179 protein-coding genes, 9 tRNA genes and 3 rRNA genes (2 of these 191 cut by a window edge) are annotated in these 230,686 nt (G+C 34.6%); 82 read left to right on the plus strand and 109 right to left on the minus strand.

Annotated elements, in window-relative coordinates:
• Nucleotides 1–856, minus strand: the 5' portion of a protein-coding gene (locus BB050_RS02865; protein WP_066032543.1) for a FecR family protein. It extends 293 nt beyond the left edge of the window; the window shows 856 of its 1,149 coding nt (coding positions 1–856); its start codon is at nt 854–856; the stop codon falls past the left edge of the window.
• A 279-nt stretch (nt 857–1,135) separates the two neighbouring features.
• Here BB050_RS02865 and BB050_RS02870 point away from each other — a divergent pair, with 279 nt between their 5' ends.
• Nucleotides 1,136–1,747 (plus strand): RNA polymerase sigma factor, encoded by a 612-nt coding sequence (locus BB050_RS02870; protein WP_066032544.1) that lies wholly within the window; start codon nt 1,136–1,138, stop codon nt 1,745–1,747.
• 48 nt (nt 1,748–1,795) lie between these two features.
• On the opposite strand, the gene BB050_RS02875 is transcribed toward BB050_RS02870, so the two are convergent.
• Nucleotides 1,796–2,545, minus strand: coding sequence for an MBL fold metallo-hydrolase (locus tag BB050_RS02875; protein WP_066032545.1), 750 nt, complete (start codon nt 2,543–2,545; stop codon nt 1,796–1,798).
• Nucleotides 2,546–2,648: 103 nt separating this feature from the next.
• Between BB050_RS02875 and BB050_RS02880 the strand changes: the two genes are divergently transcribed.
• On the plus strand, nt 2,649–3,527 hold the full coding sequence (locus tag BB050_RS02880; protein WP_066032546.1) for a LysR substrate-binding domain-containing protein: 879 nt from the start codon (nt 2,649–2,651) through the stop codon (nt 3,525–3,527).
• A 77-nt stretch (nt 3,528–3,604) separates the two neighbouring features.
• Here the strand turns inward: BB050_RS02880 and fsa are convergent, their stop codons facing one another.
• From fsa to BB050_RS02950, 14 genes are all read right to left on the minus strand, one after another.
• Entirely contained in the window at nt 3,605–4,261 is a 657-nt protein-coding gene (gene fsa, locus BB050_RS02885) for a fructose-6-phosphate aldolase (protein WP_066032547.1), read from the minus strand.
• 365 nt (nt 4,262–4,626) lie between these two features.
• The gene (gene xylA, locus BB050_RS02890; protein ID WP_066032548.1) at nt 4,627–5,952 is read right to left on the minus strand and encodes a xylose isomerase; all 1,326 of its coding nucleotides are present in this window, start codon (nt 5,950–5,952) and stop codon (nt 4,627–4,629) included.
• 9 nt (nt 5,953–5,961) lie between these two features.
• Complete coding sequence (locus BB050_RS02895; RefSeq protein ID WP_066032549.1) at nt 5,962–7,443, minus strand: xylulokinase; 1,482 nt, start codon at nt 7,441–7,443, stop codon at nt 5,962–5,964.
• 2 nt (nt 7,444–7,445) lie between these two features.
• Entirely contained in the window at nt 7,446–8,453 is a 1,008-nt protein-coding gene (locus tag BB050_RS02900; protein WP_066032550.1) for a GntR family transcriptional regulator, read from the minus strand.
• 380 nt (nt 8,454–8,833) lie between these two features.
• Complete coding sequence (locus BB050_RS02905; RefSeq protein WP_066032551.1) at nt 8,834–9,868, minus strand: glycoside hydrolase family 43 protein; 1,035 nt, start codon at nt 9,866–9,868, stop codon at nt 8,834–8,836.
• 21 nt (nt 9,869–9,889) lie between these two features.
• Nucleotides 9,890–11,323: an MFS transporter gene (locus BB050_RS02910; RefSeq protein ID WP_066035087.1), complete on the minus strand. Its 1,434-nt coding sequence runs from the start codon at nt 11,321–11,323 to the stop codon at nt 9,890–9,892.
• A 251-nt stretch (nt 11,324–11,574) separates the two neighbouring features.
• Nucleotides 11,575–12,684 (minus strand): endo-1,4-beta-xylanase, encoded by a 1,110-nt coding sequence (locus BB050_RS02915; protein WP_066032552.1) that lies wholly within the window; start codon nt 12,682–12,684, stop codon nt 11,575–11,577.
• A gap of 38 nt (nt 12,685–12,722) precedes the next feature.
• Nucleotides 12,723–13,886, minus strand: coding sequence for a mannonate dehydratase (gene uxuA, locus BB050_RS02920; protein WP_123907017.1), 1,164 nt, complete (start codon nt 13,884–13,886; stop codon nt 12,723–12,725).
• 181 nt (nt 13,887–14,067) lie between these two features.
• Nucleotides 14,068–14,805 carry an SDR family NAD(P)-dependent oxidoreductase gene (locus BB050_RS02925; protein ID WP_066032553.1) on the minus strand — a complete coding sequence of 246 codons (738 nt, stop codon included), beginning with the start codon at nt 14,803–14,805 and terminating at the stop codon, nt 14,068–14,070.
• A gap of 322 nt (nt 14,806–15,127) precedes the next feature.
• Nucleotides 15,128–17,281 (minus strand): alpha-glucuronidase family glycosyl hydrolase, encoded by a 2,154-nt coding sequence (locus tag BB050_RS02930; RefSeq protein ID WP_066032554.1) that lies wholly within the window; start codon nt 17,279–17,281, stop codon nt 15,128–15,130.
• Nucleotides 17,282–17,557: 276 nt separating this feature from the next.
• Complete coding sequence (locus tag BB050_RS02935) at nt 17,558–18,100, minus strand: YbhB/YbcL family Raf kinase inhibitor-like protein (RefSeq protein WP_066032555.1); 543 nt, start codon at nt 18,098–18,100, stop codon at nt 17,558–17,560.
• A gap of 86 nt (nt 18,101–18,186) precedes the next feature.
• Nucleotides 18,187–19,023: a helix-turn-helix domain-containing protein gene (locus BB050_RS02940; protein WP_066032556.1), complete on the minus strand. Its 837-nt coding sequence runs from the start codon at nt 19,021–19,023 to the stop codon at nt 18,187–18,189.
• A gap of 49 nt (nt 19,024–19,072) precedes the next feature.
• Nucleotides 19,073–20,101 (minus strand): LacI family DNA-binding transcriptional regulator, encoded by a 1,029-nt coding sequence (locus BB050_RS02945; RefSeq protein WP_008461893.1) that lies wholly within the window; start codon nt 20,099–20,101, stop codon nt 19,073–19,075.
• A gap of 139 nt (nt 20,102–20,240) precedes the next feature.
• The gene (locus BB050_RS02950) at nt 20,241–20,687 is read right to left on the minus strand and encodes a PepSY-like domain-containing protein (protein ID WP_008461892.1); all 447 of its coding nucleotides are present in this window, start codon (nt 20,685–20,687) and stop codon (nt 20,241–20,243) included.
• Between the two features lie 287 nt (nt 20,688–20,974).
• Between BB050_RS02950 and BB050_RS02955 the strand changes: the two genes are divergently transcribed.
• Together BB050_RS02955 and BB050_RS02960 are read left to right on the plus strand one after the other, a co-directional pair.
• On the plus strand, nt 20,975–23,167 hold the full coding sequence (locus BB050_RS02955) for a tetratricopeptide repeat-containing sensor histidine kinase (RefSeq protein ID WP_066032557.1): 2,193 nt from the start codon (nt 20,975–20,977) through the stop codon (nt 23,165–23,167).
• Nucleotides 23,168–23,179: 12 nt separating this feature from the next.
• The gene (locus BB050_RS02960) at nt 23,180–23,821 is read left to right on the plus strand and encodes a response regulator (RefSeq protein WP_066032558.1); all 642 of its coding nucleotides are present in this window, start codon (nt 23,180–23,182) and stop codon (nt 23,819–23,821) included.
• Here the strand turns inward: BB050_RS02960 and BB050_RS02965 are convergent, their stop codons facing one another.
• On the minus strand, nt 23,822–24,736 hold the full coding sequence (locus tag BB050_RS02965; protein ID WP_066032559.1) for a PorP/SprF family type IX secretion system membrane protein: 915 nt from the start codon (nt 24,734–24,736) through the stop codon (nt 23,822–23,824).
• A 3-nt stretch (nt 24,737–24,739) separates the two neighbouring features.
• Nucleotides 24,740–30,334, minus strand: a complete 5,595-nt coding sequence (locus BB050_RS02970) for an HYR domain-containing protein (protein WP_236940411.1) — start codon at nt 30,332–30,334, stop codon at nt 24,740–24,742.
• 316 nt (nt 30,335–30,650) lie between these two features.
• Here BB050_RS02970 and BB050_RS02975 point away from each other — a divergent pair, with 316 nt between their 5' ends.
• Nucleotides 30,651–31,667, plus strand: coding sequence for a proline-specific peptidase family protein (locus BB050_RS02975; protein WP_066032561.1), 1,017 nt, complete (start codon nt 30,651–30,653; stop codon nt 31,665–31,667).
• Nucleotides 31,668–31,916: 249 nt separating this feature from the next.
• On the opposite strand, the gene rrf is transcribed toward BB050_RS02975, so the two are convergent.
• The 5 genes from rrf to BB050_RS03000 form a co-directional block, all read right to left on the minus strand.
• Nucleotides 31,917–32,026, minus strand: a 5S ribosomal RNA gene (gene rrf, locus BB050_RS02980).
• A gap of 144 nt (nt 32,027–32,170) precedes the next feature.
• Nucleotides 32,171–35,053, minus strand: a 23S ribosomal RNA gene (locus BB050_RS02985).
• A gap of 133 nt (nt 35,054–35,186) precedes the next feature.
• Nucleotides 35,187–35,260: transfer RNA gene (locus BB050_RS02990), tRNA-Ala, on the minus strand.
• Between the two features lie 91 nt (nt 35,261–35,351).
• Nucleotides 35,352–35,425 (minus strand) — tRNA-Ile (locus tag BB050_RS02995).
• 131 nt (nt 35,426–35,556) lie between these two features.
• Nucleotides 35,557–37,070: ribosomal RNA gene (locus BB050_RS03000) — 16S ribosomal RNA — on the minus strand.
• The 16S, 23S and 5S rRNA genes sit together here with 2 tRNA genes alongside, the layout of an rRNA operon.
• A gap of 117 nt (nt 37,071–37,187) precedes the next feature.
• Here BB050_RS03000 and BB050_RS03005 point away from each other — a divergent pair.
• Nucleotides 37,188–37,538, plus strand: a complete 351-nt coding sequence (locus BB050_RS03005) for a hypothetical protein (RefSeq protein ID WP_066032562.1) — start codon at nt 37,188–37,190, stop codon at nt 37,536–37,538.
• Between the two features lie 505 nt (nt 37,539–38,043).
• On the opposite strand, the gene BB050_RS03015 is transcribed toward BB050_RS03005, so the two are convergent.
• Nucleotides 38,044–39,048 (minus strand): LLM class flavin-dependent oxidoreductase, encoded by a 1,005-nt coding sequence (locus tag BB050_RS03015; RefSeq protein ID WP_008466861.1) that lies wholly within the window; start codon nt 39,046–39,048, stop codon nt 38,044–38,046.
• 173 nt (nt 39,049–39,221) lie between these two features.
• Between BB050_RS03015 and BB050_RS03020 the strand changes: the two genes are divergently transcribed.
• The 14 genes from BB050_RS03020 (at nt 39,222) to BB050_RS03080 (ending at nt 57,584) form a co-directional block, all read left to right on the plus strand.
• Nucleotides 39,222–39,737 carry a DUF2975 domain-containing protein gene (locus BB050_RS03020; protein WP_066032564.1) on the plus strand — a complete coding sequence of 172 codons (516 nt, stop codon included), beginning with the start codon at nt 39,222–39,224 and terminating at the stop codon, nt 39,735–39,737.
• Nucleotides 39,738–39,739: 2 nt separating this feature from the next.
• Nucleotides 39,740–39,946 carry a helix-turn-helix domain-containing protein gene (locus tag BB050_RS03025; RefSeq protein ID WP_008466864.1) on the plus strand — a complete coding sequence of 69 codons (207 nt, stop codon included), beginning with the start codon at nt 39,740–39,742 and terminating at the stop codon, nt 39,944–39,946.
• A gap of 114 nt (nt 39,947–40,060) precedes the next feature.
• Entirely contained in the window at nt 40,061–40,945 is an 885-nt protein-coding gene (locus BB050_RS03030) for an ABC transporter ATP-binding protein (protein WP_066032565.1), read from the plus strand.
• Between the two features lie 4 nt (nt 40,946–40,949).
• Nucleotides 40,950–44,489 carry a M1 family aminopeptidase gene (locus BB050_RS03035; protein WP_236940412.1) on the plus strand — a complete coding sequence of 1,180 codons (3,540 nt, stop codon included), beginning with the start codon at nt 40,950–40,952 and terminating at the stop codon, nt 44,487–44,489.
• Between the two features lie 276 nt (nt 44,490–44,765).
• Nucleotides 44,766–46,121, plus strand: a complete 1,356-nt coding sequence (locus BB050_RS03040; protein WP_066032567.1) for a sigma-54-dependent transcriptional regulator — start codon at nt 44,766–44,768, stop codon at nt 46,119–46,121.
• Nucleotides 46,122–46,516: 395 nt separating this feature from the next.
• The gene (locus BB050_RS03045; RefSeq protein ID WP_008466868.1) at nt 46,517–46,798 is read left to right on the plus strand and encodes a DUF7674 family protein; all 282 of its coding nucleotides are present in this window, start codon (nt 46,517–46,519) and stop codon (nt 46,796–46,798) included.
• Nucleotides 46,799–46,948: 150 nt separating this feature from the next.
• Complete coding sequence (kdpF, locus tag BB050_RS21560) at nt 46,949–47,026, plus strand: K(+)-transporting ATPase subunit F (protein WP_073418200.1); 78 nt, start codon at nt 46,949–46,951, stop codon at nt 47,024–47,026.
• A 134-nt stretch (nt 47,027–47,160) separates the two neighbouring features.
• Entirely contained in the window at nt 47,161–48,882 is a 1,722-nt protein-coding gene (kdpA, locus tag BB050_RS03050; protein WP_066032568.1) for a potassium-transporting ATPase subunit KdpA, read from the plus strand.
• A 194-nt stretch (nt 48,883–49,076) separates the two neighbouring features.
• Nucleotides 49,077–51,134, plus strand: coding sequence for a potassium-transporting ATPase subunit KdpB (gene kdpB / locus BB050_RS03055; protein WP_066032569.1), 2,058 nt, complete (start codon nt 49,077–49,079; stop codon nt 51,132–51,134).
• Between the two features lie 88 nt (nt 51,135–51,222).
• Nucleotides 51,223–51,774, plus strand: coding sequence for a K(+)-transporting ATPase subunit C (locus BB050_RS03060; RefSeq protein WP_066032570.1), 552 nt, complete (start codon nt 51,223–51,225; stop codon nt 51,772–51,774).
• A 487-nt stretch (nt 51,775–52,261) separates the two neighbouring features.
• Nucleotides 52,262–53,338, plus strand: coding sequence for a porin (locus BB050_RS03065; protein WP_066032571.1), 1,077 nt, complete (start codon nt 52,262–52,264; stop codon nt 53,336–53,338).
• Between the two features lie 157 nt (nt 53,339–53,495).
• On the plus strand, nt 53,496–54,623 hold the full coding sequence (locus BB050_RS03070; protein ID WP_066032572.1) for a sensor protein KdpD: 1,128 nt from the start codon (nt 53,496–53,498) through the stop codon (nt 54,621–54,623).
• 135 nt (nt 54,624–54,758) lie between these two features.
• Nucleotides 54,759–56,474 (plus strand): sensor histidine kinase, encoded by a 1,716-nt coding sequence (locus tag BB050_RS03075; RefSeq protein WP_008466877.1) that lies wholly within the window; start codon nt 54,759–54,761, stop codon nt 56,472–56,474.
• Nucleotides 56,475–56,822: 348 nt separating this feature from the next.
• On the plus strand, nt 56,823–57,584 hold the full coding sequence (locus tag BB050_RS03080) for a phosphatase PAP2 family protein (protein ID WP_066032573.1): 762 nt from the start codon (nt 56,823–56,825) through the stop codon (nt 57,582–57,584).
• 98 nt (nt 57,585–57,682) lie between these two features.
• Here BB050_RS03080 and BB050_RS03085 read toward each other — a convergent pair whose 3' ends face one another.
• On the minus strand, nt 57,683–58,456 hold the full coding sequence (locus tag BB050_RS03085) for an XRE family transcriptional regulator (RefSeq protein ID WP_008466879.1): 774 nt from the start codon (nt 58,454–58,456) through the stop codon (nt 57,683–57,685).
• An 89-nt stretch (nt 58,457–58,545) separates the two neighbouring features.
• Here BB050_RS03085 and dinB point away from each other — a divergent pair, with 89 nt between their 5' ends.
• From dinB to BB050_RS03120, 7 genes are all read left to right on the plus strand, one after another.
• Nucleotides 58,546–59,727, plus strand: a complete 1,182-nt coding sequence (gene dinB / locus BB050_RS03090; protein ID WP_066032574.1) for a DNA polymerase IV — start codon at nt 58,546–58,548, stop codon at nt 59,725–59,727.
• Nucleotides 59,728–59,729: 2 nt separating this feature from the next.
• Nucleotides 59,730–62,789, plus strand: a complete 3,060-nt coding sequence (locus BB050_RS03095) for a DNA polymerase III subunit alpha (RefSeq protein ID WP_066032575.1) — start codon at nt 59,730–59,732, stop codon at nt 62,787–62,789.
• Nucleotides 62,790–62,927: 138 nt separating this feature from the next.
• Complete coding sequence (locus tag BB050_RS03100; protein WP_066032576.1) at nt 62,928–64,301, plus strand: exonuclease domain-containing protein; 1,374 nt, start codon at nt 62,928–62,930, stop codon at nt 64,299–64,301.
• Nucleotides 64,302–64,355: 54 nt separating this feature from the next.
• Entirely contained in the window at nt 64,356–65,132 is a 777-nt protein-coding gene (xth, locus tag BB050_RS03105) for an exodeoxyribonuclease III (RefSeq protein WP_066032577.1), read from the plus strand.
• Between the two features lie 7 nt (nt 65,133–65,139).
• Entirely contained in the window at nt 65,140–65,766 is a 627-nt protein-coding gene (locus BB050_RS03110) for an alpha-ketoglutarate-dependent dioxygenase AlkB family protein (protein ID WP_008466884.1), read from the plus strand.
• Nucleotides 65,767–65,927: 161 nt separating this feature from the next.
• A complete protein-coding gene (locus BB050_RS03115; protein WP_008466885.1) occupies nt 65,928–66,389 on the plus strand; it encodes a DUF1810 domain-containing protein in 462 nt (153 codons plus the stop codon).
• A 157-nt stretch (nt 66,390–66,546) separates the two neighbouring features.
• Nucleotides 66,547–66,948, plus strand: coding sequence for a hypothetical protein (locus BB050_RS03120; RefSeq protein WP_008466886.1), 402 nt, complete (start codon nt 66,547–66,549; stop codon nt 66,946–66,948).
• A gap of 70 nt (nt 66,949–67,018) precedes the next feature.
• Here the strand turns inward: BB050_RS03120 and BB050_RS03125 are convergent, their stop codons facing one another.
• Nucleotides 67,019–68,428, minus strand: coding sequence for an APC family permease (locus BB050_RS03125; RefSeq protein ID WP_066032578.1), 1,410 nt, complete (start codon nt 68,426–68,428; stop codon nt 67,019–67,021).
• Nucleotides 68,429–68,590: 162 nt separating this feature from the next.
• Here BB050_RS03125 and BB050_RS03130 point away from each other — a divergent pair, with 162 nt between their 5' ends.
• The 3 genes from BB050_RS03130 to BB050_RS03140 all read left to right on the plus strand — a co-directional run bounded on the left by BB050_RS03130 (nt 68,591) and on the right by BB050_RS03140 (nt 71,455).
• On the plus strand, nt 68,591–69,385 hold the full coding sequence (locus BB050_RS03130; RefSeq protein WP_335583311.1) for a methyltransferase domain-containing protein: 795 nt from the start codon (nt 68,591–68,593) through the stop codon (nt 69,383–69,385).
• A gap of 266 nt (nt 69,386–69,651) precedes the next feature.
• Nucleotides 69,652–71,076, plus strand: coding sequence for a sensor histidine kinase (locus tag BB050_RS03135; protein ID WP_066032579.1), 1,425 nt, complete (start codon nt 69,652–69,654; stop codon nt 71,074–71,076).
• Nucleotides 71,066–71,455 (plus strand): response regulator, encoded by a 390-nt coding sequence (locus BB050_RS03140; protein WP_008466897.1) that lies wholly within the window; start codon nt 71,066–71,068, stop codon nt 71,453–71,455. Before BB050_RS03135 ends, BB050_RS03140 begins: the two co-directional genes overlap by 11 nt.
• Here BB050_RS03140 and BB050_RS03145 read toward each other — a convergent pair.
• A complete protein-coding gene (locus tag BB050_RS03145; protein WP_066032580.1) occupies nt 71,452–72,615 on the minus strand; it encodes a C40 family peptidase in 1,164 nt (387 codons plus the stop codon). The genes BB050_RS03140 and BB050_RS03145 overlap by 4 nt on opposite strands.
• A gap of 240 nt (nt 72,616–72,855) precedes the next feature.
• On the opposite strand from BB050_RS03145, the gene BB050_RS03150 reads away from it, so the two are divergent.
• Nucleotides 72,856–74,232 carry a Kelch repeat-containing protein gene (locus tag BB050_RS03150; RefSeq protein WP_066035090.1) on the plus strand — a complete coding sequence of 459 codons (1,377 nt, stop codon included), beginning with the start codon at nt 72,856–72,858 and terminating at the stop codon, nt 74,230–74,232.
• Between the two features lie 59 nt (nt 74,233–74,291).
• On the opposite strand, the gene BB050_RS03155 is transcribed toward BB050_RS03150, so the two are convergent.
• From BB050_RS03155 to BB050_RS03170, 4 genes are all read right to left on the minus strand, one after another.
• Nucleotides 74,292–76,556, minus strand: a complete 2,265-nt coding sequence (locus tag BB050_RS03155; RefSeq protein WP_066032581.1) for an aconitate hydratase — start codon at nt 76,554–76,556, stop codon at nt 74,292–74,294.
• Between the two features lie 124 nt (nt 76,557–76,680).
• Nucleotides 76,681–79,452, minus strand: coding sequence for a bifunctional aconitate hydratase 2/2-methylisocitrate dehydratase (locus BB050_RS03160; RefSeq protein ID WP_066032582.1), 2,772 nt, complete (start codon nt 79,450–79,452; stop codon nt 76,681–76,683).
• 388 nt (nt 79,453–79,840) lie between these two features.
• Complete coding sequence (locus BB050_RS03165) at nt 79,841–80,794, minus strand: AAA family ATPase (RefSeq protein WP_066032583.1); 954 nt, start codon at nt 80,792–80,794, stop codon at nt 79,841–79,843.
• 78 nt (nt 80,795–80,872) lie between these two features.
• Entirely contained in the window at nt 80,873–82,303 is a 1,431-nt protein-coding gene (locus BB050_RS03170) for a peptidylprolyl isomerase (RefSeq protein WP_008466908.1), read from the minus strand.
• Nucleotides 82,304–82,794: 491 nt separating this feature from the next.
• On the opposite strand from BB050_RS03170, the gene BB050_RS03175 reads away from it, so the two are divergent.
• Both BB050_RS03175 and BB050_RS03180 read left to right on the plus strand, forming a co-directional pair.
• Nucleotides 82,795–84,237: an alpha-amylase gene (locus BB050_RS03175; RefSeq protein ID WP_066032584.1), complete on the plus strand. Its 1,443-nt coding sequence runs from the start codon at nt 82,795–82,797 to the stop codon at nt 84,235–84,237.
• A gap of 145 nt (nt 84,238–84,382) precedes the next feature.
• On the plus strand, nt 84,383–85,975 hold the full coding sequence (locus BB050_RS03180) for a peptide chain release factor 3 (protein WP_066032585.1): 1,593 nt from the start codon (nt 84,383–84,385) through the stop codon (nt 85,973–85,975).
• 88 nt (nt 85,976–86,063) lie between these two features.
• Here BB050_RS03180 and BB050_RS03185 read toward each other — a convergent pair whose 3' ends face one another.
• The 20 genes from BB050_RS03185 to BB050_RS03280 all read right to left on the minus strand — a co-directional run bounded on the left by BB050_RS03185 (nt 86,064) and on the right by BB050_RS03280 (nt 104,719).
• On the minus strand, nt 86,064–86,801 hold the full coding sequence (locus tag BB050_RS03185) for a hypothetical protein (protein ID WP_066032586.1): 738 nt from the start codon (nt 86,799–86,801) through the stop codon (nt 86,064–86,066).
• Nucleotides 86,802–87,122: 321 nt separating this feature from the next.
• On the minus strand, nt 87,123–87,434 hold the full coding sequence (locus tag BB050_RS03190; protein ID WP_008466913.1) for a DUF3467 domain-containing protein: 312 nt from the start codon (nt 87,432–87,434) through the stop codon (nt 87,123–87,125).
• Between the two features lie 10 nt (nt 87,435–87,444).
• On the minus strand, nt 87,445–91,752 hold the full coding sequence (rpoC, locus tag BB050_RS03195; protein ID WP_066035091.1) for a DNA-directed RNA polymerase subunit beta': 4,308 nt from the start codon (nt 91,750–91,752) through the stop codon (nt 87,445–87,447).
• A 288-nt stretch (nt 91,753–92,040) separates the two neighbouring features.
• Nucleotides 92,041–95,853 carry a DNA-directed RNA polymerase subunit beta gene (gene rpoB, locus BB050_RS03200; protein WP_008466915.1) on the minus strand — a complete coding sequence of 1,271 codons (3,813 nt, stop codon included), beginning with the start codon at nt 95,851–95,853 and terminating at the stop codon, nt 92,041–92,043.
• Nucleotides 95,854–96,121: 268 nt separating this feature from the next.
• Nucleotides 96,122–96,493, minus strand: a complete 372-nt coding sequence (gene rplL, locus BB050_RS03205) for a 50S ribosomal protein L7/L12 (protein WP_008466917.1) — start codon at nt 96,491–96,493, stop codon at nt 96,122–96,124.
• A 90-nt stretch (nt 96,494–96,583) separates the two neighbouring features.
• On the minus strand, nt 96,584–97,084 hold the full coding sequence (gene rplJ, locus BB050_RS03210; protein WP_008466919.1) for a 50S ribosomal protein L10: 501 nt from the start codon (nt 97,082–97,084) through the stop codon (nt 96,584–96,586).
• A 22-nt stretch (nt 97,085–97,106) separates the two neighbouring features.
• Complete coding sequence (rplA, locus tag BB050_RS03215) at nt 97,107–97,796, minus strand: 50S ribosomal protein L1 (protein ID WP_008466920.1); 690 nt, start codon at nt 97,794–97,796, stop codon at nt 97,107–97,109.
• A gap of 13 nt (nt 97,797–97,809) precedes the next feature.
• Nucleotides 97,810–98,247, minus strand: coding sequence for a 50S ribosomal protein L11 (gene rplK, locus BB050_RS03220; protein ID WP_008466923.1), 438 nt, complete (start codon nt 98,245–98,247; stop codon nt 97,810–97,812).
• A gap of 67 nt (nt 98,248–98,314) precedes the next feature.
• On the minus strand, nt 98,315–98,866 hold the full coding sequence (gene nusG / locus BB050_RS03225; protein WP_008466925.1) for a transcription termination/antitermination protein NusG: 552 nt from the start codon (nt 98,864–98,866) through the stop codon (nt 98,315–98,317).
• A 10-nt stretch (nt 98,867–98,876) separates the two neighbouring features.
• Nucleotides 98,877–99,074: a preprotein translocase subunit SecE gene (gene secE, locus BB050_RS03230; protein ID WP_008466927.1), complete on the minus strand. Its 198-nt coding sequence runs from the start codon at nt 99,072–99,074 to the stop codon at nt 98,877–98,879.
• A gap of 18 nt (nt 99,075–99,092) precedes the next feature.
• Nucleotides 99,093–99,163: transfer RNA gene (locus tag BB050_RS03235), tRNA-Trp, on the minus strand.
• A gap of 55 nt (nt 99,164–99,218) precedes the next feature.
• Nucleotides 99,219–100,406 carry an elongation factor Tu gene (gene tuf / locus BB050_RS03240; RefSeq protein ID WP_008466928.1) on the minus strand — a complete coding sequence of 396 codons (1,188 nt, stop codon included), beginning with the start codon at nt 100,404–100,406 and terminating at the stop codon, nt 99,219–99,221.
• Between the two features lie 55 nt (nt 100,407–100,461).
• Nucleotides 100,462–100,533: transfer RNA gene (locus BB050_RS03245), tRNA-Thr, on the minus strand.
• An 83-nt stretch (nt 100,534–100,616) separates the two neighbouring features.
• Nucleotides 100,617–100,697: transfer RNA gene (locus BB050_RS03250), tRNA-Tyr, on the minus strand.
• A gap of 57 nt (nt 100,698–100,754) precedes the next feature.
• A tRNA-Thr gene (locus tag BB050_RS03255) sits at nt 100,755–100,828 on the minus strand.
• A 90-nt stretch (nt 100,829–100,918) separates the two neighbouring features.
• Entirely contained in the window at nt 100,919–101,221 is a 303-nt protein-coding gene (hpf, locus tag BB050_RS03260) for a ribosome hibernation-promoting factor, HPF/YfiA family (RefSeq protein WP_008466930.1), read from the minus strand.
• 32 nt (nt 101,222–101,253) lie between these two features.
• Nucleotides 101,254–102,147, minus strand: coding sequence for a tyrosine-type recombinase/integrase (locus BB050_RS03265; protein ID WP_066032587.1), 894 nt, complete (start codon nt 102,145–102,147; stop codon nt 101,254–101,256).
• 90 nt (nt 102,148–102,237) lie between these two features.
• Complete coding sequence (rpsU, locus tag BB050_RS03270) at nt 102,238–102,432, minus strand: 30S ribosomal protein S21 (protein WP_008466933.1); 195 nt, start codon at nt 102,430–102,432, stop codon at nt 102,238–102,240.
• A gap of 246 nt (nt 102,433–102,678) precedes the next feature.
• The gene (locus BB050_RS03275; protein WP_066032588.1) at nt 102,679–103,818 is read right to left on the minus strand and encodes an acyl-CoA dehydrogenase family protein; all 1,140 of its coding nucleotides are present in this window, start codon (nt 103,816–103,818) and stop codon (nt 102,679–102,681) included.
• Nucleotides 103,819–103,831: 13 nt separating this feature from the next.
• Entirely contained in the window at nt 103,832–104,719 is an 888-nt protein-coding gene (locus tag BB050_RS03280) for a helix-hairpin-helix domain-containing protein (RefSeq protein ID WP_066035092.1), read from the minus strand.
• A gap of 263 nt (nt 104,720–104,982) precedes the next feature.
• Between BB050_RS03280 and BB050_RS03285 the strand changes: the two genes are divergently transcribed.
• Nucleotides 104,983–106,449 carry an APC family permease gene (locus BB050_RS03285; protein WP_066032589.1) on the plus strand — a complete coding sequence of 489 codons (1,467 nt, stop codon included), beginning with the start codon at nt 104,983–104,985 and terminating at the stop codon, nt 106,447–106,449.
• A gap of 48 nt (nt 106,450–106,497) precedes the next feature.
• On the opposite strand, the gene BB050_RS03290 is transcribed toward BB050_RS03285, so the two are convergent.
• The 5 genes from BB050_RS03290 to BB050_RS03310 form a co-directional block, all read right to left on the minus strand.
• The gene (locus BB050_RS03290; protein WP_008466940.1) at nt 106,498–106,725 is read right to left on the minus strand and encodes a PspC family transcriptional regulator; all 228 of its coding nucleotides are present in this window, start codon (nt 106,723–106,725) and stop codon (nt 106,498–106,500) included.
• 65 nt (nt 106,726–106,790) lie between these two features.
• Nucleotides 106,791–108,062: a DUF2851 family protein gene (locus tag BB050_RS03295; protein WP_066032590.1), complete on the minus strand. Its 1,272-nt coding sequence runs from the start codon at nt 108,060–108,062 to the stop codon at nt 106,791–106,793.
• Nucleotides 108,063–108,139: 77 nt separating this feature from the next.
• On the minus strand, nt 108,140–108,622 hold the full coding sequence (locus tag BB050_RS03300; RefSeq protein ID WP_066032591.1) for a 3'-5' exonuclease: 483 nt from the start codon (nt 108,620–108,622) through the stop codon (nt 108,140–108,142).
• An 80-nt stretch (nt 108,623–108,702) separates the two neighbouring features.
• The gene (locus tag BB050_RS03305; protein WP_066032592.1) at nt 108,703–110,064 is read right to left on the minus strand and encodes a pyridoxal-phosphate dependent enzyme; all 1,362 of its coding nucleotides are present in this window, start codon (nt 110,062–110,064) and stop codon (nt 108,703–108,705) included.
• A gap of 48 nt (nt 110,065–110,112) precedes the next feature.
• The gene (locus tag BB050_RS03310; RefSeq protein ID WP_066032593.1) at nt 110,113–112,098 is read right to left on the minus strand and encodes a putative porin; all 1,986 of its coding nucleotides are present in this window, start codon (nt 112,096–112,098) and stop codon (nt 110,113–110,115) included.
• Nucleotides 112,099–112,268: 170 nt separating this feature from the next.
• Between BB050_RS03310 and BB050_RS03315 the strand changes: the two genes are divergently transcribed.
• Nucleotides 112,269–112,934: a ribonuclease HII gene (locus BB050_RS03315; protein ID WP_008466949.1), complete on the plus strand. Its 666-nt coding sequence runs from the start codon at nt 112,269–112,271 to the stop codon at nt 112,932–112,934.
• 27 nt (nt 112,935–112,961) lie between these two features.
• Here BB050_RS03315 and BB050_RS03320 read toward each other — a convergent pair whose 3' ends face one another.
• The 6 genes from BB050_RS03320 to BB050_RS03345 form a co-directional block, all read right to left on the minus strand.
• Nucleotides 112,962–113,813 (minus strand): nuclear transport factor 2 family protein, encoded by an 852-nt coding sequence (locus BB050_RS03320; RefSeq protein WP_066032594.1) that lies wholly within the window; start codon nt 113,811–113,813, stop codon nt 112,962–112,964.
• Between the two features lie 269 nt (nt 113,814–114,082).
• Nucleotides 114,083–114,820 (minus strand): SDR family oxidoreductase, encoded by a 738-nt coding sequence (locus BB050_RS03325; protein ID WP_066032595.1) that lies wholly within the window; start codon nt 114,818–114,820, stop codon nt 114,083–114,085.
• Between the two features lie 64 nt (nt 114,821–114,884).
• On the minus strand, nt 114,885–115,460 hold the full coding sequence (locus BB050_RS03330; protein WP_066032596.1) for a Crp/Fnr family transcriptional regulator: 576 nt from the start codon (nt 115,458–115,460) through the stop codon (nt 114,885–114,887).
• Between the two features lie 21 nt (nt 115,461–115,481).
• On the minus strand, nt 115,482–116,180 hold the full coding sequence (gene lipB / locus BB050_RS03335) for a lipoyl(octanoyl) transferase LipB (protein WP_066032597.1): 699 nt from the start codon (nt 116,178–116,180) through the stop codon (nt 115,482–115,484).
• Between the two features lie 5 nt (nt 116,181–116,185).
• On the minus strand, nt 116,186–116,938 hold the full coding sequence (locus BB050_RS03340) for a hypothetical protein (RefSeq protein WP_066032598.1): 753 nt from the start codon (nt 116,936–116,938) through the stop codon (nt 116,186–116,188).
• Nucleotides 116,939–117,007: 69 nt separating this feature from the next.
• Nucleotides 117,008–117,808 carry a hypothetical protein gene (locus BB050_RS03345; protein ID WP_123906985.1) on the minus strand — a complete coding sequence of 267 codons (801 nt, stop codon included), beginning with the start codon at nt 117,806–117,808 and terminating at the stop codon, nt 117,008–117,010.
• A 295-nt stretch (nt 117,809–118,103) separates the two neighbouring features.
• Here BB050_RS03345 and lysS point away from each other — a divergent pair, with 295 nt between their 5' ends.
• Entirely contained in the window at nt 118,104–119,807 is a 1,704-nt protein-coding gene (lysS, locus tag BB050_RS03350; protein WP_066032600.1) for a lysine--tRNA ligase, read from the plus strand.
• A gap of 92 nt (nt 119,808–119,899) precedes the next feature.
• Here lysS and BB050_RS03355 read toward each other — a convergent pair whose 3' ends face one another.
• Both BB050_RS03355 and BB050_RS03360 read right to left on the minus strand, forming a co-directional pair.
• Entirely contained in the window at nt 119,900–120,493 is a 594-nt protein-coding gene (locus BB050_RS03355) for a hypothetical protein (protein ID WP_066032601.1), read from the minus strand.
• Nucleotides 120,494–120,519: 26 nt separating this feature from the next.
• The gene (locus tag BB050_RS03360; RefSeq protein ID WP_066032602.1) at nt 120,520–121,521 is read right to left on the minus strand and encodes a 2-hydroxyacid dehydrogenase; all 1,002 of its coding nucleotides are present in this window, start codon (nt 121,519–121,521) and stop codon (nt 120,520–120,522) included.
• A gap of 190 nt (nt 121,522–121,711) precedes the next feature.
• Between BB050_RS03360 and BB050_RS03365 the strand changes: the two genes are divergently transcribed.
• Complete coding sequence (locus BB050_RS03365) at nt 121,712–122,152, plus strand: hypothetical protein (protein ID WP_066032603.1); 441 nt, start codon at nt 121,712–121,714, stop codon at nt 122,150–122,152.
• Nucleotides 122,153–122,196: 44 nt separating this feature from the next.
• Here BB050_RS03365 and hemL read toward each other — a convergent pair whose 3' ends face one another.
• The 4 genes from hemL to BB050_RS03385 all read right to left on the minus strand — a co-directional run bounded on the left by hemL (nt 122,197) and on the right by BB050_RS03385 (nt 125,687).
• Nucleotides 122,197–123,483, minus strand: coding sequence for a glutamate-1-semialdehyde 2,1-aminomutase (hemL, locus tag BB050_RS03370; RefSeq protein ID WP_066032604.1), 1,287 nt, complete (start codon nt 123,481–123,483; stop codon nt 122,197–122,199).
• Between the two features lie 71 nt (nt 123,484–123,554).
• A complete protein-coding gene (locus BB050_RS03375; RefSeq protein ID WP_066032605.1) occupies nt 123,555–124,454 on the minus strand; it encodes a glucosaminidase domain-containing protein in 900 nt (299 codons plus the stop codon).
• A complete protein-coding gene (locus BB050_RS03380) occupies nt 124,447–125,355 on the minus strand; it encodes a 1-aminocyclopropane-1-carboxylate deaminase/D-cysteine desulfhydrase (protein WP_066032606.1) in 909 nt (302 codons plus the stop codon). The genes BB050_RS03375 and BB050_RS03380 overlap by 8 nt, the downstream gene beginning before the upstream one ends.
• Nucleotides 125,352–125,687, minus strand: coding sequence for a hypothetical protein (locus tag BB050_RS03385; RefSeq protein ID WP_066032607.1), 336 nt, complete (start codon nt 125,685–125,687; stop codon nt 125,352–125,354). Before BB050_RS03385 ends, BB050_RS03380 begins: the two co-directional genes overlap by 4 nt.
• 114 nt (nt 125,688–125,801) lie before the next feature.
• On the opposite strand from BB050_RS03385, the gene BB050_RS03390 reads away from it, so the two are divergent.
• The 4 genes from BB050_RS03390 to ilvA all read left to right on the plus strand — a co-directional run bounded on the left by BB050_RS03390 (nt 125,802) and on the right by ilvA (nt 130,574).
• Nucleotides 125,802–125,981, plus strand: a complete 180-nt coding sequence (locus tag BB050_RS03390) for a DUF5522 domain-containing protein (protein ID WP_066032608.1) — start codon at nt 125,802–125,804, stop codon at nt 125,979–125,981.
• 471 nt (nt 125,982–126,452) lie between these two features.
• Nucleotides 126,453–128,429 carry a urocanate hydratase gene (locus BB050_RS03395; protein WP_066032609.1) on the plus strand — a complete coding sequence of 659 codons (1,977 nt, stop codon included), beginning with the start codon at nt 126,453–126,455 and terminating at the stop codon, nt 128,427–128,429.
• A 106-nt stretch (nt 128,430–128,535) separates the two neighbouring features.
• A complete protein-coding gene (locus BB050_RS03400; RefSeq protein WP_066032610.1) occupies nt 128,536–129,072 on the plus strand; it encodes a DUF4136 domain-containing protein in 537 nt (178 codons plus the stop codon).
• Between the two features lie 257 nt (nt 129,073–129,329).
• Complete coding sequence (ilvA, locus tag BB050_RS03405) at nt 129,330–130,574, plus strand: threonine ammonia-lyase IlvA (protein ID WP_066032611.1); 1,245 nt, start codon at nt 129,330–129,332, stop codon at nt 130,572–130,574.
• 77 nt (nt 130,575–130,651) lie between these two features.
• Here ilvA and BB050_RS03410 read toward each other — a convergent pair whose 3' ends face one another.
• Nucleotides 130,652–132,817: an RICIN domain-containing protein gene (locus BB050_RS03410; protein ID WP_066032612.1), complete on the minus strand. Its 2,166-nt coding sequence runs from the start codon at nt 132,815–132,817 to the stop codon at nt 130,652–130,654.
• A gap of 373 nt (nt 132,818–133,190) precedes the next feature.
• Here BB050_RS03410 and BB050_RS03415 point away from each other — a divergent pair, with 373 nt between their 5' ends.
• From BB050_RS03415 to BB050_RS03425, 3 genes are all read left to right on the plus strand, one after another.
• Nucleotides 133,191–133,601, plus strand: coding sequence for a group III truncated hemoglobin (locus BB050_RS03415; RefSeq protein WP_066032613.1), 411 nt, complete (start codon nt 133,191–133,193; stop codon nt 133,599–133,601).
• A 66-nt stretch (nt 133,602–133,667) separates the two neighbouring features.
• Nucleotides 133,668–134,114 carry a hypothetical protein gene (locus BB050_RS03420; RefSeq protein ID WP_066032614.1) on the plus strand — a complete coding sequence of 149 codons (447 nt, stop codon included), beginning with the start codon at nt 133,668–133,670 and terminating at the stop codon, nt 134,112–134,114.
• Nucleotides 134,115–134,251: 137 nt separating this feature from the next.
• Nucleotides 134,252–136,015 carry an aromatic amino acid hydroxylase gene (locus BB050_RS03425; RefSeq protein ID WP_066032615.1) on the plus strand — a complete coding sequence of 588 codons (1,764 nt, stop codon included), beginning with the start codon at nt 134,252–134,254 and terminating at the stop codon, nt 136,013–136,015.
• Nucleotides 136,016–136,278: 263 nt separating this feature from the next.
• On the opposite strand, the gene BB050_RS03430 is transcribed toward BB050_RS03425, so the two are convergent.
• The 6 genes from BB050_RS03430 to BB050_RS03455 form a co-directional block, all read right to left on the minus strand.
• Nucleotides 136,279–136,914, minus strand: coding sequence for a DUF4230 domain-containing protein (locus BB050_RS03430; RefSeq protein WP_066032616.1), 636 nt, complete (start codon nt 136,912–136,914; stop codon nt 136,279–136,281).
• 181 nt (nt 136,915–137,095) lie between these two features.
• Nucleotides 137,096–139,408: a translocation and assembly module lipoprotein TamL gene (tamL, locus tag BB050_RS03435; protein WP_066032617.1), complete on the minus strand. Its 2,313-nt coding sequence runs from the start codon at nt 139,406–139,408 to the stop codon at nt 137,096–137,098.
• Nucleotides 139,392–144,503 (minus strand): translocation/assembly module TamB domain-containing protein, encoded by a 5,112-nt coding sequence (locus BB050_RS03440; protein WP_066032618.1) that lies wholly within the window; start codon nt 144,501–144,503, stop codon nt 139,392–139,394. The genes tamL and BB050_RS03440 overlap by 17 nt, the downstream gene beginning before the upstream one ends.
• 205 nt (nt 144,504–144,708) lie before the next feature.
• Complete coding sequence (locus BB050_RS03445) at nt 144,709–145,668, minus strand: GSCFA domain-containing protein (protein ID WP_066032619.1); 960 nt, start codon at nt 145,666–145,668, stop codon at nt 144,709–144,711.
• A gap of 98 nt (nt 145,669–145,766) precedes the next feature.
• Nucleotides 145,767–146,561, minus strand: coding sequence for a hypothetical protein (locus BB050_RS03450; RefSeq protein WP_066032620.1), 795 nt, complete (start codon nt 146,559–146,561; stop codon nt 145,767–145,769).
• Between the two features lie 89 nt (nt 146,562–146,650).
• Nucleotides 146,651–147,400, minus strand: a complete 750-nt coding sequence (locus tag BB050_RS03455; RefSeq protein ID WP_119789434.1) for a hypothetical protein — start codon at nt 147,398–147,400, stop codon at nt 146,651–146,653.
• A 353-nt stretch (nt 147,401–147,753) separates the two neighbouring features.
• Between BB050_RS03455 and BB050_RS03460 the strand changes: the two genes are divergently transcribed.
• Nucleotides 147,754–149,499: an ABC transporter ATP-binding protein gene (locus BB050_RS03460; RefSeq protein WP_008467001.1), complete on the plus strand. Its 1,746-nt coding sequence runs from the start codon at nt 147,754–147,756 to the stop codon at nt 149,497–149,499.
• 273 nt (nt 149,500–149,772) lie between these two features.
• Here the strand turns inward: BB050_RS03460 and alaS are convergent, their stop codons facing one another.
• The gene (alaS, locus tag BB050_RS03465; protein WP_066032622.1) at nt 149,773–152,412 is read right to left on the minus strand and encodes an alanine--tRNA ligase; all 2,640 of its coding nucleotides are present in this window, start codon (nt 152,410–152,412) and stop codon (nt 149,773–149,775) included.
• A gap of 276 nt (nt 152,413–152,688) precedes the next feature.
• Here alaS and BB050_RS03470 point away from each other — a divergent pair, with 276 nt between their 5' ends.
• The 8 genes from BB050_RS03470 (at nt 152,689) to BB050_RS03505 (ending at nt 160,218) form a co-directional block, all read left to right on the plus strand.
• Nucleotides 152,689–153,666: a M23 family metallopeptidase gene (locus BB050_RS03470; RefSeq protein ID WP_066032623.1), complete on the plus strand. Its 978-nt coding sequence runs from the start codon at nt 152,689–152,691 to the stop codon at nt 153,664–153,666.
• A 46-nt stretch (nt 153,667–153,712) separates the two neighbouring features.
• Nucleotides 153,713–154,045 (plus strand): MerR family transcriptional regulator, encoded by a 333-nt coding sequence (locus BB050_RS03475; protein WP_008467004.1) that lies wholly within the window; start codon nt 153,713–153,715, stop codon nt 154,043–154,045.
• A gap of 34 nt (nt 154,046–154,079) precedes the next feature.
• Nucleotides 154,080–154,667: a LemA family protein gene (locus BB050_RS03480; protein WP_066032624.1), complete on the plus strand. Its 588-nt coding sequence runs from the start codon at nt 154,080–154,082 to the stop codon at nt 154,665–154,667.
• A 79-nt stretch (nt 154,668–154,746) separates the two neighbouring features.
• Nucleotides 154,747–155,184, plus strand: coding sequence for a TPM domain-containing protein (locus tag BB050_RS03485; protein WP_066032625.1), 438 nt, complete (start codon nt 154,747–154,749; stop codon nt 155,182–155,184).
• A 3-nt stretch (nt 155,185–155,187) separates the two neighbouring features.
• Nucleotides 155,188–156,015, plus strand: a complete 828-nt coding sequence (locus BB050_RS03490; protein ID WP_066032626.1) for a TPM domain-containing protein — start codon at nt 155,188–155,190, stop codon at nt 156,013–156,015.
• A gap of 93 nt (nt 156,016–156,108) precedes the next feature.
• Entirely contained in the window at nt 156,109–156,522 is a 414-nt protein-coding gene (locus tag BB050_RS03495) for an RrF2 family transcriptional regulator (protein WP_008467009.1), read from the plus strand.
• A 248-nt stretch (nt 156,523–156,770) separates the two neighbouring features.
• Complete coding sequence (locus BB050_RS03500; protein WP_066032627.1) at nt 156,771–159,332, plus strand: TonB-dependent receptor; 2,562 nt, start codon at nt 156,771–156,773, stop codon at nt 159,330–159,332.
• Nucleotides 159,333–159,477: 145 nt separating this feature from the next.
• Nucleotides 159,478–160,218: a DUF2490 domain-containing protein gene (locus BB050_RS03505; protein WP_236940413.1), complete on the plus strand. Its 741-nt coding sequence runs from the start codon at nt 159,478–159,480 to the stop codon at nt 160,216–160,218.
• Nucleotides 160,219–160,341: 123 nt separating this feature from the next.
• Here the strand turns inward: BB050_RS03505 and BB050_RS03510 are convergent, their stop codons facing one another.
• The 3 genes from BB050_RS03510 to era form a co-directional block, all read right to left on the minus strand.
• A complete protein-coding gene (locus BB050_RS03510; RefSeq protein WP_066032628.1) occupies nt 160,342–163,095 on the minus strand; it encodes an outer membrane beta-barrel protein in 2,754 nt (917 codons plus the stop codon).
• A 156-nt stretch (nt 163,096–163,251) separates the two neighbouring features.
• Nucleotides 163,252–164,565 (minus strand): ribosome biogenesis GTPase Der, encoded by a 1,314-nt coding sequence (der, locus tag BB050_RS03515; RefSeq protein ID WP_008467015.1) that lies wholly within the window; start codon nt 164,563–164,565, stop codon nt 163,252–163,254.
• 322 nt (nt 164,566–164,887) lie between these two features.
• Nucleotides 164,888–165,769, minus strand: a complete 882-nt coding sequence (gene era / locus BB050_RS03520; protein ID WP_066032629.1) for a GTPase Era — start codon at nt 165,767–165,769, stop codon at nt 164,888–164,890.
• A 117-nt stretch (nt 165,770–165,886) separates the two neighbouring features.
• Here era and BB050_RS03525 point away from each other — a divergent pair.
• Both BB050_RS03525 and BB050_RS03530 read left to right on the plus strand, forming a co-directional pair.
• Nucleotides 165,887–165,959: transfer RNA gene (locus BB050_RS03525), tRNA-Met, on the plus strand.
• A gap of 212 nt (nt 165,960–166,171) precedes the next feature.
• Nucleotides 166,172–171,022 (plus strand): RecQ family ATP-dependent DNA helicase, encoded by a 4,851-nt coding sequence (locus BB050_RS03530; RefSeq protein ID WP_066032630.1) that lies wholly within the window; start codon nt 166,172–166,174, stop codon nt 171,020–171,022.
• A 101-nt stretch (nt 171,023–171,123) separates the two neighbouring features.
• On the opposite strand, the gene BB050_RS03535 is transcribed toward BB050_RS03530, so the two are convergent.
• From BB050_RS03535 to BB050_RS03545, 3 genes are all read right to left on the minus strand, one after another.
• Entirely contained in the window at nt 171,124–171,636 is a 513-nt protein-coding gene (locus BB050_RS03535) for an anthrone oxygenase family protein (RefSeq protein WP_066032631.1), read from the minus strand.
• 1 nt (nt 171,637) lies between these two features.
• Nucleotides 171,638–172,264: an NAD(P)-dependent oxidoreductase gene (locus BB050_RS03540; RefSeq protein ID WP_066032632.1), complete on the minus strand. Its 627-nt coding sequence runs from the start codon at nt 172,262–172,264 to the stop codon at nt 171,638–171,640.
• A 78-nt stretch (nt 172,265–172,342) separates the two neighbouring features.
• On the minus strand, nt 172,343–173,164 hold the full coding sequence (locus BB050_RS03545; protein ID WP_236940414.1) for a helix-turn-helix domain-containing protein: 822 nt from the start codon (nt 173,162–173,164) through the stop codon (nt 172,343–172,345).
• A gap of 157 nt (nt 173,165–173,321) precedes the next feature.
• Here BB050_RS03545 and BB050_RS03550 point away from each other — a divergent pair, with 157 nt between their 5' ends.
• Nucleotides 173,322–174,086, plus strand: coding sequence for a ThuA domain-containing protein (locus BB050_RS03550; RefSeq protein ID WP_066032633.1), 765 nt, complete (start codon nt 173,322–173,324; stop codon nt 174,084–174,086).
• 173 nt (nt 174,087–174,259) lie between these two features.
• Here BB050_RS03550 and BB050_RS03555 read toward each other — a convergent pair whose 3' ends face one another.
• Together BB050_RS03555 and BB050_RS03560 are read right to left on the minus strand one after the other, a co-directional pair.
• Nucleotides 174,260–175,057: an SDR family NAD(P)-dependent oxidoreductase gene (locus BB050_RS03555; protein WP_066032634.1), complete on the minus strand. Its 798-nt coding sequence runs from the start codon at nt 175,055–175,057 to the stop codon at nt 174,260–174,262.
• 11 nt (nt 175,058–175,068) lie between these two features.
• Nucleotides 175,069–175,881 (minus strand): helix-turn-helix domain-containing protein, encoded by an 813-nt coding sequence (locus BB050_RS03560; RefSeq protein ID WP_066032635.1) that lies wholly within the window; start codon nt 175,879–175,881, stop codon nt 175,069–175,071.
• Nucleotides 175,882–176,287: 406 nt separating this feature from the next.
• On the opposite strand from BB050_RS03560, the gene BB050_RS03565 reads away from it, so the two are divergent.
• Entirely contained in the window at nt 176,288–177,385 is a 1,098-nt protein-coding gene (locus BB050_RS03565; protein ID WP_066032636.1) for an exopolyphosphatase, read from the plus strand.
• Nucleotides 177,386–177,579: 194 nt separating this feature from the next.
• A complete protein-coding gene (locus BB050_RS03570; protein ID WP_066032637.1) occupies nt 177,580–178,662 on the plus strand; it encodes a DUF1214 domain-containing protein in 1,083 nt (360 codons plus the stop codon).
• A 53-nt stretch (nt 178,663–178,715) separates the two neighbouring features.
• Here BB050_RS03570 and BB050_RS03575 read toward each other — a convergent pair whose 3' ends face one another.
• The 7 genes from BB050_RS03575 to BB050_RS03605 form a co-directional block, all read right to left on the minus strand.
• Nucleotides 178,716–178,973, minus strand: a complete 258-nt coding sequence (locus tag BB050_RS03575; RefSeq protein WP_066032638.1) for a hypothetical protein — start codon at nt 178,971–178,973, stop codon at nt 178,716–178,718.
• A gap of 535 nt (nt 178,974–179,508) precedes the next feature.
• Entirely contained in the window at nt 179,509–180,561 is a 1,053-nt protein-coding gene (locus BB050_RS03580; RefSeq protein WP_236940415.1) for a hypothetical protein, read from the minus strand.
• Nucleotides 180,562–180,637: 76 nt separating this feature from the next.
• Nucleotides 180,638–181,117, minus strand: coding sequence for a hypothetical protein (locus BB050_RS03585; RefSeq protein ID WP_066032640.1), 480 nt, complete (start codon nt 181,115–181,117; stop codon nt 180,638–180,640).
• Between the two features lie 54 nt (nt 181,118–181,171).
• Complete coding sequence (locus BB050_RS03590) at nt 181,172–181,651, minus strand: YybH family protein (protein WP_008467034.1); 480 nt, start codon at nt 181,649–181,651, stop codon at nt 181,172–181,174.
• Between the two features lie 141 nt (nt 181,652–181,792).
• Entirely contained in the window at nt 181,793–182,860 is a 1,068-nt protein-coding gene (locus BB050_RS03595) for a type II asparaginase (protein WP_066032641.1), read from the minus strand.
• A gap of 23 nt (nt 182,861–182,883) precedes the next feature.
• Nucleotides 182,884–184,332, minus strand: a complete 1,449-nt coding sequence (locus BB050_RS03600; RefSeq protein ID WP_008467036.1) for an aspartate ammonia-lyase — start codon at nt 184,330–184,332, stop codon at nt 182,884–182,886.
• 35 nt (nt 184,333–184,367) lie between these two features.
• Nucleotides 184,368–185,594 carry a DcaP family trimeric outer membrane transporter gene (locus tag BB050_RS03605; protein ID WP_123906986.1) on the minus strand — a complete coding sequence of 409 codons (1,227 nt, stop codon included), beginning with the start codon at nt 185,592–185,594 and terminating at the stop codon, nt 184,368–184,370.
• A gap of 434 nt (nt 185,595–186,028) precedes the next feature.
• Between BB050_RS03605 and BB050_RS03610 the strand changes: the two genes are divergently transcribed.
• Nucleotides 186,029–187,612: a tetratricopeptide repeat protein gene (locus BB050_RS03610; RefSeq protein ID WP_066032642.1), complete on the plus strand. Its 1,584-nt coding sequence runs from the start codon at nt 186,029–186,031 to the stop codon at nt 187,610–187,612.
• Nucleotides 187,613–187,638: 26 nt separating this feature from the next.
• Here the strand turns inward: BB050_RS03610 and BB050_RS03615 are convergent, their stop codons facing one another.
• On the minus strand, nt 187,639–187,884 hold the full coding sequence (locus BB050_RS03615) for a hypothetical protein (RefSeq protein WP_066032643.1): 246 nt from the start codon (nt 187,882–187,884) through the stop codon (nt 187,639–187,641).
• A 296-nt stretch (nt 187,885–188,180) separates the two neighbouring features.
• Between BB050_RS03615 and BB050_RS03620 the strand changes: the two genes are divergently transcribed.
• Both BB050_RS03620 and BB050_RS03625 read left to right on the plus strand, forming a co-directional pair.
• On the plus strand, nt 188,181–189,437 hold the full coding sequence (locus BB050_RS03620) for a putative DNA modification/repair radical SAM protein (protein WP_066032644.1): 1,257 nt from the start codon (nt 188,181–188,183) through the stop codon (nt 189,435–189,437).
• A gap of 5 nt (nt 189,438–189,442) precedes the next feature.
• Nucleotides 189,443–190,219 (plus strand): TIGR03915 family putative DNA repair protein, encoded by a 777-nt coding sequence (locus tag BB050_RS03625; RefSeq protein ID WP_066032645.1) that lies wholly within the window; start codon nt 189,443–189,445, stop codon nt 190,217–190,219.
• A gap of 200 nt (nt 190,220–190,419) precedes the next feature.
• On the opposite strand, the gene BB050_RS03630 is transcribed toward BB050_RS03625, so the two are convergent.
• Nucleotides 190,420–191,886: a glycoside hydrolase family 130 protein gene (locus tag BB050_RS03630; RefSeq protein WP_066032646.1), complete on the minus strand. Its 1,467-nt coding sequence runs from the start codon at nt 191,884–191,886 to the stop codon at nt 190,420–190,422.
• A 191-nt stretch (nt 191,887–192,077) separates the two neighbouring features.
• On the opposite strand from BB050_RS03630, the gene BB050_RS03635 reads away from it, so the two are divergent.
• Nucleotides 192,078–192,617, plus strand: a complete 540-nt coding sequence (locus tag BB050_RS03635) for a helix-turn-helix domain-containing protein (protein WP_066032647.1) — start codon at nt 192,078–192,080, stop codon at nt 192,615–192,617.
• Between the two features lie 89 nt (nt 192,618–192,706).
• The gene (locus BB050_RS03640) at nt 192,707–193,645 is read left to right on the plus strand and encodes a hypothetical protein (RefSeq protein WP_066032648.1); all 939 of its coding nucleotides are present in this window, start codon (nt 192,707–192,709) and stop codon (nt 193,643–193,645) included.
• 28 nt (nt 193,646–193,673) lie between these two features.
• Here the strand turns inward: BB050_RS03640 and BB050_RS03645 are convergent, their stop codons facing one another.
• On the minus strand, nt 193,674–194,018 hold the full coding sequence (locus BB050_RS03645; RefSeq protein ID WP_066032649.1) for a hypothetical protein: 345 nt from the start codon (nt 194,016–194,018) through the stop codon (nt 193,674–193,676).
• A gap of 271 nt (nt 194,019–194,289) precedes the next feature.
• On the opposite strand from BB050_RS03645, the gene BB050_RS03650 reads away from it, so the two are divergent.
• Nucleotides 194,290–194,835 carry a DUF4494 domain-containing protein gene (locus tag BB050_RS03650; protein ID WP_066032650.1) on the plus strand — a complete coding sequence of 182 codons (546 nt, stop codon included), beginning with the start codon at nt 194,290–194,292 and terminating at the stop codon, nt 194,833–194,835.
• A gap of 67 nt (nt 194,836–194,902) precedes the next feature.
• Here BB050_RS03650 and BB050_RS03655 read toward each other — a convergent pair whose 3' ends face one another.
• Nucleotides 194,903–195,322 (minus strand): hypothetical protein, encoded by a 420-nt coding sequence (locus BB050_RS03655; RefSeq protein WP_066032651.1) that lies wholly within the window; start codon nt 195,320–195,322, stop codon nt 194,903–194,905.
• A 228-nt stretch (nt 195,323–195,550) separates the two neighbouring features.
• Between BB050_RS03655 and BB050_RS03660 the strand changes: the two genes are divergently transcribed.
• From BB050_RS03660 to BB050_RS03670, 3 genes are all read left to right on the plus strand, one after another.
• The gene (locus BB050_RS03660) at nt 195,551–197,083 is read left to right on the plus strand and encodes a glycosyltransferase family 39 protein (RefSeq protein ID WP_066032652.1); all 1,533 of its coding nucleotides are present in this window, start codon (nt 195,551–195,553) and stop codon (nt 197,081–197,083) included.
• Entirely contained in the window at nt 197,076–197,600 is a 525-nt protein-coding gene (locus tag BB050_RS03665) for a DUF4269 domain-containing protein (RefSeq protein WP_066032653.1), read from the plus strand. The genes BB050_RS03660 and BB050_RS03665 overlap by 8 nt, the downstream gene beginning before the upstream one ends.
• A 91-nt stretch (nt 197,601–197,691) precedes the next feature.
• Nucleotides 197,692–197,764, plus strand: a tRNA-Met gene (locus tag BB050_RS03670).
• 105 nt (nt 197,765–197,869) lie between these two features.
• On the opposite strand, the gene BB050_RS03675 is transcribed toward BB050_RS03670, so the two are convergent.
• On the minus strand, nt 197,870–198,253 hold the full coding sequence (locus tag BB050_RS03675; RefSeq protein WP_066032654.1) for a nuclear transport factor 2 family protein: 384 nt from the start codon (nt 198,251–198,253) through the stop codon (nt 197,870–197,872).
• A 91-nt stretch (nt 198,254–198,344) separates the two neighbouring features.
• On the minus strand, nt 198,345–199,145 hold the full coding sequence (locus BB050_RS03680; protein ID WP_066032655.1) for an SDR family NAD(P)-dependent oxidoreductase: 801 nt from the start codon (nt 199,143–199,145) through the stop codon (nt 198,345–198,347).
• 584 nt (nt 199,146–199,729) lie between these two features.
• Between BB050_RS03680 and BB050_RS03685 the strand changes: the two genes are divergently transcribed.
• Together BB050_RS03685 and BB050_RS03690 are read left to right on the plus strand one after the other, a co-directional pair.
• Nucleotides 199,730–199,801 (plus strand) — tRNA-Glu (locus BB050_RS03685).
• Nucleotides 199,802–199,907: 106 nt separating this feature from the next.
• The gene (locus BB050_RS03690) at nt 199,908–201,107 is read left to right on the plus strand and encodes an outer membrane protein assembly factor BamB family protein (protein ID WP_066032656.1); all 1,200 of its coding nucleotides are present in this window, start codon (nt 199,908–199,910) and stop codon (nt 201,105–201,107) included.
• 73 nt (nt 201,108–201,180) lie between these two features.
• Here the strand turns inward: BB050_RS03690 and BB050_RS03695 are convergent, their stop codons facing one another.
• Nucleotides 201,181–201,486, minus strand: coding sequence for a hypothetical protein (locus BB050_RS03695; protein WP_008467067.1), 306 nt, complete (start codon nt 201,484–201,486; stop codon nt 201,181–201,183).
• A gap of 262 nt (nt 201,487–201,748) precedes the next feature.
• Nucleotides 201,749–202,591: a leucine-rich repeat domain-containing protein gene (locus BB050_RS03700; RefSeq protein WP_066032657.1), complete on the minus strand. Its 843-nt coding sequence runs from the start codon at nt 202,589–202,591 to the stop codon at nt 201,749–201,751.
• Between the two features lie 180 nt (nt 202,592–202,771).
• On the opposite strand from BB050_RS03700, the gene BB050_RS03705 reads away from it, so the two are divergent.
• Complete coding sequence (locus tag BB050_RS03705; protein ID WP_066032658.1) at nt 202,772–203,260, plus strand: DUF1761 domain-containing protein; 489 nt, start codon at nt 202,772–202,774, stop codon at nt 203,258–203,260.
• Between the two features lie 115 nt (nt 203,261–203,375).
• The gene (locus BB050_RS03710) at nt 203,376–204,521 is read left to right on the plus strand and encodes a GNAT family protein (protein ID WP_066032659.1); all 1,146 of its coding nucleotides are present in this window, start codon (nt 203,376–203,378) and stop codon (nt 204,519–204,521) included.
• A 185-nt stretch (nt 204,522–204,706) separates the two neighbouring features.
• On the opposite strand, the gene BB050_RS03715 is transcribed toward BB050_RS03710, so the two are convergent.
• The gene (locus BB050_RS03715; protein WP_066032660.1) at nt 204,707–205,576 is read right to left on the minus strand and encodes a diacylglycerol/lipid kinase family protein; all 870 of its coding nucleotides are present in this window, start codon (nt 205,574–205,576) and stop codon (nt 204,707–204,709) included.
• A gap of 61 nt (nt 205,577–205,637) precedes the next feature.
• Here BB050_RS03715 and BB050_RS03720 point away from each other — a divergent pair, with 61 nt between their 5' ends.
• A complete protein-coding gene (locus BB050_RS03720; RefSeq protein ID WP_066032661.1) occupies nt 205,638–206,600 on the plus strand; it encodes an App1 family protein in 963 nt (320 codons plus the stop codon).
• A gap of 248 nt (nt 206,601–206,848) precedes the next feature.
• Here the strand turns inward: BB050_RS03720 and BB050_RS03725 are convergent, their stop codons facing one another.
• Nucleotides 206,849–208,771 (minus strand): ABC-F family ATP-binding cassette domain-containing protein, encoded by a 1,923-nt coding sequence (locus BB050_RS03725; RefSeq protein ID WP_066032662.1) that lies wholly within the window; start codon nt 208,769–208,771, stop codon nt 206,849–206,851.
• Between the two features lie 438 nt (nt 208,772–209,209).
• On the opposite strand from BB050_RS03725, the gene BB050_RS03730 reads away from it, so the two are divergent.
• Nucleotides 209,210–209,593: a DUF983 domain-containing protein gene (locus BB050_RS03730; RefSeq protein ID WP_066032663.1), complete on the plus strand. Its 384-nt coding sequence runs from the start codon at nt 209,210–209,212 to the stop codon at nt 209,591–209,593.
• Here BB050_RS03730 and BB050_RS03735 read toward each other — a convergent pair.
• The 8 genes from BB050_RS03735 to topA all read right to left on the minus strand — a co-directional run bounded on the left by BB050_RS03735 (nt 209,574) and on the right by topA (nt 220,567).
• On the minus strand, nt 209,574–210,647 hold the full coding sequence (locus BB050_RS03735; protein WP_066032664.1) for an NAD(P)/FAD-dependent oxidoreductase: 1,074 nt from the start codon (nt 210,645–210,647) through the stop codon (nt 209,574–209,576). The two genes, BB050_RS03730 and BB050_RS03735, sit on opposite strands and share 20 nt — an antisense overlap.
• A 75-nt stretch (nt 210,648–210,722) precedes the next feature.
• Nucleotides 210,723–211,712 (minus strand): type IX secretion system ring subunit PorN/GldN, encoded by a 990-nt coding sequence (gene porN / locus BB050_RS03740; RefSeq protein ID WP_066035095.1) that lies wholly within the window; start codon nt 211,710–211,712, stop codon nt 210,723–210,725.
• Nucleotides 211,713–211,891: 179 nt separating this feature from the next.
• The gene (gene porN, locus BB050_RS03745; RefSeq protein ID WP_008467088.1) at nt 211,892–212,881 is read right to left on the minus strand and encodes a type IX secretion system ring subunit PorN/GldN; all 990 of its coding nucleotides are present in this window, start codon (nt 212,879–212,881) and stop codon (nt 211,892–211,894) included.
• A 44-nt stretch (nt 212,882–212,925) separates the two neighbouring features.
• Complete coding sequence (gene porM, locus BB050_RS03750) at nt 212,926–214,467, minus strand: type IX secretion system motor protein PorM/GldM (protein WP_066032665.1); 1,542 nt, start codon at nt 214,465–214,467, stop codon at nt 212,926–212,928.
• Between the two features lie 51 nt (nt 214,468–214,518).
• A complete protein-coding gene (porL, locus tag BB050_RS03755) occupies nt 214,519–215,166 on the minus strand; it encodes a type IX secretion system motor protein PorL/GldL (RefSeq protein WP_008467092.1) in 648 nt (215 codons plus the stop codon).
• Nucleotides 215,167–215,221: 55 nt separating this feature from the next.
• Nucleotides 215,222–216,616, minus strand: coding sequence for a T9SS ring complex lipoprotein PorK/GldK (gene porK, locus BB050_RS03760; RefSeq protein ID WP_008467094.1), 1,395 nt, complete (start codon nt 216,614–216,616; stop codon nt 215,222–215,224).
• 262 nt (nt 216,617–216,878) lie between these two features.
• Entirely contained in the window at nt 216,879–218,030 is a 1,152-nt protein-coding gene (locus tag BB050_RS03765) for a formimidoylglutamase (RefSeq protein ID WP_066032666.1), read from the minus strand.
• A gap of 8 nt (nt 218,031–218,038) precedes the next feature.
• Nucleotides 218,039–220,567: a type I DNA topoisomerase gene (topA, locus tag BB050_RS03770; protein WP_066032667.1), complete on the minus strand. Its 2,529-nt coding sequence runs from the start codon at nt 220,565–220,567 to the stop codon at nt 218,039–218,041.
• 349 nt (nt 220,568–220,916) lie between these two features.
• Here topA and miaB point away from each other — a divergent pair, with 349 nt between their 5' ends.
• From miaB to BB050_RS03815, 9 genes are all read left to right on the plus strand, one after another.
• The gene (gene miaB, locus BB050_RS03775) at nt 220,917–222,362 is read left to right on the plus strand and encodes a tRNA (N6-isopentenyl adenosine(37)-C2)-methylthiotransferase MiaB (RefSeq protein ID WP_066032668.1); all 1,446 of its coding nucleotides are present in this window, start codon (nt 220,917–220,919) and stop codon (nt 222,360–222,362) included.
• A gap of 43 nt (nt 222,363–222,405) precedes the next feature.
• Entirely contained in the window at nt 222,406–222,795 is a 390-nt protein-coding gene (locus BB050_RS03780; RefSeq protein WP_066032669.1) for a GxxExxY protein, read from the plus strand.
• Nucleotides 222,796–222,987: 192 nt separating this feature from the next.
• Nucleotides 222,988–224,247, plus strand: coding sequence for a sigma-54 interaction domain-containing protein (locus tag BB050_RS03785; protein WP_008467100.1), 1,260 nt, complete (start codon nt 222,988–222,990; stop codon nt 224,245–224,247).
• A gap of 99 nt (nt 224,248–224,346) precedes the next feature.
• Complete coding sequence (locus BB050_RS03790) at nt 224,347–224,865, plus strand: LptE family protein (protein ID WP_066032670.1); 519 nt, start codon at nt 224,347–224,349, stop codon at nt 224,863–224,865.
• Nucleotides 224,866–224,958: 93 nt separating this feature from the next.
• Complete coding sequence (locus BB050_RS21970) at nt 224,959–226,680, plus strand: tetratricopeptide repeat protein (RefSeq protein WP_206352865.1); 1,722 nt, start codon at nt 224,959–224,961, stop codon at nt 226,678–226,680.
• Nucleotides 226,681–226,683: 3 nt separating this feature from the next.
• Complete coding sequence (gene secG / locus BB050_RS03800; protein ID WP_066032672.1) at nt 226,684–227,031, plus strand: preprotein translocase subunit SecG; 348 nt, start codon at nt 226,684–226,686, stop codon at nt 227,029–227,031.
• A gap of 146 nt (nt 227,032–227,177) precedes the next feature.
• Nucleotides 227,178–227,453, plus strand: coding sequence for a co-chaperone GroES (locus BB050_RS03805; protein ID WP_008467105.1), 276 nt, complete (start codon nt 227,178–227,180; stop codon nt 227,451–227,453).
• Nucleotides 227,454–227,535: 82 nt separating this feature from the next.
• A complete protein-coding gene (gene groL, locus BB050_RS03810) occupies nt 227,536–229,167 on the plus strand; it encodes a chaperonin GroEL (RefSeq protein WP_066032673.1) in 1,632 nt (543 codons plus the stop codon).
• A 411-nt stretch (nt 229,168–229,578) separates the two neighbouring features.
• Nucleotides 229,579–230,686: the 5' portion of an alkaline phosphatase family protein gene (locus tag BB050_RS03815; protein WP_066032674.1), read on the plus strand. It continues 92 nt past the right edge of the window; 1,108 of the gene's 1,200 nt are visible here — the first part of the coding sequence; it begins with the start codon at nt 229,579–229,581; the stop codon falls past the right edge of the window.

The following is a 230,686-nucleotide window of genomic DNA, read 5'->3' on the forward strand; positions in this document are numbered from 1 at the left end:
TTTCTCCTGGCTTCAAGTACACTTGATTTTCTTTTGTTTTCTGGTCTTTGTACATAGATACTTTTCCTTCAACCAAAACAACATCTGTACTTGTGTTTTCACTATAAGTATCTACATTAAACTTAGTTCCCAGAACTTCAATATTGACATTTTGAGTATTTATGTCAAATGGATGTTCTTTGTCTTTCTCCACTTCAAAATAAGCTTCGCCCAAAAGATAAACTTGTCGATTCTGATTTTTAACAAATTGTACTGGATATCTCAAAGATGTTCCTGCATTTAAATGCACCAAGGTTCCGTCAGATAATTGCACTTCAAACTTTTTCCCGTACGGGATCCTGATTGTATTGTAAACCAGAGCGCCTTCAGAATACGTTTTTGTATAAACCAATCTATCTTTTTCCTGTCTTCCAATAATGTTTCCGTCTTTATCGGTTATGTTTCTGGCATCATTTGCCTTCAGATTTTGCGATTCGTTTCCGAGTTGCAAAACAATTTCGTCTACTCTCGGAATAATAACATTTTGTTTAACTGGAGCCGAAGAAACGTTTTTATAGAAATAAAAACCTCCCAAAGCCACAATCAAAATCGCAGCGTATTTATAATAAGATGAAAATCTTCTTTTATAAAAAACATTATTTTCTTTAGCAATTCTATCTGAAAGCTGTTTTCTAACTTCAGAAGAATCAAAAGTGTTTAAGGCAGCATCAATTGCATAATTGGTTTTTATAAAATCCTTAAATACAATTTGGTTCTCTTCGTCTTTTAACCACTCGGTAAGCTGCTCAATCTCTTCTTGAGAAGCCTGATTTGTGATAAATTTAACAATTAGTCGCTCTGACTTTTTTACTGTCATTTTAGTCGTTTTTAATATTATTACGAAGCCAAAAAACAAAACCCTAACAATTTGATAAAGTTTTTTTCATTTTGATGAATTTTTTATTTTTCACAAGTCTTTTCTTTCAATAAAACTAGACTAATTTGATAGAAATAATAAAGTAAAAAATTTATATTTGCATTTTATTCCTTTTTTATTTGTAATAAATTTCAAATAGAAAAGGAAAAAAGAGGTTATTTTGGGCGAATTCAATTCACTTTTTAACCTCAAAAACTATTAATTTATATATTTGTTTTTATGAAGATTGAGGATTACAGCGACAATACTATTCTTATTGAATCTCTAAGGAATGGAGACGAAAGCGCTTACACCTACCTAATCGACACTTATCATCATAAACTTTGCGTATATGCCAACAGCTTGGTTAAAAATGTTTATAGCGCCGAAGATATCGTGCAGAATGTTTTTATTAAGGTTTGGGAGCATCGTATAAGATTAAAAACAGATCATTCTTTAAAAAGTTTTCTTTACAAACTGGTTTACAATGAGTTTATCGATTTGTACCGAAAAAACCAGTCTTTGTTTTCTCTTGAAAAATCATATTATGATGCTTTAAACGGAATTGTTCAGGAAGAAGATTCTGAATCTTTTCAAAGAGTTTTGAATGCTGTAAACAAAGAAATCCAGAATCTGCCTCCAAAATGCAAAGAGGTTTTTATTCTAAGTAAAAAAGAAGGTTTAAGCAATATCGAAATTGCAGAACACTTGGATGTTTCTATAAAAACTGTCGAAGCGCAGATTACAAAAGCATTCTCGATTTTACGCTCTTCTTTAGAAGAAAAAATAAAAAGTGTTTTGTTTCTTTTGTTTTCTTCTAAAAAAAAATTCAGACTAAGTAATTTAATCTGAATTTTCCTTTTATTATTTTAGAGCTGAAATTGTTTATAAATCTTTCATTTACGATACGTATTTCATTTTCTCTTCAAAAAACGTTGCGACAGGCGTTTTCATATCGTGATAAAAAAGCACTTTCCAGTTCTCATCTTTAGCTTGCTGTTCCCATTTTTTACGAGATTCCATTGCACGTTTTCCATCAAAATCAGTTTTGTAGGCAACACTCATAGACCAATATATTTTTTGAGGCAAATCGTCTGCACCGTAAAAAACAATTTCATTATCAGCTTTAATCCAGAAAACTTGATGGAATTTTGTATGCCCAGCCGAAACTTCATAAAAAATTTCATCCGTTATATTTCCACTGTTAGAATTCAGCAATTCTACATTAGGAAGTTTTTTGAGCTCTTTTACTATTTCAAATACATAAGACGGATTGTCAATTTGTTCCAAAGCAAAATCAATTTCTCTTTCTTGAATATAAATAGTTGCATTAGGAAAATTTTGAACCAGATTTCCGTTTTCAAAATAACCGATTCCTTCAATATGATCTTTATGGAGATGCGAAACCAAAACTTTTGTGATTTGTTGAGGTTCAATATTATTCTTTTGCAGCATTTCATAAATAAACGGAACGCCATTATTGACAAATCCTAAACCGAAATCTAATAAAATAACATCATTCTCTGTAATAATCACAAAGGGCTGAATTGCCATTTTAAGCCCTTTTTCGGTTGTATTTTCTGTAATTAATTGAAACTCTTTTTGAGAATTGGCGATATAATTTCCTTCCTGTAAAGCTATAATTTCCATTTTGTTTTGGCTTTAAATTTGCAACACGACAAAGTTCTTAAGAATTTCTATATTTGTAAAACCTTATTTTTCGATAAAATCAATCGATAAAACCGATTTAGAAATGGAACTTCGTCAACTCAAATATTTCCTGAAAGCAAAAGAATTGTTGAATTTTACTGAAGCTGCTTCGGCACTTTATATTAGTCAAAGTACGTTATCGCAGCAGATCAAACAGCTTGAAGATGAACTTCAGGTTCCGCTTTTTAATAGAATCGGAAAAAGAATTACGCTTACCGAAGCTGGAGATTTATTTGCCGTTTATGCTCAGCAATCTGTCAACAAAGCTTCTGACGGTTTGGAGTTATTAAAAGATCTAAATAATCTGGAAACAGGAAAAGTAGCAATTGGTGTGACTTACGCACTTCGCCATGTGGTGACAAAAGCATTGATTTTATTTAGCCCCGAATATCCCAAAATTCAATTTGAAATTGTCTTCGGAACTTCACAGGAACTCATTCAAAAACTAAATCGTTTTGAATTGGATGTGATTTTGACTTTTGAAGAAATTGCTTCTGAAGCTCATTTTAAATATTTGGAATTATTTACTTCTCCAATGGCTTTGGTTACAGCATCAGAAACTCCTTTAACGCATAAAAAAAGCATTTCTCTTGATGAGGTTAGTTCTTTGCCTCTTGCGCTTCCATCGAGCGGTTTCAGCACTACACAATTCATTAATAAAGCCTTTAAAAAAGACAATCTCAACCCCGAAGTTACCATCGAAATTAATGATATTCCGACTTTGCTCGAACTGATCAAAACGGGAAAATGGCATACCATATTGACAAAAACAACAATTGAAAATGAGAAAGATTTACACGCAATTCCTATAAAAGGTGAGAATATGACTAGAACTGCAATGCTGATTTCCTTGAAAGAAGTTTATGAAAAAAAAGCGGTGGTGGCGTTTTTGAAAACCCTGATGGAAAATTTAAACACATAAAATTTATTTGAAATTTTCAATAAAAAAACCCTTTTCAAGATGAAAAGGGTTCATAGATTGTGTTGTTTATTCTTAGTTTAGAGATTCATCTTTTTAGCATCTTCAACAAACTGTTTCAATCCAATATCTGTTAATGGATGTTTCAATAATCCTTTAATCGCCGATAATGGTCCAGTCATAACATCTGAACCAATTTTGGCGCAATTGATAATATGCATAGTGTGTCTTACAGAAGCCGAAAGGATTTGGGTTTGATAATTATAATTATCGTAGATTTCTCTTATTTCAGCAATTAGATTCATTCCGTCTGTAGAAACATCATCTAAACGACCTAAAAACGGAGAAACATAAGTTGCTCCAGCTTTTGCAGCCAGTAATGCCTGACCAGCAGAAAATACTAAAGTTACATTGGTACGGATTCCTTTTGAAGAAAAATATTTACAGGCTTTTACACCATCACCAATCATAGGCAGTTTCACTACAATCTGCGGATGCAAAGCAGCAAGCTCCTCTCCTTCTCTTACCATTCCGCCAAAGTCTGTTGAGATTACCTCAGCCGAAACATCTCCGTCAACGATGTTGCAAATAGCCAAATAATGGTTTAAAATATTTTCTTTTCCTGTAATGCCTTCTTTTGCCATTAAAGACGGATTGGTGGTTACACCGTCTAAAACACCTAAAGCCTGCGCTTCTTCAATGTCCTGAAGATTGGCAGTGTCAATAAAAAATTTCATGTTTTTTTAGTTTAAGTTAAAAGTTTTTTGCGTAAAAAAACTTTGTCAAAGTTTAAAACTTTGACAAAGTTCTCAGCATGTTGCAGTGAGTTAAAATGTGCATTTCGATTGATTCTATTCTTCAAAAAACCTTCAATAAAAAAATATCCTCTTATTATTTTATCAAACTGACTTTTTATTCGTTTTGATTTTCAAAAAATAGCAACTAAACCTTAAATCTATTTTTTTCAAATCTCAATGGAAAAAAGCCATAATCTTAATACACATTTTCAAAGTTTTAGATTTTCTGTCTCACTAAATAGTTTTGAAACCTAACAGTCCCGATGCATCGAGGCTGTTAGGTTTGATATTAAAATCTAAACCAATTAAATATATTGGTTGATGATATTTTCAAACAATTCTTGTTTACCGCTTTGAAGCGTTAATTCTCCATTTTGGTTTGCAATATCATAAAGATCTTTAAGGTTTAATTTTCCGTTTTCGAAATCTTTACCTTTTCCAGAATCAAAAGAGCTGTATCTTTCTTTTCTTAATTTCTCGTAAGGAGAAGAAGTGATGATTTTATCAGCAGTCAGTAATGCTCTTGCAAAAGTATCAGCTCCGCCAATGTGTGCTAAGAAAACATCTTCTAAGTCTGTAGAATTTCTTCTAATTTTAGCATCAAAATTAACTCCACCACCTTGTAATCCGCCAGCTTTTAAGAAAACCAGCATCGCTTCAGTTGTTTCTTGAATATTATTTGGGAATTGGTCTGTATCCCAACCATTTTGGTAATCTCCTCTGTTGGCATCGATGCTTCCTAACATTCCCGCTTTTGCAGCTACTTCCAATTCGTGTTGGAAAGTGTGTTGTGCCAAAGTAGCGTGGTTTACCTCGATATTGATTTTGAAATCTTTATCTAAACCGTATTCTTTCAAGAATCCGATTGCTGTAGCCGAGTCAAAATCGTATTGGTGTTTAGATGGCTCCATTGGTTTTGGCTCAATGAAGAAAGTTCCTTTAAAACCTTGTGCTCTTGCATAGTCTCTAGACATTGCCAAGAATTGCGCCATGTGATCTAACTCTCTTCCCATATCTGTATTAAGTAAAGACATATAACCTTCTCTACCTCCCCAGAATACATAGTTTTCTCCGCCTAAAGCGATTGTAGCATCAAGTGCTAATTTTACTTGTCCTCCAGCTCTTGCCACAACATTAAAATCTGGATTTGTAGCGGCTCCGTTCATGAATCTTGGGTTTGAGAAACAGTTTGAAGTTCCCCAAAGCAATTTAATTCCAGATTCTGCTTTTTTCTGTTTTAAATAATCAGTAATAAAAGCCAAACGTTTTTCTGATTCTGCGAAAGTTGCTCCTTCAGCGATCAAATCATAATCATGGAAACAGAAATAATCGAATCCCATTTTGCTGATGAATTCAAAAGCAGCATCTGCTTTATCTTTTGCTGCCTGATATGGATCTGAAGACTGATCCCAAGCAAAATTTTGAGTTCCTGGTCCGAATGGATCGCTTCCTTGTCCGCAGAAAGTATGCCAATAAGCGATAGCAAATTTAAAGTGCTCACGCATTGTTTTTCCAGCTACAACTTGATCTGGATTGTAATATTTAAATGCCAACGGATTATCAGATTCTTTTCCTTCAAATTTAATTTGGCCAATACCTTTGTAGTATTCTTTATCTCCTAAAACTATCATTTTATCTTTTTATTTATTTGTTAATATTAATTCTAATTCTTGTTTCCATTTTTTATAAGCCGTCTCATAGGGCTCCTTGTTGTGCAATGGTAAAAACGTCATTACATGGTCGTTGTCACTAACATTAGCTCCAAATTTGCTGTAATCGCCATCTTTTAAGCCAACCGCTCTCGCTGCGCCAACTGCTCCTGTCGTATTGTAAATCTCAATTTCGTGGCCAATTAAAGTCGCCACAGTATTGGAGAAAATCTCCGAACGGAAAAGATTATCATTTCCGGCTCTAATTACATTGATGGTTGCGTTATCATCTTTTAAACATTCCATTCCGTACACAAACGAAAAAGCGATTCCTTCAAGAGATGCCCTAAACAAATGCGCACTATTATGAATATTCAAATTCAGATTTAAGAAATGAGTTCCGATTGTTTTATTGTTGAACATACGTTCAGCACCATTTCCAAACGGAATCACAACTACACCTTCCGAACCAATTTCAATATTTGAAGCTTTTTCATTCATTGCTTCATAACTTTCGTTACCCATATTATTACGAAGCCATCTGTATTGAATTCCCGCTCCGTTGATATTCAAAAGTTTACCCACTCTTGGCGTTTCCAGTTCATAGTTTACGTGAACAAAATTGTTCACCCTTGTGCTTTTTCCAGAAGATGCTTCGCTTACCGCATAAAAAACCCCAGAAGTTCCTCCCGTCGCAGCAACTTCTCCCGGATTTAATACATTTAATGACAGCGCATTATTTGGCTGATCACCCGCTCTGTACACAATCGGAATTCCTGCTGGCAATCCAGATTCTTTTGAAGCTTTTTCAGTAACAACTCCTTGGTTTGTAAAGTTTTCTACAATTTTTGGAGTTAATTTTGTATCAATTCCGTAATATTCTAAAAGCCAGTCGGCTACTTTATTTTCTTTGTAATCCCAAAGCATTCCTTCAGACAAACCATTTTTAGTTGTCGTTACTTCGTCTGTCAATTTCAAAGCGATGTAATCTCCCGGAAGCATGTATTTAGCAATTTTATTGTAAACTGCCGGTTCGTTTTCCTTTACCCATTTCAGTTTCGAAGCGGTGAAATTTCCAGGCGAATTCAATAAATGCGACATGCATTTTTCTTCTCCTATTTCGGCAAAAGCCTTATTCCCAATTTCAACCGCACGGCTGTCACACCAAATAATAGAATTTCGTAACGGAGCGCCTTCTTTGTCTACAATCACCAATCCGTGCATTTGGTACGAAATACCAATTCCTTGAATTTTCGATGCATCAACATTTGCCTCCTTAATCGCTCTTTTAGTCGCCGTACAAATGTGCTGCCACCAGATTTCAGGGTCCTGCTCGGCCCAGTCTGGGTGAATCGAAAGGATTTCCATTTCGTTCTGAGGTTCATTCAAAACGATTACTTTTTTACCTGTTTCTGCTTCCACCAAGGCTGCCTTGACAGAAGAACTTCCAATATCATAACCGATATAATACATACTTATAATGATTCTCTTATTATTAATTTTGTCGGCACATAACACTGCGTTTCTTCGTCATGCGTAATAAATGCCGCTGCTTTGGTTCCCATTTCTTTAAAATCAGTTGAAACAACTGAAATTCCTTTGTATATAAATTTCTTCATCGGGGTTTCGTTGTAAGATAAAAATCCTACGTCTTTCCCTGGCTCAAAATCTTTCTCTTTGCATTGCTCTAAAAAGTGCCCCAAAATCCTGTCGCTTACACTGATGTAGGCAATTCCTTTTTCGATACTGAACTTCTTTGGATCGGTTATTACTTCATATTCAAAACCAAAATCAGCACAGAATTTCTTGAAATATTCTACCGTTTCCCACGGATGATTTGTAAAATCAGGATATACAAACTGTATCTTTTTATACTTTTTAAACAAATCAACCGCTTCTGTCAAAGACTTATAAAATGCTTTCCCGAAATCCTGAAATACATAATTATTAGCCTTATCTGCCTGAATATTCCAATCTATCAAAAGCAGTTTTTCTTTTGAAATCGCCGATAATGCTGGAGCAATATCCTTGTGATCAAAATTCATCACCACATATTTGTAATACTTCCCGATTCCGTTATTGATGATCGTTTTAAAAACATCAATATTATAATGATGAAATTGCACATCTGTAATCACATTATCCGGCAAATTGTTCACAAACGAATGATATAAAACCTCTTTATAAGCCTTAAACGTATCCAAAACCAAAAGCACTTTCCTCGTTTCGCCCGCCACATAATAGCCTTTATTTGGCACAGAATCAATTACATTTTGATCTTTTAAAATCGAATACGCCTTAAAAACCGTATCTCTCGAAAGCTGATAGGTCTTGCAGATCACATTAACAGAAGGCAGTAATTCTCCCTTTTGTAAAATATTCTCCGCAATAGCATTCGTAATTCCGTCAACCAACTGCTGGTACTTTGGAATATCACTTTCGTGATTAATTATAAACTCAAATTTTTCTTCTTCTTTTAGCATACCGTTCTGTTCCGTTCTGTTATGCTAAAGTAAGTAAAATTCTTTTATAAAAAATTGTCTTTTATATTAATTATGTTAAGTTTTTAAAATTCTATATTTCAATATTTTGGGTGTGTGCTTGTCCCGATAACTATCGGGAGGCTATCCGTTGCAAGTCCTCGCACTTCCTTCGTCAGGCTCCGGGCTTTCCACTTCTATCCCTCACGCGTAAGGGTTTCAGAAGAACTTTAATCGTAAACCTTGTCATTGCCAGAAACAAAGAGCCACACTCCGATCTGGATTTAACAAATGTGATTGCTTCGTTCCTCGCAATGACAAACAGCACGGCTAAAACAAACGCAACCGATTGTAATATTTATGAAATTTTTTTTCAAAAAATATTAATCAAATAATCTTCTTATTCCATAGGGATCAATCGTAACGATCGAACCGTCTTCCAGATAGTCGATTTTGGTCACTTTCATGCTTCTCAAATGCGTCACGCCTTTTGAAAGGCTTGAATCGTGATAGAACAGATACCACTCGCCTTCCACTTCGCAGATCGAATGGTGCGATGTCCAGCCTATCACCGGATTCAGGATTCTTCCCTGATACGTAAATGGTCCGTACGGACTGTCTCCGATTGCATAGCAGATGAAATGCGTGTCTCCCGTCGAATACGAGAAATAGTATTTTCCGTTGTATTTGTGCACCCACGAAGCTTCAAAAAAACGGCGCGCATTATCCCCTGCCAGAAGCCCATTTCCGTTTTCGTCCAAAATCTGGATTTCTCTCGGCTCTTCAGCGAACTCGAGCATATCGTCTCTTAACAAAGCCACAATCGGCCCCAAGGCCTTTTCACCCGCAAGAGGCTCTTCATTGTTTTCATGATATTCATTATTGCGGTATTTCTGAAGCTGTCCGCCCCAGATTCCCCCAAAATAGATGTAATGTTTCCCATCTTCATCTTCAAAGACCGCAGGATCGATGCTGTAGCTGCCTTTTATGGCGTCCTTTTCAGGAACAAAAGGTCCGACCGGCGAGTCTGAAACCGCTACGCCGATCTGGAAAATTCCGCTGGCGCGTTTGGCAGGGAAATACAGATAGTACTTTCCGTTCTTATGCGCGGCATCGGGCGCCCACATCTGCTTTTCGGCCCAGGCAACGTCATCCACATGCAATGCAACCCCATTGTCGACAGCTTCCGATGAAATGTCCTCCATCGAAAAGACATGGTAATCCTCCATTCCGAAATGGTCGCCGTTGTCATTAAATGGAATCCCCGCATCGATGTCGTGCGACGGATAAATGTAAATCTTTCCGTTGAATACATGCGCCGAAGGATCGGCGGTGTAGATATGGGAAACTAAAGGCTTGGAAATTGCCAGATTGCTTATTTCTTCAAAATTAATGTGTTCAATGCTGTCTTCAGGCATAGTGATATTTTTCTTTAATAATTAACTTCTTCTTTCTTTCAGTTCTGTTTCGATCTGCACTTCCATCTCCTTGTTGATCTTATAGAAAAACAGTAGTCCAGCTCCGATCAAAAAAGGGATTGCAGGGAAAATGCTCACTAATAATTTGATTCCATTTATAGCCGTTTGAGACTGTTGAGGTGTATTTGGAACGTAATCAAAATATCCTAAAAATAAAGTAGTTAAAGCACCTCCTATACTTAATCCCGTTTTCAATCCAACCATCATCGCAGAAAAAATAATCGCGGTTGCACGGCGGTTATTCAGCCATTCTGAATAATCGGCAACATCGGCAATCATTGCCCAAAGAATCGGGATTGTGATTCCGTAGAAGAATCCATGCAAGATTTGAGAGAAAAACATCAGTCCGATTGAAGTTGACGGAAAGAAATAAAAAGCTAAAATGAACAAAGTCGAAATGAATAAAAACAATCCAAATACATTTCTTTTTCCGTATTTGTCAGCCAGATTTTTAGATAAAGTAATTCCTACAATCATAAAAATAATTCCGCCGGCATTGAATAAACCGAAGCCTGCCGATACGGGATCATTTCCAAAATGATTCAATCCGATATTAGTTAAGAAATCCAAAATAGGTTGGATAAAAACAGCTAATTGCTCTTTATCTACATAATTCTCGAAATAATACACATACGAACCGCCTTTCATCGCCAAAGTCACAAATACCAAAGTGGTTAGCGAAAGCATAATGACCCAAGGTCTATTCTTGATTAAATCGCTTAAATCTTCCTTTACACTTGACTTTTGCTCTGGTTTTGGAATGATTCTTTCTTTTGTAGTCAAAAACGTTATCAACAGCATAATAGTGCCAATAATTGCCAAAGCAGTCATTACTTTTTCAATTCCGACTGCTTTATCTCCGTTCCCAGCACTTTTAATAATGCCAAGCATAAAAACCTGAACAAAAAACTGAGCAAACATTACCGCTACAAAACGGTATGATGACATACTATTTCTTTCGCCCATATCGCCTGTAATGACACCGCTTAACGCAGAATACGGAAGATTGTTTCCCGCATAAAAAAGCAGCAATAAAGTATAGGTTACAACAGCATAAATTACTTTCCCTTTATATGAGAAATCGGGAGTTGAAAATGCTAATAAAGCCACTACTCCCAACGGAATCGCAGTTATCAAAATCCATGGTCTGAATTTTCCCCATTTGGTGCTTGTTCGGTCTGCCAAAACCCCAATAATCGGATTAAAAATAAACGCGGCAATTAATCCAACAATCAGCATGATAATGGATGAATCTGTTGGCGATAATCCGTAAATATCTGTATAGAAATAAGCCAGATACGTCATCAAAGTCTGAAAAACTAGATTAGCGGCTAAATCTCCTAAGCTATATCCAATTTTTTCTTTGATGGAAAGTTTTTGTGAAATGTTTCTCATTCTTGGGTTTGTGGTCATTTTATCGATAGTTAGTTCTATTCCCTCGAGGTTTTTTTAAAACCTTGTTGGTTTCGGTTGTTTTGTTCTGCTTCTCAAATAAGGCCTAAAAATAGCAATTGCAATCAAAACAATCGGTTGTGTAAAATTAGACAAAAAAACATATCTTGCAAATCTAGTTCACTTTATTTGAATTATTTTTCATTTCACAACCGATTGTTGTTAATTTATCAAAACTTCAGCCTTTTAGACGCCTATTTTTTAGTTTCTTTCAGCGTTAAGAGACTATCGTATGCTTTTTTATGTTTTAAATCTTTATCAAATGGCAACGGATAATTGGTTCTTCCTTTTATAGGCCAATTGTTCAGCCAAGATTGTCCGTCATGAACACCCCAAAAAGTCACTCTGCTTATTTTATCTTTATGTTTTAAAAATAGTTTAAAAATCGATGCGTAACGTTCCGCAAGTTTATTTTGAATAGAATCTGGCAATGATTTTGGATACGGATTCATTTTTTCACTTCCTTCAAAATTCTGATTTACATCTGCTCCTTTTAAATCCCACGGATTTGGCAAAACTGTAATATCCAATTCTGTAAAGGCCACTTTCAGTCCTAAAGCTGAATATTCTAATATACTTTTCTCAATCTCTTCCAATGATGGACTTTCCAATCTCCAATGTCCTTGAATTCCCACCCCGTCTACTTTTCCGCCTTCGGTTTTGATCTTCTTGATTAAAGCAATTGCTCCAGCTCTTTTTGCTGGTTCTTCGATATTATAATCATTGTAATATAAATCCACTTTCGGATCGGCTTTTTCTGCTAATTTAAAAGCATCGACCAAATATCTTTCTCCAAGTGTATTCAGGAAAATTGATTTTCTCAAGGTTCCGTCTTCGTTTAAAGCCTCGTTTACAACATCCCACGAATTGATTCTTCCTTTGTATTTAGAAACTATTGTCGTGATATGGTCTTTCATGAATGCCTTCATTTCTGTACTGTCGGCAATTTTTTGCATCCAAGGCGCTAATTGGCTGTGCCAAATTAAAGTATGCCCATGAATAAACATTTTATTTTTCTCTCCATACTCCACAAATTTATCAGATAGTGTAAAATCGTATTTATCTTTCTGCGGATGTGTAAACATCGCTTTCATAATGTTTTCTGCCGTAATCGCATTAAATTCTTTACGAATCAGAGAATCCTCTTTTTTGTTTTTTTCATTAATCTGATTTAAATCTAATGCAGTTCCTATATAAAAATCATTTTTATAAACATTCTTCAAATTAGGTTTTTCTTTCTGAGATGTACAGCTCACAGACAAGAGAACCGTAAAGGCAAATAAATAAGGTTTAATAAATTTCATGTCTTTTGGTTTAAATAGTTAATAGTTTTTATTTGATTTTACAAATTCAATTTATAAGCAATTCCCATTTCCAAACCTCTTAATTCAGCCAAACCTTTTAATCTCCCTGTCAGGGAATAACCTGGATAAGTTTCTATCTTTTCGTCTACTTTATGTAAAAAACCATGATCTGGGCGCATTGGAAGACTTGTTTTTCTTTCGTTCATTACTAATAATAATTTCTCAACAATAACTTCCATTTTGACATTTCCGTTTAAATGCTCTGATTCTCTAAAAATGGTTTCGCTTTCGCGAATGGTGTTTCTCAAATGTAAAAAATGAATTCGGTCTCCAAAATCGTCTATTATTTTTTCGAGATTGTTTTTGGGGTCGGCACTTAAAGAGCCTGTACAATAACATAATCCGTTGGCCTTTGAAGGAATGGCGCTAAAAATAGCTTTCAAATCGGTTTCTGTTGAAACAATTCTTGGCAGACCTAAAACCGAAAATGGCGGATCGTCTGGATGAATGGCTAGCTTTTGTCCATTTTTCTCCGCAATTGGAGTTACTTCTGATAGAAAATAAATCAGGTTTTCTCTTAATTTTTGATTGTCGATTTCGGCATAATTTTCTAAAAGAGATAAAATCTGTTCTGCTGTAAAATTGATTGTGCTTCCGGGCAGTCCTAATAAAACATTTTTAAACAATAATGCTTTTTCTTCTTCAGATAACTGACTTCCAAATTGCAGTGCTTTTCCTTTTTGAGCATCAGAATAATCATTTTCTGAATTTGGCCTTTTCAAGAGAAAAACATCAAAATAAGTAAATGCATCCTGATTATACAGTAAAGCTCTGCTTTCGTCTTCATTTATAAAATCATGATTCGTTCGCACCCAATCCAGAATCGGCATGAAATTGTAGGTTATGGTTTTGATTCCGCATTCTGCCAAATTTTGCAAACTGATTTTATAATTTTCAATGTACTGCAGATAATTTCCAGAAACTCGTTTTATTTCTTCATGGACAGGTAGACTTTCAACTACAGTCCATTCCAAACCTTCCTTTCTAATTATCAGCTGTCTTTCTTGAATGTCTTCAACCGTCCAAATCTCACCAACAGGAATTTGGTGCAAAGCGGTAACGATTCCCGCTGCGCCAGCTTGCTTAATGTCAATTAATTTGACATTATCATTTGGGCCGAACCATCGCATGGTTTGTTGCATTTTAATCATATTTGCCTTCTGTAAAAAATTAATTAAACACATAGAAACATAGATTCATTTAACTTAAAAAAGATTAAAGAAAGAAACTAGTTTCTCACACATAATCTATGGGTTATTAATGCAAGTGAAACGCCTTTGTAGACAAAGCCTATGTTTCTATGTGTTTAAAAATATTTAAAAATTAAAAACCAATACTATTTCCGCCATCTACTGGCAAAACTGTACCAGTAGTATATTTTGATTCGCTTAAAGCAAAATAATAAACGGCATCTGCGATATCTGAAGGTTCTCCTAAATAGCCCATTGGTGTTCTTCCTAAAACTTTATTTTTTCTTTCAGGATCGTTGTCAAGTGCTGTTGCAGACATTTTGGTTTTGATGAATCCCGGAGCAATACAATTGGCACGAATGCCAAACTGAGCGAGTTCAACTGCCATTGCACGTGTCATGGCTTCAATCGCGCCTTTGCTTGATGAATACGCAATAACTTTTGGGATTCCGTATTGCGATGCCATCGAACTGATATTAATAATGCTTCCGCCCCCGTTTTCTTTCATATTTTTGATCACTTCTCTGCTCACAGCAAAAACGCTCAATAAATTGGTATGAATTATCGAAAGAAAATCTTCATCGGTTACATCTGGGATTTCTTTTTTCATATTGATGCCTGCATTGTTAACCAAAATATCAACTGGATTATCTTTTGTAATATTTGCAATCATCCCTGGAATTCCCTTCAAATCATTTAAGTCGAAGATTACCGGAATGGCATTTTCACCAATTTCCTTACAGGCATCTTCTGTTTTCTCTTTTGATCTTCCGATTATATAAGTTGTGATTCCATTCTCACAAAGTTTTTTTGCGGTTGCAAAACCTAATCCCGAATTTCCTCCGGTTACAATTGCTGTTTTCTTGCTCATAATTTATTACAATAATTTCATGCTTAATTTTTTAAACACATAGAAACATAGTTATATTTTGTGTACAAAGGCGTTTCACTTGCATCAATACACATAGCTATGTGTGAGAAACTAGTTTCTTTCTTTAATCTTTTTAAGTTAAATATAAATCTATGTTTCTATGTGTTTATTTTATTTTTAGTACGCGGATGAAACGGATTCGCTATCGCGAAAACGCTGATTGACACAGATTTTTATTCATATTTAATTAGAAAAATCTGCTTTTTTCCGTGTCTTCGCGATAGCGAATCCGCGTCATCTGTGTTACAATTACTCTATTTATTTACCCATTCCCTGGTGCAAAAGGGAATTTTAATGATTTAAAATAATCTAAAGTCTGCGTTGGTTTTTCTACTCCAGCAGGAAGCTCTTTTCCTGAAAATTGCTGAAAATACAGCAAACACGCATCACGCCACCATTTTGCTTCTTTGTACTGAGTTTCCAATAACATTTCGACTTCTTTAAAACGTTCGCTGTCGATATATTTTTCCATTTTCTTCCAAACGTCCTGCATTTCCTTGACTTGATTTACGCCTTCCTGATATTTTAATGCTAAACCATTCCAAAGCGTTTGTCCATTTTTCAATTTGTAATCCCACGAAACGTGATGAAACCATAAAAGGTCTTTTTCAGGACAAGTTTCTAAGTTATCAAAGAGATTTGCGACTTCTGGCGCGTATTGCGAAATGGCATTCGTTCCCGATTTAGATCTGTCAAAACCAATCCCGTTTTTATCTGCTTTATGATAATATGTCGGATTCCATTCTGGTCTTGATAAATTCGAAATCCAAGGCCCAGGCCCGTAATGATGTCCTGTATCCATGACATGATGCAGACCAAGCGGCGTCATATAATTGACAACGGCTTCACGAGAATCGATCATAATATTTTTGACTGGTTGGATGAAATTTTCATCATTAGAAAAAGTACTTCTTAACCATTCGTCGGCAATGGTTTCTGAATCCATATACGGATTCCACGCCAGTCTCCCGAAACCGTACCAATTGGCCTGTGCAAACGGATGTCCTGTCCAGTTTAAATCGTTTCCAATATTAGCAACGCCTGCGATTCCTGTTAGTTTATTTTGATATAAAGTGCCGTCAATCACTTTGGCGACGGTTGAACCTTTTCCTTTTTGATAAGTATCGGATTCTAGAACTTCCTGAAATAATTTAGGAAGGAAAACCAAATGCGTGCTGAAACCTAAATATTCCTGTGTAATTTGAAATTCCATCATTAAAGGCGTTTTCGGCATTGCTCCAAATAATGGATGAAATGGTTCTCTTGGTTGAAAGTCTATTGCTCCGTTTTTGACTTGAACAATTACATTTTCTTTGAATTTCCCGTCATACGGCTGAAATTCGGCGTACGCTTGTTTAGCCCTATCGTTCGCATCATGTTCCGAATACACAAACGCTCTCCACATGATAATTCCGCCAAAAGGCGCTACTGCATCAGCGAGCATATTCGCTCCGTCAACATGATCTCTTCCATAGTTTTGAGGCCCTGGCTGGCCTTCTGAATTGGCTTTTACCAAAAATCCGCCAAAATCGGGAATTCGTTTATAAATTTCAGCCGACTTGTTTTTCCACCAATTAATAACTTCAGGATCTTTTGGATCGGCAGTCTTTAGCTTCCCAATTTCAATAGGCGCCGAAAATCTTGCAGTTAAATACACTTTTATTCCGTAAGGTCTGAAAACATTGGCTAGTGCTTCCACTTTTTCTAAATATTGTGAGGTTAGAATTAAAGCGTTGGCATTTACATTGTTCAAAACTGTTCCGTTGATTCCGATTGATGCATTTGCTCTGGCATAGTCAATGTAACGCTGGTCGATAAAATCAGGCAATTTCTGCCAGTTCCAGAGTGAAAATCCTGCATAACCACGTTCGATAGTTCTGTCGAGATTATCCCAATGATTCAGGATTCTGATATTGGTTTTAGGAGAATCCGCAATATTTAAGCTTTTAATCGATTTATTCGTCTGCAGTATTCTCAAGAAATTAAAAACTCCGTATAAAACGGCAACATCATTTTTGCCTGTAATGATGATTTGTTTTTTGTTTTTAAGCGAAATGGATTTAATAATAAAACCTTCATTATTTATCTTATCAAAATCAGATTGCAGTTTATTTTTTATTTCAGAATTTAAATTTGAATGTGAACCCACAATAATATAGCTCTCTCCTTTTACTTCTGATCTAATTTCAGGAATATTTCCCAACATATCCAAAAATCCCGTTTTCAGTTCTTTTTCAGCAATTTTTATGGTTTCAGAATTTCCTAATATTGCGATTCCTTTAATATTGCTTTTGTATTCTGAAGCCATTCCAGAATTGGTAACCGCATTATACTGAAGCCACAATTTATAATCCTTTTGTGCTGAAGCAGAAAAGGAAATCAGAAAAAACAGAAAAACAAATCTTAGTAAAGCCATTAGTTTTAATTTATTTTTTTTTAAAATCGTATTCTTTAAGCAGTAATATTTTATTTCTTATTTAAAGCATTTGATAAAATTTTAATTCAAAAAATATATTATTCGAAATAAAACAACAATTGCAATCGGTTGCGTAAAAATATAGGATTGTTATCTAAGAAAAAAATTTTGGCTGCTTTTTTTTCAAAAAAAATAATTTATATAACAAATAAAAGCAGGATAATTATAAAAACTATCCTGCTATGACGGGGTTGAATTTAAGTTTTATCGCTTAAATTATCTCTTGTAATAGGCAACAATACTTGCTTTTGCCAAGGTCTGGTTCCAAAGATTAAATCCTACTACTGCTGGATTTGTATTTTCATCTGTTCCTAGTTTATTTACTTTTAAAGCATAAACGGTAATAATGTATTGGTGATATCCATGACCAATTGGCGGACAAGGACCTCCAAAACCTTTGATTCCATAATCGGTAATGCTTTGAATTGCTCCTTTTGGAATAAGATTTTTAGTTCCTGCATTAGTTACCAGTTCGTTTACATTTGCCGGAATATCTACGACCACCCAATGCCAAAATCCGCTTCCTGTTGGCGCGTCTGGATCGTACATGGTTACCGCAAAACTTTTAGTCCCTTCGGGAGCGTTTTTCCAAGATAGCTGTGGAGACTGATTTTCGCCTGAACACCCAAATCCGTTGAATTCCTGAATTTTAGTTGTTTCTCCTCCTAAATCTTTACTAGTTAAAGTAAATGTTTTTTGTGCAAAAATCGATGTTGAAAAAATGGCTGACATTGCCAAAATTAAACTTAGCTTTTTCATTTTGTCTGTTTTAAAATTTTAAGCAAAGTTAGATTTGGAATCGTTGAATAACTTTAGCTAAAAAGCCAAAAACTGTTGCTAAAAGCTCAAATCAACTTATGATGTTTAGGTGTTACGCCGTATTTGGTTTTATAAGCTTGACTAAAACTGGAAAGGTTTTCGTAACCTGCTTCTAAATACACTTCAGAAGGGCTTTTTTCCTGGCTCAGCAAATAGTGCGCATGTTCGAGCCTTTTGTTTTGAAACCATTTAATAGGCGACTCTGAATAATATTTTTCAAATTCTCTTTTGAAAGTCGAAACACTCATGTTACACAAAAAAGCCAATTCTTTTAATGTCAATTTGCTTAAATGGCTGTTTTCGATTGTTCGAATGAATCTTTGAGCCGCATCGTCACTATTTGCAGTTAGCGAATACAGAAAATCGGTTCCGTACTGCGCCGTCAAATAAAGCATAATTTCGTCAAACTTAACTTCGAGCAATTTTGTCTGAATGGTTTTTGAAAGTTTGGAAATATCTGTTAAACTGTCTACAAAACGTTTCAGAAAATCATCATAATCAAAAGCATAAATCGATTTTGGTTCAATAGCTTCTGATTTTTCCAATTCCATTTTTCTGATGAAATTATGAACCATTTCGCTCGAAAAAAACAAAAGAATGCTTTTATATCCAGAGATTTCAGAGATTCTTTTTTCTGTCATTAAACAATTTCCGGAACGCATTATAAGAAACTTAGAAGGTGTTATAGACAATTCTGTAGTATCAAAAATGACTTCTTTGGTTCCTTCAATCAAAAAACTGATGATATTCTGATTTAAAATGATCTGCCGTTTCGAAACGTCTTTAGAACTGCTGTAATCGACAACGTGTACATGTTGAGATTTTTCTAAATTCATTTCGTCTGGAAGTGTAATTGTTTTCATAAAAGTTATTGGCCTATCAAACCAATGATAAGCCTTACTATTTAGAATTTTATTTCTGAGTAGATTCTCTTGCGAGTACTTCTGTATTTAAAAAAGTGATTTCTTTGGCATCGTCATTTTTAGACGATTTTAAATTTTTAATGATAATTTCTGCCGCCGCCTTTCCCATTTTTTCAGCTGGATGCGTAATAGTCGATAAATTCGGATCTATAATCTGCGAAATTGGATCATTATTAAAACCAATCACTTTGAACTCTTCGGGTACTTTAATACCGCGTTTTTTAGCAGTTTGAACAGCGCTTACAGCCAAAATATCTCCTGGCGCAAACAATCCGTCTGGAAGTGGCTTTAAATCGAATAAAGCGTTACTGGCTTTTACGCCGTCTTCATAAGTAACCGAATTCAAATTGATAATCAATTCTTCTTCTACTTCTATATTATGATCTTTTAAGGCTTCTATGTAACCTCTTTTTCTTTCGTTATACAGATTTCCTAATTCTGAACCAGCAGTAAAATGAGCAATACGAATACAGCCTTGTTCAATAAGGTGCTTGGTTGCTTTGTAGCCTGCTGTATAATTGTCTATTACAACTCTGAAAGTATTATAACCTTTTGGAACCCTGTCAACAAAAACCAACGGAATATTATTGTTTGAAAACTGATGAAAATGAGCCGTATCTCTGGTTTCCATCGCTAGAGAACAAATTACGCCACTTACGCGATTTGAGTACAAAGATTTCGCCATATTCACTTCTTCTTCATACGAATCATGCGACTGCATAATAATTACCGTATAATCCGATTTTTGAGCTGTGATTTCAATTCCGCTAATTAGAGAAGACAAAAAGGGCTGTGTAACGGTAGGAATCAAAACACCAATTGTCCTAGTTTTGTTGCCACGTAAACCTGCTGCTAAAGTATTTGGGACAAAACCCATTTCTTCAGCGGTTTTTTTCACTTTCTTAATCGTTTTATCACTTATCGTATGATGATCTTTTAAAGCTCGTGAAATAGTAGATGTGGCCAGATTAAGTCTCTCGGCAATGTCGTAAATCGTTACATGTTTATTTTCTTCCATGAAATAAAAAATAAAGATGTAAATATAAACTATTTTCTCTCAAGATGTTCTTTAGAAAAACTGAGATTAGACAAAATATTCCCAACCAACGTCTTATAAATAGCAGTTGGTTAGGAATATTAATTTCTGTCCTGATCCTTTATTTTTGAACATTGTTCTTTTTGTCTTTTAGAATTTTACCTTCTTTGGTAAATTCTAAATCAATTTTATTAGTCAGATCGACATCGAGATCTTTGTGTCCATAGTCGATGTGCGTTATTTTTTCGTTCGGATGATTTTTGGCTACATAAGCCTTAATATTATCTGGAATAAAATCGGTTGGAATTGGGTTGTCTCCGCCATCAACTTCACGGTATGAACCATCTTTCCAAAACTCTACTTCTGTTCCGTCTTTCAGTTTTACTTCATAACCTTTTTCTCCATGTTCGGGATCCTTTTGAGCCTTTTCTACCGAAGTATGGCTAAAATGCTTCTTTAGAAATTCCTGTGCCGGTTTTGGCAGTTCGGTTACTTCGATTTTTTTCTGTGCGCTTGCCGAGATTGTTATAATAAGCAATGCTATGGCTAAAAATATCTTCGTTTTCATAATTTGATTTTTTAAATGTAGTCTTACTAATTTACTACAACCAAAAATGCATTCAAATGATTTTAAGAAAGTTTTAGATTTTTAACCAATCATAAAAACCTGATTTACAAAGATTTTAAAAACAATTAATATCACAACTTTGCTTAAAAATTTTATTTTTAGAAATATTATTTTGATTGTTTTGTAGTACTTTTACCAAGCCAGGAATTAATTGGCTTCTTAAATCCCAAGTTTACAAGACTTTAAAAACTATTCTATTTTTTATTTAGGATACTAACCAAAAACGTATGGCAATCTGGTCAGGAAGACTATATTTATTGATTTTCATCTTTTTTTCGTTTGGTCTGCAGGCTCAGATTGAAACGAAAAAGAAGACTTTTATTTCCAGAAATCCCGCAAAAATTAAAGAGGATAAAAATACGCTGGCACTTTATGATTTGTACAATAAAGGTGAAGAGAAAAAGGCTTACAAAAAAGCGCATTCCATTTTAAAATCGGGCACTGTCGACAATAGAGTTCTCGCACGAACTAATCTCCTTCTGGCTTATTATTTCAATAAAAGAGCCATTATCGATTCTTCTATTTATTATACTCATCAGGCTTTAAAATTTAATACTGCTGTAAATGATTCATTAAAAAGCAGGCTTTTTTCACTTGGTTATAATTTGCTGGCCATCAATTATAAAAAAAGAGGTTTGCTGAATGAAAGTAAAAAATGGCACTTAAAAGGTATTGAAGCTTCTCAAAAATATAACGAAACAAATCTTTTTTATACTCACACGCACGGTTTAGCACAGACGTACAGTGAGTTGGGCGATTACGACAATGCACTGAAATTGTTCAAACAATGTTTGGAATATAAAGATGACAACGAAATTATCTTAGGAAGTTATATCAATATTGGCGATATTTATTCGAAACTGAAAGATTATGACAATGCCAATATTTTTTACAAAAGAGGAAAAGTGCTCTGCGAAAAAACCAATAATAATCAGGGACGGGTTATTGTTTTATTAGGTCTCGGAGAGAATTATCAACTGCAGAATAAATCTCAGGAAGCTTTAAAAATGTTTCAGGAAGCACTTGCTATTGCTGATAAAAGCGAACTAAACCAACTCTCGATTGTTTCCCGAAGCAGTATTGGAGATACCTATATTTCTTTGAAAAAATATAACGAAGCGAAACTGATATTTTCTGAAGCGCTTCAAAAATCTGTTCATTTTGGCCTGCTTCAAAATCAGAGTTATATTTATGATGAATTGAGAAAAATCGCTATTCAACAGGACGATTATAAAAGTGCTTATTCATTTTTTGAAAAATCGACACACATAAAAGATTCCATCAATAATCTTCAGAAAATAAAAGAGATTAATGAGTTAGAAGTCAAATACAAAACGGCACAAAAACAAAAAGAAATCGAAACTTTAAAGTTTGAAAACGAAGCTAGAAAACTGACGCTTGCCAATCAGGAGGAAGCCATAAAAAACATGATTCTGCAAGAGGAAATTTCGAAGAAAAATAACGAAAATACAATTCTGGCATTTCAGAATTCATCAAATAAAAAAAGAAATGAAATTGCTCTTTTAAAGAAAGATCAGCAATTGAAAGCTTTAGAAATCAATCAGCAGAAAAAAATGCGATGGTTTACGGTTATTGCTTTTCTAGTTTTACTTATACCTATAATGGGTCTTTTGTTTCAGTATTACAAACGTTTTAAAGTTCAGCGTTTACTGAATATCAAACAGGCAGAAGTCAGTTCTCAAAAAATTGATGGCATTCTAAAAGAACAGGAATTAGAACTGATAAAAGCTTCGATAAGGGGACAAGACAAGGAAAGAAAGCGTATTTCGCAGGAATTGCACGACAGTATTGGTGGAAATTTAGCTGCTATTAAACTACAAGTCAATCATTTGAATGCTTCTGATTTTTCTACTATTCAAAGAATCAGTCTTCAATTGGATGAAACATATCAACAGGTCCGAAATTTATCGCATACTCTTCTTCCAAAGAAATTCAGCCAGAATAATTTTTTAGAAGTTCTCGAATCGTATTTGAAAAATATCAGTGAAGCAAGCAAAATCAAGATTTCGTATATTCCATATCCGAAGAAAGAAATTAATGAATTGGATGAAAATATTCAGGTTGAGGTTTTCAAAATTATCCAGGAACTTTTAACGAATACGATTAAGCATGCAAAGGCTTCGGAAGTGGAAATCCAGCTGAACTATATTGAAAATATATTGAATGTTATGTTTGAAGATAATGGAATTGGTTTTGAAACGAAAAATAATTCTAAAGGAATTGGTTTTATTAATCTGGAAAACCGCATCAAAAAACTAAATGGCTCTTTTGCAATTGATTCGAAACTAAAAAGAGGTTCCATTTTTAATATCGAAATTCCGATCGCAGAGCCTAAACCTAAAACGAAAATTAAAGGAATTGATTTGAAAAATCAGCTTGATGAATTGAAAAGCAACTAATATATTTGTTGAATGAACCCAGTTAACTTACTTATTGCCGACGATCATACAATGTTTCTTCAGGGAATTATTGCTCTTTTGGAACAGGAACCTAATATTACCGTTATTGACAAAGCGGTAAACGGAATTGAAGCGCTTGAAATCGTTAAAAAGGGAGTTGTAGATTTTGTTATCTTGGATATCAGCATGCCTGAAATGGACGGAATTGAATTGAGTAAAATCCTCAAAAAACAGTATCCAAATGTCAAAATATTGATTGTAAGCACACACAGCAATGTGATGGTTATTTCGAGACTAATTCGAATTGGGGTGAATGGATATTTGTTGAAAAATGCTGAAAAAGTAGAGCTTTTAAAGGCTATTAATACAATTGCTTCGGGAGAAAATTATTTTGCAGAAGAATTAGAAGAAAAGCACCTTTCGAATAGTTCTCGAATTGAAAAACAGGTTTCAAATTTAACCGAACTCAGTTCGAGAGAAAAAGAAATTCTGGTGTTGATTGCACATGAGTATAATACGGCAGAAATTGCCGAAAAAACGTTTATTAGTTTAAATACCGTAAATACTCACCGCCGTAATTTATTGTCCAAATTGAATGCTAAAAATACGGCGGGTCTTGTAAAATACGCAGTCGAAAATGGTTTAGTTGATTAACTAAAATCCCTTTCCTGCCCTGTAATTTAAAACTAATCCAAAAGTGTCGGGAATTACTACATTATCAATTGATTTATTATACGTGCAGATAACCCTGAAATTGTCTGAAAGGTGAAAACCGGCTAAAAAATTCAATGTTTTTGAAGTTCGATAGCCTCCGCCAAATTCTACTTTATTTTTGTAATTGATTAAAAGATTTAGATCGGCCTGAAATGGTGCTCCTTCAACATATTTAAATAATACGCTTGGGTTTATCAGTACTTCTTCAAAACGATTGGTAAAAAATTTGTACCCAAAATAACTATAATAGACATTTTTTAAATGGGTGTTATTGCTCGAATTAAAAGCAGAACTTAACAAATTTGGAGATGATAAACCGAAATAAACCTGATCTCTGTTGTACAAAAATCCAACACCAAAAGTAGGCGTAAAACTGTTTACATTTTCCTGAAATTCTGGATCGTTTTCAAGACCCAAACGGGTCAGGTTTTCGTTGTAAAGCATTGCTCCTGCCGTTACTCCAAATGAAACAATACTAGGATCGTAGGCCCACCATTTTCCATATTTATAATCAGGATCATAGTAAATTTTATACGAATATGAAGTAAAAAAATTGGTTGTATGAGTCACTCCTATTTGGTCATGTGAAATCCCTGCTGCTAATCCTATTTTTTCTCCCCATGTCAATTTATTTACTGAAAGATCAAAATTCTTGGGACTTCCTTCTACTGAATTGAAATATCCGTTGGTTGTCATGGCAATATCTATATCCGAATAATATCCGGCATGGGCTGGATTTATTAAAACGGCATTGTAATTATAACTTGAAAAAACAGGTGTTTGCTGTCCATAGGCTCTTTCTAAAAAAATGATGATTATAAATAAAGCTAAGATTATATTGAATTTACTTTTCATGAATTAACGTTTTAAAACAAGATATCCCTTGGTTTTCTTAAAATGATGGGGCTGATTGACACGGATTTCAAAGAAATAAGTTCCTTCGGGAAGCTGATTGGCTCCAAGATTTCGGCTCTTATTAGCAATTCCACTAAAAACATTGGTGGCGTTGTCGTAACCTTTTGTATGGTAAACCAAATCCCCCCAACGGCTGTAAATCAGGACTTCATTCTCTGGATAATCTGTTATTCCGTCAATTTCCCAAAAATCATTAATTCCGTCTCCATTTGGAGAAAAACCATATTTAGTTTCATCTTTTTCAATAGGAGGAATTACAGTTACAGTCACCAAATCTTCTGTTTCGCACCCTTCTTTGTTTGTAAAAACTACTTTGTAAGTTGTGGTTTCTGATGGTTTAGCAATTGGATTTCCGATTTTACTATTATTTAATCCTGTTGCAGGCGACCATGAAAAAACACCATCTTCTAAAGCAATAGCATACAATTGAATAGAGTCTCCCTGATTAATTTCTGCATCTTCTCCTGCATCAACAAAAATTGGATAGCTGAAAAGCTGAAAGGAGCATCCTGAAACATTGTTACTTTTATCTGAAACTTTTATGGTAATAGTCATTCCGTCTAAAAATACTGCTCCTGGCGCTGGATACTGTGTTATTACAGGGTTTGGATCTGCATTATCAGTGGCAAAAATCATTTTGGTGTAATCCGGAACCTGACTTACACTACAGTCAAACATTTGATCTGCAATGCAAGTAAAAACTGGTGGCTGTGCATCTTTTGCAACATTAATTTTAAAGGTGCACGACGTACTATTTCCACTATTATCTGAAGCATTAATTGTTACATTCATTCCGTCAGTTACATTTGATCCAGAAGACGGAATTTGTGTGACAGTTAAATTCGAATCGCAATTATCAGTTGCAGTAATCATCGTTCGATAATCTGGAAGAACATCTGCAATATTTAAATTCTGATCTGCAATACAAGTAATTGACGGTGCTGTTATATCGGGAGAAGCATTAACTTTAAAACTGCAAGTAGAACTATTATTGGAAACGTCTCTGGCTGTTATAGTAATCTCCATTCCATCTGTAAAAACACTTCCCGCAGACGGATTTTGAGTAATCACAGGATAAGAGTCGCAATTATCATTTGCTGTAACTAAAAGCGTATAATCTGGAATTATACTGCCACATGATAAGGTTTGATCTCCTATGCACGCAATTACAGGCGCTGTCACATCTGCGGAAGCGTTAACTTTAAAACTGCAAGTGGAACTATTATTGGAAACATCTTTTGCTGTAATTGTAATGGCCATCCCATCTGTAAAAGCAGTTCCTGCAGACGGGTTTTGAGCAATAACAGGGTAAGAGTCGCAATTATCATTTGCTGTAACTAAAAGCGTATAATCTGGAATTTTACTGCCACATGATAAAGTCTGATCTCCTATGCATGCAATTACTGGCGCTGTCACATCTGCGGAAGCGTTAACTTTAAAACTGCAATACGATTCATTGTTGGATGCATCTTTTGCAGTGATTGTAATGTCCATTCCATCTGTGAAAGCAGTTCCAGCTATTGGATTCTGCGTAATTACAGGTGAAGCGTCACAATTATCATTTGCTGTAACTAAAAGCGTATAATCTGGAATTGTACTGCCGCACGATAAAGTCTGATCACCTATGCACGCAATTACAGGCGCTGTCACATCCGCGGAAGCGTTAACTTTAAAACTGCAAGTGGAACTATTATTGGAAACGTCTTTCGCTGTAATTGTAATGGCCATTCCGTCTGTAAAAACACTTCCCGCTATTGGATTCTGCGTAATTACAGGTGAAGCGTCACAATTATCTGTAACAGTTATTAAAGCTGTATAATCTGGAATTATACTGCCGCATGATAAAGTTTGATCTCCTATGCACGCAATTACTGGCGCTGTAACATCTGCAGAAGCGTTTACTTTAAAACTGCAAGTGGAACTATTATTGGAAATATCTTTTGCTGTAATTGTAATGGCCATTCCATCTGTAAAAACACTTCCCACAGACGGATTTTGAGTAATCACGGGATAAGGATCGCAATTATCATTTGCTGTAACTAAAAGCGTATAATCTGGAATTGTACTGCCGCATGATAAAATCTGATCTCCTATGCACGCAATTACTGGCGCTGTCAAATCTGCGGAAGCGTTGACTTTAAAACTGCAATACGCTTCATTGTTGGATGCATCTTTTGCTGTAATTGTAATGGCCATTCCATCTGTAAAAACACTTCCCGCTATTGGATTCTGCGTAATTACAGGTGAAGCGTCACAATTATCATTTGCTGTAACTAAAAGCGTATAATCTGGAATTGTACTGCCGCATGATAAAGTCTGATCTCCTATGCACGCAATTACTGGTGCTGTCACATCTGCGGAAGCGTTGACTTTAAAACTGCAAGTGGAACTATTATTGGAAACATCTTTTGCTGTAATTGTGATGACCATTCCGTCTGTAAAAGCAGTTCCTGCAATTGGATCTTGTGTTAGTATGGGTGCTGTGTCTTTATTATCAGAAACTGTAACCAAATTCAAATAATTTGGAACTAAACTTTTACAATTGAGCAACTGATCTGAAAGACAGGTTAAAACAGGCGCTTCGGCATCAGCATCATTTGAAATTTTAAAAGTACAAATCTCAAAATTTCCACTTTTATCTGTAACGGTCAACGTGACATCTTTGGTGACGCCATCAAAAATTGTCCATGGCGCTGGAACTTGCGTTATAGTCGGATTTGAATCACAATTATCTGTAACGGTTATAACATTTTTATAATCTGGAATAGGAAATCCAGTTGAAACAACTTCATTAGAAGGACAATTGGCTATAACTGGTTTCTGAGTATCTGTTACTTTTTTTCCAAAAACAACAAAAGCTTTTCCTGGATTATAATTTACTTTCAAATTTGAACCATAGGAATTGTAAGGATTACCAATTATAATATCACCGACACCATCATTATTAACGTCTCCTGCATAATTTACACTATACTCGTAAAGATAATCAGACATAATTCTAAAATTCTTATCGGTACTTGGACTTACAGTAGCTGTCCAAACCTTTTTTCCAAAAAAGATATAAGTAGTTCCAGGATCATGCACAAAAAAGTCATCAATAGTATCGCCATTAAAATCTCCAGCGTAACCAAAACTATTACCAGCACTTACACCGTTTATTTTAAAGCCATTAGTACCGTCAAGATTTTTTAAATCTACTAGGACAGGAAAAACAGTTTTCCCAAACAAAACATACTGTCCTGTAATAGCAATATCATTAATGCCATCGTTATTTAAATCTCCTGCTTTTTCAATTCCATTATAAGAATCCAAAGCAGTTTCTGAGTTTTCAATTATAAATCCGTTTGTTCCATTTAAAGCTGAAATATTAAAATTTGCTGGAAAGTTATTGGAGCGTCCAAAAACAACATACTTACGTTTTTGATCTGATCCGTTATAAGAGCCTAAAGCAATATCTACAATCCCATCTCCATTGACATCTCCCAAACCAGAAACCGACCGACCCAATTTTCCCGTAGAAGCATCTCCTTCAATTGTAAATCCATTTGTTCCGTTAAGTTCAAAAGTTCTCAATATTGCCGGAAATCCTCCTGCTCTGCCGTACACAACAAAACACTTGCCATTCACTGCTCCCGAACCTGAAGTAATAACTGCAATATCCTGAAAACCATCAGAATTAATATCTCCTATAAGATCTATACTTGATCCTGTAGCTGCATAATTTTCATTGCCTATGAGAGTAAAACCATTAGAACCATTTAGCGACGAAAGTTTTATTTCGGCAGGAAAACCGCTTTTTTTCCCAAATATAATATAGGTATGCCCAGCTTCTGGACCGTAGGACGAATGTCTGTATGGATCACTTACCATAAAATCTCCAATTCCATCGCCATTTATATCTCCCGCACTGCTGACATCGTATCCTGTTAAAGGAAAATTAGAAGACGAAATGTCATTTCGTATCGCAAAACCATTCGTACCATCCAGTAAGCCTAAATCAATATTTGGTGCAAATCCCGAAGCTTTGCCAAATATTACATAAGCAGCACCTGGTATTATCTTATAAATTTTTGAAGCTCCATACCATGGATTATAATTTCCAGGAGCTCCAATAATTAAATCTTTTATTCCATCACCATTTACATCTCCGGCGTTATTAACACTAAACCCAGCTTCTCTGGCTAAAATTTCGCCATAAATAGAGAATCCATTATCACCATAAAGATTATTCACATTTATAGAAGTTGTTTTACAGTCAATATCCTGCTTAACAGTCTTTAATTTTACTAAAAATGTGCAAAAATTAATGTTTCCTGATGCGTCTTTAGCTGTAATGGTAACATTTGTATCTGCTGTAAAAAGTGTTCCCTGAGGTGGAGTTTGCGTAAAAATGAGATCAAAATTATCTGTAAGGTCATCACTTAAAGCAGTTAAATAGGATATATAGTTTGGTAACGTTGAATTTTTGTACAATTCCATTCCTGAAGGACAGCTTAAGACAGGGGGTAAATCTCCCCCCAAGGGATTTATGTAAAAATTACATACTGATATATTTCCTGATGTATCTTTTGCTGAAATAACTACATTCGTTCCTGAAGTAAAAATAGTTCCCGGTATCGGCACTTGCGTTACTATCGGATTAGTGTCACAATTATCTGTTACATGTATTAAGCCCAAGTAATCAGGAATAGCATCCCCAATTGCTAAAGTTTGATTACTAGGGCAATTAGTTATAACAGGTTTTACAGTATCGGCTGAAGCATTAATTACGAAACTGCAAGCAGAAGTATTATTTGAAGCATCTTTTACCATAAGAGTAACTGTCATTCCAGGCGTAAAAGCAGTTCCTGGAGATGGCGTTTGAGATATAATTAGAATTCCATCGCAATTATCACTAACTGTCACCCAGGTTTTATAATCTGGAAGAACTGATCCACATGCCAAAAACTGAACTCCTGGACAGTTTGAAATAACTGGTTTTATAACATCTGGATTAGAAGTAATGGTAAAATTACAATATGATTTATTCCCCGTTTTATCAGAATACTCTATTTCAATAGGAGTTGGATTACCATAAAAAATGGTTCCTGCTGCGGGAGTCATTTTATATTTTAAATTAATACTGCAATCATCCTTGAGATTCATAATGGGACTTATTGCATAATTTGGTATAACATCGCCACAATTTAATTTAATATTTGTCGGACAAGTAAATGTTGGAGGAGCTACATCTGGATTAACAGAAGTAACAATAATGCTGCAACTGCTTGTGTTTCCTGCATCATCTTTAGCCGTAAATTGAATTTCCATTCCATCATAAAAAAAAGAGCCTTCTCCAGGATATTGAGTTACATCTATCTCAGTATCAAGATTATCATTTACAGTTAACAGATCAAAATAACTCGGAACAAGCATCCCACAAGTCAATTTCTGATTTGGAGGACAAATCAATATGGGAGGTTCTGTATCAGCAGCAGATTTGGCTATTTTAGAAGTAAATTTGGTGACAGCTTTTATTTTTCTACTTACTGACTTCATATTGTTATCATTAATAAGCGTAACAATATTTGAATCTGACTTAGTAAAATCTTTTTCCTGCGCATAAACTGTTACAAAAGAAAAAGAAATTATAAACAGTAAAATTAAATTTGTTTTTTTAGTTAAAATCTTAAATTCGACCATGCTGAGGTATTATAATTTGCAAATACTATTTAAAGCGCAAAACTATAATCTCGCTAATTCTCTCACATCACTATAAATAGTGATTTTTAAATTCCACATAAAATAATACAATCAAAAAGTACACTGCGAAATTTAATTTGTAAATTAGTCTAAACCATTAAAAACTAAAATCATGCGTAGTATCATTGCTCTTTCCTCTCTTTTGCTTTTAACATCTTGTAAAAATGAAAACAATACTAATATCTTATCAGACTATTTTACATATGAGAAAGAAAAAGTAGAAACTGCAGGGGTAAAAATGATACCAATAAAAACACCCGTTGGAGAATTTAAAGTTTGGACAAAACGTTTTGGCAATAATCCAAAAATTAAAGTTTTACTACTGCACGGAGGCCCAGCAATGACGCATGAATATATGGAATGCTTTGAGACATTCTTCCAGCGTGAAGGTTTTGAGTTTTACGAATATGATCAACTAGGATCATACTATAGTGATCAGCCAAAAGACAGCAGTTTATGGACAATTGACCGATTTGTAGATGAGGTAGAGCAAGTTCGAAAAGCCATTAATGCTGATAAGGACAATTTTTATGTATTGGGAAATTCTTGGGGCGGAATATTAGCAATGGAATATGCATTGAAATATCAACAAAATATGAAAGGATTGCTAGTTGCTAATATGATGGCAAGTGCTCCAGAATATGGTAAATATGCCGATGAAGTTCTGGCAAAACAAATGAAACCAGAAGTTTTAAAAGAAATTAGAGATTTAGAAACTAAAAAAGATTTCGAAAATCCGCGTTACATGGAACTTTTGATTCCAAATTTCTATCAAGAACATTTATGTCGTTTAAAAGAATGGCCAGACGGATTAAATCGTGCAAGTAAACATGTGAATTCTGAAATATATACATTAATGCAAGGACCAAGTGAATTTGGTATTAGTGGGCGTCTGGCTAAATGGGATATTAAAAATAGACTGCATGAAATCACTATTCCAACTTTAATGATTGGAGCAAAATATGATACTATGGATCCAAAAGCAATGGAAGAACAGAGCAAATTAGTTAAAAAAGGACGTTATTTATACTGTCCAAACGGAAGTCATTTGGCAATGTGGGACGATCAAAAAGTATTTATGACTGGCGTAATTCAGTTTATTAATGATGTAGATAGTCACAAATTTTAATTTCCTAAAAAACATAAAGTACTAATTTAAAGCATTTAAAAAAACATAGCGTTTCCCTTTGGGTTGTGTTGTCCCTTGGATCTTTTGCGAATGAAGCGATAAGAAGCTCTCACATCCCTTAAAAGGAGCCGTTTCCATCCCTGACGTATCTGTTTGGGAAAAAGTTTTAGGGCAGCTGCATTGCGGGATTTCCAAAAATTGCCATAAAACAGAAAACCCCGTTTCGTTTAGAAACGGGGTTTTTCAAAAGAAAGGCGACGACATACTCTCCCACATGACTGCAGTACCATCTGCGCTGGCGGGCTTAACTTCTCTGTTCGGGATGGGAAGAGGTGAGCCCCGCCGCAATAACCACCTTAAGGCTATTCGCTGCAAGCAGCTTCCGACTGTTAATTATCAATTCTAAATTATCAATCAGACAATATCTTAACATACTGGGATAAAGAAACAAAGAGTTTTTTTTAGAAAGTTCTCTCCCCCGATCTGCATCGGGGGAAAAGGGTGTGCATAAGCTTACGGATTATTAGTACTGCTCGACTGTGACATTACTGCCTTTACATCTGCAGCCTATCAACGTGGTCATCTTCCACGATCCTTAAAAGAAATCTCATCTTGTGGTGGGTTTCGCGCTTATATGCTTTCAGCGCTTATCCCTTCCAAACGTAGCTACTCTGCGGTGCCCCTGGCGGGACAACAGATACACTAGAGGTTTGTCCAATTCGGTCCTCTCGTACTAGAATCAGATCCACTCAAATTTCTAACGCCCGCAGTAGATAGAGACCGAACTGTCTCACGACGTTCTGAACCCAGCTCGCGTGCCACTTTAATGGGCGAACAGCCCAACCCTTGGGACCTTCTCCAGCCCCAGGATGTGACGAGCCGACATCGAGGTGCCAAACCCCCCCGTCGATATGAGCTCTTGGGGGAGATCAGCCTGTTATCCCCGGCGTACCTTTTATCCTTTGAGCGATGGCCCTTCCATGCGGAACCACCGGATCACTATGCTCTACTTTCGTACCTGATCGACCTGTATGTCTCTCAGTCAAGCTCCCTTATGCCATTGCACTCTGCGCACGGTTACCAAGCGTGCTGAGGGAACCTTTAGAAGCCTCCGTTACTCTTTTGGAGGCGACCACCCCAGTCAAACTACCCACCAAGCACTGTCCCCCGCAATACGGGGTTAGGCCTCAGATAAACAAAGGGTTGTATTTCAACAATGACTCCAAAGCGCCTGGCGACGCCCCTTCACAGTCTCCAACCTATCCTACACATCATTTATCCAAGGTCAATACTAAGCTATAGTAAAGGTGCACAGGGTCTTTTCGTCCCACTGCGGGTAAACGGCATCTTCACCGTTACTACAATTTCACCGAGCTCATGGCTGAGACAGTGTCCAGATCGTTACACCATTCGTGCAGGTCGGAACTTACCCGACAAGGAATTTCGCTACCTTAGGACCGTTATAGTTACGGCCGCCGTTTACTGGGGCTTCAATTCAATGCTTCTCCGAAGATAACATCTCCTCTTAACCTTCCAGCACCGGGCAGGTGTCAGGCCCTATACTTCATCTTGCGATTTTGCAGAGCCCTGTGTTTTTGATAAACAGTCGCCTGGACCTCTTCACTGCGGCCCCGATTGCTCGGGGCGACCTTTCTCCCGAAGTTACAGGTCTATTTTGCCTAATTCCTTAGCCATGAATCTCTCGAGCACCTTAGGATTCTCTCCTCAACTACCTGTGTCGGTTTACGGTACTGGTTCTTACTGCCTGAAGTTTAGAGGTTTTTCTTGGAAGCCCTTAGGCGCGCTATCTCTTTGTCCGAAGACTCCGAGTACTATCGCATTTCGCCATCTTCTACGGATTTGCCTATAGAAGATATAGCTAGGTGCTTTAACGGACTATTCCGTCAGTCCGCGGCGCTTTCATCACTCCGTCACCCCATCACAGCAATAAGAAGTACGGGAATATTAACCCGTTGGCCATCGACTGCCCCTTTCGGGTTCGCCTTAGGTCCAGACTAACCCACAGCTGATTAGCATAGCTGTGGAAACCTTAGTTTTTCGGTGTGCGGGTTTCTCGCCCGCATTATCGTTACTTATGCCTACATTTTCTTTTCTGACCGGTCCAGCATACCTTACGATACACCTTCAGCCCTGTCAGAATGCTCCCCTACCACTTGCACATACATGCAAATCCATAGCTTCGGTAATATGCTTATGCCCGATTATTATCCATGCTCGTCCGCTCGACTAGTGAGCTGTTACGCACTCTTTAAATGAATGGCTGCTTCCAAGCCAACATCCTAGCTGTCTGGGCAGACAAACCTCGTTCTTTCAACTTAGCATATATTTGGGGACCTTAGCTGATGGTCTGGGTTCTTTCCCTCTCGGACTTGGACCTTAGCACCCAAGCCCTCACTGCTGGTAAACATTATATAGCATTCGGAGTTTGTCAGGAATTGGTAGGCGGTGAAGCCCCCGCATCCAATCAGTAGCTCTACCTCTATATAACTATATCCAGCGCTGCACCTAAATGCATTTCGGGGAGTACGAGCTATTTCCGAGTTTGATTGGCCTTTCACCCCTACCCACAGGTCATCCGAAGACTTTTCAACGTCAACCGGTTCGGTCCTCCACTGTGTGTTACCACAGCTTCAACCTGCCCATGGGTAGATCACACGGTTTCGCGTCTAACACTACTGACTAAAGCGCCCTATTCAGACTCGCTTTCGCTGCGGATCCATGGCTTAACCACTTATCCTTGCCAGCAGCGTTAACTCGTAGGCTCATTATGCAAAAGGCACGCCGTCACCCCACGAAAGGGCTCCGACCGCTTGTAGGCGCATGGTTTCAGGATCTATTTCACTCCGTTATTCACGGTTCTTTTCACCTTTCCCTCACGGTACTGGTTCACTATCGGTCTCTCAGGAGTATTTAGCCTTAGCGGATGGTCCCGCCGAATTCAGACAGGGTTTCACGTGCCCCGCCCTACTCAGGATACCGCTATCCATTACATTTGTTGCCCGTACGGGGCTGTCACCCTCTATGGCGCTCCTTTCCAGAAGCTTCCGGTTCCTCATGCATGGAATCTCGCGGTCCTACAACCCCAACTATGCCGTAACATAATTGGTTTGGGCTAATCCGCGTTCGCTCGCCACTACTTACGGAATCACTTTTGTTTTCTTCTCCTCCGCCTACTTAGATGTTTCAGTTCAGCGGGTTTGCCCACCTATCGGTGTGCTATATCTTCAATATAGCGGGTTGCCCCATTCGGATATCTGCGGATCAACCGGTGTGTGCCCGTCCCCGCAGCTTTTCGCAGCTTATCACGTCCTTCATCGCCTCTGAGAGCCTAGGCATCCCCCATGCGCCCTTATTTTGCTTATTGCACCAATCATAAAATCAATTATGACCGTTTTTTTTGTCTTTATTATCGCTAATAAAAACGCTTTCTACTTTCTTATTATTTTCTTATCCCAATATGTCAATGAACTTTTATCTACCGTTTTTACGATAGTTTCGTGGAGAATAACGGAGTCGAACCGTTGACCTCCTGCGTGCAAGGCAGGCGCTCTAGCCAGCTGAGCTAATCCCCCAAATCTAATGATGAATTGTGAATTATGAATTATGAATTAATATTCATAACGCTTCAACTCTAGAATTTCCTTCTCTTCAAGCTTTAAAAAGTAGTCCCGGGCAGACTCGAACTGCCGACCCCTACATTATCAGTGTAGTACTCTAACCAGCTGAGCTACGAGACTCTGTTTTTTTTTTACTTAAAAGTTTATTTCTTTAAATTAACAGCAAGAGTAATGCAATTTCAAGACCCAAAACCTATAGCCAGGCATCTCATTTCCCCAGCGTGCCTTCCGGCTAACACATGGGGCTCTAGAAAGGAGGTGTTCCAGCCGCACCTTCCGGTACGGCTACCTTGTTACGACTTAGCCCTAGTTACCAGTTTTACCCTAGGCAGCTCCTTGCGGTCACCGACTTCAGGCACCCCCAGCTTCCATGGCTTGACGGGCGGTGTGTACAAGGCCCGGGAACGTATTCACCGGATCATGGCTGATATCCGATTACTAGCGATTCCAGCTTCACGGAGTCGAGTTGCAGACTCCGATCCGAACTGTGACCGGCTTTATAGATTCGCTCCCCCTCGCGGGGTGGCTGCTCTCTGTACCGGCCATTGTAGCACGTGTGTAGCCCAAGGCGTAAGGGCCGTGATGATTTGACGTCATCCCCACCTTCCTCACAGTTTGCACTGGCAGTCTTGCTAGAGTTCCCGACATGACTCGCTGGCAACTAACAACAGGGGTTGCGCTCGTTATAGGACTTAACCTGACACCTCACGGCACGAGCTGACGACAACCATGCAGCACCTTGTAGACCGTCTTGCGAAAGGTCTGTTTCCAAACCGGTCAGTCTGCATTTAAGCCTTGGTAAGGTTCCTCGCGTATCATCGAATTAAACCACATGCTCCACCGCTTGTGCGGGCCCCCGTCAATTCCTTTGAGTTTCAAACTTGCGTTCGTACTCCCCAGGTGGGATACTTATCACTTTCGCTTAGCCACTGAACTTGCGCCCAACAGCTAGTATCCATCGTTTACGGCGTGGACTACCAGGGTATCTAATCCTGTTCGCTACCCACGCTTTCGTCCATCAGCGTCAATCCATTGGTAGCAACCTGCCTTCGCAATTGGTATTCCATGTAATCTCTAAGCATTTCACCGCTACACTACATATTCTAGTTGCTTCCCAATAATTCAAGTCCAGCAGTATCAATGGCCGTTCCACCGTTGAGCGATGGGCTTTCACCACTGACTTACAAGACCGCCTACAGACCCTTTAAACCCAATGATTCCGGATAACGCTTGGATCCTCCGTATTACCGCGGCTGCTGGCACGGAGTTAGCCGATCCTTATTCTTACGGTACCGTCAAGCTCCTACACGTAGGAGGGTTTCTTCCCGTACAAAAGCAGTTTACAATCCATAGGACCGTCATCCTGCACGCGGCATGGCTGGTTCAGGCTTGCGCCCATTGACCAATATTCCTCACTGCTGCCTCCCGTAGGAGTCTGGTCCGTGTCTCAGTACCAGTGTGGGGGATCTCCCTCTCAGGACCCCTACCCATCGTAGCCTTGGTAAGCCGTTACCTTACCAACTAGCTAATGGGACGCATGCTCATCTTCCACCGTTGTGACTTTAATCATATCCCGATGCCGGGTCATGATGCTATGAGGTATTAATCCAAATTTCTCTGGGCTATCCCTCTGTGGAAGGCAGATTGCATACGCGTTACGCACCCGTGCGCCGGTCTCAAGGCCCGAAAGCCTCTACCCCTCGACTTGCATGTGTTAAGCCTGCCGCTAGCGTTCATCCTGAGCCAGGATCAAACTCTTCATCGTATATTTTAATATTATATAGTCGATGCTCTATCTATCGGTTCTCTTCGAATCTCTCGATTCCATTACTCTTATTCTATATTGTTTTGAAATCTCTTTCAAAACGGCTGTCAATTCAATATGTCTACGAACGTAATTTTGTTTCCTCCGCTTGTTTCTCAAAGCGGGTGCAAAACTAAAACTTCTTTTTGTTTCTCGCAAGAAAAACTTGAAAAATTTTTGAAGCTTTCTTATCGCTCCAGTTTCTCAACTTTTTCTTCCAATCTTTCAATGAGCTTCCGTGTTTTGCGGGGTGCAAATGTAAAAAGCTTTTTCTTTTCCCGCAAGCTTTTTCCAATCTTTTTTTTCGAAAATCTCTTTCCTCAAAATATGATCAAGCTGCCGGAATGTCTAAGAGCGTTTTTCGCCGTTGCGGGTGCAAAAGTAGAACCTTTTTCCGCTTCTGCAAGCTTTTTTAAAGAGTTTTTTTGAAGTTTTTCCGCCCTTTTTCCTAACCTTCTCATAACGCGGGGCTTACATTTTGGATATTTTTCACCGAGCGTAAGGTTTTTCTTCGTACACCCAGGAATCGGGCCGTTTTGCCGCAAAGCCGCTAAGGCTCGAAGGCTGTTTTCCCCACTTTTTAGACGCTGAGTTTTCTGCCCCTTCTTCTGGAAACTGGCGCCCTAGCCCCGATAGGAGCGGAAATCCTTCTGCTTTTTTCTTTAAAAAGCAGAAGATTGCAGCGGATAGCGGGAAACAGCTCCTAAAAAAACAAAATCCCAATCTTTCAAATTCCAAATCGCAAAACCGGATGCGCTTCACTCCGCTCAGCATGACAAAATCTTACTTCTGCATATTGTATAGTATGATTTTCTTCATAATATATATATGTACAAAAAAAAAAAAAAAAAACCGACAGGTTTTAAAACCTGTCGGGTTATAACTGAGACTTACTCTTATATATAAGTATAATTTAAAAACTACATTATATGTATTATTCATTCAAGGCGTCTATTACTTCTTTGGTAATTTGAATGCTTTTTAGTTTTGCTTGATGATCGAAGATTGGACTTGTCACCATTAGCTCGTCGATTCGGGCATAGTCGATAAACTTTCTCAAATCGGTTACTAGCTGTTCTTTGTTTCCTGTGAAGGTTCCTGCTGTCATTTGATTTACATGGAAACGTTCTGCTTCATTCATGATATCGTCTAGAGATGAAACTGGTGGCTGTAATCCTTTGCGATCATTTCTAATTAGGTTCAAGAACATTTGATACAAACTTGTCGATAGCAATTCTGCTTCTTCATTTGTATCTGCCGCAATGATATTTACACAAGCCATTGTTTTTGGTTTATCTAAATACTCTGATGGCTGGAAATTTTCCCTGTAAAACTCGAATGCTTGGATCATTAGCTTTGGCGCAAAGTGCCCAGCAAAAGCATAAGGCAATCCATAAGCAGCTGCCAAAGCCGCGCTATCCATACTTGATCCTAAAATCCAGATTGGGACATTTAACCCTTCGGCTGGGAATGCACGGACTTTTCCTGATGCATTTTCAGATGAAAAGTATTCTTGAAGCTTGCTTACATTTTGCGGAAATCGCTGTGCTTGCTCAAAAAAGTCTTTTCGAATCGCTTCGGCAGTTGGCTGATCTGTTCCTGGCGCTCTTCCTAAACCTAAATCAATTCGGTTTGGATAAAGGGTTTCTAAAGTTCCAAATTGTTCTGCCACTACTAGAGGAGAATGATTTGGAAGCATGATTCCGCCAGAGCCTACACGGATATTTTCGGTTTGACTTGCTACATAACCAATTAAAACCACAGTTGCAGTACTGGCAACGTGTGCCATATTATGGTGTTCTGCGAGCCAGATTCTCTTGTATCCTAATCTATCGGCTAATTGCGCTATATCTTTTGTTTTTTGGAATGTTTCTGTTGCGTTACTATCTTGAGTGATAATTGCAAGCTCTAATATTGAGACTGAAATTGGTTTTTTCATATAAATTAAGGCTAAAATGCAAAATTAACTCATTTATGCGAATGCCTTTGTTTTCTAATGTTAATAGAATTATAATATTCTCAAATGATTCAAAATATCTAATTTTTAATAATTAATTATTGTTTTACAATAATTAATTATACATTTGCAATATCAATTTAATTTTTCATTGTATGAAGACCACTCATATTGTTTCTAAAATATTGTTTTATTTTACCCGATTCTTGTCTGTAGTTTATTTTTTCTTGGCTACTTACTCGGTTTTTACTTTAGTGACAGGGTTATTTCTAACATTTAAAGATAACGGAAAGTATTTTCAGGTTTGTTATCCCTTTACTACGCATCCTGTAATGTTGGGCGATTACAACCTGCCATATATTCTTTTTGATTTTTTAGCTCCACTGAGTCTTTATGGACTTTTCTTTTTACTGAGCAGTAATGTCTTTAAAGTTTTCTTTCAGCCAAAATTATTTACTCAAAATGGAGTTTTGCACTTAAAACGCTTTTATTTATCCAATTTATTCATTCCGAGTATCGTTATATTTTTTGCGTTCTTCTTTGTTCCTTTAGACAACGAAGTGGTACTCTTTATCATATTGCACGGAATGCTTGGCGCTTTTGCTTATTTTTTAGCTGCCATTTTTAAACAAGGCTTAAACCTTCAAAACGAACAAGACTTATTTATATAGCTATGCCAATAATTGTAAATGTTGATGTAATGCTTGCCAAACGCAAGATGCAGAGTAAAGAATTGGCAGAGAAATTAGATATAACGCCTGCTAATTTATCGATTCTAAAAACTGGAAAGGCAAAAGGTATTCGATTTGATACTCTCGAAGCTATTTGCAAAATCCTAGACTGCCAGCCTGGTGATATTTTAGAATATGTAAGCGAGTAGTTTTTTTAATCAAATTTTCTGAATCTAAAAATCGGCTTTTTGAGGCCGACAGGACTTTTATTGTCCAAAATTTTCAAATCATCATTTATATCATCATCAAAAATCAATCAAAAAATGAACAGTTTATCAATCAAAAATCTCAGTAAAACGTATGAGAACGGCACAAAGGCGATTGACCAATTATCGCTTGAAATTACAAACGGAATGTTTGGCTTACTTGGACCAAATGGCGCAGGAAAATCAACTTTAATGCGAACCATTGCTGCTTTGCAAGAACCTACTTCTGGAATTATCGAGTTTAACGGAATAAACGTTATTGAAAATCCAATGTTTATTAGAGAGAATCTCGGATATCTTCCGCAGGAATTTGGCGTTTATCCTAAGATTTCTGCTTATCGCCTTCTCGATCATTTGGCAATTTTGAAAGGAATTGTCCATAAGAAAGAACGACATGACCAGATTTTGTATTTGCTGCAACAAACTAATTTATTACAACACAAAGACAAAGCCGTAAATTCTTTTTCTGGTGGAATGCGTCAGCGTTTTGGAATTGCACAGGCCTTATTGGGTAGTCCGAAAATTATTATTGTGGATGAACCAACTGCTGGGCTTGATCCTGAAGAACGAAACCGTTTCAATAATCTCTTGAGTGAAATAGGTGAAAGCATTATTGTAGTTCTATCTACACATATTGTAGAAGATGTTCGCGATTTATGTACCAAAATGGCAATTATTTCTAATGGGAAATTGATTTTGGAAGGAAATCCAAATGAAGTGATCGATTCTTTGAAAGGAAAAATCTGGATAAAAGCGATTCATAAAAATGAACTTAAAGAACATCAAGAACATTTTAATATTATTTCTTCTCATCTAAATTCGGGAAAAATCAACATTCATGTTTTCTCCGAACAACAGCCTGATTCTGGTTTCGAACTGACTTCTCCAGATTTGAGCGATGTTTACTTTAATATATTATCTCAAAATCAATTTAAAAAATAACGTTATGCTTTCTAAATTAATTCAATTTGAATGGCATAACAATACCAGAAACTGGACATTTTATGCCATATTTATTATTTATTTGGTTTTAGGATTTTTTGTGAGTGCTTTTGCGAACTTTTCGTTTTCGGGAGCTTACAAAAACAGTCCATTTACATTAACTTATGCGATTGGTCTGATTTCGCTGATGACGATTTTCTCCACTACACTTCTTGTTGCACAGCATTTTTTAAAAGAATACGAAACCAAATTTGATGCAATAATCTTCTCTACTCCTATTTCTAAATTTTATTATTTAGGAAGTAAATTTATCACGGATTTCATTCTGTCGGTTTCTTCTTTTGGAATGTCCATCATCGGAATGATTATCGGACATCAAATGTCTTGGATTCCTAAAAGTGAAATTGGTCCTTTTGAAATTTTAAATTACATCTGGCCGTATCTGATTATTGTTATTCCTAATATTCTTTTATGCCTTTCGATTCTTGCAACCTTAGCTTGGCTCACCCGAAGCAAACTTTTTGTTTACGTTGGCGGATTATTCATCTACCTATTATATATAGCGGGCTCGATTTTTTCTAATTCGCCATTATTTGCAAACGCATCTCCGTCTTCTGCGAAAGCGATGTCATTGGCAGCAAAAATAGATCCGTTTGGTTTGGCTGCTTTTTTGGAACAAACGAGATATTGGACATCAATAGAAAAAAACACTCAACTGATTTCACTTTCGGGCAACTTTTTATTCAATCGAATCTTATGGATTTGCATTTCTTTCCTTCTGATTTTTGCTTCTTATAAAATGTTTTCTTTTCGAAAAACAAAAACTAAAAAGGTAAAAACCATTAAAACCAACGCGAGAGAAACAAAAACATATTCTGCTGTAATTCCGAAACAGCTTGAATTTAAAACCTCAAAACATAATTGGGCTGTTTTTAAAAGCAATTTGAAAATGGATATTTATTTGATTTTAAAAGGAATTCCATTTTTACTGATTGTAATTTTACTTTCGGGATTATTAATGATTGAGATTTCAGATGAAATTGACGGTGGAATCAGATTGGCGGAAAAAATTACCGATACGGCTTTGATGATTTCAACCATAATGGATCGCCTGCCATTCATCTTGATTCTGATTATTCTTTTTTACAGCAGTGAATTATTGAATAGAAGTGAAAATTCGAGATTTGAAATGCTTGAAAATACAGCACCATATTCTCAGCTAATCGTTTTACTTTCGAAATTGACAGTGCTTTTTATGATTCCGTTAATCTTGATTGGAATTAGTGTTTTGATTGGAATTGGTTTTCAGATTATACATGCCAATGCGCCAATTGAAGCTGGTCTTTACTTTTCAATGTTTTATTATATTGGCTTTCCTTTGTTTTTGATTTCAATTTTGGTGATTGCCATTCAAACTTTCGTTAAAAACAAATATTTAGGATTAGCTGTTTCCGCTTTTATTGTGATTTTGTTTTGCACCGGAATTGGACAACAATTGGGAATCACACACACATTATTTCGATTTGGAGATTCTTTCAAAAGGGAATATTTTGATTTGAATGGTTTCGGAAGTTATACTTATCCATTTCATATTTCGATGCTCTACAATTCTGGATTGACTTTGATTCTGCTTACATTGACCGGAATTTTATGGAAACGAAATTCTTCCATTATGAAAACCATTCGAAGAAATTCGTTTAATTCCATTCAGAAAATAACTTTTGTTTTGGGAATTATTCTTTTCATTGGTTTTGGAAGCTATCTTTTTTATAAAACGAATATCGAATATCCATATTTGACAAAAGATGATTTTAACAATTGGAGCGAACAATATGAACTCCAATTTAAAAAATATACAAATTTTGCACAGCCAACGATTATTGCTGTAAAGAGTAAAGTCGATATGTTTCCGGAAGAAAATCGTTATGAAGTAAGCGGCACTTATGAATTGATCAATAATTCGGAAAAACCAATTGATAGTTTACTCCTATATATAGATCGAAATTCGAAACTGATTTCTGTTGAAATTGAGAATGCTAAAAATCTGGTTGATATTTCTGAATTTCAGCATTATTGGTATCAATTGGAAAAGCCTTTGCAACCTCATCAGAAAATGAAAATGAATTTTGCTTTTACCTCAACTTGGTCGCCATTTAAAGGGCATACTGCATTTAATTCTATAATTGAAAATGGTTCGTTTATGCGAATAAGCCGTTACTTTCCAACTTTTGGCTATCAGGATTCTAATGAAATCAGCAGTAAAAAGGAGCGGGAAAAAAGGCATTTAAAACCACAGACTCCACTTAAAAAATTGGAAGATAAATCGAAAACATCAAATGATTTCATTGATTATGATGTTGTGGTTTCTACTTCTAAAAATCAAACCGCAATTGGAATTGGCGATTTAGTTGGAAATTGGAAAAAAGACAACCGAAATTATTTTCATTATAAATCTAATGGAAAGATTCCGTTCCGATCTGCTTTTTCTTCTGCCGAATATCAAATTCAAAAAACAAACTATAAAGGCATCTCTATTGAAGTTTATTATGATAAAAGACATTCTCGAAATGTTGCTAAACTGATTCAAGATGTAAAAAATACGTTAGATTATTGCCAAAACAATTTTGGAAAATATCCATACAAAACCATTCGTTATGCCGAAGTTTCTGCTTTCGCGGATGGATTTGCTGCAACTTCTTATCCATCTACAGTTTTTATGAAAGAGAATTTTGGTTTTTACAGCAACTTGAATAATCGAGATAAAGAAGATGTCATCAATCAATTAACGGCGCATGAATTGTCGCACGAATGGTGGGGAAATGCGCAAATCAGTCCCGAACAAAAAGAAGGAAGTTGGATTTTGACCGAAACTCTCGCCCAATACACCGAATTGATGTTGTATGAAAAAGAACATGGTTTAGAGAAAGCTTTAGAAACTTTAAAAATTCATCTGGATTTGTATTTAAGCAGTCGAAGTTATGAGCCCGAAACTCCTTTATATAAAACAAATTATGAAACTCCACATTTGCCTTATGATAAAGGAATGCTGGTTATGCATCAGCTAAGAGTTTTAATTGGCGAAGAAAAAGTAAATCTGGCTTTACAGAATTTCCTGAACCATTCGAAATATCCAAATCCGATTCCTGATTCTGAAAGTTTATTAAAGGAAATTTATGCTGTTGCAGATATTAAATTGCATCCTAAATTAGATGAAATGTTTAAAAAGATTATTACCTATTCTTCTAAAATTTCTGAAGTTGAAAGTGTCAAAAAGAATGGCTTTTATGAAGTTTCTTTTAAAGCTGATTCTAAAAAATATATTGAAAACGCAACAGGAATTCGAAAGCAAATTGACAATGATAAAACAATAGATATTGGAATTTATGATGAAAGCGGAAAGTTATTTCGCTACACATTTCCAATCCAAAACAATAGAATTGAAGGAAAAATTAAATTCAAAAACAAACCTCAACGAATTGTGATTGATCCTCTATTAATGAATATTGACACTTTTATAAAGGACAACGAGAAAGAGATTGATTAGTTTTTTTGTTACTTATATTTATTTAAACACATAGAGTCATAGATTATTTGTTGTTAAAAGGCGTTTCACTTGTATTAATGCACATAGCGATCTATGTTTTAGAAACTAGTTTCTTTCATCCTTCTTTTTAGACAAAGGAAAACTATGTTTCTATGTGTTTAAATAAAATATTAAAACCAAAACGTAGAAATAATTTCTTCCCAATCAAAAAAGCGAACAGATTTTAAACCTAAATTTGTACATCAAATACCAATTCGGTTTTAGCTTATCTGCAAAATGACACATAAAATTTTAATTATAGACGACGAAGAAAAACTAAGAAGTCTGCTGGCGCGAATTATAAAATCGGAAGGATTTGAAGTTTTTGAAGCTAAAGATTTAAAATCGGGGTTTAAAAAACTGGAACAAACCGAAATTGATGTCGTTTTGTGCGATGTAAAACTTCCTGACGGAAACGGCGTTGATTTTCTTCAAAACATAAAAAATAGTTTCTCTCTAACAGAAGTAATTCTGCTGACGGCTTTCGGGAATATTCCAGATGGTGTTCAGGCGATGAAAAATGGCGCATTCGATTATATTGTAAAAGGCGACGATAACGATAAAATTATTCCGCTTCTGTATAAAGCCGTTGAAAAAGTGCATTTGCAGAAAAAAGTCCAACAGCTTGAAAAACGAATCAACGATAAATATTCTTTTAATACCATAATTGGTAAATCAAAAGGAATCGAACAAGTTATTGATCTTGCCCAAAAAGTAGCCAAAACCGATTCGACTGTTTTATTGACTGGTGAGACTGGAACAGGAAAAGAAGTTTTTGCGCAAGCTATTCATGAAAACAGCAATCGTGCAGGAAAATCTTTTGTGGCGCTGAACTGTAGCACTTTCACAAAAGAAATTTTAGAAAGCGAGCTTTTCGGTCATAAACAAGGCTCTTTTACGGGAGCTGTAAAAGATAAAAAAGGTTTTATTGAAGAAGCAAACGGTGGAACTTTATTCTTAGATGAAATTGGTGAAATGCCAATTGATCTTCAGGCAAAATTATTGCGTGTTTTAGAAACTTCCGAATATATTCCCGTTGGAGACACGACTCCAAAAAAATCAAATTTTAGGTTAATTGCCGCTACAAACCGTGATTTAAAGATAGAAAGCGACGAACATCGTTTTCGCTCTGATTTGTATTTCCGTTTGAATATCTTCGAAATCAAATTGCCTTCGTTACGAGAAAGAATTAAAGATATTCCATTATTAGCCAATTATTACGTGAAGCAATTTTCAGAAAAAACGAATAAAAAAGCATTACAGATTGGGGATGACTTTTTACAGAAATTAGAGAATTATTCCTGGCCAGGAAATATCCGTGAACTGAAAAACGTCATCGAGAGATCGGTTATCTTAAGCAGTGGTAATACTTTGACTGCAGATGTTCTGCCTTATGAAATGCAACATCAAACGGAAAATAATTCGAAACCCTTGTCGGCTTTCTCCATGCAAAGTGTTGAGAAACTCCATATTCAAAAGGTTTTAAATTATACAAAAGGAAATAAAGCGGAAACGGCAAGATTACTAGAAATTGGGATTGCAACTTTGTATAGAAAGATTGAAGAGTACGGGATAGAAAATTCCAAAAATTAAAAATTAAAAATTCCAAATCCCAATGGCAATGGCAATTCCAATAGCAATTTCAAATTTCAATTTTTAAAGCTTCGGAGAAGCATCATATTTATAGATTTTTTATTGCCAATAAGAAAAAGCTCCTGCGGAGCGACACCCGCACAATCTAAAAAAATATTTCACCCCGATGGGGTTCTGATAAATGTGAATTTATAATTTTCTATAAATATTTCGCTTCTCCGAAGCTTAGAATACTATATCAAAACGAGAAAAGCTTATTAAAATGATAGGCTTTTTTTATGCCGGATTTTTGGCACAAAACTACATTTCTTTTGTTTACAACACTTTAGACATCATTTAACTTTTTCGGAACATCTTTTGGCATAAAGAGGAAGAACATTAAAAATTCATTCCAAATGAAAAATCAAGTTACCTCAATCTACAAACAAGCAGAACGCTTTGCTGAGATTACTAAAAAAAATATTATCTGCGGTAATATCGTTCGTGCTAAAAAGTGCCTAGCGCTTGCTGAACGGTTATTTATAAATGGAAGCATCGAAACTAAAAATGCCATTTCTAACGTATACGTTTTTTCAGTTTCATCTTTTATGGAAATGCGCCACTGCAATATCTCACACCTTTTCCCTCAAACGCTTAAAGCAGAATATATCAAACAGGTTAATGCTTCGGGAGTCTAAAAAGTTTAATCGGTTTACTGTTTAATCGAAAAATCTAAAGTCTACAATCTTAAATCTAAAATAATCATGGTCACAATCCTCCTCGCTTTGGCAGTTTTATTGTTTGCGATTTGTTTTCTGTCAGTTGAATTCTTTGAAAAAATCTAAATCATGACTGCACTATTTATTGTTTCAATCGCCGTTTTCGTGTATTTGATTTATGTATTAATCAAACCCGAAAAATTTTAAAAATGAAAAAGTCGAATTATAAAAATAAAAAGACATCCCTACTGTATGCATGTGCTGTCTGGACATTAGCCTTTATCGTACTTATCCTGTTTTTATAAAAATCTAAAAATTAAATAATTTCTAACAAATAAAATATGAACACAGAAATACTAGGTGTCATAGGTATTTTTATCCTTACCATTATTTTAGCTATTCCGGTAGGGAAATATATTGCTAAAGTCTTCTTGGGAAACAAAACACTTCTTGACCCAATTTTCAATCCAATTGAAAAACTTATTTTTAAAATCAGCGGTATTAATCCAGCCGTAGAAATGAATTGGAAACAGCATTTAAAAGCACTTTTAAGTATCAACATGGTTTGGTTCTTTCTTTGCTTTTTTGTTTTACTTTTTCAGGGTTCATTACCACTAAATCCCGATAACAATCCGTCGATGACACCCGATTTGGCTTTTAATACGGCTATTTCATTTTTAGTTAATTGCGATTTGCAGCATTATTCAGGTGAAAGCGGGGTTTCGTATTTATCGCAACTAATTTTAATGTTTTTACAATTTGTTTCGGCTGGTGTCGGAATTGCAGCTGCGGTAATGGTTTTTACTGCTATGAAAGAAAGAACTACAGACAAATTGGGTAATTTCTATAATTATTTCGTAAAAAGCTGTACTCGTATTTTATTGCCACTTTCTGCAATTGTTGCTATCGTTTTGGTTTTCAGTGGAAGCCCTATGACTTTTGAAGGAAAAGATGCCATAACCACTTTGCAAGGTGATCATGTTGAAGTTTCTCGTGGACCAGCTGCTGCTTTTATTGCTATTAAACATATTGGTACAAATGGTGGCGGATTCTTCGGAGCAAACTCGGCTCATCCTTTAGAAAATCCAACTTATTTTACGAACGCTGTTGAACTTTTGGCACAGATGATTGTTCCGTTTGCGATGATTTTTGCACTTGGATTTTTCCTAAATAAAAAGAAATTCTCTTACATCATTTTTGGAGTTATGACCGTTGGATTTTTACTTCTTGTAATTCCGACAATCTCAAGCGAAATCAACGGAAATCCTGCTATTGCAAAAATGGGAATTGCACAGACAACTGGAGCAATGGAAGGAAAAGAAGTTCGATTCGGGGCAGCCATTTCAGGATTCTGGAGTATTGCCACAACTGTAATTTCTACAGGATCTGTAAACAGTATGCACGATAGCGCAATGCCAGTTTCTGGAGCTATGCAGTTGTTAGCTATGATGGTCAATGCCTTTTATGGCGGATGTGGTGTTGGTTACCTCAACTTTTACATCTTTATTATTCTGGCCGTATTTATTTCTGGTTTAATGGTCGGTCGAACTCCTGAATTTCTAGGAAAGAAAATCGAAGCTCGGGAAGTAAAAATCGCTGCTTTTATTGCAATTCTTCATCCGTTATTGATTTTAGCGGGAACTGCTTTGGCTTCTTACTTTGCTGCAAATGATACAGCAATGGGATATTGGTTCAGCGGAAATGCCACAGGTTGGTTAAACAATCCAGGCAACCACGGATTCTCAGAAATGCTATATGAATATACTTCGAGCGCTGCCAACAACGGTTCTGGTTTTGAAGGTTTGGGAGATAATAATCCGTTTTGGAATATCACAACTGGAATTGTTTTATTGTTGAGCCGTTTCATTCCGATTATTGGGCCTCTTGCAATTGCAGGTTTATTAGCGAATAAAAAATATATTCCTGAAAGTGCGGGAACTTTAAAAACTGACACCTCAATTTTTGGAATAATGATTTTCGCTGTAATCGCAATTATCGCTGCTTTATCTTTCTTCCCAGCTTTGGCTTTAGGTCCATTGGCAGAATTCTTTACTTTAAAATAATAACTCATTTTTCAATGCTGAAAATATTTTAAACACATAGAAACATAGTTTTTTCTTTACTAAAAAAGAAAACCAAAAGAAACTAGTTTCTAACACATAGCTATGTGTATTGATGCAAGTGAAACGTCTTTATCTCAAAGTAAAATCTATGTTTCTATGTGTTTAGAAAAAAGTCAACCAAATAATATAAAAAAATGACAACTAATAAATCCACATCATTGTTTGAAAGCAAACAGGTAAAAGAAGCTTTATTGCAGTCTTTTGTGAAGCTCAATCCAAAAATGATGGTAAAAAATCCGGTAATGTTTACCGTAGAAATCGGAACTGCCATTATGTTTGCCGTTAGCGTTTCGATCTTAATGGGCGCAAACGATCAGGGAAGTTTTGTTTACAATTTCATTGTTTTTCTAATCTTATTTGCAACGCTTTTGTTTGCTAATTTCGCTGAAGCGATTGCCGAAGCCCGAGGAAAAGCACAAGCTGACAGTTTAAGAAAAACTCGAGAAGAAACTCCTGCCAGACAAATTCTGCCAAACGGAGAAATCAAAAATGTAAGTTCTTCGACATTAAAAAAAGATGATATTTTCATTTGTGAAGCAGGCGATTTAATTGCCGCTGACGGAGAAATCATCGAAGGGCTAGCTACAATCGACGAAAGTGCCATTACGGGAGAAAGTGCTCCAGTAATTCGTGAAGCCGGCGGAGATAAATCTTCAGTAACTGGAGGGACAAAAGTATTGTCTGATAAAATTAAAGTAAAAGTAACTTCTGAACCTGGCGAAAGCTTTTTGGACAAAATGATTGCTTTAGTTGAAGGTGCGAGCCGTCAGAAAACACCAAACGAAATTGCTTTGACAATTCTATTAGCCGCATTTACTTTAATCTTCGTAATTGTCTGCGTTACCTTAAAACCATTTGCCGATTATGCTAACGCTCCTATAACTATTGCAGCTTTTATTGCACTGTTCGTTTGTTTGATTCCAACAACAATTGGAGGATTGCTTTCTGCGATTGGTATTGCGGGAATGGACAGAGCTTTACGTGCCAACGTCATTACAAAATCTGGTAAAGCGGTTGAAACGGCTGGAGATATTGACGTATTGCTTTTGGATAAAACAGGAACCATCACAATTGGAAACAGAAAAGCAACCAATTTTTATCCAACAAAAGGAATTTCTTTTGATGATTTTGTGAAATCGGCTGTTTTGAGTTCGCTTGCAGATGATACTCCGGAAGGCAAAAGTATTCTCGAGTTAAGTGAAATGATTGATGTGAAAAGTGAAACGAAAGCCAGCTTTTTACAAACGACTTCTGACATCGCACACACTATCAAGTTTACTGCTGAAACCAGAACTTCTGGAGTCGTATTAAAAGACGGAACTAATATTAGAAAAGGTGCACAAGATGCTGCAAGGAATATTGCACAACAAGCTGGAAATTCTTTTCCAGAAGATACAGCCCAACAAGTAATTTCAATTTCGTCTAATGGAGGAACTCCTTTAGTAGTAATCAAAAACAACGAAATCCAAGGTGTAATCGAATTACAGGATATTATCAAAACCGGAATGAAAGAACGTTTTGAACGCTTACGCCGAATGGGAATCAAAACGGTTATGGTTACAGGAGATAATCCGCTTACGGCTAAGTTTATTGCCGAAAAAGCTGGTGTTGATGATTTTATTGCTGAAGCAAAACCAGAAGACAAAATGAACTATATCCGAAAAGAACAAGCTGAAGGAAGATTGGTTGCCATGATGGGAGACGGAACAAACGACGCTCCTGCCCTTGCGCAAGCAAATGTTGGAGTTGCCATGAACAGCGGAACGCAAGCGGCTAAAGAAGCTGGGAACATGGTCGATCTTGACAATGATCCAACCAAACTAATCGAGATTGTTGAAATTGGAAAACAGCTTTTAATGACTCGTGGAACTTTAACTACTTTCTCTATTGCAAATGACGTTGCGAAATATTTTGCTATTGTTCCTGCCCTTTTTATTACTGCTATTCCTGCGCTTCAAGGTTTAAATATTATGCATTTGCATAGTCCAGAAAGTGCGATTTTATCAGCTGTGATTTTCAATGCGATTATCATTCCGATTTTGATTCCGCTTGCGCTGAAAGGTGTTGAATATCGTCCGATTGGGGCAAGTGCCATTTTAAAACGTAATCTTTTGATTTATGGGCTTGGAGGATTGATTGTTCCTTTTATTGGAATCAAACTGATTGACATAATTGTTGCCTTATTTATGTAAACAAAAATTACTAAGACGCTAAGATTCTAAGTTTTCTTTCTTAGCATCTTAGAAACTTAGCAACTCAGAATCTTAAAAAACAAAAAAAATGAAATCTATATTCTCAATACTAAAACTTAGTGCGGTTACCTTAATTCTATTCGCAGTTATTTACCCTTTAGCCATTTACGGGATAGGTCAGCTAGCTCCAAATCAAGGAAAAGGAGAAACTATCACTGTTAACGGCAAAGTTGTCGGTTATCAAAAAATCGGACAAAAGTTCGATAAATCAAATTATTTCTGGGGAAGACCTTCGGCTGTCGATTACAATGCTGCAGGAAGTGCAGGAAGTAACAAAGGTCCAAACAATGCCGAGTATTTGGCTTTGGTTCAAAAAAGAATTGATACGCTATTATTGGTTCATCCGTATTTGAAAAAATCTGATATTCCTGCTGATATGGTTACAGCTTCTGGAAGTGGTTTAGATCCCAATATTTCTCCTCAAGGCGCTTTGATTCAGGTGAAACGAATTGCTAAAGAACGAAAACTAGATGAAACTAAAGTAAAAGCTTTAGTAAAATCTAAAATTAATTCGGCTGTTGTTGGTCCTGAAACTGTGAATGTTTTGGAATTGAATGTGGCTTTGGATCAGCTTCGCTAAGCTCTAAGTTGCTAAGGTTCTAAGATACTGAGCTACTAAGTTTTTTTTCCTAACAGGTTTTAGAAACCTGTTAGGAATTATAAACAGAGTAACTACACAGTTTGTCATCCTGAGGAACGAAGGATCACACTCGAAACTCAGTCTGCATAATCGCCAATCTTTGTCGAGCTACTTGCGGAATCCCTTGTTACTCGGATGACAAAAATGACGTGAATTGGAATCAAAAAACTGAAACTTTAAATAATACCTAACAGGTTTTGGAAACCTGTTAGGATATGAAAAATATTGTAATACAATAACGCCTTTTTACCCCAAATGCCCTAGCCCCGATAGTAGTGGAAATCCTTTTGTGCCGGGGTTCGGCACAAAAGATTACTTCGTCAGTTCGCTGTCGCTCGTGTGAAACGGATAGCGGGATTAGCTCCTAAAAAATCTACTAATAATTTAAATTAAGAGGACGAGATCGCTTCGTTCCTCGCAATGACATATGAAAAAAATAATACTTACTGCTTTAATCGCTTTTGGTTTTAGCAATTTACATGCACAAGAAGAATCTAAAAGTCCGTTTACGTTTTCTGGATATGTAGACGTTTATTATGGTTATGATTTCGGGAAGCCTGAGAATCATACCAAGCCAAGCTTTTTTTATAATTATAACCGAAGCAATGAAGTCAACCTGAATTTGGGTTTGGCAAAAGTGAATTATTCGAAAGGAAATGTCCGAGCAAATTTAGCATTGATGGCGGGAACTTATGCACAATATAATATGTCTGCTGAACAGGATTTACTGCAAAATGTTTATGAAGCGAATGTAGGCGTGAAGATTTCGAAAAAACATGATTTATGGATTGATGCGGGAATTATGCCCTCGCATATTGGTTTTGAAAGCGCGATTGGGAAAGATTGCGCCAATTTGACCCGAAGCATTCTGGCTGAGAATTCGCCTTATTATGAAGCTGGAGTAAAAATTGGTTATACTTCTGATTCTGGAAAATGGTATTTGGCTGCGATGTATTTGAACGGTTGGCAGCGAATTCAGAAAATAGATGGCAATCAAACACCGGCTTTTGGAACTCAGGTTACTTACAAACCATCTGATCGGGTTATTTTGAACTGGAGTACTTATGTTGGAAACGAACAGCCAGATGTAGATAAAAAATGGCGTTATTTTAATAATTTATACGGACAATTTAAAGTGGCTGAAAAAGTAAACTTAACGACTGGTTTTGATATTGGTTCTCAGCAATCGGCTAAAGGAAGTGAGAAATATGATGTTTGGTTCTCTCCTGTTGTAATTCTGCAATACAAACCGACAGATAAAATTCAGCTGGCAGCAAGAGGAGAATACTATAGTGATGAAAAAGGTGTTATCATCGCGACAGAAACACCAAACGGATTTAAAACTTACGGATTTTCAGCTAACTTTGATTACTTGGTTACTGATAATATTATGTTTAGAATTGAAGCCAGAAATCTGTCAAGCAAAGATGAAATTTTCACCAAAAACAATCTGCCAACAGATACAAATACCTTTGTGACAACTTCTTTGGCAATTAGTTTCTAGGAAAATATTCTTGCTACAGATTACGCAGATTAAAAGGATTTTTCTTTGTGCTAATTAATTCGCCACGAATTCACGAATTTTTATTTGAATTAATTCGTGAATTCGTGGCTAAAAAAAAATAAAAACTTTGTGACTTAGCGCCTTCGTGGCAAAAAACATGAAAGAAGAAAACGAAAACAACGCACAGCATTTTCTGGACTTGATTCAGAAATCTCGAAAGGGAAAGTTTAAAATCTACATTGGGATGAGTGCCGGTGTGGGCAAAACTTTTCGTATGCTTCAGGAAGCGCATTCGTTATTGAAAAACGGAATCGATGTCAAAATCGGCTACATCGAAACGCATATGCGGAAGGAAACGCATGAATTATTGGCTGGTCTTCCGATTATTCCGAGGCGGACTATTTTTTATAAAGGAAAAGAACTCGAAGAACTCGACGTTCAGGCAATCATCAACCTTAGACCAGAAGTGGTTATTGTTGATGAATTGGCGCATACTAACGTTGAAGGAAGCAAAAATGAAAAACGCTGGCAGGATGTTCTAGAGATTTTAGACGCTGGAATTAATGTAATTTCAGCCGTGAATATTCAGCATATTGAAAGTTTAAATGAAGATGTAAAACGAATTACCAATATTGATGTTCAGGAGCGAATTCCTGATAATGTTTTACGTCTGGCAGATGAAGTTGTAAATATCGATTTGACTTCAGAGGATTTAATTGCTCGATTAAAAGAAGGAAAAATTTATACGTCAGATAAAATTCCGACAGCTTTAGCTAACTTTTTTAAATCGGAACAAATTCTGCAATTGCGTGAATTGGCTTTAAAAGAAGTGGCAAGTCAGGTGGTTCGAAAAGTAGAAAGCGAAGTTCCGAATCTGCATGCTTTACGGCATGAAAAATTGTTGGCTTGCATTAGCAGCAATGAAAAAACTGCTAAAATTATTATTAGAAAAGCGGCTCGATTAGCCAGTTATTACAATGGATCGTGGTATGTTTTGTATGTCGAAACGCCTAAAGAAAGCAGTAACCGAATTGCACTCGACAAACAAAGACATTTAATTAATAACTTTAAACTCGCTGTACAATTAGGCGCGGAAGCTATTAAATTGGAAAATTCAAATATTACAAATGCTATTTTGACAACGGTAGAAGAAAAACAAATTACAACTGTGTGCATCGGAAAACCGCATTTTAATTTGTTTAAAGTAATTTTGTCTACAACAATATTCAGGCGTCTGCTAAACAAATTGTCTTTATCAAATGTTGATCTTGTTATATTATCGTAATTTTTCTAACCATTAAGATATTAAGGAAATTAAGCTTTGAACTTAATGAAACTTACAAAGAGAAAATTAAGCATCGCCTTTATTTTCTTAATATCTTAATGGTTCAAATAAAAAACTTGTTTTTAAATAAACATCATGAGAATTAAAACCAAATTGAATCTGGGTGTTGGATTGTTATTTTTAATGATCATCATTCTCTCGTTAGTGAGTGCTTATTCTGTTTTTCTGATTAAGCAGGACACCGAAAACATCCTGAAATCGAATTATAATACGCTGGAATATTCGAGAAATATGATTTTGGCTTTGGACGAAATGAAATCGGGTTCTAAAGAAACGATTCAGAGTTTTGAGGAAAATCTCGAAAAACAGACTCAAAATATTACGGAACCAGGCGAAAAACAGGCCACTGAAAAGCTGAAAGCCAGTTTTGCTCTTTTAGACAAAAACAACTCCGACGAAACTGTAAAAACACAGATTCGCCAAGATATTTTTGCGATTATGAAACTCAATTTGGACGCCATAAAGCAGAAGAGCGACATTGCCAAACATTCAGCTGAAACAGCCAATTTGTCTATTGCTATTGTGGGAAGTTTATGCTTTCTGATTGCTTTTAACTTATTGGTGAATCTGCCTAATAATATTGCCAATCCGATTAGAGAATTAACGCTAAGTATTAAGGAAATTGCGAATAAAAATTATTCGGAACGTGTTCATTTTACAAGTCATAGCGAATTTGGAGATCTTGCCAAATCATTCAATACGATGGCGCAAAAGCTTGAAGAATATCATGACAGCAATGTCTATAAGCTTCTTTTTGAGAAGAAACGACTGGAAACATTAATTAATAATATGAACGATCCTATTATTGGCTTAGATAACGAAGGGATTGTTTTGTTTGTGAATGATGAAGCACTGAAAATTATCGGTCTAAAATCGGAAGATATTATCGGAAAACATGCTTCTGAATTAGCGGTTTCTAATGATTTGATTCGTTCTTTGATTCTGAAAGAAAGTGAAACTCCGAAAAAACAGCCTCTCAAAATTTTTGCTCACGGAAAAGAAAGTTATTTCGAAAAAGAAATTCATAATATCACGATAACGCCAACGGGCGAAGAAAAAGAAATTAATATTGGCGATGTCATTATTCTGCGAAATATTACGCTTTTTAAAGAATTGGATTTTGCCAAAACAAATTTCATTGCTACTGTTTCACACGAATTAAAAACACCAATTGCTTCTATAAAATTAAGTCTTCAATTGCTTGAAAATGGAAAAACAGGCGATATGAACGACGATCAGAAACAATTGGTCGAAAGTATTAAAGATGACAGTCAGCGCTTATTGAAAATTACAGGCGAATTGCTCAATTTATCACAATTGGAAACTGGAAACATTCAGCTGAATATTGGGAAAAGCAATCCGTACGAAATTGTAAAATATGCCGTTGAAGCCGTAAAAGTCCAAGCTGATCAAAAACAGATTCAATTGGTTGTTGACGCCGATGAAAACCTTAAAAATGTAAAAGCCGATGCAGAAAAAACAGGCTGGGTTTTAATTAACTATTTATCAAATGCCATTAGATATTCGTCTGAAAAAAGTACGATTCTTATCAAACTAAAAGAAGAAAACAATCAGATGGTTTTTCAAGTTATTGATACTGGAAAAGGAATTGACACAAGATATAAAGATCGAGTTTTCGATAAATATTTTCAGGTTCCGGGAAGTCAGAAATCTGGAACGGGATTGGGATTAGCAATCAGCAAAGAGTTTATTGAAGCGCAAAATGGAAGCGTTGGTGTTGAAAGTAATCTTGGATTGGGAAGTACATTTTGGTTTACATTGATGGTTTAGAATAATTGTGAATTGTGAATTATTAAAAGAAAAAATATTAAAAGAGCTTCGGAGAAGCCAGATATTTATAGCTAATTTGATTCACGTAGATAATAAGCTCCAGCGGAGCGGCATATTTCACCCCGCTGGGGCTTAAAAAACGCACCTTATGAATTTTCTATAAATATAAGCGTCCCGCTGGGACTTTTTTACTTAAAATGATCAATCTGAATAAAATAAAATTTAGCCAATCTTAATTCAACTACCCTATTTAAAACCAACAAATTAAAGTTCGCTTAAGGTTCAATTAAGTTCAAAATATCAGAGACAACCATTCGTTACTATTGCAAAATATAACGACAAAAAACAATGTTCCGCAAAACGATTTCCCTCGTATTCCTGTTCGGATTATTTTATGTGAATGCACAACAAAATGATTCGATCACAAAAATTGACAGTACTTCTAATCATTTAAAATTCACTTACAAACAATTAATTATTCCGTCAGTTTTAATTGGTTATGGCGTAATTGGTTTGGAAAGTGATCAGCTTTTGAGTTTCAACTCCCAAATCAGGAATGAAGTTAAAGAAGATATTGACGAGAAAATCACAATCGATGATTTTTCTCAATACGCACCTGCTGCATCGGTTTATGCCTTAAATGCTTTTGGTGTAAAAGGTAAAAATAATATGCGTGACCGTTCTGTGATATTTGTGACCTCTTATGTAATTATGGCCACAACGGTTTTAAGCCTAAAATCTATTGTTCACGAAGAAAGGCCTGACGGAAGTTCGAATAATTCATTCCCTTCTGGACATACTGCAACGGCGTTTATGGGTGCCGAATTTTTATGGCAAGAATACAAAGATAAATCCATTTGGTACGGAATCGCGGGTTATGCCGTTGCAACCGGAACTGGACTTTTCAGAATCTACAATAATCGTCATTGGCTGACAGATGTTGCGGCTGGAGCTGGAATCGGAATTTTGAGCACCAAAATTTCGTATTGGATCAATCCGTATATTACTAAGAAATTGTTTAAATCTTCTTCTGAAAACAAATCGACTTCTATGATAATGCCTTTTTATAATGGAAAGCAATACGGATTAGGATTTGCTAAGGTTTTTTAGTTTTTTTCGCCAAAGGCGCTAAGACACAAAGTTTTTAAGCCACGAATTCACGAATTATTTCAAATAAAAATTCGTGAATTCGTGGCGGAAAAAAAAAATTATGTATTCGAAGTATTATTCTTGATTTCCCTAACTTCTCTTTTCAATTCTAAAAGCAAATCCTTCATTGCTCCAGTTTCTGTAGTTTCTTGTTTTTTATCCGAACGGCCAATGTTACATTCGTATTCCCAAATCTCCAAAATTTCAGAAGCTTTCACTTCATAATTTGGATAAAAACTATTATCAGATTCTAAAACCAAACTATTCTTTTTGTTTTTATTGAGACGTTTATATACTATTCCTTCATTTTTAGTAATAAGAATATAGGTTTTACCGTCCATCACCTCTCCCAGCTTTTCTACATAACGGCCAATAATAATAGAACCATCTTCATGTGGAGGCATCGAATCGCCTTCAACTGGAAATCCGCGGTGTTTTCCAGGACCTAAAAAAGGAAGCGTAATCTGCTGTAAACTTTCAATATATTCTGGATCAGCATATCCGTTGAGGTAACCAGCTTTTGCTTTTTGAGATACAATTTCGATATAATTTTCTCCAAAACTATCCACTTGAATCGGCAAAATAAGTCGGTTACCTTCTAATTTTATCAAATTTTGCACATCTATTTTGCGAATATCTACCGATAATATCAAGTCAATACTCATATGAAAATACAATGCAATTTTCTTTAAAATGTCATACGGTGCTTCCGAAGTTCCATCTTCGTATTTCACGTATCTTCCTCTTGTAATACTCAGGTTTTCAGCTAATTTTTCTTGTGATATTTTATGCTTAACCCTTAATGCTCTGATGTTGTCTGAAAATAAGGACATAATTAATTTGTTATAATTTGGAACAGCAAATATACTAAAAATGTTCTAATCTGTACTAATTTTGTTTCATACAAAAACAAAAGGAAAAAATGGCACGGGCAATTGTACATATGGATTTGGATACCTTTTTTGTATCCTGTGAAAGACGAACAAACTCTGAACTCAACGGAATTCCACTTATTATAGGCGGTGGAGAACGTGGTGTTGTAGCCTCTTGTTCGTATGAAGCGCGTCTTCATGGAGTTCGTTCTGCCATGCCTATTCGTATGGCTTTAAAACTTTGTCCAACTGCAAAAGTGATGAAGGGCGACATGGAATTGTATTCACAATTATCTCATGATGTAACTGAAATTCTTCAGGAAAAAGCACCTGTTTTAGAAAAGGCCAGCATCGATGAATTTTATATGGATATTACCGGAATGGATAAATTTCACGGAAGTTATAAATGGACAAATGAACTGGCACAAAAGGTAATTAAGGAAACTGGGCTTCCTATTAGTTTTTCGTTATCTATTAATAAAACCGTTTCGAAAATTGCTACTGGAGAAGGTAAACCGACAGGAAATCTTGAAATTCCAGAACAACAAGTACAAGACTTTTTAAATCCGCTTTCGATTCAGAAAATTCCAATGGTTGGAGCAGTGACTTTTCAGCTTTTGTCGCGAATTGGCGTTCGTAAAATCCAGACTTTGGCCGAAATGCCTGCTGAGGTTTTACAACAAATGATTGGTAAAAATGGTTTGGAACTTTGGAAAAAAGCCAACGGAATTGATCATACCCCTGTAGAACCTTACAGCGAAAGAAAATCTATTTCGACAGAACACACTTTTTCTCAAGACACAATTGACATGGACAAACTCAAAAGAGTGCTTCTTGGGATGGTCGAAAAACTAGCTTTTCAGCTTCGATCAGAACAATGGCTAACTTCAACCGTTACGGTCAAAATACGTTATGCCAATTTTGATACCGAAACCAAACAATGCCGAGTTGCTTATACCTCTGCCGATCATGTTTTGACCAAAAACGTAATAGAACTTTTTGAAAAAGTGTATCAGCGTCGTATGCGTCTGCGTTTGATTGGCGTTCGCTTTAGCGGATTGGTACGCGGAACGTATCAAATTGACCTTTTTGAAGATACTCAAGAAATGCTTGCGCTTTATGCCGCTATGGATAAAATGAAAAACCGTTACGGTTATGACGCCGTAATGCGCTGTGCTGGAGCCCATTTTAAACCGAATACTAAAGACGAAATTTTAAAACGTATTAAATAATCATGTATTTGAATTGCCATTCATATCATTCATTGCGTTACGGCACGATTCCACTTAAGGGATTGATTGGCGAAGCTGTTTCGTGCGGTATAAAAGCAATGGCATTAACAGATATTAATACTGTTACTGGAATTTATGATTTTATAAAAGCATGTCAGGAAAAAGAAATTAAACCTTTGGTGGGAATGGAATTTCGATGCAATCATGAATTCCGATATATTGGTCTGGCTAAAAATGCAGAAGGCTTGGCAGAAATGAACCGTTTTTTAACGAATCATAATTTCAGCGGAGAAACTCTGCCTTTTCGAGCTCCGAAGTTTGACTCGTCTTTTGTGATTTATACTTTAGAAAATGCTCCCGAAACACTGTTTGAAAATGAATTTATTGGAGTCCGTCCCGAAGAAGTTTCAAGTCTTCTGACATCAAAACATAAAAATAAAATCTCCAAAATGGTGATTTTGCAGCCTGTAACTTTTAGAACTAAAAAAGAATACAATCTGCATAAAGTGCTTCGGGCTATTGACACGAATATTATTTTATCGAAACTTACAGAAGCTGATTACTGTAAAGCTTCTGATCTGATGAAGCCCGCAGAATCTCTTCTGCCTTTTTATGAAAAATATCCCGAAATCATCTCGAATACGCAACGCATCATTGACGATTGTGATTTTCAATATGATTTTGCAGCTAAAAAGAATAAAAAATTCTACACCGAAAACCGTCAAAAAGATTTAGAAAAACTGACCGAATTAGCTTGGGAAGGATTTGAAAAACGTTACGGGAACGAAAATATTGAAGCAAAAGCTCGCGTGGAAAAAGAATTAAAAGTAATTGACGAATTAGAATTCAGCGGTTATTTTCTAATTACTTGGGATATAATTCAGTACAGTAATAGTCAAGGTTTTATGCATATTGGACGTGGAAGCGGTGCCAACAGTATTATAGCCTATTGTCTCGGAATTACAGATATCTGTCCTATCGAATTGGATTTATATTTTGAACGTTTTCTAAACCTAAACCGTAAAACTCCGCCCGATTTTGATATTGATTGGAGCTGGCAGGAACGCAATGTAATTTTAGAGTATATATTTAAAAAATATGGTAAAGATCATGTTGCTTTTTGTGGCACAAACGTCGAGTTTAGATACCGTTCTATTTTTAGGGAAGTGGGAAAAGTTTTTGGTCTTCCTAAAGAAGAATTAGATCTTTTGGCAAAAAATCCAGAAGAACTTCATCCAACCAATAAAATTGTAAAATTGGTTCAGGAATACGGACAAATGATGCGTAAATATCCTAATCAGCGAAGCATGCATGCATGTGGAATTCTGATTTCTGAACAACCGATTACCAATTATACTCCTCTCGAAATGCCTCCAAAAGGTTTTCCAATTGTGCTTTTTGATATGCATATTGCCGAAGATATTGGTTTTGACAAATTTGATATTCTAAGCCAGCGAGGCATCGGACATATTGATGACAGTGTAAAACTGATTCAAAAAAACCGTGGTATAAAAGTCGATATTCGCGACACTTCAATTTCTAAAGACGAAGCCGTTTGTAATTCGTATTTAGCAAAAGGAGACACAATTGGCTGTTTTTATATTGAAAGTCCCGCCATGCGAGGATTATTACGCCGATTGAATTGTGACAATTATAAAATTCTCGTCGCGGCATCGTCTATTATCCGTCCTGGAGTTGCACAATCGGGAATGATGAAAGAGTATATTTTCCGTCATAATAACCCCAATCAGTTTGAATATTTTCATGAGGTCTTCAAAGAGCATCTTGGCGAAACGTATGGGATAATGGTATATCAGGAAGATGTGATTAAAATTGCTCAGCATTACGGCGGACTTCCCGCTCCAGACGGAGATATTCTGCGTCGTGCCATGTCGGGAAAAGGAAGGTCTTTGGAAGCATTGCAAAAAGTAAAAGATAATTTCTTTGCCAGCTGTGCTCAAAAAGGACATCCGTTGGCGTTAAGTCAGGAAATTTACCGTCAGATCGAGTCGTTTGCGGGATATTCCTTCTGCAAAGCGCACTCGGCTTCTTATGCAGTTGAAAGTTATCAGAGTTTATACTTGAAAGTGAATTTTCCTGTCGAATTTATGACTGCGGTAATCAACAATCAAGGCGGATTTTACAGAACTGAAGTTTATGTGCACGAAGCGCGAATGTCTGGCGGAACTGTTCATAATCCGTGTGTGAACAAAAGTGAATATCAGACTACTTTGTACGGCACTGATATTTATCTTGGTTTTATGCATTTGCAGAATTTAGAATCTAAAATTGCACATCTAATTGAATACGAAAGAGAAAAGAATGGCGAATATCTTTCTTTGGAAGATTTCATCAATCGCATTCCAATAGGCATTGAAGGTGTTAAAGTTCTTATTTTCATTGGCGCTTTCCGTTTTACAGGAAAAACAAAAAATCAGCTTTTGATAAGCGCAAGTTTGCTTTTAAACAATTTTAAACCCGAGAACAGAAATCCAAAGCTTTTACAGGAACCTGTCAAAGAATATAAACTTCCAACATTGGAGCGCTCTATTTTTGAAGATGCTTTTGATGAAATTGAACTTTTGAGTTTCCCAGTTTCTTGCACTGTTTTTGATCTTTTACAAACCAAACACCGCGGAGATATTATGGCAAAAGATTTAGTGAAACATCATAAAAAACAGGTTAGAATGCTCGCTTATCTCATTTCCAGAAAACACGTTCCAACCAAAAAAGGAGCCATGTATTTCGGAACTTGGATTGATCACGAAGGCACTTACTTTGATACAGCTCATTTTCCTGATAGTTTAGAAAAATATCCTTTTCAAGGCGGAGGTTGTTATCTTTTGTTAGGAAATGTTGAGGTTGATTACCACTTCCCTACCATTACGATTATCAAAATGGCAAAAATGCCTTTTATTCCAGACCCGCGTTACATGGACGCTAAAGATCAATATAAAACACAAAATCAGATTAAAGAAGATGTCAGCATGACGCATCGAGCGCCTTATCCGTCAGAACACGAAATTAATATGCCGAGACATCGAATGAAGTTTAATTCTTAGTGATGAAAATTGCTCGCAAAGACGCGAAGACGCAAAGTTTTTCTTTTTAAGTTTTTTTAAAATAAAAATTTTGCGTCTCTGCGACTTTGCGAGAAAAAAACTAAACAACAGAAATAAAACATTTTACGTTATATACAAATGAAGAATCAGGAATATGCTATAGTCGATATTGAAACCACAGGCGGAAATGCCAGTGGCAGCCGCATTACAGAAATTGCGATCATTATTCATGATGGTAAAAATGTATTGGATCGTTACGAAACCCTTGTAAATCCTGAACAGGACATTCCTCCTTCTATTTTTGGACTAACGGGCATTAATAATGAAATGGTTGCCAATGCACCAATCTTTGATGATATTTCAGAGAAGGTTTTAGAAATGCTTACTGATCGTGTTTTTGTTGCGCATAACGTTAACTTTGATTATTCGTTTGTGCATCATCAACTGGAACAAGCTGGTTTTAAATGGTCTGCCAAAAAACTTTGTACCGTTCGCGCTGCTAGAAAAATCAAGCCAGGTTTAGGCTCTTATAGTTTAGGAAACCTTTGTAATTCTTTAAATATCAATTTAGAAAACCGGCACCGTGCCGGCGGGGATGCAGATGCTACTGCTTTATTGTTTTCACTTTTACTAGAATGGGATGATGCTGGAGAAATTGAAAAAATGATTAAGAAAACGGCACACGATCAGCGTCTGCCTCCAAATTTACCACAAGAAGATTTTAATAGTTTGCCTGATAAACCTGGAGTATATTATTTTTATAATCAGGCGAAAAAAGTAATTTATGTTGGAAAGGCAGTTAATCTGAAAAAACGTGTTACTTCACATTTTACAGGAAATAATATCAAACCTCAAAGACAGCATTTTTTAAGAGATATTCATGGAATTTCTTTTGAAGTCTGTGCCACTGAACTCATGGCGCTTCTTTTGGAATGTACCGAAATCAAAAAACTTTGGCCAACTTATAATAGAGCTTTAAAACGTTTTGAAGCCAAATTTGGCATTTACCAATATGAAGCTCGAAATGGTTATAAATATCTAGCAATCGGAAAACTGAGTAAATTTCAAACTTGTATTCATGAATTTAATAATCAACATACTGGAATTCATTTATTGAGAAGCTTGGCGGAACAATTTCAAATTGACCACCGTTTTTGCAAATATTCGAGACCAGAAGAAGGCGAGTTTTTTTATACGCCAGAAATAAAAGAACTGCCAGATCCTGTACTTCATAACGAGCAAGTGGATAATGCAATTGCTTTTTTATTAAATAACAGACCGAGTTTTGCCATAATCGACAAAGGAAGATCTGCAGATGAACGAAGCTGTATCTGGATCGAAAATGGCCGTTTCTACGGAATGGGATATATTTCAAGAGATGTGGCAATCAACGATTCTGATGAAGTAAAAAGTTACGTCACACCTTACAAAAGCAATCAATATATTGACCAGTTGATTTTTGCTTACGCCGAAAAATATCCTCGTAAAGTATTCTTTAACAACACTTTATGAAATAAAATTGCGAAAAGCCGTAAATTTAAGATTAGAACTAATTGAAAATCTACTATGAAAATAGCCACTTATAACGTAAACGGAGTTAACGGGAGATTAAATGTTTTGTTACGCTGGCTTGAAGAAGTCACTCCTGATATTGTATGCTTACAGGAATTAAAAGCACCGCAGGATAAATTTCCGCTTAAAGCCATTAATGATGCAGGTTACAACGCTATCTGGCACGGACAAAAACAATGGAACGGCGTTGCCATTCTTGCGCGGAATATGGAAATTGAAGAAATAACCAGGGCATTGCCAGGCGATGAGGAAGATGTCCAGAGCCGTTATATCGAAGCTTTGATTAACGGAATTGTAATTGCGTGTCTTTATCTTCCAAATGGAAATCCTTATCCAGGTCCAAAATTTGAATACAAATTGAAATGGTTTAATCGTCTAGCGCATCGTGCCGAAACTTTATTGAAATTAAAAGTTCCTGTAATATTGGTTGGCGATTATAATGTAATGCCAACAGAACTGGACGTTTATAAACCTGAAAAATGGGTCAATGATGCCCTTTTTAGAAGGGAAGTCCGTGATGCATTTGCAACTATTGTTTCTCAAGGATGGACAGATGCCATTCGAAAATTATATCCTAATGAGAAAATTTATACGTTTTGGGATTATTTCAGAAATGCGTATCAGCGTGATGCGGGTTTGCGAATTGATCACTTTTTATTAAGTCCGCAAATAGCAAAAAAATTGAGTGCTGGCGGCGTTGACCGTCATGTGCGAGGCTGGGAAAAAACCAGCGATCACGCTCCTGTGTGGATTGAAATTGACAAAATATAATTGGAAAATGACACTATTTAACGACACCGAATTGTTTACAACTGGTTTGGGAGGAAAAAAAATATTTGACATCCCAGATTCTGAACTGATTTTAATCGATGACTTTTTTTCAAAAGAAGAGTCTGATATTTTTTATGAAAGAATTCTTCGCAAGACCAAATGGAGAGAACATCAAATGGAAATTTACGATAAAACCTATACTGTTCCTAGAATGATTGCCTGGTACGAAGATAAAGATAATGTTGGAGCAGACCCAAAAGGGCCAGATTGGACTTATGAATTATTAAAAATTAGAGGCCGCGTTGAAAAAGAAACACAGCTAGATTTTAATACTGTTTTGCTCAATTTATATCGAGATGGAAATGATGGCGTAGGATGGCATAGCGACAAGGAACATAATACAGGGCCAAATCCGATTATTGCTTCGGTTACTTTTGGAGAGACTCGAATGTTTAAACTCCGTCATAAATACAGGAAAGAGATTCCAACAATTGAGATTCCGTTGCATCATGGCTCTTTTTTATTAATGGCAGGAACAACTAATAGTTATTGGCAGCATCAAGTTCCAAAAACAGCTCGTGATGTTTTGCCAAGGATCAATCTTACCTTTAGAAGAACCAATCGAAATCTTTGATTTTTATAGAATTGAATTCTTAAAAAGTAGCATTTTTTATCTAAAACGAAGTAGGATATTCCTTCTTTAAAAAGTTAAAACATGCACTGTATGAACGTTTTATTAGGCAAAACCTATCTTTTTTACTATTTTTGCAACCTTTTTTAAAATACAATACCGTAATGGCTTATTCGAACAATGATTTAGCGCGTTTCTTAGACGCACAGAACAAACTTTATCTTACCGCTCTTTCTGAAATCAGCAAAGGGAAAAAAGAAACGCACTGGATGTGGTTCATTTTTCCGCAAATAAAAGGTTTAGGAAAAAGCGATACTGCAAATCTTTATGCCATTAATGATTTAAAAGAAGCTTCAGATTATTTGGAGCACCCGATTTTAGGAAAACATTTAATTGAAATTTCAGAATTATTATTAACCTTTAAAATGAAATCGGCTGATGGAATTTTTGGAGACTTAGATGCTCGAAAATTGCGTTCTTGCATGACTTTATTTTCTTTGATAGAAAATGCAAATCCGATATTTCAGGAAATTCTGGAGGCTTTCTTTTCTGGAGAAAAAGATCCGCTTACTTTGTCTATTATTAATTCAACTATAAAATCTGTTGATGAACCTGTTACATTATAACAATAGTTTACAACGATTATTTACATTTAAAAGACACTAATTTTAGTGTCTTTTTTTGTTTGCAACTATATCATTTACTAAAATCAAGATCTTAATTTGTTTATTTAAAAATAATTAGCATTAACTTGCATAATCAACCTCAAATCTAAACCAAATTATGAATGAAAAAATCAAAACTTTACAAATCATCCATCTTGGCATTTGTGCAGGAACAATTATCGCGTATTTCATTGTAGGAGATATTTCATTAGAAACACTAAACATTCCTGCTATTGATTCGAATTCAATATTATATCTTGTTATTCCTGTTCTTGCCTTTGTTTTGAGCAGTATATTATTTAAGGCTCAATTAAAACAGATTGACCCGAAACTAAAACTTGAAGACAAATTGCCTGTTTACCAAGCTGCTTCTATCATGCGATGGGCAGTTCTAGAAGGCGCTGCCTTTTTGATACTATTCATAAAACCCGAATTTATCCTATTCGGAATACTTCTCATTGCTTATCTTCTTTATCTGAGACCTACCGAGGAAAGAATTACCAATGATTTATCTAATTAGACTTAAAATAAAAAAGCATCTTGAGAAATCAAGATGCTTTTTTATTTTGTTTCAATTGAAACAAAAATTATTATTCAGCTGGTTTTGTTAAATAATACACTGGAATTCCAGTTAGCATAATTAATACTCCCCAGCCACAGGTTGAAAATTTTGTAATTAATAACGAAATACAAATCGCCGATGCAACCACAATATATAACATTGGCAAAAATGGATATCCAAATGCTTTATATGGTCTTTCTGCATCTGGCATTTTTTTTCTTAGAATAAAAATTCCGTAGATGGTCAGGATGTAAAAAATCAATACAATGATAATTACAAAATCCAATAAATCGCCATATTTCCCTGTCAGACACAAAGCTGAAGCCCAAATACATTGCGCCCAAAGCGCCCAAGCAGGAACGCTCGAACTATTTAAAACAGCTGCTTTTTTGAAAAATAAACCGTCTTTTGCCATAGTATAATATACTCTGGCGCCAGCCATAATTAATCCGTTGTTGCAGGCAAAAGTTGAGATCATAATCATAATGGCAATAATCAGCGCTCCGATATTTCCAAAAATATAATCTGAGGCCACAACTGCGACACGGTCAAATTTTGCTGTTGCAATTTCATCAAACGGCACTACAGCCAAATACATAAGGTTTGTTACAACATAAAGAGACGTCACAATAAAGGTTCCTAGAAACAGACTAAGACCTACATTTCGTTTTGGATTTTTAATTTCGCCCGCAATAAAAGTCACACCGTTCCAGGCATCACTAGAAAATAATGAACCCACCATTGCCGCCGAAATTCCAGAAATCAAAGCAGTTCCACTAATTGGCAGCCACGATCCGCTTTCTTTGTCAAATGTTTTTGTGCTCCATCCGTCAACCCAGTTTGCATCCCAAACAGAAGCTTTCGCGGCAAGCGTTAATCCAAAAACAACTAATCCTAGCAGCGATAAAATTTTTATTATTGTTAAAACGGTTTGCAGAATTTTTCCATTTTTTACTCCGCGACTATTAATAAAAGTCAGAATGATAATGGTTAAAATTGAAACTAGTTGAGCTGCGTTTAGTTTAAAAGCTCCTAGCTCGTACAGAATATTTTCATCACTTAACGGCTCATACAAATAAGCTGCAAATTTAGAAAAGGCTACTCCTACAGCCGCAATGGTTCCTGTTTGAATAACTGCAAAAAAGCTCCAGCCATACAAAAAAGCAATCAGTTTGTTATAAGCTTCTTTCAGATAAACATATTGCCCTCCTGCTTTTGGAAACATCGCACTCAATTCGCCGTAACTAACTGCTGCGACAACAGTAATAAATCCTGACAAAAGCCAGATTAAGGTAAGCCATCCTGCCGAACCTACTTGTCTGGCGATATCGGCGCTTACAATAAATATCCCAGATCCAATCATAGAGCCAACCACAAGCATGGTTCCGTCTAAGAGTCCGAGTTCTCTTTTAAAATGTTCTTGGTCGTTTTCTTGCATTTTTATTGGTTTAGGTTGGCTAAAGATATACTTTTTTTGGAAATCTTAATCTTCAAATTATAAATTCTATAAATTCTTAAAAAAGTCATATTTAACAAGATTTAAGGTAAATCTTTATTAAAAATCTTTTGGGCGTATTCTATCATTTGTACAAAAGATTCAATGAAATTTTTCCTAACTTTAAATAAAAACAATATCATGACTTGGGATCCAAAAAAATACAACGAATTTAAAGCAGAACGTTCTAAGCCTTTTGATGATCTTACAAGTCATATTATTGACAAACCTAATCTAAAAGTTATAGATCTTGGATGCGGAACGGGTGAACTTACCCAAAAATTACATCAAAAGCTTACCAATCCTTTTATTCTTGGCATTGACAATTCTGCCGAAATGCTGGCAAAAGCTCCAGTACAGGAAAATCTTCAATTTAAAGAAAAAACAATTTTAGAACAGATTGAAGATGAAACCAAATGGGATTTAATTTTCTCAAACGCTGCATTGCAATGGATTGATAATCATAACAAACTTTTTCCAAAAATTATATCCCGCATAAATCCAGGCGGACAACTGGCTGTCCAAATGCCACAACAAAATGAAAACATTTTGAACAAAATACTTTTACAATTGGTTCAAGAAGAACCTTTTGCTTCTTACCTCAAAAATTGGACGCGTCCTTCTCCCGTATTGACTTTAGATGAATATGCTAAAATATTGTTTGAAAATGACGGTAAAGATTTAGCGCTTTATGAGAAGGTTTACCCTATAATTTCTAATAAAAAAGACGACTTTTTTAACTTCATTTCAGGATCTGCTCTAACAGTTTATCAAGAAAGATTGGGAGAAAATGAATTTGCAGCATTAACAGCCGAATTCAAAAAAAGAATAAATGCGTATTTTCCTGTCGTACCTTCTATCTATGCGTTTAGAAGATTAATTATTTATGCTAAATTTTAATTAATCTATTAGATAAAGCCAATCATCAATCTTAAACAAAATTATTCAAAACAGAAATTTTATTGTTTTTACATTATTTTTTTTACTAAAATTATAAGATAAATTTTATTATATTTGAGAGAATCATTAAAACAGCATTTATAGATAGCAAAATACATTAACAAGTGTTTAATGAGTATGAATTGATTTTTCCTCGTAATTATTTATTCATACTTTCAACAAAACACGCAAAAGGCGCATTTTTATTAACCTACTAATTTTAGATTATGTCCAAATTGCAAGCTTTAAAAAATTTTCGCTTCCCAAATGTTTTCATTCTTATTTTAGTAGTTTTCATTTCGTGTGCATTATTAATCTGCATCAATTTTTTCACTATCAAAATCTTATCAGCCAATAGAGCATATGTAAATGGAGAATCACATTATTCAAAAGGACAAAAAGATGCATCTAGACATTTAATTACCTATTTATTTACTAAAAACCCCGCACAATGGAAATTGTACCTCGAAGAATTAAAGGTACCTCAAGGAGATGGTATTGCAAGAGTTACACTCTTAAAAGCGGGAGATAATAAAATCGCCAGAAAAGGTTTTTTGACTGGCCGAAATAATGAAAATGATTTAGACGATATTATATGGCTATTTGAGAACTTTAAGAATGTTAGCTTTTTATCTAAAGCCATAAATGAATGGGGACAAGGAGATCAGCTAATTTTTGAATTATTTGTTATTGGCCAGCAAATCAACGCCAAAATCAAACATAATATCTTGACCACTGAGGATCAGAAGAAATATTTAAAAAAAATAAGTTCGATAAGCGATCGATTAACGATTAATGAACGTAATTTTTCAAACACATTGGGAGAGGGAACTCGAAAAATAAAGGATTTACTAATTATTACAAATATCTTTTTCATTTTGGTTATAGTCTGCAGTGTTTGTCTTTATTATTCTATAATGGTCAAAAGATTATTGGTTTCAAAAAAAGAAACCGAAGTAAAAAATGAAAATCTTGTAATCGTAAATCGAGAATTGGACCGATTTGTTTATAGTGCATCACACGATTTGAGATCTCCAATTACTTCATTAAAAGGCCTTATCGAAATAACAGCATTAGAAGATGATGTGCAACAGGTTCGAAATTATTTGCAAATGATGCATCAAAGCCTTGCAAGGCAAGATCAATTTATTAGTGATATTATTGATTACTCCAAGAACAAAAGAAAACAAATAATCATGGAGCCTGTAAGCTTGAAAGAACTATGCAATGAAGCCATTCTGCAATTAATGCATATTGAAAACGCAAACAAAATTAAATTCACGCAAGAGCTTTTGGTCGATAATATTGAAAGTGATGGACTTCGTTTAAAAATTATCATCAACAACCTGCTTTCTAATGCTATTAAGTATGCAGATTGCAATAAGCCAGAAATGTTTATTACGATAAAAACCTATTTTAGTGAAGGTTTAAATAAACTTGAAGTGACAGACAATGGAATCGGAATTCATGATGATTACAAATCTAAAATTTTTGACATGTATTTTGGAACAAACAAAAATAAAGGTTCTGGATTAGGCTTATATATTGTGAAAGAAGCCGTTGAAAATATTAAAGGCGATATTTCTGTTTTTTCAGAAAATAATGTCGGAAGTAAATTTATAGTAACAATACCAAATTCGTATGCCGTATAAATCTCAATTTATAATTATAGAAGACAATCTGATTGATCAATTTGTCACAAAAAAGCTATTGAAAAAAGGACTGGATATCAATCCTGTTTATATTGCCAACAATGGAAAAGAAGGCATGAACTGGATTCTAAAAAATCAGAATCTAAATCCATTGATTATTCTTTTAGACATTCAAATGCCTATTATGAATGGTTTTGAATTTTTAGAAGAATTTGACAGGCTCCCAAAAGATGTAAAAGAAAAAATCGAAATCTTTGTGCTTTCTTCTACTTTAGATAGTGAAGAAATCAGAAAGGTCAAAGAAAACAAGTACGTAACTGATTTCTGGAACAAACCTTTTAAATTAGAAACACTGAGAAATACTTTTCTTCAGATTTAATTTAAAACACGATTTACTTGAGAAAAGGCTCTTGTATAATATGGTTCTTTTGTAGAAGAAATCATCACACCGCCATGAGTAGATGAATGTACAAATTTAATCTCACCGTCAACATTTTCAACAACCATACCTACATGATTGATATGGCGTCTACCATTGGTTCGAAAGAAAATTAAATCGCCTTTTTGAGCCTCCTCCGAAGCTACTTTTGTTCCTATTCGAGATTGTTCTATTGAGCTTCTCGGCAGTTTAATATCAAAATTGCCAAAAGTGCAAAACATTAATCCTGAACAGTCAAAACCTGCTTTTGTTGTCCCGCCTGATCTATATCTAATACCTATATTCTCAGTTGCGCTCGCTATAAGCTGATCAATTAATTCAGAATTATTTCCTGTTCTGACAAACGCAGAATCTTTTTTTATTTCTGGTGCTGTTTCTGCTATTTGACTAGATGAAACATCTGCCTGCACAGTAGTTTCTTGCGAAGTTTTTGCAGCCTGAATTGCATCTGCTTTTTCTTTCGGAACACGAATTTTCAATAAATATCCAACAGGTACTTTTCCTTTAATTGACGGATTCTGACGCTCTAATTCTGCGACTGTAATGCCGTATTCTTTAGAAATACCATATTTTGTTTCTTTAGGCTTAACTTCTCTTATAAGCTCTACCTCTGTTGAAACTACTTCTGAATTAACTGGAGCCTCACTTGATGAACTAATATTTGACGCGACGTTATTTGAAGGAATATTTATTTGCTGACCTATTTTTAAGCCTTCGTTTTCCAAAGATGGATTTGCTTTCTTTAAATCATCAACAGAGACATTATATTTTTTAGAAATTCCCCAGAGTGTCTCTTTTGCCGCTACTTCATGAGTGCCGGAAGCAGAAATAGAAGGAGTATCATTTGCCGCAACTTCAACATTTTTTGTTTTTGTCTTTGCAGTGGCTTTATTTTTATTTGGAATTAAAAGAATTGAATTTAGTTTTAATATTTTAGGAGCATTCGGATTTGCATCTGCAATGTCTTTTACTTTTACTCCGTATTTCTTAGCAATAACAGAAAGATTATCTCCTTGTGAAATTTTGTGCTTAATAAAATTATCCTGCGCAAAGGCTCCAACACTGAAAAAAAACAATACTATTATTAACCGATAAACCATATTCTATTATTAAGTTTTTACACTTTTTTTATATTATACATTAATCTCAACTCAAAAAAAACAAATATATTGCCTAAAAAGCGAATTTAACTTTTTAAAGTAAAAAAACCTGTATTTTTAACAATTATTTTACCTCAAATTAACAGCCTCGGCATAGAAATTGAGCCAACTTTTTGAAATGCAGTTTTTTACATTTGAGGCAATTTTTTAAAAGTTTTTTTTATGCTAAAACCAAAAGAAATGGCAAAAACAATCCTCTTGTTTTTAGTCTTTATTCCTTTCTTTTCTATTTCGCAGAATATAAATGGCGAAGTAATCTCAAAAAAAGACAGCCTTCCTATTGACAATATTAATGTCTTCGCACTATCAAGCAAAGTGGGAACTACAACAGATCGCAACGGAAAATTCTCTTTAAAGCTGCTTTTCCAATTTAAAGATGATGAAATTTTAGAATTCACTCATATTGGATTTACCACTATAAAAATAAATCTGAAAGATTTAAAAAAATCAAATTTCAGGATTTTTATGACTAATGAAGTAGAAGATTTATCTGAATTGAAGATTACTGCCAATTATCAGCTTAAATTAAAACCAAAGCTAGATTTTAACAAATTAAACCCTTTAAAATATCCAATCTTCTCTTTTGGCTCATTTTTAAATGATGGCAAAATTTATGTCATTGGCGGAAACGGATCGAATGAAGCTGACTCATGGAAGAAAGTTGCTACAGAAAAACCCGATCCCACTTTAAAAGATTTTCAAAATGAATTAAGCAGAAATTCGACTTTTCTGTTTTATAAAGGAGACTTTTGCACTTATGACATTTCAAATGACAACTGGGAAATTACACCTGTAAAGTTTATTAAAAGAGCACACCACAATATACATTTATATAATAACTCAGTTTACGTTTTAGGCGGGAAAAGAATTTCTGCAAATGGAAAGTTTGAGTATTTACAAGATCAGATCGAAGTGCTAAGCCTTGCCGGCCAAACCATAACAGTTGACAATACAAATCCGCATCAAGCTGCAGATTTCGCTTCTTTTACTTATAAGGACAATATCATTATAATGGGTGGTTCTGAAAAAATGACTGAAAGCGGTAAAAAAACTTTTACCAACAAAACGCACTTATACAACATTACTTCGGGCTATTGGTACGAATTGGACAATATGCCAACAGCAAAAGAAACTACAGGAATTTTAATTGATGACAAAATATATCTTATCGGAGGAAATAACGGCCAACCTCTTTCCAAAATTGAAACCTTTAATTTAATTACTCAAAAATGGGAGACGGAAGGCGAATTATTTTCGGAATTAGAAAGACCTGCAATAGCCTGCCATAATGATGTTGTTTACTTTTTTGAAGACACAAAAATGTACACATATCAATTAAAAACAAGACAACTCAAAGAATACAAAATTGAATTGGGATTAAAGTTTTCTGCTATGTATTTTTACAACGACAAATTATACATAATTGGAGGTTATACCTATAACGATTATTCTAAAACACCTTCTGCAAACACTTATAGCATTTCAATTGATGAATTCGAAACAACAAAACCAAATCGGATTAAAACTTTGGGATCAAATTCAATTAAAATTAATTAATAAATAATAAAAACGCCCTGTAAAAACAGGGCGTTTTTTGATATAATTGAATACAAATATTAAGCTTTTCCTGCAGCAATCAAATTCAATGCAGAGCCAGCTACAAACCAGCCAATCTGACCTTCGTTGTAAGTATGATTTGCCAAAATAATATCTTTTGTACCATCAGCATGAACAAATTCAAGAGTTAATGGTTTTCCTGGAGCAAATTCTGTTAAATCTAAGAAGTTAATTGTATCATCCTCTTGTATCTTGTCATAATCTGCTTCGTTTGCAAACGTCAATCCTAAAAGGCCTTGTTTTTTAAGGTTAGTTTCGTGAATACGAGCAAATGATTTCACCAATACCGCTTTAACTCCTAAGAAACGAGGCTCCATAGCAGCATGCTCACGAGAAGAACCTTCTCCGTAATTATGATCTCCAACTACAATAGACGGAACTCCAGCAGCTTTGTACGCACGAGCTACCGCAGGAACAGCATCATATTGTCCCGTTAATTGATTTTTTACAGAGTTTGTTTTTTGGTTATATGCATTCACAGCACCAATCAACATATTATTAGAAATATTATCTAAATGTCCACGGAAACGCAACCATGGGCCAGCCATAGAAATATGATCGGTCGTACATTTTCCGAATGCTTTGATTAACAATTTGGCACCTGTAATATTCTTACCATCCCAAGCATCAAAAGGAGCCAATAATTGCAAACGTTCTGAAGTCGGATTAACAACAACTTGAACATTTGATCCATCTTCAGCCGGAGCTTGGAATCCTGGGTCTTCAGCATAGAAACCTTTAGCAGGAAGTTCATCTCCTGTTGGCTCTTCAAGCATTACCTCTTCACCATCTTCGTTAATTAATTTATCCGTTAATGGGTTAAACCCTAAATCACCTGCAATAGCTAAAGCAGTCACCAATTCAGGAGAACCTACAAAGGCTAAAGTATTGGGGTTACCGTCCGCACGTTTTGAGAAGTTACGGTTGAAAGAGTGCACAATAGTATTTCTTTCTTCTTTCTCTGCCCCTTCTCTATCCCACATACCAATACATGGTCCGCAAGCATTTGCAAATACTGTAGCGTTGATTTTATTAAAAGTATCAATAAATCCGTCTCTTTCAATTGTAGAACGCACTACTTCAGAACCTGGCGTAATAGTAAATTTCGCTTTTGTTTTTAAATTTTTAGCAGCAACCTGTTTTGCTAAAGAAGCAGCACGAGAAATATCCTCGTATGATGAGTTTGTACAAGAACCTATCAGACCATACTGAACTTGTAACGGCCAATTATTTTTGATTGCTTCTTCTTTCATTTTAGAAATCGGAGTAGCCAAATCTGGCGTAAAAGGACCATTTAAGTGCGGTTCTAATGTAGATAAATTGATTTCAATTACTTGATCAAAATATTGCTCTGGATTAGCATATACTTCTGGATCTCCTGTTAAATAAGAAGCTATTTTATCTGCAGCATCTGCAACATCTGATCTATTTGTAGAACGTAGGTAACGGCTCATTGAATCATCATAGCCAAAAGTTGAAGTTGTAGCTCCAATTTCAGCCCCCATGTTACAAATAGTTCCTTTACCCGTGCAAGACATTGCTTTCGCACCTTCTCCAAAATATTCTACAATTGCTCCAGTACCTCCTTTTACAGTAAGAATACCAGCAACTTTAAGAATAACATCTTTTGGAGCTGTCCAGCCAGATAATTTACCTGTTAATTTAACTCCAATTAGTTTAGGAAATTTAAGTTCCCAAGCCATTCCAGACATAACATCTACAGCATCTGCTCCACCAACACCAATAGCGACCATTCCTAATCCTCCTGCATTTACAGTGTGAGAATCGGTACCAATCATCATTCCGCCTGGGAAAGCATAATTTTCAAGCACTACTTGGTGAATAATTCCAGCTCCTGGTTTCCAGAAACCGATTCCGTATTTATTAGAAACTGACGATAAGAAATCAAAAACCTCATTACTTTGAGTTTTTGCTCTTGCCAAATCGGTTGCAGCATCAACTTTTGCCTGAATCAAGTGGTCACAGTGAACTGTTGTAGGTACTGCCACTTTAGATTTACCCGCATGCATAAACTGCAGTAAAGCCATTTGTGCTGTTGCATCTTGACAAGCAACACGGTCTGGTGCAAAGTCAACATAATCAATTCCTCTTCCAAACGCCTTAGTCGGATTTCCATCCCAAAGGTGATTGTATAAAATTTTCTCTGTTAAAGTAAGTGGACGACCAACAATTTCACGAGCTTTATCAACTCGCGCTGGCATGTTTTCGTACACCTTTTTAATCATTTCGATATCAAAAGCCATAGATTTTTTTGTTTTTATTATTCTTTTTTGAACATGACAAGTTACAAAAAATAGAACAATTATTACTAAAAAAGCCCGAGTTTTACGACTCGGGCTTTTAAAATATTCTAAAATAATGTCTAGATTACATAACTAACTGTTTGTTAGATGGAGCAAACTTCGTTAAGTTAATACCATCTACTGCAGCAGTGTACTCTTCCATTGTTGGAGTTCTACCTAAAATTGTAGAAAGAACAACAACTGGTGTAGAAGAAAGCAATGATTCTCCTTTTTTACCGTCAGCATCTTCTACAACTCTTCCTTGGAATAAACGTGTAGATGTTGCCATTACTGTATCACCCTTAGCTGCTTTTTCTTGGTTACCCATACAAAGGTTACATCCAGGACGCTCTAAGTACAACATATTTTCATATTCTGTACGCGCTGCCGATTTTGGAGCATTATCGTCAAATTCAAAACCTGAATATCTTTGTAAAACTTCCCAGTCACCTTCAGCTTTCAACTCATCAACAATATTGTAAGTTGGAGGAGCAACTACAAGAGGAGCATTAAATTCTACTTTTCCTTGTTGTGCTTCAACATTTTTCAACATTTGAGCTAAAATTTTCATATCTCCTTTGTGAACCATGCAAGAACCAATAAATCCAAGATCTACTTTTTTCTCTCCACCATAGAAAGATAATGGTCTAATAGTATCGTGAGTATAACGTTTAGAAACGTCTTTATTATTAACGTCTGGGTCAGCGATCATTGGCTCAGCAATTTGATCCAAGTCAACTACAACTTCAGCATAATATTTAGCATTTGCATCTGGAGTTAAAGCTGGTTTTTCGCCAGATTTAATTTCTGCAATTCTCTTATCTGCTTTATTGATTAATCCTTGAAGAACTTGTCTTTCGTTGTCCATTCCTTTATCAATCATGATCTGGATTCTGCCTTTAGCAATTTCCAATGATTCGATCAAAGTATCATCTTCAGAAATACAGATAGAAGCTTTTGCTTTCATCTCTGCAGTCCAGTCTGTAAATGTAAACGCTTGGTCAGCTGTAAGCGTTCCGATATGAACCTCGATAATTCTACCTTGGAATACGTTCTCACCATTGAATTTCTTAAGCATTTGAGCTTGTGTAGCGTGAACTACATCACGGAAATCCATGTATTCTTTCATATCTCCAACGAAAGTCACTTTTACAGATTCTGGAATTGGCATAGAAGCTTCTCCAGTAGCAAGAGCAAGAGCAACCGTTCCTGAGTCAGCACCAAAAGCAACACCTTTAGACATTCTTGTATGAGAGTCACCACCAATAATGATAGCCCATTCGTCTACAGTAATATCATTAAGCACTTTATGAATTACATCTGTCATTGAATGATAAACACCTTTCGGGTCACGAGCCGTGATTAGACCGAAGTTGTTCATAAATTTCATCAATTTAGGAATGTTTGCCTGAGCTTTTTTATCCCAAACAGAAGCTGTATGACAACCAGATTGGTAAGCTCCATCAACAATTGGAGAAATAACTGTAGCTGCCATAGACTCTAACTCTTGAGCAGTCATAAGACCAGTAGTATCCTGAGAACCTACAATGTTTACCTCTACACGAACATCAGATCCAGCATGCAATACTTTTCCTGGTGCAATACCTACAGCATTTTTATTGAAGATTTTTTCTACTGCAGTTAAACCTTGTCCTTCATTAGAAATTTCTTTAGATGGAGCAAATACTGCAGGAGCTTGAATATCTAAAACTTTAGCCGCAAAAGTTTGAAGTTTTTTACCGAACACAATTGCATACGATCCTCCAGCTCTAATGAACTCTTTCTTTTGAGGAGTAAATGATCTTGAAATATCAATTAATTCTTGATCACCATTATAAAGTTTTTTTGTTTGAGTATTGATAGTCAAAACAGTTCCTGTAGCAACAGAATATGCTTGCTCAAGAATTGGCTCATTATTTTCGTTTAATACAGGTTTTCCGTCTGCATCAAGTTTTTTAACCCAGTTTTTAAGGTCAATTCCGATTCCTCCTGTTACATCTACCGTAGTAAGGAAAATTGGAGAAATACCGTTTGTTCCTCCAACAATTGGAGCAATATTTACGAATGGAACGTATGGACTAGCTTGTTTTCCTGTCCAAAGTGCAACGTTGTTTACACCTGACATACGAGAAGAACCAACTCCCATTGTTCCTTTTTCAGCAATTAACATCACGCTTGCATCTGGATGCTTAGCCTGTAAAGCTTGAATTTCTTCTTGCGCTTGAGGCGTAATCATACATTTTCCGTGAAGCTCACGATCTGAACGTGAGTGAGCCTGGTTTCCTGGAGACAATAAATCCGTAGAGATATCACCTTCTCCAGCGATATAAGTAACAACCTTAATTTCTTCAGCCACTTCTGGAAGTTTCGTGAAGAATTCGGCTTTCGCATAGCTTTCTAGAATTTCTTTAGCAATTGCATTATCATTTTTGAAAGCTTCTTTCAAACGATCTGTGTCTGCATCGTAAAGGAAAACTTGAGTTTTAAGAACATCTGCAGCTTGTTTAGCGATTGCGGAATCGTTTCCTAAAGCTAAATCCAATAAGACTTCAATTGAAGGTCCACCCTTCATATGTGATAATAATTCAAAAGCAAAAACTGGAGTAATTTCTTTAACTACAGATTGACCTAAAATAATTTCTTTTAGGAACTTAGCTTTTTCACCGGCAGCACTTGTAGTACCTGGTAAAGTATTGTAAATAAAAAACTTAAGAGAATCTTCGCGGTATGCGTTATCAACATCTTTAATTTGGGCAATGATTTCGCTTAATAATTCAGCTCCATCGATTGGTTTAGGGTGTAACCCTTGATTTTTTCTTTCTTCAATTTCTTGAAGGTAATCCTGATAAATACTCATAATAAAAGCGGATTTATTTTTTTGAGGCAAATTTAAGCATTAAACCCGATAATTAAAAAAAATATAATAGAACAAGGCTTTTCAAAAATTATTATTGCTAAAAAACGATTTTCACTGCTTGTTTTTGCCAAAAAATCAATTTTGAATTAAAATAATGAATTATTAATATTTAAAAATCTTTTCTTTAACAAAGTCGAAATTCGATGTTATAAAGTAAGTAAGTTTTTACCTCTGTTTTCGCTAAGAATCTTTCTAAATAAAAAATTATAACGTTATAGTTGATCTTTTTGACGTCGTTTGAACGTCATCAATCGATTTTAAATTCCAAACAAAAACAAAAAATCCCGACAATAACTTATCGGGATTTCGTACATATTTTTCGCAGTAATTACATCAGTTTTTTAATGATTGTTTCTTCTGTAATTCCTTCTGCATCGGCCTTATAATTTTTAATAATTCTATGACGAAGAATTCCTGTTGCCACCGCCTGAACATCTTCAATATCTGGTGAAAATTTTCCGTTGAATGCAGCGTGTGCTTTTGCTGCTAAAATTAAATTCTGCGAAGCTCTTGGCCCTGCTCCCCAATCTAAATAATTCTTCACAAAATCATTGGTCAAAGAATTGTCTGGACGAGTTTTGCTTACCAGAGTCACTGCATATTCTATAACGTTGTCTGCGACTGGAATTCTGCGTATTAAATGTTGGAAATCAATAATTTCCTGCGCATTAAACAACGGATTAATTTCTGTTTTAACATCAGAAGTTGTTCGCTTCACTACTTGAACTTCTTCTTCAAAAGTTGGGTATTCTAATTTAATAGCAAACATGAAACGGTCTAACTGAGCTTCCGGCAAAGGATAAGTTCCTTCTTGCTCAATTGGGTTTTGAGTTGCCAAAACAAAATAAGGCAAATCTAATTTATGATGCTGCCCAGCAATAGTTACCGACCTCTCTTGCATCGCTTCTAACAATGCTGCCTGAGTTTTTGGCGGCGTTCTATTGATCTCATCTGCCAAAATAATATTAGAGAAAATTGGCCCTTTAATGAATTTGAAATTTCTATTTTCATCCAAAATTTCACTTCCTAAAATATCAGAAGGCATCAAATCTGGCGTAAACTGAATTCTTTTAAAATCTAGCCCTAAAGCCTGAGACAAAGTATTTATCATTAAGGTTTTTGCTAAACCAGGCACTCCAATTAAAAGCGCATGCCCTCCAGAAAATATACAAAGTAAAATTTGATCTACAACGGCGTCCTGCCCTACAATGATTTTCGCTATTTCTTTTTTTAATTCGTTTCTTTTTTGAACTAAATTGTGAATTGCTGTTACGTCAGACATTTATGAATGTATTTAAAATTAAAAAGAGTTAATTCTATGAAATCATAAAACTAACTCTTTTTATTTATTTATTAAAACTTATTTTTTTAACCAGTTGTTTGCAAAAGTACAGTCTTTATACTCTCCAATGATTTTGATGTAAGTATCTTTAATTTTAGTATCAAACCATTTTGCAATGGCATTGATCTGCTTTTCTTTAAGTGCTAATTCTTTAATTTTAGTATAATCTTTAGCATAATCAGCAGTGTGTTCGTCAATTCTGTTTGTAACTGTAATTAACTTATACGTTTTTTTACCTTTATCGTCTGTGTTTAAAAGTGGTTGAGAAATTTCATCTCCTTTTAAATTTGAAACTTGGCTATACAATTGTGGATCCATTTTTGTCAGCTCAAATCGAGTATCTTGTGTTGTTGGATTTACTAATGTTCCTCCGTTTGCTCTAGTTTCTTTTTCATCCGATTCGGTTCTTGCCGCTTCAGCGAAAGTTATTTCTTTATTGATAATTTTATTTCTAATATTGGTAATTCTTTCTTTTGCTTCTTTTAAGGCAGCTTCTGAAACTGTTGGAGCAATCAAAATATGACGAAGCTCAACTTCTTGTCCTTTAATTTTTTCCACCATTATAATATGAAAACCAAAAGTTGTCTCAAATGGTTGCGAAATTTCTCCCGCCTGCAAACTAAACGCAACATCTTTAAACTCTTTCACAAAAGGTGTTTTTCTTGTCATTTTATAATAACCACCGTTTGGTGATGATCCTGGATCCTGAGAGTACAAAACGGCTTTTGTAGCAAAACTAGAACCTTCAAGAACATCTTTTCTTATAGCGTTTAATCTATCGATTACTTTTTGTTTGTCTTCTTTAGAAATTTTAGGCTCCACAACAATTTGTGCTACTTCCATTTCAGCGCCAAAAGTTGGCAATTCGTCTTTTGGGATTTTCTTAAAGAAATTACGAACTTCCTCTGGAGTAATCTCAACATCTTTAATGATTTTATCTCTCATTTCAGAAGCCAATTTCTGCTCCTTTAAGATATCAGCAAAATAGGTTTTAAATTCTTCTACAGAGCTCTTTTTATAGTATTCAACTACTTTATTAATGTCACCTACTTGCTGTGTCATATAGTTAAGACGCTCTTCCATCATGCTTCTAACTTCGGCATCACTCACAATAATACTATCTTGAATGGCTTGGTGAGCGTATAATTTGTCTTCTAAAAGTTTACCAAGCATTTGGCATCTTGTAATATCTTTTATAGATCCGCCTTGAGCAGTAATTTCTAAAAATCCTTTATCAATATCAGAATCTAAAACAATATAATCTCCTACTGTCGCAATAATTCCATCGATTTTCAATTTTCCGCCAGAAGGAGTTTCAGCTGGTTTTTGAGCAACAACATCCGGAATAACTTCTTGCGCTGTAATTATTGGAGTTAAAAAAAGAAAAAAACAAATTGTTAGTGCAAACCTGAAATCAATTGTTTTTAGCTGTAATTTTTTTAATAACATTATTTTAAATTTTATTTGAATTTAAGTCTATATTAGATGTTCCCTCAGAAATTATTGATGTTGATCATTAACATAAATAATTAAAGTATAGTTCTTTCGTAACTTATAACGAACAAAAATAACAATTCAATTACATAATCCAACTATCCGATATACTATTAACAAAAAATTATAGGATAGTTCTACATCAGCATACAGACATGTACATTTCTTTTTTTCTAATTCTATGAAACACAATTTTTTATGATTTGATTTTAAAAATTGATTTTTATTGATCAATAACCCCCTAAATTGTAGTCCCTAGAAAAAGTTCTCAACACTACAACGTTTTCGTGACAAACAATTTTCTTACAAATTAAAATTAAATCAAAAAAAAATTACTTTAGATGCGTAATTATCATTTTAGGGTGTTAAAAAATAACAATATTTGCTTTTTTAAGCTCAAAATTTGACAATTACAAAACTTACTATTTAACTTAACCACATCTATTATGAAAAAACCTATTTTAAAATTATGCCTTATTACGGCATTTACTGGACTGCTGTATTCGTGTTCACAGAACGAAATGAACGAATCTGACTCAAAAGCTGAGAGTCAGAAATTTAAAATTATTGATGTTACACATCATGACGGAAAACCTTTTAGCACAGGAACTTCCAATTCTTCTTCAACAGGAAAATATGTTGATAGTCCTGGTGGAGGTGTTATGATGCAGGCTTTTTATTGGGATGTGCCCTCTGGAGGAACTTGGTGGAATACCGTAAGCAGCAAAGTAACCGCATGGGGTAACGCTGGAATTGGCTCTATTTGGCTTCCGCCTGCTTCTAAAGCACAAAATGGAGCATTTTCCATGGGATATGATCCAACAGATTACTTTGATTTTGGAGATTACAATCAGAACGGAAGTATCGAAACCAGATTTGGATCAAAAACTGAATTAGTAAATTTAATTACGGCTGCTCACAACGAAAACATCAAAGTTTATGCAGATATCGTTATCAATCATAACAGCGGCGGACAATCTGAAGCAAATCCGTTTACTGGTACAAATACATGGACTAATTTTACTGGAATCGCCTCTGGAAAATTCAAACGAACTTATAATGATTTTTACAAAAACAGCTTCGGAAATAATGACGAAGGTTCCTTTGGTGGATTCCCTGATTTATGCCATGCCGCTCAAAATGTAAAAGACTGGCTGTGGTTAAGAACAGATGGAGTTGGGAAATATTATAAAAACACTATGAAGTTTGACGGCTGGAGATTTGACTATGTAAAAGGATTTGGCCCATGGGTTGTAAATGCTTGGAATGCCAACGTAGGCGGGTTCTCTGTTGGAGAATATTGGGACTCTAACGTAAATACGCTTGAATGGTGGGCTAATAACGCAAACAGTTCTGTTTTTGATTTCGCATGCTACTATAAAATGAACGATGCTTTTGACGGAAACAACCTTGCCCTTTTGAATGATGACATGATGTGGAAACGTAATCCGTACAAAGCAGTAACTTTTGTAACCAATCATGATACCGATGAAATTTGGAGCAAAATGTTAGCTTACTCCTATATATTAACTCACGAAGGTTATCCAACCATTTTCTATAGAGATTATGAAGAATGGCTGGACAAAAACAAACTGAATAATCTGATTTGGATTCATAACAATAAAGCAACAGGAACAACTTCTATCTTATATTCTGATAATGACGAATATGTGGCAAGAAGAAACGGGTACAACGGAAATCCAGGATTGGTAGTTTATATCAACAACTCAGATGTTTGGCAAGAAAGATGGATTCAAACGAATTGGGCTAATACTCAAATTAAAGATTTCACAGGAAACTCATCTTGGTATCCGACAACTCAAGCCGATAAATGGGTAAAAATACAATGTCCTCCAAAAGGATATTCAATTTGGTCAATTAATCAGTAATTTAAAATGACTATTTAAGGCTGTTGCAAAACAGCCTTATTTTTTTCTAAAAAACCTTCTAATAATAAAGACTTCCAAATTTACGAACTGAATATTTTCATAAAGCCGTATTTAATAGTACTTTTGCAACCTATTTATACGAAATATGAGCTTTTTAAAAGAAATACAACGCAGAAGAACATTTGGAATTATCTCGCACCCTGATGCCGGTAAAACAACTTTAACTGAAAAATTACTGTTGTTTGGAGGTGCTATTCAGGAAGCTGGAGCGGTAAAAAACAATAAAATTAAAAAAGGAGCAACGAGTGACTTTATGGAAATCGAGCGTCAGAGAGGTATCTCGGTTTCGACTTCTGTGCTTGCTTTTAATTATAAAGATAAAAAAATCAATATCCTTGATACTCCTGGACACAAGGATTTTGCAGAAGACACCTTTAGAACTTTAACCGCTGTTGATAGTGTAATTGTTGTAATTGACGTCGCAAAAGGGGTTGAGGAGCAAACAGAAAAATTGGTTGCTGTTTGTAGAATGCGTAACATTCCAATGATTGTTTTCATCAATAAATTAGACCGTGAAGGTAAAGATGCTTTCGATCTAATGGATGAGGTTGAACAAAAATTAGGATTGAAAGTAACACCTTTAAGTTTCCCAATCGGAATGGGTTATGATTTCCAAGGAATTTATAATTTATGGGAAGAAAACATTAACCTTTTCAGCGGAGATAGCCGTAAAAATATCGAAGAAACAATTGCTTTTTCTGATGTACAGAACAATCCTGAACTAGATAAAATTGTGGGAGAAAAAGCTGCTAATAAACTTCGAGAAGAATTAGAACTAATTGATGAGGTTTACCCAAGATTTGAACGCCAAGATTATTTAGATGGAAAAATCCAGCCAGTGTTCTTTGGTTCTGCTTTGAATAACTTTGGAGTTCGTGAACTATTGGATTGTTTCATTACAATCGCTCCATCTCCAAGAGCAAAAGATTCTGAAACTCGTACAGTTGAGCCTACAGAAGAGAAGATGACTGGATTTGTTTTCAAAATCCACGCTAACATGGATCCAAAACACCGTGACCGTTTAGCATTTATCAAAATCGTTTCTGGAACTTTCGAAAGAAATAAACCTTACTACCACGTTCGCCAAAAGAAAAATCTAAAATTTTCTAGTCCGAATGCATTTTTTGCTGAGAAAAAAGAAATTGTAGATATTTCTTATCCTGGTGATATTGTGGGTTTACACGATACTGGAAACTTTAAAATTGGTGATACTTTAACTGAAGGCGAAATCATGAGTTTTAAAGGTATTCCAAGTTTCTCTCCTGAGCATTTTAGATACATCAATAATGCTGATCCTATGAAAGCGAAACAATTGGAAAAAGGAGTTGACCAATTAATGGATGAAGGAGTTGCTCAGTTGTTTACTTTAGAAATGAACAATCGTAAAGTTATCGGAACGGTTGGAGCGCTTCAATATGAGGTTATTCAATATCGTTTAGAGCATGAATATGGAGCTAAATGTACTTACGAAAACTTCCCAGTGCATAAAGCTTGCTGGGTTAAACCTGATGACGCTAAAAATGAGGAATTTAAAGAGTTTAAACGTATTAAACAAAAATTCTTGGCTCATGATAAATACGGACAATTAGTATTCTTAGCTGATTCTGATTTTACTATTCAAATGACGCAAAGTAAATATCCAACCGTGAAATTATACTTTACCTCTGAGTTTGATTAATTTACTTTAGATTAAAAATATAAGAAAGGCTGTCAATTTATTTAGACAGCCTTTTTCATTTACATTCCCCAATATGTAATTTTGATGATTATTTTGTGTAGTTAATTCCTAATCCGCCCGCGATATAAATTTTGTTAAGCTCATTAGAAGCAATAATTATATTTTTTATCAAAACGTTATTTTTAGCAGACTGTACATCAAAGGCTATTTCTTTTGACAAATAATAATCATTTGCTGTAATTGTTACCATTAGTGTTTTACTATTCTTCAAAACCTTGGCCGCTATAGAAAATTCACCTGTTTTAGGATTTACTTTCACCGGATTTTGTGCACCGTCAACGGCAAGCATCAAATTAGGATAGACTTCTCTATTAAAAGGTTTGTTTGTTTTTGATTCCAACAATTTTCCTTTTATAATTATAGAAATTTCAGCATTTGAAGCGTGATTATAATCTACTTTGCCTACTTTATAAGTATTGTTGGGCTTCAGACAGTTTATTTCTGTTTTAACAGGTTCTTTTTCTTGCGCTGAAACATTTGATGCCAATAATACAGATGCAGCAACTGCAGCATATTTCAAAGTATTGATTTTAGAAGTTTCATTGTATTCAAACTGTTCTTCCAATTGTGTTGTTTTCAGCCTTGCACAAATAGATTTATCATTATTTTCAGTAATGAATTTAGCAACTTCTGAATTCGTTTTCTTGCTCAAATCAATTACATTCTTCATACATGAATTACAAAATGAGCCCTCTGAATTTGGAATCATTTTATCAAAATTTTCAGAACAAGGATTTGCTATTTCTAAGGTGAATTTCTTTTTCATCATGTCTCTTTTTAAGTTAAAATCTTTCACAGACTATTTACTTATATAGAGTACATTTTGCATCGAAAGGTTGGGAAGAATAGAAAAAAAATCAGAATAAAAAAAGCGCTAATATTAAATTAGCGCTTTTTTATAATTTGAATTAAATTAACCTTTACTAAGTCATTCTATTTCAAAATTCAATCTTTTTAGGTTATAGAAAGTTAAAACAATATTGATTAGAGAAGAAACTTAGTCGACTAAAATAAATTAAATCCGATGAACTGCACTTTTTATTCATTAACCATAAAAAAAGCCCCTTAAAAAAGGGGCTTTTAAAATTTATGCTTGTCCAGCTGGACCAAAATTAAGCGGAATTGGTGCTTGTTCCGTTTCTTTGATTTCGCCATGAGCGGCCTCAAATCTGTGGATGTTTTCACCTATTGCTCTCAATAATCTTTTAGCATGTTGTGGTGTCAAGACAATTCTTGACTTTACCTTGGCCTTAGGAATACCTGGCATAATGCTCACAAAATCTAAAACAAACTCAGATGATGAGTGATTAATAATCGCAAGATTAGAATAAATTCCTTCTGCGACAGTTTCGTCTAGCTCAATATTAATTTGCTCTTGTTGTTGTTTCGGATTACTCATAGTTTCCTAATTAATAAATGTATTCTTCTTTATTAGCCATCATTTCATTGTAATCATCTTTAGATCCTACGATTGTGTTATCGTATTCTCTCATACCAGTTCCGGCAGGGATTCTGTGTCCAACGATTACGTTTTCTTTTAATCCTTCTAGATCATCTACTTTACCAGCTACTGCAGCTTCGTTAAGTACTTTCGTTGTCTCCTGGAATGAAGCCGCAGAAATGAATGATTTAGTTTGTAACGAAGCTCTTGTAATACCTTGTAGAACTGGCGTTGCAGTTGCAGTAATTACATCCCTTGCTACAACAAGATTTTTATCTGTACGTTTCAATAATGAATTTTCATCACGTAACTCACGAGGCGTAATGATTTGACCTGGTTTTAATACTGAAGAATCTCCAGCATCTTCAACCACTTTCATACCATATAATTTATCATTTTGAAGGATAAAGTCTTTAGTGTGGATCAATTGATCTTCTAAGAATAGAGTATCTCCTGGATCTTCAACTTTAACTTTACGCATCATTTGACGAATTACAACCTCGAAGTGTTTGTCATTGATTTTTACCCCTTGTAAACGGTAAACCTCTTGAATTTCATTTACCAAGTACTGTTGAACAGCAGCCGGACCTTGAATTCTTAAGATATCATCTGGTGTAATTGCACCATCAGACAATGGAACTCCCGCTCTTACGAAGTCATTTTCTTGTACTAAGATTTGGCTTGAAAGTTTCACTAGATACTTTTTAACCTCACCAAATTTAGACTCGATAACAATCTCACGGTTACCTCTCTTAATTTTACCGAATGATACAACACCATCAATTTCAGATACAACTGCTGGGTTTGAAGGGTTACGAGCCTCAAGAAGCTCAGTAATTCTTGGTAAACCTCCCGTGATATCGCCCGCTTTAGAAGAACGACGTGGGATTTTTACTAATACTTTACCTGCTTTAATTTTCTCACCATTTTCAACCATTAAGTGCGCACCTACTGGTAAGTTGTATGAACGAATCAATTCACCTTCTTTACCATAAACTAATAAAGTTGGGATTAATTTTTTGTTTCTAGCCTCAGAAATTACTTTTTCTTGGAAACCAGTCTGCTCATCGATTTCAACCATGTACGATTGTCCTTGTTCTAAATCTTCGTAAGCAATCTTACCCGTAAACTCAGAAACAATTACACCGTTATATGGATCCCATTTACAGATTACAGTTCCTTTAGTAACTACATCTCCATCATTTACAAAAATACTAGATCCGTAAGGAATGTTATGCGTATTTAAAACAATTCCGGTTCCTTCGTCAATTAATTTCAACTCAGTAGAACGTGATACAACGATATCAACTTCGTTACCTTCACTATCTTCACCTTTAACTGTTTTTAAATCTTCGATTTCAAGTCTACCGTTGAATCTTGTAACAATACTAGACTCTTCAGAGATACCTCCAGCAACCCCTCCAACGTGGAACGTACGAAGTGTTAACTGTGTACCTGGCTCCCCAATAGACTGAGCTGCAATAACTCCGACAGCTTCACCTCTTTGTGTCATCTTACCAGTAGCTAAGTTTCTACCGTAACATTTCGCACAAATACCTTTTAAAGCTTCACAAGTTAATGGAGATCTAACTTCAACTTTCTCAATTGGAGACGCTTCGATAGTCTTAACAATTGATTCAGTGATTTGCTCTCCAGATCTAACCATGATCTCGTTAGTAAGAGGATTGATAACGTCTTGTAATGCAACACGTCCTAAGATTCTCTCACCTAAAGATTCAACGATTTCCTCATTTTTCTTCAAGGCAGCAACTTCAACACCTCTTAAAGTTCCACAATCCTCGATGTTAACAATAACATCTTGAGAAACGTCATGAAGCCTTCTTGTCAAGTAACCAGCATCGGCTGTTTTAAGAGCCGTATCCGCAAGACCTTTACGAGCACCGTGAGTAGAAATGAAGTACTCAAGAATCGAAAGACCTTCCTTAAAGTTAGAAAGAATCGGGTTTTCAATAATCTCACCACCACCAGCAGTAGATTTTTTAGGCTTAGCCATCAAACCACGCATACCAGTTAACTGACGAATCTGCTCCTTAGAACCCCTCGCCCCAGAGTCAAGCATCATATATACAGAGTTGAAACCTTGCTGGTCTTCTCTAATATTTTTCATTGCTAACTCTGTTAACTGAGCATTTGCTGAAGTCCATACGTCAATAACTTGGTTGTAACGCTCGTTATTTGTGATAAGACCCATGTTATAGTTAGTTGAGATACCTTCAACTTGCTCTCTGGCATCTGCAATTAACTTAGTTTTTTGTTCTGGAATTCTAATATCACCTAAAGAGAATGATAAACCTCCTCTAAATGCGAATTTATACCCCATATCTTTCATATTATCCAAGAAAGCTGCCGTTGTAGGTACATCAGTCACACTTAAAATGTGTCCGATAATATCTCTAAGGTTTTTCTTAGTCAATACGTCATTTATATATCCAGCTGCTTCTGGTACTACTTCGTTAAATAATACACGTCCTGCAGTTGTCTGGATGATTTTGTACACTAACTCTCCGTTATCATTAAAATCTTTAGCTCTAATTTTCACACGAGCATTCAATTCTAATCTTCCTTCGTTTAATGCAATATTTACTTCTTCAGCAGAATAAAAAGTTAAATCCTGACCGATAATTTTGTGATCTTCTGTAGAAATACGCTCTTTGGTCATATAGTATAGACCCAAGACCATGTCCTGAGAAGGTACAGTAATTGGAGCACCATTTGCAGGGTTCAATATATTGTGAGAAGCCAACATTAATAATTGTGCCTCTAAGATAGCTTCTGGCCCTAATGGCAGGTGAACCGCCATCTGGTCACCATCGAAATCGGCGTTGAATGCCGTACATACTAATGGGTGTAACTGGATCGCTTTTCCTTCAATTAATTTTGGTTGGAAAGCCTGAATACCAAGTCTGTGCAAAGTAGGAGCACGGTTCAGTAATACTGGGTGTCCTTTAATTACATTTTCAAGGATATCCCAAACTACAGGCTCTTTTTTGTCAATGATTTTCTTAGCAGATTTTACTGTTTTAACAATACCTCTTTCGATCAATTTACGGATAACGAATGGTTTGTATAACTCAGAAGCCATATCTTTTGGCAATCCGCACTCATATAATTTTAACTCTGGACCAACGACGATTACCGAACGAGCAGAATAATCCACACGTTTTCCTAAAAGGTTTTGACGGAAACGTCCTTGTTTACCTTTTAATGAGTCAGATAATGATTTTAATGGTCTGTTAGATTCTGTTTTAACAGCAGAAGCTTTACGAGTGTTATCGAATAATGAATCTACAGATTCTTGCAACATACGTTTCTCGTTTCTTAAGATAACTTCTGGAGCTTTAATCTCCATTAATCTTTTCAAACGGTTGTTACGGATGATTACACGACGGTATAAGTCGTTCAAATCTGAAGTTGCAAAACGACCTCCATCAAGTGGCACAAGCGGACGTAATTCTGGTGGAATAACTGGAACCACTTTCATAATCATCCATTCTGGACGGTTTTCACGGTTTTCGTTAGACTCACGGAAAGATTCAACAACTTGTAATCTTTTTAAAGCCTCAGTTTTTCTTTGTTTAGATGTCTCGTTGTTAGCACTGTGTCTTAATTCATAAGATAAAGCATCTAGGTCAATACGAGCTAATAAATCCATAATACACTCTGCTCCCATTTTGGCAACAAATTTATTTGGATCTAAATCATCTAAATATTGATTTTCTTGCGGAAGAGTATCTAAAATGTTTAAGTATTCTTCTTCAGTTAAGAAATCTAATCTTTGTAATGATTCTCCATCTGCATTTTTAGCGATACCTGGCTGAATTACTACGTATCTTTCATAGTAAATAATCATATCTAATTTCTTAGATGGAAGACCAAGGATATAACCAATTTTGTTTGGAAGAGAACGGAAGTACCAGATGTGAGCAATTGGCACAACAAGGTTGATGTGTCCTACTCTATCACGACGTACTTTTTTCTCTGTAACTTCAACACCACAACGGTCACAGATGATACCTTTGTAACGAATTCTTTTATACTTACCACAAGCACATTCGAAATCTTTTACTGGTCCGAAGATTCTTTCGCAGAAAAGTCCGTCACGCTCTGGTTTATGAGTTCTATAGTTGATTGTTTCTGGCTTTAAAACCTCTCCTCTTGATTCTTTCAAGATAGATTCTGGTGAAGCCAATCCAATAGAGATTTTGTTAAATCTTTTTACTGGATTCTTATCTTTATTGTTTCTATTATTCATCATAGTTTTTACTATTGATTTACTGCTGTTAAAAATTGATTTTAGATTTTCATAATCTCCATCTTTCAAAAATTGCTTCCAAAAGAGTTAAATCATCGCGCTTACCTCGGTTTACTTCTCTAAACCTCAAACTCTTATTTGAAGTGCTAGTTATAAAATGCCCTGCATTATTATAAAAAATCGGAACGGGTTACGGGTATAAATCTTAAAAACTTTAATATTATTCGTAATAGCCGACAGTCTCAGTTTTCAGCGTTAACTGAATACTGAAACTGTGACTGAAAACTTTTATTATTCTTCCAAACGAAGATCTAATCCTAGACCTTTCAATTCGTGCATTAATACATTGAATGATTCTGGTAAACCTGGTTCTGGCATAGTTTCACCCTTAACGATAGCCTCGTAAGTTTTAGCTCTACCAATAACGTCATCAGACTTAACAGTTAAGATCTCACGTAGTGTACTAGAAGCTCCATAAGCCTCAAGTGCCCAAACCTCCATCTCTCCAAAACGCTGACCTCCAAATTGAGCTTTACCTCCAAGTGGCTGTTGCGTAATCAATGAGTATGGTCCAATAGAACGTGCGTGCATCTTATCATCAACCATGTGTCCTAATTTAAGCATGTAAATTACACCCACAGTCGCTTTTTGTGCAAAACGCTCTCCAGTACCACCATCATATAGGTAAGTATGTCCGAAACGCGGTACTCCAGCTTCATCAGTCAAAGCATTGATTTCGTCAAGAGAAGCTCCGTCGAAGATTGGAGTAGCAAATTTTCTACCCAAGTTCATACCAGCCCATCCTAATACTGTTTCATAAATCTGACCAATGTTCATACGTGAAGGTACCCCAAGTGGATTCAATACGATATCTACTGGTGTTCCATCTTCTAAGAAAGGCATATCTTCATGACGAACGATTCTAGCAACAATACCTTTGTTACCGTGACGACCCGCCATTTTATCACCCACTTTTAACTTACGTTTTTTAGCAATGTAAATCTTAGCTAATTTCAAAATTCCAGATGGTAATTCATCTCCAACTGTAATAGTGAATTTCTCTCTTCTTAAAGCTCCTTGTAAGTCGTTCAGCTTAATTTTATAGTTATGAATCAAATCATTAACCATTTTATTTGTAGCGTCATCAGCAACCCACTGACCTTTGCTTAAGTGAGCAAAATCCTCTACTGCGTAAAGCATTTTTTGAGTATATTTTTTACCTTTTGGTAAAACTTCTTCACCCAAATCATTCATTACACCTTGAGATGTTTTTCCGTTAACGATCAAGAATAATTTCTCTACTAATCTGTCTTTTAATTCAACAAATTTAGTTTCGAATTCCATTTCTAAAGCACCTAAAGCATCTTTATCTTGAGTACGTTTACGTTTATCTTTTACGGCTCTTGCAAATAATTTTTTGTCAAGAACTACACCATGTAAAGATGGAGAAGCTTTTAATGAAGCATCTTTCACATCACCAGCTTTATCCCCGAAGATTGCACGAAGCAATTTCTCCTCTGGAGTTGGATCTGACTCTCCTTTTGGCGTAATTTTTCCGATCAAAATGTCGCCAGGCTTAACCTCTGCTCCAATTCTGATCATACCGTTTTCATCTAAATCTTTAGTAGCTTCTTCAGAAACGTTAGGAATGTCGTTTGTTAACTCTTCATTTCCTAACTTAGTATCTCTAACCTCTAATGAATAATCATCAACGTGAATAGATGTAAAAATATCATCACGAACTACTTTCTCAGAAATTACAATCGCATCCTCAAAGTTGTACCCTTTCCATGGCATGAACGCAACTTTTAAGTTTCTACCTAAAGCTAATTCTCCATTTTGAGTAGCATACCCTTCTGATAATACTTGTCCAGGAACAACTCTGTCACCTCTTCTTACGATTGGCTTCAAGTTGATACTTGTACCTTGGTTGGTTTTTCTGAATTTAATTAAGTTGTACGTTTTCTCATCAGCATCAAAACTTACCATTCTCTCGTCTTCTGTACGATCGTATTTAATAGTAATGATGTTAGCATCAACGTATTCAACAGTACCATGCCCTTCAGCATTGATTAATACTCTTGAATCTGAAGCTACCTGACGCTCTAAACCTGTACCAACAATCGGTGCTTCAGGACGGATCAAAGGAACTGCCTGACGCATCATGTTTGATCCCATCAACGCACGGTTCGCATCATCATGCTCCAAGAATGGAATCAAAGATGCAGAAATCGAAGCGATCTGGTTAGGAGCAACGTCTGTATAATGTACTGAACTTGGTTCAACAACTGGGAAGTCACCCTCTTCACGAGCAATAACATTACTAGCTGTAATTTTACCAGAAGCATCCATTTCAATGTTTGCCTGAGCAATCATTTTTCCTTCTTCTTCTTCAGCACTTAAATAAATTGGTGCGCTTTCTAAATCAACAACACCATCTGTCACTTTACGGTATGGAGTTTCAATGAATCCCATTCCGTTAACTTTTGCATAAACACCAAGAGATGAAATCAAACCAATGTTTGGTCCCTCAGGAGTTTCAATCGGACATAAACGACCATAGTGAGTATAGTGAACGTCACGAACCTCAAAACCAGCTCTTTCTCTCGAAAGTCCACCTGGCCCAAGTGCAGAAAGTCTTCTTTTGTGTGTAATCTCAGCTAATGGATTTGTTTGATCCATAAATTGAGATAACTGGTTAGTACCAAAGAAAGAGTTGATAACTGATGATAATGTTTTAGCATTAATCAAATCAATTGGTGTAAACACCTCGTTATCTCTAACGTTCATTCTCTCACGAATAGTTCTAGCCATACGTGCTAAACCAACACCGAATTGTTGAGACAATTGTTCACCAACTGTTCTAACACGACGGTTTGATAAGTGATCAATATCATCAATCTCTGCTTTAGAGTTGATCAACTCGATCAAATATTTAACGATTGTAATGATATCCTCTTTAGTAAGCACTTGCTTATCCATAGGGATATCTAAATCTAATTTTTTGTTCATTCTGTAACGACCAACTTCACCTAAGTTATAACGTTGGTCAGAGAAGAACAATTTATCTATAATACCACGAGCAGTTTCTTCATCAGGCGGTTCAGCGTTACGCAACTGACGGTAGATGTGCTCTACAGCTTCTTTTTCAGAGTTAGTTGGATCTTTTTGTAACGTGTTGTGGATAATAGCATAATCTGCTTGATTGTTATCCTCTTTGTGTAACAAAATAGATTTTACATTAGAATCGATGATCTCTTCAACATTATCTTTGTCGATAATAGTATCACGATCAAGGATGATTTCGTTACGTTCGATAGAAACTACCTCTCCAGTATCCTCATCTACGAAATCCTCGTGCCATGTGTTCAAAACACGCGCAGCAAGTCTTCTTCCAATATATTTCTTAATTCCTGTTTTAGATACTTTAATTTCTTCAGCTAAATCGAAAATCTCTAAGATATCTTTATCTCTTTCGAAACCAATAGCACGGAATAAAGTTGTTACAGGTAATTTTTTCTTTCTATCGATATACGCGTACATTACGCTGTTAATATCAGTAGAGAATTCTATCCAAGATCCTTTAAAAGGAATTACTCTCGCAGAATAAAGTTTAGTTCCATTTGCGTGGAATGACTGTCCAAAGAAAACCCCTGGAGAACGGTGTAATTGAGATACTACAACACGCTCGGCACCATTAATAACAAAAGTACCACTAGGAGTCATGTAAGGAATTGTTCCAAGATAAACGTCTTGTACAATTGTTTCAAAATCTTCGTGTTCTGGATCTGTACAGTATAGTTTTAACCTAGCTTTTAAAGGCACACTATAAGTAAGACCTCTCTCTATACATTCTTGAATTGTATAACGTGGCGGATCAACAAAATAATCTAGGAATTCCAATACAAAGTTATTTCTTGTATCTGTAATTGGGAAGTTTTCCATGAAGGTATTGTATAACCCTTCGTTGCCTCTTTCGTCAGATTTCGTTTCTAATTGAAAGAAATCTTTAAAAGATTTAACCTGAACATCCAAGAAGTCCGGATAGTCAGGGATATTTTTTGTAGAGGCAAAATTCAATCTTTCAGTCTGATTTGTTATCATCAATGGACAAAATTTTGATTAAAAAAAAGTAATTTATTTTTGTGTAAATACACACTGTTTAATCTATACTTTCTTATTATAATCAATACATCTTTAAAAATAGGACCGAAAAAATGGGCTCAATTTTCTTTCTTCGTATTGATCAAAAACTTTTTCGTATTTTAAACTATGGGATAATAAAATTTGATAATATTTTATTATACGAAAAATGGTTTAGGCCTTTGAGTGTTAACTCAAGACCTAAACCTAGTTCTTAAACTGAGTTTAATTATTTAAGCTCAACAGTAGCTCCAGCCTCTTCTAAAGATTTTTTAAGACCTTCAGCCTCTTCTTTAGAAACACCTTCTTTAACGTTGCTTGGTGCACCGTCTACTACATCTTTAGCTTCTTTAAGACCTAAACCAGTTAATTCTTTAACTAATTTTACAACAGCTAATTTAGAAGCTCCTGCATCTTTCAATACAACTGTAAATTCAGTTTGTGCTTCTTCAGCAGCACCGTCTCCTCCACCAGCAGCAACTACTACAGCAGCAGCAGCAGGCTCGATTCCGTACTCATCTTTTAATATTGTTGCTAATTCGTTAACTTCTTTAACTGTTAAGTTAACTAATTGTTCTGCGAATTGTTTCAAATCTGCCATTTTTTCTATCGTTTAAAATGATTTGTGTAAAAATATAATTTAATTATTGTGCGCTAATTAAGCAGCAAGGAAGCAAGCCTCCCTACATTATTACTCTGCTCCTTCTTCGCTTCCAGCGAATTTGTTTTGTAAAGCAGAAATAATTCTTTGAGCTGGAGATTGTAATAATCCAATGATTTCCCCGATAAGCTCTTCTTTAGATTTAATTGTAGCTAATGTATCTAATTGGTTATCCCCAATATATACTTCAGAATTGATGTAAGCTCCTTTTAAAACTGGTTTATCAGATTTCTTACGGAAATCTTTGATAATTTTTCCAGGTGCATTAGCAACATCAGAAATGAAGATAGCACTATTACCTGATAAAACTGTAGGTAAATCACCATAATCATTAGAAGAAGCTTCCATTGCTTTTGCAAGCAAAGTGTTTTTTACAACCTCTAATTTGATACCTGCTTTGAAACAAGCTCTACGTAAGCTTGAAGTTGTCTCTGCGTTTAAACCAGAAATATCAGAAATGTAAATGATATTTGTACCAGCTAACTGCGCAGTTAAATTTTCAATCGCGATTGATTTTTCTTCTCTAGTCATACTAAAAATTTTTAACTACCAATTATACTGCTTTTGGGTCTAATGCGATAGCAGGACTCATTGTGCTTGTAAGGTGAATACCTTTAATGTATGTACCTTTAGCAGCAGTTGGTTTAAGTTTTATTAATGTTTGAATAATTTCGTGTGCGTTCTCAACGATTTGCTCAGCTCCGAAAGAAACTTTACCAATACCAGCGTGAACGATACCAGTTTTATCAACTTTAAAGTCAATTTTACCAGCTTTAACTTCTTGAACAGCTTTAGCAACATCCATAGTTACAGTACCTGTTTTAGGGTTTGGCATTAAACCTCTAGGTCCTAAAATACGACCTAATGGACCTAATTTACCCATAACAGCAGGCATAGTAATGATCACATCAACATCTGTCCAACCGTCTTTAATTTTTTGTAAGTAATCGTCAAGACCAACGTGATCTGCTCCAGCTTCTCTTGCTTCAGCTTCTTTATCTGGAGTAACCAATGCTAATACTTTAACGTCTTTTCCTGTTCCGTGAGGTAAAGTAACTACACCTCTAACCATTTGATTCGCTTTTCTTGGATCAACACCCAAACGAACTGCGATATCAACAGACTCATCAAATTTTGCAGAAGCAACAACTTTAATTAATGCAGCAGCATCTTTTAAAGAGTATAATTTGTTCTTTTCAATTTTTGAAGCAGCCTCTTTTTGCTTTTTTGTTAATTTTGCCATTTCTTTTTCTTAATTAAAAAGGAGCATCTCCTGATACAGTTATACCCATAGATCTAGCTGTTCCAGCAACCATACTCATAGCTTTCTCGATTGTGAAAGCGTTTAAGTCTGGCATTTTGTCTTCAGCAATAGTTCTAATTTGTTCCCAAGTAACGCTAGCTACTTTTTTACGATTAGGCTCACCAGAACCAGATTTTAGCTTCGCAGCTTCCATTAACTGAACTGCTGCTGGAGGAGTCTTAACAACAAAATCAAATGATTTGTCTTTGTACACAGTGATTTGCACTGGACAAATTTTGCCAGGTTTATCTTGAGTTCTAGCATTAAATTGCTTACAAAACTCCATGATGTTAACCCCAGCAGCTCCTAAAGCAGGTCCAACCGGTGGCGACGGGTTCGCAGCACCTCCCTTAACTTGTAGTTTAACTACCTTACTAATTTCTTTAGCCATTTTTAAAAAATTTAACACTGTAATCTATGGAAGCGATTACAATGGTTTATTATAGTGTAACAAAAAATTATACTTTTTCTACTTGCATAAAGCTTAATTCTAATGGAGTTTTTCTTCCGAAAATCTTAACCATTACTTCAAGCTTACGCTTCTCTTCATTGATTTTTTCAACAGATCCATTAAATCCATTGAAAGGTCCATCAATAACCTTAACCGTTTCACCAACACTAAATGGAATAGAACGAGTATCTGTATTAACAGCCAATTCATCCACTTTCCCTAACATACGGTTTACTTCAGAAAGTCTCAAAGGAACTGGTTCTCCACCTTTAGTCTCTCCTAAAAATCCAATAACACTAGTAATTGACTTAATAATATGAGGAATCTCACCAACCAAGTTAGCTTCGATCATAACATATCCAGGAAAATACACTTTATCCTTAGATGATTTTTTCCCATCTTTTACAGTAACTACTTTTTCAGTAGGAACTAAAACCTGAGAAACATAATCCTCCATACCTAATCTCGCAATCTCAGTCTCGATATAAGCTTTCACTTTATTTTCTTGACCACTAACCGCTCTAACTACGTACCATTTTTTCACATTATTATCTGCCATCACAAAAAAATTATCCTTTTAACCAGTTAAAAAATCCAGCCAAAGCTTTTGCAAAAAATTCGTCTACTCCCCAAGTTGCCAAAGCGAATAAAATCGAAAATACAGCCACAACAATTGTCAATTTTTGTACTTCAGCCCAAGCTGGCCAAGTAACATTTGACTTTAACTCTTCGAAAGCCTCTGATAAATAATTAGTAACTTTTGTCATTTGATATATTTTTTATTGCACGGGCGGAGGGATTCGAACCCCCATCAACGGTTTTGGAGACCGCTATTCTACCCTTGAACTACGCCCGTAATTAAAGCCAGTGATTAAAAAATAATCACTGGCTTCTTATTTATTTTAATAGAATTACTCTACGATTTCAGTAACTTGACCAGCACCAACTGTTCTACCACCTTCACGGATAGCAAAACGTAAACCTACGTTCATAGCGATTGGGCTTAATAAAGCAACCTCAATAGTTAAGTTATCACCTGGCATTACCATCTCTACACCTGCTGGTAAAGTAATAACTCCTGTTACGTCAGTTGTACGTACGTAGAACTGTGGACGGTAGTTATTGTGGAATGGAGTGTGACGTCCACCTTCTTCTTTTTTCAAGATATAAACCTCAGCTTTGAATTTAGAGTGTGGTTTTACTGAACCTGGCTTAATGATAACCATACCTCTTTTGATGTCTGATTTATCAATACCTCTTAACAATAAACCTACGTTATCTCCAGCTTCACCTCTATCAAGGATTTTACGGAACATCTCAACTCCTGTAATAGTAGAAGTTAATTTTTCAGCTCCCATACCAATGATTTCAACAGGATCTCCAGTATTAGCAACTCCAGTTTCGATACGACCTGTAGCAACAGTTCCACGACCTGTAATTGTAAATACGTCCTCAACTGGCATCAAGAATGGTTTAGCTACGTCACGTACTGGCTCTTCGATCCAGTTGTCAACAGCCTCCATTAATTCGATAATTTTAGGTACCCAGTTTGGATCATTGTTTAATCCTCCTAAAGCAGAACCTTGAACTACAGGACCATTATCTCCATCATATTCGTAGAAAGATAATAAATCTCTAATTTCCATTTCAACAAGCTCTAACAACTCAGCATCATCAACCATATCCACTTTGTTCATGAAAACAACGATTCTTGGAATACCAACCTGACGTCCTAAAAGGATGTGCTCACGAGTTTGTGGCATTGGACCATCTGTAGCAGCAACTACTAAGATAGCTCCGTCCATTTGAGCAGCTCCAGTAACCATGTTCTTTACGTAATCCGCGTGACCTGGACAGTCAACGTGAGCGTAGTGACGGTTAGCTGTTTCATACTCTACGTGAGATGTATTGATAGTAATACCTCTTTCTTTCTCCTCTGGAGCGTTATCGATTTGATCAAACGATTTTGCTTGACAGTAACCAGCATCTGACAATACTTTTGTAATTGCAGCAGTTAATGTAGTTTTTCCGTGATCTACGTGTCCAATTGTACCTATGTTTAAGTGCGGTTTGGAACGATTAAAATTCTCCTTTGCCATTTTACTTAATTTTTAATCTTAGTTATATATTAATTTTCAATTTCCTACTTACTTGAGCCAATGTCGGGATTTGAACCCGAGACCTCTTCCTTACCAAGGAAGCACTCTACCCCTGAGCTACACCGGCAGAGAGTTCTGATTTTAGATTCCTGAATTTAGATCTTAGATTTTTAAAAATCTAAAACCCAAAACCTTAACCTCTTTTTTTTGTGGGGAGAGCAGGATTCGAACCTGCGAAGTTTTCACAGCAGATTTACAGTCTGCCCTCGTTGGCCGCTTGAGTATCTCCCCTAATTTTTAAAATCCAATATTTTAAAGAACCAATCCAAATCGCATTTGAATTTATTGAGCCGATAGAGGGACTCGAACCCACGACCTGCTGATTACAAATCAGCTGCTCTAGCCAGCTGAGCTACATCGGCGAATACATTAAAAAAGTCCGCTATTTCTAACGGACTGCAAATGTAGCTATTTTATCTTTTAATCAAAACATTTTTCGAAAAAAATTTCAATTAAATGTGCGCTCTTATTTTTTCCTTCCTTTTTACAAGCAAACGTTCTAACGACTCTGCAGAAAGCTCAACCGCTTCTTCAAATGTTTTACACTGTTTTTTTACCAAAAAATCATCACCAGGAACATTAATCTTTATCTCCACCACCTTATTCTCTTTATCACTTGTTCTTTCTACTTTTAAAAAAACATCTGATGAAACCACACGATCGTAGTATTTCTCTAGCTTACCCATTCTTTCTTGGATAAAATCGACCAATTTTCTGTCGACAGTAAAATTAACTGCATGAACATCTACCTTCATAATAAAAATTTTAGGATTAACACTTAGAACCGCTATTTACTTCTTGGATGCGCACCTTTATATACTTTTTTAAGCTCCGCAAGACTATTATGAGTATAAACCTGTGTAGATGCCAAACTAGAATGCCCTAGCAATTCTTTAACTGAATTCAAATCTGCCCCATTATTTAAAAGGTGTGTTGCAAAAGTATGGCGTAGCACATGCGGACTTTTTTTTACCTTTTCTGAGACCCTACTAAAGTATGAATTTATTAAACGATAAACAAAAGATTCGCTCAATTTTAACCCTTTTTTCGAAACAAAAAAATAGTCCGAATCAACCAAACTTTCTAAACCATCTCTTTCCCTTATATATGAATCAATTTGACCGCCAATAATCGGCAAAATAGGAATAATGCGTTCTTTATTTCTTTTCCCTAAAACTTTAATTGTATTACTTGAACGATCAACATTTCTAACCATTAAATGAATCAATTCAGCACGACGCATTCCTGTAACATAAAACATCTCTACAATAAGCCTATCCCGAATCTCTTCAAAACCGACAGGAGCTTCCATTACATCCAGCAAATCCTTTAATTCTTTTTCCGAAAAAGGAATCTGAACTACTTTTGGAGTTTTCAAAGACTTATGCTTCAGCATCGGATTAACCTCAATCTGCTTTGATCTTAAAAGAAACTTATAAAAAGCCTTCAAGGAAGCCATTTTTCTATTTATAGAAACGTTTGAAATATTTTGATCCACTAAAAAAACGATCCAGCTTCTCACCTGACTATAGTTTACCAAATCAATACTTTCCTGCTCAAAAGATTCTTTTACAAAAGACTCAAAAGAAACTATATCATTCAAATAAGCACCAACAGTATGCGGAGAATATTTTTTTTCCAACAAAAGATAATCCGAAAAAGCCTCTTTATTTGTTTTCATAAAATCTAAAATTTAAGCATAAAAAAAACCGTTAGCATCAAAATTAAAACATTTTGACCACTAACGGTAATTATTTTCGAAAAGCCGATATTAACTTTCTAAACTGTCTTTCAAGCTTTGAATGTAAGCCGCTTTTTGGATTTGAGCTCTTTTGATAACAGAAGGCTTAATAAAAGCAGTACGTGCTCTTAATTGACGAACAGTTCCTGTTTTATCAAATTTTCTTTTATAGCGCTTTAATGCTCTATCGATATTTTCTCCGTCTTTAATTGGTATAATTAACATAATATAGACACCTCCTTTCGTTAAGGCTGCAAATGTATATATTAATTATGAATTATGAATTATAAATTTTGAATTATTTTCAAAAATTTCTTATTTTGTGTATGCGTGAGGGATTGCAATGGAAATCCTTTTTGTTTTTTCTTTAAAAACAAAAAGATTGGAATGAAAAGCCCGACCCTAAAAACAAAAGCCTCTCTGCGCTTGCTAAATGGCTTTTGTTTTTAGGGGCACGCCCAAAATAAGCTACTATTTTAATAAGTTTCTAGAAATAACGAGCTTTTGGATTTCTGTTGTTCCCTCTCCTATAGTACATAATTTAGAATCTCTATAGAATTTTTCTACTGGAAAATCTTTAGTGTAGCCATAACCGCCATGAATCTGAACGGCATCATTTGCAATTTTAACACATGCTTCTGATGCATACATTTTTGCCATTGCACCTAATGTTGTTATAGGTTTATGTTGTTGCTTTAAATAGGCCGCTTTATGCAAAAGCAATTCTGACGCTTCAATTTCTGTTGCCATATCTGCTAACTTAAAGGAGATTCCTTGAAAATTACTGATTGGCTGTCCAAATTGATGTCTTTCTTTTGAATATTTCAATGCCGCTTCATACGCCCCTTTTGCAATTCCTAAAGACAGTGCTCCAATAGAAATTCTTCCTCCATCAAGAATTTTCATAGCCTGCACGAAACCTTGTCCGACTTCCCCCAATCTATTTGCATCAGGAACACGACAGCTATCAAAAACCAATTCAGCTGTTTCACTAGCTCTCATTCCCAATTTATTTTCTTTTTTACCAGACGAGAACCCTTTCATGCCTTTTTCAAAGACAAAAGCCGTCATTCCTTTAGAATCGCCTTTTTCTCCGGTACGAACAATCACAACGGCAATGTCTCCAGATATACCATGCGTAATAAAGTTTTTCGCACCATTGACAATCCAATGATCGCCATCTTTTACAGCAGTTGTATTCATTCCTCCAGCATCAGAACCTGTGTTGTGCTCTGTCAATCCCCATGCTCCTATATATTCTGCTGTAGCCAATTTTGGCAACCATTTTTTCTTTTGCTCTTCATTTCCGAAAGTTAAGATATGATTCGTACATAAAGAATTATGCGCCGCAACAGATAATCCAATTGAAGGGTCTACTTTTGAAATTTCTTCAATTACTGTGACATATTCATGATAACCCAAACCTGATCCTCCGTATTCTTCAGGAACCAAAACTCCCATGAAGCCCATTTCTCCAAGTTTTTTAAATAAAGGAATCGGGAAAATTTGTTCTTCGTCCCATTCCATTATATAAGGTCTAATATTTTTTTCTGCAAAGTCTTTTATAGACTGTGCAATCATTATCTGCGTTTCGTTGTAATCAAAGTTCATGAGTTAGTTTCTTTTAGAACTCCAAATATAAACTAATTATTTTTGCTTTTTCAACAGGAAAATCTTTAATTTTTGCTAAATCCTCAATATTATTAAAATTTCCATTCATACTTCTATATGTTACGATTTGCTTTGCGAGTCCATATTTAAAATATGAAAATTGAGATAATTCTTTTAATGACGCCTCGTTTACGTTTATTTTCTTCAAAGTTGGCGGAATCACAACCTTAAAATGGCCATTCAACTCATTTATAACTTCAGGCGAAAGTCCCCAAATATCCTTCATCTGATCTATAGAAACAAAGGAGCCTAGAATTTCTTTTTGTTTAAGTATTCTAGAAGACAACCCTTCTCCTATTCCATAAATTTTCATTAAATCTTCCTGAGTAGCCTGATTAATATCTAAAATTGCAATCTTTTCTTTTTTGGGAAAACTTTTTATGCTGAAATCTTTTTTCTCACTACTATAAATAGGTTTATTCTGTTTCCAATCTGGAAATTTAAACAAAGGAGAAATTTTATTTAGTAGAGAATCTGAAATCCCAGTAACTTTTTGAAACTCTTCTGCAGAATTTACATATTTATTTTCCTTTCTAAATGCCACTAAACGATCAATTTCTTCAACTGACATCCCTAGTTTATATCCTTTATAATCAGAAATAAAATTAGGATTAAAAAGATAATTAGATGGTTTTGCATTTTTATCTATCAATTTCTTCTGATCAATTTCTGATTGAAGTGCAAGCCACTGTTCTTTTTCTGTATTCTTAATGTCTAAAATATTAAAATCAGATAATAAATAAAACATCTGTAATCCTATCATAATAAGAAAGAGAATAAAAATACCAATGCGTTGCTGTTTTGTAAAATAAAAATACTTGTTTAGAGGCTTAAAATTCATGTTTAAAAATACTTTTGAAGAATAAGTTAAGAAAAATCTTTCAAATTTATTAAGAAAATTAGTAAGAAAAGTAGTTTTCAAAAAATTATCGAATCTTTTGTAAAAGGCCAATTAATTTAATGAATGTCAATACTTAAAGAATCTTTCTTACGACAACTGTAAAAAAAACAAAGATTTTATAACTTAAAACATGATAATTGTTTTTATTTTTTACAAAAAACAATACATTTGGCACTTAATAACAAATAAACCAATAAAATAATATGTCAATTTGGAGAGTTAAACCTATATCAGCCTTTGAGGCCGATATGAAAAAAAGTGATTTAAAAAGAGTCCTAGGAAAATGGAGTCTTACTGCGATTGGTGTTGGTGCCATTATCGGCGGTGGAATTTTTGTACTTACAGGTACTGGGGCTTATTATCATGCCGGTCCAGCATTAGCAATTTCGTTTATCATCGCAGGTATTGCGTGTGTTTTTGCGGCTCTTTGCTATTCTGAATTTGCTTCTATTTTACCTGTTGAAGGATCTGCTTATGCGTATGCTTATGGTACTATAGGTGAAATTTTTGCCTGGATAATTGGGTGGGGATTAATTCTCGAATATGCAATGGGGTCTATGACGGTAGCAGTTTCCTGGTCTGGATACTTTAATAAATTACTGAAATTATTTCATATAAAACTCCCTGAATGGCTTACAACAGATCCTGCAAGTTATACTGGCGAAGGTTTCTCAATGAATCTTCCTGCTTTCTTAATCGTTATCTTAGTTATCTCATTACTTATTAAAGGAACAAAAAGTGCCGCAAAAGCAAACAATGCTATTGTTATCCTTAAAGTTTCTGCAGTAATCTTTGTAATTGTTGCTGGTCTTTTCTTCATCAATACTGCAAACTGGAGCCCATTTATTCCTGAAGCAACTCAGATCGTTGAAAAAGAAACTACGCACAATGCTTACGGAATTGGAGGTATCATTTCTGGAGCCGCTGCAATTTTCTTTGCTTATGTTGGTTTTGATGCCGTTTCTACACAAGCTGGAGAAGCTATCAATCCTAAAAAAGACGTTCCGTTTGCAATTATTGCTTCATTATTGATTTGTACAACTTTATATATTCTTGTTTCTTTAGTATTAACAGGAATGATGAACTACCAAGATTTTAACCCGCTAGGGAAATATCCTGAAGCTATTAAAGCTCCTGTTGCTTATGCTTTTGATATCGCTGGACAGGGTTGGGCTGGCTTTATTATTACTGTTGCAGCTACTATTGGTTTAGTTTCGGTATTAATGGTAATGATTATGGGACAATCTAGAATTTTCTTAGGAATGTCTAAAGACGGTTTAATTCCACAAGTTTTCTCTAAAGTAAACCCTATTTCTGGAACTCCAAAAACAAATTTAATGATTCTTGGAGCTATTATTGCAACAGTTGCTGCTTTTACTCCAATCAATAAATTAGCTGATATGACAAGTTTTGGTACTTTATTCGCCTTTACAATGGTTTGTATCGCTGTTTGGATTTTAAGAGTAAAACAACCTGGATTAAACAGGACTTTTAAAGTTCCTGCTTTACCAATTATTGCGGTATTAGGAATTGCAATTAATAGCTACTTAATTTTCAATTTGAGTAAAGATGCTCAATTATTATCTCTTGGATGGCTTGTTCTTGGAATAGTTGTATATTTTGGATACAGCAAAAAGAGATCAAGACTTAATGATGGTACTGAAGAATAATAAAACATCACTTCATAAAAAAGCTCCAAATTAAATTTGGAGCTTTTTTTATAAATCAAATACTGATGTTCTTTTTGAACGGATTAAATCTTTCAGTCTAATCCAAAAAGCAAGTGTTAAATAGACTCCAAAGCCTAAACCTGCTGTAACAAAAGAAATGTAGATAAAAAACAGTCTTACACTTGTTACACGCATTCCGAGTTTATCTGCTAATCTTGAAGAAACATGAAAACCATATTTTTCAAAAAAGAATTTAAGTTTTAAAATTGCTGACATCTCTTTTAGATTTATGACTTTAGATTTTAGATTCTGATTGTTCGCGATACAAAAGTACAAATTATCTAATTATTTTTGAGTAGTTCTAATCCGATAGCACATTTTAAGCATGCTTTACGCTCACAGTATTCATTTTTAAGTTCGAGCAAGGCTTGACTTTCAAATGCGGATTGAGACTTTATTCCAAACGAATTAAACTTGTCAATAATCGCGTTTTTCTCTGAGTCAACTTCATTTATAAAATCAATCAAATCTTCGGCAATTGATTCGCCCCTTATATTAGAATAAGCAAATTGAAGCGGGATTATAGTATTAATTACCACTAAATCTATAAATGGCTTAGAAAGCATTTTAGATTTATTTGGACTTTCTTTATCAAATTGATAATGGTTTTGCCAATATGAACTTGCAGAAATATTCAGCAAACGATACACTTCGCCAACAGATTTCAAATCAATTATTTTTGAAAATAAGTTCTGATGTCTATGATATAAAAATGCTAACTGAGAAAGTCTAATAGTAGGGAAATTATCTGGACGAAGCTTAAAAAATTGAAGAGGATCTGCATAAATCTTTTCTATTTGATATTTATGCAATAAATAGAAGTAGCGAAACTTTAAATCTTTATAATAAACATCTTCTTTCTCTGTTTCCAATAATCCTGAAGTTCCAAAAAGGAGCGCTTCAAGATTTTCGACTTCAAAACTTTCTTTTCTAATCACTGAAAAAGGAATTGCTTTTGCTATCTGCAAAAAGGAATTTCCGTTGGTATTTAAACCAAAATTTTTCGCTAGAAGACAAAACAAGACAGCTTCCCAATCTTGATTCGTTTCTTCTAATAATTGATCTATAAACTTTGATTTTCGCTCTAAACGTTCAAAAAATAATCTTTCCTGCCAATTCTTAAACACAAACTTGTCAATTTCTTTTAATTGCCTTTCACAAGAAATCCATGTTTTTGGAGAAACCAAAGCATTATAATTATCAATAATTTCTTTTGAAACATAATATTTAAGCACTAGAACGGGTATCTCTGTATTGTCTTCTCTAAAAATGGCCGTGTCATTTTCCCACACAACATGAAGAATCACATTTTTATAAGCGGCATCTTTTTCATGATTATGCAAATACCAGTCTGAAGATTTTAGATGAATCTCTACATTACCGGCCCACTTCTGATTTCCGATTTCTATATGAGCATTAAAAAAATCAGGCCCAGCAAGCTCCAAATAATCGCCTGTTTTAATGATGGTTATTTCTTCTCCTTGAACAGATTTTAAATTCAAGCCATCAAACTTCTTGAATTTCCAGAGATAATGAAGGAAGTCTTCTTTCATTTTAGATTTTTATAGTGTAATTACAAAATCTAAAAGTAATTAAATTTTAATACTATTCTTACAAATATTTGAATTATTTAGCGAAGCATATATAATTTAGCACAGGCTCTTGCATCTGACAATGCCTCATGGTGATTGAGATGAATATTCATTTCGCGGCAGCAATCACTCAATTTGGTTGGCTTTATTCCTTTTGCTTTGTAGATTTTAACTGTGCATTCCCATTTTGCAGCAATGTTTAGATCATCATAATTTAGGCCATGAAGCAACATGGTTTTTATTAAAACATTCCGGTCAAAACTTTCATTGTGCGCTACCACAACTCTATTTTTTAGCCTCTTTTCAATCTCAGGATAGATTTGGAAGAAAGATTTTGCATTGACCGTATCTTTCGGATAAATTCCATGAACACGAATCGTAAACGGATTATACTTGTTATTTGGCGGTTTAATTAATGATACATACTCGTCTACAATAACTCCATTTTCGACCGTAACAATTCCCACCGAACACGGATGATAGCCAGTTGCCGTTTCAAAATCAATAGCAGTAAAAGTCATATTCTCTTTTTAAAATACAAATCCATAAACCTTATCGAAAAACAATTCGGTTTATGGATTATTAATTATTTATAAAAGGCTTATTTTATTGAGCCAATTATATCATATTTAGTGATAATGTGATGATGTCCGTTTTCTAAATCTACTAAAACAGCATCATTTTCTTTTGTAAAAAGTTTTGAAACTTCTTCGATCGGAGTTCCTAATTTTACAATCGGAAAAGGTTTGCCCATTACTTCTTTTATTGGCTTTTCGGCAACATTTTTATCAGCAACATAGCTTCTAAATAAATCAGTTTCATCTACAGAACCAACAAAGCCGTTAATATCAACAACCGGAATCTGCGAAATTTTGTATTTACGCATACGCTCAATGGCATGCGAAACTAATTCTTCAGTACGTACTACAATCAGCTCCTTATCAATATGATCTTTAATAACGTCTTCTGCTTTTGTTACATTTTCTTCTAAGAATCCTCGCTCACGCATCCAATCATCGTTGAACATTTTACCTACATATCGGCTTCCAGAATCGTGAAATAACACTACTACTACATCATCTGGTTTAAAATGCTCTTTCAACTGCAATAAACCTTTTATACAGGCTCCTGCAGAATTTCCAACAAAAATACCTTCTTCAAGAGCAATTTTTCTAGTATAGACTGCAGCATCTTTGTCGGTCACTTTTGTAAAACCATCAATTAGAGAAAAATCAACATTTTTAGGCAAAATATCTTCTCCAATACCTTCTGTTATATAAGAGTAAATTTCGTTTTCGTCGAAAATTCCTGTTTCGTGGTATTTTTTGAAGACAGAACCATAAGTATCAATTCCCCAGATTTTGATGTTCGGGTTTTTCTCTTTTAGGTATTTTCCAACCCCAGAAATAGTCCCGCCTGTTCCAACTCCCACAACAAAATGCGTGATTTTCCCATCTGTCTGTTTCCAGATTTCAGGTCCAGTCTGTTCATAATGCGCCAGCGAATTTGACATATTATCATACTGATTTACATACCAAGAATTTGGGGTTTCTTCTGCTAAACGCTTTGAAACCGAATAGTAAGAACGCGGATCTGTAGGCTCAACATCAGTAGGACAAACGACAACTTTTGCTCCAACGGCACGAAGAATATCCATTTTTTCTTTAGACTGTTTGTCTGAGATCACACAAATTAATTTGTATCCTTTTACAATTGCAACAAGTGCAAGTCCCATTCCTGTATTTCCGGAAGTTCCTTCAATGATAGTTCCCCCCGGTTTTAGTCGGCCATCTGCCTCAGCATCTTCAATCATTTTTACAGCCATTCTGTCTTTTACAGAATTACCAGGATTAAAGGTTTCGACTTTTGCCAATACTAACGCATCAATTTCAGCAACAATTTTGTTGAGTTTTACCAATGGTGTATTACCAATTGTTTCTAAAATGTTATTTGAAAAGTCCATTTTTATTTAAGTTTTATTAGTGGTTCTAAATAAAAAGTAAGCCAGTTTTTATTGGAAGAAGTTCCAAACCAGACCAAAACGCAATGCAAAATCACGATACGGATTATGAGGCGCTGCATAATAGTTGCTTTGCGTAAATAAAGCATTAAAATGTTCCGCTTTTAAATAAAAACGGGTCTGGCGTATTCTGGCATTCACAAAGAAATCGAATGTTGCAAAACCACCGATTTTTTTATCCTGTTGCACAAAAAATTCTGCAATAACAGGGTTATAATCATCTCCATAGTATTTAGTCATATAATTAAATACAAGCCCTGTTTGCATGAACAATGCTTTTTTAAAGAAATGATTCGAATAATAGAATGTATTTCTAGTTACAAAATCAGGCACATTTAAAACTAAATCTGACTGATCTACTTTCTGATACAAAAGTGTATTATCTAGCGCAAAAGGACCAAATTTAAACTCCCGGCTTGCTTTTATTTCTAAATAATTAATCACATTTCCGTATTGCATTGGTTTCACAATCTGTTGACTTGCCGCTTTTTCTGCATCTGTAGCCATATCAGTAAAATACAAATGATCTTTCAGCACTGTATACTGAACTTGTCCTGTCAACCAAGGAGTTGTAATCTCTGCGCTTAAGGAATTAATTTTTTCGTTTTTAAAATTATTCGACCAGTTGTACGAAATCCAACTACTTTGGTACAAATTATAATTGTTGTTAGGCAATTTATTAATGTTGCGATATCTGAAATCAAATTTGATTTTTTCGCTCATATCATATCGCAGTTTAGCATCCAAATCTGAAAGCGATTCGTTGGTTATTGATCTTGAATATAAAAATCTACCATTCCATTTGTTTTTCTGATATTCATATTGAGCACCAAAATTGTTAAACTGCAAAAACAAATTATCTGGAACTGCATTTCCGTCAGCATCAACAATAATTCGGTTATATTTATAATTCGATCTATAGTCGTCGATAAAGAATATAAATTTTCCTAAAAGCGAATTCTCGTAAGCCGCTCCCACTTTGTTATACAACCTTTCATATTTAGTCTGATCGTTAATATTACTTGCCGCATACGAGTCTCCAAATCGCTGTATACGTGTAGTTGATCCATCATTAGCAGTTAAAGTCGACATTACAGTTGGCTGTTTATATTCATAAGCTTTATATTCATAATTAAACTGATGTGTTATATATAAATTATTACTCCCATCAGTTGGATTTACTCTAAAAGCATGATCAAAAAATAATCTTCTTCCTTTTAAAAAGGATTCTGCGTCGGTTAAATAAACCTGTAATCTTTGTCGATTTTTATAATCTTGATTATCACTTTCAAAATCAGCATCGTTTGTAATACCGCCATTTTCCTCATTCAATATATCCTGATTCGTGAAGTGCGCGTTTATTGCATAACGCTTATTGGTTGTAGCATAACTAGTTGTAATTCTCAGATTTCCAGCGCTAACCAATTGATTATTATAATCTCCCTCAGATCTTAGACCTTTATAAGCAATAGAAAAATTAAGATTTTTAGAAGCATTTAATGTGATAAAAGAATCCACATTCTGTCCTTTTTTTATTGTTGTATTAAAAAACAATTCTGTAAAAGGAGTTGCAACAGAATAATATCTAATTTGATCTGCTTGCATATAAAGAGAATGTTTTCCGCTAAAACCAATTTCTGGATAAGGAGAAAAACTCGTCAAGCTATATTGCAGCATATTTAGTGGCTGCCCAATATTGGACAACTCCTGGAGTCCGAAAAGATCTTTTCTAAGATGATTCTGTCTATAAGCACTTTTAATAGTTAGCGAAGTATCTGCATAAATTGTATCATGTTCTAAAGTCACAATTTTATACTGATCTATCGTTGCTATTTTTTGTTTTTTCTTTTTTACGGAATCAGTAATACTTGAATATTCCGTATTCATATCTAAATTATTTTTAGGAGCAGTTTTTTTTTCTTGCGAAAACAATAAAGTTGGTACAACTAATAGATATAGAAAAATGAATATTCTCATTTGATGGCTTTATATAAATTTATTTTGTCAAAATTTTGCTAAGCAAAGGTAAATTATAAAAACAAATAAATAAAAAAACACTTCATTTTATACAATTGCCTTGGCTGACAGTACGAAAACGAATATTTTTGCTGAAAATTTCATTTCATTTGTTATTTAAACCCTAAAAAATGCTCGAAAAAAATTTCTCAGGATTTGTTTTAGAAACTGGAACTGATGAAGCTGGCAGAGGATGTTTAGCCGGGCCGGTTACTGCCGCAGCTATAATTTTACCCGAACATTTTGAGAACAAAATTCTGAATGACAGTAAACAATTGTCTGAAAAAACGAGAGCCTTATTAAGGCCAATTCTCGAAAAAGAAGCTGTATGTTTTTCTGTAACACATTTGTTTCCAGATGAAATTGACGAAATAAACATTCTAAATGCTTCGATGAAAGGAATGCAGGAATGTATTTTGAAACTAAAACATGTTCCTGAATATATTATAGTTGACGGGAATCGTTCCTTGAATGCTAAACTCGGACTTAAAAACACTTTTGGAAGGCAGTTTTCTAAAGATGAAATTGCTCTTTTAAAATCGATTCCGAACCAAAGTATTATAAAAGGCGACGGCAAATATCTTAGCATTGCAGCGGCATCTGTTTTAGCAAAAACCTATCGCGACGAATATATGGACAAAATTCACGAAGAATTTCCGATGTACAATTGGAAACAAAACAAAGGATATCCAACTAAAGAACATCGCGAAGCTATTAAGGAATTTGGAACTACAAAATATCATAGAATGAGTTTTAGACTTTTGCCAGAGCAGTTAGAACTTGATTTTTTTGAATAAAAAAACGACCTAAAAAGGTCGTTTTTTTTATTTTTTGCTTTTTAAGAATTCTGCAAACTGTTTTGTATCATAATAAAAAGATCTCACATCTGTAATTTTTCCGTCCTTCAGATCGATATGTTCTGAAATTGGAACTGACATGGTTTTGCCTGATTTTTTTGATTTACAGCTCATTGTAAAATAAATGATCACTTCATTTTTAGAAGCATCACTAAAATAGGTTGGTTCTTTTTCTATTTGCAAATCAAAAAACTCTGTTGATTTTGTAAACATTTTTGTCCATTCGCTAAAACCTGTATAAGTTCCCCCATACGGTAATCCAACAGCTTGATTGTAAACTGCACCGTCTGCAACTACAGTTGCTAAAGCATCAAAATCTCTTGTTTTAAAAAGGCTTTCGTAATATTTAGCAGCTACTTTCAAATTATCAGCTTCCAGATTTTTAAGAATATCAGCTTCAGACAAAGTCGCTCCTTTATCCCAGAAACCAATAATTTTGCTCACTTGTCCTTTACCGTTTAAACGTGCAAAATCACGTCCTGCCATTATTAGGTTGTTTTTGGAATCCAAAACTTTCCATTCCCACGTTACATAATTATCTTTTACAATTTTGGATCCTGATGTTAATATCGCATCTGGATTTTTCTTGTAAAATTCGTTGATTACATTATTAAATGCCGTAATTCCTTTTATAGAAGCCGAAGGATCTTCAAAAGTACTGTCTTCTAACCAAATAGATTTAATCATCTTTAATCTGGTATCGCTGTTTTTTTCCTGCCACACTTTTTCATAAACTGCAACTGGATATAATTTATCTTTCTTTTGGGCAAAAAGACCGTTAAGCGCAAAAAGGAAACAGAATAAGTAGATTTTTCTCATAAGCAATCGGAAATAAAATGAAATTTTAATTTAATAGTATAAAATCAAATTTAGCATAAATAGCTAAGAGAATTACAAGTAGTTTAGAATTTGCCATCCCTTCAAAATCTTAACTTTTGAGAAATGGTTTTTCTGTTTTTTGAATATAAATTTAAGAAAAAAAACGCTTTTTATTTAAAATAAGGTTGCTGTTTTGCATTTTAAAAACAATGTAAATATGCATTTATTCCAAGAAAAATCGAATTTGTATTTAAACAACACTCATATATTTAAAGACTATTTATTTTACGGAATGCAAATCGAGGAGCTATTCTAAAAAGAAAATAAAGCAGTTTTACTTTTGCAATTCTTATTTCAGTCTGATTTTGAGATATACTTTCAAGCATTTCTGAGACTGCATCTTGAGGTGAAATTGCAATTTTAGGAACATTTTCTTTGTGCCAAGGGGTATCTACTACTGGAAATAACACTTCTATAACCTTCATTTTTTCTTTTTTCAACTGTTCTCTTAAAACTTGAGTAAAAGAATGCAGACCCGATTTTGCGGCATTGTAAAACGGGTAAATTGTTCTTGGAACATAAACCAATCCTGTGGTAATATTTATTATTTTAGGATTTTGATTTTGGATTAAAATCGGATACAAAAGCTTGATTAAACGAATTGGTGCATTTAGATTAACTGAGAATTCTTCATTCATTTTTTCTAACAAAAATCGGTCTTCTACAAAATGAGCTTTATTGGCAATAGCAGCATTGTTAATTAAAACATTGACCTTAGGATAATTAATTCGAAGCCATTCTGCAAAATCTTCGCATTCTAATTCCCGAGCAATGTCACACTTGTAAATGACTAAATTGGGCAATCGCTTTTTGGCCTCTTCAAGTTTTTCCAAAGAACGTGAACAGGTTATCACGTTATTGCCCTTTTCTATAAACTGTCGGCACATTTCAAATCCTAAACCAGAGCTTCCTCCTGTAATAACAATAGTATTATTTGAGATTTCCATAATTTCATTTTTTAAATTAGAAATCAAAAATAGTTCTCCTGCTATGGAGTTGCATTGACCTATGTTAAGTCTTAATTTTTCTTTTGAGTCTGCTGAAAGATTCTGGCTGAATACCTAAATAAGAAGCTATAATTTGTTGTGAAACACGATTTTCGATATCAGGAAATTCAGCAATAAAAATTTCATATCGCTTTTCAGCATCTAAAAGAAGCAGTTCTCTTTCTCGTTTTTCTTTTATAGAAAATGCTTTTTCAAGAATTTGAATAAGAAAGACATTCCAAAATGGATTTTTTTCTTTTATTTCGATCCAGCTTGAATAATCAATTTCCAAGATCTCGGAATCTTCTAAAGCTTCTATCGAAAAATAGGAAGGAGTATTATAAATCATAGCCGAATAAGAACTTATAAAATTCCCTTCGGCTATAATATTTTTAGTGAATTCGTTTCCGTTTTCGTGAGTGTAAACATATCGAAACAAACCTTTTACCACAAAAGCCATTTTACGAGGCACTTGACCTTCACGAATAAAATAGTCTGCCTTAGCTATTTTACCATATTGTGCAATACTCAATAACTCCTGTAATTCTTTTTCTGGAAGATCTAAATGCTTCAAAAATGATTTTTTGTCTTCATTTTCCATACTCGAATTATTTTGAATCTTTTAAACAAATTCAGCTTCGAATAGTTCGGTAAAATGTTTGATGATTTTAGATTTTACTTCTTCTTCATCTACTTTCTCCACACCAAGCTCTACATTTAAAGATGTGACTCCTTTTCCGCGAATACCGCATGGAATAATATTATCAAAATAACCCAAATCTACATTTACGTTTAAGGCAAAACCGTGCATGGTAACCCAACGTGAAGCGCGAACCCCCATTGCACAAATCTTACGAGCAAACGGAGTTCCTGCACCTAGCCAAACTCCCGTTTCTCCTTCACTTCTACCCGATTCTAAACCATATTCGGCCAAAGTCAGAATAATAGATTCTTCTAGCAAACGAAGGTATTTATGAATATCGGTAAAGAAATTTTCTAAATCTAAAATCGGATAACCTACAATTTGTCCTGGTCCATGATAGGTAATATCACCGCCACGATTAATTTTATAAAATGTCGCTCCTTTGGCTTCTAACTGTTTTTCGTTTAATAATAAGTTCTCAAGATCACCGCTTTTTCCTAAAGTATAAACATGCGGATGCTCAACAAACAATAAATAATTTGGCGTTGGCAGATCAAGTTCTTCTCTTCTGTTCTTAATTTTTAAATCGACAATATCCTTAAAAATTTCTTCCTGATATTCCCAGGTCGATTTATAATCTCTTTTGCCCAGATCCTGAAGTTGGATTTTTTTATTCATTTTAATTATTTTTCAAACTCAACATCGAAGTTCAGTTTGTCAGGATTCTCCATATAATCCGTAAAAGAGTATTGAATTGTAATTGATTTTCGATCGTCGCTAAACAATGCATTTGGATTAGAAACTTTCTTAATTTTTTTTGGAAAATGATAATTTACAATATAGCTAGATGATGCGAACATCATTTTGGTCATATCTGCAGCTGTATCTTTTGCCTTCGCAGCCTGTAATTTTTGTTGATCGACTACTGCTTTTCTTGTAAATTTCTTTCCGTCGTAAGTATAGCTTAATTTACTGCCATTATCTCCAAAACCATTTCCAAGTGGAGATGCATTTGCTCCTCCTTCTAATTTCTGAAAGGTGCTTAAAGTTTGTAAAATATCCTGAAGCTCATTGACATTTTTAAAATCTGTTCCTAAGTTCATTAAAAACTGTTTTTTTTCAGAACTCATTTTTGTTGAAACCACAAAATTCTCAAGCTTTTTAAGCTCTTTCTGAGTTTCTGGTGATAACTTAGCAATACTGTCTTTTTTTTCTTCAAATAGTTGCTTGAAAGTAAAAGTCGTATCGATATCTTTTTTAGCATCTCCCATTTGACCTGCGATCTGATCTCCAGCCATTTCCATTAAAGCAGAACCATCCATGTCTACCGAAAATTTCCCGGTTCCATTATCATTAATGTAAATGTTTTCAGTAAAAGTACAGCTAGTTAAAGTTGCTATTAAAAAAGAAAAACTAAGTAATTTATATAATTTCATCGCAGTATATTTTTATCAAAGATACAAAGACTATTTTTAAAAATACACTTTATTAAAAACCTCCAATTATTATTCAAATTCTACTTTGAAACCAAAATCCACGCTGCTTTCTTGCATATTGCCTAATGGCATTTCGGCAATAAAGCTTTTTCTATCTGCTGCTACTACTGCATTTTTGATAGAAACAGTTTTAATCCTTTTAGGAAAATGATATTCGACTGTATATTTACATTCCTTCATCATTTCTTCTATTTGTTTTGAAAATGGATCATCACTCTTTTCTTTCTTAGCTTCTTTTTTCTTTTTAGCTTTTTTATCTTCTTTAGAAGGTGTTACCGATTTAATAAAAACCTTACCATCATAAAAAATAGTTGCAGTTGATTTTTCTTCTGGCTTTGGAGCAGCGCTAAGAGCTCCTAATCTTTTTTTGTCAGTGGCTGCGAGCGCTTCTAAACTTTCAGTGGGTGTGGCAATAGTTTTAAAATCTGTTCCGGCAGGAAAATCAAATGCCATAGCATATTCGAATTGCTTTTTTTCGTCATTTACCTTTATGCTTACTTTAAAATCTTCTAGAATTTCAAGTTTCTCTTTTTCTTTCTCGAGCTGCTCAATTTTTTCCTTATCAGCATCTGACAATTTAGAAATACTGTCTTTTATTTTGGCTAGCACATCTTTGACGGTAAAAGTAGTGTCTAAGACTTTATTAACTTTAGTCGAATCTGTTTTTTTCATACCCATTTTATACATCGGTGACATGTCAAAGCCGTAAGAAAAAGTTCCCGATCCATCTTCATTCATAACCATTTTTTCCTTAAGCGTACAGCTTGTAATACAAAGTAAAATAAAAAAGCAAAGTAAAATTCTTTTCATAATTGAGTTTTAAGTTGTTCAAGCGAAGATACTTTCTTTTAAGAATTATTTGAATCGCGTTTTAAAACAACTTCAAATTCGCTATTTATGACTACATACAAATAGCTATAAATCAAATAATTAACACTAAGCCATGTTTTATATTTGTTAAAAACGAATTTATTCTTATAGCGATCAATGTTTGCTAAAGATGGTTGAAAGCCAATAAATTGATGTCACAAAAAATCTAAAAAGTCCATTCTAAAATCTGCATTCTTTTCTTTATCTTTGCACACTTAAAAAAATAGCACAAAAAATGGCATTATCAGAACAAGAAATCATCAGAAGAGAAAAACTTCAAAACTTACGCAATCTGGGAATCAATCCTTATCCAGCTAATCTTTTTCCTGTAGATCATACATCAAAGCAGATAAAGGAAACTTTTGAGGAAGGTAAGAAGGTTATCGTTGCAGGACGTTTGATGAGTGTTCGTGATCAAGGTAAAGCTTGTTTTGCTGAATTGCAAGACAGCGAAGGACGTATTCAATTGTACGTGAATCGTGATGTTTTGTGCGAAGGTGACGATAAAACTTTATACAACCAAGTATTCAAAAAATTAACCGATTTAGGAGATTTTATTGGTATTGAAGGTGAATTGTTTACTACACAAGTGGGTGCAAAATGTATTCGTGTAACTGGATTTACTTTTTTGAGTAAAACATTACGTCCGTTACCATTACCAAAAGTTGATGAAGACGGAAAAGTGCACGATGCTTTCAATGACGCTGAATTACGTTATAGAATGCGTTATGTAGATTTAACTGTAAATCCGCAAGTAAAAGAAACTTTCCTTAAGAGAACTAAATTGTTCACTGCTATGAGAGAGTATTTTAACAATGCAGGATATTTGGAAGTTGATACTCCTGTTTTACAGTCAATTCCTGGTGGAGCTTCTGCAAGACCGTTTATTACGCACCATAACTCGCTTGATATTCCGCTTTACATGCGTATTGCGAATGAGTTATACTTAAAAAGATTAATTGTTGGTGGATTTGAAGGTGTTTATGAGTTCTCTAGAAACTTCCGTAACGAAGGAATGGACAGAACGCATAATCCTGAATTTACTGCAATGGAAATATATGTAGCCTACAAAGACTACAATTGGATGATGGACTTTGCCGAAGGTTTATTGGAGCACTGTGCAATTGCTGTAAATGGTACGAGCGAAGTAACTTTTGGCGAGCACAAAATCAACTTCAAAGCACCTTATGCACGTGTTACCATGACAGATTCTATCAAACATTTTACAGGTTTTGATATTTCTGGAAAAACAGAGCAGGAATTGTTTGAAGCAGCACGCGGAATGGGAATCGAGGTTGACGAAACAATGGGTAAAGGAAAATTAATCGATGAGATTTTCGGAGCAAAATGTGAAGGAAATTATATTCAGCCAACTTTCATTACAGATTATCCAAAAGAAATGTCTCCGCTTTGTAAAGAGCACCGCGATAATCCAGATTTGACTGAGCGTTTTGAATTAATGGTTTGCGGAAAAGAAATTGCAAATGCGTATTCTGAATTAAATGACCCAATTGACCAAAGAGAGCGTTTTGAAGATCAAATGCGTCTTTCTGAAAAAGGTGATGATGAAGCAAATGGAATTATCGACGAAGATTTCTTAAGAGCTCTTGAGTACGGTATGCCTCCAACTTCTGGAATGGGAATTGGAATGGATCGTTTGATTATGTATTTGACGAATAACGCTTCTATTCAGGAAGTTTTATTATTCCCTCAAATGCGTCCTGAGAAAAAACAAGCTCAGATCGAATTGACAGAAGAAGAAAAAGTAATCGTGACTTTATTAAAAGCAAACGAGAATAAAATGGATTTATCTCAGCTAAAAGTTTCAGCTAATCTTAGCGGTAAAAAATGGGATGCTTCTATGAAAAACTTATCTAAACACGGTTTAACTAAAGTTGTTGTGGATGGTGAGTTTAAGTTTGTAGAACTAGTTGGTTAAATTCCAAAATTGAAATTCCAAATTCCAAGTTGGATTTTATAATATTTCAAACCCGACAGGTTTTAAAAACCTGTCGGGTTTATTTTTTAATTTTAAAAAGAATACTTCTCCAATTTCTCTCCTTGAATATCCAAAACTTTTGTACTCTCTTTTGGAATATCACTTATGATTTCTTGAACTGATGGATTGGAAGGATATTTTCCGTTTTTCATTTTTAGAAGATGAAATTTTCCTCCGCTTTCAAATATAAGATCATAAAATTTTTCTGTTGATGAAGTGGTTACATAAATTGGGAAATCGGTTACCGTGAAGCGATTTATTACAGTACCGTTATTATTTAAAATATAACCCGAACAGCCTCCGCTTCCGCAGAAATAAGAATTTGAAAAACCAACCAAATATTCGTTTTTCTTATCATTATTTAAGTCGAAAGCATCATAATAAAAATAACGGTCGTCTTTTGTAATGGCAGGAATATCTTTCTTTAATAAAACGAGCAATTGCTTGCGAATTAAGTCTACTGCTTTATCTTCTTTTGGAGTAGCTTCACTCAAATTTGCCGTTCCACCAAGTGTTTTAGACAATGTGTCTTGAACAACTGTTTTTACAATATTTTTCGAATTTTCTTTATTCTGGCAAGAACTCAGTGCCAAAATTGCGATTAGAATTAAAATCTTATTTTTCATTATTGAAATTTTAAATTCGTCATAATTTACACCAGCAATGCTGCTTTATTTTCAATATCATTTTGCGACAGCAACGATTTTATATTATTGAAAGTCACCAAAGCAATCTGCGTCAAAGCTTCATTGGTAAAAAACGCCTGATGTGCGGTTACCAAAACATTCGGAAAACTCATCAAACGCTGAATCGCATCATCTTGAATAATGTCTGCAGAAAGATCTCTAAAAAACAATTTTTCCTCCTGTTCATAAACATCAATTCCTAAATAACCAATTTTTCCTTCTTTTAAACCTTCAATTACTGAAGACGTTTCTATCAAGCCACCACGACTTGTATTGATAATCATAACATTATCTTTCATAAAAGAAATAGAAGTGGTATTGATAACATGTTTAGTCTGCTCATTTAGTGGACAATGAAGCGAAATAATATCACTCGCTTTAAAGATTTCTTCTAACCCAACAAAAGAAACGCCGTTTTTTTTCATTTCTTCGTTTTCAACAATATCATAAGCCAAAACATTACAGCCAAAACCTAATGCAATTTTAGAAAATGCCTTTCCTATATTTCCAGTTCCAATAATTCCAATTGTTTTTCCGAATAAATCAAAACCTAATAATCCGTTTAAAGAAAAGTTCTGCTCGCGCACTCTGTTGTAAGCTTTATGCGTTTTTCTGTTTAAAGTCAAAATCATTGCCATAGCATGCTCTGCAACTGCTTGCGGAGAATAAGCCGGAACTCGACAAACTTTTATTCCATGTCTTTTAGCCGCTTCCAAATCAACATTATTAAATCCAGCACAGCGTAAAGCAATTATTTTTACCTTTTTTTCTGCTAATTGATTGATAACCGTTTCGTTTACGATGTCATTTACAAAAACACAAACAATCTCACACTCTTCAATTAAAGCTACAGTTTGCGGATTCAATTGTGTTTCAAAAAAGTTCAGCTGAAAACCAAAATCTTCATTGTATTTGTTAAAAAAAGTTTTATCGTAGGGTTGAGTAGAGAAAAAGGCAATTTCATTCATGGTTTTTGAATTAATTCATTTCAAATTCTTTATTCCTTAAAAATAAGAAAATATTTTCAATTCACACTTAACTAAATTGCTAATCAACTACTTTTCAATTTGTTAAAAAAAATATAATTTTTCAAAGTTCATTAAACCTGTTTTATTTAAAAAAGTCTAACTCTGTATAAACAAATAAAAAACTTAACACATGAAAAAATTATTAATTGCGGCTATGTTATTTGTTGGTATAGCAAGTTTTGCACAAGACATGGATCAAAAACCAGCGCGTGAGCAAAGAGAAAGAATGACCCCAGAACAGCGTAATGAGAAACAGCTTCAAAAACTGACTACAGAATTAAATTTAGATGCTAGCCAGCAAGCGCAGGTAAAACAGCTTTTAGCAGATAGAAGCGCAAAAGCCGAAAAATTTAGAGAAGCTAGACAAGAAAAAAAAGACAGCAACACAAAACCAACTGCTGAAGAAAAGGCAGCTTTCAAAAAACAAATGGAAGACGAAGTCGCAGCAAATGATGCTAAAATGAAATCAATCTTAAAAGCTGACCAATACACAAAATGGAAAGCTCTTCAAGAGGAGAAGAAAGACAAAATGAGGGAAAAAATGAAAGAGCGCAAACAAGATAAAATATAATTTGGCGCATAAAAAAAGAGGCTTTTAAAAGCCTCTTTTTTTATTTAAAATGTTTTTGATACTTTATCTATCGCATTGATGGTAAAGTCTAAATCTTCGTAAGTCAATGCATCTGTAATAAACCACGTTTCGTATGCAGATGGCGCGATATAAACGCCTTCTTGCAATAATCCATGGAAGAATTTCTTAAACGTTTCGTTATCTCCTTTTGCAGCCGTTTGGAAATCGGTAACAGGATCTGCGTCAAAGTGAACAGAAATCATAGAACCTACTCTATTGATTGTAAACACAACATTATTGGCTTTTAACACTCTATCGATTCCTGCTTCCAAATAAGCCGTTTTTTCTTCTAAACGTGTAAAAATTTCTCTATCAGAATCAAGTGCTTTTAACATTGCTAATCCAGCAGCCATTGCCAACGGATTTCCAGACAATGTTCCTGCTTGATAAACTGGCCCAAGAGGCGCTAAATAATTCATTATTTCTTCACGAGCTGCGAAAGCTCCAACTGGAAGTCCGCCACCTATAACTTTTCCGAAGGTCACGATATCTGCATCAATTCCGTATAATTCCTGGACTCCACCACGCGCTAAACGGAAACCTGTCATTACCTCATCAAAAATCAATAAGATTCCGTTTGCTGTACATAATTCTCTTAAACCTTCTAGGAAACCTTTTGCAGGCGGAATACAACCCATATTTCCTGCAACTGCTTCGATAATAATGGCTGCAATTTCTCCTTTATTAGCTTCAATTAGAGTTTTTACATTCTCTAAATCATTATATTTTGCCAACAAAGTATCTTTTGCTGTTCCTTGTGTAACTCCTGGACTATTTGGCGAACCAAAAGTTACAGCTCCACTTCCCGCCTGAATCAAAAATGAATCTGAATGTCCGTGGTAACAGCCTGCAAATTTGATGATTTTATCTCTTTTTGTAAATCCGCGAGCCAAACGAATCGCACTCATGCAAGCTTCTGTTCCAGAATTTACAAAGCGAATTTTATCAATATTCGGAACCATAGAAACAGCCAAAGCTGCAATTTCAGTTTCCAATTCTGTTGGCATTCCAAATGAAGTTCCTAGTTTAGCTTTTTCAATAACAGCATCAACAACTGGCTGATACGCATGACCTAAAACCATTGGTCCCCAAGAGTTGATGTAATCGATTAATTTGTTTCCGTCTTCATCATATAAATAAGCGCCTTTAGCACTTTTTACAAAAATCGGAGTTCCGCCAACCGCTTTAAAGGCTCTTACTGGTGAATTTACTCCTCCCGGAATTACTTTTTCTGCTTCAGCAAAAAGCTGACTACTTCTTTTATATAACATTATAATATTAGATTTCTGATATTAGATTTTAGATTGTTTGAAAACTGCAACTGAACACTAAAACTGAAAACTTATTTCACTTTCAACCTCTGTCCGATCGAAATTGCATTATCAGTCAGATTATTTTTCCTTTTTAAATCTTCAACCAATAGATTGAATTTCTTTGAAATGGAGTATAGCGTATCACCTTTTTGAACCTCATACATATTCGGATCGTATTGATCCATATTGATCTTTGGATCAGAAGCAACATCATAAGATGATTTCTTTGGTTGAGCCGAAGTGTTTATTGGCACATAATTTCTTCCTGTAACCTGACAATCGTATTGATGGAGATTGTACCTCTCGATATAACTGATTAATTTATCAGGATATTTTGGATCTGTTGCGTATCCGCAAGCTCTAAGCCCTTTTGCCCAAGCTTTATAATCGTCTTTTTCGTAAGTGAATAAGGAAGCGTATCGTTTTTTTCCAACCAAAAATAAAGCGTGATCTCTATACGATTCTGATGCCTGAGGATATTTTCTAAAACATTCCTGAGCTGAGTCATCGTCGTGGCGAACACTTTCTCCCAACCAATCATTATGACATTTTATTCCAAAATGATTATTTGCATCTACAGCTAAATCTCCTCGTCCTGCACCAGATTCTAAAATTCCCTGCGCCAAAATAATACTCGCTGGAATTCCGTACGTTTTCATATTACCCATTGCAATTTCTTTATACTGCAACACATAATTATTAATCAAATCGCTGGTAACAACTGTTTTGGATGTAGATTGAATAACCTCAGTTGTATTATTTGTAGAAGGGTAATTTTTACCGATGGGTTTAGCAGGAGTGCTTCTTTTTGTTGAAGCCGTTCGGGTTTGAACAGCTGCCGCTTTTTTAGTCGTCGCGATGGCAGGCTTACTAGAAGAGCAGCTTGCTAAAGCTAATATTACGAGAAGTAATACAATTTTTTTAATCATTGGTTTTGAGTATTGGTAATTTCTTCTGCTTCAACTTTATATTCATTCCGTCAATTCCCTGCAATCCGCCTGTGTGAATGAGTAAAATTTTTGAATGGGCAGGAAAATAATTTTTGCTGATTAAATCTATAACGCCAAAAACCATCTTTCCTGTATAAATTGGATCTAAGGGCACTTTTGTTTTCTCAAAAAAAGCATTAATAAATTCAATTAATTCTAAATTTATCTTGCCATAACCTCCAAAATGATAGTCAGAAATTAAATTCCAGTTATCTTTTTTTGCAAAAATACGAATTTCATCGTTTAAAAAGTCACCTTTTAACGCTGGAAACCCCAAAATTTTCTGATTTGGCAACGCACTATTAATTAATCCCGAAATCGTACCTCCAGTTCCAACCGCACAGCAAACGTAATTGAAAACCGAATCTTCTTCTGTCAAAATCTCTTCACAGCCTTTCACCGCGAGTTCATTTGTGCCGCCTTCTGGAACTAAATAAAAATCACCAAACTTGTCTTTCATTTTCTCAATAAAAGATGCTTCGCTTTTTAAACGATACTCTTCTCTGGAAACAAACTCAAACTCCATTCCGTTTTCTTGAGCAAATTTAAGCGTTGGATTTTCTTCTATTTTATCGAAAAGTTCGTCTCCGCGAATGATTCCGATAGTTTTAAAACCTTGCTCTTTTCCCGCATAAGCGACAGCAGCAATATGGTTGGAAAATGCTCCTCCAAAAGTCAATAAAGTGTCTCTATTATTGGCTTTCGCCTGAAGCAAATTGTATTTCAGCTTTCTGAATTTATTTCCCGAAACAAACGGATGAATTAAATCTTCGCGCTTTATTATCAGCGAAATATTATTCGGAAATTGAATATTTATAGACTGGTTAAAAACTGGATTCATTTTAATTTAATATAATTCAGAAACTGAAAAAATGATCGCTTTTTGAGATAGTTCAAATTAGTTTCGTTTGTATACGCTTCTCTTTCAAAGCTAATGTTTCGGTACGCTAAATCTTTGTTTTTGTATTGAATTAACCGAATTAAAAACTCAAAAATATACCAAATAAAGAATGGAAGAATTAACATTTCTAATTGCTGACGTAAATGTATTTTTTCATGATTAACAAAAACTCCATTTGCTTTATCAAAATCATATTTTACCAAAACAAACGGAAATACAGCCATTCCTCGATACCCTTTCGGAATTAAATATTTGGCAACAATCAGAAACATTGGCTGTAAAATTTATAAATTTGTAGCTATAAAATTGTTCGATTTCAATAAAATCATAATCAAATATTTTTATTTTTGATTTTAATTATTCGAAAAAGAACGCGAAGCAGATTTATGAAAGAGCAAAGTAATGAAAATAAATTAATCGAAGGAGAAGATTTTTACTATACACCCGAAGGTTATAAATGCTTTACCGAAAAACATCATTTAAAACGTGGTTATTGCTGTAAAAGCGGCTGTCGTCATTGCCCGTACGGATTCGATAAAAGGACAGGAGAAATAAGAAAGAAATGAATTAGATAGTTTAAATAAATTCCAATTTTTAAATTCCAAATTCTAATCTAAAATCTAAAATCAACAATCTAAAATATTAATATGGATATCCATTCACGAAAATTCAGGATTAAAATCCACAAGTCCTATCATAGGTCGGATATCCGTTATCCTTAGTTTTTTTAATTAGAAAATGTGTCAGTTTGCCAATGAATCAATTTGAAAATGAGACAATTAAAATAAATTCCAAATTGCTACGCCTGTTCGCTAACGCTCTGGCCCAATTACGTTGGCTAATATTTCGCTCCGCTGGAGCTTCTATATTGGATGATTATTATTTTCTATAAATATTACGCCTTTCCAAGGCTTTATTTTATCAGCTCCGAGAGGAGCGACATATTTTATAAAAAAACAAAAAATTAATCTGTTGTTAATCTAGCTAAAATATCTTAGCATCTTAGAACCTTAGCAACTTAGCATCTCCAAAAGAAAATGACTTTCAAAGAACAAATACAACAAGGAATACCATCTATATTACCACCAAAAAAGGAATACGATCCAGCTATTAATCACGCTCCAAAAAGAAAAGAAATTCTTTCGGCAGAAGAAAAAAAATTGGCTCTTAAAAATGCTTTACGCTATTTCGATCCAAAACATCACGCTGAATTAATTCCTGAATTTTCAGAAGAATTAGAAACATACGGACGTATTTATATGTATCGTCTTCGTCCAGATTATAGAATGTACGCAAGACCAATTGATGAATATCCAGGGAAATCGTTGCAGGCAAAAGCCATTATGCACATGATTCAGAACAATCTGGATTATGCTGTGGCGCAACATCCGCATGAATTAATCACGTATGGAGGAAACGGTGCTGTTTTCCAAAACTGGGCGCAATATTTATTGACAATGCAATATCTGTCTGAAATGACAGATGAACAAACTTTAACGATGTATTCTGGCCACCCAATGGGATTATTTCCTTCGCATAAAGAAGCGCCGAGAGTTGTGGTGACAAATGGAATGGTAATCCCAAATTATTCAAAACCTGATGATTGGGAAAAAATGAATGCTTTGGGAGTTTCGCAATACGGACAAATGACTGCGGGCAGTTACATGTACATTGGTCCTCAAGGCATTGTACACGGAACAACCATTACGGTTTTAAATGGTTTCAGAAAAATAAAACAAAATCCAGAAGGAAGTTTATTTGTAACTTCTGGTCTTGGCGGAATGTCGGGCGCACAGCCAAAAGCTGGAAATATTGCAGGTTGTATTACGGTTTGTGCCGAAGTGAATCCGAAAATCACAAAAATCCGTCACGATCAGGGATGGATTAACGAAGTCGTAACTTCTACTGACGAATTGGTTGCCAGAGTTGCTTTGGCGAAAGCCAACAAAGAAACGGTTTCAATCGCTTATTTAGGAAATGTGGTTGATGTTTGGGAACGTTTTGATCAAGAAAACATTAAAATTGATTTAGGTTCAGATCAGACTTCACTTCATAATCCTTGGGCTGGAGGTTATTATCCGGTTGGTATTTCTTTTGAAGATGCTAACAAAATGATGGCAGAAAATCCAGATTTATTCAAAGAAAAAGTTCAAGAAAGCTTACGTCGTCATGCAGATGCCATTAACAAACACACTGCAAAAGGAACTTACTTTTTTGACTACGGAAATGCCTTTTTATTGGAAGCTTCACGTGCGGGAGCTGATGTAATGGCCGAAAATAATATTGATTTTAAATATCCAAGTTATGTTCAGGATATCATGGGGCCAATGTGTTTCGATTACGGATTTGGACCTTTCCGCTGGGTTTGTACTTCTGGAAAGCCTGAAGATTTATTAAAAACAGATGCTATTGCTTGTCAAGTTTTAGAAAAAATGGCAGAAACTGCTCCAAATGAAATTCAGCAACAAATGCAGGATAACATTAAATGGATTAAAGGTGCACAAGAAAATAAATTGGTTGTTGGTTCACAAGCTCGAATTCTATATGCCGATGCCGAAGGAAGAATCAAAATTGCAGAAGCCTTTAATCAAGCCATTGCAAAAGGAGAAATTGGCGCTGTGGTTTTAGGACGCGATCACCACGACGTTTCTGGAACAGATTCTCCTTATCGAGAAACTTCAAACATATATGACGGTTCTCGTTTTACAGCCGATATGGCAATTCATAACGTGATTGGAGACAGCTTTAGAGGAGCAACTTGGGTATCAATACATAATGGCGGCGGAGTTGGCTGGGGAGAGGTTATAAATGGCGGATTTGGTATGGTTCTTGATGGTTCTACAGAGGCTTCAAAGCGTTTAGCTTCAATGCTTTTCTGGGATGTTAACAACGGAATTTCAAGACGAAGCTGGGCAAGAAATGAAGGTGCTGTTTTTGCCATAAAAAGAGCAATGGAAGTTGAGCCATTATTGAAAGTAACTTTGCCTAATTTAGTTGATGAAAGTTTGCTTTAAAATAACATAATATCATCCTGAGCGAAGTCGAAGGTTTATAGAAATGAAAGAGCTTCGACTCTACTCAGCCTGACAGACTTAAAAAAGAACATTAATTCTTAGAAATATGAAAACACTTAAGTTAATTCCGTTTTTGCTACTGCTGATACTTACTTCTTGCAGTACCGTGACTGTTTATTCTGATTATGACAAAACTGTCGATTTTACGCCTTATAAAACGTACGCCTATTTTAAGCCCGGAATTGACAAGGTCGAAATATCAGATTTAGACAAAAGAAGAATTCTACGTGCAATTGATGATCAAATGCAAGCTAAAGGGTTTACAAAAAGCGATAATCCAGATTTGTTAGTAAACATCTTTACTAAGTCAAGAGAGCAAGTAGATGTAAACCAATTTACCGCTGGCTGGGGTTATGGCTGGGGTTGGGGTTGGAATCCTTACATGATGTACGGAGGACAAACTACAGTTTCTACTTCTACTGAAGGAACTTTATACATTGATTTAATCGATGCTAAAAAGAAAGAAATGATTTGGCAAGGTGAAGGAATTGGAACTTTGACAAGAAACATCGACAAAAAAGATGAAAAAATTGCTGAGTTTGTAGGCAAAATTTTAGCTCAATATCCACCAGTAAAAAAATAATTTTTACATTTGCCATTCAATCAGTAAAAAAATGACAAACTTTAACAACATTATTATCGCTATTATTAGCATTATTGCAATTCAGCAATAATGGCGAGGTGCTATATAAGTTTGTAAAATATAATTTATTAGAAACCTCCCAATTGGGAGGTTTTTTATTTTAAGGATAATTAAAAAGTCGCTACGAATTCGAAAATTTATCTGTTCGAAGAATATAAAAAATAATTCGGGAATTCGTGGCAAAAAAACAAAACATCATGAGTTTATTTGAAGAAGTACTTAATGCCCAAAAGCATCTTGAAAATGTAGTTGCCGCAACGCCTTTAACGCAAAATTTGAATCTTTCAGACGAATTTGAATCGACTATTTTACTAAAAAGAGAAGATTTACAAATTGTTCGTTCCTATAAAATTAGAGGCGCTTATAATAAGATTTCTTCGTTAAACGAAAAAGAAAAAGCAAACGGAATTGTATGCGCCAGCGCAGGAAATCATGCTCAAGGCGTGGCCTATTCTTGCAATCTTTTAAAGATTCATGGTAAAATATACATGCCAAAAACCACTCCAAAACAAAAAGTAAAACAAGTTCAACTATTCGGAAAATCGTTTGTTGAAATTGTTTTAACTGGAGATACTTTTGATGATGCTTACGCTTCTGCAACTGCCGATGCCATCAAAAATCATAAAACATTTATTCATCCTTTCGACGATGAAAAGGTAATCGCTGGACAAGGAACTGTTGGATTAGAAATCTTAGAAAGTTTCAAAGATCCTATTGATTATGTTTTTGTACCAATTGGCGGCGGCGGACTAGCATCTGGTTTATCAGAGGTTTTTAAACATTTGAGTCCCCATACCAAAATAATCGGTGTTGAACCCAAAGGCGCCCCTTCGATGAAAACTTCAATCGAAGAAAACAAAAATACGCCATTAAAAACAATTGATAAATTTGTTGATGGTGCAGCAGTTAAACAAGTTGGAGACAAGACTTTTGAAATCTGCCGATACAACTTAGAAGATATTATTCTGGTTCCAGAAGGGAAAGTCTGCACCACAATTTTAAGATTGTATAATGAAGAAGCCATGGTGGTTGAACCTGCTGGGGCTTTAACAATTGCTGCCTTGGATTTTTATAAAGATAAAATTAAAGACAAAAATGTGGTCTGCATCGTAAGTGGAAGCAATAATGATATTGAAAGAACTGCAGAAATAAAAGAACGCTCTTTACTTTACGAAGGTTTGATGCACTATTTTATGATTCAGTTTCCACAACGTCCAGGAGCTTTAAAAGAATTTGTCAATAATATTTTAGGTCCAGATGACGACATCACGTATTTCCAGTTTGCTAAGAAAAATAGTCGCGAAGTAGGTTCTGTTGTGGTTGGTTTAGAATTGAAAAACAAAAACGACATTATGCCAATCAAATTGAAAATGACCGAAAATGGTTTTGAGTTTCAATATCTGAACGACAATCAGGATTTGTTTACGCAATTAATTGGATAAAATAAAAAACAGGCTGTCAGATGGGATGACAGCCTTTTCAAATTCAATACAAATTACTAATTGAATTGTGGATGTAATTATTGCTTCAAGATTTTTTTCGAATACGAACCTTTACTATCGTTAACTTTCACAATGTAAACGCCTTTTGGCAATCGAGAAATCTCTACTTCTGCTTGATTTCCTTTTACAAATTTTACATTCTTCTTTAAAACTGGCTGTCCAGTAATATTGAAAACTTGCACTTCAGCATCTCCTTCATGATTCGTATCAATTTTTAGAGAATCATCTGTTTCATTCACAAAAATAGTCATATCATTTGAGCTTGTATTTTCAACTACAGTCGTTTGTGCTGCTAAAGCACTTTTTGCTGTAGAAGATTCAACCTGCACCAACTGCCACTGCTGATTTAACCCTCCTGTATAAGACCAAACCTGAATATTAGCACCATTTGCTGTAGAAACATTTTCAACATCAAGCGATTTGCCACTGTTTACGTTTATAATTTTATAATAACCTGTGCCAAGACTTGTTACTGTCCATTTGAATTCATTTGAAGACGAGAATGTTTTCTGCTGTACTTTTAATCCATCAGCTGTTCCGTTATTTTCAACAGCCAAATACATTCCAGTCGATTTTACGATAATGTAATAGTTACCGCTTCCGTCAGAAACAAATTTCCAACGCTGATTACTTCCTCCACCATTCGTTACATCATACTGTTGAATTCTACTTCCGCTCGTAGTGGCATTGTCAGCCACATCTAAACCTTTGTTACTGTTTCTTGAAATAATGTTATAATATCCAGGAAATTCGGTAGTAGGTGGCGCTCCAGAGCTCCAAGTAAAAGTAACTGCTGATGAAGCTGGAACAGCATAATTAAATGCCGAAGATCCTGAAACCACTTTTATTGTATTTGATGAGCCGCCAGAATTGTATACTACAAGTGCAGTTGACCCGTCAGGGTTTTTGAAAGCAGCAGACTGAATACTGCTGTTAGTGCTTGAAGCCCCAATTCGCACAGCACCCGGTTTCACAAATTTTGAAATCTGACCAATAATATAATACGCTACATTTTTAGTATAACTTGTGCTGCTATTTACTGTAATAGCACCTAAGCAAGTGCTGCATCCTCCTGGAGTGCGTGGACCTAAACTTGAATTGTTGGCAGCATTCCATTCTAAAACTGTTTTAGACCAGTTATTGGTACTTCCAATAACAACGTTCTGCATATGCCAGCCAAAATCGCCGCTAAAACTTCCGCCAGAACCCGTGTATTGTTCCGTAAAATAAACGTTTTTATTAGTAGCATTTTTTACTGTTGACATTGCGGAGATATTCCCTAAATATAAGTGAAATGCCGCTCCATCTACATAAGAACTATTGTTTAAAACATCAATAGGATATGCCGTATTATCACAATTGTGGTCAAAGGCAATGATTTTAATGTTTCCGTAACCAGCGGCAGCCATTTGCGGACCAAGCTGCTGGTTGATGAAATTCTTTTGTTCGGTAGAATTCATCAGCATACTTGGCTCATTATGCGGATTTTCTGGTTCATTTTGCGGTGTGATTGCCCAAATATTAATACCTTGTGCTTTCATTGCATCAAAATATTTTACGAAATATTTCGCATACGCTGCATAATATTGCGTTTGTAGAGATCCTCCAACCCAAGAACCATTGGTTTTCATCCACCTCGGTGCAGACCAGGGCGTTGCCAAGATTTTGATGTTTGGGTTAATTAGCAGGATTTTTTTAAGAATTGGAACTAAATAGGTTAAATCAGGTCCATTCAAACTGAAATTGTTCATGTTCGTATCTCCCGAAGTTTCGTTATAACTGTAGGAATAACTGCTTAAATCTGAAGCTCCAATACTGATACGAACAACGCTTGCATTTAATCCTGTTGTCGGATTGTATAAATCATTCAACAATTGGTTTTGCTGAGTCGTTGCCATTCCAGAAATAACTTCACAGCTTCCCTCGGTAAGTGTATAACCGAATCCGTCCATGGTTTGATAGGTCGTTCCTGCATTTACTGTTACGGTTGAAGCATTTGTTCCTGAATTGGTTCCGAAGGTTACAGTTCCCTGCTGCTGTAATAATTTACTTTGATCTCCTGTAGTCATCCACGGAGTTACCGTCTGAGCATTTAAGCTGTTCATGAATAAAAGCGTACTGCAACATAATAGTTTTAACGCTTTACGTACCCGAATTGTAGGTGTTTGAGTAGTTTTGTGCATTCTTTTGAGGTTTTGGTTTGATAATTAGTTTTTTCTTATTTATTCAGTTTTATTTTACTAAAACAGCACAATATTATGGGTATTTTTACAAAATTATCATTTTTTTAACTTTACAAATACACATCAAATTAAAAAAACAGATATAACAAAAACTTATCTTATTGTTTTTGAATACATTGAAAAACAATATTTTAGAAAATTAAAAATCATAAAAAACTTACTTGTCAAAATCGAAATAACTCATCATAAAATGTAAAATCTATACAATTCCTTACAAAACATGATTTTGCCTAGCAAATAAAGGCCATATGACAATTATCAGGAAAGCAAAAGAAAGATATGTATTTTTGCAGTTTATTTAAAATACAATAAAATGACAGCTTTAAAAGATATTTCGACAATAGAAGACATCCAGCAAATGGTTAATAGCTTTTATGCAAATGTTAGAAAGGATGATATAATCGGGCCAATATTTAATGATAAATTACAAGATCGCTGGGAGCCGCATCTGCAAAAAATGTACAATTTCTGGCAAACCATTTTATTTGATGTTCGCGCTTATTCTGGAACACCTTTTCCGCCGCATAAACAATTACCTGTAGACAAAACGCACTTTGACCGATGGATTGCTATTTTTAATTCAACAATTGATTCGCAATTTGCGGGACCAATAACTGAAGAAGCTAAAATGCGTGCTACGAATATGGCCTTTATGTTCAGCCATAAAATTGAATATTTTAGAAATGCAGAAAATGAAATGAGAAATACAGTAAAAAAATCTTAAAGAATTTCTTTCAAATACATAGCAGAATTTTATATTTGATTAAATGAATCAACCCAAAATCTATTTATGAAAAAAGTAATTTTCTTTATTGCAATCTGCTTCTCATTTTTAAATCAATTATCAGCACAATCTCAAACTTCAGTTTCCAATTTATATAAAGGGACTGTTGACGGAAAAACTCCCATAACAGTTTACATTAAAACAGAAGAAAATCCCTGTACTGCAGATTTAATGTTTACTTCAATGTACCGCTATAATAAATCTAACAATTGGATTCAGCTGAATATTACTCAGGGCAAAAAGAAAGAAAACGAATTTATCATGGTAGAACATGGCTTTAGTGGTGTTTTAATTTTGCAGAAAAATGGAAATACATTTACCGGTTTATGGATTAGTCCAGACACTAAGAAACAATTAAAAGTTGATCTCAAAGAAGCTGCAATGACTAAAAAAGAAATTGAAAATTTCGAAAAGACTATGGAAAAGGTGAATTATGAAAATAATGACTGCTAAAATGCATTTCTTTCCATCTTTATAAAATCTACAAAAATGCAATAAAACTCACTTTCGAATAAAAATTTTGTGATGGATGGTAAAAAATCGAGGCATAAATTCGTAATTTTACATTTTAAATCTACAACGTTTTCGAAATGAATCCAAATATTGAAACTAATCCGTTATTAGAGCGATTGCCTAAACATTTACAGCAATTTATTAAACCTCAAGACTATAGCGATTACACTCCTATCAATCAGGCGGTTTGGCGATATGTGATGCGCAAAAATGTAGATTATCTTTCTAAAGTTGCGCACGATTCTTACCTGGAAGGTTTGCGTAAAACTGGTATCGAAATTGATTCTATTCCGAGCATGTACGGAATGAACCGAATTCTTAGCGAAATTGGCTGGGCAGCGGTTGCCGTTGACGGATTTATTCCTCCAAATGCCTTTATGGAATTCCAAGCGTACAATGTTTTGGTTATTGCTTCTGATATCAGACAATTAGAACATATTGAATATACCCCTGCTCCAGATATTATTCACGAAGGTGCCGGCCACGCTCCGATTATTGCCAATCCTGAATATGCTGAATATTTGAGACGTTTTGGCGAAATTGGCTGTAAAGCGATTTCTTCTCACAAAGATTATCAAATGTATGAAGCGATTCGTTTGCTTTCGATATTAAAAGAAGCTGAAGATACTCCACAAGAAAAAATTGATGAAGCCGAAAAAGCAGTAGCCGATTTGCAAAATGATATGGGCGAATTGTCTGAAATGGCTCAAATTAGAAATCTGCATTGGTGGACAGTTGAATATGGCTTGATTGGAACAGTTGAAAATCCGAAAATATATGGTGCGGGATTGCTTTCTTCAATTGGCGAAAGTGCCCATTGCATGACCGATAATGTGAAGAAAATCCCTTACGATATTTCGGCAGCCAATCAGAATTTTGATATCACGCAATTACAGCCACAGCTTTATGTAACGCCAACTTTTTCTCATTTGAGTTTGATTTTAGAAGAATTTGCTAATAAAATGGCTCTGCGAACTGGAGGTCTTTCCGGAATTAAAAAACTAATTCAATCAAATGCTTTGGGAACTATTGAATTGAGCACTGGCCTGCAAATCTCAGGAGTTTTTACCAATGTCATTGAAGAAGAAGGAAAGCCTGTTTACATTCAAACTACAGGAAAAACAGCTTTGGCTTATCGTGAAAAAGAATTAGTTGGCCACGGAACTTTAACGCATCCACACGGATTTGGAAGTCCGATTGGGAAATTGAAAGGTTTTAATCTTGCGATTGAAGATATGAGTCCGAAAGATTTACAGGCTTATAATATCATTGAAGGCGAAAAAATAAAATTAGAATTCGAAGGCAATATTATTGTTGAAGGAGAAATTATTACAGGTTCTAGAAATCTTCACGGAGAAATTATTTTAATCAGTTTTAAAAATTGCACGGTTACTCATGGCGAGACGGTTTTATTCCAACCTGAATGGGGCAATTATGATATGGCAATTGGCAAAAAAGTAATTTCTGCATTCTCTGGTCCAGCCGATGTGAACAGTTTTGACTTAATTAATATTGTTCCGTCAACCAAAACCATCAAAGCTAAACATACTGATGAGCGTGACGAATTAGAACATTTATACGCAACCGTTAGAGATACTAGAACGAATAAAGGTGCTAAAGCGGAACTGAAAAATGTTTTTGAAAAGCTTAAAAATAATCATCAAAACGATTGGTTACTGTCTGTTGAAATTGCTGAGCTTTTAAAAGATTCTGAAGAGAAACAGCTTTTACAGGAAGTATTAGTTCATTTAGATCAATTGAAAGTAAAACGTCCTGAAATTGCACATTTAATTTCTGGCGGTTTGGATTTGATTTTTGATAATTTGCCACAATCCCGATAGCTATCGGGACTAAAACGCGAAGTTTTTTATTAAGTAAATAACATAATATTTGTCATTTCGACGAAGGAGAAATCTCCGCAAGTAACTCCGCAACGAGAATCCAATCTTTGTCGAGCTTCTCGTGGAGATTTCTCCTTCGTCGAAATGACAAAATTGTGGAAAATCTGTTTATGAAAACTAGCCAAGAATTTGGTATTAAATCATTTTAATCCTTTAATCTGTGGCAAAAATTCTTTGCGCCTCTGCGTCTTTGCGAGATTCTTTTATAGCTTTGATCCCAAATCCTGACTTAATTCAGTTTCAGATTCAATAGTTTTTCCGTTGTATTGCAGTTTCCAGCCCATTGAATTGGTCATGATTAAAATCTTAGACAATTCGCTAATAAGTCTATTTTGGGCATTGGTTTTAAGAGTAGAATTTTCGATTTTTTTAGCCAGATTCGCTTTTACCGATTTATTGATTTTATTGTAATCGTCACCCGTAAATGGATTCAATTTGCTTTGTTCAACATCGTAAAACTGAATATCTGGATTTATGGTAATTTCTTCTTTCGGAATATTTAAAATTGTGATGGTTTTATTTTTTTCATCAATGTCATATTTCATTTGATGGAGATCGTAAGCCACCGTCACATTGGCATTGACCACAATGAGTGCTTTTTTCTCAAAAGAAATCATATCCATCAAATACTTCTGCTGATTTTTATAGGTAATGACTTCTGAAAAATGTCCTTCAGTAACAACCAGCTTTCCAACATTAAGAATCTGCTGTTGAATTAAATTGGTATTGTATTGAATATCTGAATCGTCGTCTTTTTTGAACTGGCAATATTTAAACCCCAGAACAATTACTAAAACGATAACCCCAATACCTATAATTCTTTTAATCAAGTTTTGCATTCCGATAATTTATTTAAACGAATTTACTTCATTTTTTCTTTTTTTAGTCACGAATTCACGAATTTTCGCTAATCCATACGAATACTTATAATTGAAATTTTACAAATTAAAAATTTGTGAAATTAAGAAAATTAATAGACAAAGGGATTAGCGAAAATTCGTGAATTCGTGGCTAATAAATCTAGAACGGATAGCCGATTGCAATATTCAAAATCAGGTTATCTTTTCTCCAGGAACTGCTTCCGAAATTAATATCGTCAATCACCCAACGTTGTCCGTCTGGCAATGCAGGATTACGTAGCGGAATAGCTAAATCGGTTCTTAAAATCAAAAACGACAAATCGAAACGTAAACCAGCTCCGGCTCCAACGGCGATTTCTTTCATAAAATCTTTTGAAATTTCCGCTCCAGGTTTATTTGGATCGGCATGTAAAAGCCAGATATTACCAGCATCTAAAAATATTGCACCTCTTACAATGCTGAAAAGCTTTGCACGGTATTCGGTATTGAATTCCAGTTTCAAATCAGCTGATTGATCGGGAGTGTAATTATTGTTTGTTGGTGGCGGAATAACATAACTTCCTGGCCCTAAAGTTCGTGCCCTAAACGCGCGAATACTATTGGTTCCTCCCACTACAAATTGTTTCGATGCCGGAAGCGTGTTTGAATTTCCGTAAGCAAATCCCGCACCGACAATTAATCTGCTGGCTAATTCGCTTTCTTTTCCGAGTTTTAAATAATGTCTGAAATCGGATCTAATTTTTACGTATTGGCTAAACGGAACATCAAATATGGTCTTAACGTTATTCGGATAATCTGCTCCAGTAAATAACCCTGTTAAATTTCCAGCTAAATCTAACTCACCATTAAAATAAATGGTATGCTTCTTACGCTTCTGCATCGTATTGGTATACGTATAATTATAGGTTGGGCCAAAAATCAGCTGTTTTTCAATTACTTTTCCCAAAGCTGGATCTTCGTCAATGTCTGCGAGATATTCTGGTGTAACGTGATTCGGACTCACATAAGTCACATCAACAACATTTAATTGATGTTCCTTACGAATATTTTCTTTCCACATATACCCAAAAGAAGTATTAAAAGAATTCAAAGCATATAACTGCGTTCGTTTTTGATATTCATAACGGAGCGTTGCTTTAGTTCTTGGCACATATTCGCTGTTCCCTTCAATATGAAAAGGCGTTATAAATCGTGGCCAAGTCAAACTAACTTCTGCTCCCAGTTTGTAAATGTTTTTCCCTTTATTAACTCCTCCCAACTGAAAATCGGCGCCACCAAAAACAGAAGCGGTAAACAATTCTGCACCTCGCAAAAAGTTTCTGTTGTTCCAGTTTAGATTTAATTCTGTACCTGTATAGCTCGCAGAATTGGTTTTTCCGATAACTTCTACACGAATAAACTTCTTAGGCAAAAGAGTCAAATAGTAGTACGAATCTAGAACGTTAGAAATTGAATCTGAGGGTTTGAATTCATTCTTCACAAAACTGAAAGTTCCAAGATTTACAAATCGGTTTAAGGTTAAATTGTGGTCTTTTCGATTGTAAACATCTCCTCTTTTAAAATAAATTGTTCGATCGTAAATTCTTGGTTTAAAAGTATCTGCTGTATCAATTATGGTAAAATCTTTGTATTGCGTGATATTTCTTTTTCTATAAACTGCACTATCATTGGTAAGCGAATAATTTGGGTACACAAAAATCTTATCAATTTTATAAGCGGTCAAGGCTTTTACAGGTGTATCATCCTTTATTACCAATCTAATTCGTACTTCGTGATCACCTTTACTGCTGTCTACTTTTGCCAAAATATAATCTGGATTAAAATAGAAATAGCCTTTTTCTTTTAATCTTGCATCAATTCTTTCTCTTTCTGCCTTTATGACATCTAAATCGTAAGGATTTCCAACTTTAAGAAGACTTCTTTTATGGCTTCTCGCAATAATTTTTGACATTTTAAGAGAATCGTCTGGAAAAGTTACGCTTTTTATAATGTATTGTTTTCTTGGTGTCACAATATATTCTGCGGTTACTCTTTTATTTCGAACAGTCGAATCGGCGCTGACACGGGTTTTGAAATATCCTCGGTTTTCTGTAAAATTTCGCAAAACCGAAGCATTATAATCCAAATCAACCTGGCTGAAAAGTACCGGCGGTTCTCCCACTTTGTTACGCAGCCAATATCTCGTTCCCTTATCTTTTTTAGGTTCCCCAGCAAGATTGTATATCAATAATTTAGGTCGAAGACCCAAAAACTGTTTGTTCGGTTTTGGGCGAAGCAGGCCTTCTAGTTCATTTTCCAACGCTTTTCGATCTTTCTTCTTCATAATCGAATCTTTTATGGTAACAGAACCGCCTGTATAAAGCAACTCGCCTTCAGGAAGATACTTTGTATTGCTGCATCCTAAAACAAAAAATAAGGAAAGCAGCGCGATATACTTTAAATATATATTTCTATGATTATGTTTTTTGCTCATTTCCTTCAATAGTTTTTTCGTCTTCGTTCTCTTGCAGTTTTTCTTTTTCTTTGTCCTCTTTCTTTTTTTGCTTTTCTTTTTCCTTGCGAATTTTTTCTTCTTTTATCAACTCTTTTTCTTCTTCTGTGCGATGAAAAAGCTCTCTAAATTTATTGTAGCTCATTGTAATTACAAATGCAACTCCTGTTTCGATTACCTGACCTTCAACCGCAACCTGATATTGATTTTTACGATAAGCACGAATCATGTAACGGCCATCTTTTGTTAATTGATAATCTAAAGCGACATCACCCGCAATATTGGTAGATTCTTCATTGGCACGTTCCTGGCCTTCTACTCCAAAACTGCTTCCAACAGTAATTTTCAATCGATCATCGAGTAATTTTTTAGAAACTTCAACATTTAAATCGGTTCGGTTTTGCATGGTTCCTGTTGTATAATCTTCTGTCGATTCTAAATCAAAGTTGACTTCAAATCCTTCAATAAGATCTCCAGCCAGATTATTCAATTGTTGCGACAGTATTTTGCTCACACTCTGTCTGGCAAAAGATTCTGCACTTACACCGCCGCTTTCGCTTGCAAAAGGATTTTCGCCCACAAATCTGTTCAATAATAAAAGGGCAAAAACTTGTTTGTTCAGTTCAGCAGGATCTTGTTCCAGCTGTTTCAGTTTTGTCTGAGTCATTTCTACGACATCTGTAGAAACATTATAATTTCCTTCCGGAAGCACTATTCCAAATGAGATTTCTGGTTTCAGCAATTCTCCATTCATTTTTAATAAGGTCTGAAAAGGAAGCTTTTGCTTGTAGGTATTTTGTACCGCTTGAGGTTCACCTTTTATCTGATTTCCTAATAAATCAATTGGCGCTGTGTTTACTTTATAAATCGCTGTAATATTTAAAGTTGCCATTGTCGGTTCGCCATTCCAAGTGATAAAACTTCCTTTTTGAATATCAAATTTTCGTTTAATTCCGTTGAAATTCATTTGATAAGAACCGTCTGAAAATTCATATTTCCCAGTCAAAGTTGTCTTTCCTGATTGATCGATTCCTCCAACTAATTCTGCTTCTCCCTTCAAATTCAAATAATCGCCATTTCCTTTATCAATCAGCAAAGTCAATTCTGCTTCTTTATTAATCGAAATAGCTACATTTACATCCATGCCTTTCAATTCCGACTGATTCAGTTTGTTCTGCATATCAACCGTTTGCTTCAAGTACAGATTATCTTCGTCAACAAATTCTACAATCCCTTCTCGGTCTGCTATTGACGGATCTGACTGTGGCATTACGACTGTAAACTTGGTTTCTTTATTAATTTTGATCGTTCCGTCAACCACTGGACTGTCTAGATTTCCTTTGATATTTAGTTTTGTATCTAAAAACAAATCGCCATAAAATAAATCATTGTCTTTTGCTTGCGAGTGAATCGCTCTAAAATCGTTTGCCTCAACCAGCAGATTGAAATTATACTTCACAAAATCTGGCGACTGAATGGTTCCGTTTACAAACAGTTCATTGTCATTTTCATCAAAAAGAGAGAATTTATCAAATGAAATTGTTTCGTTATTGAAAGTGATTTTTTCGTTTTTGGTTTTAAAGTACGAATTGAGCTGTGTGACTCTAAAACCAGCGTCATTAAAATTCAATTCTCCTTTAATTTGTGGAGCAGAAGTATTTCCTGTCAACTTGAAATTTCCTGAAAGAAAGCCTTGTCCTTCAGTAATATTTCCCATACTGAAACCTTGAACGCTTTTGATATACAATTTATTAATAGCTACATCAAAATCAAAATTTCCTGAATCTAACTGATAATCTCCCGTAAGTTTTAAGTCATTTCCTTCATCGCTCAAGGCTACATTTGCGGCAAGTGTATTGGCAGTTTTATTGTCAACTTTTATTTCTAAATCTCCTACTTTTGAACCTTTAAAAGTAAAATCATCAATTTTCAAATCGGATGTAAAAGTTGGATTTGTCATCACATTTTCAACCAACGCATTTCCGTTAATCAAGCCTTGCATCAATAATTCATCTTTTTTAACCATGTTCATAATGGTTTCGATTTTGAAGTTGACAAAATCAACTTGTAAAGGCGCATTATCCTGATTTCCTTTCGATTGAACTTTCAATTCGTTTCCATTATTACTCAAATTGAATTTATTGACATAAAGTCTTTTTTCTCCAAACTCGATTGCATTTTCAGGATCAACATTCCACTTATCATAATTTAAAATAAAGCTGTCTGCATCTAGTTTTACAATATTTTTAGAATCTTCTGCTTTAAATTCGCCCGCAATAAAATATTGCTGTTTTTGTTTTGCATCTTGAACTTCAAGCGCATAGGTCAAAGTATTGTTTTGAACTTCTCCGCTCAAACTTGTAAACGGAATTTTTAAAGAACCGCTTTCAATTGTCGCTACAGAAACTAAATATTCCAGCGCATTTTCTTTGGCTTCGATATTGATTTTCCCATCTGAAATGGTGTTTCCTCCATAAACAATTCTTGGAATCGTTCCTTTTACAGTTAAAGAATCTGTTTTATTATTATAATTTCCATTTATAGTAAAAGGCTCTAATCCAGTTAATTTTGGCAACAATTTAAAAAGAACAGGATCATTGTCTACTTTGAGCATAAAAGCCAATCTTTGCTCGTCTGATTCTGCATTGATTTTTGGATTTTTGAGGTCAATATATTTTGATAATGATTTCTGGACTGAATTTGCCAAAGTTGTCAATTTATATTTTCCGATCATTTCGGCTTTTAAAAATTGAGACGAAATTTTGATCGAATTGCTGTCTTTATCTGCAAAAGCCAAAACTCGAACAGAATCTAAAACAATTGGTTCTGCTTCTTGCAAAATTTGAATATTTGAAAGAAACACTTTCCCGTTTAAGAAATCAGGATTACTGTTGGCAATATCTGCATCGACATTTCCGCGAAGCTTCATTGGTCCAGCGTGCAGATTTAGTTTTTCTAAATCGGCAATATCAAGATTCAGCTTTAATTGTATGGTTGGATATTTATCTTTGGTGTCGCCAGAAGCCGTTAAATTAAAATTCAAATTTGGATCTTGCATTCCAGATTTTACTGCAAATGAACCGTTTTCGATATTTCCTTTTAATGCTAAATCTCTATAAGTGTATCGATTAAAGACTGCTTTCTGTACCAAACCATCAATCGCTGCATTTGCGGTTTTAGGATCTAAGCCTTTTCCTTTAACTTTCGCCTTAAGCGTAATTTTTCCGATTGAATCGTTTTTAATTAAACGCCCTAAATCAAAATCCAACAAGTAAACTTGCGCATCGTATTTTTCTCTTTTTTTAACACGCTGATCAAATAAAGCATCGACTTTTGCATTTCCAAAACTGCTCGTTAAAGCCATATTGGTTTTAAAATTCTGAACCGAACCTTTAAATTTTCCTTGCAAACTTAATTGAGATGGCAACTGAATATTCTTCGGAATTGTTCCTGGTGGCACAAACATATTAATGTCTTTTGAAGTCGTCGAAGCTTTTTTGATATCCAAATCGTAATACGCTTTTTGTGCATCTGGCAATCCAGCAATTTTCCCCGAAAGGGAAACTTTTGTAGCGCCAATTCCGCTCATTTCAAACTTCGAAATATTCAAATCTTTTACTTTTCCGCTCACACGGCTGTCCACATACAAAATCGCATTCGGGTTACTTTTAAACGGATTTGTATTTTGAAGATCGGGAACAAACAATAAAATGTCTTTAAAACCAATTTTAGATTGTTTCAAATTGGCATCAAGGGCAAGATTTCCAAAATCTTTCTGAAGTGATTCAAGTGATGTATATTGCGCTTTAACTTTATCCTGAACGAGAGTCTGCGGTGTTTTTAAATACAGATTTTCCAGCGAAGCATTTTTCGGTCCGTAAAAGAAATCGGTTTTGAAAGACTGAATCTGCAAACCGCTTTTTTCGTTTACGTTTAGCGTTTTAATATTTCCTGAAATCGTATCATTTCCATAATATAACTTCTCTGCTTTAAAATTGAATTTATCCAAATCCAAGTGTGCATAATCAATTCCTTTTGTTTTAGGTTTTGACTGTTCATCATCAAACTTGAAAGCGATGTTTTCTAGATTGGTTTCTTTGAGTTTTACTTTCCAGCCTGCTTGTTTTATGGCTGTTGAATCTAAGTCAGGGGCTTGAATTTGCTTATCTTTTGCACCAAGACGTAAATTTCCTTTAAGATTTTTAACTTCAAAAGTATTAAAATCCAAAAACTGTTCATTAAGATTGATCTCATTTACTACTAAATTTAAATTTCCTAAACTAATACCCGAATTTAATTTCGAGTCTTTATTATCATATAAAATATCTATTTTAGATAAAGTGATTTTATCCAATGCCAATTTAAAATCTGGACGTTTCGAAACTGTATCCACTGTTTTGACTGAAACTTCAGCAATTTTCTCTACAACATCTTGATCTAAAACTACCTTCAATCCATTTAAATTAATTGTGGGAATATTAAAGTCCATTTTATCAAGATCAAACCTTTTGAATTTAGTATCAAAATGCGTCAAATTGACTTTGATATCATTCATCGAAAAATCATCTTTAAAATTGAATTTAACCTGATCGAGATTTACTTTTACTACAGAAATTTTAAACGGTTTTGCATCGGGATCTTCTACTTTTGGTTCTTTAGATTCGAATGCTTTTATAATATAATCAAAATTGAAAACGCCGTCTTTGTTTCTGGAAATATTGGCTTTTACATTTTCTAATGAAACCGAATTGATTTCGAGTTCGCTGCTTACGAGTTTAAAAAGATCAACATCAACCTCTAATCGTTTACCAGCCAGTAAAGTATCTTTTTTTTGATCTTCAAAATAAAAACCTTCCAGAACTACATCTTTGGGAAATTTAATTAGAATTTTATCGAGAGAAACTTTGGTTTTAATCTTACCTTCAAGATAGGTAATCGCTTTGTCTTTAACGAAATTTTGAACTGATGGAACTTGAATTAAGATTATGAGAAGTAATAAAAGTGCAACTACAGAAACGACGCACCACATTAAGATACGAAGTATTTTTTTAAGAAAATAAACTGGTTTCTTATTCATACGTCAATAAAATCGCTTAGATTAAAATTGCTTCTGAAAAAAGCAGGGTTACACATTTTACAAAAATGTAAAATTTAAACCTTAACAATTTACATAATTATGAGCAATTATTCTAAAATTTTATTGTTGCATTTGCCATGAAGGCACTAAGGCGCGAAGTTTTTTATATTAACTGATAACCTTTTTATGAGGGTTATTCTAATAGTTAGAATTTAATATGCGGCAGTTTTTCTCCTATGATGTTTATTTTCTGCTGCAGTTTTGATAAGAACTTCTGGTGCTGTTCTGATTCTGGATTAAAGCTTCTATGGCGCAGGCTTTTTTGGATTTCGTCTACTTCTTTCATTACTTGAACACTTTCTTCTGAAACATAATTTTCGCTAAAAAGTTTCCAAATATAATCTATCGCAATCTGATTGGGATGCAACATATCTTCGTTATAAAAACGATAATCGCGAAGTTCATCCATCATGATTTCGTAAGAAGGGAAATAGTTATGAGTTATGAGTTTTGAATTATGTGTTTTTAAAACTTGATGTAAAGCTGTAAACAAATGCGACTTACTTAATTGGTTTTCTACAAATCCGTCTTTGATATGTCGAACTGGGGAAATAGTGAAAATGAAATTTATATTGGAGTTTACAGTCTGAATGGTTTCAATTGTATTTTGAATACTTTTTTGAATGACTTCTGCCGACAATAATTCTTTTGAAAATTGTTTTTGAGGCACTTTATGACAGTTGGCTACAATTTCATCTTTTTCAAGATTTCTATAAATCCAAGAAGTTCCGAAAGTGATGATAATATGGGTCGCTTCTTTAAGTTGTTTATGGGTTTCTGTTACAGCTTTATTCAGAGTTTCTAATAATTCTTGACGGTCAGAATTGCTTAAATCTGAATGTACTTCAAAGCTATGCCAACGCTCGTTATGGAAGAAAACATCTTTTTCTTCAAACCAATCTTGTTTAGAAATTCTGCTAAATAATTTTTCAATTGAAACCGGATTAAAAATGATCCCAAACGGATTGGTTTCATTCTGAAATTTAAAATAATCGAATTTCTCCGCCATATTTTCTGCAAAACAAGACCCTATAGAAAGTATTTTCGAATTATAATCGATTGGCAAACTACTTTTGGAAATGGGTATTTGGGTTCTGAATTGCATGATTTTGAAATTAACTACGAATTTCACCAATTTTAATCAATAAAAAAACCAAATACAGAAGTATTTGGCTTTTTTATAAATTTAAATATTACCTAATGTTAATACGTATATTCAATTTCATACTCAATATTTTTTCCTCCTCCATCAAATGAAGTATGTTTTGTTGGGTACGAAGCATCATTATAAATATAAGTCGTTAAATAAACCGATGGATTCGGAAATTCAGTTGTTGTTCTTGTAGTTTTTACAATATTATTAGTTCCAAATCCATCAATTTCGTTTAATAACAAATTGAAACCTAGTATATTTTTCAGGGGATTTTTTTTGGAATCGTATTCAAAAACTAATGTTGTAGTTGAAGAACCAGACTTTTCTTCCACTCTTATTAAGTTTCCATCTTTATACGTTAAAGTTCCTTCTCCACTTTTAGTTTCGGTTTTCTTTATATTATCAACGGTGTAATCAATGTAAGAAATTGTTCCATTAGAATTATGAGTATAAACCACTTTCTCAATATAATAACCGTCGGGATATTCGACACTTATGTCTTCTCTAAAAACTTTAGTTTTTAGTTTTCCATTTTCATAACTATATGAAACTTCTTCATTTTTAATTTCTTTCCCATTTTCTATATCAAACTCTTCTTGTTTAATTATCACATCTCCATTGTATGTAAATATTGTTTTTGAATCTTCTTTAACGATATTTAGAATTTTATTACCATCGTAAGTTAAAGTTCCTTTACTATTTGTTCCTAAGTAAATAGAAGGGTAAACATAAGAAATCGTCTTTGGCAATGTAGAATCAATTTCTTGCAAAGGAGAATTTTCATCACTTGAACATGATGATAGGATTAAAGCTATAGCGCCAAAAAGCCATAATTGTTTTTTCATAATTGAGAGATTTTGTTATACTTTTCAAAATTAAGAAAGCCAGAAGCATTTGCAACTGGCTTAATATTATTAATAAGAATCTTCAATTATTAATAAAAATATTCCGTAGTACCTAGACTGTCAGACCCGTTATCAACTTCTTTAGTTGGATATCCTTGCTCATTATATGTAAAAGTACTGTTTGTCCACAAATTACCATCTGATGTATCTGTAAGGATATTGAATTTAACGCCATTTGCTTCTCCATCAACAAATGCAATTTTATCCATTCCCAAAATATTTTTTGTTGGATTATTTTTATTATCATAAGTATATTTATGATTTGGTGAGTTAGAACTTATAATTTCGCTTACTTCACCATTTACAAATTTAATTGTAGCTGTTCCCGAAGCAACCGTTTGAGAAACATCACTTCCTGAATACCCTTTTACTGAAATTGTACCATCTGCATTATAAGTATAAACTTCCTTGTAACCTCTTAATACCGCTACACCTTCCTCTTCTTCATATTCAACTCTTAAAAAAGTTGATAGCTTTCCATCATTAGTGTATGTAAAAGTATCTACTTGTTCTGACTTTCCATTAGGAAGCTTGTAATCAATTTTTGTAATTAAATCTCCAGTGTAAGTATAATACAGATTGAAAAATCCAGTATCATCTGTTACACTTACTATTTTGTTACCATCGTACTTAAAATTAACGGTAGCTTTATCACCTTCTGGACTTGTAATAACAGTTTTTTTAAGCAAAACAAGATCTGAAGAACTTGACGAATCATCGCTTGAACAAGATGTTAAAACTAGTGCTAAAGCACCAAAAAGGCATAATAATTTTTTCATATTGATTTGGTTAAAATTTGTTAATGGTGCAAACGTAATATAACCGAAATTCAAAACCTTACGTGATTCCACATCGAAACACATTTTTCAATTAAGTCAATTATTAAAATACTAATAGCAAACAACATAAAAGCTTAACTAAATAATAAAATTTTCAAAAAAACTTAAATATGGAAAATAATCAGCCTTTATGACTTCTTATATTCAAATTAAAAAAGTGAAACACATAAAAACTTTAAAAACGCTATCAGCAATTTCACCTGTAAAAAATTTAGATTTTTAATAACAAAAACCAACTCTAGAAACTAAAACAATTCCTTATTTTTGCATCTTCCATTTTTTTAAAATCTTATATGAAATTACTATATACCTACATTATCAGACACAAAATGCTCTTGTTTTTTGCGTTGATAATGGCTACTATCAACATTTGTTTCAGTTTGTCAGACTCAGTAATCACAGGAAAATTAATGCAGGACTGTGGTGTTGGAATCTCAAAATACAAAGGAAACGAAATTGGATTTATAAAATCTTTAGCTTTCTGGCTTGGCCTTTCTCTTGGCGCTGCTATGATTTCGAGAATTACCAAAAACTTTCAGGATTATTTTACCAATGTCGTTATTCAGCGTACGGGCGCTCAAATGTATACTGACGGAATCAAGAAATCTCTGGATCTTCCTTATGCAGAATTTGAAGATCAGCGAAGCGGTGAAACTTTAAGCAAACTGACAAAAGTTAGAATCGATTCAGAAAAACTGATTACACTTTCCATTTCGTTAATTTTCCAGACTATTATCGGTTTTATATTCGTAATTGTTTATGTTGCTCGAATCGATTTCAGGATTTCGATTATCTTCTTAATTACAGCGCCAATTATTGCTTTGGTTAGTTTGTATTTGGGAAAAAAGATTAAAATCGTTTCTCGAAAAATTGTGAATCAGACTAATGCATTGGCTGGTTCTACTACCGAAAGTTTACGAAATATCGAGTTAGTAAAAAGTCTTGGTTTAACATATCAAGAAGAAAAACGTTTAAACTTAAATACGTTTAAAATTCTTCAATTAGAATTACAGAAAATCCGTTTTATAAGAAGTTTAAGTTTTATTCAGGGAACAACGGTTCATTTCTTGAGAACTTGCGTTGTTTTTGCTTTGTATTACTTCTTATTTGGAGGGAAAATTATCGTTGGAGATTTATTGACAATGGTATTTTTTACGTTCTTTATTTTTGGTCCATTACAAGAATTAGGAAACTTTATTATTGCTCTGAATGAAACAAAAGTTTCTATGGAGAATTTCAAAAACTTATTGAATGCTCCTAAAGAATTCCGTCCTAAAACTCCAAAACATGTTGGAGCAATCCAGAAATTGCTATTTTCTAATGTGAGTTTTCAACATAAAACAGCTAAATTCAAAGCAGTCGAAAATATCAATTTCGAAATCAAACAAGGACAAACCGTCGCTTTTGTTGGTCCGTCTGGATCTGGAAAAACAACTTTAGTAAAATTATTAGTTGGATTGTATACTCCAGAAGAAGGAGAAATTCTTTACAATGATATCGATTCAACCGAAATTGATTTGTTAGATTTAAGAAAACAACTTGGTTTTGTGACTCAAGATGCACAATTATTCTCAGGAACAATTCGCGAAAACTTATTATTCGTCAAACCAAATGCAACCGACGAAGAACTTTATGATGCTTTAAAACGCGCAAGCTGCGACAAACTCCTTAAACGTGCTGAAGACGGTTTAAATACCACAATCGGCGAAGGCGGAATCAAAGTTTCTGGCGGAGAAAAACAGCGTTTATCTATCGCAAGAGCTATTCTTAGAAATCCGAATTTATTGATTTTTGATGAAGCGACTTCTGCTTTGGATTCTATTACAGAAGAAGAAATTAATGACACTATTCGAAATATCTCAGACAAAAATAGAATTACAGTTTTAATTGCTCACCGTTTATCAACCGTAATGCATGCTGATAGAATTTTTGTCCTAGAACAAGGTAAAATCATTGAACAAGGCAAACATGAAGATTTGATTGTCGAAAAAGGATTGTATTACGCTATGTGGCGCCAGCAGATTGGGGAGCGAAAATAGTTTTTTTAGCCACTAAGGCTCTAAGACTCTAAGTTTTTTAAACAATCTATGCACGTACTATTTGTCATTTCGACGAAGGAGAAATCTCCGTAAGTAACTACGCAACGAAAATCCAATCTTTGTCGAGCTTCTCGTGGAGATTTCTCCTTCGTCGAAATGACATAAAAAGAGAAATACCATAAAATACAAAAGCCGAGAGATTTTACAATCTCTCGGCTTTTTTGAATATTATAAAAAAACTTAGAACCTTAGTTCCTTAGCATCTTAGAACCTTTATTTTACAAAATCCACTGCTTTATCCAAAGCCTCAGCAATTCCATCAACATTTTTACCTCCTGCGGTTGCGAAGAAAGGCTGTCCTCCTCCTCCACCTTGGATATATTTACCTAATTCACGAACAACTTGTCCAGCGTTTAGGTTTTTCTCAGCTACAATTTCTTTTGAAATATAACAAGTTAACATTGGTTTTCCTTCATGAGCGGTTGCGAAAACTACAAATAAGTTATTGTAAGAACCACCTAATTCGTAAGCTAAATCTTTTGCGCCTTCTGGGTTTAAATCTACTTGTTTTGCCAAGAACTGAACTCCATTGATTTCTTGTAATTCTTTAGCTAAATCAGCTTTCATATTTTTAGCCTTATCTTTTAATAAAGCTTCCAATTGCTTTTTCAATTGAGCATTTTCGTCTTGTAACGCTAAGATTGATTTTACAGGATCTTGAGCATTTTTAAGCGCTTCTTTAATTTCAGCTAAAGAAACAGCTTGAGATTCAAAATATTCTTTCGCTGCTTCACTTGTAATGGCTTCAATTCTTCTGATTCCAGCCGCTACAGCTCCTTCAGAAATAATTTTAAAATGCCAGATATCTGATGTATTGGCAACGTGAGTTCCTCCGCATAATTCGACAGAATCACCAAATTTAATGGTACGAACTAAATCACCATATTTCTCCCCAAATAAAGCAATTGCTCCTTCTTCAAGAGCCTGTTCTTTCGGAATAGCTCTTTTTTCGATTAATGGCAAACTTTCGCGAATCCTAGCATTTACGAAATTTTCTACTTCTACTAATTCTTCATCACTTACTTTAGCGAAATGAGAAAAGTCAAAACGCAATGAAGCATTTCTTACCATCGAACCTTTTTGCTCAATATGCGTCCCTAAAATCTTACGTAAAGCCTGGTGCAACAAGTGCGTAGCCGAGTGGTTAGACGAAGTTTTTGCTCTCTGATTTGCATCAACAACCGCATTAAAAGTTCCCGTAAGGTTTTCTGGTAACGATTTTGCTAAATGTATCGTTTGGTTATTTTCTTTCTTTGTGTCAATGATGTAAACAATATCACCATTTTGAGCTTCCAAATATCCTTTATCTCCCGTTTGTCCTCCGCTTTCTCCATAAAAAGGAGTAGCATTGAAAACCAATTGGAAAATCTCCCCGTCTTTAGCACTTTCTACTCTACGGTATTTAGTGATTTTAACCTGTTGAGATAATCTGTCGTAACCAACAAATTCCTGAATATCATCCTCTACAATTACATTCCAGTCACCAGCAGTTACTTTAGACGCTGCACGAGATCTTTCTTTTTGCAATTGCAATTGTTCTTGGAATCCTTCTTCGTCTAATTTCAATCCTCTTTCAGAAAGAATCAAAGCTGTTAAATCGATTGGGAATCCGTAAGTATCATACAATTCAAATGCCTTTTTACCATCAACAGTATCTGTATTGTTATTAGAAATTACAGCATCTAAAAGAACTAATCCCTGATCTAACGTTTTTAAGAATGAATTTTCTTCTTCACGAATTACATTCGAACAAAGTGCTTTCTGCGTTCTGATTTCTGGGAAAGAATCTCCCATTTGTTCGCTTAAAGTTTCAACTAATTTGAAAATAAATGGCTCTTTTGTTCCTAGGAAAGTAAATCCGTAACGAATTGCACGACGCAAAATTCTACGAATTACATATCCTGCTCCCGTATTAGAAGGCAACTGACCATCAGCAATAGCAAAAGCCACTGCACGAACGTGATCTGCCACTACACGAATAGCAATATTCATTTTATTTTGTTCTTCACTAATACCTGTTACATCATTAGTTGTATATTTTGCTCCAGTAATGGTTTCAATTTCTCTAATTAAAGGCATGAAAACATCAGTATCGTAGTTTGATGTTTTTCCTTGTAAAGCCATACACAAACGCTCAAATCCCATTCCGGTATCTACGTGTTGTGCCGGAAGTTTTTCTAACGAACCATCAGCTTTACGGTTGAATTCCATGAATACGTTATTCCAGATTTCAACTACTTGCGGGTGATCATTGTTTACTAAACTTTTTCCAGAAACTAATGCTTTTTCTTCTTCAGAACGTAAATCAACGTGAATTTCAGAACAAGGTCCGCATGGTCCTTGGTCACCCATTTCCCAGAAATTATCTTTTTTGTTTCCAAGAATGATTCTGTCTTCGTCGATTAAAGTTTTCCAGATGTCCCAAGCTTCTTGATCAAACGGAACGTTATCTTCTTTACTTCCTTCAAAAACAGAAACATAAAGATTTTCTTTTGGAATTTTGTACACTTCTGTCAATAGTTCCCAAGCCCAGTTGATCGCTTCTTTTTTGAAGTAATCGCCAAAAGACCAGTTTCCAAGCATTTCAAACATCGTGTGGTGGTAAGTATCGATACCTACTTCTTCAAGGTCGTTATGTTTTCCTGAAACACGAAGACATTTTTGCGTATCGGCTATTCTTGGACTTTTTGGAGTTCCGTTTCCTAAGAAAAATTCTTTAAACTGGGCCATCCCCGAGTTATTGAACATTAGGGTTGGGTCGTCTTTAAGAACAATAGGAGCTGAAGGAACAATAGTGTGCCCTTTACTCTCAAAAAAATCTAAAAATTGTTTACGTACGTCTTGTGATTTCATATTTAAATTAGAAAAATGTGTCTGTTTAATGTGTCAATTTGATAATTAGACGATTAGATAATCCATTCATTTGATGATACGTTAAGTTTTTTATAATGTGATTAAAAAACTTATAATTTAAACAATAAATTGCCTATTTTGCGCATTATCTAATGATAAAATAGCCCCAATATCTAATCATTAATCCTTGTAAAAAAAGTGTCGAAGAGCTGAAACATTATCAGTTTTATTCGGCTAACTTATTTTACAGGGAGCAAAAATAGCGTATTTTAAAATATGGCGAAAGTAAAATATTATTACGACCCAGAAAATCTGGCCTATACGAAAATAAAAACCAGAAAAAGAATTAAAATTGGTTACGCCTTACTGTTTTTATTAGCCTCGGCATTGTTTGGCTTTTTAGTTTTTGTCCTTTTAATTAATACGCCTTATTTTGAAACTCCAAAAGATCGTTTACAGGCACGCGAAATTGAAAATTTAAAGCTTCAATATGCCATTTTGAATAAAAAACTGGATGAAATTGATGAAGCGGCAGATGCTTTAGAAGAGCGTGACAATAATATTTATCGTGTTTATTTCAACAAAGCTGAAATTCCAGATTCAATTCGAAAAGCTGGTTTTAGAAGTTCTGACAGATACAAAGCTCTAGAAGGGTACAATAATTCTCAATTGGTTTTGAATGCCACAAAAAGAATTGACAAACTTTCGAAGCAATTGGCGATTCAGTCTAAATCTCTAGACGAAATTTTAAAATTAGCTGGAGCTAAAGAAAATTTATTGTTAGCGATTCCTGCCATTCAGCCAGTGCGAAATGAAAATTTAAAGCGCGTCGCGTCAGGTTTTGGATACCGCATTGACCCTTTCACGAAAGTGAGAAAAATGCATAACGGAATGGATTTCACCGCAAATACAGGAGCTCCAATTTACGCAACTGGAGATGGCGTGGTGCAAAGAGCTGACAACACGGCCTCTGGGTACGGAAATCATGTTGTAATCAGGCATGGTTTTGGATATGAAAGTTTGTACGCGCATTTAAGCAAATACAACTGCCGACCAGGACAAAAGGTAAAACGCGGAGATGTTATTGGATATGTGGGAAGCACAGGAAGATCTGAAGGTCCTCATTGTCATTATGAAGTGCATAAAGACGGAAAAGTGGTTAACCCGCTGAACTTCTATTATGGAAATATTTCGGCTGTAGAATATGTGGCAATTTCTCAAATGGCAAACCAAGAAAATCAATCATTAGATTAATAGTACAAAAAATAGTATTTTTGAAATAAAATAGAAAAAACGAACCATGCATATTGAACTTTCTAAAGACAAAAGATATTACAGTATTGGCGAAGTAGCCAAAGCTTTTAATGTCAATGCCTCTTTGATACGATTTTGGGACAGCGAATTTGACATTCTAAAACCTAAAAAAAATGCAAAGGGAAACAGGATGTTCACACCAGAAGACATTACCAACCTTCAGCTAATCTATCATTTAGTAAAAGAGAGAGGATTTACGCTAGAAGGCGCCAAAATACACTTAAAAGAGGGTCAGAAGAAAACGTTAGATAAATTCGAAATAATACGTAAATTAGAGTCGATAAAAACGCAACTGAACGAGATAAAAAACGAATTGTAATTAAAAATAGAAATAAACTTAAATCAAAACAAATATGAAAAAATTCTTACCTTGGATTATTGTAGCTGTTGTCATTATTGGATTATATGGCTGGGCTTCTGGAATCTATAATAAAGCAGTTACACTTGATCAAGATGTGAAAGAAAGTTGGGGAAATGTTAATACAGCTTATCAAAAAAGAAATGACCTTATTCCAAATCTAGTAAGTACTGTAAAAGGATATGCGACACATGAAAAAAGCACTCTAACAGCTGTAATTGAAGCCCGTGCAAAAGCTACTTCAGTAACAATCGATCCAACAAATGTTACTCCCGAACAATTAGCTGCATATAATTCTGCACAATCAGGAGTGTCTTCATCTTTATCTAAATTGCTAGTAAGTGTTGAGCAATATCCAGATTTGAAAGCAAATCAGAATTTTATCGATTTACAAAGAGAATTAACCAGTATGGAAAATCAAATTTTAACGGCTAGAACACGTTTTAATGAAGCCGTTAAACCTTATAACAATAATATCAATACTTTTCCAAGAAATATATTGGCGGGAATGTATGGACTTAAAGAAAAACCATACTTTGAAGCTTCGACTGGAGCAGATAAACCAGTTGAAGTAAAATTCTAAAGATTTAATATTTTTGATTAAAGATTTCAGATTTAATCTGCAATCTAAAATCCACAATCTAAACTCTAAAATAATTTCCATGTCAAAAGTAGAAGATTTTTTAACCAAAGAAGAAGAGCAAGAAATTGTTGAAGCTATTCGTATGGCTGAGAATAATACTTCTGGCGAAATTAGAGTACATATAGAAAAAACAACTTCTAAAGTCCATTTTGATAGGGCTTTAGAAGTTTTTCACGAATTACGAATGGATGAAACTAAATTGAAAAATGGAGTATTGCTCTATTTTGCAGTTGAAGACAAAAACTTTGTGATTTGTGGAGACAAAGGAATTAATGATGTAGTAGCCAATGATTTTTGGGATTGTACCAAAGATATTATGGTGAATCATTTTAAAGCCGGCAATTTTAAACAAGGAATTGTTGATGGTATTTTGAATGCTGGAGAACAACTCAAAAAATATTTTCCTTCTCAGGAAGACGATGTAAACGAACTATCTAACGAAATTTCAAAAGGATAAAGAATGAAAAATTCCAAAATTAAAATCCCAAATTCCAATAGAATTTTTCAGATTACTTTTTTATTTATCGCATGTTTCGTTTGCAATACTATTTTTGCTCAATTTACAATTCCAGAAATCCCAAGCAAACAGACTTCAGTTTATGATTACGCCAATCTTTTAAGTGATTCTGAAAAAACGCAATTAGAAGAAAAACTAATTCGTTACTCCGATTCTACTACTACTCAAATTGTTGTTATTACCATTGAAAGTTTAAAAGGAGAAGATGTTAGTCAACTTGCTACAAATTGGGGGCAAAAATGGGGAATTGGAGGAACAGCTAAAGATGATAATGGTGTTGTAATTTTAGTTGCTAAATCCGAAAGAAGGATAGCTATCAATCCTGGTTATGGTTTGGAAGATCGATTGACAGCTGCAATAGGGGGACAAATTATTGATTATATAATTGTTCCAGAATTTAAAGCTGGTAGTTATTATCGTGGACTCGATAAAGGTGCAGATGCTCTTTTTGATGTTTTTAAAGGAAAATATAAAGGCGAACGTAAACAAACAAAAAAAGGACAAGACTTCCCTATTCTGCCTTTTATTGTAATTGTAGTAATTGTTTTAATTTTACTCTCTCGAAATAAAAGAGGCGGAGGAGGAAATTCTGGCAACAATGGCGGTGGAGGTCCTAGCCTACTCGACGTTATTATTCTAAGTAATCTTGGAAGAAGCGGCGGAGGCGGATTTGGAGGCTTCGGTGGCGGCTCATCTGGCGGAGGCGGTGGCTTCGGCGGCGGATTTGGCGGTGGAGGTTTCTCTGGCGGTGGATCAAGCGGAGGCTGGTAAATTCTTTTGTTTAAAGTTTTATTTGTTTCACGTTTCAAGTTTAGGTTTCAATATTAAAAAATCATACATTTACATTTTACAATTTATTAATAGATGTTATCACATAAAGCAAAATACGCCCTTAAGGCCTTACTTTATTTAGCAGAACAAGACGAAAATCACATTTCCAGAACTGTGGAAATAGCTGAAGGGGCTAATATTCCCAAAAAGTTTTTAGAACAGATTTTATTAGATCTAAAACGCGGTCGTTTTGTAAGCAGTAAGCAGGGAAAATTTGGAGGTTATTATCTGATAAAATCTAAAAATGATATCACTTTGGCAGAAATTCACCGATTATTTGACGGTGCAATTGCACTTTTGCCATGTGCTTCTTTAAATTTTTACGAGCCTTGCTCTGATTGTAAAACCGAGTCTGAATGCAGTCTGCGTCACGGTTTGATGCTTATTAGAGACAAAACTTTGAAAGCCATGGAAGGCATCACAATCGCTTCACTTGTAAAAAAATAAAAAAATATTTTCTAAAGTCTAGTAAATCGATAGAATTAATTATATATTTGCCAAAAATAATTAACTAATCATTTACAAAATTTTAACTCATGAAAGTACATTCTAGTAAATCAGGTGGACAAAATCTTTTGCAAAAAAAACATAATTATAATTTCACAACTGTGAATACTGTTTCATCTATGATGTGTATGTGTTGGTAAAAAAAATTTAATATTAAATTCTACTAATCACATATACTTAATATAAAAATGAAAACATCTTTACAAAACATATTTACAATACTTGCTGTTTTAACGTTCTCAATCTCTTTTGCCCAAAAAATTGAAGGGGTTGTCACTACTGATCAAAATATCCCTTTAGAAGCAGCCAATGTGGTAATTAAAGGAACAACTTTTAGCACGATTACAGATTCTGAAGGACGATTTTCAATCGAATCTCAAGGAAAATTACCTCTTACACTTTTAGTTCAATATATTGGCTACAATACTGCTGAACTTGAAATTACAGCTATACCAGCTTCTCCATTATTAATCACTTTACGTGAAGAAAACAAACTTGTTGAGGTTGTCGTTTCTTCAAGAAGAAGAATAGAAAAGGTTCAAGATGTGCCAATTGCCGTTTCTGTTGTTACAGGAAAACAAGCCGAAGCAGCTGGAGCTTTTAACGTTAACCGTATTAAAGAATTGGTTCCTTCTGTACAATTGTATTCTTCAAACCCTCGAAATACTGGAATCAACATCAGAAGTTTAGGTTCACCATTCGGGCTTACCAATGATGGTATCGATCCTGGAGTTGGCTTCTATGTAGATGGTGTTTATTATGCTCGTCCAGCAGCAACAACTTTAGATTTTATCGACGTAGAGCAAATCGAAGTATTGCGCGGGCCACAAGGTTCTTTATTTGGAAAAAATACTACTTCAGGGGCTTTTAATATCACTTCTCGCAAACCAAGTTTTACACCAGGAGCAGATTTCGAAATAAGTTATGGAAATTATGCTTTTTTACAAGCTAAAGCTTCTATAACAGGAGCATTAGGAAAAAAGGTTGCTGGTCGCTTATCTTTTTCAGGAACTCAGCGTGATGGTTTAATTGACAACGTTGTTACAGGAAGACCAACAAACACTTTAAACAATCAAGGTTTTAGAGGACAATTATTATGGACTCCGACAGAAAACACAAACGTTACTTTTGCAGGAGATCTCACAACACAGCGTCCTGACGGATATGCTCAGGTTGTTGCTGGTGTTGCTCCTACTCAAAGAGCTGCATACCGTCAGTTTGATGCTATTATTAAAGATTTAAACTATCAGCTGCCAAGTTTAAATGCTTTTGACCGTAAGATTGATCATGACACTCCTTGGCGTTCTGGACAAGATTTAGGAGGGATTTCGTTAAACATTGACACTAAAATTGGTGGCGGTACGCTTACTTCTACAACTGCTTGGCGTTTTTGGAACTGGGATCCATCTAATGACAGAGATTTCACAGGATTACAAGTTTTAGCTAAATCTCAGAATCCAACAAGACAAACTCAGGTTACACAAGAAGTTCGTTATGCTGGACAATTAACTTCAAAAATTAGTGGTGTTGCAGGAGTATTCTTTATTGATCAGACTTCTCAAACAAATGGTACAGAAGAATCTGGAAATGCACAATGGAGATTCTCTCAAAGCTCAACTAGTCCACTATGGAAAACTCCAGGTCTTTTTGAAGGATACGGAATTCATACTGATGCAAGAATTAGAGCTTCTAGTGCTGCCGTATTTGGTCAGATTGATTGGGCACTTACAGAACGTTTCCATGTTTTACCAGGTTTAAGATATAACTTTGATAAAAAAGACGCTCATTATTCTCGTAAAACTTATGGAGGTCTTCAAACTACAGATCCGGCCTTATTGGCTTTGAAAAAATCAGTTTACTCTGATCAGGCATTTGATTCAGATACAGACAATACAGACTTTTCTGGAAACATCACGCTTACTTATAAAGCATCAGACAAAATCAATATTTATGCAACAGCTGCTAAAAGTTACAAACCTGTTGGAGTTAACGTAGCAGGGCTTCCATCAAACTCTGCGGGACAACCAATGACTGAACTTGCGGTGATTAAACCTGAGAAAGTGTATCATTATGAATTTGGTGTAAAAACTTCTCCATTCAAAAATTCAATCTTCAACTTAACGTTCTTTAATACTGATATCAAAGATTTCCAAACCAACGTTCAAGCAGCTGAGTTAGGAGTAAATCGCGGTTATCTTGCTAACGCAGATAAAGTACGTGTAAGAGGAGCAGAATTGGACGCAAGTTTTGTTATCAGCTCGCACTTAACGATCAATGGTGCTGCAACTTATACTGATGGTAAATATGTTAAATTTACAAATGCGCCACTTCCGTTAGAAGAAACAGGACTTGTTGTTAATGGGGTTCAAGTATCTTACAAAGATGTTTCTGGAACAGAATTGCCAGGTGCTTCAAGATGGGCAGGTTCACTTGGAGGTGAGCTTTCTGATAATGCAAGATTCTTTGGTAATGCTGGAAAAATTTTCTTCGCTGCTGACGGATACGCTCGCTCTGAATTTTCTTCAAGCCCTTCGGCTTCAAAATATTTAGTTGTAAAAGGTTACGCAATCTTTAATGCTCGTTTAGGCTTCCGTGCTTCGCAAGGTTTATCTATTCAGATTTGGGGAAGAAACCTTTTCAACAAAGATTACTATGAGCAATTATTGCCTGCAAGTGGTAACACAGGACAATATGCTGGAGTTCTTGGTGATCAAAGAACTTACGGAGTTACATTTAAGTATTCGCTGTAAGGTGGTTAGTTAGTTTTAGTATTAAAAAGGGATGCATTTTAAAATGTGTCCCTTTTTTTATTTCACAAAAAAAACTTCAAAACAAATTTTAAAATTGAAAGAAATAAGATCATTTGTATAAATTCGCAGCCTGAATTTATCTTTCTTGAGCAGATCTTTTAAATTACTTTTCATCATACTCTTTGTTTTCCAGACGGTTACAGGGCAAAATCAAAGAAATATCGACCATCAGACTTTGACTTGGATTCGATACTACAATATTTTTCCATTATCTGAAAAGTGGGCTATTCATTCTGAATTTGACAATCGAAGCTTTGTAAACCCTGTTCATGAAAATCTTTTTGTTATACGATCTCAAGCTCGTTACAGGGCAACTAAAATGATAGATTTGGGTGCTGGATTTGCTTTTTTTAGTGTGAATACTCAAAATCCAAATATCGATCCAGATTATTCTGTTCCTGAATATCGTGCACAGCAAGATGTAACATTGATTAATGATATTGCTAAAATTACCTTTCATAACCGCTTTCAATTGGAAGAACGCTTCATTCAAAAAGCAGACAAAAACGGACTTTTGGATGAATTTTCATTTGCATATAGATTCAGATACCGTTTGCAATCTATGTTTACAATCTGGGAAAAAGAAGAGAGAAGCATAAAAGGCACTATTTCTGACGAAGTTTTATTTAATTTCGGAAAAGACAATCGCAGAAATACATTCGATCAAAATCGTTTCTACGTTGCTTTGCGTTATCATTTCAATCCAAATCTTGGTTTAGAATTGGGTTATATAAAAAACTTTCAAAGACGCGCTAGCGGCGTAGATTTCTATGATCGTGATATTATTCGATTTACGGTTTATCATAGGATTAATCGGAAATTTTAGATTTTAGATTTCTAATAAAAAAACCGAAAATCAAAAATTTGATTTTCGGTTTTTTTAATCTTTGTCCCTTTGAACCTCTGCTCCTTTGAACCTTTGTTCCTCAGAACCTTTGCACCTTAAAAACTAAGATCCTCTCTGTCTCCTTCCTCCTTTTTTGCTTTCAGCAAAATTTCCAATTTTATAAGCTAAAGAAAACATCACATATCGTTTTAAAACTGTATTCTCTTCATCTCGAATAGAAGTTGGCGAAATGGTTCTTGTTGCACTTTGGTTTTGATTTAAAACATCGTACACTTTCACTTTAGCATAAAGTTTTTTATCTAAAAATCCGTAAGACAAACTTGTATTCCAAAGGAAGAAATCCTTTTTAAAATCGTCTGAAATATTCGAATTATAAGTATATCCAAAGTCATTTCCGAAAATTAAATTAGCAGGCCAATACGATGTTGTCTGCATATTAATTCTGTGAATTACGTTTGAAGTCGCGTCTCTTGAAAAATTTTCATATCGCGTTTCGTTGTATGATAAACTGTAAGATGGAGCAATAGAAAGCACTTCGCCATAATCATAAGAAGCATAAACACTTGGCGTAACTACAACCGATTTTGCATAATATAAAACCGCATTTGTAAATCCTTTATCAAAATTATAGTTACCGCTTAAACGCAACCCGTATCTTAAAGTGTGTGCATCTTTTTTAATCTGCTGATTCCAGTTTCCTCCAACCGAAGCCGAGTAAGTTCCTGAAATATTTACGTAAGTTGTATTTCTTTTTCCGCTATCATCATAAATCGAAGTAGAAACAATATCATTATTATAATAATCTCCTTTAAGAAATAAACTATAGCCAGAACGCGTTCTAAAATCAAAATTCTTAAAATCGATACCCGCAGTACTTTTTTCAATCGGATTAAGATTTGGGTTTCCGATTACGCTGTTTAACGGATTATTTAAATCTGCAACTGGCATTAATTGTGTTGCCGACGGAAGCGCATTAGAGTAATCGTATTTGAAAGTTAAGTTTTTAGAACGGTTAAATTTGTATCGAAGCTGGGCTGTTCCGTACGGAAGCATATATCTTTTATTCAGATCTGTAGCCTGATTTAAATAAAAGGAATGATTATCAAACTCTACAATTGATGTTCTCGAATTTACATTCAGCGTAAATTTACTTTTCTGCCAAGTAATCCCCACTTTTGGCGTAATCGAATTTTGTTTTGATGTGGTATAATTGGTCAGTGATAAGTTTAAATCTGAATATTCTTGCGAAGCATCATCAAAATTAAATGTCTTTTGATCGTTCATAGAACTCTGCCAATCAAAATCGGTTCCGAAACGCAATCTCAGCGAATCTGTCACAGGCTCTGTGTATTCTAAGTCAAGCGAATACGCATCGCTTTTTGATGTATTTTTTGCATTCTGATTTCTTTCATCATTTGGTTTATTATCTTGATAAAAAATAGTCTCAGAAATATTGATTCCGTTCGAATCATTTTTAGTGTTATTGTTATTAAAAACCACACTTAAATTTCGCGATTGTTTCTTAAAAGTTTTATTGAAATTAATGCTGTTTGCAAAACTTGTATTAGAACTTTCTGAATGAGATGTCGCGGTACTTTCGTTCAACGCATCGCCATTTTCATTTTCAGAAAAAGTCGAAGAAGAGGAATTGCTGTTTGATTCGGATAAATTCAATTTAGGAGCAAAAACAATCTGCATAGTTGGATTGATTTTGTATTCTAACTCGAAATTGACTTTATTTCCCGTGTTTTCATTTCTGGTTTTAGAATCGGCTTCAGTTAAAATATTCCCTGTTGGCAACAGACTAAGCTGATTCGATTTGCTATCATTTTTAGTCACGGCATTTGTAAAATTATAACTGCTCATAAACTCCAAATCTTTGGTCCAATCATCAGAATAATTAATTCCGGCCAAAGTAGATTGCGTAATTCCTTTTCCTCCACTGCTAGCGCCTTGACTTCCGCCTTTAGCATTTCGTCCGCCTCCCATATTATCAAAAACCTCATCCATAGAAAATCCAGTTGAATTGATATTGTTTGACGAGGCCAATACGCTTATTTTTTGTTTATTTTTAAAAAAGTTCATCATTAAACTGCTTTCATAGCGTTCGTCTGAACCATATCCTCCAAGCACTTTACCGAAATAGCCTTTATTTTTCTTTTCGTCAATGGTAATATTTATACTCGAATAATCTGAAGTCGATTCTTGTTTGGCCAGTTCTTCTTTTTTGGTTTTAAAATCAGAAACCTGAACTTTTTTAATAATATCAGCCGGAAGGTTTTTAATGGCAATAGCTCCATCTTTATCAAAAAATGCTTTTCCGTTGACTAAAACCTGATTGACTTCTCGCCCATTTACCGTAATTTTTCCGGTATTATCAACATCAAATCCTGGCAACTGTTTCAGTAATGTTTCCACATTTGCATCAGGACGCACTTTATAAGAGCCTGCATTAAATTCTAAAGTGTCTTTTTTAATGGTAATTGGCGGTGCTTCGCTTTTAATTACCACCTCATTTAAAACATTGGCGTTTTCAAGCATATACAGTTTTCCGAAATCTTTACTTTCTGTAAGCCCTTTTTGCTCTTCAAAATAGGCTTGGTATCCTGTATAATTTACTTTTAAGAAAACTGGCTTATCAAACTTTTTGGTATTGATAATAAAATTTCCGTTTTTATCGGTTGTAGCATATTCAATAATGGTTGAATCTTTTACTGCTGTGAAGTAAACCGTGGCGAGTTCAAGCGGAAGCTGCGAGTTAATATCGACTACGGTCCCTTTAATAACGATATTATTTTGGGCGTTTGCCGAATAAACAAAAGCTAAAAACAATAGAAATGAATAAATTCTGGTCATAAAATTAGGTTAGTTAGATCGGTAAGACTAAAAAAAACAGAAAAGGTTTAATTGTGTTTTTTACATTTAACCAAATATGATGCCAATACAAAAACCAATCTTTTAATAATCAAGACACCAAACATAAAAAAATCCCCTATTCAAGGGGATTTTTTTTTATTTTTCTCTGATGTAAATATCGATCGGAACTCCTGCAAAATCCCATTTCTCACGAATTTTATTCTCTAGGTATCGTTTATAAGGCTCTTTAACATATTGCGGCAAATTGGCAAAAAACACAAATTGCGGCGTTTGAGTTGGTAACTGCATGCAATATTTAATTTTTACATACTTCCCTTTCATTGCTGGTGGCGGATAAGATTCAATCACCTTCAACATATATTCGTTGAATTTTGAAGTTGGGATTCTCTGTTTTCTATTTTCGTAAACTTGAACTGTTGCTTCAAGCGCTTTCAACAAACGCTGTTTTGTTAAAGCAGAAACGAATAAAATTGGCACATCTGTAAAAGGCATCAATTCTTTTTTGATTTTCTCTTCGTAATCACGAGTTGACATGGTATCTTTTTCGACCAAATCCCATTTGTTTACCAAGATTACAACGCCTTTACGGTTTTTCTCCGCCAACCAGAAAATACTTTGATCCTGACCTTCAAATCCGCGTGTAGCGTCGATTACCAAAATACAAATGTCAGCATGTTCGATTGCTCTAACAGAACGCATTACAGAGTAAAACTCTAAATCTTCTTTTACTTTTGCTTTACGGCGAATTCCTGCAGTATCCACCAAATTAAATTCGAAACCAAAACGGTCAAATTTAGTATCAATAGCGTCACGAGTTGTTCCAGCAATATCAGTCACAATATAACGGTCTTTACCAATCAAGGCATTGATAAAACTAGATTTCCCAGCATTCGGACGACCTACAACTGCAAAACGAGGCAATTCAACTTCTGGTGTAACCGGCTCTGGTTTTTCTGGGAAAGCTTCAATTAAGGCATCCAATAAATCTCCTGTACCGCTTCCAGAGATACTTGCAAAAGTATAATAGTCACCTAAACCAAGGTTATAAAACTCTACAGCGTCTTTTTCACGCATAGCATTATCTACCTTATTTACAGCCAATAAAACTGGTTTTGTAACTTTACGAAGCAATTTTGCAACGGTTTCATCCATTGGCGTAATCCCTTCTTCAACATCAACCACAAAAATAATAACATCGGCTTCATCGATAGCAAGCTCTACCTGTTTACGGATTTCACCTTCGAAAATATCATCAGATCCTCGAACATATCCACCTGTATCAATGACAGAAAACTCTTTTCCGTTCCACTCGCTTTTACCATAGTTTCTATCACGGGTAACCCCAGATACTGAATCTACAATAGCTTCTCTTCTTTGTATCAGCCTATTAAAAAGGGTCGATTTCCCTACATTAGGTCTTCCTACTATCGCAACAATGTTATTACTCATTTTATTGAATTTTAGATTTTAGACTTTAGATTTCAGATTCTTAGCTTCCTAAAAACCTAATCACTTATAATCCAAAATGCTTTATTTAAATTTTTTGCAAAGGTAGTTAAAAAAAGTTGCTGAGATGCTAAGTTTCTTAGTACCTAAGTTTTTATTGTTTTTTTGTATAATTTTCAGGAGCTAATCCAGCTGTCCACTATATCTTTTGTGGCGAACCCCGCCACAAAAGGATACCGTTCCCATCTGGGCTAGGACACCTATTTTCAAAAGAACCTTTCGTTTAACGATTAAACATATCAACGATTAACCGATTAAACAAAAACTACTGATTATAACCAAATCGTTTCAGCATATTTGCGTTGCTTCTCCAATTTTTGTTCACTTTTACGTAAAGCTCAATGTGAATTTGTTTTCCGAAGAATTTCTCTAAATCAGCACGGGCATCGGTTCCGACTTTTTTCAAAGCTGCGCCTTTATGTCCAATAATGATTCCTTTTTGAGTGTCGCGTTCCACCATAATTACCGAACGGATTCTAATAATATTGTCTGTTTCATGAAATTCTTCTGTTACGATTTCAACTGCGTATGGAATTTCTTTTGCGTAATTCAATAAGATTTTCTCACGAATGGTTTCGTTGACAAAGAAACGCTCTGGTTTGTCTGTTAATTGGTCTTTTGGATAATAAGCTGGAGATTCTGGCAATAATTCGATAATTCTTCCGAAAACTTCTGGAACGTTGAAATTCTGCAAAGCCGAAATTGGGAAAATTTCTGCATTTGGCACTTTCTCTTTCCAGAAAGTAACTTGCTGTTCTAATTGTTCTTGGTTTGAATTGTCAATTTTATTTAAAAGCAATAAAACCGGAATCTTAGCATGAATGATTTTCTTGAAGAAGTCTTCGTCTTTCAAGTCCTGCTCCCCTATTTCGACCATGTAGATTAAAATGTCAGCATCTTCAAAAGCCGATTTTACAAAGTTCATCATCGATTCCTGCATTTCGTATGCTGGTTTAATGATTCCAGGAGTATCAGACAAAACCAATTGAAAGTCTTCTCCGTTTACGATTCCTAGAATTCTATGACGTGTAGTTTGTGCTTTTGATGTAATGATCGACAATCGTTCTCCAACGAAAGCGTTCATCAATGTTGATTTTCCAACATTTGGATTTCCGATAATATTTACGAAACCTGCTTTATGTGACATTTGCATGATATTTTAAGATGCAAAGGTAGTCATATCAACTCAATACAGAAAATAAAACATTTTTTAAAGTTTTCGTTGGATTTTTAAAAAATCGACGTATCTTTGCACCCGAAACATCGCGGGATAGAGCAGTAGGCAGCTCGTCGGGCTCATAACCCGAAGGTCACAGGTTCGAGTCCTGTTCCCGCTACTAAGACAAAAGCTTCAGAGAAATCTGAAGCTTTTTTGTTTTCTACCAAAAACGCATCCATGGCTTCTCCCGATTTAACAAAAAAAAGCTTATTTACAAAAGTGTTTTGATTTTAGAAATTAAATGCTAAATTAGCTATCTATCATCCTCTTATTTAAATATTTGCCTATTTATTCTCATTAGAAAATCCAAATATAATCTCGTTGTGTTTAATGGCAATAGACAAACAAAATAACACCTCGTTAATTACCTTTATAGATACCGAAATCGAATCGGCTAAAGGTAAAATCCTTGATATAGGTGCAATTAAAGAAGATGGTAATCGCTTTCATAGTGTTTCCCTAGGAAATTTTACCCAGTTTCTGAAAGGAAGCGAGTATATCTGTGGTCACAATATCTTAAATCATGATATTAAATTTATTGACCAAACTATCAATGAAGCTGGTGTTCCTCCTAGAAACATAATTGATACATTACATTTATCTCCCCTACTATTTCCAACAAAACCTTACCATGCTTTATTAAAAGATGATAAACTTCAGACAGAAGAACTTAATAATCCATTAAACGATTCCATTAAGGCTCGTGATTTATTTAATGGTGAAGTTGCCGCTTTTTCACAAATTGATGAAGTACTTAAAGAAATTTTTTATTCTCTTTTACATCCCACAAAAGAATTTGGTGCTTTTTTTCGTTTTATAAATTATAAGAGTACTAGATCCAATTTGGAAGCGCAGATTAGATTAAAATTCCAAGGTGAAATTTGCGAACACTCAAATATTAGCAAAATAAAGGCTGAACATCCCATTGAATTGGCTTACTGCCTATCGCTTATTAATTCATTTATAGTTCACAGAAACGTTTACTCCATTACGCCTCCCTGGGTTCTAAAGAACTATCCTGAGGTAGAAAGCATAATGTTATTATTACGAAGCAAACCTTGCATAACTGGATGCAATTATTGCAATAATGCTCTGAACATCCACAAAGGGTTAAAAAAATTTTTTGGTTTTGATTCTTATCGCACTTATGGAGGCGAACCTCTTCAAGAAAAAGCTGTTAATGCAGCTGTAAATAATAAGTCGGTTCTGGCTGTTTTTCCAACTGGCGGAGGAAAATCAATTACTTTTCAAGTTCCAGCACTTATGAGTGCCGAAAACTCAAAAGGACTAACTATTATAATTTCTCCACTCCAGTCTTTAATGAAAGATCAAGTTGACAACCTTGAAAAAAATGGAATAACGCAAGCGGTAACTATTAATGGACTATTAGACCCAATTGAAAGAGCAAAATCATTTGAAAGAATTGAAGATGGCTCTGCTTCTATTCTATACATTTCACCTGAATCTCTTCGCTCAAAGACTATCGAGAAGTTAATTTTAGGAAGAAAAATAGCCCGTTTTGTAATTGATGAAGCTCATTGTTTTTCATCATGGGGACAAGATTTCAGGGTTGATTATCTATATATTGGCGATTTTATAAAATTAATTCAAGAAAAGAAAAATCTAGACGAAGGTATACCAGTATCCTGCTTTACCGCAACAGCCAAACAAAAGGTAATTGAAGACATAAGAGACTATTTTAGAGAAAAATTATCAATCGAACTTGAATTATTTACATCAAAAGCATCAAGAACTAATCTTCAGTATAGAGTTTTTGAAAAGCAAAATGAAGAAGAAAAATATTTGGCTACGAGAGACTTAATTGAAGAGAAAAACTGTCCAACAATTATTTATGTATCCAGAACACTTAAAGCCAATAAGTTAGCTGACCAGCTATTAAAAGATGGCTTTAATGCTAAACCATACCATGGGAAAATGGACAAAAAGGAGAAGAATGAAAACCAGAATTCCTTTTTAAATGGCGAAACTCAAATTATGGTAGCCACTTCTGCATTTGGTATGGGAGTAGACAAAAAAGATATAGGGTTAGTCATTCATTATGAAATCTCCGATTCGCTCGAAAATTATGTTCAAGAAGCTGGACGTGCAGGCAGGGATGAAAATATATCAGGCGATTGTTTTGTATTGTTTAATGAGGAAGACCTCAGCAAACATTTTATTCTTCTTAACCAAACCAAACTTTCTATAAAAGAAATCCAGCAGGTCTGGAAAGCAATAAAGGATATTACTAGATTTCGATCTAAGGTATCTAATTCTGCATTAGAAATTGCCCGAAAAGCAGGTTGGGATGATAATGTTGCAGAAATTGAAACACGTGTAACTACAGCAATAGCAGCCTTGGAAGATGCAGGTTATTTAAAGCGTGGACAGAACATGCCAAGGGTGTTTGCAAGCAGCATTTTATCTAAAAATGCACAGGAAGCTATTAACAAAATAGAAGCTTCGAAAAAATTTGAAGAAAAGCAAAAGGAACAAGGTGTACGCATTATGAAAAAACTCTTTTCTAGTAAAAGCAGAAAAGAAACTAACAGCGAAACTCCAGAATCGAGAGTAGACTATATTAGTGATCATTTAGGCATTGTACGAGAAGAAGTCATCAATATTATAAGCTTATTGCGAGAAGAAAATATTCTGGCCGATGCCAAAGATTTGACTGCATTTATAAAAAATACAGACAATAAAAATCGGTCTTTAGCCATTGTAGAGTCATACAGCAAAATTGAAAAGTTTTTATTGTCGATATTAAAAGAAGATGAGAGTATTTTTCATTTGAAAGAATTAAATGAGTTTGCTGAAAAAGTGGGCTGTGAAGGTGTAAACACCAATAAAATAAAAACGATAATTAACTTTTGGTCTATTAAAAACTGGATTAAAAGAAAAAACTTAGATCATTTTAAGAACCATATTGCAATACTTTGCCTTCAAAGCAAGAAGCAATTAACTGATAAACTTGAAATACGATACGAACTTGCAAAGTTTATTGTTGACTTCTTTTTTAACAAAACCAGTTCCGAAACTGCAAAAAACCAGACAGATAAAGATGAAATTTTGGTCGAGTTTTCAGTACACGAACTAAAAGTTGCTTATGATAACAGCTCCAATCTTTTCAAAAAAGAAATAACTATTTATGACATTGAAGATACATTATTCTATCTTTCGCGCATCGAAGCAATAAAGATCGAAGGCGGTTTTCTTGTGGTTTATAATGCTTTAACAATCGAGCGAACTGAACAGGATAATAAAAAACGATATACTAAAGACGATTATCAAAAACTCAATCAATTTTATGAAAGCAAAGTCCAGCAAATTCACATAGTGGGCGAATATGCTCAAAGAATGATTAATGATTACAAAAATGCACTTCAGTTTGTAGAAGATTATTTTCAGCTCAACTACAGTTCCTTTTTAAATAAATATTTTAAAGGAAGCGAAAGACAGAACGAGATTAAAAGAAATATTACTCCAGCAAAATTTAGACAGCTATTTGGAGAACTTTCTCCCGCACAATTAAAAATTATAAAAGACAATGAAACACAACATATCGTTGTTGCTGCAGGTCCAGGCAGTGGCAAAACGAAGGTATTGGTCCATAAATTGGCTTCGCTATTGTTAATGGAAGATGTAAAACATGAACAATTGCTCATGTTGACGTTCTCAAGAGCTGCCGTTATCGAATTTAAAAAGCGTTTATTAAAGCTTATAGGTAATGCAGCCAATTTTATCGAAATTAAGACATTTCATTCTTATTGTTTTGATCTTTTAGGCAAGGTTGGCACTTTAGAAAAATCTACCGATATTTTAAACACTACAGTCGAAAAAATTAAAAACGGTGATGTTGAAACTAATAAAATAACTAAAACTGTTTTGGTCATTGACGAAGCCCAAGATATGAATTCTGATGAGTTTGCACTAATAAACGCTTTGCTTGAGCAGAATGAGGATATGAGAGTTATTGCAGTTGGAGATGATGATCAAAATATTTATGAATTTAGAGGCGCGAGTTCTAAATATCTTGAACAGTTCATCTATCAAAATAAAGCAATAAAACATGAATTGGTCGAAAATTATCGCAGCAAAAACAATTTGGTTATGTTTACAAATCAATTTGTTCAACAAATCCAGCACCGTCTAAAAGAAACACAAATTATTGCAAATCAAACTGATAATGGAAAAATCAAGATTGTTACGCACCAAAATGGCAATTTGATAACACCTTTGGTACACGACGTATGCAACGCAGATCTTTCTGGAACTACTTGTGTAATTACGAAAACTAACGAAGAAGCTATAAAAGTTGCAGGATTGCTTTTAAAAAATGGCATAATGGCAAAATTAATACAATCTAATGATGGTTTTAATTTGTCCAATCTTGTTGAAGTTAGATTTTTATTGAATGAAATAGATTCAGAATCGGGTGTTTACACCATTAGTGATGAAATTTGGGATAAGGCAAAAATTGAGTTAAATAACACTTTCCGCAAAAGCAACAAACTGGAGATTTGTCAGAATATCATAAAAGATTTTGAAACTACTAATCCTAATAGAAAATACAAATCTGATTTGGAAGTTTTAATTAGGGAATCTAAATTGGAGGATTTTTATAGTGAAAATGGCGAAACAATTTTTGTATCAACCATTCATAAAGCTAAAGGAAAAGAGTTTGACAATGTATATCTCTTACTTGAAAACTTTAATGCAATTACAGATGAAGCTAAACGTCAATTGTACGTAGCCATGACTCGAGCCAAACGCAATCTAAATATCCATTTAAATGGAGATTATCTCAATTTTTTAACTGCTGAAAATCTTGAACATAAAAATGATCTTGAAATTTATATGCCTCCTGATAAAATTGCTGTTCATGCAACCTTAAAAGATATTTGGCTTGACTTCTTTATAGAAAGACAAACTTTAGTTTCCCAACTCACGTGTGGAGAAATACTTTTTGTTGAAAGTAACGAATGCTTAAACTCAAGTGGTCAATCTGTGTTGAAATTCTCAAAACATTTCATTGAGAAAATCGAAATAATGAAATCAAAACAGTACGAATTAAAAAGCGCGAAGGTAAATTTCATATTGCATTGGTTTAAAGAAGAAACTGCACAGGATATCAAAGTTATATTACCTGAGCTTTATTTTGAAATTAATAGACATCATTAAAAATGAGATATTCTTTATTACAAGCCAACTAAAAATAAAAACAGATTCAGTTTTTTCTAGAGCTGCTTTATTGCACAATACTAAATCTATTTGTTAACATTTCATCTATCAAAAGCAATCTTTCTAGTTTTAGGCGAATTATAAACACAAGCTAAAATAACGAAAAACAAGCTACATAAGGAAGATAGCGATCTTATGTTATTCCAAAAGTTCCAACGGTCTTCGAAGATATTTCTCATTTGCTTCGCACTTGCATTTGTGGTATTTGTAAGGTCAAACAACTCCAGTTTATTATTCAGAGGAACGTTTACAAACGCCGTTACAGCAAACACACCAAGCGAATAAAATAGTGTAGCTGTCAAGAGCAAAAGAAACCACGGCTGTTTGTAGTGAACAAAACTGGTAATTGGGAGCATAATCAACGTTCCAAAAAAACAAATGAAAAATGGTATATTCTGAATCTCTCGATTGATGTTCTGCATGGCATTTAGAAATTCCTTATCGTTTAGTTTTCCCAATCCTAAGCTCACCGAAATCGAGTACGAAAAGAAAAGCCCAGCCATTAATGCTGTTGTCGTTGCCGTAATAATTAGTAGAATATTTGATGCTCTCATTTTAATTGGAAATGCTAACGGTTCTTTTTAAATATTCATTGGTATTTAGTTGACGTATCATAAAATCTGCAACTTCTTTACGGGCAATTTTCAGATTGAGTTTTTTATAACTTCCGTCAAAACCTATGCGATACGTATTGGTAATTTGGTCATCCGTAAAAGCACTTGGTCTAACAATTGTATAATCCAAATTACTGTCCAAAATATATTTTTCTTGCAATTTATGGTCTTGAAATGCTCTTTTTAGCAACATTCCGAACATAACGTGTTTCCAGATAAAATTAAGATTTCCATAGCTTTCGCCCAAGCCGAGAGTCGTTTGGCAAATCAGCCTATTTAATCCTTTTTTTCTCATGGCTTCAATAATGTTTTTTGTTCCTTCTGCACGTATTTTACCTTTTCTACCATCGCCTAAGGCACAAAAAACTGCTTCTTGATTCTGCAAGGCGTTTTCAACATCATTCAAACTCAAAACATCACCCACATGAATGTGAAGGTTAGGATGAGAAATGCTTTGTAGTTTTTGAGGATCACGAACAAAAGCTGTTACTTCATCACCATTTTTTAATGCTTGTTTTACGATTTCAATGCCAACTGTACCTGTGGCTCCAAAGATTATAACTTTCATTGTATCAATATTTAAGATTAGTGATACAAAATTGCAATAGATAAATGTCCTAAAATAGAATAAAAGCGACAGTGATAATTATTTCTCAAATGATTTTGGAGTTTTACCAGTAAAAGCTTTAAAAACTTTTATAAAATGAGATTGATCTGAAAACCCATTCTGATATACAATGTCGGTATGTTTTTCATAATCTTTAACTGTCAATTGATCTAATGAGGCTTGAAATTGGATAATCTTGGCAAATTGCTTGGGAGTAAGCCCTGTTTCAGTTAGAAATCTTCGCTCAAAGGTGCGAATATTGAACTTTAATTTACCAGCAATCGAGCGTATACTTTCTTGACCTTTTGTTTGAAAAATGTATTCTATACCTTGCCGTATTTCAAAATCAAGGTTTTCCTTTTTCTTTTCAAAATACCGTAAAAGCAATTTTGATATAATTTCAATTTTATCTTTTACGCTTTCGCTCAATTCTAATTGTTTTTTAAGCCAGCTTATATCTTCTTCAGTATCATCAAAGTAGTAACAATTGTCATTTATGCTCTGGGGCTGTATATCGAAAAATGTCTTCAAAACGTAGGGATACAACTGAAAAACGATAATAAGAAATGCGCCAGAAATCTCAAGCTCAATTGGCAAAATGGTTTGGCCATAAAGAAAAACTTCTGGCATCTTTTTATCATGAGGTTTTACGATCAATCCGTGATCAGTTTGCTGAAACATCAAACCTGGACAACCATCTGCAAAAAAAGGCAATGTTGTATGTATATTTTTATTTTCATTTTCAAACACCCATATATTTTTCACAAAAAGAGAAATAGAGTCTTCGGGAACAATACTTTGATAGTTCATATTATTGTGATTACCGATTTTATATATATCAAATATCTGAAAATTTTCCAAAACGCAAATTTCGAGACATTTATGAAGCTTTTCAACTGTCAACAGCAGTTACACTAAAGCAATCTGATTATTCAGAACTAGCTATTTTACAATAACCTAAAAAACACAGTCTTCAAAAATATTTTTTTTCTATCTTCCCAAAATAAAATCATATAAAATGAGCCAACTGTTTTCAATAAAAAAATCATTTTTATTCAGCTTCATTGTACTAACCAGCTATTTTTTAGTTTCTTTCCATATCAAAAACGAAGAACAGAGCACTTCTTATAAAACCAAAAAAGTGCTGATTTTTTCTAAAACCAATGGCTTCAGACATGAAAGCATTCCCTCCGGAATTGCAGCGATAAAAAAACTGGGACAAGAAAATCATTTTATTGTAGACGCTACTGAAGACTCTCTGGCAATTAATTCCAAAAACTTAAAACAATACCAAGCCGTTATATTTTTAAGTGCCTCAGGTCATGTTTTAGGCGAAAATCAAAAATTGGCTTTACAAAAATTCATAGAAAACGGAAATGGTTTTGTCGGCATTCATTCGGCTACAAACTGCGAACCAGATTGGTCTTGGTACACCCAAATGATCGGCGGAATTTTTGAAGGGCATCCTGAACCACAAAATGCAAAACTTATCATTGTAAATCATGAACATGAGTCTACAAAGCATCTTCCGTCAATTTGGGAACGAAAAGACGAATGGTACAATTTTAAATATTTGAATCCAGACGTAAATGTGCTTATAAAAATTGATGAATCTTCATATAAAGGCGGCAAGCATGGCGATAAACATCCTCTGGCATGGTATCATGAATATGATGGTGGCAGAGTATTTTACACTGCTTTAGGACACAGCTCTGAAAGTTATAGCGATCCTCTTTTTGTACAGCATTTACTCGGAGGAATTACCTATGCTTTAGGGAAATAGTTTATACAAAATTATACATCAAAAAAGATGAAATAATCAAATTTGTGTAAGGCATAATTTTCTAAACTAATAAGGAAAGCTTCAGATTTCTCTGAAGCTTTTTTTTACTTGAATAAATACTGTCCAATTGTATGCAAGCATTTAGTTTATTAGAAAATTTTACAAAAGATCTTTTACATGCATTTAATCGTACCGCCATCTACCCTAATGGTAGCTCCACTAATGTAATTAGCATAAGTACTACAGAGATATGCAACTGTACCAGCAATTTCTTCAGGCTCTCCAAATCGTCCAGTATCATTTGGAATTAACTGTTCTACAGCCTTAGATTTTATTTCTTCTAAATTTGTCCCCCAATTAAACTTAGGTGCAGAATTTACAAGCCAATCTTCAACCATAGGATTTATAATTGCTCCAGGAGAAACAATATTTGAGGTTATTCCAGTTTCTTTCAATGATCTCGCAAGTGAGACAGAAAGATTATGTCTTGCAGCAAGGGTCGCATTATAATGTGGCTGCTCCTTAATAGGCTGTATGCCTAGCCCTCCACCGATATGAATAACTCGTCCCCAACCTAATGTTTTCATCTGCGGCACTATACGCTGAATCATTCTTACATATGAAACGACATTATTGTTATAAATTTCAGCCCAATCATCTGCTGTTGCTTCGCCCCAAGATTTATGGGATGTTGCCCCTGCGTTGTTAATTAAAATATCAATTTGACCATTTTTAAGAGCTGCAGAAGCAACCTCATCAGCTCCACTATCGGTACTAATATCTCCTAAAGCTATTTCAGCACTTCCTCCATTGCTAATAATTTCCTGACACACAACATTAGCACGATCTTTATTTCTACCATGAATTATAACAGTCGCTCCTTCATTTGCCAACATTTTAACTATTGATTCGCCAAGTCCCGAACTTGAGCCCGTTACAAGCGCTCTTTTGCCTTTTAATTTTAAATCCATTTTATCTATAATTAATTATTCTTATTTTTTTGTAAAGGAGATATACCAAATTCTTTTTTGTATGCGTAAGAGAAATGAGACATATTAACAAAACCTATTTCTAAGTAAATGTCACTTGGGCTATGCTTGCAATTTTCTATTAAGTATCTTGCTTCAGAAAGCCGTTTTTTAGTAAGCCATCTGCTTGGAGTAATCTTAAACAATTTCGCAAAATCTCTTTTAAAGCCTGACAAACTACGCCCAGTTAGAAAGGCAAATTTTTCCAATGGAACATTATATCTATAGTGGCCATTCATAAAACCTTCTAAATCCAGTTTTCCGGGCTCATTAAATTCAAACAGCATTTGCTTAATTTCAGGATCAATATCCGCAAGTATTAAAACCAGTTCTTTAATTTTAATTCGTAAAGTTTCACTGTCAACCTCTTTTCTTTGGGCATATTCACTGAATAGAGCTACAGATTTTTTCAACATGCTATCTGCCCTGATAATCTTCACTCCTTCACCATGAAATCTTTCTGATTTAAAACCGATTTCTTTCGAAATTTCTTTAAGAGTATTTTGGTCAAAATGAATAGCTATTGACTTGAAACCGTCAGCCTCTGTATGCTTAATCGATTTTGTTAATTGATTTCTTCTAAAGAAGCGGTAATCACCAGCAGTAAAAGTATATTTCTTATGTCCTATCCATACATCGTGTCTGCCACTTATGATATAACTAAAGATGTGATCGGACACAAAAGCTTCACTTTCGACATTATCTCCCAAATAGAAGTTATGCATAACCTTTGGCTCTGAAAGAGTTTGATCCTTTTTTGATTCCATTTTCTCCTTATTTTTATCTGATACAAATTTCTTAAATATATTAATCTGCTACTTTGTTCAAACGTCCAAATAATTTGTAGTGGCCAAAAAATATTTTCCCTAAATGATGCATAACAAGTAGGTTATATATTTGGGTTTCCTGCTACTAAATCAAAAAGCTTCAAATTTCTCTGAGGCTTTTTTATAAACATACTTTATCGAAATAAAACCCGTTATTGCTTTACAATTATTTAATATTATGTTTTCTCAATAACTGATTTTATATTATTAAATGTTTTCTTAAATTCGCAATTCCGTAATGAAACCATTTGTTTTCATTCTAAAATTGTGATTTTCACATCAATACCGCAAAAACAACTTTATAATCTTTTAAAAACAAATTATACTATAATTACAATTCAACACAATGCTTAAAAAACACAACCCCAAATTTTTAGTTTTTACTCTTTTAACTTTATTTTTTTCTGTCACTGCATTTTCTCAAAAAAGTGTTTATGCTGGAATCGAAATTGGTCGTAGAGCCATAAAAGTTTCTGTTATTGATGTAAACAACATCAGAAAAGCAGATTATAAAATTCTTTCTTTCTGGACCGAAAGAATTCCGTTTGCTGATCATATTACTGCTAATGGCGAACTTACTCAAGAAGACATTACTAAAACTACTGTAACGGTTACCAACCAATTACAGAAAATTAGAACTGAAAATAAACTCCTTGAAGAAAACATCTTTATTGTAGCGGCTCCTGTTTTTGCATCTGCTCGTAATTTAGATGTGCTAAAAAACAAGATTGCTCTTTTAACTGGAAAACAATTAGAGGTATTAGATGTTAACGAAGAAGCAAAAACGCTTGTAAAAGGTGCTATTCCTCCTGTTGATTTTGCTAATGCTTTCCTTCTTGATATTGGTGCTCAAACTACAAAAGGAGGTTATATCGACGAACTTAAAGATGGTAAATTAGAATTTGTTCCGTTAGAACTTAATTTCGGAACCATGACTCTTACTGATGCTGTAGAAAAAACAGTGGTAAACAAAAGCCAAGTAAACGACATGTCGACTTATCAAGAAAAATCTTTTGATTATAATGTCATTCTACGTAAAAAGACTAAAGAATTATTTGATGCCAACCCTCCTTTAGCTAAAAAGGATAAATTATATTTATCTGGTGGAGCTGTTTGGGCGTTTTCAACTCTTTTTTATGACGAAAATGTTAATAAAGATCATTACGTTGCTTTAACGCTTCAAGATGTTATAGATTATGACGCTATTCTTAAAAACAACTTTAGTAAGTTTACCAACCTTGCAAAAACAAACAAAGAAGCCGCAAGAGTTTTAAGCACTTATGACCAAAAATATTTGATTTCTGCAAATAACATCCTTGTAACTTGTCTTGAAAGTATTCCAGACTACGCAACAAAGAAAATTTACTTTGTAAAAGAAGGGCAAGTAATCTGGTTGATCTCTTATATTGCTGACCGTTCGAAAAAAATAAATACTAACTTCTAGAAGTATTTTTTAAAATTTTATAAGCCTCGGAGAAATCTGAGGCTTTTTTTTCCTTCCATTTCGCGTAATATATTTCAAAATGGTTGCAACTTATAATTTGCAACCATTTTTGCCATCCAAAGAAGCGTAGTTTTTCTTTTAAACTCTAATTTTAAAATCAAAAAAAATCTTATATGAAATAAAACCACCCGATTATGAAAAATTTAACCGCTTTTTTTATTATTGCCCTTTTAGCAATAACGGCTTGCAAAAAAGAAAAATCAAACAGTGATTCTGAAGCATTAAAAGATTCGACTGCTGTAAAAACAGATTCTTTGGCACAGAAAAATAGCACTACTGTAACAGCAGCAAATTTTAACCGTGCAGAAACCGATCTTTATTTTTCAACATCTGTCAAAGAATCAGGTGGTGTTGGAAACATGCACCATTACAAAACACTAATGCCAATTGACAAACAGAGTGTTATTCGTGCCAATCGTGATGTTTTGTATTCTTCTGGCGTTTTTGATCTCGATGCAGGGCCTGTAACCATAACGCTTCCTAACCCAGGAAAACGTTTTATGTCTATGCAAACAATCGACGAAGATCAATATTCTGAAACCTATTATGCCCCTGGAACTTTTACCTTTACTAAAGAGAAAGTCGGCACACGTTACTTGATGTTAGCTATTCGAACATTTATTGATCCAAATAATCCTAAAGATCTTCCTGTTGTAACTGGTCTTCAAGACGCTATTAAAATTGACCAGAAAGAAAAAGGAACATTTGATATTCCAAATTGGGATCAGGCGAGTCAGAAGAAAGTTCGCGATTCTTTAATTGAGGTTTCTAAAAAATTGTCTGACACCAAAGGAATGTTTGGCCCAAGGGGAAAAGTCGACGAAACCCGCCATTTGCTTGGAAGCGCTACCGGTTGGGGCGGAAATCCTGAAAAAGATGCGCTGTATCTTTCTGTAAATCCGAAAAAAAATGACGGAAAAACAGTTTATAAACTTAAAATAAAAAATGTTCCTGTCGATGGTTTTTGGTCTGTTAGTGTATACAATAAAACGGGTTATTTTGAGAAAAACGATCTGAATATGTATACTTTAAACAATATTACGGCAAAAAAAGATGCCGACGGATCAATCACCATACAATTTGGGGGCTGTGACGGAAAAACACCAAACTGTATTCCAGTTACTGATGGCTGGAATTATTGGGTGAGATTATATCGTCCGCATAAAGAAATACTTAACGGTACTTGGAAATTTCCTGAGGCTGTTGAGGTTAGATAAAATATAGTATTATAAAAGGTGAAAGCTCTAGAGAAATCTAGAGCTTTCACTTATTATTTCACCTCATCGCAAAGTTCTTTAATCTGCATTTCATTTATAATATCCAAAAGCTCCATTTCATCAGTTGGAAATAATTGAAGTGCTTGTTCTAAAAGCAATCCAACATCTATTAAAGGTTTTTTATAATTATCATTTTCTAATGCCAAAATACAAAGCTTTAGCATGTTTGTTATCACACAGCCTAATTCTGAATAATTTAAAACATTGATTTCTGCATTGTAACCTTTCTCAGCCGATTTTAAAATATTCAAATATTGAGCTGATTGTTTTTTAGATAATTTACTTTCTCTATTTCTGCCGTTTCCATTCTTTCAATTTTATATCATTTTTCAACAATTCAAATATCAGAATATACCTTCAATAAAAGGTTATCTTATATGATAACAATTGTTAATATTCCGCTAGGAATATCTCGTCGGTAGAAAAAAAATATTGCACCACATTGTGTCCTGTAGGGACATTTGATTTGCGAAACATTTACCAATCAAACGTTCCTACGAAACGTGTATTCGGAATTCAAATTTCGTTTCTACCGACGAGACATTCCTACGGAATGAACATAATTTAATGGCGCTCCTCTGGAGCTTTCTGATTATGGGATTTGGATTTTCTACAAATATTTTGCTCCGCTGGAGCACAATTCAAATTTCGCTTCTACCGACGAGACATTCCTACGGAATGAATAGATGCAAAATCTCGTGTATATTATCAAATATAAAAACCCAAAATGCGTAAACCCAAAAGGACTTACGCATTTTTTTGATGAAACATTATAAAAAACGCCGTTTATCTTCTTCTTCCGCCACCTCCGCCGAAGCCTCCACCGCCTCCGAAACTGCCACGAGAACCGCCTCCCATTTGTCCTGCACTTGGTCTTGACGAAGAACCTCCTCCTCTATTAAAATTAGATCCTGAAGAACTTCCTCTATTGAGGTTTGAAGTTCCCGCACTTGGCGACGCACTCTGGCGAGTTCTTCCAGATGCACCAGTATTTCCTGCTGATGGGCGTGTGCTTGCTGAAGGACGTGAATTGCCTCGATTGGTATTGTATCTATTATTGGCAGAATTGTCGCGTACGGTATTAGAACGCATTTTATTATTGTTGTAATTATTAAAACTGTTTCTGTTATTAATATATACATTGTTTCCGCCATGATAATGTCCACCGTGATAACCATGATGATGGTAATAATGGTTATGACGATAAATCCCTACAGCCATTACCGTAAAAGCGGCGAAATACGGTGGATAAAATCCGTAGTAATAAGGTGGATAATATGGCACATAAGCCGGAGAATATACATATTGTACAATTGGCACCGTTTCTACCACAACTGCTGTTACGGCTGGCGAACTTTGCACAGGATCGTCTCCTGCATAGGCTGGATTTGCTGTTTTTGCTGGTGAGGACTTGCTTACTGGTTCAATAACATAATCTTTTCCATATAGCAGTTCGTCGCCTACAATCTGCATTTTTACTTTGCCGTTTTTATCCTTGTCAACCAAAATAACTGCAACATCCTGATTCTCATTTTTGTTTACAGCAACTTGAAGAATAAAAGTAAATGAATTGCCATTTTTCTTTGTAATTACTTTTATAAAGTCAACTTTTTTATCCAGATTCAAATCCAGGTTATTGATTCCTGTTTTCTCCAAATTTAAGTTTTTCTCAAATTCCTCAATGGTTTTTGATTTCTGAAACAGGGTCATCACGGCATACAAATCAAGATTATCGCCAGGCAGCCCAAGTTCTGGACCATCATTATCCGATTGGCAAAAAATCAACTGGGCAGACATGATTAATGCGACTGTCAAATATTTTGTAAATATCTTTATCATATTAAGTGTATAAAATATTAATAAGAGGGAGTAGAAAATGATCTTTTATACTTTCTACTCTGTACGCAGAAATCGTCTAGTGTTTTTTGGTTTTATCCAATTCTCCAATAAAAGGAATAACATCTTGAATTTCTGCTCGTATGGTCACTTGTAGATACTGCTCAAGCTGTACAAATTTTGCAGCATTGATTCCGCCAATAGCTTTTACCAATTTAGAATGTGTTTTGGCAAGGAGTTTTTCAGAGTCTTGATTGTATTTCAAATTTTTTGAAGTTAATTCTGTCGCTTTGGCATCACTTAAGGTTGCATAATTCTTTCCGTAATCTTCTAAAATCAGAATCTTTTGCTGGCTCAAAGCTTTACGTTCCGTTTCGTATTTATCATAAATAGGCTGAAATGCTGCAGCTTGCGCATCAGATAAGCTCAAGTATTCTTTGACCACATCGGCTTTTGATTTTCCATAAAGATCTTGGATTAAATTAATCTCATCAACAGAAGTTTGTGCTGTGGCATTCAATGCAAAAGCTAACGACAGTATAAATAGTATTTTTTTCATAATATTAATTTTATAGGGTTTTTAAAGTACAGAATGCTCTTTTGTAAAAGGCAATTACTCTACCAATCCATCAGAAGCGCTCATATCTCTTACGCATACATATTTGCCATCTCTTTTTTCAAAAAAGCTCATGTAGTTTCCTGTATTAATTGGCGTTTTGGTAGAATCTGTTACTTTATAATATCCTACTTCTACAACCATTTTCCCGTCATTAGAAACAAAAACTTCTTTGGTTTCAAATGATATAATATTGGTATTATTGGCCAAATCTGATTTTAAAAATTCATATCTGGCTTCTTTGCCAATAATCGGTGGTCTGTTCTGATAAAAAGTTATCGCATCATCTGCGTAATACCCTATTTCTTTGAGCTGGCCTGCATTGTATGTCGCAGCATATTCATTCTCTTTTGCCTGAATCTGTTTCTTGATTTCTTTTAGGTCAACTACAGCGTTTTCATCCTTTTTTGTATTGCAGGAAACCAATAAAGCAGAGAGTCCTGCGAGAACCGCTCTTATAACTATTTTATTTTTCATACACATTAAATTTTCAAGTTGATATTACATTATTCCCTTTTACTAATAGACACAAAAGCAGCTGTTGCCTTTAGCAATGATTTTATCAGCATCAATAATAATATTAGGATCATAAGTTTAGATTTGCTTAAAAAAATAAGATTAATATTCTTCGAATATCTTTTGAAGTTCTGCCAAGCTTCTTTGTTTCAATAATGCTACCGACAATAGAATTCTAGATTTCTGCGGATTCAAAGCGTATGAAGCTATAAGTCCGAGTTCATCATCATTACATTCTACATTTCGGCTTACAAGTCCAGTTGCAACGCGAGTGCTTCTAACTACGATAATTCCTTTTTTGCTGGCTCTTGCGCAAGCATCTAGAGAAGCTTTATTCATATTTCCATTTCCTACTCCAGCAATTACAATTCCTTTAGCACCGCGTTCTATCGAGGCATCAATCAAATCTGGTTTCATATCCGCATCGGCATAAATAATATCTACTCGTGGAAAAGAGCTAACGCCTTTAATATCAAATTCTGAGTTTTTCCCAAATTTTTGACTAGGGTAATTAAAGAAATCATTAGTTCCGTAGGAAGTAATACCTATAAGTCCACGAAGCGGGGACATAAAAGTCTGGACAGCCGTCGTGCTCACCTTTGTTAGAGATTGAGCTGAATGAATCCAGTCGTTCATCACCAAAAGCACTCCGCGTCCTTTTGCTTTAGGATCGCCAGCTACTGCAATCGCATTATAAAGATTTAAAGGTCCGTCTGCACTAATTGCTGTTGATGGACGCATTGACCCCACAAGCACTATTGGTTTATCTGTTTTGGTAGCTAGATTTAAAAAATAAGCCGTTTCCTCCATCGTATCGGTTCCGTGTGTAATTACAAAGCCGTCTACATCATTGCTATTGGCTAATTCATTAATTCGATTGGCTACTTTCAGCATAATTTCAAATGACATATCCTGAGATCCGACATTAGCAATTTGCTCCCCTTTTATATCAGCTACTTTCAAAGCATCTGGAATTGCATTTACCATTGCATCAATGGTAACTTGACCCGAAGTATATCCTGACTGTACTCCCGTCTTAGCAGAACCGGCAATCGTTCCGCCTGTTGCCAATATTAGGACTTTAGGTTTTGTTTGTCCGAACAAGCTTATGCTTAGTGACAACATCACAAGCAAAAGGATTTTATTGCAAAAGTTGATATTTAATTTCATGTTTTGTTTATTTAAGGTTGAGGTTATTTTTGGCCTGTTAAGGTTGCTGGATCAAGCAGTTTCTTAATTTGATCTTCTGTCAGCAATTTCTTTTCGCGTATAAGTTCTAGAATACCTTTATTGGTTGCCAATGCCTCTTTGGCCAGTTCAGTTGTTTTTTCGTAACCCAAAACAGGATTCAAAGCCGTTACAACTCCAACACTTCTGTCCATATAATGGGCTAAAATGTCTTTGTTTACGGTAATGCCATCAATACAATTTTTTCTAAACAATGGCATGGCTTTAAAAAACAATCCTTGCGATTCCATCATGGCAATGGCTTGAACAGGTTCAAAAGCATTTAACTGCAATAAACCAGATTGAGCGGCAATTGTTACCGTCAAATCATTCCCCATGACTTTAAAACACAACTGATTCATAAGTTCTGGCATAACAGGATTTACTTTCCCTGGCATAATGGAAGATCCTGGCTGAAGCGCCGGCAGATTAATTTCGAAGAAACCAGTACGAGGTCCAGAAGCCAAAATGATCAAATCGCTGCTTATTTTTGCCAATGCAACTGCCATACTCTTAAGCGTAGAAGAATACATTACAAAACCCTGCTGGCTGGTTGTAGCGGCAATAAGATCTTTACTCATTACGATTGGTTTACCTGTAATTTTTGCAAGATGCGTGGCTACTTTTTCTGCATAACCTGGAGAGGCAGTAATTCCTGTACCTATAGCTGTCGCTCCCATATTTTGTTCGCATAGATAAACTTCAGATTTTTTTAAAGCGTTAATTTCCGCATCAAGCTGATTTCCGAAAGCATGAAACTCCTGTCCAACGGTCATTGGCACAGCATCCTGACCTTCAGTTCGTCCCATTTTTATGATGTCTTTAAATTCATCTCCTTTTTTATGGAACGCTTTTGCCAAAAGATCGGCTTCTTTCAGCAGTTTATCGTTATGAAGCAATAATGCCACTTTTATTGCTGTTGGGTAGACATCGTTTGTTGATTGCCCCATATTCAGATCATCATGAGGTTCAATGTATTGGTATTCGCCTTTTTTATGTCCGCTTAATTCCAATGCAATATTGGCCAGAACTTCGTTCACATTCATATTGGCCGAAGTACCAGCGCCACCTTGATATAAATCAACAAGAAATTGATCATGATATTTGCCGTCAATTACAGCTTGACAAGCTTTTTCAATAGCAGCAAGCCTATCTTTTTTGAGTCGGCCCACATCAGCATTCGCACGCGCCGCAGCAAGTTTTACCATTGCAAAAGCCTTAACATACTCAGGATAAAATTGCGTTGTCATCCCGCTTATCTGAAAATTTTCTAACGCACGAGCTGTCTGCACGCCATAGTAAGCATTTGCAGGAATTTGTTTTTCTCCTAGAAGATCTTTTTCGGTTCGGGTCTGAGCATTAAGAGTGCCTAAAGACAATCCGAACAATAGCAGATATTGTACAGTTTTATACATATTTTTCTTTTTTATTGATTAAAAACAAAAGGCTTTTACTGATTTCTTTTATAAAATGATTGTGAGAAATTATATCTAAAAGAAAACTGTATTTTATTTATTGAAGTACTCCAGCCATCGTTGAAATTTTCGCGGTTACCCCACTGAAATTCAACTCCGACCATACAATTTTTTACAGGAGTATACAAAAGGTTTCCTAGAACGTACTGCCCCTTTTTAAAAGCATCATCCGTCTGTCCGTCTGAGTTATCGATATCAATCATAGAATACCCTATTGCAGTGCTAAACTTATCGCTCCAGTTATGATCTAAAAAGGCTACAACTCCAACTAGAGGAAGGGCAACTCCTTTTACCGGAGTTACCGGATTGCCAAAATTGTTTTCGATACCTACATCGACAGGAGCATCATTCATGTAGTTCTGAATTCCTTCGCCATAAACGACCTGCCCTCTAAAAACATCATTTTTACTAAAATTAATGTTGGTGCTTAAATTAAGCCCCCATCCTACAGCATCGCCAGACAAGTCATACTGGTCATTATTTTGGTCTTTCCATTCAATTTTTCGAACTATACCGGCTAACTCAATATACCCCCATTTTGTAGCATGATGGTATTCTGCTGAAAGATCTGGCAACGGAAATCTTGCTTTTACCCCCTGCAGTTCCACACGGTTGGCATAATCACCCTGATCGGCACTTGCTCCAGGTCTCTCTAATGCAATGGTTAAACGGGTATCGCCTTGAATGGGCATGTAGCGAATTTGGATGTTTCTAAAGAAAACCATTCCGGTTGGCCCCCAATATTCAAGCGAATTTGGAAACACACCAATATCCATAAAAGGACTCCAAGTTTGTCCTGCTCCAAATTTTCCTAATTCGGCGTAAGCGTGACGCAGACGAAAAGTAGTCTGTCCAGCGTCTACACCCGTACCGAACAATTCAAACTCAAAGTGTGTTTTTAATTCTCCGATTCCAGTATCAAAATAATTTTTAAAACCTAATCTGGTTTGACGAACCGAAGCGTAGTAACTGCCATCTGGTCCATATTCATTTTTAAATGAAGGCAGTTTAGTCGGCCTTACCACATCATACCAATCTGATTGTATCTGATTGAAATTATAGCCGATATCGGTCATAATAAATCCGTAGATTTCCATACTTTTATTCCCTTCGTCTTGTGCCTGAGCAAAAGCTGAAATGAGAAAACAAATTATAATGGCCCGATGCTTCATCGTTACCATTTGTAAAAACCTTTTCTTCATAATGATTATAGTTTGTTTGTTGTGGGATACTATTTTTCATCTGCTTTTTACAATTCTGGCATAAAATAAAACTCCTTATTATTAAAGAAATCTGCAGGTTACTCAGTCTGCTTTTTTATAACTAAACCATCTTTTTACAAATGCACTTTTTTGAAAAAAAAGAATTCAAAACATTTTCAGACTAAATATTAAACCAATTCTTATTAAAAAAAAGAGTTGTTCGACTGGCATTTATACTGATTATCAAACAAATATAGATAATACTGGGACTCGATTAGAGTTAATAACCGTTACATTTAACGGTTAAAAATATCAGATTAATAATACTAACATGTTAAAAATTTTCATAAATTTATATCTTCATAAATATTTGGTTTTTAACATTTTATACGCCCGTGTGACTTTTTTTATATTAATAATTTAGATAATTTATTATGGAAATAAAAAAAATCCCCTCGGATAAAATCTATGATGAACTGGAAAATGTTTTAAAGTTTTATTCATTTAAGAACTCAACGCTATTAACTAATTTTCTTCGTTATATTGTCACAGAAACTATAGACGAAAGACAGCAGTTCATCAAAGAATATTCTATAGCAGTAAATGCTTTAAGCAGACCCTCTCATTTTAACCCTCATGATGACGCAATGGTTCGCATTCATGCAGGACGATTAAGAAAATTACTTCATGAGTATTATTCAACAGACGGAAAAGATAATTCTGTAATTATTCATGTCCCAAAAGGCGGTTATGTCCCAGAATTTATTCATAATAATAAAATTAGGCATGCTGATGCCCTCGCCAGCATCCAAAAAACAAATCCGGTGATTACAGTTTTTCCTTTTAAATCAATGGTTCTTCGTCCAGATTTGGAAGCTTTTTCGCAGATTCTTTCTGAAGAAATCAGTGCCGAACTTTCCCGTTTTCAGGATATATCTGTCATTGGCCATTTTCCTTCTGAAATTATTTCAAAAATTAATGAAAATATCCTTGAGGCTGCTCAACTGGTCGGAGCAGATTTTATCATTACTGGTCATATCCAAATTATCGATAACAAGCTGCAGATCAGGATAAATCTGATAAATTCTTCTTCGGGCAAATTTGTATTGACAAAGTTATTTACACCCGCTACAATAGATGATGGCATAAGAATCCAGAATGAAATCGTAAAGGATATTGTGGCTTCTATGGGCGGATACTATGGCATTATTTTTAAAGAAATAATAAAAACCGCACCTTCTAAAATAGCAGACAACTCCAGTGTATTAAAGGCAATTTGCAGTTACAATGAATATCAGTCTTATTATTCGATCCAAAATTATGCTAATGCTCTGTCCCATTTAAATGAAGCTGTAGAATTAGCCCCAAACCATGCCATTATTTGGGCAATGCTTGGCGAAATGCATTTGGCTTCTCTTGCCTTGGGATTAGACAATTGCAAAAAAACAATAGAAAAAAGCAGTCATTGCGTCTCAAAAGCCTTAACAATCGATCCCAATTGCCAGCAGGCATGGCATGCGCTGACACTTTTAAACTGCTTTAAAAAAGACCAGGATAATTGTCTGGCCGCTGCAGAACAATGCATAAAAATAAATCCTAATTCATCTGGAATTGCTTCAGGAGTAGGCTGCATGCTTATTTTTGCCGCGTATTTTGAGAAAGGTTTCAACTTGTTAGAAAATGCAATCCGCATAAATCCTTCCCACCCTTGGTGGATTACCATTGGCTATTGCTGTTATTACATTCATAAAAAGGATTATCAGAAGTCTCTGTATTGGGCTGATAAAATGGATTTTAGCGAAACTATCTGGGATTCTTTGCTAAAAGCGGTTTCTCTATCGCTATTGAATGAGGATGCAAAAGCGAAAATACAATTAAATAACCTTCTAGAACTACAACCTCAAACTGCAACAGAAATTAAAGAAATACTTTCTAGCTTTATTTTTTCTGATGAAGTTGTTTTTAGAATGGTAAAGAGCTTGAAAAGAATTGGACTAAAAGATGATCTTTTAAATTAGAAACAAAAAACTGGAAAGATTAGCTTTTAGGCCACTTTCTTTGCTGTTCGTTTTTTCTTTTCTAATAATTTCAGCTGATTTTCGGCACATAAGATTTTCTCGGTCATGCCGTTTTTTTGTATTTCAATGAGATAATGAAAATCTCTTTCTTTTGAAGTCGATTTTATGATTAACCCCTTTTTAAAATCCATTTTTCTTTCGATTATGGTTCCCTTGTAAGATATCCCACTCCATGCCGTGTAGGAAACATCTTGTCCTTTTACAAATTTCATTGTTTTAGCCGTTTGTTCCTAATATTTGCTAATACTTCTAAATCTGAAAAACTAATGTTAAGGGGGGAAATCAGTTTTTCTATTTCGGCGAATGTATAAAGTTTTTACAATCTACAAACCCGTATTTATACCTGTTTTTTTGAATCTTAAATATAGTAATTTTTTCAATGTAAGAATAACCTTGCAAAAAAAATTGATACAATTTAGAACAGCTTCTTTTACTTCTTTTTTAGCATGAATTCCTAGTTTTGAGAGAATGAATTTTCATTTTCAAAAACAACTAAAAAAAGAGCAAAATGGTACAGGAAAGAGTGATGGAAAAGCTGGCAATTTTAGCAGATGCGGCAAAATATGATGTTTCTTGCTCATCGGGACAAAGCACACGCAAAAATAAAAACAAAGGATTGGGTGACACGGGAGGCGGAATCTGCCATGCCTTTACAGAAGACGGCCGATGTGTGTCTCTACTAAAAATTCTGCTTACCAATCACTGTATTTTTGACTGTGCCTATTGTGTCAGCCGAAAAAGCAATGATATCAAACGTGCCGCATTTACGGTACAAGAAGTGGTTGACTTGACGATTGGTTTTTACCGAAGAAATTACATCGAAGGATTATTTCTGAGTTCTGGAATTTTTGACAATGCCGATTATACAATGGAACGTTTGGTTAGAATTGTAAAGAAATTACGGTTAGAAGAAAATTTTAATGGGTACATTCATCTCAAAGCGATTCCTGGCGCAAGCGAAGAATTACTGAAAGAAGCTGGATTATATGCCGACCGTCTGAGCGTAAATGTCGAAATGCCGACAGAACAAAGCCTTAAACTGCTCGCTCCAGATAAAAATCACAAAGACGTCATAAAACCAATGCAATATCTTAAAAACGAAATCATTGGTTATCAAGAAGAGAAAAAATCCAATTACAAAACACCGCTTTTTGCTCCAGCAGGACAAAGCACGCAAATGGTAATTGGCGCAACAAAAGAAAATGATCTGGAAATTCTCGGAATGGCCAATTATTTTTACGAACAAATGAAAATGCGTCGGGTGTATTATTCTGGTTATGTGCCTATAAGTTATGACAACAGACTTCCCGCTATTGGAACTCCAGTTCCTATGATTCGTGAAAACCGTTTGTATCAGGCCGATTGGCTAATTCGCTATTACGGATTTAATGTAAATGAAATTGTGGGATTTGATCAGCCAAATCTTGACTTGGACATTGATCCAAAATTAGGTTGGGCCTTGCGAAATCTGCATCAGTTTCCAGTTGATATTAATTCAGCTGATTTAGAATTGATTCAGCGCATTCCTGGAATCGGATTTTTGAGCGCAAAAAAAATTATCGCTGCCAGAAGGTTTAAAAAATTACAACCCGAAGATTTAAAGAAATTAGGAATTGCCTACAGCCGTTCAAAATTCTTTTTGGCTTTTTCGTCGCCTTTCTATATGCAGAAAGACCTGACGCCTATTCAAATAAAAAGTCAGATTTTAAATTTACAGAACAGTAAATACAAAAACAATTTTTCGAACCAGCTCGCATTATTTTAATTCTAATGACACAACTGCTTTATGATGGAAGTTATGAAGGCTGGCTTACAGCTGTTTTTGAAATCTACGAATACAAACTCAAAGATGTTGTTTTTGCCAAAGAGGAGATTTCAAATACTTTGCTTTTCTCAGAAATTCAGCTTGTAATAACTGATAATGGTAAAGCAAACCGAGTTTTAAATGGTTTGGAGCAACGCCTCTCCCATCATGGTTTTAATAACCTATATTTTGCTTTTTTATCTGAAATGGATCAGATTGAAGAAATCTTGTTTCGCTTTGTCCAATATGTTTTTTCGAGTCCAATGAATATCGAAGGAGATTTAAGCCGAAACGAAGTATTGAACGTAAAAAAAGCGGCACATTTAACAGGGAAAGAAAGCCATAGAATGAAAGCTTTTGTTCGTTTTAAACTAACAAAAGACGGATTATATTATGCCATCATAGAACCCGATTGTGATGTTTTACCGCTTATTGAACAGCATTTTAAAAACCGATATGCAGACCAGCGCTGGCTCATTTACGACGCTAAACGCAAATACGGAATTTATTATGACCTTGAAAATGTCTCTACGGTCGAAATGCAGTTTGAGTCCAATCCTTCTTCCAGTTCTTTGGCCGAAAGAAATGATGAAAATGAAGAATTTTTCGAGAATTTATGGCGCAATTATTTTAAGAGTGTCAATATCGAATCGAGAAAAAACACCAAACTTCATATCAAACACATGCCAAAACGATATTGGAAAAACCTAACAGAGAAAATTCCAAACCTCAACAAAAGATGATATTACCAAATCCGATAGGTCTAAATCAAGAATATGCTTTTAACACATAGAAACATAGATTTTTTTACACTAAAAAAGAAGACAAGAGAAACAAGTTTCAACACATAGGGAAGCTATGTGCGTTAAAATAGTGAAACGCCTTTTTTAAAGACTTCAAAAACTATATCTCTATGTGTTAAAATACTTTAGACAAAGAGATATTACTTGCTTTTCTTAAGCGCATCCAGCAATTCAACCATATCAACTACTGCATAAGTTGAACAATAATCAGATACAGCATAAGGCAGAATTAAACTGTTATTATGAATAATCGCTCCGCAGGAATACACCACATTTGGCACATATCCTTCTCTTTCATCTTCCAATGGAGAAAGCAAAGGTTCTGTCAATCTTCCTATTTCTTTTGAAGGATCGTCGAGATCAAACAATGAGGCACCAATGCAATAGCGTCTCATAGCTCCAACTCCATGCGTAATTACAAGCCATCCTTCTTCTGTCCAAAGCGGAGATCCGCAGTTCCCAATCTGTGTCAACTCCCAAGTATAGCGTGGTTCTTGCAGTAAAATTGGAGTATTCCATTGCGTTACTCGATCAGAATACATAATATAATTGTTTACACCGTCAATTCTGGCTAGCATAGCATATTTGCCTTTTATTTTTCGAGGAAACAATGCCAGATTTTTATTCTGCGCTCCTTCTCCATGAAGCGGCATAACTCTAAAACTATAAAAATCTTCGGTAGAAATTAATTTCGGCAAAATTGTATGTCCGTTATAAGCCGTATACGTTGCCATAACACGCGAAGAACCGTTATCATCTGTAAAACGTACAAAACGAGCATCTTCTATTCCACGGCTCTCTGAATCAGAAATCGGAAAAATGACACGTTCTGTAATATCCGAATCATGTTTGAACTGCAAATCGTAAAAAGAATTAGCCAACCACAGTATTTCTTCCAGTGCTACTTTTCTTTCTTCGCGAATTAAAGGATCTTTTAAAGACTCAATCAGCAAATTTTTAAGGACCGCAAATTCAAACTCATCTGGAAGATCCTGCATAATCTGAGCAATATATTTGTCTGCTGTGTGCATTTCGTACAGCTTACTAAGGAATCGCTCTTTATTAAATAAGGTTTTATGTTCGATTTCTGCCTTATCAATATGATTTCCTATTTTCATGATATGCAGATTGTTATCTCGATCCAAAATGGCTCTTCTAAAAACAATTGACGAAATATGACCTTCACCAGTGGCTCGAAAAGAAATTATAACGCGTTTTTCGCCTGCCTCCAATCCGGTCTGATCAAAATCTTCTACAATTGACGGATTAAAAATCGCCGCCGATTCTATGGCGTACTCCATCGTACAATAAGATCCAATAAGCATTTTACGGTCTAGAGACATGGCTTCGTAATCAATCTGCATGCCTTCTATTATAGGACGAATTCTTTCACAGTGTCTAAAAAAAACTGCCGAAATATTTCGGTGTCTTCTCGCAAATTCACGAAGCGTCTGCTCTAAAGTCTGTAATACCTGTTTCTCGTCCAGCATCATTATCCGAAGTACCATTTGCTGGGTTCTTTCTTGCCCATTCATAAAATATCGGGCAACAACTCTTTTTGAATCTGGTAATAGTTTTATATTTTTTCGGACAACGGATACTCGCATAACTGGAAAATTTTATAACAATAACATTTAAGGAATCTTTTATTACACAACAAGTTAATAATTTTTGTTAAAGAAAAAAACTTAATTTTTTATTAAAACTTTGAATTGGTCTAATAATCCAAGTCTTTTTTATGCCAGTTTCATCAAAAGTTTTTTCTTAATTTCGTCTCTACATCAGCAGCTTAAAACCAATGAAAAATAAAGTTAAATTTTTGAGAGAAGAACAGAATATGACTCAAAATGAACTTGCCGAAAAATCGGGTCTTTCATTGCGAACCATTCAACGAATCGAAGCGGGAAGTATTCTCAAAGGCTTTACCTTAAAAACCATTGCCGAAGCTCTGGAAACTAATCCCGAAAACCTCATTTTAAAAAATGAAAATATTCAGATAGAAAGAGCCAAACTCATTAATCTTTCTGTTTTATCAGGACTTATTATTCCGTTTGGGAGCATTATTTTTCCTTTAGTGTTAACTTACAAAACGCAAGATCCAAAAAATAAAGAATTAGGAAAACAAATTGTAAGCATTCAAATTATTTTAAGTCTTATCCTTTCGGTTTTAATGATTGCATGTCCGTTCATCCAAAATTCATTTCCGCTAAAGTTTCCGCTTTTCATTATTCCTTTAATTGCAATTTTAAGCTTAAAACTCATTATCGTTATTCTAAACGGAATCAGTTTAAATAAAAAACAAGATCTTGCTATAAAACTGAAAAACAACTTCTTATAACACAAGTCATGAAAATGACGTAAAACTGTCGTATTGTTTTTGCACAAAAATCGGAAACGAAATCCGAATCTTGCAGAAAAAAACAGACCATGAAATTGTTTAAGAAAATTGCAACCGTATTTTTAGTTATTATCGTTTTATTCTTGGTGGGAGGATATCTTTATTTTCAAAAGAAATTCACTCCACCAGAAAACTATTTGAAGATTTCAGGAATTGCCGAAAATATTCCGATAAAATGGATTTCTAGCAACGAAAACTCCCATTCAGCTTTACTTTTACCCATAAAAATAAAAGGCATTGATAGAACATTCTATATGCAGTTTGACTCAGGTTCTGCTGTTACTGTTTTCTACAAAAAATCATTAGAATCAATTGCGGAAAAATTTCAAAATCAGTTAAAAATCGATAATGAAAACTCCTCGATTTCTAGTGCTTTTAGAATCGGAAAAATGAATGTGGCTTCAAGTGATTTTGAAGTTTTAGATTATGGCGAAAAAATCAGTTTCGATAATCCAGATGCCGAAAATATAATTGGTACAATCGGAACCGATTTATTAGAAAAGCGAATTACCATTTTAGATTTCAAAAACAACCAATGTTCGTTTATTGAAAAAATTAAAGAAGATACTTTTACCGATTTTGAGTTCAAAAAACGTAAAATTCTTATTCCTTCAGTTATCGAAAATGAGAACCTAAAACTACTGTACGATACCGGAACGAGCGGTTATGAACTCATTACAACAAAAGAAATCTGGCAACAATACCGCAATAAAAACAGTGCGATAAAAACCGAAAAAGGAAATTCATGGGGAAACACTCTGAGCGTTTATTCCGCTTCCGCGAAAAAGAAAATACAATTTAAAAATACAACATTGAATTTATCTGAAGTGACTTACATTGAAGGCACGTCAAGCCTTCAAAAATTCTTAATGAAACGCTCGGGGATGCAGGGAATGATTGGCAACAAACTTTTCCTGAATCACAAATTGATTTTGGATTGCAGAAACGAAAAATTCAAGTTGGAGTAAAAAGTAAATTCTATAATACTAAACTGTTTTATGAATTGATTTTGATGATATTTTTGACGTTTTCGATAAAAGTTTCGGTGTCTTTGATTTCCTGTTTAATCAACTGATGATGATCAGCTAAAGCGTGCTGTTCCATCATATCTTTTTTTAAATATTTAATCATCGATTCCAGGCTTCTAGTATCATTTTGATTTTGTCTTTTTAATTCTCGCTGTTTACTTTCCAGATATTTTAAAGTCTCTTTTAACTTTTGTACGTCTAATTTTCCCAATCCTTCTTTTTTAACATTTATAAAAACAATAGCTGGAAATGTAATACTATTCAATATGCTCCAAAAACCAATACCATTTGAATTTGCCCCATTCCCAGCCATTGTTATTGATACTTACGTACAAATTGATTTTTTGGATTTAAGAAAATTCATATTTTTTCTAACGCCTCTCTCTTTAAAAAACAACTAATTGTTTTACAGCATTTTACACAAAAGACATACTAAGTGAAGCTAAGCTATCTGTAAAACATACAACTTTCAGACTCTCAAAACATTAGCTAAAATCATCTAAAATTGTGAATATCTATTTAAAGATTTAACTATTATTTCTGCTGTAAAATTTATCTTTGGCATCCTTAAAATTTAAATAGAGATGAGCGCAGTTTGGTACGAATGCAAAGTAAAATATAGAAAAACAGATGAAACTGGAGGACAAAAAGTTTTAACCGAACCTTACTTGGTGGATGCCTTGTCTTATACAGAAGCTGAAAAAAGAATGACTGAGGAAATGGCCGCTTATACCAGTGAAGAATTTAAAATCACGGCTATCAAAGTGGCAAATTATGCCGAAATTCATCCTTTTGAAAATGCAGACAGATGGTTTAAATCTAAAATCACTTTAATCGCTTATGATGAAGAAAGCGGTAAAGAAAGAAAAACTAGTATGTATATGCTGGTTCAGGCCAATGATGTTCGCGAAGCTTATGACAATACACTTCACATAATGAAAAATACAATGGGCGAATATTCTATTCCAGCTATTTCGGAAACTGCAATTATGGATGTTTTCCCTTATTTCAGCGGTGAAGAAGGCGAAACAGAAATGTTGGAAAGATTTAATGCCCTAAAAGCTTCTAAACCAGAAAAGCCAGAAGCAGAAATAATTGACCACATGGAATTTGAAACTGTCGAGGAATAAATCCATGAAAAATTGGAATAAAAAAGCAAAATAGAATTCTATTTTGCTTTTTTTATTTTAAACTATTTTAATACAACATTTTTGCCAATGGTGTTACTGCAGAAGCAGATTTTGGCAATAAAGCGGTAAGTGTATCAAATTGTGTTGGACTGATATTTTTTTTCATTTTAGATATAAAAGACTCTCTAGTAGTCGTCATTTTAGAAGTATAACCTGCCTTGTCGGTGGCCATTGTGGGCAAAATGTTCTTCTTTTTATTTAAAGTTTCATTTACCAATGAATTTACAATCGGCTTTTGAGCATCGGTTAATTTTAATTTTGGAGATAAAACTCCCATAACCTGATTTGCAATACTAGCAACATCAAAAGCGGGCACAGCCGTTGTTGACGCCTTACTGGCCGCCTTTGTTACGTCTCCTATACTTTGTGCATTTGCAAATGAAATTGTCCCCAAAAAGACAACTAAAATAAATAATTTCTTTTTCATGGTATTTTCTTTTAAAGTTATTTGCTTGATACTAAAGGTAATAAAAATGTAAATTCAATTGACATTCCAAAACCATAAATATCTAATAATCTGTATTTTACACAGTTCCAACAAGAAACATTCATACTATTCAAAAATCAAAATAAGTTCTATCTTAGCTACAGAATTATGTGTTGACTTGAAACCAATTACAACACAAAAGCCAAAACCAACCTAACCAAAATCTGCATGAACAAAAAAACATTTATTTTAATTGGGTTTATTATTTTAAAATTCATTCTACAATATGTTTTAATTAGTCCAGAATACGATTTGCAGCGTGATGAATATTTGCATCTCGATCAGGCAAATCATTTGGCTTGGGGCTATTTATCGGTTCCGCCTGTCACTTCTTGGCTTTCGTATCTTATTCTGCTGCTTGGAAATTCGGTTTTCTGGGTAAAGTTCTTCCCTGCCCTATTTGGCGCCTTGACGCTTTTGATAGTCTGGAAAACAATAGAACTTTTAAAAGGTAATCTTTATGCTCTAATTCTTGGTGCTTTATGTGTATTGTTTTCGTGTTTGCTTCGTTTAAATACACTGTATCAGCCAAACTCTTTTGACGTTTTATGCTGGACTGCATTTTATTATGTTTTAATACAATACATTACTGCCGAAAATACAAAATGGCTCTATATAGGAGGCGTAGTTTTCGCCTTTGGCTTCTTGAACAAGTACAATATTCTGTTTTTATTCCTCGGATTAGTTCCAGCCATTTTACTTTCACAACAGCGAAAAATACTCGCAAAAAAAGAGTTTTATTTTGCCTTGATTTTAGGTTTAATATTAATTCTGCCAAATCTTTATTGGCAGTACAGCAATCATTTTCCGATTGTGCACCACATGAAAGAATTGGCAGAAACCCAATTGGTGAATGTCGATAGAGCCAATTTCCTAAAAGAACAGATTCTCTTTTTTATTGGTGGCTTATTGGTGATTTTAGCTGGACTTTATGCGGTTTTATTGTATCAGCCTTTCAAAAAGTTCCAGCTCTTTTTTGCGACGTTTGTTTTCACACTATTAATTTTTATTTACTTCAAAGCAAAAGCGTATTACGCAATCGGATTATATCCAATTTACATTGCTTTTGGAGCTGTATTTTTATCTCAAATCTTAAACAATGGATGGAAACGTTTTCTGAAACCTGTTTTTATCTTGATTCCGATATTGTTTTTTATTCCGATGTATGATATTGCCTTTCCAAATAAAAGTCCTGAATATATTGTAGCGCATTCAGAGAAGTACAAAAAAATGGGAATGCTTCGTTGGGAAGATGGTAAAGACCATCATTTGCCTCAAGATTTTGCCGATATGCTGGGTTGGAAAGAATTAGCCAGAAAAACAGATTCGCTTTATGCATTATTACCCAACCAAAAAGAAACTATTGTGCTCTGCGACAATTACGGACAAGCTGGAGCGATTAATTATTATACTAAAAAAGGAATAAAAGCTGTTTCTTTCAACGCTGATTATCTCAATTGGTTTGACCTCAGCATTAGATACAAAAACTTGATTCGTGTTAAGGATTTTGAAGAAAACGATAAAGAAATGAAAGAAACAAGTCCGTATTTTGAATCTTCGGTTATTGGTGGTGAAGTTACAAATCAATATGCTAGAGGATATCGCGCTACAATTTTTGTTTTTACGAATGCTAAAATTGACATCAATAAAAGATTAGAGCAGGAAATCAACGAAGAAAAAAATAAGATCATAAATGATTAATTTCAGAGACATATCGTATTTAAAAACGGGAAATTCAAAACAGCATGCGGCATTTCATATTTTGACCAAACATCATATTTTGGAAAATCTTGCCGAATTTGATCCTATTTTAGTTGGCACGATTCCGATAAATATTGATGTCAAAAACAGTGATTTGGATATTGTCTGTTATTGGAAAAATAAATCCGATTTTATTGAGAGAATTAAATATCTATTTGAAAAGGAAAACCGTTTTTCGATTCGAGAAATTGTAATTGATAATCAAGAATCAATAGTAGCAAACTTCTTTATTGAGGCTTTTGAAATCGAAATCTTCGGGCAAAATATCCCTACAGAACTTCAAAATGGCTACAGACATATGGTAATTGAAGACCAAATTCTGCGTTCTAAAGACGAAAACTTTAGATTAGAGATTATAAAACTGAAAGAAAGCGGCATAAAAACCGAACCTGCATTTGGCTTGCTACTAGGCTTAAACGGAAACGTTTACCAGGAATTATTGGATTATAAAGTCTAAGAAAAATCGTCTCTTTTAGAAATTATAGAAAATAAAGTACAAAAATTATTTGCATAACCGTATTTAGTGTGTATCTTTGCACCTGAAACATCGCGGGATAGAGCAGTAGGCAGCTCGTCGGGCTCATAACCCGAAGGTCACAGGTTCGAGTCCTGTTCCCGCTACTAAGAAAAAAAGCTTCAGATTTCTCTGAAGCTTTTTTTATTTTTACAAACTTTTATATTTGCTGCGTTCACAAGCGTGACGCTCGCGCTAGCAACGAAAACATATCAGATTACTATTATTTCCAGTTCTGTTTCGGTATGCATCACACATGCCCATTTGTTATTTTCTTTCACCCAAGTCGAAGTGCAGACACACTTTATGGGCGCTTTTTGACTTTGATCTGCTATCTCAAAATCGAGACGATATCCTATTACGGCAGTATTTTCGGCAATTAGCTTTTCTTTTACATCATAGATGTTCAGCACTTTTATTTTATTGGTCTGTCCAGAGTCAAACATATTTTTGAACTCAGTCTCGCTGATGCTCTGAACACCATTTTTTCCGGCAACTATGCAAGGAAAAAATGTCAAATTCCTTACTATTTCGTAGTCATTATTCTCAACTCCTTGCCAGTATTTTTTTTCCAATTCTATAATTTGTCCTTCCATATTATCTCGTTGTTAATTAGACATTTCATAAATTTCAGCTTAATATTGAAACAAAGCCTTTCTTTTAACCTAGATTTATTCAACTTTTTAATTATAAATCAGGCTTTGAACCTTTTGAAATTATAGATCTCATCACTCCAGGAAACCATCTCTGCAACCAGACAGCCAGTTTACCATGACCTGTAAAAATGTAATTTCTCTTTCGTTTCAAAATAGCACTTATCATCACCTTCGCCGCTTTATCTGTCGGCCACATTAAATTTGACGGTCGTGGATCTGACTGTTCTGGATACCAAATTCCGTCATTGTCAATTCTTGCAATTTCAGAAACCACAAATCCGGGATGCAACGTAGTACAACTCACACCTGTTCCCATTAATTCAACCTGCAAAGTCTGACCAATAGAATTTACAGCAGCTTTTGAAGCACCGTATGCACCAACATTAGGATTAGGAAGATAAGCACCTACGCTTCCGACCAAACCAATTCTTCCTTTGTTTTTCTTTAAATGTGGCAATGCATATTTTACCGTTAAGGCTAATCCTGTAACATTGCCTTGCAATTGCCTATTCCAATCTTTGGCTGTTAGATTTTCGATACTTCCAGAAATGCCAAAACCAGCATTAGCTACAACCACATCCAAACGTCCCCAATCTTTAATAATTTGTTGGACTGCATTTTCAATAGAAGCTTCTTCCATTATATCACAAGGAATTACCAATGCTTCTCCGCCTGATTGTCTAATCGTGTCAGCAACTTTATCCAATAGTTCTTCACGTCTTGAAGAAAGAACTACTTTATATCCTAATCTTACGCATTCAAAAGCCATTGATTTTCCAATGCCAGATGAAGCGCCAGTTATCCAAATTACTTCTTCTTGTGCTTTTGTCATTATTACAACTTCAAACCTCTAATTTATTCATTATAAACTAGATAACCAAAACTAAAAATTTATACTCGTATGTTTACGATCGGACTTTTCGCTAGCAAAGGAAATTGATATCTAAAAATAAAAATTGCTCAAAGTCAAATACATTTGCTTTTCAATTGAGCACTTCGAAGAGTCTAGGCAAGCTACTAAACCATTCTCCACTTTCAGTTCAGAGTTTTTTTTTATTAACTTATAACTTTCAGGTTCAAACAATATGAAAAATGAGAAAGACTGAAATTCCAGAAAACACAATTACCCTCACTTAGAACATAAACCACGAGAAAAACCTATAAAAATATTCTTTCAAAAACAAAAATCATCAATATTTCTAAAAATTATTTTTCTCTAACAAAGACAATAACCCTTTAGCGCAAACTCAAAACAACCAATTATTAATCAAATAAATACAACATCTTTAACTTACTTTATCCACAAATAATCTGGATTCAAAAAAAATTCCAATCAAAAAAAATCAAAAAGTTTTTTCAAAAATGCTTTGGATATCTCAAAAATAATCGCACTTTTGCACCCGCAATAGCAAAGCAGGTCCGTTCGTCTATCGGTTAGGACGCCAGGTTTTCATCCTGGTAAGGGGGGTTCGATTCCCCCACGGACTACTTACTAAGACAAAGCTTCAGAGAAATCTGGAGCTTTTTTTGTTTATATTTACTCCGTTAAATGTTTTAAAAGAAGACAGTCAAAAAACTCAACCCAAATCTTAAAATGAAACACAAATTAATAGCCCTTTTATTTGTATTCGCCTTTGCAAATATGTCTGGCCAAGCGCCCGCCAGCAAAACTAACTACACAAACAGCAATTTGCCAGCAGAAGAAGCTGTTACCAGCAAATCTTTAAAACCGCTTAAAAAGATTTCTCTAGACGACACTTCCCTTTTAATCTACGATTATGACGGTTCACTTTTTTCATGGGACTTAGAAGTTGAAAGCATTGTCTGGACTGTAAAAGCTTCAGATGCTCATACTGAAATGTGCGCCAATAAAATAACCCTACAGGACGGAATTGTGTATATTCCGTTTATTAATGGAGAAATTTATGCGGTCGATAATGGAACGGGAACTATTTTCTGGAAATCTAGAATAGGAAACTTCACAGACAAGATTGTCCTAAAAGACCAAACTCCAATTATAGCTAACGGAAAACTTTTTATAACAGCTCAAAATCAAAATCAGAGCAGTAATCTATATGCTTTGGACTTAAAAGATGGAAGTTTGGCTTGGAACTACAAATTTGACACTCCAAACAGCGATATTGAGCCATTATTTTTCGACAATAAGATCTTTACCCAAAGCGGAACAAATGTGTACTGTTTTGAAGCTAATACTGGAAAATTGCTTTACCAGAAAAGTTTTGATGAAACCATGACCGGAAAACCTGTTACAGATGGTGAAAGTGTTTTTATTGCCGGCGACAAAAATTGGCTATACGCTTTAAAACCAAATAGCTTAGATGTTTTATGGCAATTTAAAATAGAAGAAAACCAGAACAATGTAAAAGAACGCATCGTTTGCCACGACAAAAAACTATATTTTGCGGCACAAGGCCCAGAAGTTTCATCTATTTATGCTGTTGATTCTAAAACAGGAACGCAGCTTTGGAAAACAGATTTTAAAGGTGATAATGTCCAATACATCGTTAAAGAAGTTGATAATCTTTGGGGGTATACTCTTAACAAAAAACTTTTTGAATTGGATTTATCAAACGGAGAAATTGCTTTTGAAGAAAAACTAACCACTTTGCCTATTTCAAACATTGAATTTCCTGCCGATGACAACTTGCTTTACTATTATTGCGATGCCGGTTTAATTCAATTTGATTTAAAGGAAAAAGACGAAAACGTATATTATATGCGCACTTCTCTTACAGACAACCCATACAGTGCTTTTATCAAGATAATTAGATAATAGCTTCTCGCTTTTCAAAATAAAAAAAGACCATTTTTTCAAATGGTCTTTTTTATGCTCTTTTGAGAAAAATTTATGCTCTAAACAAAGCATATTTATTGTAGTTGTACAAAACTTTATCATAAGGAACATAAAGCGAAACTATTTTCTCTGATGATTCATTGAACGTAATTCCGTTATGTTTTCTAAACAAATAAATTTCTTTCAGACAATTAGAAAGACTCTGGTGAATTTCACTTGTAAAAGTTGGCAGTTTTTTGTCACCTACCAAAAGATCAATTTGGTAGTTTGAACTACTTTTTGATAAGTTGTTACCAATAATTCTAAGTGTAAAAGTTGTTGGTTTTCCGTATTGTTCTCCCTGATATTGCAATGTCATGATTTCTTCTTATTAAGTGATTAGTAATACCGCTGATTAATCGGTTTTTGGTTCTCTGGATACTTTTATTAAAATTATAAAATTTTGGACAAACTTAAAAAATTCAATTCTAAATTAAATGTTATTTTTTGTGATAAAGTAACCTCTAAAAACCATAAAACCGTAACAAGGTTACGGTTTTGGCAATTAACTAAATATATTTAATCAACTTGTTTAACGAGTGTAAAATTCATTCATAAGCATCGATTAATTTTTGGGTAAACTATTGTAATTTATTTTCTTGGTTTATTTCTAATAAAAACGGATTTCCGTTTTCGTCTATCATGGTCATATTTAAAGCATCTAATAATGCTGTCTTTTTTGAAACTTCGCCTGTAAATTTATTGTACGAAAGATTCAATTCTTGCAACTTGCTAAGCTTTTCAATTTCTTGCGGAATTGTGCCTGTAAAATCATTGTCAAATAAACTAAAATTTTGCAATACATTCCAATTAATAATTTCATTTGTCAAATTTCCTGACAATTTATTATTATTCAGCAGCAATACTTTTAGTCCTGAAATTTTATAAATCGAAACAGGCAGTTTTCCATTAATTTCGTTGTTAAAAACAGCTAAAATTTCCAACTGATTCAACTTTCCAATTTCTGACGGAAGCTCTCCTGAAATATTATTCATAAAAAGCTCTAAATCTTTCAATTTTACCAATTGGCAAATGGAAGACGGAATTACGCCAGATAATCTATTCTCACCAAGATTGAGCAATTCTAATTCCTTCAAATTAAAAATTGACGAAGACAAACTTCCTTCAATTTTATTCTTTTCCAGATTCAGCGATTCTAAATTTGTAAGATCGTAAAGAGCTTCAGGCAATTCTCCCTGCAGATTATTATCTGCCAGATTCAGCGCCACAACTTTTCCGTTTTCTGCTTTAACACCGTACCAAGTAGAAACAGACAGACTTAAGTCCCATTTGTTTTTCCATTGCAAACCATTTGTTGCATGATACAATTTTATAAGCGCCTCTTTTTCTTTATCCGAAACGGTATCTGCCAAAACGTTTAGCGAAAAAGCAAATAATAAAGAAAGGGTTACTAAAATTTTCATAACAGATTTGGGGATTTGTTATTAGCGTAAAATTATGCAATTCAAAGCTATAATATACTAAATATCGACAAACTGTTGAAAAAAATTTTATTCGTAAGACTTATATTACTTTTAATTATTTTCTAAAACCTGCATTTTTTTTGATTACATTTGACTAACTAATTCTAAAAACCTCATATTATGCAAATTAACTTCGTTGCTTTGTTTACAGCAGCCATCGTCACACTCGTAACCGGTTTTATCTGGTACAGCCCAAAAGTATTCGGAACTATCTGGATGAAGGAAAATAATTTTACTCAAGAAGAGCTAAGAAAAGGAAATATGCTTAAAATCTTCGGACTTACGTATATTTTCTCATTAATGATTACCATGACTTTAATGTCGCTTACCATCCATCAGTCTGGCGCAGTCGGAATGGTTGGCGGACCACCGTTGATTGATAGCGCAAAACCTTCATTTGCCGCTTTTATGGCAGATTACGGAATGGCATACAGAACTTTTAAACATGGCGCGCTTCACGGTTTTATGTCAGGATTATTTTTTGCTTTTCCTTTAATTGGAATCAATGGTTTGTTTGAAAGAAAATCTTGGAAATATATTTTTATCCACAGCGGCTATTGGATTCTTACCTTAACGCTTATGGGCGGAATCATCTGCGGATTTGCCTAACATCAATTATAAAAAACCCGTTTGAAAAATTCTCAAACGGGTTTTCTTAATAATAACTTAAAGCAGTTTAGTTATTACAAATATTATCTAATTTTGAAGAAATTAGCTCACTCTTTTGAATACAACATATTCTTTCCAGATTTACAAAAGCGCATCATTACTGCCTTTAGAATGGAACTCGCTCGCAGCAAATAATATTTTTTTGACACGAGAATATCTCGAAGTACTGGAAAATTCATGTCCAGTAAATATGACTTGTCATTTTGTTGGTCTTTTTGAAGAGAAAAAACTAATCGGAATTGCATTAACACAGTTCTTATTTGCAGAAAAACTCGAATCTTTTGGAGAACGCGACAAATGCTTAAAAACTTCGGTGCGTAATTTTGCTTTAAAGAATTTTGCTTCTCACGTTTTATTCGTCGGCAACAATATGCTTACAGGGCAAAATGCCTTTATTTTTGACAAAAGCGCCAAAGAATCAAAAGCCATTAAAACACTTCACAAAGCAATTAATCAGCTTAAAAAAGATTTAAAAGAAAGCGGAAAAAAGGTGCACATCACCAGCATAAAAGATTTTACGGCAAAAGAAATTGAACCGCTTCAGACTGAATTCAAAAATAATTATACGTTTTCCACTCAACCTAATATGATTTTTGAAATCAGTAAAAACTGGAAGACAGAACAAGATTATATTGATGCTTTATCCAAAAAATATCGCGATCAATACAAACGAGCACGAAAAAAATCGGAGGGAATTGTAAAACAGCAAATGTCCCTTTCTGATATTAAACAATATGAAGACGTTATTTACGATTTGTATTTTCATGTTGCTAAAAATGCCCCTTTCAACACTTTTTTTCTAGCTCGCAATCATTTTAGTTTTTTTAAAGAAATAATGGGCGATAATTTTCTTCTGTACGGTTATTTCTTAGATGAAAAACTAATCGGTTTCAATACTTTAATCAAAAATGGTGAAGTAATGGACACGTACTTTTTGGGTTATGACGAAAGCATTCAGCGCGAAAAAATGTTATACTTAAATATGCTCTACGACATGATTGGATATTCTATCAAAAAAGGTTTCAGTGAAATCGTCTTTGCCAGAACTGCTCTTGAAATTAAAAGTTCTGTTGGCGCAAAACCTGTAAAAATGTACGGTCTAATTACACATAGCAACGCTTTAATCAATCACAATATTTCTAGATTTTTTAATTATTTGGAACCCAAAACAGAATGGCAGGAGAGAAATCCATTTAAATAAAAGATGTCGCTCCGTTGGAGCTTATGGCACTTTTGAATCAAACTATTTTCTATAAATATTTCGCTCCCTACGGAGCTTTTTTTTAAGCTCTGGAAAAGCAAAATATTTATAGAAAAAAAATAGCAAAAAGATAAAAAGCTCTGGCGGAGCGATATATCTGGCACACCAAGAATTCTTCAATCAAATCAAGGCACAGCAATTTTCATCTGTTTATGTAAAATATGAATTTCTAATGAAGTCTGCGCTCCGCAATATTCTCCATCAATCTGAAAGTTAACGGGATAATCTGTTTTAATTTCAGCTTTATCCGTTGAGATAATTACAATATCATCAGAATCAATAGGCATATTTCCGGTAATTATTTTTCCAATTAAAAGTAAATCAAGACTTTTTAAAATAACGAGCTCAAACCTTCCATCATTCATTGCACCATTTGGATTGATGATGACGCCTGTTCCGTATTTCTGAGAATTGGCAATTACAATCATTCGCGCTACATGCTCAACTGTTTTATTATTTGCTGAAATTGTTGCCACAAAAGGCTCTTCTGATTCTTTAAGGGTCGTGAAAGCCTGGAGTGCGTATCCCCAAAATCCACGAACATCACTTTGCTCGTAGTTTTTAACCAGATTGGCATTCAAGCCAAGATCACTCAGATGGATACTTTTTTTGCCGTTGATGCAAATCATATCCATTTCGATATAATGATGCAAAAACGCTATTTTAAGGTTCTCCTCTATTCCGTCTGGAAGATTTAAGTCCACCGAAAGCCCGTTTGCAGAACCTGCGGGCAAAATTCCGATTATAACATCATGCTCTTCCATTGCTTCAGCCACCATTTTTATGGTACCATCTCCTCCAGCAACAATAATTCGTTCTGGTTGAAATTCATCGTATAAAGATTGTATGGCTCTTAAATCATTTTTCCCAGTCGTTTCATATACCTCTAAATTAAAATGATTGGTTGCCGCAAACTCTTCTACAGCATCAATTAAATCAGATTTATCCAAATCTCCAGAAATCGGATTTACAACAAACAGAATATTCTTTTTCAAAATTTTATTTTTAAAACCAATTAAATTAAGTAAATTACAGTTACATAAATATACGTAATTAATGAAACCAATTCTACAATTATATCGAGGTTATGCAAATGAGCAAGAGTTAATTGTAATGGGACACGTTTTAAAAAGGGAAAACAAATACAATTTTGAGAAGAGGAAATTAAAAAATGCCACTTCTATCCTTAAATTGTTTAGAATAAAAACCATTAAAAATTTTGATGTTTACCTTCACTACAATAACGAAGTCATTCACACCAAGACATTAGATGATGGCTACTTCAAATTCTGTATCCCATTAGAAAAAGAAACACATTTTGGATGGATGACTTATGAAGTCAGCTTAAAATATCGCCATGAAACCACAACTTGCAAAGGCAGTTTTATAAGACCACATAAAGGAAAACTCGGAATCATATCGGACATAGATGATACTTTTCTGATTTCGCATACGAATAATATCTTTCGAAAAATTTACATTTTATTATTCAAAAACGTCAATGACCGTAAAGTCTTCAATGATGTTGTAGCACATTATCAGGCTCTGAGCCAAGCAGGAAGAAACAATCCGGAAGAAGGGAATGCCTTTTTTTACATCTCCAGCAGCGAATGGAATTTATATCGATTTATTGCCAAATTTACCAGAATTAACAAACTGCCCAAAGCCGTTTTTTTGCTAAAAAATATAAAAAGAGGCATTACCGATTTCTTTATGAGTGGAAGAGGAAATCACGATCATAAATTTGAAAAAATCAAGCATGTTGTCGAGTTCTATCCAACGCTTAAATATGTTTTAATGGGCGATGACTCTCAGCATGACCCAAAACTCTACGAAAGAATCTGCAAAATATTTCCCGTGACTGTAGTTGCTGTTTATATTAGACAAACTGGAAAATCTCAGAAAAAAGAAGTAAAAAAAATCTTGAAGAATTTAGAAAGCTTAAATGTTTCTGTATGCTATTTTAAAGAAAGCAGCAAAGCAATTGAACATTCTCGATCGATTGGAATTATTAAGTAGTTTGTTTCATGTTTCATGTTTCATGTTTCATGTTTTAAGCTGAACTGAGTAAATATTTAACCGCAAAGCACGCTAAGTTCTTTGATCTTTGAAGTTTTAAAAACGCAAAGTTCGCAACGCTATTTATTGATAAAGCTTTGCGAACTTTGTACATTATAAAGTGGAATCTATAAAAAACTTAGCGTGCTTTGCGGTAAAAATTACTCGTCAAGATAGCAACTTGAAACCTTAAACTTGAAACAAAAAAACTAAGCATTAAAACTATCAATCTCTTCTGAAACTACTTCCCAGTCGATTAATAATTGCTCTAAGTCTTGTTTCTTTTTATTGTAAGCCGTAAAAAAGGAAGCATCTTCGATGTGTTTGTCGTAATTGGTTTCTAACATCTTATCGTCGTGCTGGATTTGTTTTTCCAACTGCTGAATCTGACTTTCAATTTTACTTAATTTGTTCTGAAGCGCTTTTCCTTTCTTCTGATCTTCGTAAGATAATTTACTCGCTTCTTTTTCTTTTGGAGCTGGCGTATTTTTCACAACATCTTTTTTCTCTACTTCACGCATATTTTCCAAATTGCGTTGCTCTAAGAAAAAGTTGATATCTCCTAAATATTCTTTAATCTTTTGATCTTTAAATTCGTAAACGATGTTCGACATTCCTTGAAGGAAATCCCTGTCGTGTGAAACCAATAATAAAGTTCCGCCGAATTTTTGAAGCGCCGCTTTTAAAACGTTTTTAGATTTAATATCTAAGTGGTTTGTAGGCTCATCCATCAGCAAAACGTTGATTGGCTGTAACAACAATTTACAAAGAGCCAAACGGTTACGTTCTCCTCCAGAAAGCACTTTTACTTTTTTCTCAACATCATCTCCACGGAATAAAAATGAACCTAACATATCACGAACTTTCATTCGGTTTGTGTCGGTCGCAGCATCTTCCATGGTTTGAAGCAAGGTGATTTCTCCGTCTAAATATTCAGCCTGATTTTGAGCAAAATATCCTAACTGCACATTGTGTCCTAATTTGATATTTCCTTCGTATTCAAATTCGTTTACTAATGCTTTTATAAAAGTAGATTTCCCCTGTCCGTTTTGACCAACAAAGGCAATTTTACTTCCTCTTTCTACCAATAAACTAATATTTTTTAGAATCGTTTTGTCTCCATAAGCTTTTGTTACATGTTCAGCCTCAATAACTACTTTTCCTGGCTCTTTAGAAACTGGAAAAGAGATATTCATAACAGAATTATCGTCTTCGTCAACTTCGATTCTTTCTACTTTATCTAATTTTTTAATCAGCGATTGCGCCATTGAAGCTTTTGAAGCTTTTGCACGGAATTTCTCGATTAATTTTTCAGTTTCTTCAATCTTTTTCTGCTGATTTTTTTGCGTCGCTAATTGCTTTTCACGAATTTCATGACGCAATTCTAAATATTGAGAATACGGTTTATTGAAATCGTATGCTTTCCCTAGCGAGATTTCGATTGTTCTATTGGTTACATTATCCAAAAACATTTTATCGTGAGAAACGATTACCACAACTCCAGGATAATTGCGAAGGAAATTCTCTAACCAAATGATACTTTCTATATCTAAGTGGTTGGTTGGCTCATCCAGAAGTAAGACATCATTCGATTGCAATAAAAGTTTTGCCAACTCAATACGCATTCTCCATCCGCCAGAAAAAGTTTCGGTTTGGTTATTAAAAACTTCTCTTTTAAAACCTAAGCCTAAAAGGATTTTTTCTGTATCACCCACATAATTATATCCTCCAAGAAGATCAAAACGATGCGTATAATCAGACAAATCTTCTATAATCTTAGCATACTCTTCGCTTTCATAATCGGTTCTAGTCACCAACTGGTGATTGATTTCTTCGAGTTTTTTCTCAACAACTTTAATTTCTGTAAAAGCTTCGTATGCTTCTTCCAAAACAGTTCTTCCCTGTTCAAAATCAATATCCTGACGCAAGAATCCCATTTTGATATCTTTCTCTTGAGAGATTACTCCCGAATCAGGTTTAAAATCGCCTGCTAGCATTTTTAGCATTGTAGATTTACCTGCTCCGTTTTTACCAACAAGACCTACGCGGTCGCCAGCACCCAAACGAAAAGTAACTTCTTCAAATAAATAGGTTCCTCCAAAAGAAACGGAAAGATTGTGTATATTAAGCATAATGTATTGCTGTAAATGTAAAGGCTAGAAAACCTTTATTATTCATTAAATAAATAAATTGCAAACAAGCTAATTATCGTGTTACAATTTTGAAAGTGCAAAAGTATAACATTTAATTGAAGTTTTTATACTGTAAAACAATAGCTTTTATAAAAATCAAAAACTTAAAACCTTATTTAATTCTGAACTTTTCTTCTTAAATTAAATCGAAAATTAGTGGATTAAAAAATATACTTTTAAATCCCATTTATAAAAAAAAGAAATATTGTAGCAGTAAACATTATACTCGAATCAAATCAAAATAAGCTGTAAGTTTTTATCCTAATTAAATAGCTTAAAGCCTGAAAATACCGTATATTTGCTTTTAAATAATTACTCCCATTCACACGGTATCCAAATACAATCGAGGTGAATTAAAGACTATAAAATTTACTTAAAATGTTCAAAAGAGGCTCCAAACTAAACAGCATAATAACGGGAAGTTGTCCAAAATGCCAAAAAGAAAGCATGTATGAAGACAAAAATCCGCTTCATTTGAGTAAAGTTCTCAAAATGAACGATCATTGCAGCCACTGCGGATTTAAATACCAGATTGAACCTTCATTCTTTTATGGCGCGATGTATGTGAGTTATGCTTTAAACGTAGCCGTAGGTGTTGCTGCCTTTATTGTTTCATTTGTATTTTTTAACACCACAATCGAACAGTCATTTTTAGCAATAATTATAACGTTGGTTATTTTATTCCCATTCGTTTTGCGTCTTTCAAGAAACTTATATATCAATATGTTTGTTTCTTACGATCCTAAGGCTGGCCAAAAGTAAGGCCTTTCAAATATCTTTTATGAAATCGTTTAATGTCAGCTTCTTTATCTAGCGGAACATTATTTTCGATATGATCATATAGCGCTTTCGCCATTGCTGGACCAAGCATAACACCACGAGTTCCTAATCCGTTAAGAATATGCAGAGATTTATGCTCTTCATGCGTTCCAATCAAAGGTCTTCGGTCTGCAACTGTTGGACGGACTCCAGCAAAGTGTTTTACTATTTCGAAGTCGCAAGTAATGATTTCTCTTATACGCTCTAAAAGCTCCTGTCTGCCTTCTTCCGTTGGTTCGGAAGTTTTATCATGCCAATTGTAAGTTGCTCCAACTTTGAACAAATTATTTCCAAGAGGCAAGATAAAAACACTGGTATTTACAATTATATCAAGATTTAAATCTGGCGCTTTTATGATAAACAACTCTCCTTTTGTTCCGTCTAGTGGGAGATAATTAAAAAATGGATTTTTATGCATTCCGAAACCTTCAGCAAAAATAATATGGCGAGCCTCAATGTTTTTATATTGAATTCCTGAGTCTAGAAATTCTATAGCACCAAAATCAAAAGATTCATCTCTCAATAAATCATTCTGAAGTAAATATTTTTGGTAATTATCCAACAACAAAGCTGTATCAACATAACCAGTATGCAAAACCTCTCCATAATCGTATGGAGAATCAATGCTGTTATATTTTTTTGAAATTAATTTAGTCGACAAAAAAGGAGCTAAATTAATTTTATCTGAAGCTGCAAACCAATTATTCTGTTCTTCAATAGAAAAGAACTTTCTTAAAACAGGCATTTTAAAGTTGAATTTCTCTTTTAGTTTTTCTTCAACTTTATCATAAAACTCGTTCATCAATACGAGCTGTTCTTTTGCATTCCACACCTCACTGAAACGTTTTAAAATTACAGGATTGTACAAACCGCCGGCAACTCTCGAAGAATTCTGAGATTTGTCATCTAAAAGTAAAATTGATTTGTTATTCTTAAGGGCGACTTCGGCAAAAGAAATTCCAGCCAATCCAGATCCGACAATTAAATAATCAAGCATTGTGAAGTATAGATAAAATAAAAAAACTCTTACTACAAAGGTAGCAAGAGTTTTTCTTATAATGAGTTTATAAACTTAGTAATTCCACATATCTTCTTCAAAATTACGAATCTTCTCTTTTACTCTTTCTGATTCTAATAATTGACTTTGCGCATTATCTTTAATATAATCTTTGATTTCGCGGTCGCCATAAACATTCTCTTCCTTATATATTACAGAATTGAAACGTCTTGAATTTAAAATCTGATCAAATGAAATAGGCAGGGCTGAATTTTTATCATTAAAAGCTTTTCCTTCATGTAGGACTTCACGTGCATTAGGGAAGAAAACCCAAAACAACTCTATATAATCCTTTTCATCACTATTCATCGTATAAACATCAGGAGTTACTGGGCAAATTCCAAGAAGACGGTATTTTAAATCGCTTTGTCTTTTATCAAAATACCAAAATCCCTTAATCTTATACTGACTCACATCGGCAGCTGTAAGATCTTGTTTCAAAATATATTCAGCAGGAACTGTTCTTGTAGGCCCAACTGTTTGATCAACATAAGTAACTTTTTTATTCTTTCCTGTACCTGTAACCACTTTTTTCTTAACAACACGTGTTCTATAATCATCAGGATATTGATTGATAAGCTCACGCCCAGCATCTGTGGTATCAACACGAGATAACGCCCCTTGAATATCTTTTAAAGTCTTCTTTGTATTAAAATAACTATCTGTATAAACCTCTGTTATTCTACCGCTTCTGATTCCTTTAGTTAAAACATCATAAAGGGATCTCCTATCTGGACCTATATTGGCTGTATCAACTGGAAAGTATAATGGGAAATTTATTTTTTCATTTAAATCGATTATTTCCCAAACCATTTTTCCCATCAAAACATCTCTATCATCAACATAACCATAAGCTAGAGGTTTATCGTTATCCGATATCATTTGAGCTGGCGTCTTAATTCCGATCTGATCGGCGGTTTTGGCATTAAGCAAATTAGATTGAGCATAAGAAGACAAACTTCCGAAAACAGCAACAATAGCAACTAATAAATTTCTTACTTTCATCATGATAATTTTTACAGAACATTAAACGAAATTTTATTACAAATATTGTTATTTTTCTTACATAATCAAAAAGAAATTAAATATTAATCTACATCATATCGTTTCTAACTTTTTGACATAAAAAAAACTCTTACTACAAATGTAGTAAGAGTTTTTTAATTATTATACTATGTATCAACTTAGTAGTTCCACATATCTTGTTCGAAATTGCGAATTTTCTCTTTCACTCTTTCAGATTCCAACAACTGATTTTGAGCGTTGTCTTTCATGTAATCACTAATTGCTCTGTCTCCGTAAAGGTTTTCCTCTTTGTAAACAACAGCATTAAAGCGTCTTGAATTTAAAATCTGATCAAATGAGATTGGAAGAGCTGAATTGTTGTCATTGAAAGCTTTTGCCTCATGCAGCGCTTCTCTGGCATTTGGGAAGAATACCCAAAACAATTCAATATAATCCTTTTCATCACTATTCATTGTATAAACGTCTGGAGTTACTGGGCAAATTCCTAGTAAACGATATTTCAATTCACTTTGACGTTTATCAAAATACCAGTATCCTTTAATTTTATACTGACTAACATCAGCGGCAGTAAGATCTTGTTTCAAGATGTATTCAGCAGGAACCGTTCTTGTTGGCCCAACTGTTTCTTCTACGTAAGAAACCGATTTGTTTTTACCTTTACCAGAAACTACTTTTTTCTTCACAACGCGTGATTTGTAGTCATCAGGGTATTGGTTAATTAACTCTCTACCTGCATCAGTTGTATCAATACGAGATAAAGATCCTTCGATGTCCTTCATAGATTTTTTAGTGTTAAAATAACTGTCAGTATAAACCTCAGTAATTTTTCCACCTTTAATAGCTTTAGTTAAAACGTCATAAAGAGAACGTCTGTTAGGACCAATATTAGCTGTATCTACTGGAAAATATAATGGAAAGTTGATTTTTTCATTCAAATCAATGATTTCCCATGTTGTTTTCCCCATCAAGATATCTCTATCATCTACATAACCATAAGCCAAAGGCTTATCATTGTCAGATATCAATTGAGCAGGAGTTTTAAGTCCAATCTGAGCAGGAGTCTTTGCATTTAGCAAATTAGATTGCGCATTAGAAGCAAAACCTCCAGCGATAGAAACAATAGCTATTAAAAAATTTCTTACTTTCATCGTGGTATCGTTATAAGATATTGAATGTAGTTTACACTACTTTATTATTGTATTTCGTAAATTACAGGAGCAGTTCTTGGCAATAAATAACTACCAGCTCCAACAAGTTTAGTTTTAATTTCAGAAATAGTAACTTGGTCTCCTTTACCTGCTCTTGAAAGTACTTGTTTACATTGTGCATTCATTTTGTTTCCTGTAACAACAACTGTAGGCTGTCCAGCAATTTTCATATTGAATCCAACAACGTCTAAACCAACTTCAAAATCAAAATCAAGAAGTTTAGCTCCAATAGTAGCAATCTCTAAGTTAGATTTAGGACCTTTAACAACTCCCATCTCACCTCTAATTGTTCCTGTTGGACCAGGAATACCTTTAATTCTGAATGTTTTCTTATCAATTACTTTGTCACCGTTTGGCAAAGTACCAGTTACAGAAATTGTAGTTTCAGTACCTTGACCTGGGCTCATGTTATATTTTCCTGGTTTTCCAGCAGAAGATAAACCTGGAGCACTTGCAACAATTTTGTTAGCATCAACACCAGCGAAAGATACAGAGATTGGGTTAACAACACCTCTATATACTACGTTCATTTTGTCTGCAGAAATTGTAGCTGCGTTTGGTCTTGGAACAACAACATATTTACCAGAGAATTTTAATGGAATATTTTTTCCATCCTCTAAGAAAGTAAATTGTCCATTGATGTCTTGTTCTCCAACTCCACCTGCAGTTAAAGAGATAACAGCTTGTCCGTTAACAATTTGTCCAGGACCTTGGAAAGAAGTTGGTTTAGTGTTTTCGTCATAACGACCTAAAACAACTTTACCTGTAACTTTTTCTCCTTGGAAATAAGCATTTTTATCTAAAACAACGATTGCTTGGTAGTTGCTGTAAGAAGCAGCAGCAACTGCAGCTTTACCTAAAGCACTATTGTAAACGTCAGTTTCTACTTTTTTAACGTCATTCTGCCAAGCTGAAAGTTTCGCAGCTGTAGCAATTGCAGGGAATCCTTTAAAGTGGTACGCTAGGTATTTCTCTTTAATTCCCTCTTTGTTTTTAACATCAGAAACATCAAATTTCTTTTCAACCTCAGCGATAATTGCTGCGTATTTTTTGTCTGTTCCTAAAGCAGCTTTAATATCAGCTTTATATTTTTCGATTTTAGAAATAATTTCGTTACCTTTTTTAGTGTAACCGTCTCCTGTAAACCAGTCGTCGATATTATCTCCTCTATCCATAGACTCATAAGGCATTTTTCCTGTTTCCTTATCAACTTCGAAACCTTTAACTGCCTGAGCTTTTAGAGTAGCTATATAATCATAAAAATCTTTTGTAATTGTTTCAACTTTGTGAGCTGTAACTGCAGCAATAGCAAATTCTCCTTTTGCCTCAGCAGCTTTTTGATCTAAAGAGCTTAATAAACTAGCATTTGACTCTGTAGAACTAGTGTTTGCACCTTCGAATTTTTCATTCATCAAACCAAAAGCAGAAATAACTTCTTTTGATACGTTCATTGCTAACATTGCGATGAAAACCAGGTACATCAGGTTAATCATCTTCTGTCTAGGGGTTAATTTTCCTCCTGCCATTTTTCTTTAATTAGTTCTTATTAATAAATTTAATATTTAGTTAAAAACTAATTATCCTTTGTTACTCATTGCAGAAAGCATACCACCATAAACGCTGTTTAAAGAAGCGATGTTTGCAGTCATAGAAGCCATTTGCTCTTTTAATTTAGAAGCATTTTCAGCGATTTCTTTGTTAGCTTCAGCGTTTCTAGAAGCACTTTCTAATTGTACTTTATATAAACTGTTTAATGATTCCATTTGAGCAGCAGCAACAGATAATTCTTCTGAATATTTCTTTTGTCCCGCGATTGAATCTACAGTTGGAGCAATTCCTTTAGCAGCAGATTCGAAGTTTTTGATGCTGTTTCCTAAACTTGACATTAATTCACCGTCAATTTTAGCTTCTTTTAATAATGTGTCTAATTTTTGAGATAATAATCCTTGAGCGTCAGTTGGAGTTTCAGCTTTAGCTTTTTTCTCTCTAGCTTGTCCATTAGCTAATTCTGGGTAAACTAGAGTCCAATCTAGTTCTTCTTCAACTGGTTCGAAAGCAGAAAGCGCAAAAATTAACGCCTCAGTCACCAATCCTACTGAAAGCATAACTGTACCTGTTAATGGTCCAATTTCAAAGTGAGTAATTTTGAATAAAGCTCCAACGATTACCACTGCCGCTCCCATACCATAAGCGAAATTCATTGCTTTTTTACTTAATAATGCCATAATACTTTTTTTTTAGGTTTAAAATAGATTTGTTGGATATTGAATTAATTTAAATTTACTTTTTTCTGTTTCCTGTAACTTGAGTACCCATGTAATCTTGTACAGTTCTGAATCCGATGTAGCTTCTTGCTGAATCAGCATATTCGTGGTCACGAGTACTTACCTGTAGGAAATAAGCAACGTCTTTCCAAGAACCTCCACGAACCACTTTTCTTTGGTTTTTACCGTCTATAACGTTTGGATTCATTGTTGATACATATTCGTAAGCGTTTGGATTGTATGCAGAATCTGTCCACTCAGAAACGTTTCCTGCCATGTTGTATAATCCGTAACCGTTTACATCGTATGATTTAGCTTCAACTGTATAAAGCGCTTCGTCAGCAGCATAATCTCCTCTACTTGGTTTGAAGTTTGCTAAGAAACAACCTCTATCACTCTTAGTATAAGGACCTCCCCATGGGTAAGTTGCAGACTCCAGACCTCCTCTAGCTGCATACTCCCATTCTGCTTCAGTAGGTAATCTGAAAGCATTTACTAAGTCACGTCCTTTTTTCTTAGATTTAATGTAGCTGTTTTTGTTTAAAGTTCTCCAAGCACAGAATGCTTTAGCTTGTTTCCAAGTTACACCCACTACTGGATAATCTCCATAAGCCTTGTGCCAGAAGTAATCATTATGCATTGGCTCATTATATGAATAAGCGAAATCTTTAATCCAAACTGCAGTATCAGGGTAAACATTTACCTGCTCAGTTTTTACGAAGTCACTTCTTTTTCCAACTTTTGCTTTTGCAGCAGCTTGAATATCCATCCAAGAATAACGGAATTTCAATTTATTTACGTCAATTGTTCTTAAACCATTGTATGATTCTTCAATTGGCAAATACATAGAATCCATTACTTCAGCGTAATACTCATCTGGATATGCTTTTGTATCTTTAATTAACTTAACTTTTCTGTTTAATTTTCTTCCAGCATATGGATCATCTTTTGTACCAACACTATAATAGTTGTCGTACATGTATTTGTCATAAGCTGTCATTTTTTCTGGATCAGAATCATTAAAAGCGTAATCAGCAATGCTTCCGCCTTTTTTACCTTTTCCATCAGTAGCTTTTTGCCCGGTTTCGTCAGCTAAAATTGCTAAACGAACTCTCATTGTAGAGTCTTTTACCCACTCCACAAATTGACGATACTCACTATTTGTAATCTCAGTTTCATCCATATAAAACGAACGAACGGTTACAGTTTTAGTTGGAGCATCTTCTACGTTAGCTAAATCAGCATCTGATTTACCCATAATAAAAGATCCACCCGGAACTAATGTCATTCCATAAGGCTTCTCGGGATGCCATTTCCCTCCTGTAACACCAACTAATTCACCTTTGTCACCAGACTTACCACAGCCGATTACTAGTGTTAACATTGCTGCAAATGCAATAAACTTCTTCATATAAATTTGGGATTATCTATTCATTATTAAAAGTCCGTAAACGTATTTATTATTTATCTAAAAAACAATACTACTTGCGAATTTATTTTACCGTTCAAAAATAATGTTAAATAAAATAAAAAAAAAATATTTTATCGATAAACTGCTTTAAAAAATCGATGTAAAACGTTAATTTTTATGTATTATACATATTTTCTTACTAATTAATTTTAACTTTTTTTTACAAGTTTTAAAAATTTAAGATTTCACTTAAATTTTTGATCTATAAAGCATTTTTTCTTTGCGCTTTCCACCATCTTTCTGGCAATTCTTGATTGCAAGCCGACAAATATTCCTCGTAAGAACAAGGTAATAACGTATTTCTTTTCAATTTATTGCTGCCATTTGATTCATATGGAATTTCGATCCACCAACGGTCTGTTTTATCACTTTTATAGAATATCAATTCTTCATCATCCAACGGAACAATATACTTTAAATAGTTTGCTCTACTTCCAAATGGATATTCTTTTGATCGATAGTGATAGCCTTCAATAAAATACCATACAATCTGAGCAATAATAACCGATTCAGCAAGTGTGCTATTATGATTAAATACTCCAAAAGCAGAAACTTTATCACTAATTCCTGCATATCTAGACAAAGCACAAATTTCTTTTCCGTTAAATCCGTTTGGCTCAAAAGTCACCATATTACCTGAAGCAGAAGACTTTACAGAATTTAAATCTATACTAACCAAGTCTGCATCTCTGAAAACCGGCTCTGCCAATGTAATTTTATTTGAAATCTCACCTAAACGATAAGCATCAAAAAACAGCTTCTCAATCAGATCGATTTCTTCTTGCGAATTATAATAGGTTTGATATCCTATATTACAGTAATTGAAAAGATTATTTGGCTCATCAATAATAATTTTTGTAAGATACGAATTAGCCGAAACTGACTCATTTTCTTTACCAAAATCAAATTTATTATCAACGGCAACCAAATTTACCATCTGCTCTAAGTCATCGTAAGCACGATATAAAGCATAGGTCAAATCCTGAGAACCTCCTAGAACTATAGGAATGACTTTATTCTTGATTAATGTAGAAGTAACTTTCTTTAATGCAAAATAAGTATCCTCTACAGAATCGCCCGCAAGTATATCTCCCAAGTCTGCAATTGACGCATCCCAATTTCCTGGAAACATACTATAAAGCTTTTTACGTACAGCAGAAAGATTAACTTCATTAATCATATTGATGTTTGTACGGTCTTCCAACACACCAATTATAGCAATACTAATCTGCGCAATATCAGGAAACTGATCTTGGGTATGAAAAACAACTTTACTTCCAAGCTCTTGTGAAGACAGTCCTCCGACGAATCTTATAATTCCATCATTAACTGGTTCTAGAAAATCAAATTCCATTTATATACTTATTTCTTTTTAGCAGCTGTTTTTTTAGCTGGAGCTTTTTTAGCCGTTGTTGTTTTAGCTGCAGTTTTCTTTGCAGGCGCTTTTTTAGCAGGCGTTTTAGCCGCAATCATTTCTTGAACTTGTGCCAATGTTAATTTTGTCGCATCAACATCTTTTCCTAATTCAATTTTTATTTTTCCTTTTAGAATTACAGAGCGTCCCCAACGGGCTTTTTCTACTACAATTCCTTCTTCTTCCCAGTTATGAATAACTTTATCGATGTTTTTCTGAAGTTTTTCTTCAATTAACTCCTCAACGTCTGCTTGAGAAAGATTATCAAAATTGTATTTTTTGTTTACGTTTACAAAAAGACCGTTCCATTTAATAAATGGTCCAAAACGCCCCACTCCTTTTTGAACAGCTTCTCCTTTATAAACTGCAATTGGCGCATCAGCAAGTGCTTTTTCGTCAATCAATTCTTGAGCTCTTTCTTTCGAAACATTAAGTGGATCTTCACCTTTAGGCAACGAAATAAAAACATTTCCATGGCGAACATAAGGTCCGTAACGGCCATTGTTTACTTCAACTTCTTCTCCTTTATATTCTCCTAAACTTTTTGGAAGCAAGAATAAATTTAATGCTTCTTCAAGTGTAATGTTTCCTATATTTTGGTCTGCCATCAAGCTGGCAAACTTTTTATCTTCATCATCTGCTTCTCCAATTTGAGCCATTGGCCCAAATTTTCCTAAACGAACAGAAACTTGTCTTCCGTCTGCATCTTTTCCTAAGATTCTTTCACCGCTTTCGCGCTCAGCATTTGCCTCAACTTCTTTTACATTTGGATGAAACTGATTGTAAAAGTCCTGCATCATTTTTGCCCAGTCAATATTTCCTTCGGCAATTTCGTCGAAATCCTGCTCTACTTTTGCAGTGAAATTATAATCTAAAATGTTTCCGAAATTCTTTACCAAGAAATCAGTCACAATAGTTCCGATATCTGTTGGAACTAGTTTTCCTTTATCAGAACCTGTATTTTCTTTTAGAACTTTTTCTCCTACTTTATTATTCTGTAAAGTAAGCTGTGTATAATTACGCTCAACACCTTCAAGAGTTCCTTTTTCAACATAATTTCTATTGATAATTGTTGAAATGGTTGGCGCATAAGTAGAAGGACGGCCAATTCCAAGTTCTTCTAATTTTTTAACCAAAGACGCTTCCGTATAACGTGCAGGCGGTCTTGAATATCGTTCTGTAGCAGTAATATAATTGTTAGCCAGTTTTTCGTTCACTTTTAAGGCTGGGAGCATTCCTTCTTGCTCTTCCTCATCATCATCATGGCCTTCTAAGTACACTTTTAAGAAACCTTCAAAAAGCAATACTTCTCCAGAAGCTGTAAAAACTTCATCATGATTATCAGCTTCAATCTTCACATTTGTTCTTTCAAGCTGTGCATCGCTCATTTGCGAAGCCAAAGTTCTTTTCCAGATCAAATCGTATAAACGAGCTTGGTCACGGTCGATATTTACTGTATGACGAGACATATCTGTTGGACGAATTGCTTCGTGCGCTTCTTGAGCTCCTTTGTTTTTATTGGCAAAAACTCTCGGTTTAGAAAATTCTTTTCCGTAAGATTTGATGATTTCTGCCTGTGCTGCATCCATTGCTTCTTTAGAAAGATTCACAGAATCGGTTCTCATATAAGTAATAAGCCCCGCTTCGTAAAGACGCTGTGCCAACTGCATGGTAATTCCAACCGGCAAATACAATTTTCTCGCAGCTTCCTGTTGAAGTGTCGAAGTTGTAAAAGGTGCTGTTGGAGATTTTTTGGTAGGTTTAGTTTCTAAATCGGCTACCTTATATTTAGAACCGATGTTTTGATTTAAGAAATCTTCGGCCTCTTTTTTAGTATTAAAGTTTTTTGGAAGTTTTGCTTTGAAAGCTTTTCCTGCTTCGTTTACAAATTCTGCAACAATTGAATAAGTTGCAACTGCATTAAAGCTTTGTATTTCGCGTTCTCTTTCAACAATCAAACGTACAGAAACTGATTGTACACGACCTGCTGAAAGTCCGCCTTTGATTTTTCTCCATAAAACTGGAGATAATTCGTAACCTACTAAACGATCCAAAACACGGCGTGCTTGCTGTGCATTTACTAAGTTATAATCAATTTCTCTAGGATTATCGATTGCTTTAAGAATCGCAGATTTTGTTATCTCATGAAAAACAATACGTTTAGTCTTTTTTGTATCCAACTTTAGTTCTTCCGCCAAGTGCCATGAAATAGCCTCTCCCTCGCGGTCCTCATCGGATGCTAACCAAACCGTTTCGGCATTCTTAGAAAGTGATTTTAGTTTCGTTACCAAGGCTTTTTTATCGGGAGAAACTTCATATTTAGGTTTAAAACCATTTTCTACATCTACTCCTATTTCCTTTGATGGTAAGTCGGCTATGTGACCATAACTTGACTCCACCTGAAAATCACTCCCAAGAAATTTCTCGATCGTTTTCGCCTTTGCAGGTGACTCCACTATTACTAAATTCTTTGCCATTGCTCTATTTTTCTGCAACAAAAGTATTTATTTTTTTTAAATATTAACCTTACGATTGAATTTTTGAAGTATTTTGATATTATGAAACTTAAAATTGCAGATTTATCTGTAATAATCTCGATTATATATATAGGTATAACTTTTAGTGATTTCTGACCGAGAAATTCCTTTATTTAATATTAAAGATTTTAGATTTCAGATTTTTTCCCATAGAAATTAAATTAACAAAACACCCCACAATCTAAATCTAAAATCTGTAATCTAAATTTTTAAAACATTGTTAATTCTTTATCTGACATCTTGTCACATTCGTTTCAATTACCCTATCTTTGCACTTTGAATTTTTACAATGGAAAAGATTATTGAAGAAAGCAAACAGGGTGAAAGTCTTGTTCTGGAAAATAAACCTGAGAATACTAAAAAACTTTTTATAGAAAGTTACGGCTGTGCGATGAATTTTTCGGACAGCGAAGTCGTAGCTTCCATTTTGTCTGACGGAGGATATAACACAACTTCAGTTCTTGAAGAAGCTGATTTGGTTTTGGTGAACACATGTTCTATTCGTGACAAAGCAGAGCAGACTATTCGTAAGCGCCTTGAAAAATATAATGCTGTAAAACGAACCAATCCGAAAATGAAAGTGGGGGTCTTAGGCTGTATGGCCGAGCGTTTGAAAAGTCAGTTTTTGGAAGAAGAGAAAATAGTTGATCTTGTTGTTGGTCCTGATGCTTACAAAGATCTTCCAAATTTATTGGCAGAAGTTGAAGAAGGACGTGACGCCATAAATGTAATCTTATCAAAAGAAGAAACTTACGGAGACATATCCCCTGTTCGTTTAATGAGTAATGGAATTACAGCTTTGGTTTCGATCACTCGTGGTTGCGATAATATGTGCACATTTTGTGTTGTGCCTTTTACGCGCGGTCGTGAACGTAGCCGTGAGCCGCAAAGTATTATGGCTGAAATTCAGGATTTGTGGAACAAAGGCTATAAAGAAGTTACGCTTCTTGGCCAAAACGTTGACAGTTACCTCTGGTACGGCGGCGGATTGAAAAAAGATTTTGTAAATGCTTCTGAAATGCAAAAAGCAACTGCAGTAGATTTTGAGCAATTGCTTGAAATGGTGGCGGCTGGTTTTCCTAAAATGCGTATTCGATTTTCGACTTCAAATCCGCAGGATATGCATGAGAGCATTTTGCATGTTATTGCGAAATATCCGAATATCTGTAAGCATATTCACTTGCCGGTTCAATCTGGAAGTAACCGAATTTTGAAGGAGATGAATCGTCTTCACAGCCGTGAAGAATATATGGCTTTGATTGATAAAATTAGGGCGATTGTTCCTGATGCTTCGATTTCGCAGGACATGATTGCTGGTTTCCCAACAGAGACAGAAGAAGATCATCAAGATACGTTAAGCTTAATGGAATATGTAAAATATAATTTCGGTTATATGTATTCGTATTCTGAGCGCCCTGGAACTTTGGCTGGAAGAAAAATGAAAGATGATGTTGAAGAGGAAACCAAAGCAAGAAGATTGCAAGAAATTGTTGATTTACAACAAAAACACGCTTGGTTTAGAAGCGAGGAATTTGTTGGAAAAACAGTTGAAGTTTTAGTTGAAAAAGTTTCTAAAAAATCTAAAGACGAATTCTCAGGGAGAAACTCTCAGAGCATTACGGTTGTTTTCCCAAAAGAAAATTACAAAATTGGAGATTTCGTAAACGTAAAAATTACAAGCTGTACTTCTGGAACACTGAAAGGTGAAGCTGTAGGATATTCTGAAATAAATTAATTTTTAACCGCAAATTACACAAATTTCCGCAAATTATTTTTTTATGATTGATGGCAACGAATATTACTACAAGAAAGATCAAAATTATCAAATTGTAGGCATATGCATGGAAGTACATAGATTATTAGGACCCGGATTACTTGAAATTGTATATAAAGATGCATTAGAAATTGAATTTAAAAATAACAACATTCCGTATCATCGAGAAAAAGAATTTGCAATTGAATATAAGGGAACTATTTTGCCTCATAAATTTTATGCCGATTTTGTGGTTTATGATGACATAATATTAGAAGTAAAATCTGTAAAAGAAATCTGTAATGATCATCTTGCACAGGTTTTAAATTATATGAAACTTGCAGATACGCCAGTTGGAATAATTACAAACTTTCAAAACAAATCATTAGTACACAAAAGATTGATAAATTCATAAACAGAATTTGCGCTAATTTGTGTAATTTGTGGTTAATTTAATAATAAACATTTTTAACGGATTTTAAAAGAATCTGGTTAATCACTTTAATTTGTGGCAAAAGATAAAAAATTATAGGCCAAAAGTTTAAACGTTAAAGGTCAAATCAAAAACTTGAAACCTGAAACAAAAAAACTTGAAACAAAAAACTATATGGAAACAGTTCAAGCAATAAAACAACGATTTGAGATTATTGGAAATGATCCGAAATTAAATCGTGCTATCGAAAAAGCCATTCAGGTTGCTCCAACTGATATTTCGGTTATGGTAACTGGGGAAAGTGGTGTTGGTAAAGAAAATATTCCAAGAATTATACATTCGCTTTCACATAGAAAGCATGGTAAATATATTGCCGTAAACTGCGGTGCAATTCCAGAAGGAACTATTGACAGTGAACTTTTTGGGCACGAAAAAGGTGCTTTTACGGGTGCAACAAGCACACGTGAAGGTTATTTTGAAGTGGCAGACGGCGGAACAATTTTCCTTGACGAAGTTGGTGAATTACCACTGACTACTCAGGTAAGATTACTTCGTGTTTTAGAAAACGGTGAATTTATAAAAGTAGGTTCATCTCAGGTTCAAAAAACCAATGTCCGCATTGTTGCTGCAACCAATGTGAATTTATTTAATGCTATAGAAAAAGGTAAATTCCGTGAAGATTTGTACTATCGTTTAAGCACAGTCGAAATTACTTTGCCCCCTTTGCGCGAAAGAAACGATGACATTCATTTGTTATTCAGGAAATTTGTGGCAGATTTTGCTCATAAATATAAAATGCCGCCTTTAAGACTTGACGACGATGCTGTTCAGCTTTTGCAAAAATTCAGATGGAGCGGGAATATTCGTCAGCTTCGAAATGTGGCTGAACAGATTTCTGTTTTAGAAACCAATCGCGATATCAATCTTGCGACTTTACAATCTTATTTGCCAGCTGAAGGAAGCAATTTGCCTTCTGTTATCAGCGACAGCAAAAAAGAAAGCGATTTTAGTACAGAAAGAGACATATTATATAAGGTGCTTTTTGATATGAGAAGCGATCTGAACGATTTGAAAAAACTGACTTTAGAATTGATGAAAAACGGATCTTCTAAAGTGCAAGATATTAATCCAAATCTAATTCAGAAAATATACGGAAATCAGCAGAACGACAGCGAAATTGATTTTGAAGAAGAACCTAGAACTGCTGTTATGACAACACCTACTGTTCGCGAAGATAACTATCAGATACAGGATGATAATTATTTATTTGCTGAAACTATCGAGGAAGAAGAGGTTTTACGTTTGGAACAAAAAGAAATCGAAATGATCAAAAAATCATTAGAGAAAAACAAAGGAAAACGCAAAGCGGCAGCAGATGAATTGGGTATTTCCGAAAGAACTCTATACCGTAAAATCAAGCAATTCGACTTATAAAAATAATTAAATTACAATTTCGAATTCCAAATTCCAATTACCTATATTTGGCTCAATTGGAATTTGGAATTTAAAAATTGGGATTCCCTCTTAAATATTATGAAAAAAATATATTCTCTTTTCGCATTATTAAGCCTTTTTATGTTAAGTGGCTGTTCTGTTTACAACTTTACAGGAACTGGAAGAATCGATGCCAAAACATTTCAAGTCAACTTTTTTCAGAATAATGCCGATTTAATTGAACCTGGAATCGATAGGACTTTCACCTTGGCTTTACAGGATTTGATTATGAACCAAACGAACTTAAACTTGGTTAGCAATGGCGGTGATTTGGTCTATGAAGGAGAAATTACTGATTACAGAATAACGCCTATGACGGCAACTGCTGTAGATGCAAATGGCCAAGCAGGAGCAGCTCAAAACCGTTTATCGATTCGTGTCAATGTACGATTTATGAATAAAAAGAAAGAAACAGATGATTTTGAAAAGTCTTTTGAATTCTATTATGATTTTCCTGGAAGAGACTTACCGACAGGTTCTGTTTTAACTGAAGCAATTAGAGTTATTTTTGAAAGAATCACACAAGACATCTTTAATGAGTCATTGGCAAAATGGTAGTTTTTAACTTGCTTGTTGAATCGTTTAATCGATTAAACAGCTAAAAACAAATCAACGATAAAACAATTAACCAATTAAACCAAAAAATAAAGAATGAACGTTAGCGATTATACCTACTTAATGAACAAACCCGATGCTATTACAGAAAAGCAAGCGGATGCATTAGGCAGTGTTTTGAATGAATTTCCGTATTTTCAAAGTGCACGTGCATTGCGATTAAAAGGACTTTACAATCAAAATAGTTTTAAGTATAATTATGCTTTAAAGGTAACTGCTGCATATACTGCAGATCGTTCTGTTTTATTTGATTTTATTACTTCTGAAGCTTTTACTTCTATTCAGAATGATTTCTATGAACAAAAATTGAGAGATCTTCTCGAAATTACCGTTTTTGACAGTGAAATTATTTCGCCTGAGCAAATCCAGAAAGCTATTGAAATAAAGACAGAACTTGAGGAACAGCCTGTTCAAGATACAGTTAAAGAAACTGCAATTTCTTCAATTGAAAACCCTTCGGTTATAAAAATCGAAGAACCAATAAAAACTCAGGAGACAATAAAATCTGAAGAACCCGTAATTACTGAAGAACCTAAAAAAGTTCCTGAAATTGACCCTTCTATTTTCCTTGCCATAAAAGAAGCACATTCGGTTACCTTTGAGAAACCAGTAATAGCAGAAGAGCCTAAAAAACTTCCAGAAATAGATCCGTCTATTTTTCTTGCAATCAAAGAAGCCCATTCGGTTACTTTTGAAAAACCGGTAATCGAAACCGAAAATAAGGTTGATTCTGCAGATTCAATTTCAAATATTGAAAAAGAGGAAGAAGAAACTAAAGCTTTAGTTGAAGAAATAGAAGAAGAAACAATAATAAAGGAAGAACCTAAAATTGATCGTGTTGAAAATTCTATTTTAAGCTCGATAAAAGTTTCTGAAACTCCTTCTGTCACCGAGCCTGAATCTATAATTGCAGTTGAAGAACATAAATTTGATCGTATTGAAAATTCTATTTTAAGTTCGATTAAGGAATCAGAAGCTGCAACTGCTGAACAACAGTCTGCAAAAACCGAGGAAATAAAAGTTGATCGTATTATAGAAGAACCTGTTTTAAATTCGGTCGAAGAAGATGAAGATGACAGCGTTATCGAAGAAATGATCATTCCGGAATTTAAAATGAATACCATTGAACGATCTATACTTTCTTCGATTAAAGAAGCTGAAACAAAAACACCTGAAGAACCAAAAGAAGAAATTCTAGAAGTTCTGCAATCTGAGGATAAAGACGAAGAGGAAATTCAGGAAGAAAATGAGGAACCAATTGAAGAAATAATTGAAGAAGAAGAACCTAATGAACCTGCAAAAACCGCAGCAGAGCATTTAGAAATCGGAAAACCTTTAGATTTTTCTCTTAACGAAAAACATTCATTCCAAGAATGGCTTCAATTATCTCGTACAGAACCAATTGACCGCTCAAACGAAGTTTCTCCAGAAGAAAAAGCTAAAATTGAAGCGGCAAAAGAAGAAGAAAGACAGAAAAAGGCTGAAATTATCGATAAATTTATCGAAAACAATCCAAAAATTTCTCCAATAAAACCTGGCAACAGTGCTCCAGCAGTTCAAATTGAGACCAATATAGAGGACAATTCATATTTAATGACAGAGACTTTGGCTAGAGTTTATCTGGAACAAAAGAAATATACAAAAGCAATTCAGGCATATGAAATATTAATTTTGAAATATCCAGAAAAAATTACTTTCTTTGCAGACCGCATATCGGATATTAAGATTTTACAACAAAATAACAATAACAATAATTAAGTAATGAGCACATTTTCAATTTTTTTAGTTTTAATCACAATAGTTTGTTTTCTATTGATCGTAGTTATCATGGTACAAAACCCTAAAGGAGGCGGATTGTCTTCTACTATCAGCGGAACGCAGATGTTAGGTGGAGTACAAAAAACAACTGACTTTTTAGATAAAAGTACTTGGACTTTGGCTACTGTTTTAATTGTGCTAATTTTACTTTCAAGCTTAAGCTTCTCTGGATCTCTAAGCGATACTGAATCTAAAATCATTGACAAAACTGAAGCTCCTGTAAATGCACCTGCAGCTCCAGCACAAGGAACTACTCCTGCTCCTGCAACACCAGCACCTGCAGCGAAATAATTGTAGCTCGATATAAAAATCTAATGCCAGCCTGTCAAAGCTGGCATTTTTTTTAAGAAAAAATGTCAGCTTTTCTAGCGTGGCACAATTTCTGAAAGTTTATAGAACAGAAAAAAAAGTATAACTTATTAATAAATATAAAAATCATGGCTTTAAACATTAAACCGCTTTCAGACCGCGTACTTATTGAGCCTGTTGCAGCTGAAACCAAAACTGCCTCAGGTATTTTTATTCCAGATACTGCCAAAGAAAAACCTCAAAAAGGTACTGTTGTAGCAGTAGGAAACGGAACTAAAGATCATACTATGACTGTAAAAGTTGGAGACACTGTTCTTTATGGTAAATATGCAGGAACAGAGTTAAAACTAGAAGGCACTGATTACCTAATCATGCGTGAGGATGATATTTTAGCGATTATCTAAAAATATTGTATTAAGTACGGAGTATTACAAATTAAGAACTTCATTTAACTTGAAACAAATCAAACTTTAAACAAAAATTAAAATGGCAAAAGACATAAAATTTGATATTGAAGCACGTGACGGTTTAAAACGTGGTGTTGATGCATTAGCAAATGCTGTAAAAGTAACTCTTGGACCAAAAGGTCGTAACGTAATCATCGGAAAATCATTTGGAGGACCGACTGTTACTAAAGATGGTGTTTCTGTTGCAAAAGAAATCGAATTAAAAGACGCGCTAGAAAATATGGGTGCGCAAATGGTGAAAGAAGTGGCTTCTAAAACCAATGATTTAGCTGGAGACGGAACTACAACTGCTACAGTTTTAGCTCAAGCGATCGTAAAAGAAGGTCTTAAAAACGTTGCTGCAGGTGCAAATCCAATGGATTTGAAACGCGGTATCGACAAAGCTGTTGAAACTATCGTGGCTGACTTAGCAAAACAAGCTAAAGTGGTTGGAAGCGATTCTGACAAAATTCAGCAAATTGCTTCTATCTCTGCTAACAATGACGAAGTTATTGGTGAATTAATCGCTACAGCTTTCGCTAAAGTTGGAAAAGAAGGTGTTATCACTGTAGAAGAAGCTAAAGGAACTGATACTTTCGTTGACGTTGTTGAAGGTATGCAGTTTGACAGAGGATACCTTTCTCCTTACTTCGTAACAAATCCAGAAAAAATGGAAGTTGAATTAGACTCTCCATATATCTTATTATACGACAAAAAAGTATCTTCTTTAAAAGAATTACTTCCAGTTTTAGAGCCAGTTGCACAATCAGGAAAACCATTATTGATTATCGCTGAAGATGTTGACGGAGAAGCTCTTTCTACTTTAGTAGTAAACAAATTAAGAGGTGCTCTTAAAATTGCTGCTGTAAAAGCTCCAGGTTTTGGAGACAGAAGAAAAGCAATGTTAGAAGATATCGCAATCTTAACTGGTGGAACTGTAATTTCTGAAGAAAGAGGTTATACGCTAGAAAACACAACTATCGAAATGTTAGGAAACGCAAAAAGAGTTTCTATCGATAAAGACAATACAACTATCGTAAGCGGTGCTGGTGAGGCTGATATCATCAAAAATCGTGTAAACCAAATTAAAGGTCAGATGGAAACTACTACATCTGATTACGATAAAGAAAAATTACAAGAGCGTTTGGCTAAATTAGCCGGCGGTGTTGCAGTTCTTTATGTTGGTGCAGCTTCTGAAGTTGAAATGAAAGAGAAAAAAGACAGAGTAGATGACGCCTTACACGCAACTCGTGCTGCTGTAGAAGAAGGAATCGTTGCTGGTGGTGGTGTAGCTTTATTAAGAGCGAAAATTGCTTTGGCTGACTTAAAAGCTGACAATGTTGACGAAGCTACAGGAATTCAAATCGTTTCTCGCGCTGTTGAAGCTCCATTAAGAACTATTGTTGAAAACGCTGGTCTTGAAGGATCTGTTGTTGTGGCTAAAGTTTCTGAAGGAAAAGGTGATTTCGGATACAACGCAAAAACCGACGAATATGTAGATATGCTTACTGCAGGAATTATCGATCCTAAAAAAGTAACTCGTGTGGCTCTTGAAAACGCTGCATCTGTTTCTGGAATGATTTTAACTACAGAATGTGCATTAATTGATATTAAAGAAGAAAATGCTGGAGGCGGAATGCCAATGGGAGGCGGAATGCCAGGAATGATGTAATTCATTCTTTTCTTAAAACTTAAAACGCCAGATGAATGTCTGGCGTTTTTTTTTGATAGCCACAAATTCACGAATTATTTTTTTCTAATCTTTACGCATTATACTTTTATTTGCCACAGATTACACAGATTAAAAGAATTATAAATCTGTTCTAAACTTATTTTACACAAAGCATTCGTGTAATTAATTACAACTATTTTTTAAACACAAAGATTTGAAGAAATAATTCGTGAATTCGTGGCAAATTTTTTTTCACACAAAGCATTCCCATAATTAATGATAACTATTTTCAAACGCAAAGATTAGAAAAAAATAATATGTGAATTCGTGGCTATCACCTTTATTTAACATTCTCTTTTTCTTTACAAAATCCGTTATCTATACCTTTGCGGTTCTATTTAAAATTGCAAAATGAGAAAATTCACAACTCACCTTTTATCTTTTACATTTTTACTTCTTACAACTTTTTTACAAGCCCAAAACAGCAAAGACAGTTATGTAGTTTTAGTTTCTATGGATGGATTTCGTTGGGATTATGGCAAAATGTACAATCTTCCAAATCTGAAGCAAATTGAAAAAGAGGGTGTTCATGCAAAATCGATGAAACCGTCTTATCCTAGTAAAACTTTCCCAAATCATTATTCTATCGTCACAGGACTTTATCCAGATCACCACGGAATCATTAATAATGTTTTTTATGATGCTTCTTTAAATCAGTCTTTTTCATTATCAAGCAATGCTAAAAATGATTCAAGATTTTATGGTGGAAATCCGATTTGGAATTTGGCTGAACAGCAAGGTGTAAAAAGTGCTTCTTTCTTTTGGCCAGGTTCTGACATTGACAAAAGGAATCCGAGCTATTTCAAAAATTACGATGGTAAAGTCCCATATGGAGCCAGAATAGATACAGTTATGAAATGGCTACAGCTACCAGAAAAACAGCGCCCACATTTAGTGACTTTGTATTTCGACGAACCAGATCATACAGGCCATAATTTTGGGCCGCTTTCGCCAAAAACTGAAAAAACAGTAATCAAAATGGATTCCATTATTGGAGAAATATCTAAAAAACTAGATCAGCTGCCTATTGGAAAACAAATCAATTTGATTATCGTTTCAGACCACGGAATGGCCACTATTAGCAATGATAAAAAAGTAGCAGTGTTAGATTACCTAAAACCAGAATGGTTGGGTTATAAAGACGTAATTAATCCGATTATGAGTATACAGGCAAAAGCTGGTTATCAAGATTCAATTGCCAATGCTTTGAAAAAAGTTCCTCATATTAAATTCTGGAAATCGACCGAAGTCCCAAAAAGATTACACTACGGAACAAATCCGCGCGTGCATGATTTTGTCATTGAAGCCGATAAAGGCTGGAGTTTAGTAAGCAAAGAAAGCACTCATATAAATGGCGGAACGCATGGCTATGACAATAATGAAAAAGATATGCATGCCATTTTCTACGCAAAAGGTCCTGCGTTTAAAGTCAATAAAAAAATAAAAACGTTTCAGAATG

This window comes from Flavobacterium anhuiense (assembly GCF_001705175.1).
Taxonomy (GTDB): Bacteria; Bacteroidota; Bacteroidia; order Flavobacteriales; family Flavobacteriaceae; genus Flavobacterium; species Flavobacterium anhuiense.

What these genes read in the sequence shown, in the direction of transcription:
- porN (WP_066035095.1), bottom strand. Translation starts at nt 211,712, where the DNA reads ATGAAAGTAAGAAATTTATTAGTTGCTATTGTTGCTGTTTTCGGAAGT.
- xylA (WP_066032548.1), bottom strand. Translation starts at nt 5,952, where the DNA reads ATGATAGTTTTAGGAGATAAAGAATACTACAAAGGTATTGGCCAAATT.
- BB050_RS03765 (WP_066032666.1), bottom strand. Translation starts at nt 218,030, where the DNA reads ATGGAATTTGATTTTCTAGAACCAGTTAATGATGGAATTATAAGATTC.
- BB050_RS03100 (WP_066032576.1), top strand. Translation starts at nt 62,928, where the DNA reads ATGAAGAATCAGGAATATGCTATAGTCGATATTGAAACCACAGGCGGA.
- BB050_RS03125 (WP_066032578.1), bottom strand. Translation starts at nt 68,428, where the DNA reads ATGCAAGAAAACGACCAAGAACATTTTAAAAGAGAACTCGGACTCTTA.
- BB050_RS03595 (WP_066032641.1), bottom strand. Translation starts at nt 182,860, where the DNA reads ATGAAATTAAATATCAACTTTTGCAATAAAATCCTTTTGCTTGTGATG.
- BB050_RS03805 (WP_008467105.1), top strand. Translation starts at nt 227,178, where the DNA reads ATGGCTTTAAACATTAAACCGCTTTCAGACCGCGTACTTATTGAGCCT.
- BB050_RS03310 (WP_066032593.1), bottom strand. Translation starts at nt 112,098, where the DNA reads ATGAGAATATTCATTTTTCTATATCTATTAGTTGTACCAACTTTATTG.
- dinB (WP_066032574.1), top strand. Translation starts at nt 58,546, where the DNA reads ATGGCACGGGCAATTGTACATATGGATTTGGATACCTTTTTTGTATCC.
- BB050_RS03725 (WP_066032662.1), bottom strand. Translation starts at nt 208,771, where the DNA reads ATGCTTAATATACACAATCTTTCCGTTTCTTTTGGAGGAACCTATTTA.
- BB050_RS02945 (WP_008461893.1), bottom strand. Translation starts at nt 20,101, where the DNA reads ATGGAAGAAAATAAACATGTAACGATTTACGACATTGCCGAGAGACTT.
- BB050_RS03150 (WP_066035090.1), top strand. Translation starts at nt 72,856, where the DNA reads ATGGCAAAAACAATCCTCTTGTTTTTAGTCTTTATTCCTTTCTTTTCT.
- BB050_RS02875 (WP_066032545.1), bottom strand. Translation starts at nt 2,545, where the DNA reads ATGGAAATTATAGCTTTACAGGAAGGAAATTATATCGCCAATTCTCAA.
- BB050_RS03555 (WP_066032634.1), bottom strand. Translation starts at nt 175,057, where the DNA reads ATGGATTTAAAATTAAAAGGCAAAAGAGCGCTTGTAACGGGCTCAAGT.
- BB050_RS03620 (WP_066032644.1), top strand. Translation starts at nt 188,181, where the DNA reads ATGGTACAGGAAAGAGTGATGGAAAAGCTGGCAATTTTAGCAGATGCG.
- BB050_RS03455 (WP_119789434.1), bottom strand. Translation starts at nt 147,400, where the DNA reads ATGAAAAAATTATTATGCCTTTTTGGTGCTTTAGCACTAGTTTTAACA.
- BB050_RS02870 (WP_066032544.1), top strand. Translation starts at nt 1,136, where the DNA reads ATGAAGATTGAGGATTACAGCGACAATACTATTCTTATTGAATCTCTA.
- BB050_RS02895 (WP_066032549.1), bottom strand. Translation starts at nt 7,443, where the DNA reads ATGTATTATATCGGTTATGATATTGGAAGTTCTTCTGTCAAGGCAGCC.
- kdpA (WP_066032568.1), top strand. Translation starts at nt 47,161, where the DNA reads ATGAACACAGAAATACTAGGTGTCATAGGTATTTTTATCCTTACCATT.
- BB050_RS03375 (WP_066032605.1), bottom strand. Translation starts at nt 124,454, where the DNA reads ATGATTAAAAAAATTGTATTACTTCTCGTAATATTAGCTTTAGCAAGC.
- BB050_RS03315 (WP_008466949.1), top strand. Translation starts at nt 112,269, where the DNA reads ATGCTCGAAAAAAATTTCTCAGGATTTGTTTTAGAAACTGGAACTGAT.
- BB050_RS02965 (WP_066032559.1), bottom strand. Translation starts at nt 24,736, where the DNA reads ATGAAAAGTAAATTCAATATAATCTTAGCTTTATTTATAATCATCATT.
- BB050_RS03415 (WP_066032613.1), top strand. Translation starts at nt 133,191, where the DNA reads ATGACAGCTTTAAAAGATATTTCGACAATAGAAGACATCCAGCAAATG.
- BB050_RS03115 (WP_008466885.1), top strand. Translation starts at nt 65,928, where the DNA reads ATGGCTTATTCGAACAATGATTTAGCGCGTTTCTTAGACGCACAGAAC.
- rpoC (WP_066035091.1), bottom strand. Translation starts at nt 91,752, where the DNA reads ATGATGAATAATAGAAACAATAAAGATAAGAATCCAGTAAAAAGATTT.
- era (WP_066032629.1), bottom strand. Translation starts at nt 165,769, where the DNA reads ATGTCACATAAAGCAGGTTTCGTAAATATTATCGGAAATCCAAATGTT.
- BB050_RS03145 (WP_066032580.1), bottom strand. Translation starts at nt 72,615, where the DNA reads ATGGTTTATCGGTTAATAATAGTATTGTTTTTTTTCAGTGTTGGAGCC.
- BB050_RS03295 (WP_066032590.1), bottom strand. Translation starts at nt 108,062, where the DNA reads ATGAAAGAAGACTTCCTTCATTATCTCTGGAAATTCAAGAAGTTTGAT.
- BB050_RS03015 (WP_008466861.1), bottom strand. Translation starts at nt 39,048, where the DNA reads ATGAAAAAACCAATTTCAGTCTCAATATTAGAGCTTGCAATTATCACT.
- BB050_RS03445 (WP_066032619.1), bottom strand. Translation starts at nt 145,668, where the DNA reads ATGCAATTCAGAACCCAAATACCCATTTCCAAAAGTAGTTTGCCAATC.
- der (WP_008467015.1), bottom strand. Translation starts at nt 164,565, where the DNA reads ATGAGTAATAACATTGTTGCGATAGTAGGAAGACCTAATGTAGGGAAA.
- BB050_RS03530 (WP_066032630.1), top strand. Translation starts at nt 166,172, where the DNA reads ATGGCAATAGACAAACAAAATAACACCTCGTTAATTACCTTTATAGAT.
- BB050_RS03430 (WP_066032616.1), bottom strand. Translation starts at nt 136,914, where the DNA reads ATGCAAAACTTGATTAAAAGAATTATAGGTATTGGGGTTATCGTTTTA.
- BB050_RS03180 (WP_066032585.1), top strand. Translation starts at nt 84,383, where the DNA reads ATGAGCTTTTTAAAAGAAATACAACGCAGAAGAACATTTGGAATTATC.
- BB050_RS03680 (WP_066032655.1), bottom strand. Translation starts at nt 199,145, where the DNA reads ATGACAAAAGCACAAGAAGAAGTAATTTGGATAACTGGCGCTTCATCT.
- BB050_RS02935 (WP_066032555.1), bottom strand. Translation starts at nt 18,100, where the DNA reads ATGAAAAAGCTAAGTTTAATTTTGGCAATGTCAGCCATTTTTTCAACA.
- BB050_RS03785 (WP_008467100.1), top strand. Translation starts at nt 222,988, where the DNA reads ATGGAAACAGTTCAAGCAATAAAACAACGATTTGAGATTATTGGAAAT.
- BB050_RS02925 (WP_066032553.1), bottom strand. Translation starts at nt 14,805, where the DNA reads ATGAGCAAGAAAACAGCAATTGTAACCGGAGGAAATTCGGGATTAGGT.
- BB050_RS03590 (WP_008467034.1), bottom strand. Translation starts at nt 181,651, where the DNA reads ATGAAAAATAAAATAGTTATAAGAGCGGTTCTCGCAGGACTCTCTGCT.
- BB050_RS03450 (WP_066032620.1), bottom strand. Translation starts at nt 146,561, where the DNA reads ATGAAAAAACAATTATGGCTTTTTGGCGCTATAGCTTTAATCCTATCA.
- rpoB (WP_008466915.1), bottom strand. Translation starts at nt 95,853, where the DNA reads ATGATAACAAATCAGACTGAAAGATTGAATTTTGCCTCTACAAAAAAT.
- BB050_RS03640 (WP_066032648.1), top strand. Translation starts at nt 192,707, where the DNA reads ATGAAATTGTTTAAGAAAATTGCAACCGTATTTTTAGTTATTATCGTT.
- BB050_RS03690 (WP_066032656.1), top strand. Translation starts at nt 199,908, where the DNA reads ATGAAACACAAATTAATAGCCCTTTTATTTGTATTCGCCTTTGCAAAT.
- ilvA (WP_066032611.1), top strand. Translation starts at nt 129,330, where the DNA reads ATGAGTTTATTTGAAGAAGTACTTAATGCCCAAAAGCATCTTGAAAAT.
- BB050_RS02940 (WP_066032556.1), bottom strand. Translation starts at nt 19,023, where the DNA reads ATGAAAACAATTACACTTCCAGACGAAATGAATTTAGAAAAATCTCAA.
- BB050_RS03500 (WP_066032627.1), top strand. Translation starts at nt 156,771, where the DNA reads ATGAAAACATCTTTACAAAACATATTTACAATACTTGCTGTTTTAACG.
- rplA (WP_008466920.1), bottom strand. Translation starts at nt 97,796, where the DNA reads ATGGCAAAATTAACAAAAAAGCAAAAAGAGGCTGCTTCAAAAATTGAA.
- BB050_RS03155 (WP_066032581.1), bottom strand. Translation starts at nt 76,556, where the DNA reads ATGGCTTTTGATATCGAAATGATTAAAAAGGTGTACGAAAACATGCCA.
- BB050_RS03060 (WP_066032570.1), top strand. Translation starts at nt 51,223, where the DNA reads ATGAAATCTATATTCTCAATACTAAAACTTAGTGCGGTTACCTTAATT.
- BB050_RS03420 (WP_066032614.1), top strand. Translation starts at nt 133,668, where the DNA reads ATGAAAAAAGTAATTTTCTTTATTGCAATCTGCTTCTCATTTTTAAAT.
- BB050_RS03425 (WP_066032615.1), top strand. Translation starts at nt 134,252, where the DNA reads ATGAATCCAAATATTGAAACTAATCCGTTATTAGAGCGATTGCCTAAA.
- secE (WP_008466927.1), bottom strand. Translation starts at nt 99,074, where the DNA reads ATGACAAAAGTTACTAATTATTTATCAGAGGCTTTCGAAGAGTTAAAG.
- BB050_RS02930 (WP_066032554.1), bottom strand. Translation starts at nt 17,281, where the DNA reads ATGGCTTTACTAAGATTTGTTTTTCTGTTTTTTCTGATTTCCTTTTCT.
- BB050_RS03380 (WP_066032606.1), bottom strand. Translation starts at nt 125,355, where the DNA reads ATGAATCCAGTTTTTAACCAGTCTATAAATATTCAATTTCCGAATAAT.
- BB050_RS02975 (WP_066032561.1), top strand. Translation starts at nt 30,651, where the DNA reads ATGCGTAGTATCATTGCTCTTTCCTCTCTTTTGCTTTTAACATCTTGT.
- BB050_RS02900 (WP_066032550.1), bottom strand. Translation starts at nt 8,453, where the DNA reads ATGCTAAAAGAAGAAGAAAAATTTGAGTTTATAATTAATCACGAAAGT.
- BB050_RS03390 (WP_066032608.1), top strand. Translation starts at nt 125,802, where the DNA reads ATGAAAGAGCAAAGTAATGAAAATAAATTAATCGAAGGAGAAGATTTT.
- BB050_RS03485 (WP_066032625.1), top strand. Translation starts at nt 154,747, where the DNA reads ATGTCAAAAGTAGAAGATTTTTTAACCAAAGAAGAAGAGCAAGAAATT.
- BB050_RS03440 (WP_066032618.1), bottom strand. Translation starts at nt 144,503, where the DNA reads ATGAATAAGAAACCAGTTTATTTTCTTAAAAAAATACTTCGTATCTTA.
- BB050_RS03490 (WP_066032626.1), top strand. Translation starts at nt 155,188, where the DNA reads ATGAAAAATTCCAAAATTAAAATCCCAAATTCCAATAGAATTTTTCAG.
- fsa (WP_066032547.1), bottom strand. Translation starts at nt 4,261, where the DNA reads ATGAAATTTTTTATTGACACTGCCAATCTTCAGGACATTGAAGAAGCG.
- BB050_RS03275 (WP_066032588.1), bottom strand. Translation starts at nt 103,818, where the DNA reads ATGAACTTTGATTACAACGAAACGCAGATAATGATTGCACAGTCTATA.
- BB050_RS03400 (WP_066032610.1), top strand. Translation starts at nt 128,536, where the DNA reads ATGAAAACACTTAAGTTAATTCCGTTTTTGCTACTGCTGATACTTACT.
- nusG (WP_008466925.1), bottom strand. Translation starts at nt 98,866, where the DNA reads ATGGCAGATAATAATGTGAAAAAATGGTACGTAGTTAGAGCGGTTAGT.
- kdpB (WP_066032569.1), top strand. Translation starts at nt 49,077, where the DNA reads ATGACAACTAATAAATCCACATCATTGTTTGAAAGCAAACAGGTAAAA.
- BB050_RS03300 (WP_066032591.1), bottom strand. Translation starts at nt 108,622, where the DNA reads ATGACTTTTACTGCTATTGATTTTGAAACGGCAACTGGCTATCATCCG.
- BB050_RS03675 (WP_066032654.1), bottom strand. Translation starts at nt 198,253, where the DNA reads ATGGAAGGACAAATTATAGAATTGGAAAAAAAATACTGGCAAGGAGTT.
- BB050_RS03480 (WP_066032624.1), top strand. Translation starts at nt 154,080, where the DNA reads ATGAAAAAATTCTTACCTTGGATTATTGTAGCTGTTGTCATTATTGGA.
- BB050_RS03495 (WP_008467009.1), top strand. Translation starts at nt 156,109, where the DNA reads ATGTTATCACATAAAGCAAAATACGCCCTTAAGGCCTTACTTTATTTA.
- topA (WP_066032667.1), bottom strand. Translation starts at nt 220,567, where the DNA reads ATGGCAAAGAATTTAGTAATAGTGGAGTCACCTGCAAAGGCGAAAACG.
- BB050_RS03660 (WP_066032652.1), top strand. Translation starts at nt 195,551, where the DNA reads ATGAACAAAAAAACATTTATTTTAATTGGGTTTATTATTTTAAAATTC.
- uxuA (WP_123907017.1), bottom strand. Translation starts at nt 13,886, where the DNA reads ATGCAACAAACCATGCGATGGTTCGGCCCAAATGATAATGTCAAATTA.
- BB050_RS03175 (WP_066032584.1), top strand. Translation starts at nt 82,795, where the DNA reads ATGAAAAAACCTATTTTAAAATTATGCCTTATTACGGCATTTACTGGA.
- BB050_RS03355 (WP_066032601.1), bottom strand. Translation starts at nt 120,493, where the DNA reads ATGAAAAATAAGATTTTAATTCTAATCGCAATTTTGGCACTGAGTTCT.
- porK (WP_008467094.1), bottom strand. Translation starts at nt 216,616, where the DNA reads ATGAAGAAGTTTATTGCATTTGCAGCAATGTTAACACTAGTAATCGGC.
- BB050_RS03475 (WP_008467004.1), top strand. Translation starts at nt 153,713, where the DNA reads ATGCATATTGAACTTTCTAAAGACAAAAGATATTACAGTATTGGCGAA.
- BB050_RS03610 (WP_066032642.1), top strand. Translation starts at nt 186,029, where the DNA reads ATGGAAATAAAAAAAATCCCCTCGGATAAAATCTATGATGAACTGGAA.
- BB050_RS03120 (WP_008466886.1), top strand. Translation starts at nt 66,547, where the DNA reads ATGAATGAAAAAATCAAAACTTTACAAATCATCCATCTTGGCATTTGT.
- BB050_RS03650 (WP_066032650.1), top strand. Translation starts at nt 194,290, where the DNA reads ATGAGCGCAGTTTGGTACGAATGCAAAGTAAAATATAGAAAAACAGAT.
- BB050_RS02955 (WP_066032557.1), top strand. Translation starts at nt 20,975, where the DNA reads ATGGCAATCTGGTCAGGAAGACTATATTTATTGATTTTCATCTTTTTT.
- BB050_RS02950 (WP_008461892.1), bottom strand. Translation starts at nt 20,687, where the DNA reads ATGAAAACGAAGATATTTTTAGCCATAGCATTGCTTATTATAACAATC.
- BB050_RS03065 (WP_066032571.1), top strand. Translation starts at nt 52,262, where the DNA reads ATGAAAAAAATAATACTTACTGCTTTAATCGCTTTTGGTTTTAGCAAT.
- BB050_RS03005 (WP_066032562.1), top strand. Translation starts at nt 37,188, where the DNA reads ATGTCTACGAACGTAATTTTGTTTCCTCCGCTTGTTTCTCAAAGCGGG.
- BB050_RS03325 (WP_066032595.1), bottom strand. Translation starts at nt 114,820, where the DNA reads ATGGAAATCTCAAATAATACTATTGTTATTACAGGAGGAAGCTCTGGT.
- BB050_RS03385 (WP_066032607.1), bottom strand. Translation starts at nt 125,687, where the DNA reads ATGTTTCTGATTGTTGCCAAATATTTAATTCCGAAAGGGTATCGAGGA.
- BB050_RS03730 (WP_066032663.1), top strand. Translation starts at nt 209,210, where the DNA reads ATGTTCAAAAGAGGCTCCAAACTAAACAGCATAATAACGGGAAGTTGT.
- porL (WP_008467092.1), bottom strand. Translation starts at nt 215,166, where the DNA reads ATGGCATTATTAAGTAAAAAAGCAATGAATTTCGCTTATGGTATGGGA.
- BB050_RS02910 (WP_066035087.1), bottom strand. Translation starts at nt 11,323, where the DNA reads ATGAGAAACATTTCACAAAAACTTTCCATCAAAGAAAAAATTGGATAT.
- BB050_RS03695 (WP_008467067.1), bottom strand. Translation starts at nt 201,486, where the DNA reads ATGACATTGCAATATCAGGGAGAACAATACGGAAAACCAACAACTTTT.
- BB050_RS02880 (WP_066032546.1), top strand. Translation starts at nt 2,649, where the DNA reads ATGGAACTTCGTCAACTCAAATATTTCCTGAAAGCAAAAGAATTGTTG.
- BB050_RS03630 (WP_066032646.1), bottom strand. Translation starts at nt 191,886, where the DNA reads ATGCGAGTATCCGTTGTCCGAAAAAATATAAAACTATTACCAGATTCA.
- BB050_RS03560 (WP_066032635.1), bottom strand. Translation starts at nt 175,881, where the DNA reads ATGGAATCAAAAAAGGATCAAACTCTTTCAGAGCCAAAGGTTATGCAT.
- BB050_RS03185 (WP_066032586.1), bottom strand. Translation starts at nt 86,801, where the DNA reads ATGAAAAAGAAATTCACCTTAGAAATAGCAAATCCTTGTTCTGAAAAT.
- BB050_RS03540 (WP_066032632.1), bottom strand. Translation starts at nt 172,264, where the DNA reads ATGAAAGTTATAATCTTTGGAGCCACAGGTACAGTTGGCATTGAAATC.
- BB050_RS03395 (WP_066032609.1), top strand. Translation starts at nt 126,453, where the DNA reads ATGACTTTCAAAGAACAAATACAACAAGGAATACCATCTATATTACCA.
- BB050_RS03110 (WP_008466884.1), top strand. Translation starts at nt 65,140, where the DNA reads ATGACACTATTTAACGACACCGAATTGTTTACAACTGGTTTGGGAGGA.
- BB050_RS03345 (WP_123906985.1), bottom strand. Translation starts at nt 117,808, where the DNA reads ATGAAAAGAATTTTACTTTGCTTTTTTATTTTACTTTGTATTACAAGC.
- rplJ (WP_008466919.1), bottom strand. Translation starts at nt 97,084, where the DNA reads ATGACTAGAGAAGAAAAATCAATCGCGATTGAAAATTTAACTGCGCAG.
- BB050_RS03510 (WP_066032628.1), bottom strand. Translation starts at nt 163,095, where the DNA reads ATGACCAGAATTTATTCATTTCTATTGTTTTTAGCTTTTGTTTATTCG.
- BB050_RS03330 (WP_066032596.1), bottom strand. Translation starts at nt 115,460, where the DNA reads ATGGAAAATGAAGACAAAAAATCATTTTTGAAGCATTTAGATCTTCCA.
- BB050_RS03645 (WP_066032649.1), bottom strand. Translation starts at nt 194,018, where the DNA reads ATGGCTGGGAATGGGGCAAATTCAAATGGTATTGGTTTTTGGAGCATA.
- BB050_RS03130 (WP_335583311.1), top strand. Translation starts at nt 68,591, where the DNA reads ATGAAATTTTTCCTAACTTTAAATAAAAACAATATCATGACTTGGGAT.
- porN (WP_008467088.1), bottom strand. Translation starts at nt 212,881, where the DNA reads ATGAAAGTAAGAAATTTTTTAATAGCTATTGTTTCTATCGCTGGAGGT.
- BB050_RS03360 (WP_066032602.1), bottom strand. Translation starts at nt 121,521, where the DNA reads ATGAATGAAATTGCCTTTTTCTCTACTCAACCCTACGATAAAACTTTT.
- BB050_RS03135 (WP_066032579.1), top strand. Translation starts at nt 69,652, where the DNA reads ATGTCCAAATTGCAAGCTTTAAAAAATTTTCGCTTCCCAAATGTTTTC.
- BB050_RS03040 (WP_066032567.1), top strand. Translation starts at nt 44,766, where the DNA reads ATGACACATAAAATTTTAATTATAGACGACGAAGAAAAACTAAGAAGT.
- rplK (WP_008466923.1), bottom strand. Translation starts at nt 98,247, where the DNA reads ATGGCTAAAGAAATTAGTAAGGTAGTTAAACTACAAGTTAAGGGAGGT.
- tuf (WP_008466928.1), bottom strand. Translation starts at nt 100,406, where the DNA reads ATGGCAAAGGAGAATTTTAATCGTTCCAAACCGCACTTAAACATAGGT.
- BB050_RS03570 (WP_066032637.1), top strand. Translation starts at nt 177,580, where the DNA reads ATGAAAAATTTAACCGCTTTTTTTATTATTGCCCTTTTAGCAATAACG.
- BB050_RS03705 (WP_066032658.1), top strand. Translation starts at nt 202,772, where the DNA reads ATGCAAATTAACTTCGTTGCTTTGTTTACAGCAGCCATCGTCACACTC.
- BB050_RS03165 (WP_066032583.1), bottom strand. Translation starts at nt 80,794, where the DNA reads ATGTCTGACGTAACAGCAATTCACAATTTAGTTCAAAAAAGAAACGAA.
- BB050_RS03470 (WP_066032623.1), top strand. Translation starts at nt 152,689, where the DNA reads ATGGCGAAAGTAAAATATTATTACGACCCAGAAAATCTGGCCTATACG.
- BB050_RS03735 (WP_066032664.1), bottom strand. Translation starts at nt 210,647, where the DNA reads ATGCTTGATTATTTAATTGTCGGATCTGGATTGGCTGGAATTTCTTTT.
- BB050_RS03025 (WP_008466864.1), top strand. Translation starts at nt 39,740, where the DNA reads ATGCCAATAATTGTAAATGTTGATGTAATGCTTGCCAAACGCAAGATG.
- BB050_RS03160 (WP_066032582.1), bottom strand. Translation starts at nt 79,452, where the DNA reads ATGAGTATTTATCAGGATTACCTTCAAGAAATTGAAGAAAGAAAAAAT.
- BB050_RS03190 (WP_008466913.1), bottom strand. Translation starts at nt 87,434, where the DNA reads ATGAGTAATCCGAAACAACAACAAGAGCAAATTAATATTGAGCTAGAC.
- BB050_RS03035 (WP_236940412.1), top strand. Translation starts at nt 40,950, where the DNA reads ATGCTTTCTAAATTAATTCAATTTGAATGGCATAACAATACCAGAAAC.
- hemL (WP_066032604.1), bottom strand. Translation starts at nt 123,483, where the DNA reads ATGTTATATAAAAGAAGTAGTCAGCTTTTTGCTGAAGCAGAAAAAGTA.
- rpsU (WP_008466933.1), bottom strand. Translation starts at nt 102,432, where the DNA reads ATGTTAATTATACCAATTAAAGACGGAGAAAATATCGATAGAGCATTA.
- hpf (WP_008466930.1), bottom strand. Translation starts at nt 101,221, where the DNA reads ATGAAGGTAGATGTTCATGCAGTTAATTTTACTGTCGACAGAAAATTG.
- alaS (WP_066032622.1), bottom strand. Translation starts at nt 152,412, where the DNA reads ATGAAATCACAAGACGTACGTAAACAATTTTTAGATTTTTTTGAGAGT.
- BB050_RS03780 (WP_066032669.1), top strand. Translation starts at nt 222,406, where the DNA reads ATGATTGATGGCAACGAATATTACTACAAGAAAGATCAAAATTATCAA.
- BB050_RS03320 (WP_066032594.1), bottom strand. Translation starts at nt 113,813, where the DNA reads ATGAGAAAAATCTACTTATTCTGTTTCCTTTTTGCGCTTAACGGTCTT.
- BB050_RS03655 (WP_066032651.1), bottom strand. Translation starts at nt 195,322, where the DNA reads ATGAAAAAGAAATTATTTATTTTAGTTGTCTTTTTGGGGACAATTTCA.
- rplL (WP_008466917.1), bottom strand. Translation starts at nt 96,493, where the DNA reads ATGGCAGATTTGAAACAATTCGCAGAACAATTAGTTAACTTAACAGTT.
- BB050_RS03305 (WP_066032592.1), bottom strand. Translation starts at nt 110,064, where the DNA reads ATGGACTTTTCAAATAACATTTTAGAAACAATTGGTAATACACCATTG.
- BB050_RS03615 (WP_066032643.1), bottom strand. Translation starts at nt 187,884, where the DNA reads ATGAAATTTGTAAAAGGACAAGATGTTTCCTACACGGCATGGAGTGGG.
- BB050_RS03565 (WP_066032636.1), top strand. Translation starts at nt 176,288, where the DNA reads ATGCTTAAAAAACACAACCCCAAATTTTTAGTTTTTACTCTTTTAACT.
- BB050_RS03665 (WP_066032653.1), top strand. Translation starts at nt 197,076, where the DNA reads ATGATTAATTTCAGAGACATATCGTATTTAAAAACGGGAAATTCAAAA.
- BB050_RS03285 (WP_066032589.1), top strand. Translation starts at nt 104,983, where the DNA reads ATGTCAATTTGGAGAGTTAAACCTATATCAGCCTTTGAGGCCGATATG.
- BB050_RS03585 (WP_066032640.1), bottom strand. Translation starts at nt 181,117, where the DNA reads ATGAAAAAAATACTATTTATACTGTCGTTAGCTTTTGCATTGAATGCC.
- lipB (WP_066032597.1), bottom strand. Translation starts at nt 116,180, where the DNA reads ATGAATAAAAAAATCCAACTTCAGGATCTGGGCAAAAGAGATTATAAA.
- BB050_RS21970 (WP_206352865.1), top strand. Translation starts at nt 224,959, where the DNA reads ATGAACGTTAGCGATTATACCTACTTAATGAACAAACCCGATGCTATT.
- BB050_RS03700 (WP_066032657.1), bottom strand. Translation starts at nt 202,591, where the DNA reads ATGAAAATTTTAGTAACCCTTTCTTTATTATTTGCTTTTTCGCTAAAC.
- groL (WP_066032673.1), top strand. Translation starts at nt 227,536, where the DNA reads ATGGCAAAAGACATAAAATTTGATATTGAAGCACGTGACGGTTTAAAA.
- BB050_RS03625 (WP_066032645.1), top strand. Translation starts at nt 189,443, where the DNA reads ATGACACAACTGCTTTATGATGGAAGTTATGAAGGCTGGCTTACAGCT.
- BB050_RS03720 (WP_066032661.1), top strand. Translation starts at nt 205,638, where the DNA reads ATGAAACCAATTCTACAATTATATCGAGGTTATGCAAATGAGCAAGAG.
- BB050_RS02960 (WP_066032558.1), top strand. Translation starts at nt 23,180, where the DNA reads ATGAACCCAGTTAACTTACTTATTGCCGACGATCATACAATGTTTCTT.
- BB050_RS03170 (WP_008466908.1), bottom strand. Translation starts at nt 82,303, where the DNA reads ATGTTATTAAAAAAATTACAGCTAAAAACAATTGATTTCAGGTTTGCA.
- BB050_RS03600 (WP_008467036.1), bottom strand. Translation starts at nt 184,332, where the DNA reads ATGTATAAAACTGTACAATATCTGCTATTGTTCGGATTGTCTTTAGGC.
- BB050_RS03030 (WP_066032565.1), top strand. Translation starts at nt 40,061, where the DNA reads ATGAACAGTTTATCAATCAAAAATCTCAGTAAAACGTATGAGAACGGC.
- BB050_RS03095 (WP_066032575.1), top strand. Translation starts at nt 59,730, where the DNA reads ATGTATTTGAATTGCCATTCATATCATTCATTGCGTTACGGCACGATT.
- xth (WP_066032577.1), top strand. Translation starts at nt 64,356, where the DNA reads ATGAAAATAGCCACTTATAACGTAAACGGAGTTAACGGGAGATTAAAT.
- BB050_RS03550 (WP_066032633.1), top strand. Translation starts at nt 173,322, where the DNA reads ATGAGCCAACTGTTTTCAATAAAAAAATCATTTTTATTCAGCTTCATT.
- BB050_RS03605 (WP_123906986.1), bottom strand. Translation starts at nt 185,594, where the DNA reads ATGAAGAAAAGGTTTTTACAAATGGTAACGATGAAGCATCGGGCCATT.
- BB050_RS03365 (WP_066032603.1), top strand. Translation starts at nt 121,712, where the DNA reads ATGAAAAAATTATTAATTGCGGCTATGTTATTTGTTGGTATAGCAAGT.
- BB050_RS03635 (WP_066032647.1), top strand. Translation starts at nt 192,078, where the DNA reads ATGAAAAATAAAGTTAAATTTTTGAGAGAAGAACAGAATATGACTCAA.
- BB050_RS03070 (WP_066032572.1), top strand. Translation starts at nt 53,496, where the DNA reads ATGAAAGAAGAAAACGAAAACAACGCACAGCATTTTCTGGACTTGATT.
- BB050_RS03460 (WP_008467001.1), top strand. Translation starts at nt 147,754, where the DNA reads ATGAAATTACTATATACCTACATTATCAGACACAAAATGCTCTTGTTT.
- BB050_RS03290 (WP_008466940.1), bottom strand. Translation starts at nt 106,725, where the DNA reads ATGTCAGCAATTTTAAAACTTAAATTCTTTTTTGAAAAATATGGTTTT.
- BB050_RS02905 (WP_066032551.1), bottom strand. Translation starts at nt 9,868, where the DNA reads ATGCCTGAAGACAGCATTGAACACATTAATTTTGAAGAAATAAGCAAT.
- BB050_RS03790 (WP_066032670.1), top strand. Translation starts at nt 224,347, where the DNA reads ATGAAAAAAATATATTCTCTTTTCGCATTATTAAGCCTTTTTATGTTA.
- BB050_RS03085 (WP_008466879.1), bottom strand. Translation starts at nt 58,456, where the DNA reads ATGTCCTTATTTTCAGACAACATCAGAGCATTAAGGGTTAAGCATAAA.
- BB050_RS03020 (WP_066032564.1), top strand. Translation starts at nt 39,222, where the DNA reads ATGAAGACCACTCATATTGTTTCTAAAATATTGTTTTATTTTACCCGA.
- BB050_RS03265 (WP_066032587.1), bottom strand. Translation starts at nt 102,147, where the DNA reads ATGAAAACAAATAAAGAGGCTTTTTCGGATTATCTTTTGTTGGAAAAA.
- BB050_RS03140 (WP_008466897.1), top strand. Translation starts at nt 71,066, where the DNA reads ATGCCGTATAAATCTCAATTTATAATTATAGAAGACAATCTGATTGAT.
- kdpF (WP_073418200.1), top strand. Translation starts at nt 46,949, where the DNA reads ATGACTGCACTATTTATTGTTTCAATCGCCGTTTTCGTGTATTTGATT.
- BB050_RS03080 (WP_066032573.1), top strand. Translation starts at nt 56,823, where the DNA reads ATGTTCCGCAAAACGATTTCCCTCGTATTCCTGTTCGGATTATTTTAT.
- porM (WP_066032665.1), bottom strand. Translation starts at nt 214,467, where the DNA reads ATGGCAGGAGGAAAATTAACCCCTAGACAGAAGATGATTAACCTGATG.
- BB050_RS03535 (WP_066032631.1), bottom strand. Translation starts at nt 171,636, where the DNA reads ATGAGAGCATCAAATATTCTACTAATTATTACGGCAACGACAACAGCA.
- miaB (WP_066032668.1), top strand. Translation starts at nt 220,917, where the DNA reads ATGGAAAAGATTATTGAAGAAAGCAAACAGGGTGAAAGTCTTGTTCTG.
- BB050_RS03340 (WP_066032598.1), bottom strand. Translation starts at nt 116,938, where the DNA reads ATGAAATTATATAAATTACTTAGTTTTTCTTTTTTAATAGCAACTTTA.
- lysS (WP_066032600.1), top strand. Translation starts at nt 118,104, where the DNA reads ATGGCATTATCAGAACAAGAAATCATCAGAAGAGAAAAACTTCAAAAC.
- BB050_RS03410 (WP_066032612.1), bottom strand. Translation starts at nt 132,817, where the DNA reads ATGCACAAAACTACTCAAACACCTACAATTCGGGTACGTAAAGCGTTA.
- tamL (WP_066032617.1), bottom strand. Translation starts at nt 139,408, where the DNA reads ATGAGCAAAAAACATAATCATAGAAATATATATTTAAAGTATATCGCG.
- BB050_RS03280 (WP_066035092.1), bottom strand. Translation starts at nt 104,719, where the DNA reads ATGAATTTTAAGCCTCTAAACAAGTATTTTTATTTTACAAAACAGCAA.
- BB050_RS02915 (WP_066032552.1), bottom strand. Translation starts at nt 12,684, where the DNA reads ATGAAATTTATTAAACCTTATTTATTTGCCTTTACGGTTCTCTTGTCT.
- secG (WP_066032672.1), top strand. Translation starts at nt 226,684, where the DNA reads ATGAGCACATTTTCAATTTTTTTAGTTTTAATCACAATAGTTTGTTTT.
- BB050_RS02970 (WP_236940411.1), bottom strand. Translation starts at nt 30,334, where the DNA reads ATGAAGTCAGTAAGTAGAAAAATAAAAGCTGTCACCAAATTTACTTCT.
- BB050_RS03075 (WP_008466877.1), top strand. Translation starts at nt 54,759, where the DNA reads ATGAGAATTAAAACCAAATTGAATCTGGGTGTTGGATTGTTATTTTTA.
- BB050_RS03045 (WP_008466868.1), top strand. Translation starts at nt 46,517, where the DNA reads ATGAAAAATCAAGTTACCTCAATCTACAAACAAGCAGAACGCTTTGCT.
- BB050_RS03580 (WP_236940415.1), bottom strand. Translation starts at nt 180,561, where the DNA reads ATGATAAAGATATTTACAAAATATTTGACAGTCGCATTAATCATGTCT.